Genomic DNA, 228419 nt, shown 5'->3' with positions numbered 1-228419 from the left:
CTAGCAATGCAAGCACCTCTGGACAAAAATATCCTCTCAGCTCGGCAATTTTCCCAAACTCTGTCTCCACTCTTGCGGAGGCACACCACTGTACCAACTCTTTGAGCATCAAACAATATACTTTTAGGAGCACAGCTCCTTTCTCATAGGCTGTCATTCTAAGAATCAAATTGAGGTTTAGATAATGTCTTTGATAAAACGTTGTATTGCAGAGTTTATAGGCACTTTTTGGTTAGTGCTTGGAGGGTGCGGTAGTGCTGTCCTTGCAGCGGCCTTTCCCTACACAGCCCAACCTGATCAAAATTCAAACTTCTTTGGTTTAGGTTTTTTAGGAGTGTCGATCGCCTTCGGTTTGACACTGTTGACGATGGCCTATGGGATTGGCCATATATCCGGCTGTCACATCAATCCAGCAGTTTCCTTTGGGCTATGGGCTGGCAAACGGTTTCGTAGTTCTGATTTATTGCCCTACATTGTTGCCCAAGTAATTGGCGGAATTGTGGCCGGTGGCGTGCTGTATGTGATTGCTAGTGGCCGTCCGGGGTTTACTTTGAGTGGTTCCAATCCCCTCGCCACTAATGGCTTTGGCGAGCATTCCCCGGGTGGTTATGGTCTAGTGGCTGCTTTGATCACAGAGGTGGTGATGACGTTTATCTTTCTTCTAGTGATTCTTGGTGCCACTGACAAGCGAGCACCCAAAGGCTTTGCTCCTATTCCCATTGGTTGGTGCTTGACACTCATTCACCTGATTAGCATTCCCGTCACCAATACCTCGGTCAACCCCGCCCGTAGTACAGGGGTGGCCATTTTTGCTGGTTCTGAATTGATGGCTCAGCTTTGGCTGTTTTGGTTGGCTCCCATTGCCGGGGCGATCGCTGCCGGATACGTTTATTTGAACGTGTTTGAGGCTCCGAGTAGCGAAAACGCTGAAAACGCTTAAGCTTGGGGACGAATCAGCACAATGGGGGTCTGCTCATCGGCATTGCCCGCAGGATTTTTCTTCAGGGCAGCGGTCAGTAATTGGCTCGAGACCCCCTTGCTGGCAGCAAGAACTTTGACAGCACCTAAATCATTGACATCCACAATGGCGATGCCCAAACCCGTTTTTGCGGCAAGGTCATCCACAACCGCTTGGGGGTTGGCGGGTCCCATGACAATAAATTGATCGTAGGGGGGCAGGGTACCTGTCACATCGTCAATGAGGCGGGCTTGTTCCCCAGCCAATTGATAAAAGCCGCCTTTGTGGCCAAAGACTTTGGCGATCGCCCCCCCCAAAAAGGCCAAGAGTACCCGTAGCTCGCCCACTTCTTCGACTAAGGCTTGCATGCCACAGGCCGTTGCCAAACTGGAAGTCGGCAAGAAGAACTGGCACACCCGCGTTGCTACCCAGCCGGGGCGCAGTTGGGCCGGATCCTTGAGGCGGCCTTGAATAATGGCAATGGGGGTTTCGCCAATAGCGACAATATCGCCTGCTTGGGCATGGGGCATCACGTAGCGATTGAGCACCTCTAGGGGAATATCCAACGGCGTCAGTAAATGGGTGCGAATGGAGAGTACCTGACACCCTTGCGCCTGTCGCCACACACCTGTATCTCCCTTGGCTGGAAACTTGAGGGGGATAAATTCATGGTGGGTTTTCGGGAAGCGGCCATGGGGGCCATAGGCAATGTAGTGAATCTTGACCCAAGCGGCCTTGACCTCGCTGACACCCATTCCCTGCACATCCACACAAATCTCGACATTCGTTTGCTTTGTGGACTTGACGATATAGGCAAACCAATAGCCATCGGCACGGGGGGGAAACTCTGGCTCCGGGTGGCGGGGGATGACCTGCACATCCGTCTGAATCATATCGACACGGCCATCGGACAATAGCACCACCTCGGCGCGTAAATCTGGCACCATCACCTCAAGGCCACGATGAGGGTTGCTCAGTCCCAATAGCCCAACAAAACGGTAGTGGGTTGGCTCATAGATTTCCAGATTCCAAGTGGCACGGATCACTTCAAGGGGATGGGCTGGCCGCTGGCGATACCGCCCTTCCAAAGCGATCGCCACCAAGAGGGCTAGGAATCCTAGGGCGGCTGCCCCTATGCCGATAACTGTTGCAATCATCACCTGTCCTGTACCACTGCATTTGCCGTATTCGCTAGATTACAGTCAGTTAGGCATTTTTGGAGTGACTGAATTTTGGAGTGGCAAGAGGTTCGCGGCAGTTGGCTGTGTCTTCCCCAGCGCCCCTTGGGGTGGATTCACTTTCTGGGGGGAGCTTTTGTGGCAGCGGCACCGCAATTGACCTATCGGCGCTTGTTGGAGCACCTAGCGGAGGCGGGCTATGGCATTATTGCCACGCCTTTTGTGAATAGCTTTGATCATGGGGCGATCGCCCTCGATGTGCTGAATAAACTCGACTATGCCCTTGATTGGTTGATCTATCGCCGAGGCTACCCGCCGGCATTGCCCATTTACGGCCTAGGACACAGTATGGGCTGCAAGCTCCACCTGCTGATCAATAGCCTCTACGATGGCGATCGCGCTGGGAATATGTTCATGGCCTTCAACAACTACCCCGCCAGTCAATCCATTCCTTGGATGGAAAACCTTGCCCCCGTGGGTGTCGAATTCAGCCCCAGCCCGACAGAAACCGAAAAACTGATTCAAGAGCGCTATCCTGTGCGCCGTAATCTCTTGATCCGTTTCCAAGAGGACGATATTGACCAAACAGCCCGCCTGCGCAGTCTCCTCAGAGCCAAATTTGGCGATATGGTCACTGCCTTGAAGCTACCGGGGAACCACCTCACCCCCCTCAGCCAAGGACTCAAGTGGCAAGTCGGCGCCGAATTTTCTCCCCTAGATGCCGTCGGCCAGTGGATCAAGCAAAGTCTCTTTCCCGAAATGCAGATTCTTGAGGAATGTCTGTTGGAGTGGCTCAATCCCTTGGGCACTGCCCGCCGTTCCCGCCCGTAGCGTGGCACAATCACATAAGGAACCCTTGATGAAAAAAGGACTTTGCCCGTGACTGTTGCCCCCTCTGCTGCCCTCAGTGCCGCTGCTCGCCCCGATCCCCGTGGTCGCTTTGGTCGCTTTGGTGGCAAGTATGTTCCCGAAACGCTGATGCCCGCCCTTAGTGAACTCGAAGCAGCCTTTGCCCACTACCGCCAAGACCCTGACTTTCAAGCCGAATTGCAGCAACTTCTCCAAGACTATGTGGGTCGCCCTAGTCCCCTCTACTTTGCCGAACGCCTCAGCGCCCACTATGCCCATGATCAAGCCCAACCCCAGATCTATCTGAAACGTGAAGACCTTAACCATACGGGTGCCCACAAAATCAACAACGCCCTCGGGCAAGTCCTCCTTGCCAAACGCATGGGCAAACAGCGCATTATTGCGGAAACGGGTGCCGGTCAGCATGGCGTGGCTACAGCAACGGTGTGTGCCCGCTTTGGTCTCCAATGTGTGATTTACATGGGGGTGCAGGATATGGAGCGGCAGCGGTTAAATGTGCTGCGGATGCGTCTATTGGGAGCAGAAGTGGCGCCCGTCAGTGCCGGTACAGGAACTCTGAAAGATGCCACCTCGGAAGCGATTCGTGATTGGGTGACGAATGTTGAAACCACCCATTACATCTTGGGTTCAGTGGCGGGGCCCCATCCCTACCCAATGCTAGTGCGGGAATTCCATGCCGTTATTGGGGCGGAAACGCGGCGGCAGTGCCTTGAGAAATGGGGCGGGCTGCCCAATATTTTGCTCGCCTGTGTTGGCGGTGGTTCGAATGCGATGGGACTCTTCCATGAATTTGTCGAGGAACCCCAAGTGCGCTTGATTGGTGTTGAAGCCGCTGGCCAAGGGGTGGACACGGGTCACCATGCTGCCACCCTCACCAAAGGGGAAGTGGGGGTACTCCACGGCGCCATGAGCTATCTCTTGCAGGATGCCGATGGTCAGGTGGTTGAGGCTCACTCCATCAGTGCCGGTTTAGACTATCCGGGCGTGGGGCCAGAGCATAGCTACCTCAAGGACATTGGTCGGGCAGAATACTACAGTGTCACCGATGCTGAGGCTGTGGCTGCCTGTGTGCGCCTAGCGCAGTTAGAGGGGATTCTCCCTGCCCTCGAAACCGCCCATGCCTTGGCCTATCTGGAAACGCTATGCCCACAATTGACGGGGCAGCCGCACATTGTCATTAATTGTTCAGGACGCGGCGATAAGGACGTGGAAACGATTGGCCGCTACTTTGAGGCACAGCAGACCCCCTGAGCTAGAACTCCGCATTCCCCGGTGTACGGGGAAAGGGAATGACATCACGGATATTGTCCATCCCCGTCATAAACTGCACCAGCCGCTCAAAGCCGAGACCAAAGCCGGCATGGGGGACACTGCCATAACGGCGCAAATCCAAGTACCACCAGTAGGGAGCAGGGTCTAGGCCTTGGCTCACAATTCGCTCCTGCAATACGTCAAAGCGCTCTTCCCGCTGGGAGCCACCAATGATCTCGCCAATCTTGGGTGCGAGGACATCCATTGCTGCTACGGTTTTGCCATCCTCATTGAGGCGCATATAGAAGGCTTTGATGGCAGCGGGATAATCATAGACAATCACGGGGCGCTGGCAGTATTCCTCAGCAAGGTAGCGCTCATGCTCTGATTGCAGGTCTAGTCCCCAAGCCACGGGAAATTCAAAGGCGCGGCCACTCTTTTCAAGGACTTGAATGGCTTCACTGTAACTGAGGCGGGCAAAGGGTTGGCTGGCCATCTGTTCGGCAGTTGCCATGACGCTATTATCAATCCGCTCCTGAAAGAAGGCCATATCCTCTGGGCAGTGGTCAAGGACATAGCGAAAGACAAACTGCAAAAAGGCCTCCGCCAGTTCCATATCTGCCATCAGGTCACAGAAGGCCATTTCTGGCTCCACCATCCAAAACTCGGCAAGGTGACGGGAGGTATTGGAGTTTTCGGCGCGGAATGTGGGACCAAAGGTATAGACATTGGTAAAGGCTGTGGCCATAATTTCTGCCTCCAATTGGCCACTGACGGTGAGGTAGGCACGACGACCAAAAAAGTCTTGATTGAAGTCAATATTCCCCTCTGGGGTTTTGGGCGGCTGGGCTAAATCCAGTGTGGTGACGGTAAAGAGTTCCCCAGCCCCTTCGCAGTCACTGGCAGTAATGATTGGGGTGTGTACCCAGAGGAATCCCCGCTCCTGAAAGAACTGGTGAATGGCGGTGGCACAGGCATTGCGCACTCGCATCACGGCGCCTAGGGTATTGGTTCGCGGTCGGAGATGACCAATGGTGCGTAGAAATTCAAAGCTGTGGCGTTTCTTTTGCAGGGGATAGGTTTCGGGATCGGCACCGCCCCAAAGGTGAATCTGCTGGGCATGGAGTTCAATGGCTTGGTTTTTGCCGGGGGAACGCACCAGTTCGCCACTGAATTCTGCGGCAGCCCCTGTGGTCAGGTCTTTGATGGCTGGCGTGGCTGCTGCCACGGTGTTGGGAATGACCACCTGCAATCCAGCTAGGGTTGAGCCATCGTTGACGTTGACAAACGTACATTCCTTGAGTTCGCGTTTGGTGCGCACCCAGCCCTTGACGGTGACGCGATCGCCCACTTGACCTTGATGAAGAATATCCTTAATCCGCTGCTGCATGGGTCTTGTTCCTATAACTGCACAATGGTTACTCCCCGGCCACCCTCTTCAGGAGGCGCAAGGTGATAGCTTTGAACGCTGGGGTGCTGATCTAAAAATTGATGCACAAACTGGCGGAGGGCACCACTGCCGTGGCCGTGGATAATCCAAACCGTTCCCTGCTGGCGGTTGAGAAATTCCTCTAGGAGAGGTTCTGCTTCATGGGTGCGCTTGCCCCGCAGATCGAGGGTACGGTTCTCTGTGCGAATGGCCGGTGCTGGAGTGCGAGAAGGGGGTGGGGAGGGAGCTTGAGCTGGGCCGGGCTTGGGTTTAGACGGTGTGCGTACCGGTTCCCCCTTGAGGGACTCTACGGCGTGGGGCGGCACCGTAAATTTCACGGAACCCACTTGGACGACAATATCTCCCTGCTGGCTGACACTGAGGACTTCGCCCACCTGTTGCCATTGGGGCAAGCGAACGCGATCGCCCGGTTGAGGAATAAAGCCAACGGGCGGGGGGGGTGGTAAATAAGTTTTCTCAATCTGATGCAGGGCTGTTTGGGCAGCTTGTACCTGCTCGGGACTGTTGGCGCGTTGCAGTTGAGCAATGACTTTGGCAATTTCCTGCTGTGCCCTACTGAGAGCCGTGCGTACCTCTTCTTCCAATTGTTGACGAAGTTGCTGCTGGCGTTGTCGCAGTTCCTGTGCTTTGGTGGCAATTTCTTGGTAGAGCGCTTCAGTATCGCGAAGCAGGGTTGCCGCTGCGGTGGTTTTCGACTCCTGCACTTGGCGTTGTGCCACTAGCCCGCTAATCATCTCATTGACGCTGTTGCTGTCACCGCTCAAAAAGGCCTTGGCACCTTCAACAATACTGGGATGTAGCCCCAACCGCTGGGCGATCGCCAACGCATTGGATTGTCCCGGAATGCCCCACAGCAGCCGATAGGTGGGCGCTAGGGTCTCCTCATCAAACTCAACGGAGGCATTTTCAAAGCGGCTGTCCTGATACTTGAGGGCCTTGAGTTCGCCATAGTGGGTGGTGGCAAACGTGAGACTGGCGTGCTCTGCCAGATAGCGCAACAGGGCGATCGCTAGGGCTGTACCTTCACTGGGATCCGTGCCTGCCCCCACTTCATCGAGAAGCACCAGCGTATTGCCGCCTGCCACCTCCAGTTCCGTGAGAATATCGCGAATATTGCAGATATGACTGGAAAACGTGGACAGGTTTTGGGTGAGGGACTGCTCATCACCGATGTCTGCCCAAATGCCCGTAAACCAAGGCAACTCTGCGGGTGCTGCCGCCGCTACATACAACCCTGCCTTGGCCATGAGGGCTGCCAATCCCAATGTTTTCAGCGTGGCTGTTTTCCCCCCCGTATTCGGGCCGGTAATGGTCACCACCTTCGTGGCGGGCTGCACTTCAATGTCAATGGGAACCGCTGTCTGACCCTGTTCATGGTGCTCCTGCCACACCAAGAGGGGATGGCGCAAGGCCTTCAGGTGCAGCCGCGTATCACTGACAAATTGCGGTGGGTTTCCCTGTAACCAGAGACTATAGTGGGCACGGGCAACCGCCATATCGAGGGTGGTCAGCACATCGAGCAAATACCACAAATCATCACTAATCGTGGCCAACTGATCCGAGAGGGCTTGGCAAATGGCGCGTTCGGCCTCAGCCTCCTGATGGGCGAGTTGTTGCAGGCGGTTTTGCAGGTCGATGGTTTCCTGTGGCTCAATGTAGAGCGTGGCACCACTGGCGGAGAGATCGTGGACAATCCCCGGCATCTGGTCTTTGTGGGTGGCTTTGACGGCCAACACATAGCGATCGCGCCGTTGGGTGACCACCGCCTCTTGAATGGCACTTGCTCGCTGCTGAAGAAGTTGCTGAAGTTGCTGCTGGACTTGGGCGCGACACTGCCGTTGCTGCTGACGAATCTGAGCTAATTCTGGACTGGCGCGATCGCTCACTTGCCCCTGATCGGTAATGCAGCGGTAAATCTCTTGAGTCACCTCAGGATAGGTACGAACCCCAGCCACCAGTTGTTGGAGTTCATTGAGTTGCTCGTGCTCCTCAATTTGACGCCGCTGTTGCCGCGCGGCACTCAAGAGGTGGGCGATCGCCAGTAATTCCGTGCCTTGTAAACAGCCCTGATGATCCAGTCGCTCAAGGGCAGGTTCAATATCCGTCACTTGGCTGAAATCTAAGCGCACTTGGTGCACTGTTTCTAGGGCAATCATCTCTGCGGTTTGCGCCAACAGCACTTGACTAGCCGCTTGGGTACTCCCTAGGATGTCTCCCCCTTGAAGCTGACGCATCCCCCGCTTTGTTGAAGCAAACGTTGCCAACTGCTGACATAGACGCGGCCACTCCAGCCGCCCTAGGGATTTATCGAGCGCACTAATTTGTGACGTTGTAACAACCAATGTTCGCCATCTGCTGAAAACACTACTTCCACTGACTGTAGCACTGCTTACTCATCCGTGCAGCGGTTCTAGAGGACAATCCCCGACATCTCGGTATCCACGGCATCTTGCAGTTTCAGGAGGGTACTGGTGAGGGCTTCAGGATTGAAGTAGGTCCACTCAATGGCTTTAGCGATCGTTTGCAATCGCTCGGTAATGCTCGTGAGATCCCCAAACATATTTTCGCGGGGCAAACCCGCAAAGAGTGCCATCGCGCCCTGATTGACCGCCCACTTACACTCTGATTCATGGACGCGGGTGCGCATGCCACTGAGGAGAATGACATTCATTTCTGGATAGCGCTGGCGATACTGGCGACAAAAATCGTAGGGATTGGTTTTTGGCATCCCCAAATCCAAGAGCAATAGGCTGATTTTGCAGTTGAGGGACTCCACATGGGCAATGATTTTTTCTAACTCAAAGTGGGAAGTTGCCCAAATCGTCGAAATCCCTTGGGAGTTCAATAATTCCCGCCACATTTCCCCTTGGGTACGCGAAGAGTGGGTCATCAACACCGTGACTTGACCCTTGCTCTCATGGGAATGATTGGTGTAGGGGTGAGGACTCGGCACATCCCGCAGGTCAATGTATTCTAGTTCTGACTCCCCAATGGAAATGCGATCGCCGTGTTTGAGGATATGGGGCGCGTGGATACGGTTATTACCGATAAATGTCCCGTTCATGCTCTTGAGGTCGGTCAAACGATAGCGATGATCCGCCTGACGCTCAATGCGAATGTGATGCCGCGAACACCAGCGATCGGGTAGGACAATATCACAATCTTTACTTCGGCCAATTTGCCAAGCAGGTAACTGCTCCAACACAATTGAACGTTGCATGTAAACTGAGTGCAATAATAATCGCGGTGTGGGTGCCGCCAGAATCAGCTCACTGGGACGCATGAACCCCCGCTGCTGTTCACCAGAGCGAGTTGGCGATTGTAGGTGGGGAACGTAGGTGTCGGGGCGATTGGCCGAAGCATCCATAGGAGCAGCTAAAAAACACTAAATTGAGTTGATTATTATGCTGTTTATCCTAACGTTGTTGAGCAGCAAGGAACCATCTTCATCTTAATGTCAATAGAATGGCAGTAGTACCCCTACAGGTTGCTAAAGCGTACTCGTTATGAGTATGATTAAGTAAGACAGGACAGTTCAATGACTGTCAAAGGAGACCGCTATGAGTACAACAACAACGCTGAAAGAGCAAGTGCTGACCACGCTGAAACGGGAACAGGCCAATGCAGTGGTCATGTATCTGAACTACAAAAAGTACCATTGGTTGACCTATGGCCCTCTGTTCCGCGATTTACACCTGCTCTTTGAAGAACAGGGGTCAGAGGTTTTTGCCATGATTGATGAACTGGCTGAGCGTAGCCTCATGCTCGATAGCCAACCCGTGGCAGACCCAGCAGACTACCTAAAAGTGGCAACAGTCACCCCCTCCAGTGGCCAACTCACGGTCAAGCAAATGATCGAGGAAGCGATCGCCAACCATGAGCTGATCATTACTGAAATGCACCAAGATGCCGAAATCGCCACTGAGGCTGGTGATATTGGTACCGCCGATCTCTACACCCGCTTAGTGCAAACTCACCAAAAACATCGCTGGTTCCTCAAGGAGTTTTTGGCCAAAGGCGATGGCTTGGTCAGTTAGTTGCGGATTGGGCCGTTGTAGTCAATGGTGGTGCGACCATCGGGAGCCACAGTAGCCACTGTTTCAATGCTGGGTATGGATTCGGGGACGCCATTTCTTACCCGATAGCCCAAAATCCGAAACGTGTAGGAGCCGTCGGCATTGCGCACATAGGGGGCTTCACGCACAGGGCCATGCATGGACTGCTCGGCTCGATAACGGGTTAATCCACCATTGGCACGTTCTGCGGCTTGGCGGGCATAGTTGCGGGCACGCACCAACTCAGCGATGTTAATCGGTTCTGGATTGGTGTCTTGGGCAACGGCCACCGTCGAGAAGGTCACTGGGGCAATCGCTCCCCCCAGCATTACAGTCAGAAGGAGAGTGGTGATCTGCTGCTGTCCCATAGGGCTTTCTCCAGTTGGTTTTCTTTTTCAACGATAGCCAATGGGTTCTGGGGGGCACTGCTTTTTTATCTCAGTGCAACAATTATTTGCTTTCCGCTTGCCGAATCGCCACAGTTGCCTCTACTAACTGGCGAGCTTGTGCTTCTGACAATGGCTGACTAAAGAGAAATCCCTGTCCCCGTTGACAGCCCAACTGTTGCAAGCACTGCTTTTGATAGGTATTTTCAATGCCTTCAGCCACCACTTCCAGTTGAATCGCCTGCGCCAAACTAATAATGGCACGCACAATTTCTAAATTTTGAAAACTGGTCTCAATCCCTTGGACAAAGGACTGATCGATTTTCAGAGCATACAACGGCAGTTGACTGAGACGGCTGAGGGAAGAATAACCGGTGCCAAAGTCGTCAATACTACAACGAATTTTCATGGCTTGGAGTGCCTCTAGTTGCTCTCGCGCCAGCTCTGGATTGCCCATGATCACTTGCTCGGTAATCTCTAAAATGAGTTGCTGGCCACGGATACCATAGGTTTTGAGAAGGGATTTGAGTCGGTTCACCATTTGGCCAGAGTCAAAAAAGGCGTCGGAAATGTTCACACTGAGGGTTAAGTCAGCCATTTCTGAACCAAACAGTTGTTGCCAAGCGCGAAGTGTTGCCACAGCTTTCTGGAGTACCCACTCATCCAGTTTGGTTGCCAACCCCAACCCCAGAGCCAAGGGCAAAAATTCCGTCGGACTAATCCAACCGGCTTCAGGATGCTGCCAGCGGATCAAGACTTCAAACCCCACAAGGCTGCCATGATTCAGCGTGACAATGGGCTGATAGAAGATCTCCAATTGCTCTTGCTCTAGGGCACGGCGAAACTCCTGTTCACGGTGCAGCCGCGTGTAGGCCGCTTGGTGGTGCTCTGGTTGAAAGAGTTGCATACAATTGCGTCCCCGTGCCTTGGCGGCATACATGGCAATGTCGGCATCCCGCAGCAGTTCACCCGCACTGTGGTAGCGAGAATTGACCAAGGCAATCCCAATACTGACACCCACACTGACTTCAGTTCCCTTAAGCACATAGGGTTCACTGACGCGATAGCGCAGGCGATCGCCACACTCATAAACATCCTCTACCTGCTGAATATTTTCGATAATGGCAATAAATTCATCTCCCCCCAGACGGCCAAGGGTGTCCTGCTCGCGCATACTCGACCGTAGGCGATGGGCAATTTCTAAGAGCAACTCATCGCCGGCACCATGCCCCAAACTGTCATTGACAACTTTGAACCGATCTAAATCCAAGAACAGGACGGCAAAGGGCAGAATCTCACCGCGATGATAGGCAGCCAGTAACTGATCGATTTTCTGAGTCAAAAAGGTGCGATTGGGGAGTCCTGTTAAGCTATCCTGCCAAGCGGCATGGCGCAGTTTTTCTTCCGCCAGCTTAATGTTGGTAATGTCAAGGCCAGAGCCAATGTAGCCAATACAGGTGCCATTTTCGTCATAGCGGGGTGCTGCCTGCTCCAAGACCCAGCGGTAAACCCCTTGAGCAGTCCGAATACGGTACTCAATCTCATAGCTCTGTTGTTGCTGAATCGCTTGGCGAGTGGTTTCCTCAACACGGGAGCGATCGCTCGGGTGAACAAAGTTCAACCAGTTCCAGCCGAGGAGTTCATCGAGGGACGTGCCTAGAAATTTGAGAATGGTTTGGTTGGCAAATTCAACTTTACCCTCCGTGTCCGCTAGCCAGATCATTAATGTTGAGGAATCCGCCATTTGGCGAAAACGGGCTTCACTTTCAGCGAGCGCCAGAACCGCTTTTTTGCGCTGGGTAATATCCACGCCCACACAGGTAATCAGATAACTGCCATCCCCTTGGCGTTCGGCGCTGGCATTGAGGGAAATCCACAGGTCATGCCCCTCGCGGTGTTGAAAGCGGTATTCGGTGTGGGCACAGCCCTCTTGCAGTAATTTCTCGCGAAAGGGACGATGATAGGCTTCCCAGTCCTCGGGGGGGACGCGCGATCGCCAGAGATCGGGGTTTTCCTTAAAGTCAAAGGGGCTATAGCCGAGAATACGCAGGTGCCCTTGGGAGAGATATTCATAGCGCCAAGACCCATCAGGAAAAGCCCGCAGTTGACTGACAAAGGCATCGGCACGATCCAACAGTTGATTCAGTTTTTCTTCTGAGGCCTGTAGTTCCGCATTGACTTCCAGTAGATCCAGCGTTCGCGCAATCACTTGGGACTCCAGTTCCAGTTTGTTGGCCTCCAGTTGTTGGGTCATTTGCCGCTGCTCACTGACATCCACTGCCGTAACCAAAACCAAATGTTGATTACTAACGGTGAGTTGTAGGGGAATGGAGACCATATGCCAAATGCGCTCCTCCCCCCACTGGGTGTAGATTTTGACATCACCATGCTCGACTCGCTCATGGGTTTTGAGGCAACGCTGGAATTCCGCACTTGCCCACTGCCGCTGAGCCTCTTGGGGAAAAGCAACAGCCAACCACTGCTGCCATGTGGTGATCTCACTGGGACTGTAACCAGTTTCCTCCTGCCATGCCCGATTCATGAGCCACAGTTGGCCATCGGCAGCCACTAAAACCATCGGAAAAGGCGATAAAAAGATACTGCTGCGGAAAATTTGCTCAATCTCGGTGTAGGCGCGGTAAAACGATTGTCGTTCTTGCTCCAGTTCATTAATCCGACGGACGCCAACGGCCAGCAACCCGACAAAAAACATGATAGTCGTAATGACTTGAGTTTCTTGGGCAACGGTACCGTTCACTAGGTTGAGGTCGTGATGAATAAATTCCACCACCCAGCCAATCGCTGCTGGGCCAATAATGACCCAAGGCAACAATTGCCGCAACAGTATCCCCCCTGCTGTGGGTGCCCAAAAGTAGCGCATCAGGCCTCGATGGGGACGCAATTGCAGCAAACTAGTGCTTAGAAAGCACAGGAGAATGATAGCTATCACTCTGCCAATGTCGCTGAGGCTAGCGGCCTGTGGCCACTGGTAAGCAAACTCTAACAATTCTAGGAGCAATAAACTACTGCTGACGATCGCTCCCCCTTGACTCAAGATCACTTGCCACTGGGGGATTCCACTCACGCCCCATAGCCCCACACCTAAGCCGACAAAAGCCAATGGCCGCAACAGGGTCTCGTAGGTGGCTAAGTCGAAGGTTTCCCTGAGGCGCATTCCAGACCAAAGGTTCGTCACCTCGCTCGCGATCGCTAGCCCCATAAGAACTAAGGCGAGACCACTGCTCTGGTGCAGCAGTTGCAGGCGATCGAGGGTGGCTGGACGTGGCCAAACCGTCATCATTGTGATTGAAAAGGCTGTCAGCCAGATAGCGATCGCACTGAGAGCATCCACCCCTGCCGCCAGACGTGCGTGCGGCATCACAACCGCCAACCCCAAATCCACGAAAACTACTGTGGCTGCACCAAGGCTCAACAGAGCCGTCCATCTTAAGAATCGGGGGTTGGGCATGTTTCAAAATACCTTAGGGTCCTCAGACAACTCCTCACAATTCTGGATTGTTCCCTCGGTGCGGCCTGCGATCGCACGACCGCTAGATGAATTCAACATCGACTCTAGTCTAACGGAACAAGCTGTAGGCTTGTCATCTCCTGAATCCCCATAAGGTCGGGGAGTCGTCAACAAGGGATATAATCTGAATAGTAGGTTTACAGCTCTTTGTTGAGTGTGTTTCATCCCTATTGAAAGGGGCTGTGCTCTCTAGGCGTCATGCAGGAGGGGTTATGCAAGCAACGCATCATTATTCGCAGGAATATATCAACCATCTAACCCCCCAAGATGTGGCTGCCTTGGCACGGCGGCTTGAGGAAGATGATTACGATACGCCCTTTGCCGCCCTTGAGGATTGGCATCTGCTGCGCTCCATTGCCTTTCAGCGACCGGAGCTAGTGGAACCCTATTTGTACCTTCTTGATTTAGAGGCCTTTGACGAGTCCTAGAACAGTTCCCCATTTGCTGGTGGGGGTGGGGGGTGGCATTGCTGCCTATAAAATCTGTGATGTGATCTCTGCGCAGGTAAAGGCGGGGTGGCAGGTGTCTGCTATCCTTTCAGAGACTGCCTCGCAGTTCATTACGCCGTTGACCCTTTCGACCCTGTGCCGGCGATCGGTATTCACGGATGCGGATTTTTGGCATCCCCAAGCGCCGCGACCCCTGCATATTGAACTGGCGGAAACGGCAACACTGATGTTGATTGCTCCCCTCACGGCCAATACGTTGGCGAAGCTGGTGCTGGGTTTGGCGGATAACCTACTCACCAGTACGGTGCTGGCCTCCCAAATGCCGATCTTGGTGGCACCGGCCATGAACACGACCATGTGGGAGCAGCCGACGGTACAAGCCCATTGGCAACAACTGCAACAACAGCCCCGTTATCATTGCTTACCTCCCGCCTATGGCCGCTTGGCCTGTGACAGCGTCGGTGTGGGACGAATGGCGGCGCCGCAGGAAATCATGGCCTATTTGGACTCCTTGGCCTATACCCACGGCCAGCGAGACTTAGCTGGCAAGCATCTGCTGATTACCGCCGGGGGCACCCGTGAATACTGGGATGCGGTGCGCTTCATTGGTAATCCAGCCACAGGAAAAATGGGGATCGCTCTAGCAAGGGCAGCCCTGCATCGCGGTGCGAAGGTGACGTTGATTCATGGGGCGATCGCCGAGCCGATCCCAGCCCAAGTCCGCGCCATTGAAGCAATCAGTAGCGAAGCAATGTGCAAAGCCGTCCTCGAGGTGTGGCCAGAGGCAGATTGGCTGGTGATGGCTGCCGCCGTTGGCGATGTCCGCCCAGCCCAACAGTGGTCGGGAAAGCTCCCGAAATCGGCGTTGCCTAGCGCCTTACCCCTGAGTCCAGTGCCCGATATTTTGCAAGCGGTGGCTCAGATGCGCCAGCCCCACCAACGTCTGATTGGTTTTGCCGCCCAAACGGGGGATATTGTGACACCCGCCCGCGAAAAGCTAGAACGCAAGGGCTTGGATTTGATTGTGGCGAATGCCGTGGATCAAGCGGATTGTGGCTTTGGCACCGTTGAGAATGCTGCCGTTGTGCTGGATCGTCAGGGGCGATCGCGCAATCTTGCCAAGGCACCGAAGTTAATTCTGGCTCACCAAATTTTTGATGTTGTCCAAGAATGGCTGCCATGAGTGATGGCCTGACGGTTGTCCCCTTGCCTCTGCAAATGCAGCGGGCGATCGCTGCCGCTGAAACCCTCGACTCCCTAGCCACCGTTGTCCAAGAACTGGTGGAAAATGCCCTCGATGCCGGGGCAAGTCGCATTCACCTCCACTGGCGCCCTTCAGCATGGCATCTTGAGGTCACAGACAATGGCGAAGGGATTCGCTGGGCAGATCTCACTCAAGTGGCTCTCCCCTACACCAGTAGCAAGTTACCCGCCAGTGGGGAATTGGCGGACATCACAACCTTGGGATTTCGCGGTCAAGCCCTCCACAGTTTGGCACAAATGGCACAGTTAACGATTTGCAGTCGCCATCGCGAGGCGGACAGCGGTTGGCAAGTGAGTTATGATGCCCAGGGTCAAGTGCGCAGCCAGCGTCCTCTGGGAATGGCTGTGGGGACTCGCGTCATTGCTGAGCAAATTTTTCAGGACTGGCCGCAACGTCAGCAGGGAGTGAATCCAAAACAGGTACAGCGGCGGCTTCAGGAAATCGCCCTGTGTTTTCCGCAGGTGGCTTGGCATCTCCTTAAGGATGGCAAACGGTGGTGTCACTGGCCGGCGGTGGCGTCTTTGGGCGATCGCCTGCTGCAATTGATCCCGCAACTCCATCCTCAAGATCTGCGCCAAATGAGCGATGCCCAAATTGAATTAGTTTTGGCGCCGCCGGATCGCCACCATCGTCCCCGCCCCGATGGCTTAGGGGTGGCAGTTAATGGTCGTTGGGTGGAACTGCACAGTGATCCCTCGTGGCAGCAGGTGATTCTTGAGGCCTTTGGTCGCGGCCTACCTCGGCAGCGCTTTCCCCTGTGTATTGCCCATCTCCATTTACCGCCGGCGGCGATTGATTGGTCAGCAGAACCCCAAAAGCGCACGATCTATCTACGGGAGCCAGAGCAATGGCAAGCCCTCTTGGTAGAACGCATTGGTCAACTCCTTGCTTGCCCCTCAATTCCCCTGAGTGATACCAGCAGCTATCAGGTGCTCAAGGCGGCTGAACCGCCAAACCGCTATCGGACGCTGTTATCGCCCAATTCAGCTCAACTGTCCTTGCCCAGCCTGAAAGTGGTTGGCCAGTTGCACAATACCTACATTATTGTTGAGCACGCTGAGGGAATTTGGCTGATTGAGCAGCACATTGCCCATGAACGGGTGCTTTACGAGCAAATTGAAACCGATTGGCAGGCGGTGGAGCTAGAGCAGCCGGTGTTGGTGGAATCCCTCACGGAAACCCAAGTGCAACGCTTTCAAGACTGGGGGTTAGCGATCGCCCCCTTTGGGGTACAACTTTGGGCAGTGCGCCGTGTTCCTGCTTTCTTGCGCGATCGTCCAGATGTCGTGGCCGCCCTGATGGAACTTAGCCAAGTGGCGGATCTGACTGCTGCTAAGGTGGCTGTGGCCTGTCGCAGTGCCATTCGTAACGGCACGCCCCTCACCCTTGCGGAAATGCAAACCCTTGTGGATCAGTGGTACCGCTGCCGTCAACCCCACACCTGCCCCCACGGTCGCCCCATCTGTCTGCAACTGCAAGAATCTAGCCTTGCCCGTTTTTTCCGTCGCCATTGGGTGGTGGGCAAAAGTCATGGCATTTAGAGTGGCAATCTTGCAGAGGGGTGAAGGTGTGGAGATCTGCCCCTTGGCGCAGACAGTGCCGCAGATGCATCAGCAGCCGTCCTAGATAGTTCGACCCTTGGCGATCGCCCCCACAGCCCCAATAGCTATCTACCGGCGAATCCTCCACCAATTCTTCCTCTCCAGTTGCCAAGAGTAGCTCCCGCAGGTCGGGATGGGTGGTAAATTTGGCCACAAGGGCACGCCACATCACTGGCTGTTTCAATTGATCCCACTGGGGATGAACGGGGTAACGACCACTGCGACCGAGTTGGGCAGCCGCTTCAGGGGTCGGGGCAATGCGAATGGCATGACCAAAGGCCTCATGGGCCGTGCCAAAGAATTTATGGGCTTGGTAGTAGTGCTCCGCTGTTGGCCAGTAATAGCCCTCTAGGGTAAACCCGTGGGGAGAGAAATTGGAAAAACTGCCGTAGGCATCCTTGACGCGATAAAAGTAGATTGTCATTGCCAACCGCGTTCCCGCACCCCAGTTAGTACACGGGCTAGATACTCCGTTCTAGCAGGCTTTACCAGCTCAGAAGCGTCTGCGGCAAACTGCCATAGTTCAATAGGCAGTTCAGTTGTTACTGTTCGCTGTGGCATTCTCAATCGCCCCTACAATCTTGTCTGCCTCATCCTGCAAAGCTTTGAAAAGATTTCGGTGTTTCTTCGATCTTGACCCGTACAACCGGGCGGAAAACACGGTGATAATTTCTAGAACGTCTTGAGCAAGCTCTTCTTCAAAGGTAGGCTGATCGCCTTTGTTGATGATGACAACCTCAATCCCCTGAAGCTCGCACAGCGCAAAAACTAATTCAGCGCCAAAACGCAGTAACCTATCTTTGTGGGTTAGCACCAACCGCTTCATTTGCTTTCGCAGGATTTTTTCTAAAAGCTGCTGCAAGCCTTTCTTTCGGTAGTTCACCCCAGACCCCATGTCTCGGATGACCTCGCTTCGCCAACCTTTAGCTGCGCAATAGGCTTCAAGCATGGCGTGCTGTCTGTCCAAGTCTGCTTTTTGGTCATCGCTGCTAACGCGGGCATAGCAAACTGTAGGACTATCAGCGTCTCCCAGTGCTAGCAGCTTGGTGGAGTCGTAAAACCGAGTCCCACCCCTGCTTTTGCGATCCGGGACTAATTCCCCAGTTTTCTCCCACTTGCGAAGGGTTTCAATTGAAACCCCCAACAACTTAGCCGCAACGCCAATTTTAACAAATCTACTTTCCATGCTTATAGATTCTAGCAGATTCGTTAAGATTTTAGCTATCTACCTACAAACCCTTTTCGCAGAAACAGAAGCGGCTTAGGGTAGCCAATTCTTGCTAAGATCAGCCTCATGGGTATCTTAAGACCTAATTTTGTTTTGGGGTTTGATATGAAACGTTTTTGGGCGATGGTTTGCGCACTTTTCCTGAGTGTGTCACTGCTCCTGACCAGTTGTGCTAATGTGCCCACGGGGCTAACGGGAAATTTTCGTGAAGATACCCTTGCGCTGATCAGTAGCCTGCGCGCAGCGATCGCCCTACCGGATAATGACCCTAACAAGAAGGCGGCTCAAGCAGACGCCCGCAAAAAACTCAATGACTTCTTTGCCCTCTATCGTCGCGATGACTCCCTGCGATCGCTCTCCTCTTTTATGACGATGCAAACCGCTCTGAACTCCCTCGCGGGTCATTACAGTTCTTATCCCAATCGTCCCCTGCCGGAGAAGCTGAAAGCCCGCCTCGAACAGGAATTTAAGCAAGTCGAACTTGCCCTTGATCGCGAAGCCAAGTCCTAGTCGCAATGGGGGATAAGCCCTACACCAAAATTCCTATTGCAGAGTGTGGGGAACCCCTAGCGCTGATTCCGCCTGCTTTTCTGCGGCTGCAACCCCATCCCTATCAAAGCCTTGGTGCGCCCTATGGCACGGCTTCGCCCTTCTATTTGCGCTTAGGTGTGATTGCTGCCCTTGAGCGTGCCCAAGCGTTCCTAGAGCCTTACGGCTGGCAACTGGCGATTTTTGATGCCTACCGTCCAATTGCGGTGCAGCAGTTCATGGTGGCGCATACCTTTGCTACCCTCTGTCAAGAACGGGGGTATGATGGGCAGCAACTTGAGCCAGCGATCGCCCGCGAGATTTGGCAGCAGGTTTATCAATTTTGGGCTGTGCCCAGTTCAGACCCGCAGCAACCACCCCCCCACAGTACCGGTGCTGCCGTTGATCTCACCCTCGCTGACCCAGCAGGCCATCCCTTGGACATGGGGGGTGCCATTGATGAAGTTTCTGAACGTTCCTTTCCCGATTTTTACGATCGCCATGCTGAAGAGAGCCATGCCGCTTGCTTTGCCCAACGCCGCCAAATTCTCTATCAGGCAATGCGCGATGCAGGATTTCAGCGCCATCCTAACGAGTGGTGGCACTTTTCCCTAGGGGATCAGTTGTGGGCTTGGCAAATGCAGCAAGAAACTGGCCAGCGGCACATCATCGCGCGCTATGGCCGCATTGATCTTTGAGGGTGGGTTATCCCTTAGAGCTTGTTGAGATTCAACCCCGCTTCTTTGGCAAATGCACTCAGGCCTTTGCGCTCAAGGGTTTTAATGGCTTTGGTAGAGAGGCGCAGCCGCACCCAACGTTTGCCCTCTGGCCACCACACCCGTTTCCATTGCAAATTCACTTCTTGCAGTTTTTTCGTCCGCCGGTGGGAGTGGGAAATAGCGTAGGCGTTATTGGCTTTTTTTCCAGTCAGTTGACAAACGCGGCTCATTGGTTTTCTCCCCTGCAAGGCAATGTGATGCAAAATAACCAAGACTTCTAGCGTAACATATTCCGCCGAGAAGGACACGGCCTATTTGAAGGTTTCCTTGAGGACGGTGCGGGCCGCCAAGTGATTGCGGGTGGTGGTTAAAATTTCTGCTTCCCGCAGCAGGCGATCGTAGGTGGATTGTAGCTCTAGAAGGCGTTGCTGCTCCTGAGCGACACCGCGAAAATTACTGGCAATCCAATAGGACAGTTCAAGGGCAGCCGTGGGCACATCCGGGGGCAGCTCCATGGGTTGTTCCGTCAGTTTTGCTGAGAGGCGCACCACATCCTCGAGGAGTTGCCGCACTTCCTTGGCTAAGGGGCGCAGATCAATGCTGGTGGGTTCATCCTCAATCCACTCCACCAGTCCAACGCGGTAGGGTTTTTCGCGCACGTAGTCCAGGATGCGAAACCGCTGCTGACCCAAGGAATCAATGAGCATACGGTCATCGGGAAGCCGTTCGTAGCGACGCACCTCGGCACAACAGCCCACCGTGGCTGGCCGTCCCGTTTGTGGATCCCACATCACGATGCCAAATCGGCGATCGCTCTCAAGAATCGTATTCATCATGATGCGGTAGCGAAATTCAAAAATGTGGAGTGGCAGTGGTCGCCCCGGAAAGAGCACGACATCCGGCAAGGGAAAAATGGGGAGTTCGCGAACGGCAATGGACGAAAAAGCCATAATGACAGCGCACAGAAGCCAATGCTTCTATCGTACCGTACTTTGCAGGCTTCCTAGGATGCGGAACCGGGGACTTGAACCCCGAAGTCCTTGCGGACACTAGAACCTGAATCTAGCGCGTCTACCAATTCCGCCAGTTCCGCTCGTGATAGATTTTGGTCAGCGATCTTTTATTATCTTGGGTTTGGTAGTGTTCTGTCAACTCATTATTGCATCTTGCCTCTGAAGGTGAGCACAAAGGGCTGACCATCCAATTGACCATTGCCCGCCAAGTTGAGAATGGACTGCTGACCGCCATAACGGATATTGAGGGTGCCATTGGCATCAGCCATACCAGAACTGGTCAAGCGAATCCGCAAATTGTAGGCATCCTGCTGAATGACGTTGCCCGAAAAGCCAATATAGTTGCCATCCGCCAGTTGCATATTGATATCCGCCACCTTTTGGGGATCAATGGCAATGCTCATAAACGTTACTTTTTGGTTCGGGCGGCCACTGATGCGAAATAGACCCTCGCCCATATCAGCATAGAAGGTAGTTCCTGCGGGTTGGGCTTGCTGAGCCACCATTGCGGGCACTTGGGGGGCGATTGCGTAGGTGTGCGTCCCAGCGCTGAGGGCAAGAAGGGTTGCTGCAATCATGCTGTTGTTCACGGGAAGTTCCTATAAATTCATGCCTATCATGACGCTCAAAAAGCGTGGATGGCACCCAAACAGCCGCATCCTGCAATAAGACTTCATATTCTTCAGCTCGGATCGGTTCGCTCGATTTAGGAACTCAGCCGCTCAAGGGGGGTCAGCCGGGGATCCACCACCTTTTGGCCGCGACGTGGGAAACGAATCGCCAAGGAGAGCTTCGGACCGGTATCAAAGACATGGGTGATTTCCCCTTCACCATAGACGGGATGGAGAATGCGATCGCCCACCCGCCAAGGAGAGGCAGCAGCCTTGCTCAACCGCGCGGGGGATACCTTCGTGACAGTGGCCACTTTCGGGCGTCGTTGAACATTCCCTGTCAGCAGTTCTGGGGGTAGCTCCGTCAAAAATTGCGAAGGAATTGTATCTTCACTGCCACCGTAGCGACGACGGCTTTGGGCAAAGGTGAGAAAGAGCTGTTCTTGGGCACGGGTAATGCCGACATAGCAGAGGCGGCGTTCTTCTTCTAGGGCCATGGGGTCGTTGAGACTGCGGAAGTTGGGAAAGAGTCCCTGCTCCATGCCCACCAAAAAGACAACGGGAAATTCTAGCCCCTTGGCAGCGTGCAAGGTCATTAGGGAGACCACCCCCTCTCCCTCCTGCAAGGTATCCAAATCCGAGGCAAGGGCAGAACTGTTGAGGAAATCACTGAGGCTTGCCCCTTCATTTTCTTCGCTAAATTGCTGGGCAGCGTTGACCAATTCCATCAGGTTTTGCAGTCGCTCTAGGCTTTCGTCGGTGCCTTCGTTTTCGAGTTCGCGGCGGTAGCCTGTTTCTTCAATCACGGTTTTCACTAGTTCAGGCAATTCAATATCGTCCACTAGCGATCGCAGGCGGGTCATGAGGGTCACAAACTGCTGCACGGCACGACTAGCTCGCCCGGCCAAGGGCGTCATGGATTCGGTATCGGCAATTAAGTCCCACAGGGAAATGCCAAGGGTTTGCGCAGCGTCACTGAGGCGATCCAAACTGGTTTTGCCAATGCCGCGTCGTGGCACGTTGATAATTCGCCGCAGACTCACGGTGTCTTGGGGGTTTTGCAGCAGCCGCAAATAAGCGAGCACATCCTTGACTTCCTTGCGCTCATAGAATTTGAGACCACCAACCACGGTGTAGGGAATGTTGGCGCGAACTAAGGCCTCCTCAAAGGGGCGCGATTGGGCGTTGGTGCGGTAGAGAATGGCAAACCGTCCCCATTGGGGTTCGAGGGATTGACTGCCCAGGGCTTTGATGGTGCGGGCAACAAAATAGGCTTCATCGGTTTCGGTGTTGCAACACTCGCAGTGAATGGGGGCGCCTTCTCCTTTGGTGGGACGCAGCACTTTATCAATGCGTTCGTTGTTGTGCTCAATGAGATGATTGGCGGCCTGCAAAATGTTGGCGACGGAGCGATAGTTTTCCTCTAGCTTGATCATTGTGCGGCTATCGTCATCGGGCAGGCGATCGCCAAAATCCTGTTGGAAGTTCATCAGGATAGTGAAATCGGCGCAGCGAAATGAATAAATGGACTGATCCACATCGCCCACGACAAAAATCGAGCGATCGCTCCAATTCTGAAACTGCTGCGGGGGAGTGCCATTGGTGGCCAGTAGCCGAATGAGATCGTATTGGGTGCGGTTGGTGTCTTGGTACTCATCCACCAGAATGTGCTGAAACTGCTGATGCCAATACTCAAGGCGCTCAGGGTGCTGTTGCAGCAGATGCACCGTTCGTAAAATCAAATCATCAAAGTCAAGGGCATTATTCCTGGCAAGGGTTGCCTCATAGCGACGATAAACCTCTGCGGCCACTCGACCCGCAGGCGATCGCTGTTCCTGCTCCAATTGATCGGGGCTTAGGCCTCGGTTTTTGGCATGGCTGATTTTGTAGCGGATACCGCGCGGATCATGCTTGCGCTCATCGAGATTGAGTTCCGCGGTGGCAATTTCTTTAATCAGGCTTTGCACATCCGATTCATCAAAAATGGTGAAATGCCGCGTCCAGCGATAGCCTTGGGGATGTTGATAGGCTTCTATTTCCAAGCGCAGGAGTCGGGCACAGAGGCTGTGGAAGGTGCCAATCCAAAGGGGCTTGGTGTACGTTTGATAGACGCGCGATCGCACCCGCTGTTGTTCGAGGGGAGAGAGATCCAGCCAGTCTCGCCCGTAGAGTTGCTGAGCCATCTCTTGGCCAAAGAGGGCTTCAATCCGCTCCTTCATTTCGCGGGCGGCCTTATTTGTAAACGTCACCGCCAAAATATTTTCTGGTGCCACCTGATGCTGGCGAATCAAATGGGCAATCCGATAGGTGAGGGTGCGTGTTTTCCCGGAACCAGCTCCTGCCACCACCAACATCGGGCCACAATAGTGCTCCACCGCCTGCCGTTGTGATGGATTCAGTCCTGCGAGAAAATCACTACTCATTTGCTGCTATGCCCATTCGCCTAAAGTTTTATGATACCTGCTATGACCAGCCAACGGGTTGGCACCCCGATCCGCTAGTAGTGCGGGCATTACTGCATTAAACGGCGATGAGTTGACACAGCAGGTAGCTTGGTAGCCCCATCACTTTAGTGCGAGGCGGAAACGCCCTTCGCGACTTTAGTCGTGGGAGTATGTCAAAATATAGAGAGACTTAAATTCGGTGAAAAACCCGAACGATGAAATAGAAAAGTAAAGGCAACTTTCAGGCTTGACCTGAGAGGAGTCAGTAGAGGCGCCTTGACAAGGCCGTTGCGCGTCCATTTCTGGGCTGCTCAAGAATCCCCACCACTTTAGTGCGGGGAGTGTCAAAAACTGATATTAAAGGGAATTTTGGATTATGAGTTTAGTAATTCCCGATGAGTTTTTGCAAACAGCGCACATTACTGAAGCTGATCTCAAACTCGAAATTGCTATTCTACTATTCCAGCAGGGAAAAATTACTCTGGGCACAGCCAGCCAGTTTGCCGAAATGAATCAATTGCAGTTTCAGCGAATATTAGGTAGTCGCAAAATTCCTATCCATTACGATGTTGAAGACTTTCGGCAAGACCTGAAAACGCTAGAGTCAAACGATTGGCGATGATCGTGGTCAGTAATACATCGCCGATTTTTTACCTATCGACCATTGGTCATCTCAATTTGCTCCGCCAACTCTATGACGAAATTGTGATTCCAACAACAGTCTTCAAGGAAATTACCAATGTCGGTAACACTGATGCCAGTGCCAAGGTTGTGCCGACCTTAAGCTGGATTAGAACGCAATCTGCAACCAATCAGCAATTTGTCAGTGCATTAAGAGCCGAACTTGATCCGGGTGAAGCTGAGGCGATCGCCCTAGCTGTTGAGTTAAACGCTGATCGCCTCCTCATGGATGAACGTTTGGGGAGAGCGGCTGCGATGCGAGTGGGGCTACAAGTCACAGGTGTTTTGGGTATTCTGATCGCCGCTAAGCGCAATCACTTAATTCAAGAAGTTAAACCACTACTGAATGCCTTAATCGAGCAAGTCGGCTTCTGGATTGATGCACGACTATATGCAGAGGTCTTGCACACAGTTAACGAATCAGCATGAAACTGGAAAGCAAATGCTATCCACTCCTTGAAGACTTGCAACGCTGTCATCATCGCTATCAAAATTTACGAAGAAAGTAAATCTAGCGCTTCGTTGCAAGTGGCCACTGGTTGGGTCTGTGGCTCCTCTGGATAAAAAATCAACTCCAGTTTCACTTTGCCTCGGTGCCAGCCTGTTCGATCCAGCAAAACAACCTCTACAGCGCAACCTTGTACTAAGTAGTTGACTGTTTGAGATTGACTGCTAATCTCCCTCTTGATTTGCTCTACATAGGTAATATCATTACCATTGCGGCAACTGTTCACTAAAATGGCTGAATTTTGGTCTTCATAGCTAATACCTTGGCCTCTAAATCGAATGACTTCATCAGAGGAAAGAAAGCGAAATTCAGCCAATACAGACTGTTTGTTTTGTTCCATTTGTGTTTCATCCAATTCTTCTGCTTGATGGGTTAAGATAACACAATCACTGCGGGGATTTGAATTATGAGTTTAGTGATTCCCGATAAGTTTTTGCAAACAGCGCACATCACTGAAGCTGATCTCAAACTCGAAATTGCCATTCTACTATTCCAGCAGGGAAAAATTACTCTGGGCACGGCCAGCCAGTTTGCCGAAATGAGTCAACTGGAGTTTCAGCGCATATTAGGTAGTCGCAAAATTCCTATCCATTACGATGCTGAAGACTTTCGGCAAGACCTGAGAACACTAGAGGCAAACGATTGGCGATGATCGTCGTCAGTCATACGTCGCCGATTCTTTACCTAATCGCTATTAAAATTTACGAGGAGAGAAAATCCAGCGTTTCGTTGCGACTTGGGACGGGTTGCGGCTGTGGCTCCTCTGGATAAAAGATCAACTCCAGTTTCAGCTTGCCTCGGTGCCAGCCCGTTTTATCCAAGAACACGACTTCTACAGCGCAGCCATCGGCAAGGTATTTTACTCTTTCAGATGAACTGGTCATTTCGCGCATTAGTTGCTTAACGTAGGCAATATCGTTGCCATTGCGGTAGCCCTGCACCAGATTAGCGGAATTTTGATCTTCGGTATCAACACCCTGTGTCTTAAAGCGAATCACTTCATCAGGGGATAATAAACGGGGACGGGTTGACACAAACTTCTCCTAGGAATTCAATCAAGCTCTTCTTCTTGATGGGTTAAGATAACACAATCACTGCGGGGGTAAGCAACGCAGGTTAAGACGAATCCTGCATCAATTTGATCGTCATCCAGAAAGGACTGATCTGACTGATCCACCTCTCCCTCTAGCAAGCGGCCGGCACAGGTTGAGCAAGCACCAGCTTTGCAGGAAAAAGGCAAGTCTAATCCCAATTCTTCAGCAATGTCGAGAATGTACTCATCCTCTGGAACGCGGATGGTGACGCGATCGCCATTGGGATGCACCAAGGTAACTGCATAGGTGTAGACTCGCTGAAAACTGGGTTCAAGGGGAACCGTCAGGTTAGATGGGGCGCTGCGAGCAGTCACTTCATTGGCTTCAGTAGGGGCATTGGGTTCAAAAACCAACTCCAGTCGCAGTCGCAGGTGACCCTCCTGCCAGCCTTGGGTTTGGGGCGACATCATCTCACAGGGGATGCCTGTCTGCATGAGTTGTTGGACAAGGGGATGCGTCAAGGGCAATGTTTGCAGGTCTGCACCCGTAGCCACGGAGCCGAATTGATGCTCCCACAGTTGATTGGGTTGGGAGAGGCGGAACACTGCATCTTTTGGCGAAAATGGGGGACTGGTCATTGCTTGCGTCTCGTTCCTAGCTTAGAGAATCAGGGGAAGTTTCTGGCGATCGCGCCCCTGTTGTTCGAGGCAGCGGTTAATGCCCGTGACCGCCTCGTTGTACATGGCAATCTTGGCCTCTAGTTCCTTGAGTTTGGCGATATTGCGCTCAATACTTTCAGCCGCTTCTTTTTCTAGGGTTTTGCCAAGGTGCTCCCGTGCCTGTTGCTGTTGTTGGAGAATCTCTTGGCTATGTTGTTTGGCGGCAGTGAGGAGAGGCTCTGTAATGGCGGTGGCGATCGCGGCTCGATAGGTCACTTCAATCGTTTTCTTGATCTTGTGGACAAAGTCCATTTTCAGGAGTTCCCGCAGTTCCGTTTCCGCCTCAAACATACTTGAAGCATCAAAGGTATTGCAGGCTTTGCGCAGTACCTCCCGCAGTTTCATCACCCCTTGGGTATCGTGGTAGAAATCCTCGCGCTCCCGCACATAGCGATCGCACTCAATGCGTGCCACCGTCGTAATACTAATCAGTACCTCCTCCTCTAGCTTGGCCAACATTTGATCAATGCCGCTGTCATTCCCCAGCAGGCGAAAGAGTTCGCGATAGTAGGGCTGCTGATAAATCTCCCGCCTCAACTGCTTAAAGAGATTTTTGATCACCTCTTGGGAAGACTCGACGAGGGTTTTCTTAAGGCCATTGGCCAAGTAATAGAAGGCCTCCGCCAAAATCCCCATGACGGGAACAACGGAGTTGGTGGGATGACTATCAAGGGCCTGTTGATAAATCGTGGCCACGGAGAACTGGCGCAGGAGCTGCTCGAGGGAAGTGACAAGGTTATTTTTCAGCCGTTTATAATCCTGCTCTGCCTCTGGAGACTGGCCGCCCTTGATACGATTGAGAAATTGGTCAATATGCCGATAAAACTCATCCCCAGCGGTTTTCAGTTCTTGGCTGAGATCGAGAAGCTTCGTCTGCTTGAGGGCTTCAATGTCATTGGGTTGCTGTTTTAGCTCATGGAGTTCTGGCTGATATAAATTGCTGAGGTTAATGCAGACATTTTGCAGATCGCTGACCAATTGCTCCAACAGTTGCGGGTACTTTTCCTCCCGTAGATAGCGGCTGATGTCACTGCGGAAAATTTCCACTTCGCTATCTTTAATCATGTGTTGGATCAGTTCGTGGCCATAGCGTTGCAAAATCAGTTCATAGCTTTCAAGGGGCGTTTTGTCCGTGTCCAGTTGAATGCGAAACTTGCTGGGCAGTTTGTAGGAGAAAATACAGTAGCGCAGAAACTCGGAGATAAATTTCGGAGCATCGGTGCGTTGCTTGAGCTTGCTGATTTCATTGGCGAAAATAGAGTCTAGCCCATAGCGATCGCGATCGCTACATTTGAGCAACTGACTACCATAAAAGCCCAAGAGGCCACTGGTGCGATAAACGCGATCCGGGGGTGAGTAAAAGGACTTGGCAATTGTATTGTTGACCTTCTCGCGCAAATCGGCATCAAACCACGTTTGATCAATGCGGTTGATCACATGAAACACGCGATCGCGCAGCCCCGGATTGTTCTTGATATTTTCCAGTAGCTCAATTTCCTCCTGAATAATTTCCCCAGAGGCAGCAATTTGATAAACAACAATGACGGCTGAGGCTTCGGGATCATTGATACAGCGATAGGCTAGCTCAGCGTGCTCCTTGATGGGCGCATCAATGCCAGGGGTATCAATCAGAACATTGCCTCCCGCAAGCAGGGGATGGTGGCAGTAGTACTCAATTTTTTTGAGAACGGCACTATTGGAGCCTTGACGGGCATATTCCGATGCTTCCGCGATCGTGCCAAAGCCCAAGCCATCCATCGAGAAGGAATTATTCACTGTGGGATGAATATGGGCAGCATTTTGTTGGCGGCCTTGGAGCAGCAATTTTAGACCATTGGCTTCCCGTGCCCGTTGGGAGCGCCCCTCGCCCCCCTCCTGTTCAATAATTTGGTTGGCAAATTGAATCGCCTCTTGAATCGAACTGGGATTATTAATATCAATGTTGCGTCCCAACCGCAGGCGATCGCTAATATCCGTGACTTGTTTTTGAATTTCCCCTTCAGTGTAAAACGTCAAAACGGCTCGCTCGCGATCGGGTTCAGCATAGGCGACACGGCAAATCGTTCCCGTTGCGTGACCTTGGGCACTATAGAGCAGTTCGCGCTCCAACAGCGCATTAATGAGCATGGATTTGCCAGCACTAAAAGGCCCCGCAAAAACAATTTCAAACGTCGGCGAAACCGCCTTGCGTAGGGAAGTTTGAACCGGCGTAATATCAAAGGAGCGCAGCTTGGGTTCGGCGTTCAACAGCTCAAGAAGGCGATCGCAATCCGCTTGCAAATTGGGGCAGGTATTGAGGAGGTCGCTCATAGCAAAGAAGCACAAACTATTGTCAGCAACAGCCTAACATAGCTTTTCTTGCCTCCCCTAGGTGGTGGATGTTAATTTTTTTTGCGATTTTTCCCCCATCTAAACCCGAGAACCCCTCAGGGTAGAATGAGAATCCATCCTACTGATCGCACTCTTATGGACAGCGTCCACTGGCAGCAGGTTCACAACTACACTGACATCCTCTACCACAAAACGACGGGCATTGCCAAAATTACGATTAACCGTCCCCACAAGCGCAATGCCTTTCGTCCCCAAACCATTGTTGAAATGAGTCAAGCCTTTGAGGATGCCCGCAACGATCCCACGATAGGCGTTGTCTTGCTTACTGGGGCAGGCCCCCACACCGATGGTAAGTATGCCTTTTGTGCGGGTGGTGATCAAAGTATTCGCGGTGAGGCAGGCTATCTGGATGATCAGGGGGTAGCACGGCTGAATGTGCTGGATCTGCAACGGCAAATTCGCTCCCTCCCAAAGGTGGTGATTGCCCTTGTGGCCGGCTATGCCATTGGCGGTGGCCATGTGCTGCATTTGGTCTGTGACCTCACCATTGCTGCTGAGAATGCCATTTTTGGTCAAACGGGGCCACGGGTGGGTAGTTTTGATGCAGGGTTTGGTGCGAGTTATCTTGCCCGCATTGTTGGCCAGAAAAAAGCCCGTGAAATTTGGTTTCTCTGTCGGCAATATACGGCTCAGGAAGCCCTAGCGATGGGCTTGGTCAATACCGTTGTCCCCGTTGAGGAGCTGGAGGCTGAGGGGATCCGCTGGGCGCAAGAAATTCTCACCAAAAGTCCCTTAGCCATTCGCTGCTTGAAGGCGGCCTTTAATGCCGATTGTGATGGTCAAGCCGGCCTACAGGAATTAGCCGGCAATGCAACGCTGCTGTACTACCTCACCCAAGAGAGTGCCGAGGGCAAGACCGCCTTTTTAGAAAAACGCCCCCCCAACTTTCAGCAGTTTCCTTGGCGACCCTAAGGAATGCGCTAAAGTAGGAGCATGTGGCATTGGGAGAGTTCGCCATGTGTATCTGTGTTAACTGCGCCCTTGTGGATCGCTGTACCACATACTATGCGGTTGAGGAGCAGCACCAACAGCCCCATCTGACCCTCACACCAGACTTTGACCCAATTGAGCCGACGATCAATATCAACATTCGTACCCAAGGGGAAGAAATTCTATTGGAGTGGGATGTGGTTGGTTGTGCCAGTTTCGTCGAAGAACAGGGACGGTGGGCAAAACTGCGTCCGGGAGAATTGATTCCCACCTAAATCTGATTGTTAGCCGGCGATCGCGCCAATTTGATGTTCTTTTCTAGCGGCACTCATGGGACAAAGCCGGCTGAGACAACAGCTTGATCTATTTCTGCACTCACCACAGGTAGAAATCAGCCTGTTGGTTTTGATCTTAATGTGGGTACTTTTAGTGGTGGTCGATCTTTTCTGGGTACAGCCCGGCCACCCTAATTTTTTTGTGATGCTGGCGGATTTACCCCTACGGCTGTGCTTTGTTGTTGAGTTATTCCTACGCTTTGCGATCGCCCGCAAAAAGCAACGATTTTTCCGCCACTACTGGCTTGATCTAGTCGCGATTTTACCGATGCCGCCCCAGTGGCCCCTGTTTCGTTTGCTACCGCTGCTGCGTCTGCCCCGCGCCTCGATTCTGATTAACCGCAACCTGCACTACATTTCCCCCCAGATTTCTGGCCTCTACGGTGCCCAAATTTCCGCACTGTTAATCATTGTGTTGATCATGCTCTTTGGGGGACTGGCTTTTTATATTATCGAAGGAACCTCAAACCCAGACATCGAGACCCTTGGGGATGCCCTGTGGTACAGTTTCTTTTCCTTAGTGTCTGCCGAACCCATTGGTGCCTATCCCCAAACCCACACCGGGCGGATCATTACCCTAGTGGTCGTTTTGTCGGGGCTGACTTTGTTTGCAGTGTTTACAGGGGTGGTGTCTGCCTTCATGGTGCAGCGGTTGCAGTCGGTCATGAGCATTAAGAACTTTGACTTGGATGAGTTGCGCAACCACATTATTCTCTGTGGCTGGAACCGCAGTGCCCCCTTGGTGTTGGAGGAGTTGCAAACCGATCCCCAAACCCGCCATGCGCCGATTGTCATTGTTGCTGAACTTGAACAGTTGCCCTTGAGTGAGTTGCGGAGAGTAGATCAAAATCGCCTCTACTTTTATTCGGGAGACTATACCCGCATTGACGTTTTAGAGAAGGTGCAGATTTACCACGCCTCCCGTGCCATTCTCTTGGCGGATACCAGCCAGCCCCGCAGTGATCAAGACCGCGATGCCCGAACGGTTCTTGCTGCGCTGACCATGGAAAAACTCAATCCAACGATTTACACCTGTGCGCAGCTTTTGGATCGCAATAACAATGTGCAACTTCAGGCGGCAGGGGTGGAAGATGTGGTGGTGGCTGATGAAATGGCGGGTCACCTGATTGGCAATGCCGTACGCAATCAAGGGGCAATGGATGTTTTTGCAGAATTGCTGACGGTACAAGTGGGAAACCAATTTTATCGGCTGCCTTTGCCGTCAACGCTGGCAGGCAAAACCTTTTGGTATGCGCAACGACATCTTAAGGAGCAGTACGATGCGCTCCTAATAGCCGTGGAACGTCGCATTGAGGGGCGTCGCCAGACGTATATTAATCCACCGATGAACTATGAGTTGCAGGTGGGAGATTACGTGGTGGTGATTGCGCGGCAGTGTCCACAGTGGGGATAGAGTGATGGAAATTTCCTCGCAAGTAGAATTACCTTTTCCCCGCGAGCACGTCTATCGTACCTATCGCGATCGCCTGCCGGAGCTGGTAAACTGGATGCCCAATGTCCGTGAAATTGAAGTGCAAGAGCGCAAGGAACAGCCTGAAGCCCTAGAAATGGTTCTCGTCTGGCATGGTGGCGGGGAAATTCCAGCAGCAGCACGGGCACTCCTGAGTGAGGCGATGCTCTCATGGACGGACTACACCCATTGGGACGATCGCGACTATCTCACCCGCTGGCGTATTGCGCCCCATGCCTTTACCGAGGCAATTGACTGCCAAGGGGAAAATCAATTCATTGCTGTGGGTGACTCAACAATTATCACCAGCCGAGGTCATCTACGCATTGATCCAAAACGGATTCCGGGGGTACCCTCCTTCCTAGCTGGCATGATTGCTCGCGCTGTGGAGGAGTATCTCGGTCAACGCATCGAACCGAATTTTCAGCAGTTGGCAGCCAGTGTCGCAGCATTTTTGCGTGCTGAAGGATGACGATCCGCGGTCAATTACCCCACCCACAAGGGGATGCGGTTTCCCGGAGGTTTTTATGAAAATCTTGGAGCAAACGGACTATCGCTTGCGCCTGCGGGAACGCCCTTTGCTGAGTTGGTTTATGGGTGGGGTGTTTGCTCTTGTCCCTACGTTGATGCTGAGCTTCTTTCCAGTTGCAGAAATTCACTGCCAACGCCAAACCCTGCCCTATGAGTGCATCACCACCACAACCTCTTTCGTGAGCCAAGAGCGGGTGAAAATTCCTCTGCCTCTACTGCGACAGGCAAAGTTGGAAGACTACATTGACAGTGAAGGCGATCGCATGTACCGCGTCGTTCTTGAAGTAGCGGACAATTCAACCATATTAGGGATTGCCTCCTCGGAGCCGGGCGATCGCGCCGCCATGGTGCAGCAAATTAACCAGTTCTTAGCCAATCCCAATCAAACTGAACTTTCAGCGTGTGTGGACGATCGCTGGCTCATTGGGATTATTGCGGGGGTGTTCTTTCTGGTAGGGATGAGTTTCCTTTCTTTCACCCCTGTTTTAACCGTGGATTTGGATCGGGGCAGTGGCACCTTGACGATTCTCCATGCAAATTTTTTCCGCCGCACTCAGAAGGAATTGCGCTTGCGCGAGATCAGCGACATTGCGATTGAAAGCTCCGTGGATTCCGATGGCGATCGCCTCTATCGCGTCGTGGTGCACCTCACTTCTGGCGAGACAGTTCCCCTGCGGCAGTACTACAGTAGCGGCTATGACAGCAAGAAAGAACTCGCTAATCTCCTGCGACAGTTTCTCTATTTGCCGCCTCTATAAGTCATCCTGCAAGTGTGACGACTGGCTCTCTATTAAACTGAAGATGGCATAATGCATTCACGGTCGGTGGGGTTTTGCCCTCAATTATCACTATGCAACCAACGGATCCAACAAAGTTTACTGATAAAGCATGGGAAGCCATTGTTAAGTCCCAAGATGTGGCACGGGAATATCGCAGCCAATATCTGGAAACAGAGCACCTGATGATTGCCCTCCTGCGGGAAGAGGGACTGGGGCAACTGATCTTTGAACGAGCCGATATTGACACTGAATGGGTTCTCAAGCGGCTGATGGACTTTGCCAAGCAGCAACCCCGCGTGCCAACGGGGAGCGAACTCTACTGTGGCCGCAGTTTGGATGCCCTTCTTGATGAAGCCAATCGTCTGCGCCAAGAGCAAGAGGATCAGTTTATTTCGATTGAGCATCTTGTCCTCGCGTTTGTCGGCGATCGCCGCATTGGTCAACGTCTGTTCCGCGCTTTGAATTGCGATCGCGAGCAGTTGGCGGCTACCGTCAAAGCCATTCGCGGCGCCCAAAAAGTCTTAGACCAAAACCCCGAAAATAAATACGCTGCCCTTGAAAAGTACGGTCGCGATCTCACCGAAGCAGCCCGCCAAGGCAAACTGGATCCCGTCATTGGCCGCGATGAAGAAATTCGCCGCGTCATTCAAGTGCTCTCCCGCCGCACCAAAAATAATCCCGTGCTTATTGGTGAACCGGGTGTGGGTAAAACCGCCATTGCCGAAGGCCTTGCCCAGCGGATTATCAATGGGGATGTGCCAGAATCCCTCAAAAATCGGCGGTTGATCTCCCTTGATCTGGGGAGTTTGGTGGCGGGTGCCAAGTTTCGTGGCGACTTTGAAGATCGCCTCAAGGCGGTTCTCCACGAAGTGACCCATTCCGACGGTCAAATTGTTCTCTTTATTGATGAACTGCACACCGTGGTTGGTGCCGGTGCCAATCAAAACTCCTCGATGGATGCCAGTAACCTCCTGAAGCCGATGTTGGCGCGGGGCGAACTGCGCTGTATTGGTGCCACCACCCTAGACGAGTACCGCAAGCATATTGAGAAGGATGCTGCCCTTGAGCGGCGCTTCCAGCAGGTGTATATTGGTCAGCCCAGTGTTGAGGATACGATCTCGATTTTGCGGGGTCTCAAGGATCGCTACGAAATTCACCACAATGTCAAAATTACCGACTCGGCATTGGTGGCAGCGGCGATGCTCTCGGATCGATATATTAGCGATCGCTTTTTGCCCGACAAGGCCATTGATCTCGTGGATGAAGCGGCGGCCAAGCTGAAAATGGAAATCACCACCAAGCCCGCTGAACTGGAAGCCCTTGAGCGGCGACTGCGGCAACTGGAGATGGAAAAACTCTCCCTCAAGCAGGAAGAAAGTCTGCCCCTGAGCCAAGCACCACTGCAAGCCACCCGCGATCGCCTTCAGCGCATCGAAGAGGAAATTGCCCAACTGCAACCGCGACAACAGGCCATGCAAGCCCGCTGGCAAGCCGAAAAAGACCTCCTAGAGCGCATCAACAGCCTCAAGGAAGAAGAAGATCAGGTAAAGCTGCAAATCGAGCAAGCAGAGCGCGACTACAACCTGAACAAAGCTGCTCAACTTAAATATGGTCGGCTCGAGACACTGCAACGGGAGTTGGAAAGCACCGAAGCACAACTTTTGGAACTTCAGGCCGAAGGCGGCACCTTTTTGCGCGATCAAGTCACCGAAGCCGACATTGCTGAAATTGTTGCCAAGTGGACGGGAATTCCCCTGCAAAAACTGATGGCCTCGGAACGGCAAAAGCTCCTGCAACTGGAACAAGTCCTCCATCAGCGGGTGATTGGTCAAACCGATGCCGTGGCCGCCGTGGCCGCCGCGATTCGCCGAGCGCGAGCCGGCATGAAAGATCCTGCCCGTCCCATTGGTTCCTTTCTCTTTATGGGGCCTACCGGGGTTGGTAAAACAGAACTGGCCCGTGCCCTCGCCGAAGCCCTCTTTGATGATGAAAATGCCCTTGTGCGCATTGATATGTCGGAGTACATGGAAAAACACGCCGTCTCCCGCATGATTGGCGCACCACCGGGGTATGTGGGCTTTGACAGTGGCGGGCAACTGACGGAAGCGATTCGCCGTCGTCCCTATGCCGTGGTTCTGTTTGATGAGGTGGAAAAAGCCCATCCGGAAGTCTTTAATGTGCTCTTGCAGGTGCTCGATGATGGCCGTGTCACTGATTCCCAAGGGCGGACGGTGGACTTCCGCAATACCGTGATCATTATGACCAGCAACTTGGGCAGCGAGCATATTTTAGATTTGGCCGGGGATGACAGTCGTTATGAGGAAATGCGCCAACGGGTACTCCAAAGTGCGCAAAAGTATTTTCGCCCCGAATTTCTCAACCGGATTGATGACCTGATCCTCTTCCATGGTCTAGGACGGACTGAACTGGCACAGATTGCCCAAATTCAACTGCAACGGGTGGAGAAACTCCTTGCAGATCAAAAAATTCGCCTGCGCCTCACCCCGGCAGCGCTAGATCATTTGGTGGCGGTGGGCTTTGATCCAGTCTATGGGGCACGTCCTCTGAAGCGCGCCATTCAACGGGAATTGGAGAACCCCCTCGCCGTGAAGATCCTTGAAGAGGTCTTTGCACCCGGCGATACGATTTTGGTAGATTTGGTCAATGGTGAGTTGACCTTTAGCCCTGCCAACCTCGCAGGTGCAGGCGATCGCGACACCGTCGCCGCCTCCTAAGCCTTCAGTAACCTACTCGACAGGAAAGAAGCGTGAAAGTTATTACCATTTATCACAACAAGGGTGGTGTGGGGAAAACCACTGTAACCGTCAACTTAGCGGCTGCACTTCGCCGGCAAAGGCAGCGAGTTTTAGTGATTGACATTGACTCTCAAGCCAATACCACCTTTGCTGTCGGTTTGATGAAGTTCTTCTCTGAGGAAGATGATACGCTACGGGATGCTAATATCCTTCACATTCTCAAGAATGAATACTTCATTTCGGAAGTCGTTCGGCGGTCAGATTCCTTTAATGATCCAGAGATCGACGTTATTCCTGCCCATATTGATCTAGTAGAGTTTGAAATGGTGGACGATTTGCGACAAATCGATGCTATTCATATTAGCTTACTAGAAAAGCTACAAGAAGCAAGAGATGATTATGATCTTGTGATTATTGATGCACCTCCCGCTCTAGATACCTATGCGCAAATTGCCCTAGTTGCTTCAGATTACGTGATGATTCCTTCAGATTTTCGCCCCTTTGCTAACCAAGGCCTAAAATATGTAAAAGTATTTGTTGATCGTATTAATCAAGAATTTTCAGAAATCAGAGCAGTATTAGGGAAAAATCAGTTGCAAATTGTGGGGATTCTTCCTTCAAAAATTCATGGGCAAACTTGCAATTCTTTGCGTTTTAGAAATTTACAGGAACAGATTGCTAGGAAATATGATCTTAGAATTATGGAAACAATTATCAAAGAGAGTGCAGATCTCGCGAACAGTTTACATCGTGTAGTCACCATTGGTGATGACGAAATACCAGAACCCCAGTCAATCTTTAGATATAGACGAAACTCTGAATCTGCAATTCAGTTTGAGAATTTAGCAAAAGAGCTAATATGGTTGACGAGGAATTGATCCGACTTAGATTGTAAATCATGAATAAAGGTTAAAGATGATTAGCTACAAACAAGTTTCGGTTTCAAACATTCAAGTTAAGAATCCAGCTCTACCCTTTAAGGAGAGTGAAATTGAACGCATGACTGAGTATTTGTCAATATCTAAAACTGCTTTTCCACCTTTGGTCGTTAAGCGATTAGGCCCTCGATTATCATGCCATACATACGAGCTTCTCACCGGTTACCAGCAGTACTACGCTGCTCAAAAAGCTAAACTTGATAGAATTAATGCTCTGATTCTTGAGGAAAATGACACACCAGAAATAGAAGCTGCCATTCTCAGTCAAATTCAGTCTCACTCTCCAATTTCTGAGGTGACAGAAGAACAAACGCAAGAACAAACTACAGAGCCTTTAGCTTTTGACTCACCAGCGAGCAACTCCAACAAAGATTCCATTAAGACATCTCACCTAGAAAATCAACGGCTTGCAGAGCAAAATCAAGCTACTGTTCAGTCCCTCGAAGAAATGCAGCAGCAGAATCAACAGCTTGCAGAGCAAAATCAAGCTACTATTCAGTCCCTCAAAGAAATACAGCAGCAGAATCAACAGCTTGCAAAGCAAAATCAAGCTATTTTTCAGTCCCTCAAAGAAATGCAGCAGCAGAGTCAGCAGCTTGCAAAGCAAAATCAAGCTATGCATCAGTCCCTCAAAGAAATGCAGCAGCAGAATCAACAGCTTGCAGAGCAAAATCAAGCTATGCATCAGTCTCTTAAAGAAATACAGCAGCAGAATCAACAGCCTTCGGAACAAAATCAACGGCTTTCAGAGCAAAATCGAGTGATGCGTAAGGTTCTACAAGAAATGCAAGTAGCCTTAGAAAAAATCAATATCACAATAGCTGAATTTCCAGCTTCGCAAGTATCACCATCCACATCAATAGAAACGCCATCAAGTTCTCCGAGAGATAAAAATCAGCCTGAGTTAAAAACGAACGAAACAAGGCGCAGATCGAGGAATAGTTCAAGAAGGTAGGAGTCGCTAAGAGGACTAGAGAAAGTCATCTCAAAAAGATTCTGAACTATCGCCATTAAAATCCCTTCAAATCCCTTGAGGATCTGGCTAGATGTTTGAATATAACGTTCAGCAGCTTGGAAAAACTTAAAAACTGTCCTGTCCCCCCAAGTTTTTCCCGCTAGGCGGTACCAGTTAACCATTGGCCACCGAATAATCCAACTGCTGCTCCCACAGCAAGGGCGATCGCTGGGTGCCATTTGAGGCGCGTAATCGCTACAAGGGAAAAGACCAAGAGCACGCTATTGAGAATGAGACTGACGGGCTGATCGAGGTGGACGATTGCAGGCGCAAGATTAATGGCTGCTGACAACACCATACCCACCACCGCAGGATTGACCCCTGCCAAAAATTGCTTCACCCGTTGGAGATGCTTCACCACTTGATAGTAGTGGGCAAGAGCAAACATCAATAGTAGCGATGGCAAAAATAAGGCCACGGTTGCCAAAAGAGCACCACCAATACCAGCAACACGGAATCCGGCAAAAGTGGCAATGACAGCGATCGGTCCCGGAGTCAATTGACTAATAGCCACACCATCAATAAATTCCTGCTGCGTTAGCCAATGCAACTGATCGATCAACAGTTGTTTCAGCACGGGGATCAGAACGAAGCCACCACCAAAGAAAACAATGCCCACTTTGAGGAAGGTAAGCACTAGGGTCAGCCACTGAACGGGTTGAGAAGCGGCAGTTGCCATTTGGGCAGCTTGGTGGGGTAGGGTCTGGATCGCTAGGGGTAAGCCAACGAGGGCGGATTTTTGGGAAGTTTGGAGTTTTGTGGTTTTTGTGGGTGGGCTGAGTTGGAGAATGAGACCAATCATGCCGCCACTGCCAAGGATGAGCAAGGGATTAATGTGGGTCAAACTGCCGAGACAGGCCGCAATGGCGATCGCGATCGTTACCGTCGAGCGCACGGACTTTTGCCCCATTGACCAGACTGCTGCCAAGATAATGCCAATGACCACTGGTGTCAGCCCCGCAAGGGCACTTTGCAATGAGGGAATCGTATGAAACCCAAAATAGAGCCAAGATAGTAAAATCACCGCCACAACGGACGGCAGCAGAAAGGTCAGACTGCCCAAGAGACCGCCCCAAAAGCCATGGAGACGATAGCCAATAAAGAGCGCCGTATTGACGGGGAACGATCCTAGAATTTGGCTGAGGGCAACCCCGTGTAGGAATTCATCAATGGCCAAGAGCCGCCGTCGCTTAACAAACTCATTTTCCATCAGGGCGATCATGGCAATTCCACCGCCAAAGCCAATACTGCCCAGTTTCAGAAATACAGCGGTCATTTCCCAGAGATTCAGAGATAGGGGGGACGATGACTCTTCGATCTCGGACTCCAGCATGGGTTGCTCCCTCGCGATGGTGATAGTTGATTGTGGTTTCTTATATTGCCATATAGTCAAGTGATAAACAAGGAATAACCTCAATTGTGCATGCGGTAAAAAATTATGAAACAAACCTTGACAGGGTTTTGGGACTTAATTTAAGATTCTGGCTAAATTATATTAGTCGCAAAACTTCTTGCAAGGATTTAGACTATGCTCGACAAGATATTTAGTCCAAAAACCATGGCTGCTCTTGGCATCGTGGGTCTGATTTTTACCGTAATTGAAGAAAAAAGCAGTAGAAAAAGAGGAGACATAAGAGCCGCAGAAGAGGCTAGGAAACTAGGAGAGTCTATTAGCAAAGGTGTAGCACGAGATTTAAGCAAGGTGTTTTGGAATGATAATAAATTTTAAGAGTTGAAGAATCCTGTCCATCAGTCAAGGCGCCAAGTACTGTATTTCTACAGGATCATTGACCTTGAGTCCCAATTCAGCGGCGCGGCCACCCGCCAGTTCTAAAACGGCATCCACGGGAACCCCCGACTCGTAGGTGGGGCAAGGGGGTATTTGGCATGGGGGGGCTTCTGGGGCGATCGCCACCACTTTACCGTCCCTGAGAAAAATCAAGTCAAGGGGAATCAGGCAGTTCTTCATCCAGAAGCTAGCCACTTGGGGTGGAGACATGGGAAATAGCATCCCGCGATCGCCCGGCAATTCAGGACGAAACATCAAACCCAACTGCTGCTGTGCGGGTGTGCGCGCCACTTCCAACTGAATCCATGTATCGTGAATGCGCGCCTTGGCCGTAATAGGCAGATATTGCGGAATGCCGCGAACCATTTGCGGGGGTGCTGCCGGATCCCCTTGGCTCAGACTTTGACAGCCCAGCAGTAACCCCAAGGTGACTAAGCCCAGAACGAGCCAGCGTAACTTAGGCTTCACGGAGAACATACCCTACTCCTCGCACTGTGTGAATCAACCGTTTTTCGCCATCGGGTTCAATCTTCAACCGCAGATAGCGAATATACACTTCAATGACGTTGGATTCTCCCAAAAAGTCATAGCCCCAGACATTTTCTAAAATTTGTTCACGGGTGAGGACTTCGCGGGGATGCTCCATGAGAAATTTCAGTAGTTCATACTCCTTCATCGTTAGATCGATCGTGCGTCCATTGCGCTCCGCCCGCCGCGTCAAGAGATCAAGCGTCAAATTATCAAATCGCAACACCTCGCTTTGGGTGACTGGCGGCTTCAGATAAAGCTGAATCATTTGCAAAAAGGGCTTGGGACTATAGGGCAGCAGTAGATAATCATCGGCACCTGACTCCAGCACCGCCACCCGATCCTCTAGGCGATCGCTCTCCAGCATCAGTAGAATTGGCAAATTAATCCCCTGCTGGCGCAACCGCTGGCACAACTCCATACTGTTGAGCCGCCCCAAATAGCGATCCATGATGATCAGGGCAGGCTGCCATTCTGCGCAGGCTAAGTGACATTCCTTTTCCGTTGTTGCAATCACGGGGTCATAGCCTGCTGCCTGAAGGTCTTGCCCCATGCGCTGTGACAAGTGGTTGTCAGCACAGACCAAAAGTAAACGTGAAGGGGGAGAATTTAGCTCCATCTCAATCATCCTTACTATGGAGATCTTACTTTCAGCTTATGCCTTGTGGGAAAATGTTCAAAAATGCGCCCGTAGCTCAGCGGAATAGAGCACTCGCCTTCTAAGCGATTGGTCGTTGGTTCGAGTCCAACCGGGCGCGTCTAACCTGCTATCGTTGATGGGGAGCGTATTGGAGTGCAAGAATCCTCGCAATGAGTCCTAAATATCGCCGCGTATTGCTCAAATTGAGCGGTGAAGCCCTCATGGGCAACCTGAACTACGGCATTGATCCAAAAGTGGTACAGGCATTTGCTAGCGAAATTGCTCAAGTGGTGCAAGCGGGAGTTCAAACCGCCATTGTGGTGGGGGGTGGCAATATCTTTCGCGGTATGAAAGGAGCGGCTGCTGGCATGGATCGGGCAACCGCAGACTACATCGGTATGATTGCCACCGTTATGAATGCCATGACCCTTCAGGACGCCCTCGAACAAATGAATGTGCCCACACGGGTACAGACGGCGATCGCCATGCAGGAGGTGGCCGAACCCTATATTCGTCGCCGTGCCATTCGCCATCTGGAAAAGGGACGGGTAGTGATCTTTGGGGCAGGATCAGGAAATCCCTTTTTTACCACGGACACAACAGCGGCCCTGCGAGCGGCCGAAATTGATGCGGAAGTCATCTTCAAAGCCACTAAGGTAGATGGCGTCTATGACGCTGATCCCCACAAAAATCCTAATGCGCGTCGCTACCGCAGTCTCACCTACACCCATGCCCTTACCCATAACTTGGCGGTGATGGACAGTACAGCGATCGCCCTGTGTAAAGATAATGATATCCCCATTATTGTGTTTAGTTTAGAAACAGCCGGTAACATCTACCGCGCCTTGACTGGGGAACCCATTGGTACGATGGTTGGAGGCTCCTGTGAAATTAGCTGATGTCGAAGAGCGGATGCAAAAATCGGTTGAAGCAACCCAGCATGACTTTAATAGTATCCGCACGGGTCGCGCCAACGCGGCGTTATTAGACCGGGTGATGGTGGACTACTACGGCACGGAAACCCCCCTGCGCTCCTTGGCCAATATCTCCACCCCCGATGCAACCACGATTTTGATTCAGCCCTACGATCGCTCCACATTGGCCAGCATTGAAAAAGCCATTCAACTCTCTGACTTAGGGCTGACGCCCAACAACGATGGCTCCAGCGTCCGCCTCAATATTCCACCCTTGACCACAGAGCGACGCAAAGAACTGGTGAAAACCGCCGCCAAAATTGCCGAAGGGGGCAAAGTTGCCATTCGCAACATCCGCCGCGATGCCATTGATCACATCAAAAAAGAGGGCAAAGCTGGCGAACTCACTGAAGATGAAGTGAAGGACTTGCAGGAGAAAGTGCAAAAGCTCACCGATAAATACATCGGCAAAATTGATGCCCTGCTCGCCGAGAAAGAAAAGGACATTATGACCGTATAGGCTAGGTGCCCGGCAACTGTCGCAGTTCGGGACTTAGGTGCGATCGCTCCGCAAGGGCAAGGAGCAATGGCCCACGGGAGGTATATTCGACAATACTGACACTGGCCACTGGGGCAGCAATGCGATCGCGAAATCGTCCCACATCAATACCCAGAAAACCACAGAGCATAATCCGAATGGTGGCCTTGTGGGAAACCAGCAGAACATTGCCGTCGGGATACTCCCGTTCAATTTCTAAGAGAACGGCATTACTGCGGTAGTAGATGTCAATTCCCCGCTCACCCCCCGTGGGGGCATTCCAGCCCGGATCCGCCAGCCAGCGCACATAGTCATCGTGGAACTTAGCATTCACCTCTTCTGGGGAGAGGCCTTCCCACTGACCATAGTAAATTTCCCGCAAACCATCGCGAACCTGCATCTGAAGACCCACGCGATCGCACAAAAACTGTGCCGTGGTTCGAGTGCGCAACGTGGGACTAACAAAGACGGCTTGCCAAGGCAACTGGGCATAGTGTTCGGCAAAGGCCTCAGCCATTGCTAGACCGGCATCCGTCAAGGGTGGATCCAGTTCTCCACAGTAGGCATTGGCGCGACTAAAGCTCGTTTGCCCGTGGCGCAAGAAATAGAGTGTTAAGACCACAACCTTCACCCCATACCGCTAGGGGCAGCATAGTCGAGGGGCACAAAACTCGTCAACGCTGAGTTGTGTCCAATACACTCAATGTAACGCCTTGGTAATAATGCCCCAAAATTTGGTCGTAGGTGTAGCCCTGCAATGCCATACCGTAAGCCCCCCATTGACTCATGCCCAAGCCATGACCGTGACCCCGACCGGTAATCGTAAAGGCCACTGGCACACTTTGCCCCCTTTGACTGGCCACATTGCCATACTCTGGCGTAATCGTCAGTAGGGTACTGCGCAGTCCCAACACCCGCCGTAGTTCACTGCCTGAAATGGTGCGGCTACCCGCTGTGCCCACCACTTGCACCGACATGACTCGCCCTTGGGGGGTCAATTGCAAGGGGCGAAAGCCAACGATGGTACCAATACCGGGGAGGCGTTGTTGCAGTTGTGCTGCGGTGAAACGCACCGTCCACTGAAAGTTGGGGGAGACTTGGTCAAAGTCAGGGGTACCGCGCAGGTAGGGAACGGCATTTTGCCAAACGTGCTCTGAATTTTCGGTGTGCCCCCCTGAAGAGGCATGGAAGACGGCTTCAATGATTTGGCCATTGTAGGTGAGCACTTGACCGCGTGTGGCGGCAACCGCAGCTAAGGTACTGGCGGTTTCTGAACTGACCCCCGGATACACCTGATGGGTGACCGTGGCACCCACATCAAAAAGACTACCGGGACGACGGCGTTCGCGATCGCGCCGAAAGAGGACAAAGGAACGGGAGGCCACTGCTTGGGCTTTCAGGGCTTCCAGCGGCCAAGAGGGATACATTTCCTTGCCCACGACACTGGGCAGATACTCCTCTAAATCCACGAGGTTGATGGCGATAATCCCCTCACTGGTACTCACCAATTGCAACCGCCCGCGATACCAGCGATCGCCCACGCGCACGAGGCCATGGTCTCGAGGTTCGAGGAAGACTTGCCGCCCCCGCACCCCCCCTGCTTGTACCCCCGCCCCCGTCAGAACCGCTGTAATATTCTGCTGCGGTGCCACTGTCAGCACCCGACCCGCCTCATCCCGTAACTGCGCTGGGGTGGAGCTACTGATTGTGACTTGACGTACCCGATCTAAAACCGCGACCCGCAATTCCACGGCTGTGGCCGTCAGTTGGAGCAACAAGCTGATCAAGCAGCCAAGACCCAGCGACTGCGACAAAAGACGCCAACGCACAATGAGGTAAAGCATGTTTTACTCCTCAGGTAGGCGGCAATGGTGACGATGCCTAGCGGTGCTCGCGCAGACCACTCCAACCAATGGTAATAAAGCCCACTGCCAATAGAAAACTACGAATTCCTACCCTTAGACGATTCACAAAGGCTTCCTGTTGCGCCCGATTCACCGCTTCCTGTTGTTGGCTGCGGATGCGCTCCCGTGCCTGACCCGCTTGTTTATCGAGGGCTTGGGGGTCTTTTTGTAACTGCTCGAGAATCGCCTGTTGATCGGGGGGCAGTTGATTGCTTTTCAGGAGTTGCTCCAGTTGACCGCTACTGGCCAGTTGTTTAATTTGCTGCTGTTCCTGCTCAACGCGAATTTCTGCCTGTGCCGCCTCTTGATTGATTTGGTTGACCGCCTGTTCCGTAATTTGCCCTGTAATCGATAGGTAGAGGGGAATCCCCAGTAGGCAGAGCAATCCCAGCAAACTCGAGAGGACAAAGACCCAAAATCGCCAATCCTTGAGGGCAGGTTCCCCCGGCTCCGGCTGCGTCGCACTCCCAGAGACTGCTTGGATCCAAAAGCCAGTGTAGATAAAGACAAAGCCAATCAAGGGGGTGGCACCGCGCTCAATGAATTGGTTGACGACCGTGAGTTGCCACTGGCTGTTATTGAACTGGGGAGTAATAAAGAGAATGCCCCACTCGACCAAAAAGGTGAGGAGTAGGATGATGCCCACCAGTTTTAGGAACTGAGCCGCCAAGGGGACAGGTCGCTTGGTTGATTTGGAAGCGGTCATGGACTGTGAGTGACTCGTCAACTACTGCATCAACCTTACTGGATTTTGGTGCCGTTGATTCATCTTGGGCGCATCGACTCGCCTGTGGCGCTGCTATCTTTGGCTACCGCAACCTTGGTATACTCCAATTGTGCATGGCGCTGATGCGGCTGGGCTGCTTTCCCCCAGTATTGCTCGTTCGCCATCCCTTTGCGCATTGAGGCACAACAAATCCATGGTCATTGTGGCAGTCTTAGCGGCAGGACGAGGCACACGGATGAAATCCTCGCTGCCAAAAGTTCTCCATCCCCTAGGTGGGCGATCGCTGGTGGGCTGGGTTTTGCACCAAGTTCAATCTCTGCAACCGCAACGGCAGTTTGTGATCATTGGCTATGGGGGAGACGCTGTCCGTGCCGCGTTAACCGATCAGCCCCACGTGGAATTTGTCGAGCAGCGCGAACAACTGGGAACGGGTCATGCTGTGCAACAGCTTTTGCCCCACCTCAAGGACTATGAAGGCCATCTTTTAGTGCTGAATGGCGATGTGCCCCTCTTGCGTGGAGAGACACTGGCGAAGTTACTCGCAGTCCACCAGAAACACAACAATGCAGCCACGATTTTAACGGCACAAATTCCCAACCCCCAAGGCTATGGCCGCGTGATTTGTGACAGTCAGAATATCTTGAAGCAAATTATTGAAGACCGTGACTGCACCACAGCCCAAAAGCAAAACCGCCGCATCAATGCTGGGGTGTATTGTTTCCACTGGCCGCAACTGGCTGCTGTGTTGCCCCATCTCCAATCCAACAATGATCAGCAGGAATACTACCTCACGGATGCGGTTAATGCCCTCAGTCCTGTGATGGCGGTGGACGTGGAAGACTATGAGGAAATTTTGGGGGTTAACGATCGCGTGCAGTTAGCGGCAGCCTATCAAGTGCTGCAAAATCGCATCAAAAACGCTTGGATGCAGGCGGGGGTGACCCTCATTGATCCGGCCAGTACCACGATTGAAGATACCGTTGAGCTAGCACCAGATGTGGTGATTGAACCCCAAACTCACCTGCGCGGCCAAACCCGTATTGGCAGTGGTAGCATCATTGGCCCCGGTACTTTGATTGAAAATAGTGTCATTGGCGAACGGGTGACAGCTCGCTATGCCGTGATTAGCGACAGTGAGATTGGCCATGATACCCAAGTGGGGCCTTTTGCCCACATCCGCCAGCAAAGTCTGGTTGCCGATCACTGCCGCATTGGTAACTTTGTCGAGCTAAAAAAAGCGCAGTTGGGCAGTGATACCAAAGCCTCGCATCTGTCCTACCTAGGTGATGCCACCTTGGGCGATCGCGTCAATATCGGGGCAGGAACGATTACCGCCAACTACGACGGCGTCCGCAAACACCCCACCCATATCGGTAGCGGCACCAAGACTGGGGCTAACAGTGTTTTAGTGGCGCCGGTAACCCTCGGCGAAAATGTCACGGTGGCGGCGGGTTCAACGGTCACAGAAGATGTACCGGATAACGCCCTTGTCATTGCCCGCTGTCGTCAAGTGGTCAAGCCCAACTGGCACCCCAAAGCCTAGCCTGCCCCACAGCAGGGTTCAATGCCCAGCCGCCGCAGGAGCAGATCACTCACCGCATTGGCAACCGCAAACTCGCTATAGAAGCTTTGGGAAAAATCAAACTCTTGCAACTCCGTGACCAGAGCCAAGAGAATGCCGCCTAGATCATGCTCCCCTTCTAGGCGCTGACGGCGGTACACTTGGGCGGCCCGCTGGGCGATCGCCAGATTCACAGCTTCCGGTAAATACTCGGTATTGAGCCAATTGAGCAGGGCTGCCTCCAACCATGCCGCATCCGCAGTGCAGTCACCACAGGGGGGAAGCTGAATCGGCGGAATCGGGGTACTCATGGCAGAGTCCTAAACTCGTCTGATTAAGTTCATCTTATAACTCGAAGTCAGCAATGGGCGATACTGGATTCGAACCAGTGACCCCTTCCGTGTGAAGGAAGTGCGCTACCACTGTGCTAATCGCCCTAGTTCAGACAATTTTTAATCATATCTTGGTTTGCAGGCTTTTGTAAATCGCTCAGACGAGGCTGCGGCAAATTTCATCAAAGGTTGCGGCCGGATCCGCTGCTTGTAAAATTGGGCGGCCAATCACAAGGTAAGAGGCACCGGCAGCAAAGGCGGCATTGGGCGTCAGCGATCGCGCTTGATCCCCTGTGGCCGTACCAAGGGGGCGAATCCCGGGACAAATTCTCAAGAACTCCTCTCCGCAGCGTTGTTTCACCCGTGCCGCCTCCTGAGGGGAGCAGACAATGCCCGCCAGTCCCGCTTGATGAGCCAGATCCGCCATGCGTTCAACATAGGTGGCCGGATCAAGGGGAATCTGGAGTTCCTGCTGAAGGGTGTTTGCGTCAATGCTGGTGAGCAATGTGACGCCGATGAGTTGGGTGCGACTCTCCCCTAGAGCTGCCTGCGCAGTTTTCAGACCCGCTAAGCCAGTGGCAGTGTGGATAGTCACAAAATCCACGCCATAGGGAGCGATCGCCCGGGCGGCAGCGGCCACCGTATTGGGAATATCATGAAGCTTCAGATCGAGAAAGATGCGCTTCCCCTGATCCTTGAGGACATCGAGAATAATCGGCCCACTGGCACAAAAGAGTTCTAGCCCCACTTTCCAAAATTGCACTTGGGGCAGTGTATGAATAGTGGCGATCGCCACCTCCAAATTGGGCACATCCAAGGCCACAATAATTTTGCTGGCAACAGCCTCTTGAGAATTAAACAAGTCTCTTGGATCTCCTCACACAATTCACATGGGACGGCGCACACAGCGCAACAACCACAGCGCCACAATAATACCCGTCAACTGAGCGGCAATCGTATTCACCTTCGCCTGAATCACAAAAATTTCCAGTGGCTCAATCAAGACATTGGTGGCATAGACCGCTGCCCCTTGGGGAATCGACAGCACCTTGAGCAACAACATCCCCACATTCCACTCAGCGGCTGCCACCGTAAAAATCATGCCAGCGATATTTACCCAGAGACCAATATTCAAGCTGCGGATCACGTGCTCCTTGGTCGGGCGTTTTTCGGGTCGATCCAAGCGTCGTCCCAGTTGTGGATAGCGATAGCAGCAGTAAATACTCACGCCCAAAAACACTAGGCCAATAATCGCCAGCACTAAGCCCAGTGTGGGACTATTCATGCCATTTTGCGGACGATTGATATTAAATTGGCGACTAAAGACAACGATGATAATAATCAACAGCGAGACAAAGCCAAGGACGACCTGTGTCCAAAAGCCAATCCAGCCAAAGCGTTGCAGTTCACGGCCAAGACGGTGGAGAGGTTGGGTCGTACTTCGATGGGATGGTGAGGGGGCATTACCGGGAAGACGTTCCATGGTCGTGTGAGGAAGAGGGCTTAGGCTTGATCATAGCGAACGGTCATGGGGTGCCGCCAAATAGGAACACCAATCGCTCCAACTGCCCGCATAGAGCTTGGTTTGATGCAGGCCAGCGATCGCCAGCCCCAAAATATCCACACAGGCCGTTACCCCCGATCCGCAATAGACAATGATTTGCTCAGCCTCAGCCAAAGGCTGCCAGTGGGCTTGCAGTTCGGCAACCGATTTGAGGCGCCCCTGTTCATCGGAGATGGCCTGCCACGGATAATTCACTGCTCCGGGAATATGACCCGCGATCGGATCAATGGGTTCAATTTCACCGCGATAGCGACGAGGTTCGCGGGCATCCACAATCACTGTCTGGGGGTCAGCTTGAGCAGCAATCACGCGACTCCGATCCACCACCCACTCCGGATGAGGCTGCGGCTGGAAGTTTCCCGGCCGAGGGGTTGGCACAAGGCTAGTGATCGGATAGCCCGCTGCCACATAGGCGCGATAGCCACCATCGAGCACCGCCACGCGATCGTGCCCCAACCAGCGCAAGAGCCACCAGCAGCGAGCCGCATAGGCAAACCGCGAATCATCATAGGCCACCACGAGCGTTTCTGGGGTAACCCCCATTTCATTCAGCCGTGCTGCTAATTTCTCGGGAGCAGGTAAGGGATGACGCCCGCCATGGTCTTGCCGGGGGCTGGAGAGATCCTGCTCTAGGTCGAGATAATAAGCACTCGGCAGGTGCCCTTGGGCATACTCCCGTTGCCCGCGCGTCGTGTCCATGAGGTCAAAGCGGCAGTCCACAATCACAACCGTTGGATCTGCCAAATGCTCAGCCAACCAAGACGCCGTTACGGCATAGGGGGTCATAGGAGCTTAGGCGCGCCATTTCACTTTCGGGAGAATGTGGTTGACATCCACCCGGTCTTTGTATTTGATAGCAAAGTTCAAGAGTGAGTCAAGGAGTGAATCCGATAGATAGTGGGGTTGTAGTCCCAAATCCAGCAGTTTGGTGTTTTTGGCGTTGAAGTAGTGCTCTTCTTTTTCAACACGGGGGTTTTCGAGGTGTTGGATTTCCACCTTGAGGCCGAGGGCTTTACCCGCTTCTTGCACTTTGTGGGCAAGGTCACCGACACTAAATTGTTCTGTGAACTGGTTGAGGACACGGAATTCACCCGGCGCGGCAGGCTTGTTAACGGCCAATTCAATACAACGCACGGTATCGCGAATATCCAAGAAGCCGCGAGTTTGCCCCCCTTTGCCATACACCGTCAGGGGATGGCCAATGGCAGCTTGAATACAGAAACGATTGAGGGCAGTGCCAAAGATACCGTCGTAGTCAAGGCGGTTGATCAGCAATTCATCCATGCCCGTTTCTTCGGTGAGCACGCCATAGACCACCCCTTGGTTCAAATCGGTGGCGCGCAAGCCCCAAATGCGGCAGGCAAAGTGGATGTTGTGGCTATCATGAACTTTACTGAGGTGATAGAAGCTACCGGGCTGCTTGGGATAGGGCAATGTATCTTTGCGACCATTGTGCTCAATCGTAATGTAGCCCTCTTCAATGTCAATGTTGGGAGTGCCATATTCACCCATCGTGCCTAGTTTCACCAGGTGGCAGTCGGGGTTGTGGGTATGGATGGCGTACAGCAGGTTAAGGGTGCCGACCACGTTATTGACTTGGGTGAGGACGGCGTGTTCACGATCAATCATGGAGTAGGGGGCGGAGCGCTGTTCGCCAAAGTGGACGATCGCCTCGGGCTGAAACTCCAGCATGGCGCGCTCAAGGAAGTGATAGTTACAAATATCGCCAATATAAAGGCCAATCTTTTTGCCAGTGAGATCCTGCCAGCGTTGCAGACGGTGCTGAATGGGGGCGATCGGCGTGAGGGTCTCGACACAGAGTTCAGCATCCCAATGACGCCGAATTAGGCTATCCAAAATCGCAACATCATGGCCACGATTTGAAAGGTACAGGGCTGTCGCCCAGCCGCAATAACCATCACCGCCAATTACGAGGACTCTCATGCTAACCGTGCTGAAATCGATAACTACTCCGCCAGCCATTTAGTGGCTTCCATACCACGTTACCAGTAATGGGGACGCCGTTGATCCACTGGTTTAGAATTCGGGGGCGCGAGTTTCACTCTCAGAAAAGATATGTAACTTAACGGTTTGTCCCGCCAAATCAATTTGCACAATATCGCCAGAGAGAAAATCTAAGGCCTCTAATAGTGCCTGTAATTGGGGCGTGCTGGCACCCGCTTCTTGGTAGAGGCGATCGCTCAAATGGCTGAGGCGCTGCCACGTGGTATACAGCCGAGCAATGGTACTTTCCAGTTGCGCTGCCTGCTGCAAGAGATCGGCAACGGTTTGCAGTTGTTCAAGGCGCTGGGCTTCGATAAGGACTTGTTCGAGATCCACAGGGTGGGCGTTGAGGGCTTGAATTTGGGGAGCGGCCTCAAGATAGCGGCTGAGTTGACGAGCCGTCGCCGTGACTTCCTTAACCGTTTCCACACTGGGATCACTGGCCAGTTCTTGGGAGAGTTCCTGCTGCTGCTGGGGGGGGAGCTTTTCTAATTCCTTGACTAAGGGGGCAACGTAGCGGGGGGCAAGGGTGCGATCGCTAGCCTTTTGGCGCACCACTGGCGGTAGAAGATCAGAGTGCAGGGCAGTCCATTCCTCTTGGAGTTGGCGCACTTCGCGGTGGGTAATGCGATCGCCCGCTGCTGCGGCTTGGGTAATCAGGGCTTGCACCTCGGGGTCTGCTGCGGCGGTTTCCAAAAAGGCGCGTTTACTAAAGCGAGAAATGGCTTCGGGGGGTAGGGGACGTTCCTTGAGCAATTCATCAGCGCGATCGGCCAACTGCATCAAATCATAGGCACGGCGTTTACTAATTTCATGTTCCTGTAGCCACTGCTGAAAGCCAATACCCCGCTCATCCCCTTGATGGCGATAGCGATCGCGCACCGCCCGTAGAATTTGCCCTCGCCAAATCTCCGTTTGCAGATCAAAGCGCTCACACACCTGCCACGCTTGGCGCACCTGTTGCAGAAATTCCTCCTCAGAGAGGGGGGTATCCGCAGCCGGAATGGGCAAAACAAAGTCAGACGTTGGCTCCATTGGTCGGCGAAAACCACAGCTTCAGCAGTATAGCCTATCCCAAACGATGAGAACCCCTCCCAGAAAAGGGTGGTAAATTGCTTAGGATTGAATTACTGCGTTGACGGGAAGCTTTATGACCACACTATTGGTGCCAGAAGTAACGTCCCTCACTCCAGAAGCTTACCTCGCTCAAGAAGTGGTGGCAACGGAGCGCCACGAGTATCGTCAAGGAGAACTTTACGCTAGGCCCGGGGGCACTATTCATCCATACCCGCCATACTCGATGGTCAAAAACAGGGGTTTGGGAGCGGGTCTTCAACGTTTTGGCTGAAGATGCGAATAATGAATACGCCATGATCGATGCCACCCTCGTACGGGCGCATCAGCACAGTGCTGGAGCTGCCCAAAAAAATAAGAAGACGGCTGCCTTGTAGACCAAGCGATTGGGCGCAGTAAAGGTGGGTTGAGTACAAAGATTCATGCGCTGTGTGATGCCTTAGGTCATCCGACGGGGTTTTATCTGAGTGGAGACCAAGTCCACGAGTTAGCGGGAGCAGATGTGCTGCTGGAGCTTGTTCAAGAAGGACAAGCATTACTGGTGGACAAAGCCTATGATGCAGATGAGCGGGTGCTAAGAGGGCTAGCGGAGAAAGGGTGCGAGGCTGTCATTCCGCCCAAGTCTTGTCGTAAACAGCGTCGTGGTTATGACAAAGAACTGTACAAAGCTCGGCACTTGATTGAGATTTTTTTTGCCAAGCTTAAGCACTATCGAGGGATTGCCACACGTTACGATAAGACAGCGCGAAACTTTTTAGGTGCGATATATCTCGCTACCGCTGTTATTTGGCTCAACTGATGACACACCCTAGCGGGATGAGCGTCAGTGAGCTTGTTCTTGGCTAAATTCCTCTAGGGCTTCCATGACGTGAGTGGCATACATCAAGGCAGGGCCGCCATCCATGGCCACAGTCACCATTAGAGTCTCCATGATTTCCTCAGGGGTTGCGCCCGCATGCAAAGCGGCACGGGTATGGAAGGCAATGCAGCCGTCACAGTGCTTGGCGACCCCAATGGCTAGGGCAATCAACTCTTTGGTTTTGGTATCAAGGGCACCGGGGGTTGACGAGGCTCGACTCAAGCTATAAAAGGCCTTCATGGCATCGGGCATCGCCGCCGTTAGCTTTGCCGTGTAGGATTTGATGTGGTTAATTTGCTCGCTGTACATCGCTGTTCTCAAACATTCGTGTTACGCCTATCATCGCCGCTGAACGAGGCTACCCGCCTGAAACTTCAACGTTTTTTCTCCTTCGGGTTTCCTTTGACGGCAAGAACCAGTTAGGGAATAAAATAACTTGGAGAATTTCAATGTGTACCTATGCGTTTCTATTGGCTGAGTGCGGCAAGTCGTCTAAGTATGATGTTCTTGGCAGTGGGCTGTCAAGCGGCAACAGTGCCGTCAGCACCAGTAGAAGCATCTGCAACGGTTACACCGTCTCCTGTGGCTGTATCTCCCCTGTACACCGCGCTGGATGAATTTGGCCAGCCCCAGTTTCAAGTGGATGGGCGGAACCTGTTTCGCGATCGCCCCCTGCCCTCGCACCGCATTAGCACCGCCCCGATGAAGTTGCTGCAAGTGTTGCGTAGCACTCGCCAGTATTTTCAAGACTTTAGTGACACAGACCCCATCACCCAACGGGAGGGCATTCTGGCGATTAAAGGGGTGACGCTGCCCCAAGTCCTCGACACCCTAGATTTCATGATTGCGACCCTCACAGAGGATATTAGCCGCAAGCGCCCGATTCGTTTACAAGACCCCGCATTTATTAATCAGCACTTTCGCGTCATTCAATGGCTGCCCCACAATCCCCGCAATCCCAATCAAACTGAGGAATTGCGCCTCACCAACTACGCGGTATTTACCCATCGCGGCTCACGCACCCGCACAGAGACCTACAATACAGCGCTTTATGCTCTGCCACCCCGTGTTCCCGATCAACCCGAGGACTTATTTTATAAGCAACTGACAAAGCAACAGGTACTGGAAGGGATTTTTGAACCGGGTGGCTCCCTCTATGGACGGGTGAAACCCTTGGCCTACTTGACGAGGAGAGGGCTTGAGGATGCCCTGATGCAGGGGACGATTCTGGTGCAATTTACCGATGGCACGGAAGCCTTTTTCAATGTGGATCGCAATAATGATATTCCCTTCGTCAAGGGGGTTGATCCCTACGAGCAGCGACGCTACTGGTATTTTCGTCAAGTGCCTTTCCTTAAGGGCTATGGCAGCACCATCGAAAACAAAATCAATACTCAACCTGAGGTGACCTTTGCGGGGGATGTCTGGAATATCGGTCTTGGGCGAGTCATTGTGGTTGAAGATACCCAGGGCGGTCAGCCTAAACTGCGCCTCGGCGTGATTGCCGATACGGGGGGAGCCTTTATGCCCAATCTCTATCAGTTGGACTTTCTAGCGGGCATTTTTCCTGACCGTGCTAGCTATCAAGCGGCTGCCCGTCGCATACCGGATTACGTCCGTGCCTATATCTTGATTAAGAAATAAGCCTAGCGCTGGCCAAGAAATTTATGGGTTTGGGGAATGACCCGCACATGGGTCAGCCGTGCCTTGAGTTGCCCTTGCCATGTGAGGACTTGTGCTGGGGTGGGTGGGGGGGTACAGCGACCGGTACCGATGGGCGTCACAGGTTGGAGAAAGACGGGAATATGGGGATTGACGCTGGCCACAAGGGCACTGAGGCGATCGAGATCGGCAGGGTCGGTGGTTTGGGAGATAATCACTTTGCAAAAGACCTCGACAGGGGCGCGATCGCACAGGCGCAAAAAGGCTTCATGGGCTGACCAATGGCACTCACCACTGACGCTGGGGAGCTTAATATCCATACCCACGCTATCAAGATAGGGAAGAATTTGCTCCAGTGCTTCTGGATGGTGTCCGCCAGTTTCAAGGTAGAGGGGCAGGGAGCTATGGGCCTTGAGGAGGGGCAAAAATGGTGCCAGTGTTGCAGCATGGAGCAGCGGTTCGCCGCCGGTGAGGCTAATACTGTCGTGGATGGGGGGAGTATTGAGCTGCTGTACAGCTTCGAGAATATGGGCGGCAGGGACGGGATTGGGTACGGTTTGAAAGTGGAGATCGCCCGCTTGTGCTTCAATGAGGGCATGGGCGGGAACAAACCATGTGTGGGCACTGTCACAATAGGTGCAGCGGAGATCACAGCCCGCTAAACGAATAAAAATTTGCCGACACCCCACATTGGCGCCTTCCCCTTGAATCGCTGAGAACATCTCCACCAAAGGAAGGGAGATCGGCGCAAGGGAGAACTGATCGTTAGTTTGCTGCTCTTTTACAGAAATCACAGGGGATGTGCAAGCCTGATCACAATCGGGCGTTCTTTCCGATAGTACCTTAAAGATAGTTAGCGTGTTCAGTAGGTAAGTGCTATGTCTGCCCACCGTTTTGGCCTTTCGTGGCTGCTTGTCGGTACCTTGGCAATGGGGATGGGTGCCCTGCCAGTTATTTTGCCATCGTTACCTGCTGTTGGCCAAAATTCCTCTAACCAAGCCAGTGAGTTCGATCGCTACATGCAGCGGGGGTATCAACTCACCGCCAAACGCGACTATCAATCCGCCTTGGTGAATTTCCGCCGTGCCCTCAGTCTGCGCCCCGGTAACCGCTATGCCCTCACGGCGATTAGTAATGTAGAGGCCTATATTGCTCGCGATCGCTACGCTGCCCAATCGAGTAACCGTCTCACCTTTGTACCCACAAATCGCGGCATGCCAGGGCAACGGATCGCAGGCGCCACCCGCTTTGGTGAATGTACCCAAGGCTCTCTGACAAAAATTGTCGCCCTTGTGCCCGATAATAACTTGGGGATGACGGCTGCGGCCAATCCCAGTCTCTTTTTCTTTGTCCCCCAAAGCACGGCCAAATCGGCGGAACTGATGCTGCTCTCAGAAGCTGGCGATCTGCTCCTCACCCAACAAGTGCCTTTGAATGGTAAAGCCGGCATTTTACCCGTAACGGTGGATGCCAGTAAGGCGAAGCTACAACCGGGGCAAAAATACCAGTGGATTTTCTCCCTCACCTGTAAGCCCAATGAACCCGATGCCAATCCCTTTGTGACGGGCTGGATTGAGCGGGCCGAGCTAGACAGCAACCTTGCCCAAGTGATGACCACCATGCCCCCGGCCGATCGCCTGCCCCTTTTGGCCACCAGTCAACTCTGGAACGATACCTTGGCAACCCTTGTGGAGTTGCAGCAAAGCAATCCCAATGACCCTGCCATCAAACAGCAGTGGCAGGATGTGCTCAAGAGTGCCGGTATTGATCCACAAATTGTCAATATGCCGCTGTTGCGATAGACGCCCCTGTGCCGATATTGAGGGCGGTTGGCTGAGGACAACCCCTACATCAAGTTGCACTAGGATAGAAAGTAGGCTGCATTCACAGGAGCGTGCGCCATGCTAAACATGAATCGAGCGCCCTTTCCCTTCTGGCTAACCAGTATTGTGCTCCTTGGAGCGATCGCCCCCCTGCCTGCCTTGGCACAACGGGCGGCGGGTGACATTGTGATCATTGGCAACTCCCCCTATGACTGGGGACGCCATCAACGCTACTGGAATCATTTGCTCAACCTTTCTGGAGCAACGGCAGCCGCTTCTACGCCGACAACCTCAGAGACGCCCCAAGAAGTCGATCCCAAAGTTCTGGAACAACAGCTCCTACGCAATATCCGCGTGGGGCAGCCGCAGCTTCAGCCCGTCCTGAAGTTACCAGGCTCTTCAGTGGTGACCGGTACCGTGACGAACAATAACCGCCAACCCGTAACGATTCAATCCGTTAACTATGAGGTCGTGGGTCCCAATGGCCAAATTCTGCAAACGGGTGCAGCGACGCCAGAACCGGCAACCGTCGGTCCCGGTCAAACAGTGACCTATCAACAAATGCTCCCCACGGTGCCAGCGGATATTGGGGCACGGGTGCGGCTGAGTCAGCCAGCGGTGCAGCTCCAAGGGGGTGTCTAAACCGCTTCGCCTCGGTATCACGGGGGGAATTGCCTGCGGTAAATCTGTGGTGGCTGCCTATTTGCAGCAGCAGTATGGTGTGCCTATTGTCGATGCTGATGTCTTAGCGCGGCAGGCGGTTGCCGTCGGAACGCCCATTTATCAAGCCATTGTCGATCGCTATGGGGGTGAAATTTGCCGTAGTGATGGCAGCCTCGATCGCCCCCGTTTAGCGGAAATTGTCTTTGCTCAGCCGCAGGAGCGCCAATGGCTAGAGGCGCAAATTCATCCTTGGGTGATTGCCGAGATGGAACGAGCAATTGATACCTGCGATCAGGCTCTAATGGCCTTAGTCATTCCCCTACTGTTTGAAGCGCATCTTGAGGGCCTTGTGGATCACATTTGGGTGGTGGCCACCACACCGCAGCAACAATTAGCCCGCCTTGAGCAGCGCGATCGCCTCTCTGGAGATGCAGCCACCCAACGCCTCGCCAGTCAACTGCCCCTAGAGGAAAAAATTCGGCGGGCAGACACGGTGCTCTGGAATACCGGTTCTCTTGAGGAACTTTACCGTCAGGTGGATCAGGCCTTGTCCCTACTGGGCAGAAATGGCAAGGGAAGTTAGCCCCATGGTCACCTGTTGCAGGAAACTTTCTGGATTAATCGGCAAAGGAATGTAGCGATCAACCCCTTGGTAATTGCCCTTTGACCCCAAAATGAAAATCTTGAGTTGCTCAGGGGTGCAGCGTTGTCGCAACTGATCCACTAGCTCCTGCACATCCCCATAGCTAAAGGGTTCGGCCAAAAGCACGGCAATGGGAGTCAGTGCCAGCAACCGTTCCACTTCACCATCCACCAGCCAAATCACTTGGTAGCCAGCGGTGGTCAAAATAGAACAGATCAAGGTGGCAGTGGCCTCATCCTCACTCACGAGCACAATTCGCCCCTCAGGTTCGACCAGTACATCTGTTGTTGCTAGAGGCGGGACATCCAGCTTGAGTTTCGGGGGTTCTGGTAGAGGGTCTGAAGCGATCGCCGGCAGCCCCACCGTGAAGGTACTACCTTTGCCTTCGGTGGAGTCCACATCAATCCAGCCATGGTGCAGATCCACCCACTGCTTGGTGAGGGCTAACCCCAAACCTGCCCCGGTATAGGCACGGCCAAAGGAGCTATCCAGTTGTTGAAACTTCTGAAAGAGTAAGGGTTGCAGGTGCGCAGGGATGCCGATGCCATTGTCCTGCACTTGGAAGATCAGTTCATCCTCTTTCCACCATGCCCGCAGAATCACTTCCCCCATCGCAGGCGTGAACTTAATGGCATTGCTGAGCAGGTTAATGAGAATTTGCTGGATGCGGCGATAGTCTCCCCAAAAGCGATCGCGACTCGGGGGAATCATCAGTTGGTGGTGCAGGTTGACCTGATGGCGATGGGCTTGGGGTTTGACGACTTCAATACAGTCGGTACACAGTTGCCGAATTGAAAAGGCGCTACGATGCAGGTGCGATCGCCCCAATTCCGCCTGCGAAAGATCCAGAATGCTGTTGATCAACTCCAGTAGGTGGGTGCCACTCTCGTGGATAATTTCCAGATATTCCCGCTGTTTGGCTGTCAGAGGGCCAAGGGGCCAGCGCAATAGCGTTGCCGAAACCCCAATCACACAGGTCAGAGGGGTGCGCAGCTCGTGACTCATGGTAGCCAAAAAGTCGTTTTTAATGCGGTGGGCGGCTTCCATGGCACTTAAAGCTTCCCGCAACGCTTGGGTACGTTCATTCACCCGCTGTTCAAGGGTGGCCTTTTGCTGTTGTAGTTCGCTGTAGAGTTGCGCTTGGTAAATGGCAATGCTCAGGTGTTGACTGAGGTGGGTGAGAAACTCAATTTCTTGGGCTTGCCACTGGCGGGAGCGATCGCACTGGTGGGCAATGAGGACTCCCCAGAGTTTTTCTTGCACCAGAATTGGCACAATCAACCATGCCTTGATCTGCCAGCGGGCAGCAAAGGACTGAAGACAGGGCACCTCAGCATAGAACTGCTGAATGTCATTAACCACAATGGCCTCACCATGACTCAGGCGCTGATAGCTACTGCTGGGTAAGGCGGACCACTGCCAACATTCATCCCATAGCCCTAGGACGGATGGAATGCCCCCATCGCGGCAGGATTCATAGGTAATTTGCCCGTGCAGTTCCCCTTGGGTCTCACCAAATTGCCCCACCAACAACCGATCCACATTCAGAAACTCACGAATGCGATCCACGGCTGTTTTCAAGAGTTCAGGCAGCTCAAGGCTCTGGCGAATTTGGGTTGTTACCTGATGCAGCAGCCGTTCTTGGGCTTGGCGTTCGTTGAGGGCAGCCGTCACGAGGGGTTGGCAACTTTGGCACTGGGCAGTGGTTTCTTCACTGAGAACGGCCATCAGAGCGATCGCCAGATCAGCGGGCAACATTTGTTGCTTGGCATTTAGGGGGGTCAGTTGCTGCAAAACAGCGCGAATCAGGGGACGGCGGTTGACAGGAACTTGGCTACGGATTTTGCGCAAAAAGCGGGCGATCGCCACAGGGTCAGTGAGGATTTCCACCCGATAGGCACTCATCTGCGGTACGGGTTCTGCCTGCAACAGCAGCGCAAAGGTCTCTGCCACGACGACGAGAAAAGGGGCATCGGCAGACGCCATCACCTCTTCACGGGTAAGAACTGTTGCCCCGCGATGACTCGCTTCTGCGAGCAGGACTGTAGCGATTCGCTCGTAGAAAAATGCTGGTAAAATTCGATCAAAGACGGGCTGGCGCATAGTTTTTGAAGTTCAATCCTTGATCGGTTCATCGCAGGAAGCGGCATCGCCATGCGGGTTGCGATCGCTAGAAGCTTTTCCCATTAACTTCTGTTGTAGCGGCTCAAGGGGGACAGGGGGGAAAGCCCACCAGTTTCTTTAATGATTGTTGTCAACGTATGCATCGAATTCTTACATTAAATGATCTGACTGTTGCCACAGATAACAGCGATGTTGCATTTCTACAGCAAAGCAGTGCTCCCATTGTTATTTTAACGGCAGCGGATACGGATATTGCCCTGCTGGCTCAAGCCTACAAGCAACTCCCCACGGACTTTCCCCCTCTGCGCTTGGCGAACTTACTGCATTTACAAGCAGCAGCGGCCATTGATGACTATGGCGATCGCGTCCTAGCCAAGGCCGACGTTGTCGTGATTCGCCTTTTGGGGGGACGGGGCTATTGGAGCTATGGCCTAGAGGTAGCGCAGCAAACGGTCAGCGATCGCGGTGGGCAGTTGATCTTATTGCCGGGGGACGATCGCCCCGATCTCGAACTGATGAGCCTTTCCAGTTGGCCGCTGACCCAAGTTGATCGCCTCTGGCAATACTTCCGCGAGGGAGGACAGGACAATATTCAGCGTGCCCTAGAGTTCATTGGCCACCACGGTTGCCGTTGGGGTCAGCCCCCCCCACCCCCCCAAAGGATTCCCCGCTGGGGCACCTATCCGATTGCGGGGCAGATAGCCAGCGACTGGCCGCAGGTGGGGATTCTCTTTTATCGTGCCCATTACTTGGCGGGTAATACTGCTGTGATTGATGCTCTTGCTCAGGCTTTGATGCAGCGGCAATTGGCACCGGTTCCCGTATTTGTCTCCTCGCTCCAAGACCCAGACATTCAACAGGAGCTGCTGGCGGCCTGGCAGGGCAAGGTGGAACTGATTCTCAATACGACGGGGTTCGCGATCGCCAAACCCAATGAGGTGAACCTTTGGCAACAGTTGGATGTCCCCGTGCTACAGGTCATTCTCAGCAGCAGCACCCACGAGACTTGGCAACACCATCCCCAAGGACTGCCCCCCCGCGACCTTGCCATGCACGTCGTCTTGCCGGAGGTGGATGGCCGCATCATTACCCGTGCCGTGTCCTTTAAGGCGGTCTCCCAAATTCAACCAGCGGTGGAAACCACCGTAACCACCTATGCCCCAGCGGGCGATCGCCTAGACTGGGTCAGTGATTTGGCAGCCAACTGGCTGAAACTGCGCCGCAAAGCCCCTGCGGAACGCCGCATTGCCCTGATTTTGGCCAATTATCCCTGCCGTGATGGTCGCCTTGCCAATGGCGTGGGTCTCGATACCCCCAACAGTACGGTGGAACTGCTCAAGGCACTTCAGGCGGCTGGCTATGATCTGGGGACTGACCCTTTGCCCAAGGATGGCGATGCCCTGATCCAACACCTCAGTCGCTACCGCACCAACGACCCCGAAGGCAATCACTGGCGGCTGCCCCGCTATACCCTCTCCCTTGACACCTACCAGCACTATTTTCAGAACCTGCCAAGGGCAGTACAGGTGGCCATTACCCAACGCTGGCGATCGCCCACCACAGACCTACCCATTGCCGGTGACTGTTGGGGCAACATTTTTGTCGGTGTCCAACCCAGTCGGGGCTACGATCGCGACCCCAGTTTGAATTACCATGCCCCCGATTTGGAACCCACCCCAGCGTATCTCGCCTTTTACTTTTGGCTGCGCCATGTTTTTGGGGCGGATGCGATTGTCCATGTCGGCAAGCACGGCAATCTGGAATGGCTCCCCGGCAAAGGGATTGCCCTCAGTGATTCCTGTTTTCCCGAAATTGCCCTCGGACCTGTGCCTCACTTTTACCCCTTCATTGTCAACGATCCCGGTGAAGGTGCCCAAGCGAAACGCCGTGCCCAAGCAGTGATTTTGGATCATTTGACACCCCCCCTCACCCGTGCTGAGCTGTACGGTGGCCTAGAGACCCTCAGCCACTACATTGAGGAATACTACGCCGCTGAGCAGTTCGATCGCCCCCGTTTGAGCGTGCTACGGCAGCAGATTGAAGCCCTTGTCAAAGAGCTGGATCTCGACCAGGAAATTACCGCCCCTAATCCAGAGGAAACTTGGACAGCATGGCTGGCACGCACCGATGGCTACCTCTGTGATCTGCGGGATGCCCAAATCCGCGATGGCCTGCATATCCTCGGTCAATGCCCCCAAGGGCAACAGTTGCGGGATCTGATCATTGCCATTGCTCGTAGTCCCAGTACCCAGCATCGGGGTCTCACGCGCGCTCTGGCGACGGATCAAGGGGTGGATTTAGACCCCCTCACGGCTGATCCAACGGCGCCTAGTCCTGTCCCCGGCTATCGCTCCGTGGGCGAGTGGCAAAATGCCCTAGAGGAAGAGGCGGCAAAACAGGTGGAGAGTGTGCTGCGGGGCACCCCTGATCTCCCCTGTGGCAGCGCAACTCAGCAGGTACTGGATTGGATTCGCACGGTGCTCTACCCTGCCCTGCAACAGACCCGCCAAGAAATTGACCACTTTCTCCATGGCCTCAATGGTGGCTACGTTCCCAGTGGTGCTGCCGGTGCCCCTAGTCGCGGTCGTCCGGATGTCCTACCCACGGGACGGAATTTCTATGTGGTGGATTTGCGAGCAGTACCGACGGAGGCTGCTTGGGCGTTGGCGGAGCGATCGGCGGCAGCACTCATCGAACGCTATTGTCAAGAGCAGGGCGACTTTCCCCGCAGCCTTGGCCTCTCGGTCTGGGGCACAGCAACAATGCGCACGGGGGGCGACGATATTGCCCAAGCCCTTGCCCTTTTGGGGGTTCGTCCTGTGTGGGAGGGTGCCTCGCGACGGGTGGTGGATTTAGAGGTGATTCCCCTGTCGCTGTTGGGACGGCCGCGTGTGGATGTGATGCTGCGAATTTCTGGCTTTTTCCGCGATGCCTTTCCCAACTTGATTGCCCTCTTTGATGAGGCCGTGCAGCGGGTGAGCCAGTTGGATGAACCCCCGGATCAAAATCCCTTGGCGGCTCAAGTGGCCAAAGAAACGGCCTATTGGCAACAGCAGGGTCTCCCCTTGAATCAAGCTCAAGAACGGGCACGCTTTCGCATCTTTGGTTCCAAACCCGGTGCCTATGGGGCGGGACTCCAAGGACTGATCGAAGCCCAAAACTGGCAGGGAGATGACGATCTTGCCCGCGCCTACATCCACTGGAGTAGCTACGCCTACACGGGGGAAGCCCACAGCCACAATGCAGCGGAAGCCCTAGAGCAGCGACTGAGTCAATTGCAAGTGGTGCTGCAAAACCAAGACAACCGTGAGCATGATCTATTGGACTCCGATGATTATTACCAGTTTCAGGGGGGCTTGACCGTTGCCGTGCGATCGCGATCGGGGCAGCAGCCCACGGTTTACTTTGGTGATCACTCACGGCCAGAGCAGCCGAAAATTCGCACACTCCAAGAAGAACTGCTGCGGGTCTATCGCTCCCGCGTCATTAATCCCAAATGGCTCGCAGGCATCAAGCGTCATGGCTACAAAGGTGCCTTTGAAATGGCAGCCACGGTAGATTATCTCTTTGGCTATGCCGCCACAGCTCGCTGTGTGCCCGACTATGTGTTTACAGGCGTTGCTCAGACCTATTTGCTTGACAGCGAAACGCAAGCCTTTGTGGTGCAGCATAATCCTTGGGCACTGCGGGATATGGCCGAGCGACTCCTCGAAGCTGCCCAGCGCCAACTGTGGCAAGCACCTGCTCCGCAGATCTTAGACCGCCTGCGAGCGATCGCCCTAGAGGCCGAAGGCTTGATTGAGGGCAAATTTAGCCCCTAGCATAATCTCAGCGCCTTCGGAGAAATATCCGCCCGAAATCAGTCATCAACAGTATTGCAGTCTTGGCTGGATAGGCTTTGCCGTTGTTGAATATCAGCCCAGATATCTTCAAGGGTCAGCTTATCAAGCCATTCGTGGCGTTCCCTAGTATAGTCACCACTGCCATGATCATACTGGTGAATAAAGCGAATCGTATCAGCATAACCGAGGGCGTTAACCAATGCCCTAAATCCCTTGCGTTTCAACTCGACTGGCGTCATCATCGGTGATCTCCTTAATCAATCTGTGGTAGCTGTTATCAGCCATATCAATGGATTCTGAATTTCTACATTTAGTTGATTGATATGGGTGCTTGCTTTACGCAATAGGCGATCGTCAGTAGTAAGAAAAATATCAACATGAGCAGCCTCAGCACAGGCAATGTGAAGAGCATCAAAAGGCTTGAATCCTAAGTTTTGCAGACTGCTAGCTCGCTCCATGATTTCTGAAGTAACTCTTATACTCATCTTAACCATAGCCAGTAAATCTATGACCTGTTGCTTCCTAGTGATTTCAGGCGTTTGAGCAACCTCTGACTCGATAGCTGTGCTACCCACAAGTAACCAATCACCTGTTTGGCAACGTTCTAAAATAGTAACTATTGCTTCAGCTTCTAAGTGGATCCGAGGTTGGCTCCAGTCGTCAAAGGGGCGGTTCAGACAACACACATCCATGTAGATTTTATAAGTCTTGCTCATTAAATTTCCTGAGTGATGGCCCCTTTCCAAAATATGGGGTATGTAGAGGAATTCGCTCCCGTCCAATCGCAGTCTTGACTGTTTTTAAGTGTGCTTAATCATTGTGAAGGGCTTAATACAGCAAAATCAAGCGCAACACCCGCGCGATCGCTGCCACCAAGCAGACAATCACCAACTGCCCCGGCAAGGCAAAAAGCGAATACTGCTCTAGTAACTCCACCAAGGGTTGACTCAACTGCCCTGCAAGGGCCAGACCACTGAGGTAGAGGGCACCGCAGACATGAATGAGCACCAGTCCCGCTAGGCCACTCAAGGCAAGCCATTCCAGACTCACTCGCTTTTGGGGGCGAAAAGCCAGCCAACCACAGACCCAAGCCCCCGGCACAAAACCCAACAGGTAACCGAATGTCGGTTCACGCCAATAGTCCAGACCACCCCCCTGGGAAAAAACCTGAAAGCCACTCAGCCCCAGAATCAAATAGGCCACCTGTGAGAGGGCTGCGGCTTGCCGTCCCCCCATACATCCGACCAAGAGAACCGCTGCTACCTGATAGGACACGGGTAACGCATACACGGGAACGGCGGCCCATGAACTGGGCAAAACCAATTGCCCTTCCTCATTGAGGAGGTTGGGGATGGCGATCGCGGCTTCCATGAACGTTCCGGCCACAGTTAGGAGGAGGCCTAAAATCGCCCACAAAAATTCATCGAGGGGTGACAAGTCGTTTCTCAAGAGCGCTGCAACACATTCGGCGTAACTGACGGCGTCGGACTCGTATAGCGAAACGTGAGATCCGTATCTCCCATCATGATAATGTCCCCATGGTGTAATACCCGCTCATCCAATAGGGGGGTGCCGTTAATCAATGTGCCATTGCGACTATTGTTGTCACGAATCAGGTACAGTAGCGCATTGCCGCGTGGCCGTAGTTCAATGGTTGCCTGATGTCGGGAAATATAGGGGTCATGGATAATAATGTCACAGTCGCTGGCACGGCCAATTTTCCAGAACGCTTTTCCTGCGAGGTGATACTTGCCGACCACCGTACCTTGGGAGCGCACAATCAGCCATGCTTGTTTGTCAACGTCTGGAAGGCGGGTCATAGGGGTCTGCCACGGATACTTTTATCATACGTACTCCATCCGTACTTTTGGGACGGGCTGAGGCTCTGAAAACCTGTGGAAGTCCGGAATTGAATGTTTTTAATTAAGTGATTTGCGGGTGTCACCTTCAGTAGTTGCACGGATAACAAAAGGTTATTGAGTGTGTTTAGATGAAGGTAGTCAAAAGATATTCAATACTTTTTAAGGTTCAGTTGTGAAGCAAACATAAGGCGTTTTTAGCACAAAGCTTTCACCCGTCAATGATGCAAAATAGCTGGGTGATTTTATTCCCTTTAATTGACTTCTTGTGAGTTTCCTATGAACAAGCCGGCTTCAGATTCTGTCTCCCATTTAAGCCAAGTCTCCCCTTTGACGGAGATTAAAAATCAGGTTGTACCGACTCAGCAACTGAAGCTACGGCGATCGCTCCTTGCCAATCTGTTAGTGTTCGCAGCCGGATGTGGCATCCTTGCCTTTGCAGGCTTGTTTCTCTACCGCCATTTAACAACAGTGCGCAGTCGTGATGCGGTCATTAATGGCGTAATTGTGAATGTGCGTGCTCCAGAGGAAGGAACGCTGGAGGAACTTGAGGCGCGGGTCGGCGAGTTTATCGAACCCACAGATGCCCCCTTAGCGCTCATAGAAAATGACTATGTCAGTCAAGGTAACGCCCGAGAAGTTGAAAAATGGTTAGAACGGCGGCGGGGAGAATTAGAAGCTGCTCAGGCAAAGCTAGCTCAGTTACAGGGACTCCTCGCCTCTGCCCAACGGGATCAACGCAATCAACAGGTGCTCGAAGTTGAACAAACCCAGCGCCAAGTGGCTGCTGCCCAAGCAGAACTCGCGGAGGCTCAGGCCAATCTTGCCGATGCTAAGGCACGCCATCAACTCGCAAAAATTAACTACCAGCGCTTTCGCCAGTTGGCGCAGCAGGGAGCGGTACCCCAAGCCCAAGCAGATGCGGCTCTAACGGAATTACAGCAAAGCCAAGCCCAAGTGGCTGCTCGTCAACGGAATATGCAAGCTGCGGCTCGCACCGTTGAGGCTCTCAAGGCCGATGCCCGTGCTGCTGAATTGGGGCTGACACTGCGCAACACTCGCAGTAACTATGACCCCCGCCTACGACTGCAAGAGTTACAAATTCAGATTGGCGAACAGCAGGCGATCGTCAAAGGCATTCAACGGGAAATCGCTGCCCAACAACGACAGGTTGCCCAAGCCCAGCGAGAGGTTGCTCAGCGCAAAGTGGTACAGGTGGCTGCTCCGATTGCCGGTTATGTTTGGCGGGTGGATGCGCGTCCGGGGATGTTTCTCGGTAAGGGGGATCAAATTTTGCAGTTGTTGGATTGTCAGCGGCGTTGGGTGGATGTTTTTGTGGATGAACAATCGTTGCGGCTGATTCATCCGGGCACGCGGGCAAAAATTGAACTCTATGGGGACAAAGGGAAAGCACTCTGGGGCACAGTGACCAATATTCGCTCTGGTTTAGGTCGCCTTAACCCCGGCGATGATCAGGTGATCCCAATTCCCCCAAACTATCCGCGTCAAAGTCAAGTGCGTGTCGAGCTCGATTCTCAGCAAGACTGGGGCAAGGGTAACTTCTGTTATGTGGGCTACACGGCACGGGTGACCTTTCAAATTAGCCCCTAGGCTTTTATACCTATCCTAAAGGATGCTCAATCCTTCATAGTTGCCTTTTATCTAGGCAATAAGGGATATTGATGCAACTTTATTCTTGACCCTGTGAAGTGCAGTACCGTTCATAGATAAGATTAAATCTAATTAGTCTTGTCCATAGGCATAAGCGGGGTTTATGTTGCAATCATTTGCGGACACAGTATGGCTCGTTCCCTTCTACTCGCTGGCGGGAATGGTGCTGTCCTTGATTTGGTCACCGGGGATTACTCGGAAAACGGGACCTCGGCCAGCGGGCTATTTGAATATCTTGCTCACGTTTTTCTCCTTTGTTCATGCACTGTTGGCCACGGTGGCGATCGCCAACCAACCGCCGCAGTATTTGCACTGGACGTGGCTGGATGTGGCGGGTCTGCACTTTGACATTCCCGTTGAAATTTCGATTTTGACGACCACTGCCCTGATGCTGATCACGGGCTTGAACCTCATGGCTCAGGTTTTTGCCATCGGCTACATGGAGATGGATTGGGGCTGGGCGCGGTTCTATGCCCTGTTGGCGCTCTTTGAAGGGGGGATGGCCGCGCTTGTGCTCCTTGACTCCCTCTTCTTCAACTACGTTGTCCTAGAAATTCTCACCCTTGCCACCTATTTGCTCATTGGCCTTTGGTTTAACCAGCCTTTGGTGGTGACCGGTGCCCGCGATGCCTTCCTCACCAAGCGGGTGGGAGACTTGGTGCTCCTGATGGGGGTGTTGGCGATTTATCCCCTTGCTGGCTCTTGGAACTACGACGATTTGGCAGCTTGGGCAGCCACGGCGCAGGTGAACCCGACGCTGATTACGCTGATTTGTCTGGCTTTGATTGCAGGACCAATGGGGAAATGTGCCCAGTTTCCGCTGCACCTGTGGTTGGATGAAGCGATGGAAGGCCCGATTCCCGCTTCGATTCTGCGGAATGCCATTGTTGTGGCCACGGGGGCATGGGTACTCGTTAAGTTAACGCCTGTCCTGAGTCTTTCGCCTGTGGCTCTGACGGCGCTGCTGGTGATTGGCAGTGTCACTGCCTTGGGGGGAACCCTGATTGCCATTGCTCAGGTGGATATTAAGCGTGCTCTGTCCTATTTGGTCAGCGCCTACATGGGCTGGGTGTTTATTGCTGTCGGTCTTAAGGAGCCGGGCTTAGCCTTTGTCTTTATCCTCACCTATGGGGTGGCAATGGCACTGTTAATGATGAGTATTGGTGCCATTATCTGGAATAGCATTACCCAAGATCTACGCCTGCTGGGTGGGCTGTGGTCACGGCGTCCCATTTCTGGCATCTCATTCCTCGTTGGTTCAGCAGGACTATTAGCGTTGCCGCCCTTGGCAGGCTTTTTACCGCAGGCGGAATTACTGGATGCGGCCTTTGCCCAACTGCCTTGGGTCGGGGTTGTACTGCTGCTGGTGAATACGTTTGCTGCCTTTAGCCTAGGTCGCACGTTCTGTCTGATTTGGGGCGGTGAAGTCAAACCGATGACGGCGCGATCGCCCGAGGTCTTTTGGCCGATGATTTTGCCGATGACCGTTGATCTGGGGTTGGTGCTGCACTTGCCCATTCTCATGTGGCGCTTTGATTGGGTGATTTGGACCCATCCTTCCTTGACCACCGCCGTTGCACTGACCGTAACTGCTCTGGTGGGTTGGGGTGCCGCCGCATGGGTCTATCTCGGCAAAGCCATTCCCAAACCTGTGCAGTTTCCCCTACCGTCGGTACAGGATCTGCTGGCCTACGATTTCTATACGCCGAAGCTCTACAAGGCCACCGTGGTGGGAGCAGTGGATATGATTTCCCGCATTACCGCTTGGTTTGATCGCACGTTTGTGGATGGCACGGGTAATGCCTTTGGCGTGGTAACACTCCTAGGGGGCGATCGCCTGAAGTACAGTACAACCGGTCAATCCCAAGCCTATATCCTCACCATCTTGATGGGGGTCGCCATTCTGGTGATTGCCATTTGTTGGCCACTGCTGGCTTAGTGCTCCATTCCTTGAGGTTCTTGCCCTATGCTGACGCTGTTAATTGTTTTGCCCGTCATCGGTGCGCTGCTGATGCCGCTGCTGCCAGAACGAGCCTTGCGTTCGGTTGCTTTGGTGAGCGCCGGTGTCACCTTTGCCCTGTCCCTCTGGATGCTGACGCAGTTTGATGTCCAGCAGACCGCACTGCAATTTACGGAATTTGTGCCGTGGCTGTCACCCTTGGGATTGAACTATTCCCTGGGTGTCGATGGGTTGTCCCTACCCCTGATTGTCTTGGGGACGTTCTTGACCCTTGTGGTGGTGTTCACGGGTGAAAAAAGTGCCCATCGCCTCTTTTATGCCCTTGTCCTCCTCGCCAATGCCGGGGTTACCGGTGCTCTGGCTGCCCAAAATCTGCTCCTGTTCGTGCTTTTCTACGAACTTGAGTTAGTGCCCTTTTATCTCCTGATCTTGATCTGGGGTGGGCAACGGCGTGAACAGGCCGCCATTAAGTTCCTCATCTATACCGCAGTTTCGGGCATTCTTGTCCTCGCTGCCTTTTTGGCCATGGGTTGGCTGACCCACGCTCCTAGTTTTGACTATGCCGATATTCAAATGGCTGGCTTGGCACCCACGACCCAAGGGATTCTGCTGTTGCTGTTGATCTTGGGCTTTGGCATCAAAATGCCCCTGGTGCCCCTCCACAGTTGGTTGCCCGATGCCTATGTAGAAGCCTCAACCCCGACAGCCATTCTCCTTGGGGGGGTACTGGCGAAGCTGGGCACTTATGGCTTGGTGCGTTTTGCCCTAGGCTATTTTCCAGAGGCTTGGGGGCAGTTTTCTAGCCTCTTGGCGATCGTGGCGGCAGTGGGGATTACCTATGGTGCCCTTGCAGCCATTGCCCAAAAGGATATTAAACGGATGGTGGCCTACAGTTCGATTGGCCACATGAGCTATGTCCTCTTGGCGGCGGCAGCCCATACGCACCTCAGCATGGTGGGGGCGATCGCCCAAATGATTAGCCACGGCTTGATTCTGGCGCTGCTGTTCTATCTCGTGGGTGTGATTGAAACCAAAGTGGGCACCCGTGAACTGAATGTGCTCAATGGGTTGCTCAATCCGCTGCGCGGCCTACCCACCACCAGTGCCCTTTTGATCTTGGGCGGCATGGCTAGTGCTGGTATTCCCGGACTGGTGGGCTTTGTCGCTGAATTTCTCATCTTCCAAGGCAGCTACGGCACATTCCCAATTCCCACCCTGATTGCGGTTGTTGGGACGGGTTTGACAGCCGTTTACTTTGTGATTTTGATTAACCGCACCTGTTTTGGCCGCCTTGATAATGCAACGGCCTACTACCCTCGGGTGGTTTGGGCAGAAAAAATGCCCGCCATTGTCCTGACCCTGTTGATCCTATTCTTGGGCGTCCAGCCCACGTGGCTCGTGCGTTGGAGTGAAACCACTAGTGCCCAAATTGTTGCGGCAATACCGAGTGCAACGGAAATTGTGGCCAGTTTACCCCAATAGTTAGGAGAGTATCCCAATGGTTCAAGCGATCGAGCGCCCCAGTTCGGCAAAACTGCCCCCACTGGATCACCCCCTAGCCGATATTATTTACCGCCTCGAGGCGGGGGGTGCCCTCATTCCCGACACGCCAGTGAACCTGATGAAGATCATCGGCATGTACAAGGCCTATTCGATTCCGATGGATTTCTACTGGCGGGATTTGCTCTACCTCGGTGAGCGGGTCTTCATTAATCCCTTTCCCTTTTTCAAGTATTTCCCGACCAAGGAATACTTTGATCTGCCCAACCACTATGCTGGCGATACAGCGGATCTGCGGATTTGGCGCGGCCCCGCCCATGCCCACCCCGAACTGATGGCGTTCATCGAGAAAGGGGAAACGGGCAAGATGCCTCGCCTGCTGCACCACCTGTGGCACGATCGCATCAACATGGAGTTTTCCGAAGACTTGGCGCGAGCCATGATGTGGCACCGCATGGGGGGTGAGTTAGACATTTACCTTGACTCTGAGGAGTACAAAGCCGCCGCCGATAAGGCCATTCGCGCCTACTTCAAACGCAACCCGCTGATGCTCGGGCTGTACAAGCTCTTTCCTGACCTCTTCTTGGAGCAGGCTCGCCAAGCCACCTACATGAACGTGCTGGGGCTGTTTTGGGAAGTGATGGCACCCGTCTTCTTTGAGATTAGCGATCGCTACGATGACGGCAGTATTACCAGCGTCAAGGACGCCATGAACTTCTTGGTCAATGGAATTTTTGCCATTGCCGGTCGCCCCATTTACCACCATGTCTATATTGATGACGAGGTGCATGTCCTTGTGCCCAAGGAAAAGGGCTTTATGTGGCTCTATGAAGCGGCCTTCCCCTATGTGGAAGCGGTCTTTTACCGCACAGCGCCCTTCCGGGGAACCAAGTCCTACAATGCCCAAGCCAATCAGGTGCCCACTGATCAGGTGGACTTCCACTATGGCATTCTCTTTGCCGATAAATTCCCTGTGGGGACGGCGGGGATTCCACCCACGTTGCTCCACCAAGATATGTATCACTTCCTTCCCCAATACCTGAAGGATTACTTCCACCAGCACTGTCGCGGTGAGGATGATATTTTGGTGCAGTTGGGGATTGCCTTCCAGCACTCTATGTACACGGTGACCTCTGCCGTTTTGCAAGCAACCCGTGCCGCCTTCTACTATCCTTTGGATGATCCGAATCCCGAGCACCTGATGGCGAACCGCCGCTTCTTTGTGGCGCAAATGGATCGCTTTATTCGACCCCAGTACGGGATTGCTGAGGCCTGCAAAATCCGCAATGTCCAAGATCCCAATTATTTGTAGGGAGTTGTAGGACAAGACATTAGGGAGAGGGGGTGTGTCTCTTCTCCCTTTTTGCTAGGCTGGAATCAAAGTGAATTTTTGTAACGAGGTAGAGCCGTGGCCAACGTCGAAATCTATACGTGGTCTCGTTGTCCTTTTTGTATTCGGGCAAAGCAGTTGCTGACGCGCAAAGGGGTGAAATTTACCGAGTACGTCATTGATGGCGATGAAGCGGCTCGTGCTGCAATGGCGCAACGTGCCCATGGCCGGCGATCGCTCCCGCAAATTTTCATTAACAACGAGCACATTGGCGGCTGCGATGATCTCTATGCCCTAGAGGCGCAAGGCATCTTGGATACGCTCCTGCAAGCGGCAGCCTAGCGGAATGCCTGTGGATATTGCCTTTATCATTGACCCGATCGCCAGCCTTGACCCCGGCCACGATACCAGTGTGGCCTTGATGGAAGCAGCGCAAGCGGCAGGCGCACAGGTGTGGGTAACGGAAATTTCCCAACTGCTGATCCGCGAAGGTCAAGTATGGGCGGCAGTGACCCCAATCCAGTTATCGCCCGTGCAACTCGTGGCTGGCCAGTGGCAGATTCCCCAACCTTGGTTTCAGGCGGGTGCAGTGGAATGGCGACCCCTCAATACTTTTCGAGCGGTGTGGATGCGCAAAGATCCCCCCGTGAATACCGCCTACCTCTATGCCACGTACTGTCTTGATTTAATCGATCCGCAAACCACCCTTGTCCTCAACTCGCCAGCGGGGTTACGCCATGCCAATGAAAAGATGTATGCCCTGCAATTTACGAGTGTGATTCCCAAGACGATTGTGACTGGAGACAAGCAGCGCATTCGTGAATTTGTGCAGCAGCAGGGCATGGCAGTGCTCAAACCCCTAGGGGGCAAAGCGGGGGAAGGCATTCTCTTTTTGCAGGCGGGCGATCGCAACCTCAATTCAATGATTGAAATCAGTACCCAACGCGGACAACTGCCCGTGATGGTGCAGGAGTATCTACCAGCCGCCAAGGAAGGCGATAAACGAATCATTCTCCTCAATGGTGAACCCATTGGTGCGGTGAATCGGATTCCCACAGGGGATGAATTTCGGGGCAATATGGCCACAGGGGGACGGGTGGCCGCCGTCGAAATTACAGAGCGCGATCGCCAGATTTGTCAAACCTTAGCCCCTGCCCTGCGGCGTGATGGCCTCTATTTTGTGGGGATTGATGTCATTGGTGGCTATTTAACAGAAGTGAATGTGACTAGCCCCACTGGTATTCGCGAGATCGATCGCCTGAATAATACTCGCCTCGGTCAACAGGTGATGGCTTGGCTATTGGGCTAGGACAGTAATACTTAACTACTCAGGGGATGTGACTCTCTTCCTTTTGCCTATAATTGATAAACTGGATTTTTTGACGAGTCTATGAGTCGCGGCACACTCTTCGATAAGGTTTGGGAACAGCATACGGTGGCTACACTGCCTTCAGGGCAAACACAACTGTTTATTGGCCTGCACCTCATTCACGAAGTCACGAGTCCCCAAGCCTTTGCCATGCTGCGGGAGCGGGGGTTGCCGGTGCTGTATCCGCAGCGAACTGTGGCGACGGTGGATCATATTGTGCCAACAGATACGGTGGCGCGTCCTCTCCAAGATGCCCTTGCCGAAGAGATGTTGCAAGCCCTTGAGGCGAATTGCCGCGCTCACAATATCCCTTTCTTTGGGATTGGCTCCGGTCGTCAGGGCATTGTCCATGTGATTGCTCCTGAGCAGGGGTTAACGCAACCGGGGATGACGATCGCCTGCGGGGATAGTCATACTTCGACCCACGGCGCTTTTGGCGCGATCGCCTTCGGCATTGGTACCAGTCAAGTGCGGGATGTTTTGGCCACGCAGACCCTTGCCCTCAATAAGCTAAAAGTCCGCAAAGTGGCAGTCAATGGCTCCCTTGCTGCTGGGGTCTATGCCAAGGATGTGATCCTGCACATTATTCGCCACCTTGGTGTCAAGGGCGGTGTCGGTTATGCGTATGAGTTTGCTGGCAGTACCTTTGCCCAGATGTCCATGGAAGAGCGGATGACAGTCTGCAATATGGCCATTGAGGGGGGTGCCCGCTGCGGTTATGTCAACCCCGATGAGACCACATTTGCCTATTTGCAAGGTCGGCCTTTTGCACCCCAAGGAAAAAATTGGGATCAGGCAGTGGCGTGGTGGCGATCGCTAGCCAGTGATGCGGATGCTGAATACGATGATGTTGTGACATTTGCGGCTGCCGATATTGCACCGACGGTGACATGGGGCATTACCCCCGGCCAAAGCGTTGCGGTGGATGAGACCTTGCCCACCCTAGAGAGTTTGCCAGAGGCGGAACGGGCGATCGCCGCTGAAGCCTATGCCTACATGGATCTGCAACCGGGGCAGCCCATTCAAGGCACCAAAATTGATGTCTGCTTTATTGGCAGTTGCACCAATGGCCGCATCAGTGATCTGCGGCAGGCTGCCAAAGTTGTCGAAGGGCGCAAAGTTAAACCCGGTGTCAAAGCCTTCGTTGTCCCCGGTTCAGAACGGGTGAAAGCGCAAGCCGAAGCGGAGGGTCTCGATGTCATTTTCCAAGCCGCAGGGTTTGAATGGCGCAATCCCGGTTGCTCGATGTGCCTCGCCATGAATCCCGACAAGCTGCAAGGGCGTCAGATCAGTGCCTCTTCTTCCAATCGCAACTTCAAAGGACGCCAAGGATCGGCAGCGGGACGGACGCTCCTCATGAGTCCAGCGATGGTGGCCGCCGCAGCCATTACGGGTGAAGTCACAGATGTGCGGGCATTCCTTTGATGTCCTGCTCTTTAATAGATATCAAGTTCTTTATCAGCCCCGTCACATTCCCTGAAGTGTGAAATCAGCCTCTTGAACAATGGAGACAAGGGGAGGAGCGGTTTATTTTTCCAATCTTTCCAAAAGGAGGCTGTCTATGAAAATGTTACAGGGCTTGCTGGGCGCAGTGGTTCTGGGTATCGCCTCTGTTTTGCCCGCTGCTGCCGAAACCCTGATTTCTGATAGTGGTCTAACTGAAATCTATGACTACCAATTTAGCCACTTTCCGGGAGATGTCCTGAGCTACACTACCAAGATTAATGGCCGAGTCTATCAGGGCACCATTAACGTCACGGGAATCGGCAATGGACTGGTGCGCGGTTTTTTCAGCGATCGCGATCTTGGCGGTAACTTTGGCTGTAGTGGCGAAGTAACCATCCAGTGGGTGCGGGATAATCGCTATATTTCTGTGTGGCGAGTTGGCGGTACCTATACACCGCGTCTCCAATGTCCACAAGCGGGCACCACGGCTCGTCTGAATATGCGCCTCTACCCCTAGAGAAATCAACCATACTCCTGTTCTGTAATGCGCCAGCGCGCCGAAAGAACACTGGGTTCTAAACTCAAGCGGCTCACCAGCCCTTCCACAAAGTCATCATTGCGCTCTTGACTGAGGAGTTCCGCTTCAATGTGGACGCGATCGGGGATGTCTTCAATATCCTCGCTGAGGAGCGATCGCAACTTCAGCCGACTGCCCGCCAATGACTGCAACAGCAGTGCCCGCAAATGAGCCTCTGCTTCAGCACGGCAGACAATATCACAGCGATAGCACAACTCCACTTCGGTACCCTTGAGGGGCTGCTGATTGATGCGATAGCCAAGGGGACGCAAGAGCAAATTGGCCATGAGCACTGCCACTGCTCCTAAGGTTGCCTGATAGAGTAATCCCGAACCGCACAGTGCCCCCACTGCTGCTGCACACCAGAGAGTCGCTGCCGTATTCAAGCCCCGCACTGAGAGGCCTTCCCGCAGGATCACGCCCCCGCCGAGAAACCCAATACCAGAGACAATTTGGGCGGCAATCCGCGTTGGACTGGCTTCCCCCGGCGTCAAAGCCGAGAGCATGACAAATAGTGCTGCCCCCGTTGCTACGAGGGTGTTCGTACGCAGACCGGCCATGCGTTGCCGCCATTGTCGCTCCAAGCCGAGGGCTGCCCCAAGACAAAAGGCCGCCACCAAACGCACAATAAAATCGCTCGTTGACATCGGTTAAAACGACAGCCCTAGGAAGGCACTCACGAGATAAAAATAGAGTAGGAGCCCTGTAAAGTCTTTAATAGTTGTGATAAACGGATCCGCCGCTGGACCGTGATCAAAGCCAAGCTTCAGCAAGATCCAGGGAAGCAAGGCACCGAGAACCGCAGCAAAGGTGATCACCACAAAAAGGGAAAGTCCCACAGCCAACCCCAGTTGGGGAATTCCATTGGGTAGCCCTTGCCAGAGAAGGGCAATCAAGCCGCCAGCGGTTCCCAAGATGAGACCCATGATCGCACCAATGCGAAACTCGCGAAAGAGATAACCGCCATAGCGACGAATATCAATGTGCTGCCAAGCAAGGCCTCGGGCGAAGACAGTGGTGGATTGGGTACCGACATTACCTCCCATGTCCATGACCACAGGAATAAAAATGGCCACAGCAACCACAGCTTCGAGAACTTCCTCAAAGTACTGAATGACGCCGCCAACAATCATGCCGCCAATGAGGGTAATGATCAGACAGATAATCCGCAGTTGCACCGCGTAGCGAATGGGGCCACGTACCAAGCGTTCACTCCAAACCTGATCACGGTTGAGCAAGTTGCCCACGCCTGCTTGCGCCAAAATTGTCCCTGTGGCCTCTTCTTCGATCAGGTCAATCACATCATCAAAGGTGATATCGCCCACCAGTCGCCCCTCTTGATCGACAACGGGAATGGCCGGGACATCGTATTCCTTGAGGAGTTTAGCTGCTGCGAGTTCCGGCGCGGTCACAGCGATCGCTAGCTCCTGTCCTTGTACCAAATCTTGAAGCGGCTGGTGGGGATTTGCTTTCATCAACTGAATCGGCTGCACAAAGCCACGATAAAAGCGCTGTTCATCAATCACGAAAATAATGCTCAGGTCATCGGTATCTAGGGAACTTTCGCGAATACTGGCGATCGCCTCCCCCACGGTCAAATGTTGCCGCAGCGCCAAGTAGCGCAAATTCATCCGCCGACCAATCGTGCCCTCAGGATAGCCCAACAGCAAGTTCACTGCATCCCGCGATTCTGGACTCAATTGACTCAACAGGCGTTTGGTGACCTTGGCGGGCAATTCCTCAAAGAGCCGCACCCGTTGATCCGCCTCAAGGGCTTCTAGAAAATGGAGAATCTCTGGATCGGTCATCCCTTCAGTCAGGGTCGCTTGCTCATCCGGAGTCAGGGCTTCAAAGACCGCGATCGCCTTGTCTTTTTCGAGGAGGCGAAAGGCCAATACCCGCTTGTGGGGGTCAATTTGGCGCAGGGCACGCACTAGCTCAGGAATCGTCAATTGGTTGGCTGTCCGCTTGGCAGCACCGAGACCCTGAGGATAGGTCAGCAGATCATCGAGGGGATTGATTACCATCGCATTGCTCCTTACTATGGTTGAGTATTTAGGGTGGGTGAGACAGGGGCATAGGCTTCACTCAATTGATGCCAGAGATTGGCTAACTCACTGTAGGCTTGGGTGGTGGAAAGCTTGCCACTGGTATGGAGGGCAGCAATAAACCCTGCCCGTTGTGCAAATTTCTGTAAGTAGGCATCAAAGGTCAGCGCGTCTAGGGTGACGTGCCCACGGTAAAGGGTATAGGGGCACAGAAATGTCTGCTTTGCATTGTGGGTCATCATGGTTCTAAGCTCCTTTGAGAAACGACAATAGGATTTTTAGGGTTTAACGAGAGAACTCAAAGGGTGAGAACTCTCCCAAGCTGGCGATCGCTTGGCTCATGGCCGTAATCATCAGGTGTCCAAGGGCAACACCCAGCACTTCCGAAAGGGTAATCCCCAGCATTTCGGCCATCATGCTGAACAAACAAACTTCAAACATAGAAACTCTCCGTTGCTAATGGTTTTGCCACGCAACAACCTGAGCGATGAAAAGTAGTCGTTCAATAGAAACGTGAAAAACGCTTGACTACTGGCGATCGCTCTCAACAACTAGACTTGAGCCAGCCAACTTTAGGCAGACTCAGGTAAATACGAGACTGAGACCTATTGAGCAATTTGCTTCGTGATCCATCTCCATTTGCAGATCAACTGCCTTGGAACGCGCGGAGATGAACCAGAAGTTCAAGCTATTAGGCAGCAGAAAAGTCTGAATTCACCTCGGCGATCCTTAGGGGAGAGAGGCTCCACCTATGGCAGGGATCTTCATTAGCGGAGATGGGGTCAGTAGAAGCAACGCTACAGTGACTACTACTAGACTCCATCAAGAAAATCTCCAAAAATAGCTAAATACAGGCAGCCGAGGAAATCTCTCAACCGCCATTTGGAATTCTAGTGGGTGAGCAAGCGTTTGTCAAGTACGGATCATACGCGCTTAGAGAGTTCAAGTAGAGCGTTTCTAGTCCTACAGCCCTTTTCACAGGGATCGAACACCCTCAACGCTGTAAAGGTCGCGATGGCAAAGTATCCCATTCCCCTTGTGTGGCCTATATTTAACGAAAGAGCTTTAATTCGCTAAAATTATTAATCATTAATTAAACTTTCATAGTGTAAAGCGTCCAAAACTGTCTTAATCCTTGATAAAAATTGTGGATTCTAGCGAATGATCATAGCTGAATTTGAGCACTTTACCGAATTATTGGTCAACTACACAGATGATCTCATTTGCCTGCACGAACCGGATGGCAACTATCTATATGTGACCCCCTCCAGCAAAACCCTTTTAGGCTATTCTCCTGAAGAACTGATTGGTAAGAGTCCCTACACATTATTTCATCCTGAAGATGCCGAACGAATCCGCAGTGGTGCCCATGCCCTCGCCCTGCAAGGCAGTGTGAATGTCACCGAAACCTATCGCATGCGAAAAAAAAATGGCGGATATATTTGGTTAGAAACCCTGACGCACCCCATTTGTGATGATGGGGGAAATGTTTTATTTTTAGTAACCACATCGCGGGATATTACCCGTCGCCGTCAACTCGAACTAGAACTACAAGCCAATCAAGAACTTCTAGAAGCTTTCTTTCAACAATCTCTTGAAGCATGCTTTTTCATGATGTTGGATCGTCCGATCCGCTGGGATGACACGGCCAATAAAGAGGAACTATTAGAATATGTCCTTGATCACCAGCGCCTCACTCGCATCAATAGTGCCTTTGCTCAGCAATATCAACTGCCCCCTGAGGAACTCATTGGGCTGACGCCACGCATTTGCTTTAAGAATGATTTAGAACTGGCTAAGCGCCTGTGGCGGGCGCTCTTTGATTTGGGTTATTTCCATATTGAAATTGAACTTCAGCGCCAGAATGGCAGTTCCTTTTGGGTTGAGGGGAACTATGTCTGTCTCTACAACCAAAATAAAGAGATTATTGGCCACTTTGGCGTGCAGCGGGATATTAGCGATCGCATCCGTTTGCAAGCCGAAATTGCCCAAAAAACGGCTGAATTGGAGTATTTCTTTGGCTCTTCCCTAGAGCTATTTATGATTGCCGATAGTGAGGGACGGCTGCGGCGGGTGAATCAACACTGGCAACGCTGCTTGGGCTATGACTTGAATCAGTTGGCAGGGGCAAAGTTTGAAGAATTTCTCCACCCCGGCGATCGCCCCCGCCATCGGGAAATGCAGCAACGTCTCCTTGCTGGCGAGCAAATCACTAACCACACGATTCGCCTGCGCACTCAAGGGGGAGGCTACCGCTGGTACGAATGGCAAGGTCTTCTCAGTCAAGGGCGCATCTATGGCGCCGCACGGGATGTTACGGAACAGCGCCAATTTAGCGATCGCCTGCAAGCGGCCTACAACCAAGTGACCGATATTTTGGAGAGCATGTCCGATCACTTTTTTGAAGTGGATCGCGACTTCATGGTTATCTATGTCAACGGCAATTTTTGTCGTCTAGTGGGGAAATCTGCCTCAGAGATGCTGGGCAAAAACCTCTGGGATCTCTTTCCCGATGCCCGCAATTCGATTTTTGAAAGCCAAAGTCGGCGGGCAATGGCGGAAGAAACCCCTGTTCAATTTGAGGTCTTCTATGAGGGGCTGAACCAATGGTTTGCGGTACGGGCTTTTCCCACAGCGCGAGGTCTTGCGGTTTTCTCCCAGAATATTACGCTTCAGGTGGACTCCACTACTTCGTTACAGCGACGGCAAACCCAAGCGGAACTCCTGCATCGGCTAACGCTGAAAATTCGCCGTTCCCTTGATCTGGAAACCGTTCTCAAAACGGCCCTTGAGGAAGTGCGTCAACTGCTGGGGGTCGATCGCACGCTGATTTTCCAGTTCTATGCCGATGGCCGGGGTGAGGTGGTGGCTGAATCAGTGGCGGCACCGCAGTTTTCCCTCATGCACCGCACCTTCTATGATCCCTGTTTCCACCGTGAGTCTGCCGAAGCCTATGTCCAAGGACGGGTACTGGCGGTTGCTGATATTAACACCGCTGAAATGACCCAGTGTCATCGCGACTTTCTCAGCCAATTGCAGGTGCGTGCCCTATTAGTGGTACCGATTATTGAGGAGGAACGCCTCTGGGGATTATTCCTGTGCCACCACTGCTCTTCTCCTCGACCTTGGGCGATTGACGAGGTGGAGCTGATCCGCCAACTGGGAGAACAACTGGGCTTTGGTATCAACCGTGCCGAATTGGTCAGTGCCCTCCATCAGGAAAAGGAACGCTATCGGCGGGTTCTCGAGGCACAGACAGAACTGCTCTACCGCTGTACCCCTGAGGGACATCTCACCTTTGGCAATCCTGCATTCTTTCGCTATCTGGCTGAAGCAGGGATCAGTTGTGACTTTGGCGATGTGATCCAGCATCCCTTTGATCCGCTGACGCAGCAACGCTTTCAACAACACCTGCAAGCCCTCACCCCCACGCAGCCCATTAGTACGATTGAATGTGGCGTGACCTTTGGGGAAGGACGTTTTGCTTGGTTTGAATGGACGACCCGTGCCTTCTTTGATAACCATGGCCGCTGTGTCGAATATCAATGTGTGGGGCGCGATATTACCCGCCGCAAGGAAATGGAAGATCGCTTAATTCACGATGCCCTCCACGATGCCCTGACGGGACTCCCGAACCGCACGCTGCTTCAAGATCGCTTAAAACACTGCTGGCGTCAGTATCAACGCCATCGCGATCGCCCCTTTGCGGTTGTTTTTATTGATATTGATCGCTTTAAGCGGGTGAACGATAGCTTGGGACACCAAGCCGGCGATCAGGTGCTCATTACCCTTGCCCAACGCATGCAGAGTGTAGTGCCCGAGGGGGATACCTTGGCTCACTTGAGTGGCGATGAATTTGTGGTGCTGTGTGAAGACCTTGATCCCGAACAGATGGTGGCACAAGTGCAAGCACGGGTGGCTGACCTCGAGCGGGTGATTCAGGAACCGCTGATTATTGATGGTCATTTGTTGAGTTTGAGTGCCAGTATTGGTGTAGCCTTTAGCGATCGCGAGGCCGCCTCCGCCGCGACCCTCCTGCGGGATGCGGATATTGCTATGTACCAAGCCAAAAAACAAGGATTGGGGCAGTATCGCATCTTTGACCCGCAAATGCACACCCAAGCCCAAAGTTGCTTTACCCTTGAGAGCCAACTGCATCAGGCGATCGCCAACAGTGAGTTGCAAGTGTATTTTCAGCCCATTATTGAGCTGGAGAGCGGGGCGATCGTGGGTCTTGAGGCGCTGAGCCGTTGGTTTGACCCCGAAAAGGGTGAGATTCCTGCCGCTGAATTTATTGCCCTTGCGGAGCAAGCCGGTCTCATTGTCAGCCTTGGCCGACAGGTCTTTGAACGGGCGATGCAGGAATTCAGCCAGTGGCGGCAACAGGATAGCCGTCGCCAGACCATGACCTTGGGCATTAATATCTCGCCTCAACAACTGGTGGATGCCCACTTTGTCAGTGATATTTTGGCGGCGCTGCGCAGTGCCCAATTGCCCCCCCATCTTCTGCATCTGGAGATTACCGAAACGACCATGATCCGCAACCTCGAAGCCACATTGCAGGTGGCCGAGGAACTGCAACAACTGGGGGTTGCCCTGAATATTGATGACTTTGGCACGGGCTATTCCTCCCTGAGTCGGTTGCATCAGTTGCCGATCCACGCCCTGAAAATCGATCGCTCCTTTGTCCAGAGCTTGGAGAAAAGCCAAGCGGCTCAAGAAATTATTAGTGCCGTGATTGCCCTCGGCAAAAGCCTGCATTTAGATGTGGTGGCAGAGGGGGTGGAAACGGCGACCCAAGCCGCCCAATTAATTGACCTCGGTTGTCGCTATGGCCAAGGCTATCTCTTTTATCCGCCATTACCGATTGATCGCTTGTCCTAGGATTTGCTGCTGGTATCCTCATGGGGAAGAAAGGGCAGACTTTCCCACCAACTTTGATAGTTTTTCGTCATTTCCTGCCACCAGTCGGCGGGCTGTTGCAGTGCCTGTTGCAGGCGATCGCGCTCCTGTTCGAGGCGTTGAAGATTCATCTCCAGTTGGTGATAGGTGGTTTCTAGGGTGGTGAGTTGAGCATTGAGGGCTTGATGCTGTTGTTGCCAGTAATCGCGCTCTGCTCGTAATTGTTGATTTTCGGCGGCTAGTGCCTGAAGTTGCTGCTGGAGTTGGTGGCAGTGATCTTGCAGTCGCGCGACTTCGGCTTCGAGGGCGGCTTTTTGCGAGGGGTGTCGGAGCGATCGCAGAATCGTCCACAACAGAATCAGGGTGGCAACCACGCCATAGCTGGCCAGTGCCCAAGTCCCCTGTGCAGATAATGCCGCCCACACCATGGATGCACCCTAGGAAAGAGATACTGCTAAGGGGGGAGCGATCGCCTCTGCGAGATATTGCCGCAGCACCATGGCTAACCAATCAACATCGGCAGCGGTGGTCTCTCGCCCCAAGGTAATGCGAATCCCGGCTTTGGCAGTGTCAGGATCGTAGCCCATGGCCAAGAGGGTGGGACTGGGTTGGGTTTGGCCACTTTGACAGGCGGATCCCGCACTAATGCCAATGCCCGCAAGGTTGAGTTGCCGTACAAAGGTTTTGCCATTCAACGGCTGGCCGTGGCGATCGCGCAGAATCAAACTCAAATGATGGGGCAATCGCTGCCATGGATGCCCTGTTCGTTCCACTTGGGGATGATCCTGTAACTGCTGCCACAGGCGATCGCGCAGTTGAGCAAGGCGCATGGGTTCTGTCGCTAGTTCAGTTGTGGCCCATTCAGCTGCTACCCCAAAACCCACGAGGGTCGGTACTGCCTGCGTTCCTGCCCTGAGACCCAGTTCCTGCCCACCGCCACGCAAGAGCGGTTCTAGGGGCACCCCCGATCGCACATAGAGCGCCCCCGCCCCCTGAGGGCCATAAATTTTATGACTGGACAGCGAGAGTAAATCCACCCCTAGCCGTTGCACATCTAAGGGAACTCGTCCCGCCACCTGAACCGCATCCGTATGGAAAAGCACCCCTGCCTCTTGGCAAATGGCTGCAAGTTCGGCAATGGGTTGGAGCGTGCCCACCTCACTTTGGCCGTAGATGATCGAGACCAAGACCGTGTTCGGTTGCAGCGCCTGCCGCAGTTGGGCGGGTTCCACCTGTCCCCAGTGATTCACCGCTAAACGGGTCACTTGCCAGCCTTGGGCTTCAAGGGCAGCCGCCGGTTTGGCCACCGCTGAATGCTCGACTGCCGAAATGATTAAATGCTGAGGTTGGCGATAGCGTTGGCAAACTCCCCAGAGGGCAAGATTATCGGCTTCTGTGCCCCCAGAGGTAAAAATGATCTCATCCGCTTGGGCGTGAATCAGTGCCGCCACCTGCATCCGTGCCTGCTCAAGGGCGATAGCCGCACGTTGCCCCCACTCGTGAATACTTGATGGATTACCCCACTGCTGCTGATAGGCCGCCACCATCGCTGCAATAGCCTCTGCTCGACAGGGGGTCGTCGCACCATAGTCGAAATACAGTTGCATGGGCAGGAGCAGCTCCCAAAAACCAATGGCGGAACTGTCGTAAAACCCAGTCCCTTAAGCCAATTGTAACCGATTATTCCCTAGCTCCTTTTTGCTGCCAAACCGCTGAATCTGAGAGATGACTTGAATTTCTCCGGCAATAATCCCCGTAACCAGCTCCTGCATTGCTTGATATTCCGTAGCGCTCAGGGAACGCTGCCACAACAATTCATTGATCTGTCGCTCTTGAGCAGGGGTTACGATCCGAGTCGCCTGAATGCGGCGGACTAGCTCTAGCAGCGTCATACATCAATCCCCTTGAAATTTGCGTGTATGGTCTCAACTATGCCAGTGCTTCACAAAGCTTAACTGTGATCAACAGCACACAAAGACGTTGATCTCAATCACAAGTTCCCATTTGAGACTCAAAAGAATCAATTTTTAGAACTTTAGAACTCCACGTTGAGGCTGTCCCATGCCACCTGCGGATACAGGCGTTCGAGTTCCTCTAGGCAGGTAAACTTTTGCTGTCGCCGCCGCTCCAAAATCGCATTGGCTGTAGCAGCGTCAATTCCCAGCTTCTGCTGCATTTGTTGGCGGGTGGCACGGTTGATGGCGATCGCTGGCGCAGTTTTCTGAGCAACAGCAACCGTTTTCTCCTCACCCCGATTGGTCAGTATATCCCCTTTCTCTGGTGTAGTAGCTACCGCTGGCTGATCTTGGGGCGCGTCCCGGGGAATTTCGTAGTGGAGAAAATCCCGCGCCAAGCGAGTATTGGGGAAAATGGCTTGTGCTTCCGCGAGCAGATCCTCCACCTGCACGGGATTGCCGGGGGCGTAGCGGGCACTAAAGTGGGTGAGGAAGAGCAATTTCACTTGGGCAAAGGCCGCCACCTGAGCCGCCATCGTGGATGTAGAATGCAGCCGTGCAAAAGCCAGATCCGCCTCCTGATGAGAAAATGTCGCCTCGTGGATGAGGACATCCGCCTGCTGGGCTAATTCAACCGCACTTTCACAAAAGACCGTATCGGTGCAATAGACCATACTGCGCCCCCGCTGCGGTGGATCACAGAAGTCGCGGCCATCAAAGCTGCGGCCATCTGCGAGGGTGATCGTTTTGCCCTGCTTGAGTTGACCATACAGTGGTCCAAAGGGAATGCCCAAGGCTTGGGCTTTTTCCACATGAAAGCGACCGGGGCGATCGCTCTCGGTGACGCGGTAGCCAAAGGCAGGAACGCGATGATGCAGCAGCCGACAGGTCACGGTAAACTCGCCATCGCTAAAGACGTCCCCCGGCTCCACCGTATGCACCTGCAACTTGTAGGGAAGCCGCATCACAGACCAGCGCAAACAACTGGCAATGTAGCGATCCAATGTCGGCGGGCCATAGACATCAATTTGACTCACCGTTCCCGCAAGGCCACAACTGGCCAGCAAGCCCATCAGGCCAAAGATGTGATCGCCGTGCATGTGGGTAATGAAAATGCGGCGGATCTGACTAGTTCGCAGGTCGCTGCGCAGCAATTGATGCTGGGTGGCTTCACCGCAGTCAAAGAGCCAAATTTCCTTGCGCTGGGGCAGCCGCAGAGCCACACTGGAAACATTGCGTGTGCGGGTGGGCACCCCAGAACTGGTACCTAGAAATGTAATTTCCACGCTTAGTCGTCTAGGAGTTGCAGGTCATCAAAACGAATTTCAAAGGTGCTGGTTTGGCCATTTTCATGGGTGCGCACCACCTGGCGACTCATCAGGTAGTAATTGCCGACGGGCACATAGGTATCCTCAAACTCCATTTGCCGCAGCACCTCGTTGGTTTGCGGATTGCGGAAGACGGCCACATAGTTGGTGGAAATGTAGCCTGCGCCGGTATCAAGGGCTTCACGGTGGGTAATGGCAAAGGCGACTCGCCCCATGACACGGCTGACATAGACAATTTGATTGTCCCGCACCTTGTAGTTGGATCCCATGGCGTCACCGCTGACAAGGATTTCCACCGCCCCACTGGCGTCGGTTTCCCCACTTTGGAAGGTGTTTTTGCCATGAGCCTCTTCAAAGCGGTTGCGCTTGCGATGGACAATCACATCCCGCAATTGGTTGTAGAGGGATTCGCGCACTTGCTCGTCTGCAATGCCACTCACTTCAACGGTGTAGTCGCGGCTAACTTTCACCTGCCCTTGGTACGTGCCATCCTCTGCTATCAGTGTGACCTTGGCCGTAAAGCCGGGAAAATTCTCATCCCATGTGTAACGATTTTCGTAGGCGGCGCGAAAAAGCGCCTCAGCATCAAGAGCCTGTGTCGCTGGCATGGGGGCATCCTCAGTAACAGTCACATTGTTTTAAGATAACTCAATTCTCCGACCCCTTGACGGCCACGTATATCTAGTGTTCACTAGGGTTAAATCATGGCGCACTACACTAGATGTATAACCCCTAGGGGGTCACTCTCCTTTTTGACTGGACAGGAACACTATGGTGGCACAACTCGCGGTTTCCGTTTCTGAGGCAGGCTTGCCCCTAACCTATGGCATTGAGGGAGTGGTGCAGGTGTTTACCTGTCCGCAGCGACACTTCTTCACCACGGTCATGGCTCAGGCGTTGCGGGTTGCTGCCCAGGGCAGTGGCGTCATGATTGTGCAATTCCTCAAGGGGGGCATTCAAACGGGGGTTGAGCACCCGATTCAGTTGGGCCAGCATCTGACGTGGTGGCGACCGGCGCTACAACGCTGTTTAGGCCAAGGAGATTCGATCACTGACCAAGAAAAGGCAGCAGTGCGTGAGCTGTGGCAGCATTTGCAAACCACGGTGCAAGGGGGGCAGTATCGCTTGGTGGTCTTAGATGAGGTGAGTGTGGCCATTCAACTGGGGGTGCTGACTGAAGCAGAGGTACTGGATTTTCTCAAGAATCGCCCGCGTACCCTCGATGTCATGTTGACGGGGCCTGAAATGCCGGAATCGCTGCTGGCGATCGCTGACCAAATTACGCAGTTACGGCGTTTAATTTAGTAATTCAGGTTTAATTTAGGTTGGTTTAGGTCTAATTTAGGGCGGCAGAAACGGTTTCTAGCCACTCCAGTAGATACTCATTCACCAAGTCGGGTTGCTCCTGCTGTACAAAGTGGCCACAGTAATCCAAGTATTGAATTTTCAGTTCCTTGACGTAGGCTTCGGTGCCGTAGGTGAGTTCGATACCCAAGGTGGGATCCTGGCGCCCCCAAAGCATCAAGGTTGGTACATCGAGTACCCCCCACTCGCGACTCCAGAGACTTTGCAACCCCGCACGGTAGTAGTTGAGCATTCCCGAGAGGGCACCCCGGTGGGCGGCGGCATCTTGATAGAGCGCCAAGTCTGCGGGTCGAATGGCCTGCTGGTTCACTGCGGCCCAGCGAAAAATTTGGGCGATCGCTCCATAGCCCCCCCACTCCAAGAGGATCTCGGGTAGCCACGGCAGTTGAAACAGCAGCATATAGCTACTGCGCAACCATTGCTCGAAACTCAACTGTTGAAACTTGGCAGGATGGGGACAGGCCAGCACACTCAGGGTTTGAATCCGCTCCGGTACGGCATAGGCGACCCCCCAAGCCACCATTCCCCCCCAGTCATGCCCCACCAAGTGACAGCGCTGATAGCCAAGGCCGTCAATAACGCCGACAATGTCAAGAATTAACTCATCAAGAACATAGCTCGCGGTATCTTGGGGTTTATCGCTGAGATTATAGCCGCGCAAATCTAGGGCAACGACTTTGTGCTTTTCCGCCAAGACAGGAATTTGATGTCGCCAAGAGTACCAAAACTCGGGAAAGCCGTGGAGCAGCAGCACCAATTCGCCTTCTCCTTGGGTGACATAGTGGAGACGGATACCATTGGAGACAATAAACTTATGGATCCACGGGCCTTCAATCATACGCACCTTGGGGGCTGGCACTTTCCACTATAACCAAGGGAACTCCGCAGGATGGTGTTGCCCCAATCTCGCAAATAAAAACCCCCAGATGGAATGCGCCGTGGGGGTAATATGTGACCTAAGGAGTCAGAATGCTCCTAGTATAGGGGCAAAGCTTACAATTCTTACCAATTTTTAATAGGCAAGGGTTTCGAGGGCCTGACGCAGGTAAGCGGTAACGCAAGCATCGAGATCTGTGGGCTGCTCGACGACCACACTGGCTTGCTTTTCGCTCAGCCAACGCTGAAAACCTGAGCTGTGGGCGATCGCTCGCTTCAGGGAGTTCCAAACCTCGGCGGAGGCTTGCGGGTTGGGAACCGTAACGCTTTCCATAGATACTCTCCTAGTCGGTTTGGAGTGAGGGCAAGGATTCACCTATGGTTCTACGATAGCGTAGGAAACTCCCCCCGGCTGTATGCCATGTTACGATTTATTTCACAATTTGCCCACAAATCAGAAAAAGACACGGTGTTGCAAGCAGGGCATCTGCTGGCGTACTTGCTCAAGGCGGCTAGGCTCAATGGCTGCAATGGCGAGGCCGGGGCGATCGCCCGCATCGGCGAGGATGGTTCCCCAAGGATCGACAATCAGGGCATGGCCGTGGGTTTGCCGCCGCGCATAGTGAATGCCCGTTTGAGCTGGCGCAATGACATAACAGGTATTTTCGATCGCCCGCGCTTGCAGTAGAACTTGCCAATGATCCTTACCCGTGAAGGCGGTAAAGGCCGCCGGCACAAACAGCACCGTTGCCCCCGCTTGGGAGAGCGCGCGGTAAAGTTCTGGAAAGCGAACGTCGTAGCACACCGACAAGCCGATATTCCCCAGTTCCTTACTGGGATAGACAGAGGGCAATTGCCGCCCGGCGAGCACTGTGCCCGATTCGTGGTAGATATTGCCATCGGGCAAATCGACATCAAATAAATGCACCTTTTGGTAACGGCTCAATTCTTCTCCGTTGGGGCCAATGAGTACCGCTGTGTTATAGACTTTGCCTTCGGTTGCTGGTACCGGGTAGCCCCCGCCCACCAAGGTAATCTGAAATCGCTGCGCCATGCGTTTCAAAAAAGCCTCAGTCCGCTCAGCGATTGTTGCCGCTTGGGCGACTTTCTCGCGATCGTCACCGAGAAAGGAAAAGTTTTCTGGCAAGCCAATGAGTTCTGCTCCCCGTCTCACCGCCAATTCAATCAATTCTTCTGCCTGAGCCAGATTCGTCTCAAGATTGGGTTGGCTCGTCATTTGCACGGCGGCAGCGAGATAGGATTTCATGCCCGTTAAAAAAAAGACAGCAACCCCTCATTCTATCGTTGCAATCTGCCTAGGGCAAGTCTAGCGAGAACGCAGGTTCCGCAAGATCGGATTGCGTTGGGTCGGGAGCTGATGCTCATGGGCAGTGCGGTATGCCCAAAAGACATAGCCGGCAATAAAGAGGTTCAACAGCACGACTAGCAGTAGCTTGGTACCACTAATGGGATGCAAGCGCGGCGTTTTCTGCCGTGTTTTTTGGGGTAGGAATTGAACGGCCATGGCTGCTCTCAGAACGCAACAGTTCCAGAGTCCACCATCATTAGTCGTTGTTCACTCTCAATTTGTCTTCTCTGGCCAATAATGGCGACGTTCCGGTTGCCCCTACTATAGATCGCTGCCCCATTCGCCACCCAGCATCTGAAATGTTTTTTAATGGCTAGTCACAAAACTACACTATTGCTCAGACGCACCCCAAATACCCCTAAAAAGCCATCCGCCCCCAAGGAAGGCCTCAGGAGCGGTCTGGTGGTTATCGTGGGTATCAACTGCTAGGAGAAGTGGCCTCCTAGGTGTGATTTCAAATCAACAGATGGAGAACAACTCTTCCCTAGAGCTGAGCTACTCCAAAACGACGACCCAAGCGTTTACTACTATCTGCCATGGGCATCACCTCCATCTCCCTGAACGGTAATTTGCAAAACAACTGGCTTTAAGATAGCACACTCAAACGGTATTGTGGCAAGCGCTAGGCAAAATGAGCATGGCATCGCCAAAGGAATAGAAGCGGTACTGGCGATCAATGGCCTGTTCGTACAACTGAAGCAGCCGTTCGCGGCCAATAAAGGCACTGACGAGCATCATCAAGCTAGAGCGGGGCAGATGAAAGTTGGTAATGAAGCCCTCGACAATCTTGGGCTGATACCCCGGATAGATATAGAGATCACTCTTGCCACAAAAGGGCTGAAGGGTGCCTGATTGGGCAGCGGTCTCGAGGGAGCGAATAACGGTGGTGCCGACGGCAATAATCCGTCCTCCGGCAGCTTTGGCGGCCTGAATCCGCTCGACGGTAGCAGCCGGTACCTCAATCCATTCTTCGTGGAGATGGTGATGGCGAATATCGCTGGCCTCCACAGGACGAAAAGTGCCAATGCCCACATGGAGCGTCAGAAAACAGTGATCAATGCCGCGATAGGCCAACTTACTAAAGAGTTCGGGGGTAAAGTGCAAGCCAGCGGTTGGCGCAGCCACGGCACCGGGACGGCGGGCATAGACGGTTTGGTATTGCTCAGTATCTTCAAGGGGGTTGTCAATGTAGGGAGGTAAGGGCACTTCGCCGAGTTGATCGAGATAGGACCACAGGCGATCGCCCGGCGGCAGGTCGAATTCAATCACCCGGCCTCGGGTCTCCTCGTCAATGGCCTGTACCGTTGCTTGCAGCGTGCCGATTTGAATCACCGCCCCAGGGCGCAATTTTCGACCGGGTTTGACCAAAGCCAACCACTGGCGATCGCTCAATTCTTCGAGGAGAAACACCTCAACGGTGCGGCCAGAGCCGCCGACTTTTTGACCGATCAGCCGCGCCGGAATCACCCGTGTATCATTGAGCACCAGCAAATCTCCCGGTTGCAGCAGTTGCGGTAGCTCATAGAAGTAGTGATCCGTAGCAGTGTCCCGTGCCACCACCATCAGGCGGGAATGATCGCGGGGAGAAACGGGATATTGGGCAATCCGCTCCGGAGGCAGGTGATAGTCGTAGGCGTCAAGGGAAAAATCGTCAGGACTCGGCATTATTGGGGTGGGGTCAACGGTGAGGGGGATGGCTCGACCACAGAGCGATTCATAGAAGTCATCACAGCCAGAAAGCCAAGGGCAGTGGTGGCAACGCCCACAGCAATCAGCAGTAGCAGCCACGCTTGAGAACGAGACCTTTGGGCTGGCTGCAGTTTGGGTTGGGGTTGAGGGGGTTCCACAATCTGGGAAACCGTCAGGTCGAGATCCGGTGGTTCGGGTGGGGGGACGTAGCTCATTGTAATATCTGTCACCTCTGGCAACTCCCCTTGACAGACAATATCGCTGTAGTCCAAGTCAATGACACCCGATGCATTCTTCACCCGACAGTGAATGAGCACCACCGTCACATTGTCATGGCCATTGAGGCGATTGGCAAGATCAATGAGTTGTTCAGCCGCAGCAGTGAGGGCAAGCTGACCTTGGAGCACAGGCAGCAGGTACTGTGGCCAGTAGGTTTCAACACGATTAAAGTCACTGAGACCATCGGAACACAGCAAAAGAATGCCCTCTTCATCCAGCAAAAAGCGTTCAACTGTGGGGTGCAGATGCTGGGAGGGAGCCATCCCCAACGCTTGCACCAAGGAACCGCCGTAGGGGAGTTCGAGGGCTTGATGGTAGGTACTCATCCCCAAGCGCACATCGCGGCTGGCCACATCGTCATCGAGGGTGAGCTGGTAGCAGCCCCAGCGGTTAATCCAGTAGGCGCGGCTATCGCCAATGTGGGCAAGGTAAAGATGGGCGTGTTCAATCAGGGCACCGACAACTGTGGTTCCCATGCGCTGGCGTTCGTGGCGCTGCTCGGTATCATTGCGTTGATTGATGGCATCATTGGTGCGGCGAATAGCAGTTTGAATCGCCTGCTCAACCGTCGCAGGGGACATCTCCAATAGTTTAAGGGGGGTTAGCGTCTCCTCAAGAATGTGAATGGCCAAACCCGAAGCGACATCGCCCCCTTCATGACCCCCGACGCCATCACACACTAGGGCGAGCACCTGTGATTGGCTCGTGAGATCCCGCTCTGGAAAGCACTTGTCCTCATTGCGAGTCCGACTAGGCCCTTGGTCAGAGCGGCTGGCAATATCGTAGTGGTACTCATAACCAAGGTGATCGAGAGCCTGTTGAAACAGTGTCTCTAGGGTGTCACGAATAGATTCAGGGGTGGTTTCCTGAGGATCCTGCATGTGTTGACACAGGATCGTGAAGGCCTGCTGAAAATTTTCCCCTTGATCGGCAAAGCTGAAATGGGTTTGCCAGAATTTGCCAAGGTCAGCCAAGGTGGGATTATTGCCCGCTTGCAGTTGCAGGAGTCGCACAAGGGAACCCTCAGCTCGCAAAAGCTGGGGATTGAGCAGTGTGAGAGCCACATTTTCTGCCACCAACGCGGGCCAAAGGGAGATGATTTGCCATAACCAGTTGAGGCGGCGCACTAAATTGGCTTTCTCCCAGATGGTGGTGAGGGGAGCGGCATGGGTGAGACCGGGGGCAACTTTGGCATCGGCAATGTCAATGCAACTGACGGGGGCATGCTCAAGGAGCAACAGTTCTCCTTCAGGCAGGGAAAGGGCACCAAATAATTCCGGGACATGGGGACGCTTGGGAAATAGGCGCAGATAGGGACGGTAGAGCTGGGAGGTGTTGTCCACACTGGGTGCTGGCTCCCCCGGCAATAGGTCTAAGAGCAAGTGTTTACCTTGCACCAGATAGCGATCGCCCACCACTTCACCTACACTGTAGCGATCCAAACCAGAACCGATCGCCCACAGGTAGCGTTTCAGGAGTGGCACCTGACAGTGGCAACACTCAACTTGGTGAATGGAATTTGCAGTGCCACACTCTGGGCAAATGAGATTAGGCGCAGGTGGATTCATCGCTTCAATCCTGAGATGACTGCCGCAGTCACAATCACCCGCAGCAGGTACACATAAAGTTGCTGATCCAGTAATTCGCTAGTCCATAGCCGGGGCGAATAGAATACATTCAATTCCCTATCCTAGCTTTTCTCCTGCAACAGCGGAATATCCCAGTGACAGCCCTTTGCTGATGGAGCGAACGCACGCAAAACGATGAAACCCGCTACAGGAGAGACTCACATCCCCTATTTTAGGCAAGGGCTGACTCGACACTCTCAACATCCCTGATGTTGCCACCGAACGATCAAGATAGAATTGGAATAATCAATCTGTAGTGGAGAGCATCAAAATTAGTGATACAAATTTTTGTAAATCTTATTTTTATTTATCAGAACAATTAAAAACAATAGACGTAACTTTAGACATTACTTTAACAGTATATCTTGGCGAGAGAGGGACACTATGGAGCAATTGAGTTCGGGCTTAAATTTGCAAGCCTTGGTACAGGCTCAGTTAGTGACGATCGCTCCAAGGGGTTCCTTCAATGAGATTCTGCAAGGATTACAAACCAACCAAGGATTTGGTTTAGTTGTCGAAGAGCAGGGACAGTTTCGGGGCTTGATCACCCAACGGGAAGTGATCCGTGCCCTTGGTAAGGGGTGCTCTCCACAAGAGATTACCGCTGCCCAGATCATGCTGCCATCAGACTATTGCTTGCGCCTCAGTGATCTCGATGACCCGCTGGGCGTTTTGGGGCGTTTTCGCTACTTGGGGGTAGATGCTCTTGCTGTGGTCAATGAATCGGGACGGGTGGAAGGACTGCTGACCCGCCAAGCCTTTCGGGAGAGCCTGCGCCCTGTGGATCTGCTGCGAATTAAACGGGTGGCTGAGGTGATGGTTCCCGATGTGGCCACGATTGCGGCGGAGGCTTCGTTAGAGGAGGCCGCTGTCCTGATGACCGAACGGGGTGTCACGAGTTTGGTGGTTCCTGAAGAAACGGCTGCTGGCATTGTTCCGCGCGGCATTATTACCGAAAAGGATATTTTTCAAGCACTGCATGGCCAAGGGGGCGTGCTCACAGGAACTGTTGGCAGTATTATGTCCCAGCCCGTGCTGACGGTAAAGCCCGATCAAAGTTTGTGGCAGGTGAATCATTTGCTCAAGGAGCATCAAGTACGGCGCGTGGTGGTCGTGGATGACGATGGGCAGATGGTGGGGATTGTGACCCAAAGTAATCTTTTGGCGGCGATTGATATTACCGAAGCCCAAGGGGTGATTCAGGTTCTCACTCGCGAACTCAATAAGGCCACAGCGGAACTGCGCTGGCAACTCTCACGGCAGCAGGCAATTACGGTGGCCATTACGGAGAGTGAGCAGCGCTATAACACCCTCATTAGTCATTTGCCCGTGGCCATCTATCGGCGCGATCGCGATCGCCTGTGGCGGTTTAGCTATGTCAGCGATCAGATTTATCACCTCACGGGTTACTTTCCCCAAGATTTACCGGATCTGCGCCAGATTATCCCAGCGCCGGATTTGGCCTTGGCGGAACGGGATATTGAACAGGCGATTCAGCAGCAGCGTGCCTACAGTACCACCTATCGCATTCAACACCGTGATGGTTGTTTCCGCTGGTTGAGCGATCGCGGCCAACTTGACCCCCACAGTCAAATGCTCCATGGTGTTCTTTTGGATGTCTCGGATCAACAGCGCACGGAGGAGCGGCTGAAAACGTCCCTTGAGCGGGAAATGATTGTCAGCACGATCATTCAGGATATTCGCCAGTCGATTCGCTTAGAGGAGATTTTGCAGCGGGCCGTAACCAGTATTCAACAACTACTCCTCAGCGATCGCGTCCTGATTTACCGCTTTTTACCCGATGGCAGTGGCATTGTGGAAGTGGAAGCCACTACGTTGCCCCAGTACTCCATTTTGGGTCAAGTGATCCACGACCCCTGTTTCCACAAGGGGACAGCCCAGCGGTTTCTGGAAGGGCGCACTGTGACCATTAGCGATGTCAATCAAGCCCAATTACAGGATTGCTACCGCGAGCTACTACTCAGCCTGCAAGTTCAGGCGAATCTTGTCGTGCCACTGCTTCAGGGTCAGGAGCTGTGGGGACTGCTAATTGCCCACCATTGTCGTAGCCCTCGCCTCTGGCAGCGGGAGGAGTTGTTCTTGCTGCAACGCATTGCCGAACCCTTGACGGTAGCACTGCAACAGGCGGAGATGTACCAAGCCTTGGAACTGGCCAATGCCAATTTGCAACAGATGGTCTATCTAGATAGCCTCACGGATATTGGCAATCGCCGCTGCTTTGATGAACTCTTGGCAAAGGAATGGCGTCGCTGTCAGCGGGAGCAGCAGCCCCTGAGCTTGGTGATGCTGGATATTGACTGTTTTAAGGCCTACAACGATCACTATGGCCACTTGCAGGGGGATCAAATTCTCAAACAGGTGGCGCGAATTTTAGAGAATCATCTGCGGCGAGCGGGGGATTTGGCCAGTCGCTTTGGGGGTGAGGAGTTTGCCCTGCTTTTGCCCAGCACGAATCAAGCGGGAGCCATCCATATCGTCGAGCAGTTACAAAGTGCACTGGCGGAGGCAAATATCACCCACGCAAAAAGTACAGTCGGCCCGCAATTGACGGCCAGTTTTGGGATTGCGACAACGGTGCCCACGCCTGATCATGAGCCAGCCATGTTGCTGCATCTGGCGGATCAGTGTCTCTACGAGGCGAAGACCCTTGGGCGCGATCGCTGGGTCGCCAAGGAACTATAGCGAAGTCAGAGGCAGATAAATGCGCAGCCATGCGCCGCCATAGTCGGGATGATTTGCCGCCTGCATATAGCCGCCATGGCATTCAACAATTTGGCGAGCAATGGCCAATCCCAAACCGCTGCCACTACCGACGGGGGGCATCCGCCCTTCACTATCCGTAGGAATCACAAAGCGATGCCGCCGTGCCTGTGCCCGATAAAAGCGTTCAAACACATAGGGCAAGTCCTTGGGGGGAAAGCCACTGCCGTTATCAATGACTTCGAGACACAGATAGCCCCCCTCGCGATCGCTCAGCAGCCGCGTCAGTACTTGACCACCCACAGGGCCGTATTTAATGGCATTGTCGTAGAGATTGACCAGGAGCCGAAACAGTTGCGATTCATTGCCGCAGTAGGGAAATTGCTCTGGGCCTGTATACTCGTGGTGGATGTTTTTAGCCGCAGCGAGGGGGGCGAGGGATTGCCACGCAGTATCAATGAGTTGGACAAGGTCGAGGGGATGCCGCTCAAGGCTATCGGCGGGGGTGTGGCTAAGGCGGTTTAACTCTAGGAGTTCTTGGACGAGGAGGCTGAGGCGAATAATTTCCTCGAGGAGGCGATCGACCCAATCCCGTAGGGACTCCGGCACCCGTTGTTGTAGGGTTTCAGTTACCAAGCGCAGTGAGGTCAAGGGGGTTTTCAGTTCATGGGCAACATCTGCTGCCCAGCGATCGCGCTCATCCCGCAGCCGCACCACCTCTTCGCAGTCCTCAATAAATACACCCACATGCCCCTCGCCAAGGCAGAGTCCCCGTGCCCGCAGGGGTTTGCGCTTGGTTTGCCCCGTCGGTGTGAGGTAGGCATAGAGCCATTCCTGCTCCCGCATCGTTTCCTCTTGACGCACCTCTTCGATCAGACAGTCCAATTCATAGGAGCGCACCAATTCCAAAAAAAGACGGCCTTCGGGATGCACCAAACCAAGGAGCGATCGGGCCGCCTCGTTACAGCAAACCACGCAATTGGCCTCATCCACCTCTAGATAGGCAATAGGGGCATATTCAAGGAGCGTTTGACAGCGCAGCATTTTCTGACGGCAGCGTTCCTGTTCCTGAAGCTGTTGGCTGAGTAGGGTTCGCAAGCGTTGCCACGGTGAGGATTTGAAGGGACGGGCAGCGTACTGCTCAAGGAGCGTCTCCAAAGCGTGTCGCACTTGCTGCCACTGCCAGAACCAGACCATTAGCCCCAACAGCAGGCCAACCCCAAAAAAGATCAACTCCATGCCTAAGTGCCAGAATCGCCTCTATTCTAGGATTATTCCGAGTTGGTTTGCCCTGCGATGTCGTCACCCCTTTTGCGTGTGGAAGCACTCACCGTTGACTTTCGCCAAGCCGATCAAACCCTACGGGCAGTGGATGGGATTTCCTTTTGCTTGGAGCGGGGTCAGACCCTTGGCATTGTCGGTGAGTCGGGGTCAGGGAAGTCGGTGACCTGTTTGGCGCTTTTGCAGTTGCTCCTGCCGCCGGGACAGATCAGCCACGGCGAAGCGTGGTTTCAGCCAGAGCCAGAGGGGGAGGCCATGGACTTGCTGCGCTGTACCCCCCGCCAAATGCAGCAGATTCGGGGTCGCCAAATCAGTATGGTCTTCCAAGAACCAATGAGTTCCCTCAATCCAGTCTATTCCATTGGCTTTCAACTGGCCGAGGCCATTGATCCACAGCAACGACTTCCCCAAGGGCAATCTCAACAGCGGGCGATCGCGCTCCTTGAGCAGGTGCATCTCCTCAAACCCGAAGACCCCCCTGAGGAGAAAAAGCGGTTTCTCCGCCGCTATCCGCACCAACTCTCTGGGGGACAAATTCAGCGGGTCATGATTGCTATGGCCATGGCCGCTTCGCCAGCGCTTTTAATTGCCGATGAACCCACCACTGCCCTCGATGTCACTGTCCAGGCGGCGATCCTGCGGCTTTTGCGGGAGTTGCAGCAGCAGTACCCTCTCTCATTGATTTTTGTTACCCATGATTTGAATCTGATTGCGGAATTGGCGGATCAGGTCGTTGTCATGTACCAAGGGCAAATTGTCGAATCGGGGACAGTTCAGCAGGTCTTTCGTCACCCCCAACATCCCTATACCAAGGGGCTACTAGCCTGTCGTCCTCGCTTGGATCAGCGCCTAGCAATTTTGCCAACAGTGGCGGATTTTCTAGCGGCCACTCCCCCGCGCTTAGAAGTGATTTCCCCAGCGCAGCAGCAGGAACGCTTGGCGCATTTGGCGAGCCAACCCCCCTTGGTGCGCGTTGAACACCTCTGGGTCAAGTATCCCGTGGCGGGCAAGCAGCGCTTTGTCACTGCCGTCAAGGATGTCTCGTTTACGATTCGCGCTGGGGAGACCCTTGGCTTGGTGGGGGAATCGGGCTGTGGCAAAACAACATTGGGACGCACCCTCTTGCGTCTCCTAGAACCCGCGCAGGGAAAAATTATCTTTGGCGATCGCGACATTAGCCATTTATCGCCTCGCCAATTGCGTCCCCTGCGACAACGGATGCAACTCATTTTCCAAGACCCCTACAGTTCCCTAGATCCGCGGATGACCATTGGCGAGTTGGTGGCAGAACCGCTGCGGATTCACCGCCGTCATCAGTCGCAACGGCAACACCAAGAGCGGGTGGCCTATCTTCTTGAACGGGTGGGCATTGACCCCCAAGCCCAGAATCGCTATCCCCATGAATTTTCTGGGGGGCAGCGGCAGCGAATTTGTATTGCCCGTGCCTTGGCCTTGAATCCCGAGTTTGTCGTTTGTGATGAGTCAGTGTCGGCCTTGGATGTGTCGGTGCAGGCGCAAGTACTGAATTTGCTCAAAGAACTCCAGCGGGAGTTTCAACTGACCTACCTCTTTATTTCCCACGATCTCAGTGTGGTGAAATTCATGAGCGATCGCCTCATGGTTATGTACAATGGCGAAATTGTGGAAATGGGTGACGCGGAAACCGTTTACCAACAGCCACAGCACGACTATACCCGCACGCTAATTGCCGCGATTCCCCATGGTCTTTCCCTTGAGGCAGCCTAGATGTCCCCCACCCTTGATCTTGAGAATACCCTTGCTACCCTGCGCCCGATTCTTTGGCAAGCCCTTGAGCAACTGCGCCAGTTTTACCGTCAGGTGCAGGATCTAACGGTGCAGGACAAAGGTGGTGATCCCGTCACCCTTGCCGATGAAACGATTGATCGCTTTTTGCGCCACGCCCTCCAAGCTCATTTTCCGCCGACGCAGTTTGGTTATTTAACCGAAGAGACCTACACCCCAGGGCAGCCGTTGCCCCAGCCCTACCAGTGGATCATTGACCCCCTCGATGGCACCTACGACTTTTTGCAACAAACGGGGGAGTATGCGATTCATGTTGCCCTTGTCCATGAACATCGCCCTTGTTTAGCCGCTGTCGTCTGGCCAGAGCAGGAGGTGATCTACACCGCCATTGCCGGAGCAGGCGCCTATCGAGAGACGCGCCAGGGTGCGACGCGACTGCGGGTGCAACCCCCCACTGAGGGGCAGCCGTTGCGGGTGGTGATGAGTCGGAGCCACGGCGGAGAGCGCCTACAGGCCTTTTTAAGAACCCTAGGATGCGTACAGCAAATTCCGATGGGGAGTATGGGCTGTAAAACGGCGAGTATTTGCCAAGGGGATGCGGATCTGTACGTCAACCTCACAGGGCGCAGTGCCCCGAAGGACTGGGATTTAGCGGCACCTGATTTGATCATGCAGGAGGCGGGGGGTGCCTTTACCTATGCCAATGGTGAGTTGCCCCGCTACAATCGCACCGATGTGCAGCATTGGCCGCCCTTGGTGGTGTGTCATCCGGCGTTGAGTCGCACGGTGGGCGATCGCCTGCAAGCCTTTTTACACGAAAATCAAGGCTATTCTGGAAAATAGGCAAGTTCAGTCGGACAAAGGATAGGGCATGGTTTTTAATTGGTTTCGACGCAAGTTTGGTGGCAGTGGTGAGGAGCCATCGCCCCCCCCAGAAACCCCAACGGAAGCGCCATCCACAGAATCTCCAGAATCCCCAACTGAATCCACCGCCTCCCCCGGCATCCTCAACTGGGCAAAAACCGCACTCCAGTCGATTCAAGCGCGACAGCAATCGGAGAGTGCCGAAACCGTTGAACCCCCTGAAGAAACTCCAGAAACACCGACTGCCGATGATGCCCCTGTTCCCGTTGCTGAAGAGTCGGAAGAGACCGCTGTTGCTGAACCTGCCCCTGTCCAGCCCGTTGTGGAAGCTGAGCCAGTAGACTCCTCCCTTGTCCTTGATGAGGGCTTTTTGTGGTCGGCGGAGGTGCTGGCAGCTCAAGGCCGGCGCCCAGAGGAGGTGGATATTGAGGAAATTACTTGGTTGCAACGCTTGCGCCAAGGTCTGGGCAAAACCCGTCGTGGCCTAGTGCATCAACTGCGGGCGATCGTCGGCCAAGGCCCTTTAAGTCGGGATGCCGTCGAAGAAATTGAGATGCTGCTGTTGCAGTCGGATGTGGGGGTCAAGGCCACGGATCAGATTATTGCGGCGCTGCAAACAAAAATTCGCCAAGAAACACTCCCTGCCGATCAGGCGATCGCCTACCTGAAGGAGATTCTGCGGGACATTCTCGATCGCCCCTTTCAACAAGGCTACCGCCGCGACTTTGCTCCGAAAAAGGGCGTGCTGAATATCTGGTTGATTGCCGGTGTTAACGGCGTTGGCAAAACCACCACCATTGGTAAACTGGCCCACATTGCCACCCAGTCAGGCTATCGCTGTCTGATTGCAGCGGCAGATACCTTTCGGGCAGCCGCCACGGAGCAGGTGAAAATTTGGGGACAGCGCTCCGATGTCGAGGTGATTGCCAACCCCGGCAAAAATACTGATCCTGCTGCTGTGGTCTTTGATGCCATTGGCGCTGCCCAAGCCCGAGGCACAGAATTGCTGCTGGTGGATACCGCTGGCCGCTTGCAAAACAAGGCCAACCTGATGGAGGAACTCAAGAAAATCCGTCGCATCATTGATAAAAAGGCGGGTGATGCTCAAATTGAATCGCTACTGGTTCTCGATGCCACCCTCGGCCAAAATGGCTTGCGCCAAGCACAGGTGTTTGCAGAAGCGGCGCAGCTCACTGGGGTGATCCTAACCAAGTTGGACGGGACGGCCAAAGGGGGAGTGGCCTTGGCGGTGGTACAGGAATTGGGACTACCGATTCGCTTCATTGGTGCGGGCGAGGGCATTAAGGATCTGCGCCCCTTTTCCAGTTTTGAATTTGTCGAGGCCTTACTCTCCAGTGAAGCGGAGGTGGCAGCATGAGGCTAGCCGATCGCCTGCGGTACTTTCAAGGCAATGTCTTTGATGCCATGGATCAGGCGAAGGCAGCAGTGGCAGCCACTGGGCAGCCGATTGTAGATCTCTCCCTCGGCTCTGCGGATTTGCCTGTCGCCGATCACATTCTTGCGGCGATTGAAGCGTCGGTGCGCGATGCTAGTACCTATGGCTATCAACTCTTTGCCAGTACGGCGGCCTTTCGACAGGCAGTGGCCACTTGGTTTGAACGCCGCTTTGGCCTCAGGGTAGATCCCGAGCGGGAAGTGCTGACGCTGATTGGTTCACAGGAGGGGACGGCGCACTTGCCCCTTGCAGTGATGAATCCCCAAGAGTATGCGCTAGTGCTTGATCCGGGGTATCCCTCCCATGCGGGGGGGGTGTATCTTGCAGGGGGACAACTGTATCCCTTGCGCTTGCGGGCAGAAAATCACTTTTTGCCGGATTTAGAGGCCATTCCGCTGCCGGTGCGAGAGCAGGCAAAACTACTGATTCTCAGCTATCCCCACAATCCCACCACGGCGGTTGCCCCCTTGGACTTTTTCAAGACAGCGGTTGAGTTTTGCGATCGCCACGGCATTTTACTGGTGCATGATTTTCCCTACATTGATCTGGTCTTTGATGCAGAGCGGGCACCCTCGATCTTTGAAGTGGATCGCGATCGCCAAGTGGGTATTGAATTCTATAGCCTTTCCAAGTCCTACAACATGGGTGGGTTTCGCATTGGCTTTGCCATTGGTCGTGCCGACATCATTGCTGCCCTGCGCCAAATTAAATCGGTGATTGATTTTAACCAATACGCCGGCATCTTGCGGGGGGCCATTGCCGCCCTCACGGGAGATCAAACCTGTGTCCAGCAAACGCGGCAGATCTTTCGCCAGCGGCGCGATACTTTTGTCCAAGCCCTCGGCGATCATGGCTGGCCGGTGCCCCTCCCGCCAGCGACGATGTATGTGTGGGCGCAACTGCCGGAACCTTGGCAAGGGGATTCCCTTGGCTTTTGCCAAGCCCTTGTTAAGGCAACTGGGATTGCCGCAGCTCCCGGATCGGGTTTTGGTCAAGGGGGAGAGGGTTATGTGCGCTTTGCCCTCGTGCGCGATCGCCCCTGTTTAGAAGTGGCGGCTGCCCAAATTGCCGAATTTAGCCAAACGGTCGTTCAGGGGTCGGGCGCTAGTCGCCCATGATCCATGCCAAGAGTAGGATCAGACCGCCCCAAAGGACAATTGTAGGAATATGAATGGAGCGCAACACCTCTAGGGGAGTTAAAACTAGCACCTCCGTAAAGAGATTGGTGACCGTACAAAGAAGAATGAGCAAAATGATAAAGAACATAGCAACTCACTCTAGGCATTGCCATAGATAGGAATTACAGCACCACTGATGGCAGCCGCTCCCTCAGAAATGAGATAGGCAATCAGGTCACCGATCGCCCGAGGACTCACCCAATTTGCTGCTTGCGCTTCACCCATCGCCGCCCGATTGGCAGGGGTATCAATAATGCTGGGAAGGATCACATTGGCGGTAATGTTTTTGCCTTTGGTTTCAGCGGCGATCGCCCGCGTGAAGGCCACGACTGCGGCTTTAGCAGCACAATAGGCAGCCAGTTCAGCCGCTGGTTCAACTGCCCCCCGTGAGCCAATGGTGACAATGCGCCCATATTGCTGGGCCTGCATGCGTTTAAGAGCGTGCTTACAGACCAAGAAAGTGGTCTCCACATTGAGGCGAAAACTCTGCTGCCAATCACTGAGGGCAAATTGTGCTGTTGCCCCCATACTAAAGCCACCCACGAGGTGAACCACGGCATTCAATTGCGGCATGCGCTCCACGAGAGCGGCCACTTCACTTTCATTGTTCAAGTCCGCTGCCACAAACCGCACGTTGGCCAACTCCGCCGCCGCCAATTGCTTTTCGAGGGCGTCTCGGGCAGTGGCATCAATGTAGGGCACCGTCAGTGTATAGCCTTGACTGAGGAGAACCGGCACTACCCCTTGACCCAGTCCGCCTGTGCCGCCTGTCACTAAAACCGCGCGATGGGCAAATCCCCTCATGGCTGATCCCTCGGCGTCAGTTGTCGTGCTCTGTAGAAGGTTTGCAGACTGTGGCGATCGCCAACAAATCGCCAGTGCCAAGGCTCATAGCTCACCCCCTGCGGGTTATTGCGGGGAAAGGACAGTTCAAAACTAAAACGAGCCGCATTCTTTTCCAACCAGCGAAAGGCAGGGGTATCCTCAAAGGTCTCCTTGAGATGGGTGTCTGGCCGGGCACCATCGCCAATATCAATGGCATAGCCGGTATGGTGTTCGCTATAGCCGGGGGGCGCACTCACTAATGCCCGCTCACTTGCCCGTTGTGCCCGTTGCTCCTTGACCTCAAAAAAGAGATAGTCCTGATCCTGTTTGGAGCGAAATCCCGAAAGGGGCATCAACACCACCCCCTCCTGCTGGGCAGCGGCGACCATCGCCCGGAACCGCTCTGCTGCGGCTCGCCGTAACTTAATTTGGCCGTCGGCGCTCACCGGTTCAAGTTCTGAGAGGGGAGCCTCTTCATAGGGCAGATGTCCCAGCAGATTTTCTGTGGGCGTTACCGTTGGCTCCGTTTCCGTAGCCGTTGGCGATTCCGTGGCACGATTGAGGAACCACACTGCTCCCACGCCCACAAGACCCACAAGGACAATGGCGCTGGCGATCGCCCACCCCCCTCGCCGAGGTTCCGCTTTGCCCTTAGTAATTGGTTGTAACCGCTCCGCAACAGGAATCTCTTGATCCATGACTCAGTCCCGTCCTTCTCTAGAGAATAGACGATTTTCCTTAGGGCTGGGCATAGAGTTGCCAGTAGTTCCAGTAGTTCTCCAAGACACTCTTGACATAGCCATAGGTCTCAGGAAAGGGAATCGATTCCACAAAGCGATCGCTATCGTTAATATCAAACCGCTCTAACCACTGACTGACATTGCCGGGACCGGCATTGTAACTGGCCAAGGCCAAGAGCGTGTTTTGATTGTACTGATTGTGGGTGTAGTCAAAGTACCATGTGCCCAAGCGGATATTGTCTTCTGGATCCACAAGGGAATAGCCCTCTAGGTTCAACTTTTCGGCAATCCAAGCAGCCGTCTCTGGCATCAACTGCATCAACCCCGTTGCCCCCACCACTGAGCGGATCTCCTTTTCAAAGCGAGATTCTTGGCGAATCAAGGCCATCACCAATAGAGGATTTAAGTTGCGAGCCAATGACCACTTTTCCACCAACTCCCAATAGGGCAGGGGGTAAAGGGCATACCAGAAGCGGACATCGCGGCGCATGGGCGCAAAGAACCTTGCCACCTCGGGTTCACTGGCGGCCCGCGTAAACAAGTTTTGCAGCATAAAGATGCCATCGAGGTATTCCCCGACGCCAAGGCGAATCAGGCCATCAGTGAGTTGTTCTGCCGCTGTCGGTGTCACTCGATTTTGGAATTCCCACTGCCAGCGCTGCCAAGCCTCCTGAGATTGCCGCAGTAGATACAGTTCCCGCAATGTTGGGCTGCCGGTTGCCAGCGGGAGTAGGGTTTGGCGATCGCCGGCCACTGAGGGTCGCTGTTGCCGCAGGGTTGTAAAGGTGCCCACGGGTTTCTTGAGCAGACTGGCGGCTCGCCAAGCATAGTAGGTGTGGGGATAGCGCTCTATGACCAGTTGCCAAGTTTGGCGTTGCCCTTGGGGTTGTCCTGCTTCCCCTTGCCATTTTCCTTGCCAAAAGGCGGCTCGCGGTGCAAGCTCACTCTCAGGGTTCAATTTGAGAATCTCGCTAACCCACTGTTGTGCCTGAGACCACTGCCGTTTTTGGGCCGCTCCTTGGGCAAGTTGCCAGCGCAGTTCCGCTGCGGCGTTGCTTTGGGGATAGGTCTTGAAGAGTTGTTGTTGGCTCTGCTGTGCTCCCTTGGTATTGCCGAGTTCCTGATAAGCTTGGTACTGTGCCAGAAGGGCATCGGCAGCGATCGCGGGTGCTTGATTTTGGGTGGTTAACTGAAGACACTTGGCCAGCAAAGGGAGACGCTCCGCCGGCGTTTTGGCTAAACGAGCAAGGCGCAGTTGGGCAAGGGCTGCTTCTGAACTTTGGGGAAAGCGGTTGATCAGGGCTTGATAGGCGACGATCGCCCCGGGGGTATCCTCACTCAATTGGCGTCCCCGTCCCACCCGATAGAGATTCAAGGGGGTTGATGGTGCCTTGGCATAGGCCGCTGCTGCTGGGGCATACTGCATTTTCTCCCAATAGCCAAAGGCGATCGCTTCCCAATCGGCGGGCGTCAGTTGATCGGCGTAGCGCTGGCGCAAAATTTCCAAGTAGGTGCCGTACTCTTTCAGAAAGAGGCCGTGGCGTGCCACCAGCTTCAGGTAGGGCACTTGATCGGGATTTTTCTCTAACTGTTGCGCCACATAGTTGACAACGGCAGGATGCTGTGGAAAGCGGGCGATCGCTGGTTGCGGTTGATTGAGGCTCAGGAGTGCTACTGCCGCTTCAGGTTCGTTGCCATAGTCCCGCAGCAACTGTTCCCACGTTTCCTTGGCCTTGCGGTTGTCCCCCTGTTGGCGATAGGCCTCCGCCCGCAGGAGAAGAATGGGTGCCGCCATTGGCCGGTAGGTCTGTTCAAGGTTTTGGAGCCATTGCAGCGCGGCTGGGGGTTGCTGTTGACTCAGGCTTTCTACGGCCAAGAGATAGCGGGCGCGATCGCGCTTGAGGGGATCCGCAGACTGTGCCCATTGCTCTAGTTCTTGCAACGTTTGGGGGGGTGCCTCAACGGTGAGCGTGTACAGGGGCGCCAACGAGGGCGATCGCCAGTGGTACCAACTGAATAGCCCACCGCCAACAATCAGTGCTGCCAACAACAGCGACACCAGCCAAGGCCGTATGCCTCGCCGATGCTTTCGTTTTGGGAGTGATTTAACCATAATTTGCAATTCCAGCTAGCAACCCCGCTCTCCAATCTTCACAGTAAACTAGGGAGTACAACCCCATTCTTATTAAGTATGTGGCGGTCTTGGATTCAGCGGTGGCAACTAGGTGCCCTCGAAAAGGCCTACCGAGGGGCGATCGCCCTTAAGGAAATTGAAGACAAGCACTTCAATGGCCAGCCAGTTCACTATCTACCGCAACTAGGGCAAACGGTTTATGACTACCTCCAAAGTCGGGTTGAACGCCAACTGAGTGTGATTGATTTTAACCTGAACCAATTTAAGCTCAGTGGCTGGGTGAGTCGAGACAGTCGTGACCCTCAGGAAGCCGAAATCCTTGCCAAACTGAGTTTTATTGAATCTGTCATCAGTCGCTATCGCTCACTGGAAGAAACCATTCCGACAACAGCAGAAATAGCAGAAGATGGCGTCATCGTCACCGATCCCCTTACCCTAAACACTGAAACGCTAGTCACGGCAGAAAATCACAGTGGCAAATCCCGTAGCAATCATTTTTGGGAACGCTGGCGCGGCACCACTAGTCCAGATTACGAGCAACAGGTGGTTCAGCAGTTGCGCACCCAACGCAAGCATGAGGCGATCGCGATTCGCTGGCTGTTGATTCTGATTTTAATTCCCCTCTTTGTGCAAGTGATCACGCGCAACCTGATCTTTGAGCCACTGCTAGACGAATACTGGGATCACTTTCCCAATCTAGTGGCGGTACAACAAAATCCAGAAATTAGTGCTGACTTTTTGCACGAATATGCTGCCTACAAAGAACTGCTAGAAATTGAAGAACTGCTTGGCCTCTCTCCCCCCTTAGACGAAGCAACTCGTACGAAAAAACTAGAGGAAAAAGCCACAGAACTCTATGAGGAACTGGGCCACCGTACCCTTGATGGCTTCAAAAATATCTTTGCGGATGTCTTGGGTCTGGTGACATTCGTCATTTTGGCGATCATCGGTCGTCGCCAATTGGTGATTACTCGCCAAGTCATTAGTCGCCGCTTCCAAGGCCTGAGTAATCCCGTCAAAATCTTTCTCATTATCCTCGTCACAGACTTATTCGTTGGTTATCACTCCCCGGAAGGATGGGACGTTTTACTCAAGGGGGTCTACCAACACTTTGGCATCCCCGAAAATGAGTCGGTGATCAAGGGATTTATTGCCACGCTGCCCGTGCTGATGGACTCGTGGTTTAAGTTCTGGGTCTTTAACTATCTCACCCGCACATCGCCCTCCGCTGTGGCAATCTATGAAAAGATGAACCAGTAGCTGCGAATGCCAATGCCCCCTATGCCACGAATGGTCTGGATTGTGATTAGCTGCAATTGCCTGATTGCGCTGATTGCATTATGGTCGGCGTGGCAGTTGGTCAAACTGCGCCAGATTCTGCGGGGGGTGTCCCGTGCGCTACTGGATGCGGAGCGGAGTACCCACGGGGTCTTAGGTGGTGCCCCTGAGGTGATTATCATTGGTCAGCGGGGGGTGTCGGGTTTGCGATCGCAATTGCCCAAATGGCGGCGGCAACAGCGCAATGTTCGTCTGTTTTTAACCTTGATAAGCTGGATAGGGCGATATGGTGTCCGCCTGCAAAGGAGAAAGCGATGAGTCAGCAACAGGGTGGCGGTGGTGCTTTTTGGGGGGGGCTGCTCCTAGGGAGCGCGATCGGGACGGTCGTGGGGCTGTTGATTGCTCCCCGCTCTGGCAAGGAAACCCGACAACTGCTGCGCAAATCCGCTGATGCTCTACCCGAACTGCTCGAAGACATTACTGCCAGTTTTGAGCAACATCGCGATCGCCTTTCAGAAACCACCCAAGAGCGCTGGCAGGCCACCTTAGAACGGCTCAAGGAAGCGATCGCCGTCGGTATCGAAGTCACCCAGCAGCAGCGGCAAACCTTTCGGCGTGAAGCCAATGGCATGGCCTTGAGTGACCCTGATGAAGAGGATGCTGTGAATCAATAGCCTGCGGTGGGGCATGCGCCAAGAAATATGAGCCAAGATAATGAGGAGTTATCTCTTTAGCAAACAATCTCGACCGAGGGAGAACCCACCGAGATTTTCCAAACAAAACGTAATACAATCTTGCCATCACGTTTTTTGGTAACAGCACTGTTACAACCAACAGGATTCAAAGAAGGGGTACACCATCGTGGGAGTATTTAGTCGGCTATCACGAGATATCGGCATTGACTTGGGCACAGCCAACACACTGGTTTATGTGTCCGGACGGGGTGTGGTGTTAGAGGAACCGTCCGTTGTTGCCATTGACCAAAACACCAAACAACCCCTTGCCGTTGGTGCTGAAGCGAAGCGCATGCTGGGGCGGACACCGGGCAATGTGGTGGCCGTACGTCCACTGCGGGATGGTGTGATTGCTGATTTTGAACGTGCCGAACTGATGCTCAAGCACTTTATGCGCCAAGTGCACGGCGGTAAGAATTTGTTTGCCCCCCGTGTGGTGATTGGGATTCCCAGTGGCGTGACCGGTGTCGAACGGCGGGCTATTGAGGATGCTGCTCGCGGTGCGGGCGCACGGGAAGTATATTTGATTGATGAACCCGTCGCCGCTGCCTTTGGTGCGGGTTTACCCGTGGAAGAACCGACGGGCAACATGATTGTGGACATTGGCGGTGGTACGACCGAAGTAGCGGTTCTCAGTTTGCAGGGCACCGTTTTAAGTGAATCCGTCCGCGTCGCTGGCGATGAAATTTCTGAGGCGATCGTCCAATATTTGAAAAAAGTACACAACCTAATCATTGGCGAACGCACGGCTGAGGAGATCAAGATTCGCATTGGCTCTGCCTACCCCAATGACAGCTATGACTCTGAATCCATGGAAGTGCGGGGGCTGCACCAACTCTCTGGCCTACCACGCACAGTTGTGGTCAAAGCAGAAGAAATTCGTGAAAGCATGGCCGAACCCCTCTCGGCGATTATTGAAGCCATTAAGCGCACCCTTGAGCGGACGCCCCCGGAACTGGCCGCAGACATTGTCGATCGCGGGATTATGCTGGCCGGCGGCGGTGCCCTGCTACGGGGTCTCGATACCCTGATTAGCCATGAAACCGGCATTGTCGTTCATGTGGCAGCGGATCCCCTACGGTGTGTGGTCATGGGTACCGGCCGGGTGCTGGAAAACTTCAAAGACCTCGCTCGTGTCTTTTCCACACAGCCAGCAGTGATTGGTTAAGGATGAGCAGCTATGGCTTTTCTGCTGCGCTGGTGGGGACGATATGCAGGCGGCTTAGTCCTTGTTGCTTTGGTACTCACAAGTGCTTGGATTTTGCGCGAGACCAATGGGGCAGCGATTCGTGAACTGTACCGCCTTCTTAATTTGCCCTTTCAAGGCGCAGTGGACGATCAGCAAGCTCTGATTCAAGCCCGCACATGGCAACTGGAGCAGCAACTGGCCGCCGTCCAAGCGGAAAACCAACGGTTGCGGCAAATGCTGAATGCCCCGATGCTGCCTAATTTGAATGGCCGCATTGTTCCAGTGATTGGTCGCAGTTCCGATCAGTGGTGGCGATCGCTCCTCTTGGGGGAAGGCAGTCGTCAGGGTCTCACCATTGGTTCAGTCGTGGTGGGCAACGGGGGTCTTGTGGGACGCATTACGAGCATTACTCCCAATACCAGTCGGGTGATGTTGCTCACGGATCCCGCCAGTCGAGTGGGGGTTGTGGTGGGTCGGACGCGGCAGATGGGGATTCTGCGGGGACAACTCAGTCAGCAGGTGATTGTCGAGTTTTTAGAGAAAGACCCGAAGGTGCAGCCCAAGGATGTCCTCTATACCTCAGCCTTGAGTAGTCTCTATCCAGCAGGTATTCCCATTGGTGAGGTGCAATCCGTAGAACTGAGCGATCCCACCCGTCCCCATGCCACTGTTATTCTGGGCGCACCGATCGATCGCCTTGAATGGGTCACCGTCATTCCCTATGCTGAACCGACAGACACGTTTACACCGAACTAGCCTCAACGCGCTGATTACCATTGGCTCTGTGGCACTTTGTGCCCTGCTGAGCTTTATTCACTTACCCAACTTGCATCTATTGGTGCCGGACTGGTTTTTAATCTGGGTGGTGGTGTGGAGTGTCAAGCGATCGTGGGGGCAAGGGGTACTGGCGGGTATTGCCCTCGGTTGGATTCAAGATGGCTTGGTCAGTCCTCATCCTAGCCACGCAGTCAGCTTAGCTTTGGTGGGGGGGTTGACCGCCCTGATGCAAAAGCAGCGCTTTGTTTCTGAGGATTTTATTTCGGTTGCTCTGATTACCTTTGCAATGGCCATCCTGCAACAAACCGTCATCGCCATCCAAATGAGCCTTGGCAGTGGCTTTCCCCTCGAGGAGATTTGGCAGCACCATCGGCAAGTTGCGCTTAGTTCAGCCATTATGAGTAGTCTTTGGGCACCCTTGCTCTATGCCCCCTTGAATCGCTGGTGGACGTGGTTGCGAGAGCAGGAGTAATCGCACAAAAAAATGCAGGAGCCTCTTTACCCCTGCACCGGAATCGTTGATCTAGCTCATATCGTTGGGCGCTATGGGCGTAAGTTACCTAGCATACTCATAATGCCATCTTGTTTCTTGAGCATTTGGTTGAGCTTGCGCAAATCAAGGTTGATGGTTTCAGCAGGGTAGTTTTTCAAAAATGACATCATGCTCAACCCTTCCGGGGAAGCAGCGGCAGTGAGCATGGCACCACGGAGAGCCACTTCACCAGCTTTATCGCGGCGAATCGTGACCTGAGAAAATTGTTTAAGTAAATCTTTGCCAATGGGACTGGCTAGAATTTTATCGGTTTGCACAACATTAAAGGGCAGCCGCATACCCAAGAATTCAAGGAGCTTGGCTTGGTCATCTTTGGGAACGAACCGCATCAATGCTCGCAATTCTCCCGTGGCTTCTTGGGTGGACACAAATTCCTCTAGCTCCGACATTGGGAAGGAGCGCTGAAAGGGACCATAGGTGAGGGAGACAAAGTTAGCTGCTTTGGCAGGGGTGGTGAAAAGGGCACCCACGGGTAGTGCCAGTGCCAGTAACCAAGGCGAAAGACGCTTCAGCATAGGGGATCGACTCCAAAATCACTTCAGTACAAACGTCGGATTGCACCGCTAGCAGTATAGCAGCGAAAATAGAGCTTGCTGGCTCTCCTTAACTTATCCCTAACGTTTAGTGGGTTTAGACGTAGATTAATGAGCGTTTGGCAGCAGGGCGCCACCATCGAGTTAACAATTGACTCCTTGAACCACACGGGGGAGGGGGTAGGACGCTGGCAGGATCGGGTGATCTTTGTGGCGGATACGGTTCCGGGCGATCGCCTGCGGGTGCGACTGACCCATGTCAAGCGGCAATATGCCCACGGCAAGGTTTTGGAGGTGGTGCAGCCCTCTGAACAGCGGGTGCGGCCAAGCTGTATTGTCGCTGATAAGTGTGGCGGCTGTCAGTGGCAGTGTGTGGCCTATGGGGCGCAATTGGCGGCCAAAGAACAACTGGTGAAGGATGCAATCGCCCGCATTGGTCATCTCAAACCCCAAACTTTCCTACCGATTTTGGCTGCCCCTCACCCCTTTGGCTATCGCAATAAAGTGACCTACCCCCTCGGTCGCCGCCACGGTGCTGTGGTTGCCGGCTATTACCAAAAAGGCTCCCATCACCTAGTGAACCTGAATCAATGTCCAGTGCAGGATCCGCGCCTCAATCCACTCTTGGCTGCCCTGAAACAAGCCTTACAACCTTGGCCGATCTACAACGAACAGACCCATGAAGCGGGGTTGCGCCACCTTGGTTTGCGCATTGGTCAGCGTACTGGGGAGCAGCTCATTACCCTCGTGCTCGCAGGGGCATTACCCGCTGGCTTGCAGGCAGAGGCAGAAAGTTGGCTACAGCAGTTTCAAGGGGTAGTGGGGGTCTGTGTCAACTTCAATCATCAAGTGGGAAATCGCATCTTTGGTGACGAGACACAAGTATTGGCGGGGCGACCCTACCTTTGGGAAGAGATGGCAGGGGTGAAGTTTCAGATTGCCTCGACGACGTTTTTTCAAGTCAACACGGCGCAAGCGGAGCAACTGGTCACCACGCTGCGAGAGTGGATTGCCCCAACGGGTCACGAACGACTGCTGGATCTCTACTGTGGAGTCGGGACACTGAGCCTACCCCTTGCCGGCGCTGTCGCTGAAGTGATTGGCGTGGAAGTGCATCCTGCCTCGGTACAACAGGCGATCGCCAACGCCCAACACAATGGCATTAACAATGCTCGCTTTCTCTGCGCCAGAGCCGAGGAGTGGCTGCCCCAGTTGGATCAGGCCGTGGATGTGCTAATTCTTGATCCACCACGCAAAGGGTGCGATCGCCCCGTTCTTGAGGCCATTCTCCGCAACCGTCCACCGCGCATTCTCTATGTCAGTTGTCACCCCGCCACCTTGGCACGTGATCTAGCTCACCTCTGCGCTACCGGCGCCTATCAACTAACAAAAATCCAGCCCCTCGATATGTTTCCGCAAACAGCCCATGTAGAAACGGTTGCTTTACTGACTACTTCCTAGGGTATGATTACCGTCACTGGTTTGGATTGGCTCTACGCGAAACATTTTGGCAAACATCTTGCTAACGTAGGCTTGGCCATAGACCACGCTTGTCTTCGGTGTTGGCGAAGTGCTTGTCTCTGGTGGCGCGGCAGCCGAACTTTCTGGAGCACTAGAGGGAGCATCTGTAGAGTCCTGCTGATCTGGTGTGGAATTCTCTGAGGAATCGGCGGTTGTGAGTGGCTCCTGCCAAGGATCCTCGGAGGAAACGGCATGCTCTTGGGGGTGACTCGTTTCTGTGGGGGGCTGCCAACGGCGACTACTATCACCAAGGAGAGAACCGGCGGCGACCACAGCACCAGCCGGAATCGTTGTTTGCATCACGGTGCTACTGGCGCCAATACAGGCATGGGGTTCAATGGTCACTGCCCCAATCAGCAGCACGCCTGCGCCAATGTTGACCCCTTCGCCAATTTCAATGGTGCCGCCGTGGGCATGAATGACGCTGCCCATACCAATACAGACACCTGCGGCAATGCGAATTGAAGCCCCTGCTTCTGCCCAAAGCAACACCCCCGGTGCCAAAACGGCTTGGGGATCCACCACCACATCACCAACAATGCGAACCGCAGGTGAAGGGGGCAGGGCTAAGGGCGGCAGGGGCATTGGGGCACCTCACAGGGAGGGCTACTTAGCAGCCTGTTGGAGCAGGATTTCGGCTACCCGCTGCTTACCGGCAGGATTAATGCCAATCAGCCGCACATACTCGCCACTGTATTCTTGCAGGCAAGCCTGAATCGCAGCAAGAGCTTCATTGAGATTTTTGGCCTCAATGCGCGGGCCACTTTGCCAAGAGTTGGTGCGGTAGCGACGAGTATCCACATGTTCGAGGCCGAGGGTATAGCCCTGTTGCAGCAGTTGCTGTACTTGTTCGACCACCTCTTGACTGAGGTTATGAGTGCTAGTGCTTCCTTGACTGGCGGCGGTTGGGCGCGGTGCGAACCCTTGACCACGGGTGCTACTGCCATTGCTGGCGGCTTTGCCATTAGGACGGTGAATAATGGTTTCCAGTACCCGCTGTTTGGCTTGGGGATTGACACCTACGAGGCGGACATAGTCCCGCTGGTGCTCAGCAAGGAAGGCACTGAGGTCATTGAGCTGCTGCGCCGAGGTAATTTTGATGCCGCTTTGCCAAGAACTGGTACGGAAGCGACGCTGGTCGGCGTACTCGGTGGTGACTTGGCAGCCTTGACGCAAGAGGTCTTGAATTTGGTTTAGGAGATCGGCACTGAGAACGGTTTCATTGCCGCCCGCACTGACGGAGACAGGGCTAGTAGCCGCGGGGGTAGCTGCTTTTGTGGCGATCGCCACCGCGCCATCGGGTCGCTGAATAATTTGCTCGAGGACGCGCCGCTTTTGCTTTTGATCAATGCCAATCAAGCGCACATATTCCCCTGCATGTTCTTGGAGGCAGGCCTCAAGGGCAGCGAGCACTTCCCGTTCCTGCTTTGCTTGAATCGGGGCACAACTCGTCCAAGAACTGGTGCGATAACGGCGGGCATCGGCGTGCTCCGTGCCAATTTGATAGCCCTGCTGAAGTAACTGCCGCACCTGAGCCACAACGGAGGGATCGAGGGAACCCACTGGGGCTGCACTCACGGTTGCGCTAGGACGATAGCTACTGGTACTGGCCACAGGCGCTTGACCGGGGCGTTGAATAATTTCCTCAAAAACGCGACGCTTGGCCTTAGGATCGACACCGATCAGGCGCACATACTCGCCCTCGTGTTCCTTGAGGAGTTGGGCGATCGCCGCCATCACCTGAGACTCCTGCCGCCCCGTCAACGTTGGGCAACTCTGCCAAGAGCTAGTGCGATACCGCCGCGCATCGGCATATTCCAAGCTGATTTGGTATCCCTGCTGCAACAATTGGCGGACGTGAGTCCCATAATCTGCGGTCATGGTGTTCTTTTCCCCAGTGAGCGTTTCAACGTGTAGGATGGGTGGGTCTTCTTGACGCTGGAGTTCATTGCGAATCGGGGCAATACAGGCAATATTCTCAGCACACTGGTACCCCGATAGCAGCGCTTCATTGATGCCAACCACGTGCTGGGCAAAGTGAATATCCGACTCTTCCACATTCGGCAGGCGATCGGCTTGCTGCTGCGTCGTGATCACCATTCCCGAAGGCACATATTTTCCCGGTGGAATCTCCACATCCTGAATGAGGACGTGCATCATCACCACACAGCCCGCGCCAATCCGGGCATTAAAGACCGTCGAACGAAAGCCAATAAAACAGCCATCACCAATGTAGGCAGGGCCGTGGATCAAGGCCATGTGGGTAATTGAGGCATTATCACCAATCCAGACAGAATACTCTTGGCCATCATCGCCAATTACTCGTCCCTGCTGGAGGCCGTGGATGACAACGCCATCTTGAATGTTGGTGCGGGAGCCAATGTGGAAGGGCGTTCCTTCATCGGCACGAATGGACGTGCCGGGTGCGATGTGAACATAATCTTTGATGCGGACATCGCCGATCAGGTTACTAAAGGAGTGGACGTAAGCCGTGGGGGCAATCTCTGGCTCCGCTAAATCCCTAGACCACGGCGTCGGAGGTGCCGCATAGCTTTGAACCGCCATAGGGAGAAGTCTCCAATGCTAATACTGGGTACGTTTGCTGTAGAGCAAATAATTATCCCGACTTACGGTGTCAATAATGGCGACAACGGCTGCGTCAATGGGTTTGTCGGTGCCATTGATAATACAGCGGGCGGCACTGCCTCGGCTTACCAATACCCACTCATCCTGTCCTGCACCAACCGTATCCGCAGCCACTTCGTAGTCGGGTAAAAATTCGCCGTCCTCACCCAAATATTGCAAGACGAGAAACTTGACTCCCGTTAAGGTGTCTTCTTTTTGAGTACTGGTAACGGTGCCGCACACTCGCGCGATTTTCACTATGGGCGACCCATCGGGCGGATACCGCTAACGCTTTCGCGGAATTGTTCCACCGCTTCGGTGTAGCGAATGGGCAGGACGTATTCGAGGTTTTCGTGGGGACGCGCAATGATGTGGGTGGAGAGCACCTGACCCCCATTCACACGCTTCACGTTTTCAACCCCCGCCGCAACCGAAGCCTGCACTTCAGACACATCGCCACGGACAATCACGGTCACCCGACCACTGCCGATTTTTTCGTAGCCCACGAGGGTAACACGAGCAGCTTTCACCATTGCGTCTGCGGCTTCCACCACTGCGGGGAAACCAAGGGTTTCAATCATACCGACGGCAATTGCCATTGTAATAACTCCTAAACGTCAAACAAGTAAAGAACTAAAAGAACCAGAGGATCGATAAGCGATGCAACTGAAAACTCCACCAAACTGCCCAACCCTTTAGTTTCGGAATTGCTCCACTGCCTCGGTATAGCGAATGGGCAATACGTACTCAAGGTTTTCGTGGGGACGAGCAATGATGTGCGTGGACAGCACCTCGCCGCCATTGACCCGTTTGGCAGAATCAACCCCAGCAGCCACTGAGGCTTGTACTTCGGAGACATCACCCCGCACAATCACGGTGACCCGACCACTCCCAATCTTTTCGTAGCCCACAAGGGTGACCCGAGCGGCTTTTACCATTGCGTCTGCTGCTTCGACGACGGCGGGGAATCCGCGCGTTTCAATCATTCCCACAGCAATTGGCATGAGTAAGCTCTCCTAATTAGAATAAGGGTAAGCAGTACAAAAGCTAGAGTTGCAATCAGAGCGATCGCTACAGAAAATAATGACGGGATAGCCGATTGTTATCGTGACGTTAATCACCGTCTTTTTATCTCTAAAACAAGCATAGGGTGAGGGGTTTCTTTTGACAATATAATGATTGATAATCTTTTCTAGTTTCTCATATTATCAAATCTAATTTTAAGCCCTTGACACCCCTTTCAACCCAAGACAAGTCAATACGAATCGGTTAATCCATAGAATTTTATCTAAAACTAGTGATCTCCTCATAGACTGATTGCTCGATTAAGAGGGTTCTGGTTGCGTTTGGGCAAATTGCATAGAGTATTTCAATGTTGATCTATGTTTTACTAGATCAAATTCTATTGTTCTATCAAACAGCAATCAACTTTTCGCGATCAATGTTCTGTAAAACGCTGATCTGACCAATGCGCTGAAACTCTTTGCTACTTCTATCGGCTAAGTGCAGTACCCAAGGCAGTCGGCAAGAGCGAAATCCGCTAGCAGGATGCAATTGAGTCAAGTGATAGGTCTGTAAGGCCAGTAGCTCTAAAGGGGTATTGCCATAGTGACGCACAACCCGCAGAGGTCTAGCACTACCAATGGAACCAGTTTTCGTCTTGATGGCCTCGCTGCTTTGTAATATAAATGAGTCACTTTCAGAATCCAAAATCACCGTACCCACTTCAGCGTCACGATAGATTATTTCGCTATTGCCTGAATTGAGTTCTCGTCCCATCCTTCCTGAACCACTTTTACGGACACTGAGAACATCGACGGCAATACCTTGATGAGTCAGTTCTGTGATTGTTCGTTCAAATTCCCCTTCTTGCACAAGCCCGTCGCGCATCAGTAGTATCTTTTTAGGGCAGGAGCCATAGTTTTTTTCGAATTTAAGCACTAGCTTAGACACAACTTGCCAAACTGATTGACTAGAGAAGGTTTCTCCCCGTTGCACATCTGGTAACTCCCAACCCAAGCTTTGACCATTGGCTAAGACGGCAAAAGCAGAAGTACCATAGTAAAGTTTTCGATTTGTACCTGTGTCAAAACCGATAACTAAGTCAGCAGCTTCAGGATCATCTAATGGTTTTAGATAGACAGGCTGCCATTTGGCTTTACACAACAGTCCCAAGCAGACGTTGAGAGCTTTGTAGGCATCAGTCTTGGGTGTTGGTATGATGAACTGAGTGGCGATTCCCGCCTTTAAGGCCTGCATCCGCAGCGTTGTTTTCTCCTCATGGGGCGACCAAGGCATCACCACTAAAACAGTTTTAATTCCTTGAGCAAACCATTGCTGCCAGAATCTTTGTTGAGCCAGATCATCTTTCGGGTATTCGCTTTTTGTAAAATAAGAGTCTATTTGTATCCGAGTACCACTATTTCTTGCTATTTCTAGTAAGCATTTGCGTACTTCTTCTGGGTATTGAGGTTTATTATTAAAAAGATTAAGACAACCAAATTGCGTTTCACCAATCTTGGCACAGCCACAGGAGCTAATTCTAGCTGTTTTATTGACTTCTTTATTATTGCGAGCTAATAGTTTTGCACGAGGCATGACAAAGCCGTTAACTTTCATCGGCACTGGTTGATGACTAAGATTATAGATGTTTTTGAAAATGACCTCGGCTGTTTTTCGGGATTCTTGCAAACGCAGGTTAATATTTTTCTTAATATAGTCAAACACCCCTTGAATTTCGCTTTTTTCTCTTCCTTGTTCAGCAATTTGCGCCAACATTTCCATTGTGAGGCTTGGTGATAGTCTTTGAGACAGATGATATACTGGCTTGGCTTTATAGCCGCTAGTGTTTCTAACAATTACAACCCGTGACTCATTTATTTCTTGTTCGGTTGCGTCTCTTTCAAGGTGATACTCTGCTAAAGTCTTTCCCTCTACTATTTCTATTTCATTTGGACTTTTTTTTGAAAAATCTTCAAGAATCCACTTTTGTTTATCTTCGTAGGTATTCCTCACGTACTTGATTTGAATATAAGGATATTCCCTGAGCCACCATTCAAGTGTAAATGGCGTATAAAAGCGATGATGAATATCAATTTCTAAGTATAATTTTCCGTCTTTATCTATTGTAAGATTGATTTCTCTACCTCTATGTACTTCCCAGCCATGGCCGCTTTTTTCTAGTCCTTCTTGGTCAGAAATCCACCAAATTAATCCGACTTCATAATCTTTTTCAATTGTGGTTTTCTTAAATTTTTCTTTTAATTTGCGTTCTAGGATTTTTCGTTCAAAGGATTCCAGTGCTTGCCTTTCATGATTATTTTGACAACTGAGTTCTCTACATCCTATTTGCTGTAACTGCCAATCCTGAGTTTGCATCCTACTAGGATCAATAAGCTCCCTTGTAATAATGCGGCTCCCTAGTCGAACGGCAGTTACCCCTAGTTTGTAGCAAACGCTGGAAAGGGCTTTTTGCTCGCTACCTTGTTCTGGTACTTGAGTAAATTGGCATTGGTATTCATGAAATGTGAGATCTGGTTGAGTCAGATTTTTCACGAAAAAACGATTGAGTGTAACTTCAACTTCTTGAAATTGGGCGGACATCGTTGATGGAAAATGTATTGGCATCAGGCCATATTAGGATGGGATTATTCGCTTATCGTAGCAAGTCTCGCTGGGTATTAGGGAGAATCAGCCAAGATAGAATCGTCGTGGATATTCGCGGGTGTGGAGTGTCTTGTATGCTGCGGCTACCAATTCAACCGATTTGGCAAAGGGTTTCTCAGTGGCCAGTGTGGGAGCCAACACGGCTGGCGATCGCCAGTTCAATTCTTTTGCATGCTCTTATCCTCTCCTTTGTGCGTGTGCCCGAACCCACCCCCCCAGAATTGGCCAGTGATCAACTGGTGCCCTTGGTCAGCCTTTCTCCCGAACTAGAAGCGGACTTACCCTCTATCGAACCGCTCTTGCCCACCGAACTGCCGCCCCTTGCCACGACCACACCACCGCCTCTGCCGTTTACAGGTATTGAGCCACCCCCCCTTTCCTTTGCCCCCTTGGCACCCCTACCCCCCTTGCCGCCGCTGACGGAACTGCCGCCCCTACCCAATCCAGTACCACTGCAACCTTTGCCGCCGCTATGGCAATTGCCCCCGCCCGCCCGCCCCTTACCCGTTATCCCGACAACTCCGAATGAAGATGTGGCCGTTGCCCCGGAACTAGTCTCACCGACGCCTACGCCTGAACCCACCCCTGAAGAACCCGTAGCAACCACAGAGGGGGAAGCAGCGGCAGCGTTATCGCGGTGGTTTAATCAAACACGGTTGACCCTCAACACCACCAATCTGCGGGTGAACCTAGCCCAGCGGATTACGGACTTTTATCCCCAAGAGGCCTGTGGCGATCGCCTGCAAGGGGAAACAACGGTTGCAGTGGTGGTCACTCCCCAAGGTGAATTGCTCCCTGCCAATGCCGCCCCAGAAACGGGTTTACTCACCCGCAATCCGCAGATTATTCGCAGCAGTGGTTCTGCACTCCTCGATCAAGCCGCCTTAGAACGGGTACGTCAGCAATCCTTTGAGGCTACAGGGCAGTACCAAGCCTTAGCCCTCACCTTTGCCTTTGAGTATCGCCCCGAAGTCTGCCGAGGTCAGCAACCCGCCCCCACTCCTAGACCACAACCAGCAGCACCCACACCTGCCCCGCCGCCGCGAACCCCTAGCCCAGCTCCTGCCAGTGAAGCCTCACCAGCACCTACACCCCCTGAAGAGGTGCCACCCCCACCGGAATCTAGCGGGACAAACTCGTCGTCTGAAGCGCCGGCTGCGAGTCCGCCAGCAACATCTCCCGAATAAAGCGGGCGATCGCCCGTTGGAGAAGGCCATTGACAATACGCTGACCCATTTGCTGCACCTCTGGCCGCACAATGATCCGCAGAATCGCAGGGATAACTTTGCCCCAGTCAAAACCGGGGGTATCCTGCAAAATGCTGAAAATGCGGCGCAAATGCTCTAGGGCATTGGCTTCACTGACGATGTTGGAACTTGCCGTTGCGGGTACTGGCCGGGTGACGAGGGGTAATAGTTGCACAAGGTTCCATTGCCCCATGGTTGTCCGTGCCCAAGTGTCGAGGCTCTTGACAATTTCATCCGCTAGGCGATCGCGATACTCCGCTCCTCGCTCTGAAAAGAGAAAATCCAACGCCTGCTCCAGCACCACATTAAAGTCATAGTCACGGCTCTCGCGGGCATTGCGCAGCAGATTTTCTAGGCGCGTCCAGCGAAATTGACCATCCTTGAGGAGCAGATTCGTAAGACTCGTGCGCAACTCTGGGGCAGGATCCGTGAGCAGTCGCTTGGCAATGTAGGGATAGGCGGCACTGAGTACCTTAAAGTTGGGGTCAACGCCCATGGCAATTCCTTCCATGGTCAGGAGCGATCGCACAATCAAGGCATAATAGGCGGGCACCTGAAAGGGATACTCGTACATCACCTCTGACAGGCGATCGAAAATGCGTTGGATATTCAGTTCCGAGACACTCGCCCCCAAGGCATCCTCAAAGACCAAGGCCAGCGCCGGAATAATTGGTTCTAGATCTGTATCGGGGGTTAGGAACCCTAAACGAACATAGTCGTAGGCAAGGCTTTCGTACTCACGGTTAACAATGTGGACAATGGCATTCAGCAAGCCATAGCGCTGCTCTGGGGCAATCTCACTCATCATGCCAAAGTCGAGATAGGCCAATTTGCCGCTGGGCATGGCCAACAGATTCCCCGGATGCGGATCCGCATGGAAAAAGCCATGTTCGAGCAACTGCCGCAGGGAGCACTGCACCCCCACATACACCATGTAGCGCGGATCAATCCCCAAGGCCTGAATTTGCTGCGGTTGGTTGAGTTTGACCCCTGTTACCCACTCCATCGTCAGTACCCGCCGCCGCGTGTAATTCCAGTAAATCTTGGGAATATAGACATCGGTGAGGTGGCCATAGAGGCGGGCAAAGCGTTCGGCATTCCGTCCCTCTTGGGTATAGTCCATTTCCTCAAAGAGGCGGCCAGCAAATTCATCGAGAATGGCCACTAAATCACTGCGAATCTCCTTGATCAGGCGTTTTGCCCAATAGGCCACCCCCCGCAGAATGTAAATGTCCAAAGTGATACTTTCTGCCAAGCCGGGGCGCTGCACTTTCACGGCCACCTCTTCGCCGCTGTGGAGTTTGCCGCGATACACCTGTCCCAAGGATGCAGCGGCAATGGGATGATCACTCAGTTCAGCAAAAAGCTCACTGGGGGGGGCGCCCAATTCCTCTTCAATAAACTGAAAGGCCACTTCATTGGGGAAGGGTGGCAACTGATCTTGGAGTTTTGTTAATTCTTCCAAATAGACCGCTGGCAACAGATCCGGACGGGTGGAGAGGGCTTGTCCCACTTTGATATAGGCAGGGCCAAGGCGGGTGAGGGTTTCCCGCAGGGCGATCGCCCGCTGGTGTTGATTTTGCTTGCTTTGGCCTGTGACCCTATCCCACCAACGATTAAAGAGCAGCCAAAACACTGGCCAGAGAATCCGCAACCAGCGACTCAAGACCAGTAAAGGCCGCTGCCGATAGTAGGCATCAATGGCCACGGGATCGTAGGGTTGAAAGGTCTCCGAATCATTGGGAAGGGTTTCAGCCGCGATCGCAATCTCTTGGGGCGCGGAATCACTGGGGACAATTGCCGTATTCATGGGCAGTCGCGCAAACTCTTAAAGTATTTTAACAATCAGTTCATCATCAAGGAGTGCGGAAAATGCGGCTAGTCATTTTGGGGGCAACGGGACAAGTGGGCTGGCAATTGGTGCAGCAGGCACCCCCCGGCGTTGAAGTCATTCCCATTGCTCGCCAAGACACTGCCGTAACGCTAGACTTGGAAGATTTAGAGGCCATTCCCCGCTTACTGAAAACCCTGCAGCCCGATGTGGTGATCAATGCGGCGGCCTATACGGCCGTGGATCAGGCGGAACAGGAACCGGAACGGGCACAACGGATTAATGGTACTGCCGTAGGTCTTTTGGCAGAAACGCTGGCAACAGTGGGGGGGCGGTTGATTCACTACTCGACCGATTATGTCTTTGCTGGTACTCAATCGCAGCCCTATCGCGAAACCGATGCCACTGCCCCCCTCAATGCCTATGGCTACAGTAAGTGGCTAGGAGAGCAGGCGATCGCCAGCCATCACCCCGCCCACCTGATCTTACGTACCAGTTGGGTTTATGACCTGCGGGGCAAGAACTTTTTGCGCACAATGGTTCGCCTTGCCCAAACTCGTCCTCTGGTTCGGGTGGTGGCCGATCAAATCGGTACGCCCACGGCTGCCCCCTTCATTGCCCAAGTCACCTATCAACTGCTTCAACGCTGGCAGGCGGATCCCTCCCTGAGCGGCCTCTATCACCTGACGCCCCGAGGCAGTACCAGTTGGTATGGCTTTGCGGCAAAAATTTTTGATCACCTGCGTACTGAGGGCTATGCAACTGCCACCCTAGAGGCGATTCCCAGCAGTGAGTATCCGACACCAGCCAAACGCCCTGCCTTTTCCACCCTCAACTGCGAGAAGTTAGAGGCGGTTTTGGGGACGCCCCTCCCCCCTTGGGAAGCGGTTCTTCAGCCCCTTTTAGACCAACTGGATCCGCAATCTGTTCTTTAGGGAGCCGTCGCAACGGTTGTTTTCATTTCGCTGAACCAGTCAATGAGCTGCTCTAGTTGTTTCTCTACGGGTTGCGTCCCTAGACCCCGCACGGTAATTTTGCCCTGACTATAGACAAACCGACTTTGGAGATGCGTGGGCAGTTGCTCTAGGAGCAGTTTCCATGCGGGTTCGGCCATCGGGGTTTCAAGGATCACGTGCTGCTTCCCTTCGGGACGAATGCGACTAATGCCACACTGACGTGCCAGTTGCTTGAGTTCGACCACCCGCAGCAGTTGCTGAACTGATTTGGGCAATGCCCCATAGCGATCGCTCCACTCTGCTGCCAATTGCATCAGGTCTTCTTTTGTCGTTGCAGCGGACACTGCGCGGTAGGCGGCCATCTTTTGCTCCAGATCGGGCATATAGTCGGCGGGAATAAAGGCAGTGACATTGAGATCCACTTGGGTATCGTCAACGGTGGGAATATCTTGGCCGCGAATTTCGGCGATCGCCTCCTCGAGCAGTTCCACGTACAAATCAAAGCCAACACTGTCCAGTTGACCGTGCTGCTCTGCCCCTAGGAGATTGCCGACACCACGAATTTCCATGTCTCGCATCGCCAGTTGGTAGCCCGATCCCAGTTGGGTAAACTCCTGAATTGCCCGCAGTCGTTGACGGGCGGCATCGGTGAGCACCTCTTGGCGGGGGTAAAATAACCACGCATGGGCTTGAATGCCCGCTCGGCCAACCCGACCCCGCAGTTGATAAAGCTGTGCCAAGCCAAACCGCTGCGCATCCTCCACCAAAATCGTATTGACGCGGGGAATATCCAAGCCGGACTCAATGATGGTCGTACAGACAAGAATATCGGCCTCGCCATTGCTAAAGCCAAGCATCGTGGATTCCAGTTCCCCCTCCGCCATCTGGCCATGGGCAATGAGAATACGGGCACTGGGCACCATCCCTTGCAGCTTTGCCGCCACCTCCTCAATTCCTTCAACCCGCGGCACGACATAGAACACTTGACCCCCGCGATCCAATTCTTGGCGAATCGCACTGCGCACCGTTTCTGGGTCATAGGGAGCAAGGTGGGTTTGAATCGGGCGCCGCGAGGGGGGGGGTGTCGTGATCAGGCTCATTTCCCGAACCCCCGACAGGGCCATATAGAGGGTGCGCGGAATCGGTGTCGCACTCAGGGTAAGGACATCCACTTGGGTTTTCAGGGCTTTGATTTTCTCCTTTTGGTTGACGCCAAAGCGTTGTTCTTCATCCACCACCAGTAGCCCTAGGTCCCGAAATTTAACGCTCTTGCTCAGCAGTTGATGGGTACCCACCACAACATCAATTTCGCCGGTTTTGAGTTTTTGTAGGATGTCTTGGCGCTCCCGCTCACTGCGAAAGCGGTTGAGGAGTCCCACTTGAATCGGATAGGGGGCAAAGCGTTCCTTGAGGGTGTGGTAATGCTGCTGCGTCAGAATCGTTGTGGGGGCGAGAACCACCACCTGTTTGCCCGCCATCACGGCTTTGAAAATGGCGCGAATGGCCACTTCGGTTTTGCCAAAGCCAACATCACCGCAGACCAGCCGATCCATGGGGCGATCGCTCTCCATATCGGCCTTGACCTCTTGAATGGCCTTGAGTTGATCGGGGGTGGGCTGATAGGGAAACGAGTCCTCCATCTCCTGCTGCCACGGCGTATCCGGGGGGAAAGCAAAGCCCTGTTGTTGGGCACGTTGGGCATAGAGTTGTAGCAGATCCACCGCCACTTTCTTAATGGCCTTGCGTACCCGGGCTTTGGTCCGTTCCCAAGTGTTGCCCGTTAACTTATTGAGTTGGGGGACGCCATCGCTCTGTTTGCGGTAGCGGGAGAGACTATTCAGTTGATCGGCAGCAACGCGGAGAATGCCATCGGCATATTGCAGGGCAAGATACTCACGGGTTTCATTATTAATGGTTAGCGTTTCCAAGCGCAGGAACTGGCCAATGCCGTGTTGGCGATGGACGACGTAGTCCCCCGGCTGGAGCTTGTTGAGATCCACCTGTTTGGCAGCAGCGCGGCGGCGTTTGCGTACATAGCCAAGGTTGACCAAGTTGTGCTGGCCAAAGAACTCGCGATCGCTCACCAGTACTGTGCGGAACGTGGGCAAAATAAAGCCACTAATTTCCGCTAGACCACTGGCTTTGAGGGCAATGGGCAGTCGCTGCTGTTGCAGCTTATCAATGGCCGGAAAGTCCTTGGGATTGGGCACAAACTGGGCGGGGCAATCGTGCTCCTGCAACAGTGCTACAGAACGACTCGGCTGCGCAGAGACCAACCACACCATGTACCCCTTGTCCCGTTCCTCCCGCAGGGTTGCCGCCAAGCGACCAAATTGGTGGGGAATCGCTGGAACTGCCCGGGCTGACAAATTGAGACCGAGTCCCTCACTGGCCAGTTCATAGAGGTGCAGCCGTTGAAACCGCTCGAGGGCTTGGGCACTGGCCGACCACGGACGATGGATGGCGGGGGGTGGCGTTTCAAGGCTTTGCCAGTAGGCGTGAGTGTGTTCATACCAGCGATCGCCATGGGCAGCACAGAGGGGCGGTTCATCCACGGCAATGAGGGTTTGGGCAGGCAAATAATCCAAGAGCGAAGCCGGCTGCGGAAAGGCCACCCCCAGATAGCGCCGCAGTCCCTCCTGATCCTCTGGAATGAGATGGGCGTGATCCGCTGCCCGCAGGACTTGGGCAATCAGGGGGGTAAAACTAATGGGCGTCAGGGTCACCTGCTCAAGGGCATCAAGGCGATCGCCCTCGGTGTGTAGGGAGCGTTGACTGACTGGATCAAACTCGCGAATCGACTCAATCTCATCGCCAAACCACTGCAAGCGCACCGGTAGCTCCGCCGAGACGGGGAAAATATCCACAATGTCGCCGCGCCGACTCCATTGGCCTTCCGTTTCCACTAGGGAAACCCGCTCATACCCCAGAGCGGCCAAGGCGGTGGCCACCTCCCCTAGGGAGTGCTCTTGACCCACCTGTAAGGTTAGACAGGCGGCACGAAACTGCTCTGGTGGCGGTAAATGGGGTTGCAGTGCCCGTTCCGTGGTGACAATTGCAATATTGGGGCGATCGCTCTCGACGAGAACTTGCAGTTGCCCCCAGACCATCTCCGCTTCCAAGTCAAAGGGGTCATAGGGAGAGGCCTCCGATGTCGGGTAAAAGAGAACCGCATCCCAGCCCATGAGTTCCAATTGCGCTGCCCAGCGTCCCCCCTCCTCTAGGGTGGAAGTAATCACACACAGCGATTGCTGACGCTGCTGCGCCAATGTGGTGGCCACAAAGCCCTTGACAAGGCGGGGCATCCCCGTGAGGACAAGTTCCCGTTGGTGTTGTAATTTGCTGAGCAGTTCAGCCGTCAGCGGCAGCTTACCCCAACTGCGGGGAATTGCCATTAAGGACATAGACGAGTGTCAGTGCAGGTGATCAAGACTTGAGAATTGAATCGCCACCCCTTGGGGCAGTGTTCACGCATTATAATTCTCACGCTCTCTTATCATTGTAAAAAGCAGGACAAGGATTCAGAAAACTCTAGCTACAGGCCTTTTCTACATCACTGCTGAAGAGAGGGTGGAACCCCGTGGGCACTTCCTTCATAATTGTGAAAGAGTAGGAATTGCAGAGATTGAATGACGCGATCGCCCGATATTGATAGTTCGGCTCCAGAATCCTCAGCGATTGTTGACAGCACCCTTGAGGCAAGCGACCCCATTGACCCTGAGGATGAACTGCCCAACGAGGTGGAAATGTCCCTCTGGGATCACCTTGAGGAGTTGCGGCAGCGGCTCTTTGTTGTCCTCGGTACTGTTGCTGTCACGATTGTTCTCTGCTTTACCCAAGTCCGCTGGATCATTCAGTTCCTTGAAAAACCAGCCCATGGTGCGAAATTCCTGCAACTGAGTCCGGGGGAGTACTTTTTTGTCTCCTGTAAAGCGGCAGCCTACAGTGGCATCCTCCTCGCGACGCCGATGATTCTCTACCAAGCTATCCGTTTTATCCTGCCGGGATTGACACGGCGTGAGCAACGCTTACTGGCACCGGTGGTTTTTGGTTCATCCATTCTCTTTATTGCCGGTTTGGCCTTTGCCTATACCCTCTTGGCACCCGCAGCCCTCGGCTTTTTTATTAACTATGGGGCAGATGTGGTTGAGCAACTGTGGTCGATCGATCGCTATGTGGATTTTATTTTGCTATTGCTTCTTGCCACTGGCCTCGCCTTCCAAGTCCCCATTCTGCAGTTGGTGCTCATTGCCCTAGGGATTGTCTCGATCCCGCAAATGCTCAGCCAATGGCGCTACGTGGTGATTATTGCTGTGGCGGTGGCAGCGGTTTTGACCCCCTCCATTGATCCGATTACTCAAGGACTCTTGGCAGGTGCTCTGCTTGCCCTCTACTTTACGGGGATTGGCTTGGCCAAGCTGATGGGGGTGGGGCGTTCTTAAAATACCCTCAAGAAAGACTCAATCAGAAAAGATGATTTTGGCGATAAAAATCAATTATCGCGATCGCCCCTCGAACTTATCAAGGCTATCAATAGAGATGATATGCTGATGTTGCCAAATCAGTGCATCCCTTCGCGATCGCAAGAATGGCATTATTTTAACAAATTTTTGTGTTTAGGAGCGGTCTTCATGCCCATTGCCCTTGGGATGGTAGAAGTACTGGGTCATCCCCCTGCCTTAGCCGTTGCCGATGTGATGGTGAAAGCGGCGCGTGTTACCCTTGTGGGCTATGAAGTAGTCAGTGGTGCTCGCCTGACAATTATTGTGCGCGGCGACGTTTCTGAAGTGCAAATTGCGGTTGCAGCCGGTGTGGAAGCTGCCAAGAAGATTCCGGCTCAGAGTCCCAAGGAAAAAACGCTCTATCTGTCGTCAACAGTGATCCCCCGCCCCCACGAGAACTTAGAGGCTGTTTTCCCCAAAATGCGGTTCCAATATGGCGATGGCTGGGAGCGTTTTCTCGTTTAGCAGCCTTGGGAAAGGTTCTCTAAAGCTTTTCTAATGAGCAAAGCTCCACCGCTCAGATAATTGCCTCAGAAGGGAGCAACCCACCCAATCAACTATCTCAACAGTGAAGCCTCAAAATCGCTAGGAAACAGTTTTAGAGGGGTACCTAGGCTAGACCGGTGTTGACCCCGGGCTTACCCGTAAACAGTTCCACTTTCACAATTTTGCCACCCATTTTTTGGATGCGTTGTTGCTCGCGGAACCAGTTTTCGTAGGGCACCAGTTTCGTGAAATAGGTATTTTGCAGTTCGCGCTGGGTGCGAATACGGGTTTGACTCGGCACACAGGCGGTAATTTTGAACATGCGCATGGGATGGGACTCCAAATCTGTGTGGGGTGATTACACGTCTGGGAGCTAAAGGCCAGACTCAGACTGTTTAAGCACAATTGCCATGACAGGCTGACACTCTAACCCCTAACTCCCAGACAGATGTGCGACTGGAGAGCTGTACTTAGCTTAAGCCAGAGCAGATGTAGTCAAAGTAGATGCCCATTTCTTTGCCGGCATCGGCACCCACCAAGCTGGCGGTGACTTCTTTCATGGCTTGGATGGCTTGCACCGTAGCAGCGATGGGCACACCCAAGGAGTTGTAGGTTTCTTTCAACCCATTGAGCACCCGCTCATCGAGGATGGAAGGATCCCCAGCCAGCATGGCATAGGTGGCATAGCGCAGGTAGTAGTCGAGGTCGCGGATACAGGCGGCATAGCGACGGGTGGTATACATGTTGCCACCGGGACGGGTGATGTCAGAGTAGAGCAGAGATTTGGCCACTGCTTCTTTGACGATATTGGCAGCATTGGCGCTGATCACGGTCGCAGCACGCACCCGCAGTTCGCCAGTTGCGAAGTAAGCTTTCAGCTTCTCCATGGCGGCGGTGTCGAGGTATTTGCCTTGCACGTCAGAGGCGTTGATGACAGCGGTAATCGCGTCTTGCATAGTTCTTTTTCCTCAAAAACTGATTTGGATGATGGATCAATGAAGGATGCTGAGGCGACCTACTGCATGGCGCCAATCACGAAGTCAAAGTAAGAACCGGCTTCAGCGGCATCTTCGGCAGACAGCAGCGAGGAAGCAACGTTCTTCATGGCGCGAATCCCTTCGGCCACAGCAGGAATGGGGGTGCCGAGGGAGTTGTACATTTCACGCACACCCACCAAACCAATTTCTTCGATGGGGGTGACATCGCCCGCAACAATACCGTAGGTCACAAGCCGCAGGTAGTAGTCGAGGTCACGCAGGCAGGTGGCGGTCATTTCTTCACCGTAGGCATTGCCACCGGGGGAGACCACATCAGGCCGTTTTTGGAAGAGTTGATCGCCCGCTTGCTTGACAATCCGCTCGCGGTTTTCGGTCAGGGTTTGGGCAATGCGCAGACGGCGCTCGCCGGTGCTGACAAAGCTTTTAATGCGATCCAGTTCACCGGGGCTGAGGTAACGGGCCTCGGCATCTGCATTCACGATCGATTTCGTGACGACGCTCATTGAGTTCCTCCAAAGTTGGAATTGTAAAACAAGGGTCTTGATAATGTGGCATCTGCCATTGGAATGTTACGACTCACCGCACTCCTGCAGGAGAGATAGGTACGGCGATTGACCCGACGGGCTGACGTAACCTTCCGCAAACATTCTCAGGCATAGGGGGGACATCTCCCACATCATCGCAATCCTTTTTAACATTCTTAACATTTTTTCAAAAATCTGCTAGGAGCGGCTATTCCAGCCATTCGATAATGCGGGTGCCAAGGTCGAGGGGAATATTTACGGCCTTGCCGAGGCGGGGTTTCTCACGGGTGGTCTCAATAAAGGTGCAAACTTGCTGGGCACAGCCCCAGTCGTTGAGGTGCTGCGCGATCGCCCCAAGGTGGGCAGCATAGTCTTCAGGCGTATCGGGATAAGAGGCCTGCTCGAGGTAGCGCCACATCACCTGCAAAAAGATGCGATCGCCAACGCGACGAAACTGAAGGTCAAAGGAGCGCCCCCATTTGCGCAGGAGCAAGGCATGGAGTTCATCACCAGTGAGGGGCGTCAGCATTGGCAAGAATTTCAGCCCTTGCGGCTAGGACGGCTCGGACAGTGTGATAATAGTTAACAAACGTAATTATTTTACGGCTGTCCGTTTCGATTCCTTAGTAAATAAGCGTAAACCATGGCTCAAGTTTCTGGAATGTCTGATGTGCCCGATATGGGGCGGCGACAGTTTATGAACCTGCTGACGTTTGGTACCATCACCGGTACGGCGTTGGGCGCTCTGTACCCTGTCGTCAAGTATTTCATTCCGCCCTCCAGTGGCGGCACGGGTGGTGGTGTGGTTGCCAAGGATGCATTGGGCAACGATATTAAGGTTTCCGACTACCTGACGAAGCACCTGCCGGGCGATCGCTCCCTTGCCCAAGGGATTAAAGGGGATCCCACCTACGTGATTGTTACTGAGGATCACCAAATTGCCAATTATGGCTTGAATGCCGTCTGCACTCACCTTGGCTGCGTGGTGCCTTGGAATGTCAGTGAAAACAAGTTCATTTGCCCCTGCCACGGCTCTCAATACGACAGCACGGGTAAAGTGGTGCGTGGCCCTGCTCCCCTCTCCTTGGCACTGGTGAATGCCACGGTTACCGAAGATGACAAACTGGTGTTTACCCCTTGGACGGAAACCGATTTCCGCACGGGCAAAGAACCTTGGTGGACGTAAAACGAAATTAGGGAGTGGTATGAAACGCTTTTTCAAGTCTTTGACGCTGGCGATCGCCCTTGCCGCCAGTGTGCTGCTTTGGTCACCGCAAGCACAGGCCTATCCGTTCTATGCCCAGCAGGGCTATGACAGTCCCCGCGAAGCGACCGGGCGAATTGTGTGTGCCAACTGTCACCTCGCTGCCAAGCCCACCCAAGTGGAAGTGCCCCAAGCTGTTACCCCCGATTCCGTTTTTGAAGCCGTGGTGAAAATTCCCTACGACACCAGTGTGCAACAGGTGCTAGGGGATGGCTCTAAAGGGGGTCTCAATGTCGGTGCAGTGCTGATGCTGCCCGAGGGCTTCAAAATTGCGCCTCCCGATCGCATTCCCGAGGAGTTGCAAGCCAAAACCAGCGGCATTTACTACCAGCCCTACAGTGAGGATAAGCAAAACATTATTCTCGTGGGTCCGCTACCGGGTGAGCAGTATCAGGAAATTGTTTTCCCCGTCCTCGCCCCCAACCCTGCCACGGATAAATCGATCCACTTCGGTAAATATTCCGTTCACGCCGGGGGCAACCGGGGTCGTGGTCAAGTCTATCCCAACGGTGAAAAGAGCAACAATAACGTCTTTACTGCACCGATCGCGGGCACGATTACCAGTATTACCGCTAACCCCGATGGCAGTACTGCGGTGGTGATTACCCCCGAGAGTGGCGAAGCAGTGACAGAAACCATTCCGGCTGGCCCTGACCTCATTGTCAGTGAAGGCCAAACGGTGGCGGCGGGTGAAGCCCTCACCAACAATCCCAATGTAGGCGGTTTTGGCCAAAAGGATACGGAAATTGTCCTTCAAGATCCCAACCGCATTAAGTGGCTGTTGGTATTCTTTGCTGCCATTACCCTCTCGCAGATTCTGCTTGTGCTGAAGAAGAAACAAGTGGAGAAAGTACAAGCCGCCGAGATGAGTCTCTAGGGAGTCATATCACCCACGGTAGTGCGACATCTCCATGACACGATTGTGGCGATCGCCACGGCTATTGTGCCCCAGCAAGGGAGTATCGGCATTGTCCGTCTCTCAGGTGCCAAAGCAGTCGCGATCGCCCAGTCTTTATTTGAAGCCCCCGGCAAGCAGCCTTGGGAATCCCATCGCATTCTCTATGGCTATGTCCGCGACCCCCAAACCGGGGAACGGGTAGATGAAGCGCTCCTGCTGTTAATGCTGGCTCCCCGCTCCTACACCCGCGAAGATGTGGTGGAATTTCACTGTCATGGCGGTCTCATTCCTGTCCAGCGCGTGCTGCAACTCTGTGTGGCGGCAGGGGCACGCCTCGCCGAGCCAGGGGAATTTACGCTGCGTGCCTTTCTCAACGGTCGCCTTGATCTCACCCAAGCCGAAAGTGTCGCTGAACTGGTGGCCGCCCAATCCACAACCGCTGCTCAAATTGCCTTGGCGGGTCTGACGGGGAAATTCGCCCGCCCCCTCAAGCACATTCGTCAGACCTGTTTATCCCTCTTGGCGGAAATTGAAGCGCGACTCGATTTTACGGACGAGCTACCCCCCCTTGACCCCGCAGCCATTGCTGAGGAAATTCGTCAGTTGCAACACCAAGTAGCGGCGTTTTTGGCCACGGCAGAACGGGGAGCACTGATCCGCACTGGGTTAAAAGTGGCCATTGTGGGTCGCCCCAATGTCGGTAAGTCGAGTCTGCTCAATGCTTGGAGCCGTAGCGATCGCGCCATTGTTACGGATTTACCCGGCACCACCCGCGATATTGTCGAGTCCCAATTAGTTGTCGGTGGCATTCCCATCCAAGTGCTCGATACCGCAGGCATTCGCGAGACCGATAACCTTGTCGAACAAATTGGCGTCCAGCGATCGCGCCAAGCCGCCGCCAGTGCTGATCTCATCCTCCTTGTCGTTGATGCCAGCCAAGGGTGGACAGCCGCTGATCAAGAGATTTACGACCAACTCGAGCTGCAACAGCGGCGGCAGCAAGCGCCTCAGTCCGTCTTGGTGGTTTTGAATAAAGCTGATCTCCTCAGCGAAACCGTAGAGGTCCAAGATATTCCATTGCCCATTGCCCCCATTCCCACTGTGCTGCTCTCGGCTCTCAGCCAAAGGGGAATTGAGTCTCTCGAGGACGCTATTCTCGACCTTGTTCAAGGCCAAGGGGTTACCGCCGCTAACCTCGACTTTGCCATCAATCAACGCCAAGCCGCACTCCTGGAGCAGGTTCACCAATCCCTGAATCATGTGCTTGCGGCCATTGATGCCCAACTGCCCCTTGATTTTTGGACGATAGACCTGCATGCTGCCGCCCGTGCCCTTGGTACCCTAACGGGGGAAGAGGTGACTGAGTCTGTGCTAGAACAAATCTTTAGCCGTTTTTGCATTGGAAAATAGCCCATGCTTTGGAATACCAGCTACCGGCCGTTACTTGCTTATATCCTTCCCTATCGGCGACGGTTGCTGGTCGCTTTTTTGTGTACCCTCGGCTATGTCTCCACCATGCCGGCGATCGCCTACTTGATTGGCCAAGCAGCAAAGCTCATCGGGGCAGGGGATTTGATAGGCCTGATTCAATGGTGTGCCGCCTCTTCGCTGCTGTTTGTCGGTCGTAGTTTTTGCCAATTTGGCCAAGATGTCCTGATGTCCGATATTTCCCTGCGGATTGTCTATGACATTCGGGTGCGGCTATACCGTCATCTGCATCGGTTGGGGGTGGACTATTTTGAAAAGGCAGCGACCGGCGATCTCACCTACCGCCTCACTGAGGATGTGGATCGCATTGGCGTCATGGTCAATAGCAGTTTTCATCGCCTCATCCCCTCGACTTTAACAACAGTTGCCGTCATTGGTTATATGTTCTACCTCAACTGGCAACTGACATTGGGGACAATGATCATTGCGCCGCTGATGACGTTTCTCATCGCTTGGTTTGGCAATCGCTTGTTGCGACAGTCGCGCCTGAGTCAAGCCCGCATTGCTGATTTGGCCTCCCACCTCACGGAAATTTTTTCGGGGATTCGTCTGATTAAGGCGTTTGCGGCTGAGGACTATGCCGTAGAGCAGTTTGAACAGCAGGCCGATATTAACCGCCGTGCTCGCTACCGGGCAGAACGCATTAAGTCAATGCAATACCCGGTGGTGGGGTTTCTTGAAGCCCTGAGCATCATGCTGCTCTTTATCTTGGGGGCGTGGCAGATCAATGCCGGTCATCTCACAGGGCCGCAGTTCCTCAGCTTTGTTGCCGCAGTGGCGCTACTGATGGAACCCATTAATATGATTTCCGCTGATTACAACGAACTCAAAATGGCACAGGCGTCAGTGGAGCGTAGCTTTGGCCTGTTGGCTCTCGAACCCACGATCAAGGAAATGAGCCATGCGCAGCCCTTACCCCCCATTTCTGGCAAAGTACAATACCTAGATGTGTGCTTTGGCTATGATCCAGAGCGTCCCGTGCTCAAGGACTTTAATCTCTTGGCGGAGCCGGGTGAAGTGATTGCCCTTGTGGGACATTCAGGGGCGGGTAAATCAACCATTGTTAACCTCTTGCCCCGTTTTTATGACCCCCAAGCCGGCAAAGTCTTGATTGATGGCATTGACATTAAAACAGTGACCCTGAAAAGCCTGCGGCGGCAAATTGGCATTGTTCCTCAGGAAACGATTCTTTTTTCAGGCAGTATTGCCCAAAATATTGCTTTTGGTTACTCTGAACCGGATTGGGAGCGACTGATTGAGGCCGCCAAAATCGCCAATGCCCATGACTTCATTACGCGCTTTCCCGATGGCTATCAGACATGGGTGGGGGAAAGAGGGATCAATCTTTCTGGGGGGCAACGACAGCGACTGGCGATCGCCCGGGCAGTTTATGCCGATCCGCGTATCTTGATCTTGGATGAGGCCACCTCTGCTTTGGACTCGGAATCGGAAGCCCTAGTGCAAAGCGCTTTGGAGAAGGCAATGAAGGGGCGCACCGTTTTTATTATTGCCCACCGTTTGGCCACGGTTCGTCGCGCCGATCGCATTCTTGTCCTAGAGCAGGGGCGGATCATTGAAAGTGGCAGCCATCAAGAACTGCTAGCCCAGTCTGCCCGCTATGCCCAGTTCTACACGCAGCAGTATTTCCAAGACGCGGAATAACCCCTTGTCTGATGGGCTAGCCGCTTGGGTTCTATCTTCCAAGAACGGCAGGATGTGAAAATAGACGTTGAATTCTCAGATCAGCGAGGACAGCCATGGGTAGCATTATTTCTGTGCATTCTTTTCGTGGTGGCACAGGCAAATCAAATACAACAGCAAATCTGGGCTGTACCTTGGCGACGTTGGGCTATCGGGTGGCGATCGTGGACACTGATATTCAATCCCCCGGTATCCATGTGCTCTTTGGCCTTGAGTCGGAAGATACGGAACATGCCCTGAATGACTACCTGTGGGGACGCTGTGAAATTACCGATGTGGCGCGGGATGTCAGCCATCTGATTACGGCTCACGGCCAGCAAGCTAAAGGAGCCATCTATCTCATTCCCTCTAGCCTCAAAACCAGTGAAATTACCCGTGTGCTGCGGGAAGGCTACGATGTCGGCTTGCTCAATGATGGTTTTCAGCAGTTGCTCCAAGGGCTGAATCTCGACTTTTTGCTCATTGATACCCACCCAGGGCTGAATGAGGAAACGCTGCTCTCGATTACGGTTTCCGATGCCTTGGTACTGATTCTGCGCCCCGATCGCCAAGACTTTCAAGGAACAGCGGTCACCGTTGATGTGGCGCGGCAGCTTGATGTGCCGAAAATGGTGATGGTGGTTAACAAAGTCCCCAGCGCCTTTAATAAGGACTCCCTCAAGCAGCAGGTGGAAACGACCTATGGTGTGCCGGTTGCAGGTATCCTGCCTGTTTGTGAAGAAATGTTTCAACTGGGGAGCAGTGATATTTTCTGTTTACGCTACCCTGAGCATCCCTACAGTCTCGTTGTCAGGAGTGTTGTGCAGCATCTGTTGGATTAGGGTAGCCTAGGAGTAGGGATTGTAATTTTGATCCTTCTCGAGTGCCACTGCCAGTCACTGCCGTTGAGGAACATTGCCAATGATAGACAGTCAAGACGCTAGCAGTGGTGGTGGGGGTCTCAATCCAGCAGATTTACTGGTTTTGCCCGATCGCCAGCGATCGCTTTTGACACTGATGATGCGCCAGCCAACGCCCTTCACCGTGCCCGAATTGGCTGAGCAGTTGCAGTGGTCTGCGGAAGAGGTCAGTGCTATCCTCGCAGAGGTTCTCCAACTCGGCTACGTGACAGTTGACAACGACACCTACCAAGTCAAACTCGGACGGCGAACCCCGCGCGTGCAACCCAAGCGTCAATCTCCCCGAGTTGCGGCGGTTTGGGACAAGTTGGGCTAAGTCTGAGCCACTTCCTCAGTTAAACCTCTAATTATAGAGGCAACCCCTGTGGTACGCTTAATTACGCTAAGTTTCGTAGAGGAAAGTCAGGACGAGTGCGCCCAAAAGTTCTTGCCGGCAACTGGAAAATGCACAAAACCCAACAGGAAGCGGTGGCCTTCCTACAGGAGTTCCTAGGGAAATTGGTGGACACCCCCAGCGATCGCGAGGTGGTGCTCTGTGTGCCCTACACCTGTTTAAGTGTATTGTCCAAGAGTCTGCACGGAACGCGGGTGAAGCTGGGTGCCCAAAATGTCCACTGGGCGGATCAAGGGGCGTTTACGGGTGAAATTTCGCCACCAATGCTGGTGGAGTTGGGCGTGCGCTACGTGATTATCGGCCACAGTGAGCGGCGGCAGTATTTTGGTGAAACCGATGCCACGGTTAACCAACGGCTCAAAGCTGCCCAAAGCCATGGCCTGACACCCATTCTCTGTGTCGGTGAAACCAAAGCCCAACGGGATGCCGGCGAAACAGAAAACCACATCTTTCAGCAGTTGGCCCTGGACTTGGTGGATGTGGATCAGAGCAATTTGGTGATTGCCTATGAACCTATTTGGGCGATCGGTACGGGCGACACCTGTGAAGAAACGGAAGCTAACCGTGTCATTGGCCTGATTCGTAGCAAATTGCAGAATCCCGATGTCCCCATTCAGTACGGTGGCTCGGTCAATGCCAACAATATTGATGCAATCATGGCACAGCCAGAAATTGATGGGGTGCTGGTGGGTGGTGCTAGTTTGCAGCCGGAGAGTTTTGGGCGTATTGTTAATTACAAGCCGCTTTGAATATGACTCTGAGTTCGGCGTCAGTGCCCTAGATCACCGAATTTATGTCTGGAAGCCCGGTACTTTAGTACGGGGAGGAAACACAGAGACGACTTTAGTCGGTGCTAGAGTTGATACAATTTTATCTATGGAACAAACCCTAACAGTCGTTTACAGGCTTCAGCCCACTCCTGAACAGTCTCTCAAAATCGAGTGATTCTTGAAAGCGTTTGCAGAGGCTTGTAACTTTGCCAACAAAACCGTTCAGCCGACCGTAACGAATAAGATCACCATTCAAAACAGGGTTTATCAGGAACTTCGTTCTCGGTTTGGGTTAAGCGCTAATCAAGCGGTTCGGGTTTGTGCCAGAGTCGGAGCCAACCGCAAGACCGCCAAGCTGAAAGGTAAAGCGGTTCAAGAATTCAAGCCAACTTCAGCAGATTATGATGCTCGCATCTTTACCTTCAAGGAAAAAGATGAGTCGGTGAGCCTGACGCTGTTGGAGGGTCGAGAGACCATTCAGCTTGATATGGGTGATTATCAAAAGAACAGGTTGAGAGGGCGAAGGCCAACATCGGCTCAGTTGTGCAAACATCGGGATGGCTTCTACTATATCCACATCCAAATAACCGAAGAGGCTCCTGAACCCTCTGAACCGAGCACCGTCATGGGTGTGGACTTGGGGCGACGAGAGATTGCTAAAACCAGTACAGGTGGAGGTTGGGATGGGAATCAGTTAAACGAACGTCGAGATAAATTTCATCGAGTGAGAGTGTCAATTCAAAAACGAGCCTCGCAGGGCACGAGAAGTTCGCGGCGGTCTTGCCGAAAACTTTTGAAACGGCTGGCGGGTAAAGAACGACGCTTTCAACAGTGGCTCAACCATTCGATCAGTGCGGCGATTGTCCGTGAAGCCAAAGCACTCAATGCGGTGATCGCGATAGAGGACTTGACGGGAATTCGCGAGCGCCTGAATCAGCAACCCCGAAGCAAAACCGAACGCAGACGCTCCAATAGCTGGTCGTTCTATCAGTTGCGGCAGTTTATTGAGTACAAATGTCTGCGAGACGGCGTGAGGTGGGTGACGGTCAATCCAGCGTATACCAGCCAAACTTGCCATCGATGCCTGCATATTCATCCTGATCCTTGTCGGTCCTATCGAAATGGCAAACAGTTTGCTTGTGGTCATTGTGGCTAGGTTGGTGATGCTGATCTGAATGGTGCCTCTGTCATTGCCTTATTGGGCGAGTCCGTAACGCTCGCTGGAAGTTCAGGCTATTTGGTTTGTCCAATGGCCCAGGGCTACTGAAAGCCCCCGACTTTAGTTGGTGGGAAGTTTACTGTTTGATCGAGTACCCTCCCAAGTGGTCTATTTCTCAAATTGTGAATGCCCTGAAGGGGGTATCCAGTAGGAAATACGGCCAAGAAGGCTTCGCCAAACCGTATGGAAAAGAGGCTCTCTGGAGTCCGAGCTATTTTGCGACGAGTGTAGGTGGAGCGCCGTTGGCAAGGCTAATTGCTTATATCCAAGGACAGGAAAAGCCGCCTTATAGACTGCTAGGTCACGGGTAGCAAGGCGGGGCTTGTACCCATTTTTTTGGTCAACAGCACCACCGCCTGAATCTGTTCCCTCGGATCAAGGGGAGCGATCACCACCCCCACCGCCTCTTTATTGAGGATGGGGATCTCTTCGCCGTTGGTAATCCATGCCCGTTCTTGGCTTGTCACCAGTGCTAGGGGGCTACCGCCACGACCAATGCCCGCCAAGCGATCCGATTTTTGCCGCAGGGGCATCGCCAACTGACCTAAATGACCAAGGGGCACAACTTCAATTAGGGGCAGGGGCACTTGTTTACCAAGGCCTGAAGCGGTAACGAGGATGACATTCTCCAGTTCCGACAGGGCGATCGCCCCCACCAAGGTTTCTTGCACACTAAGGCGCACTGCCACTTGACCCTGATTCAGCCGCCCCAAAGCGGGAATGTCGGGAATGAAAAAGTGAAAGACCCGCCCCCGCGAGGTGGCCAACACTAAATGATCCGTATCCGCAGGCAGTACCCAACCGAGGGCATCCCCCGCCTTGAGTTTCGTGAGTTGCAGACCGCGCCCGCTCAGGTCTTGCAGATCTGAGACTGGAATGACCTTAATGCGGCCTTGGCGGGTCAGCAGAATCAGCTTCTCTGCTGGGGGTTGACTGGGCAAGACAGTCAGGAGAGTTTCCCCTTGCGCCGACTCCGGCAAGAGAGTCAGTAGGGGTTGACCGCGATCGCCCTCACGGCGGCTGGTAAGGGGTAATCGCTCTACGGGCAATGGATAGACCTTGCCACTTTCCGTAAATACCCACAGGCGATCCCTAGCCTGCACCGAGAAGGCCAAGGGCAATGGCTCTGACCACGGTAGCCACGTTTGCAGTTGGAGACTTCCCCGACTGCGCTGGGACAGACAGCGCCCGTAACCACGATGATTCACTTCGATCCAGAGGGGCGTATCGTCACGACCATTGGTCTCCACAGGGGTGGGGGGTGGTGGTGCTTGCGTGAGAATTTGGGTGCGGCGGGGATCGACAAACTCTTTCTTTAACTGCCGCAATTCTTTCTTCAGTGCCTTGAGGCGCTCAGGACGCTGGGCAATCAGGGTTTCCAATTGGGCAATCCGCGCTTGCAGCTCCGCCTGTTCCCGTTCCAGTTCTTGGCGCTCCTGTTGGGTGAGGCGGCGTAGGGGCATGGCAATCAGGGCACTGGCTTGGCGATCGCTCAAACCTAAGCGGGTCATCAATTCCCGCTGGGCGGTACTGCCATCCGTTGCCGATCGCAAAATCTCAATCACCTGATCCACGGCATTGAGACCGATTAAGAGTCCCCTCACCACATGCTCGCGGGCTTGAGCCGTTTCAAGATCATGGCGATACTGCCGCAGCAGGGTCTGCTCACGGAACTGAAGAAACTCACTGAGAATCTCCTTCAGGGAGAGTTGGCGGGGTTGATTGCCCACCAGTGCCATTAAGTTGATGCCATAGGTTACTTGGAGTGCCGTTAGGCGGTAGAGTTGCTCCAAGAGTTGCGCCGCTGAGGCATCCCGCTTCAGTTCAATGACCACCCGCAGCCCCTCGCGATCGCTCTCATCCCGCAGATCGGCAATGCCCTCAAGGCGACCTTGATTCACCAAATCTGCTACCTTCTCAATCCATGCCGCCTTATTCACCTGATAGGGTAGCTCCGTCACCACAATTGCTTGGCGGCGGTGGCGGCCGCGTCCGGGCTGAATATCCTCAAGAGTAGCCACCCCCCGTAGGGTGATCGTCCCTCGACCCGTCGCATAGGCGCGCAGCAATTCTGCCCCATCCACAATCACGCCCCCCGTGGGAAAGTCGGGTCCCGGCAGGTGGGTGAGCAGTTCCTCTAGGGAGAGATGGGGGCGATCAATGAGCGCAATCAGGGCATCCACCACTTCCCCCAGATTGTGGGGGGGGATATTCGTGGCCATACCCACCGCAATTCCCGTTGAGCCATTCAACAGCAAAATCGGCAGTTGCGCCGGCAGCACCAATGGCTCCTCTTGGGAACTGTCAAAGTTGGGGACAAAATCCACAATAGCGTCGCTGATATTCTCCAGTAGCGTGCGGTGGGCGATCGCTGCCAAGCGGGTTTCCGTATAGCGCATTGCCGCTGGCGGATCATCATCAATGGAGCCAAAATTGCCATGCCCTGCCAAGAGGGGATAGCGACTGCTAAAGGGCTGCACCAAGCGCACCAGTGCCTCATAGACCGCTTGATCCCCGTGGGGGTGATATTTCCCCAGCACATCCCCCACCACCCGTGCACACTTGCGAAAGGGGCGATCGGGCGTCAACCCCAACTCGTACATGGCATAGAGAATCCGCCGATGCACTGGTTTTAGCCCATCCCGCACATCTGGTAGTGCCCGCCCCACAATCACACTCATGGCGTACTCCAGATAGGAGCGTTGCATTTCACTGTGCAGTGGTGTCGGAATCACCTGTCCAGAGGTCAGCAAATCCAGTTGTTGGGGCATGATTACGAACGAGCCAAAGGATCATTCCCCACGATACAAGAGTTTTTCGAATTGTAAATTGACATACTCCCCCGACTTTAGGCGGGGGATTCTTGTTACTGGTTCCGCGACCTCGCTTACGATTTCAGGTTGCCCCGCCACCGCAGAGGCGAATGTCTCCCCAGTCGTTCGGGATGGCTCCCCAGTTCCCCAATGCCCTTGGGTACTGTTGTTCGCCTCAATGCCTAGCATCTGCAAACCCCGCTTCAGGATTTGTATCGCCGCAGCCGTATCCCGACACGCCTCAAACCCGCAGGGGCAAACGTGCGTTCTCGTGCTGAGTGACTTCTTAACCCGTTGCTCACACTGGGGGCACTCTTGGCTGGTGTAGGCAGGATTCACCGCGATCACCACCTTGTCCCAAACCTTGCCGTAGTAGTCTAGCCATTGAGTGAAAATGCCCCACCCTGCATCAGAAATCGACTTCGCCAAGGTGTGGTTTTTCACCATGTTTGCAATCTGCAAGTCTTCGTACACCACGACATCGTTAGATGCCACTACGCACCGAGCTAACTTCATCGCCCAGTCTTTACGTTGGCGTTGGACTTTCAGATGCACTTTACCCAGTCGTTTTCGCTGCTTGTGGTAGTTTTTGGATTGGGACTTAGCCCCTTTCCGATATTTGCGACTCAGTCGCCGTTGTTCTCGCTTCAGCCGCTTCTCTGCCTTGCGCAAGTATCTGGGATACACCACGGCATTACCGTTTTGGTCTTTGTAGAAATAGGTCAAACCAAGGTCTAACCCAATGACGTTGCCCGTGTATTCTCCCTGCTCTTTACGCTCAGCATCTAAAACAAACTGGACATAGTAGCCGTCTGCACGACGAATCACCCGCACTCGTAGAATTTTGCATCGGTACAAGTCTTCTCTGGTCTCGTGATTGCAGAAAACCGAGAAAGTGCCTGCATTGAAGCCATCGGTGAAGGTGATTTGTTGGCAGTCGCTAGAGAGCTTCCAGCCTGACTGTTTGTACTCGACGGAGCGAGAATGTTTCTTGAACCGAGGATAGCCCTTTTTCTTTTCTCCTTTTTTGCAACGGCTGTAGAAGCGAGAGATAGCCGCCCATGCCCGTTCTGCACTTGCCTGCCTAGCAGATGAGTTAAGCTTTTTGGCAAACTCAAACTCTTTAGCGAGGTTTTTAGAGAGGGTATAAAGAGCGGATTTACCGACTCCCCGATGATCCATCCAGTACCGAATGCATTTGTTGCGAATGAACTGTGCAGTGCGGATAGCTTCATCGAGGGCTTGGTATTGCTCCTCAGACCCGTGCAGGAGCTTGGCTTCTCTGACTAGCATGGGTTTATTTTATCGGAAAAAAGCACAGATAAAGCCGTCCTCTAGACCGTTAGGTCGCGCGTAGCAGGACGGGGCTTTAGACCCATTTTTTTGGTAAGTTTAAGACTCCGTTGGGGTTGCTTCTTCAAGCTTCTCCTTGGTCAGCCGCGCCACTAGTTCCTTGATGAGGATGTAAATGATCGGCACCACAAAGAAACTGAGAAATGTGGCTGCCAGCATGCCGCCCGTGACACTCGTTCCCAAGGAGTGACGGGATTTTGCCCCAGCACCCGTAGCAATGACCAGCGGGAAGATGCCCAGAATAAAGGAGATGGCCGTCATCAAAATGGGGCGCAGCCGTTCCTCGGCGGCATTGATCACCGACTTGACAATGGACGTGCCCTTGCTTTCGCGAATTTGGTTGGCAAACTCGACAATCAGAATCGCATTCTTACTCGCGAGGCCAATCAGCATCACCAAACCAATTTGGCAAAATACGTCATTACTTAGCCCCCGCAACCACTGTGCCAGCAAAGCGCCCATGATCGCCAAAGGCACCGAAAGAATAATGATCAAGGGGTCAATATAGCTTTCGTACTGCGCCGAGAGCACGAGGAATACAAACACGAGACCAAGGCCAAAAATCAACGGTGCCTGACCTGCGGAGCGGGTGGACTCTAGGGATAACCCCGTCCAGCTATAGCCGATGCCATTGGGAAGCACCTCCTGAGCCAAGGATGCCATCGTCATCATTGCTTGACTATCACTGAGGGGCGGCACGTTTTGACCGGTAACCTCTGCCGAACGGAACAAGTTATGGTGATAAATAATCGGCGGTGCCGAGACCTGTTCAATCGTTACGAGGTTGCTGAGGGGAATGAGGGCATTTTGCTCTGAGCGTACATAGATGCGGTTGATGTCATCGGGATTCGAGCGAAACTGCTTATCCGCCTGCACAATCACTTGGTAACTGCGGGCAAAAATCGTGAATTGGTTAACGTATAACGACCCCAAGTAAATCTGCATGGCATTAAAAATGTCCTTGAGGGGAATCCCCAAGGCAAGGGCGCGGGTGCGATCGACCGTTACATTCAACTGGGGGGCATTAATGGCAAAGGGGGTATTCACTGACACAAGGCCGGGGGTTGCATTGGCTTTGAGGATTAGCTCGTTCACTGAACTCGCAAGGGCTGCAAGGCCGAGACCCTGCTGATCCATCACCTGCATATCAAAGCCGCCAAGGCCACTGCCACCAAGGTTAATGGTTGGCACATTAGATGAAAACACCACTGCTCCGAGTTCACCCACGACGGCCTTCTGAAACTGGGGCAGCAACTGATCAAGGGTTGGCCGCTGTGACCAGGGCTTGAGACTCGTAAAGATAATTCCTTTGTCTGAACCTGTGCCGAAGAAGCTAAAACCGCCAATGGCAAAGGTATGTTCGACCGCTGGATTTTGGGCGATCGCGTCCGCTGCTTTGAAGACAATATTACTCGTGTATTCGAGGGAGACCCCTTGGGGCGATTGTACGAGAGTAACAAAATAGCCCTGATCCTCTTCGGGGACAAAGCCACCAGGGACAATCTGAAACAGCCCGTAGGTCACCCCCAGCAGTGCCACAAAGCCTGCCAGCACCCAGTATTTGAGGCGCACGACCACATTCAGGTTTCGTTCATAGCCCCGCCGCAGTGTATCGAGAAAGCGGTTAATCCAGCGAAACAAGATAAAGTTCGCCATCGGGGGACGTTCCCGCCGCAGGAGCAGGGCGCACAAAGGGGGAGAGAGGGTTAAAGCATTAAACGTAGAAAGGGCGATCGCAAAGACAATCGTCAAAGCAAACTGCTGATAGAGCCGCCCAGTGACCCCCGGAAAAAAGGCCACAGGGATAAAGACCGCCATCATCACCAACGAGGTGGCAATCAATGCCCCTGTCACTTCCTCCATCGAGCGACTGGCGGCTTCTTGGGGGGTCATGCCCTCGTCTTCCATGAGACGGGTGACATTTTCCACGACCACAATGGCATCATCCACCACCAGCCCCGTGGCCAGCACCAGACCAAACATGGTCAAGCTATTGATTGAGAAGTCAAAAGCCTTCATAAAGGCAAAGGTGCCCACCAAGGAGACAGGGATTGTTACCGACGGAATAATCGTGGCACGCCAATCTTGCAGGAATAAAAAGATCACCGCAATCACAAGGATGATGGCCACAATCAGCGTAATGACCACCTCTTTGATCGACTCCTGCACCGCATCGGTGGTGCTAAAGCCGACACTCCATTTCAGGCCGGGCGGAAATTTCGCAGCTAAAACAGCCATCTCCGCTTCAACCGCGCGGGCAATGTCGAGGGCATTGGCACCACTGAGTTGATAGATACCAATCCCAACGGCGTCACGGCCATCAAACTGAAAGTTGGTGTTGTAGTTTTGTGCCCCTAGCTCGGTGCGACCGACATCGCGAATGCGAATCACGGAACCATCGTCGCCGCGCTGAATAATAATGTCGGCAAACTCTTCTTCTGAGGCCAAGCGACTTTGGGCTTGAATCGAAATTTGAAACTCCTGTCCCTCTGGTGCTGGGGGGGCACCAATAATCCCGGCTCCCACTTGGACATTTTGATCGGAGAGGGCACGCACCACATCCTGAGCCGTAAGACCGCGACTGGCTAAGCGATTGGGATCAAGCCAAATTCGCATGGCATAGGTGCGTTGACCAAAGACCTGAACCTGTCCTACCCCGTTCAGACGTTGCAGGGGTTGCACCACGTAGAGGGTCGCGTAGTTACTGATGAATGTGGCGTCGTAGTTGTATCCCTCCTCTGGGTACAGAGCTAAGGCCAAAACAATCTGATTTGTGGATTTGCTGACATTTACCCCAGTGTTGATGACCTCTGGTGGCAGTTGGGAAGTGACTGATGCCACTAAGTTATTCACATCCACCGCAGCAATGTTTTCGTCGTAGCCCTCAGTGAAGGTGATCGTAATATTGCTGTTGCCAAAGCTGTCACTGGTGGAGTCAATGTAATCCATCCCCTCCACGCCATTGATTTGCGTTTCTAGGATCGTAGTGACATTCGTTTCAACGGTTTCAGCGTTGGCACCTGCATAGTTGGCAGATACCTGAATTGTTGGCGGTGTAACATTAGGGTAATACTCAATGGGCAGCGTTGGCAGCGCGATCGTCCCCACCAGAATAATCAGCAGAGAACAAACCGTGGCAAAAACGGGGCGCTTAATAAAAAAATCGCTAATCATGCTCTTTTAAGACTCAGGAGTAATGGGCACACCATCGCGCAGGCGCTGAATTCCCGAGACAACAATTTGCTCTCCCGGTTTGAGGCCTTCAAAAACTTGATATCTATTCCCTTGGATTGCCCCCACTTGAATGGGCTTTTGTTTGGCAATCATTTTGCCCTCGGCGTCTTTTTCGGCAACAAAGACAAAGTTTTGGCCGGCAAGATTGGAGACAGCCGTGGTCGGCACCAAAATCCCCGGTTGCTGATCGAGAATAATGCGGGCTTGAATTTGTTGATCGGCACGGAGATTATTCCGCGTATTCTCGTAGAGGGCTTTAACTAAAATGGTTTGGGTATTGTTGGTGGTGTTGGGGGCAATGAAAAAGACGGAACTCGTACCGACGACATTGCCATTCATGTCTATTAATTCCACTGGCGTCCCCATCCGAATGCGGGGAATTTGCTCAATGGGCACTTGGATATAGACTTCTAGGGGTTGATTTGAGGTCAGGGTGAGGAGGTCGGTTTGGGGCGTTACAAAATCGCCCACTTTGGGGGGAATATTGCCGACAACACCACTAAAGGGAGCACGCACCTGAAACCAATTCAGGACAACGGCCTGCTGCTGGGCATTGGCTTGGGCAGCCAAGAGGACTTTTTCTAACTGAGCAATGGTAGCTTGTTGGGCACGAATATCCGCCTCGGTTTGTTGGAGTGCTGCTTGGGCAGTCCGAAAGCTGGTGATGAAGGATTGCGCTTGTTCTTTGGAAACAGCCCCTTCTTCAAAGAGCACCGTGTAGCGTTCCGCTTGAATCCGATTGAACTCTACGGTGGCTAGATTGGCACGGCGCTGGGCTTCAAGGGCGCGGAGGATCGAGCGGGCATTCTCTACATTGGCTTGGGCAGATTGAATCGTGGCTAAATTGCTAGCCACAACGGCTTGCTGTTCTGAGGGGTCAATGAGAATGAGGGGCTGACCTTGAGTGACAAACTGACCGTTTTGAACATTGATTTGCGCAATTCGACCCGAAACTTGGGGTTGTAGGGTGATCGACTCACGGGATTGCAAAGAGGCGTTGTAAACAGCGGTTTGCGAAAGGGTTTCCGTTTGAACCGCCGCAAGTTTCACCCGTGCCGCTGGTGGGGGCGCCGTTGCCTTTGGTTGGCCACAGGCGGTAGCAAGGAAGCAAAGACTTCCTAGGAGAGCTGACGTGAACAGTTGCCGTTGCACCATACCTCAGACCTTAGATGTCACCCAGAGTGGGCAATCAGTATCCTCAGTCTAGCCTAGAGGCGCCTATGGCGAGTGCTGCTTTAATAATTAGTTTCTGTGTATCTAGGCGGCATAGAGAATAGCCCCTATTGGCAATCCTCCGCTAAGATGTAGAGCAAGGGGCAGGGGGTCATTGCTGGCTCACCTTAGAGGCTAGGACAGTCCTTGCACCAACCTTTATCAACGACAGTACAGGTACCAGTGGCTCTTACCAAGAAAACACAGCAAGAACAACCCATGATTAATGAGCGCATCCGTTTTCCTCGGGTGCGAGTGGTGGATAGTGATGGTTCCCAATTGGGGATTATGTCGTCCCAAGAGGCGATCGCGATCGCCCGTGAGAAGGAACTTGACCTTGTTCTCGTCAGTGACAAGGCAGATCCACCCGTTTGCAAAATTATTGACTACGGCAAGTTTCGCTTTGAGCAGGAAAAGAAGGCGCGTGAAGCCCGCAAAAAGCAGCACACCTCCGATGTCAAAGAGGTGAAGATGCGCTACAAAATTGAAGAACACGATTACAACGTTTGCATCAACCGCGCCGAGCGTTTCCTCAAGGCTGGAGACAAGGTGAAGGCCACTGTGACCTTCCGAGGGCGGGAAATTCAGCACTCCCACTTGGCAGAAGAACTCCTCAACCGCATGGCCAATGACCTGCAAGCAGTGGCCGAAGTGCAGCAGGCACCAAAGCAAGAAGGGCGCAATATGATCATGTTTTTGGCACCGAAGCGGTAATCAATGCTGGGGGGCGTATGTTTGGCTTTCGTCCAGACTCCAAATCTAGCCCGCTGGATATTTCAGCCACTGAAAAACCCCGTTCGGCACTGCTGCTGGCGATCGCCGCCCTTGTCACGATTATTCTTTGGCAGATTCCCTTGGGGAACTATCTGCTATACCCCTTTACAATCTTGGCCACATGGTTCCACGAGATGGGGCATGGCCTGACGGCGATTCTGTTGGGGGGCTACTTTCGGGAATTAGTCATCTATCCCAGTGGTTCAGGGTTTGCGCGCTATGGGGGCGAGGTGCTGCTGGGCAATTTGGGGCATGGCTTAGTTGCCATTGGCGGACCCCTAGGACCGGCGATCGCTGGCAGTCTCTTTATTTTGTCGAGTCGCTCTCATCGCGCCACCGATATTTGCCTCAAAGCCCTTGGAATCACTATTTTGGCATCAGTGCTGCTGTGGGTGCGATCGCTCTTTGGCATAATTTTCATGACATTGGTGGGCATTGCCATTCTGCTGGTGGCCTATCGCGGCAATCGCTGGCTCAAGGGCATTTCGATTCAGTTTCTTGGGGTGCAGGCCTGTATTAGCACATTTCAGCAGGTGGACTACCTCTTTACCTATGTCATTCCGGGGGGGCAGCTTTCCGATACGGGGCTTCTTCAACAGTACCTCTGGCTCCCCTATTGGCTGTGGGGGGCGCTGATTGCTGTGATGACCTTGGGGTTGCTGCTGTGGAGTCTCAAGGTGGCCTATACCCGGTCTAAGTAATACCCCAGCGGTGTCGCCAACGACTGGTGGATTCACAGTTAGCAGTTTGCTGCTCTGCTTGGCGGCGCGATCGAATCGTCTCGGCACTATCCCGCAGGTGCGGATCGCGGTAGGGAATACCCGCGCGGGTTTGCAAATGTTCCTGCTCCATCAGCGACAGGGGAATAAGCTGATCGGCTTGCCAGCGAGCCACGGTTCCCTGTGCCCATTCATGGCTGTGCTGGGGGGCAATAATTGGCAGCGTTCCAAGGTGTAAACCCGCCGCCTGCAAAGCGGTACGCACGGCAGCAGCACGACAATAGGTAGCCAAATGCCCCTCAGGTGCTAAACACTGAGCCACGAGACGCAAAAATTCTACCGTCCACAGTTGCGGACAGCGCTGGGGTGAAAAGGGATCAAGAAAAATCGCATCTCCTTGGAAGCCTTGGCGCACGAGGTCTTGAATGGTTTGGCGGGCATCGCCAATTAAAAGCCGTGCCTCACAGTGGGGGGTGGTCACCTGCTGTTGCTGAGCGAGTCCTTCAAGAATCCCTTGAACCGATGGTGGCCAAGGGGGCATGACCGCTAAGGCTGCTTGGGGAACGCCCAGATCGAGTTCTAAGCCAATGACCGTGACTTGACAGGTGGGATTGTGCTGCCAAATAACCTCTAACGCAGCGGCTGTGTTGTAGCCCAAACCATAGCAGATGTCCAAAAGGCGCAGATGAGAAGCTTGAGCTTTGCGGGGCAGATCGGTGGCGATCGCGAACTTTTCAAAGGCTTCTTGACGCGCTCCCCCAAGGCTATGGAACGTTTCCCCAAATTCTGGCGAAAAAAACGTCAAAGAACCATCCGCCGTCGGTTGGGGCTGCCAGATTGAGTTCAGGGCAGGAGCGAAGTTTTGGGAATAGGCCATCACTGCGTTTGCGTGGGAGTCTGTGGTGGGGGGGCAGGTGGTTGGTTCATGATCACAACGCCAATTCCCGCGATCAAAAGGACAATGACGATCCCGCCAACAATGAGCAACCAAGGGGGAGAGGATTTCGGGACGGGTGCTGCCTCTGGGGTAGCATTGGCTGGCAGCGGTGGGGGAGTGGCATTAAATTGCGTTTCTTCTTCTGATTTTTTATCGTCTCCGCCTTCTTCAGCTTGGGTAATCGTTGAGGTCATGGGCACGGCCTTAATGCTGTGATAGTTGACGCTCTTCAAATATTTGATAAACTCCGCCTCGCCCATGGACACAGTGGCATAGTGCGCCTTGACGGAGCCGCCAAAGTTAATTTCATCGCCATCTTTTAGCTCATGGCTTTGCACCCGCTGGCCATTCACTAGGATACCGTTGGCACTGGGCTTACCATCAGCATTGCCATCCACGACGCGATAGCGATAGCCATTTGGTGAGGGAATCCGCAGCAGCAGCGCGTGTTGCCGTGAGACACCGTGACCATGAATCACGATCGCATTGGTGACATCGCGGCCAATGGAGTAGGTTGCCGCATCCAAAGGGATCGTGCGCTTACCTGTTTCATCCTCAATGTTGAGCAGATGGTGCTCACGGTTACCACTCATGGGAACAACCTAGATTAATTGACGATTGCTAATCAATATCTTAGCCTGAGGGTCAGAATTCCCAAAGATGCCAAAAAAGCTAGGGGCAACAATCATTCCCTAGCCGAAATCCCATCCCCTATCAAGTCAGAGGGTCAGAAACTAGAACGTAAACGTGGAGCGCAAAACCCCGACCACGGTCGTTTGGTTATCACTGTTGAACTCAGGATTGAAGATGACAAAGACCCCCGGCGTGACACTCAAATTGTCGTTTACTTGAAAACGATAAAAGGTTTCCAGTTGGAAAGGACGCGCTTTCGTGAACCCCGCTGTGGCATTCAAAGCCGCTGTGCCAATGGTTGTCCCTTCAAGATAGAGGGGCTGACCAAAGATAAAGCCCGCAGCATTGCCTTGGAAGAAAGCATCCTTAAAGTAAATCCCCCCCATAAAACTCGTGTAGTAGGATTTGCCGTTAAAGGCGGCTAAGGCACCACCTGCGAGCGTATTTGTACCGCCAATGGCATCCACAATAATGCCAGCACCGTAGGCAGAAAAGGCAATTTTATCCGTGAAGTTGTAGGTGAAGGTTCCCCCCAAACCCACCAGTTGCACCCGTTGGGCTAAGCCATTGGGACTACCCGGAATCGCAAACACATCCCCCCCAGTGCCCAATAGTCCATTCGAGGATAAGCCCGTGCCCAAGATATTGACCGCATGTTGTGAATAGGCAAAGTTGAAGGCGGCCGCTAGTTTTTTGTTGGGGGTAAAGGTGGCCTGCAAAGCTCCTGTGAAGGAATTCTCATCATTGGGGAAGAAACCCGAACCAAGGGGATTGACTCCCGGCTGCAAGGTGGGAATGCCTGCTGTCACACTGCCATAGAGCGCGGTTAAGTTCACGGTCTGCGAGGGATTCCAAATAAACCCTGCCCCTGACGCTAGGCCAATACCAGATGTCCCTCCCGAAAGACGGGCGATCGGGTTGACTGTCGCAAAGCGGGAAATTGCCCCCTGTCCATCATTGGCCCAAGGAATAATTTGCGGAAAAGCATCCGTGGTCTCTGCCTTGGGAAAGACAAATGCCGTAAATTTGCTCGTTACTGGAAAGATATAGAGCAGTTTATAGAGATTGAGGGTGTTGGGGGTGTAGGCACTCGAATTCAAGTTTGAAGGATCAAAGGCAAATTGCGGCGCAAAACTCAAGTTGGTACTGCCCGAATCCAGCAGGCTGCCGGGAAAGAGGGTATTTTGAACGCTATTACCCCCCAGCAGAGCACCGCCAAAGTTAGCCGCCTGCAACCCCGTAATCAGCATATCTTTACCAGTAAAACTGGTGTTGAGGTTGAGGCGCACTCGATAGTTGACCACAGGATTAGGATCAGTTCCTCCCGGTGCACCACCCCCGGCGGCCTCAAAGGAGAAAATCGCTTGCCCCGTGAGTTTGGTGGTGGTGGAGAATTGGGTTGCTTCTAGGGCAGCGGTACGAGCTTCGAGGTTATCCACCCGTCCCCGCAGGGTTGCTAGCTCAGCGGCATAGTCCTGCATCAATTTGCGGACGGTTTCTAAATCTTCCTTGCTGGCAAAGCGATCGCTAATGACATCGAGGCAGGCATTGAGGGCAGCAGCCATTTCAAAGCGCGTTAGGGCACGATTCCCCCGAAACGTCCCATCGGGATACCCAGCAATACAGCCATATTTTTCGACAAGGGATGCCAGTGCTTGGTAGGCCCAATCGGTTGGGCGCACATCCGAAAGTTGATTGACAGAAGTGACCTGTCCCATGCCAGCGTCGGCACCTAGGAGCAAGTCATTGATAGAGCTTTGCTGAGTGGACGCTGAAGAAGCGGCAGATCCTTGAGGCAGGAGAGTCTCGGCGCGTGCTGGAATAGTGGTTGACATCAGCGGCAGCACAAAAGATACACAGGTACCCAGCCCGAGAAAAAAAGAACGGCAACGACGGTGCATAGTGTCCTCACAAACAAAACAGACGCATTAGCCCTACCCCATGGCATCAGTTGGGGCAAAAAATCGATAGATTTTTGTAAATGTTTTTACCCTGATTTAGGTAGAACATTTATGGCTCTAAATAATCACACTAGCACTCTGTGTCATCGTGCCAAAATCAATTTATTCGATCTCTTTGATAATGCAGAGCTATAGGTGCAGCCGATTGACACCTACAGGGTTTCCTGAGCCACCAAGGGAAAGAGGCGCACAGGGGCTAGGGCTTGCAATTGTTGGCCGAGGCGAAAGGCTTGGGGTTCGTAAAGTGCGAGGGTCAGTGTCGCAGGCAGTTGCTGGATAAAGGTGCGCGATCGCGGCAGGGGCAGACCCGTAATCTTGGTGATTAGATTGCCAATTTCTAGGGCAGCTTCCGCATTGCGAGGATGACCAACCCAAAGCCGCCAGAGACGGCGGGGCGCCATTTTGCCCTGTTCAATGCGCCGTAGGCCATCAATTGTCGCTAACACAATCAGGCGATCGCCCACCGTGAGTTGCAGCGTATCACTGGGCAAAAACTGCTGACTGGTCTCACCGCCAAGAAACTGCTCATGGCGATTGTAGAAAATGGGGATGACTGCATAACCATAGGCCACCTCCCCAATCAACTTGCCCTCAAGGGTATCCCCAGCGGTAACGGTGTAGTCAGCAATCAGTACCGTCTGCTGATCAATTTGGAACAGACCCAGCATCGTTTCCCCAAAGGCGGCACCAGCAAAGGCCTCAGCAGCAAGGGCATAGGCACAGAGGGGGCGGGCACGGGGTAGGAGATCCCGCAGATCATTGGTGAGGCTGGGATCATAGATGCCAATCACCAACCCAATGGGGGATTCACGCTGCTCTGTGGCTTGGCGGGCAATTAGGGCTGCCTCTAGATTCAACATTTCATCGGCAGTGGTGAGAACCACACTTTTGGCGGTCTCCAAATGGGCTTGAGGGAGCTTTTCGGGAATGTTGCCAAGGAGCATGGGCAGGTCTGCAAAAAGCTGGGTTTGCTCTGGGTTGTCCACCAGTAGCACAAGGGGTTGACGGAAAGCACGTAGGAGCTGCACCACCTGTTGACCAATGCGATCTAAGCCAACAACAATTACGTGATCCGCCGTGGGCAGAGGGGGACGTTTCTTGAGAAAGTCAAACCGCGCTTGCAGCAGCTTTTCCGCCAAAAGTCCCAAGACACCGACAATAAAGAGGAGACTGACGATCGCCACCAAAATACAGACCACCAGCAGCCAAGGGGGAATCGGATCGTTTTCTAGCCCACCAAAGACATCGCCAAAGCCCCCCAGCAGGAGAATAAACCCGGCAGCAAAGGCCTTTTGCCATGTCAGTTCGGGGACGTTGTAGCGCAGCAGGATCGCGGTCAACAGCCACAGACCACTGCCCATCCAAAGGCCATTGAAGATCAACTCGCGGGAGCGATCGCCATGGATCCACTGCCAAAATTGTTCTACCTGCTCAGGCAGTTGGCGCACCTGCTGAATGAGGCGGTGGATGGGATTGGGGTCAGGGATGGGCAAGGATTTCACCACTTCCACCCGTTCAATCCAAATCGGGCGATCGCCCACCTCAAAGAGCAAATCGGGTGGCCAATGGTTAAAAAGGCGGTGGGGGCGAGTTGGCTGGAAGATTGAGGATTGGGAATGGCAGGCGCGAATACTAATCAGGCGTTGGTGACGGCGCTGCCAGCGGTGGGCAGGCGTACCCACTAAGGGGCTCTCAGCGGTAATGGTTTGTTGCAACACCCGAAACTGCTGACCCTCAATCGTAAACGCAGCAAGGATATTTTCCTCAAGGGCCGCAAGGGCAAAGGCAGGCGCCGGCAGTTCCGTGGGATTGAGGGCTACAAAGCTGCCCAGTTTTTTCTCTAGGAGTGCGTTGAGGTTATCGCGACTAGAGCGCACCACGAGGTGAACATCAGGATTTAAGCGCCGCGCCACAATCGCCGTGGCAATATTGGTGGCCTCATCACTCGTGACTGCTAGTAAGGTACGACAGCGATCGATCCCAGCCGCCTTGAGAATCGCCTCCTGCCGGCAATCACCGATGATCACCGGTTCACTGAGCAACTCCGTCAACTGCGGAATTTCCCACTCAATGTTGGCGTGGCGTTCAATGGCACAGATCTCTAGGGTCAAATGCTCACCTGCAAAGCGGCGCAGACTTTGGATACAAAACTGCCCTAAACTGCCTAGGCCGCAGACAATAAAGCGATCGCCCGCAGTCGTTTCACCTATTTGAGTGGCCTGCGGTGTGGCTGAGGCAACAGACCAGGATTTCCACCAATAGGGAAAAGGCTGATGGGGTTCTGCCGCAAAGAGTTGGAGACTGCCCCGCTGCCACTGCTGCCAAAAGGTCTTACCCCAATTCGCTAGGCGATTGAGATCAACGTGGGTGGCTTCAATCCAGATGCTGAGGTGGCGATCGCCGACATCAATGAACCACGTTGCACTGCTCCCCAATAGTTGGTGCAGTTGGCGGTCAATGACATCCTCAAGGCTGGCCATAGCCTCCTAGCCAAAATGGGACAGCAACTCCTGTTGATCCAACTGACGACCGATCACCACTAAACGGGTTTGGCGTAACTCTGCCGCTTGCCACGGGCGATCGTAAAACGAGTCTAACCGCTGACCGACCCCCTGTACCACAAGACGCATCGGCTTGCCCTCAATGGCCGCAAAGCCCTTAATGCGGTAAATGTCGGGTACTTGCAGCAAGCGCTCAAGGGATTGACGTAGGCGTTGCAAATCCCAAGCCCCCAGCTCTAAACAAACCGCTTGAATCGCCGCGTCGTGGTCATGCTCCTCCTCAAAGTCATGGTGGCTGGGTCGCTGCCCCAAGTTCTCCTCAACCGCTGCATTAAATCCCAGCAGCAGATCCGCCGGCACCTGTCCTTGGTGAGCCGCCAGCAGCTTAATCCGTGGGGGCAATTGAGTGCGTAGTTCAGCGATGAGCAGCTCCACCTGATCGGGAGTCAGTTGATCCGCCTTGCTGAGGATGACCAAGTCGGCACAGGCCAGTTGATCATTAAAGAGTTCCTCAAGGGGCGTGTCCTCATGCTGCAAGTTGGGATCTGCATCTTTCTGAGCAAAGAGCGCCTCTAAATCTGCACTTACTTGACCCGCTGCCAAGGCAACACCATCCACAACGGTCACGACCCCATCAACAGTAGCGGCATGACGCACCTCCGGCCAACGGAAGGCCATAACGAGGGGCTTGGGCAAGGCCAGTCCCGACGTTTCAATGACAATGTGATCAATCTCCTGCCGCCGCGCCAAGAGGGTCTGCATCGTTGGCAAAAACTCATCCTGCACCGTGCAACACAGACAGCCGTTGGTAAGTTCCCAAATGCCCGCCGTGCGATCGCAACAGGACTGCAACAACTCGCCATCAATACCGACATCACCAAACTCATTCACAATCACGGCAATGCGCCTGCCCGCTGCATTTTGCAGCAACTGCCGAATTAGGGTCGTCTTCCCACTGCCAAGAAAGCCGGTAATAATCGTCACTGGAATTTTTGCACTCATTAAAATGCCTCAATGTTGGGAAAATCCTTCAGTTGATGAGCCGCCTCCCCACAGGTTCGCGGTGTCGGAAACACCTTTTCGGGGTTGGCCAGACGTTTTGGATCAAAGGCGGAGCGCACCTGCTGCATTGTGTCGAGGTCCGCTGGGCTAAACATTTCACTCATAAAACAGGCTTTATCACTGCCGATGCCATGTTCCCCAGAAATGCTGCCCCCCAAGCGCACACAGAGCTTGAGAATTTCTCCCCCCAAAGCCTCCACCTCTGCTAGGGCGCCGGGTACCGCTTGATCGTAGAGAATCAAGGGATGCAGGTTACCATCGCCAGCGTGGAAGACATTGGCAATGCGATAGCCACTGCGCTGACTGAGTTGTTCAATTTCCTTGAGGACAGTGGCCAGTTGACTGCGGGGAATCACGCCATCTTGGACAAAATAGTTGGGACTGAGGCGACCCGCAGCGGCAAAGGCGGCTTTGCGACCCTTCCAAAGGCGGAGCCGATCTTCAGCCTCTGTGGCAACAGTGACTTGGCGTGCCCCCTGTTCATAGCAAATGCGCATCACGCGCTCCTGTAAAATCGGCACTTCGGCATCTAGGCCATCCACTTCCACGAGCAGCACAGCGCCAGCATCGCGGGGATAGCAGTTGGTGGCCACCACATCTTCAACGGCATTGATACTGAGGTTGTCCATAATTTCCATGCCAGCGGGAATGATACCAGCACGAATAATGGCGGAAACGGTTTCCCCAGCGGCTTCAATTGTCGTGAAGTCCGCCAATAGCACGGCGATCGCCTCCGCCTGTTTGAGAATTCGCAGCCGAATTTCCGTGGCAATGCCGAGAGTGCCTTCAGACCCAACAAAAACCCCCATGAGATCATAACCGGGCATTTCTGGAGCGGCACCCCCCAGTTCAACAATCTCACCATTGGGCAACACCACCGTCAGTCCCAGCACATGATTCGTGGTCACGCCATACTTCAGGCAATGGACACCGCCGGAGTTTTCGGCCACATTGCCGCCAATGGAGCAAATAATTTGACTCGAGGGATCGGGGGCATAATAAAACCCCTGATCGGCCACGGCTTGGGTGACCCATGCATTAATCACCCCCGGCTGCACCACCACCTGCTGATTGGCCAGATCAATGTCTAAAATCTGGTTCATGCGGGAAGTGACGATGAGAATCCCCTCGGTGTGGGGCAAAGCACCCCCCGATAGCCCTGTCCCTGAGCCACGGGCAACAAAGGGAATTCGATAGCGATCGCACAGCTTGAGGATCGCTGAGACCTGGGCAGTGGTTTGGGGGAGCACGACCAGCTTGGGTCGCTGCCGATACATGGAGAGGCCATCGCATTCATACACAAGGGCTTCCGCTGCATCACTAATGACGCTCCCCTTGCCGACAATGGCTATTAGCTCTTCCCTTACCCGCTGCCAAGGGGTAATTTGCTGTAGTGTGGACATCCCCAGTGTTCTGAAACCGCCTTCTCTTATCCTAAATTGGCTCCCCTTGAGAAAAATGGGGGCAGGGGGGATTTGACATTTATTTACTAAATAGTTATAAAATTATATTTAGAACAACTAAAGTAAAGTAGTAACCGTTTTAAGTCTCATTTTCAGGCTGAACGAGTCCCCTCACGCTTTACCCCATAAAGGAGTCCGCTATGCTGTTTCGCCAACTCTTTGACTACGACACTTGGACCTATTCTTACCTAATTGCTGATGAAGCCACGGGTGAGGCCGCCTTGGTGGATAGCGTCCTTGAACAGGTGGATCGCGATGTGCAGTTAATTGAGCAATTGGGGTTGAAACTGCGCTACTGTCTCGAAACTCATGTCCACGCCGACCATATTACTGGGGCGGGCAAAGTCCGCGAACGCACAGGCTGCAAAACCTTGGTGCCCGAAAATGCCCATGTAGACTGCGCCGATGGCTATATTAAAGACGGTGAAGTGATTCACGTCGGCAGCATTCCGATTCAGGCGATCGCTACCTTGGGGCACACCGATAGCCACATGGCCTTCTTGGTGAATGGCACCCACCTGCTGACGGGGGATTCCCTCTTTATCCGTGGCTGTGGGCGCACTGACTTCCAAAGTGGCGACGCAGGTGCAATGTACGATGCCGTAACGCAGCGGCTCTTTACGCTCCCAGACACCACCTTGGTCTATCCCGGCCATGACTATCGCGGTCACACCGTTTCCACCATTGGTGAGGAAAAACGCTTTAATCCCCGCTTTGTCGGTCGCGATCGCCAGCAGTTCATTGAATTCATGGCCAACCTGAACCTGCCGGATCCCAAGAAAATCATGGAAGCGGTGCCCGCTAACCAACAGTGTGGCATGGTTGCCGCTGCCGTCTAGTCCTTTGACCCCTGATCGCCCCTGTCTAGCCAACCCTGAGTAACGACTTGAGAACCAACGACTATGACCACAACAACGACTGAGTCTCCCCTGATTTCTGCGGCTGAACTGCACGATGCCCTGCAACGCCAGCAGGTACTGCTGATTGATGTGCGGGAGCCAAGCGAATACAACAATGCCCACATTCCGGGGGCGCTGCTCTGTCCTTTGGCCAATGTGAAGGAACTGGAACCCCCCTGTAACTCTGATACCCCGGTGGTGCTCTACTGTGAATCTGGCCGGCGATCGCGCATGGCCTATGAAACCCTTGCCAGTCGGGGCTTCAAAAACCTAAAAAACCTTGAAGGGGGCATTCAACGCTGGAAACAGGGGGGCTATCCGATCACGGGTGCAGTTAGTGCCCCCATCAGCCTGATGCGGCAGGTGCAAATTGTGGCGGGCAGCCTGATTCTCACGGGAGTGATCTTGGGCTTTACCGTCAATCCGGGATTCTTCTTCCTGTCGGGCTTTGTCGGTGCTGGTTTGGTCTTTGCCGGTGTTACCGGTACCTGTGCCCTAGCACGGCTGTTAGCACTGCTGCCCTTCAATCGCCCACAGGTGAAATAACCGATGCTGAGCTACTGGATAGGGCATGGTCTGGCGATCGCCATTGGCTTGAGTCTGGGTCTATTGGGGGGCGGTGGTTCTGTCCTTGCCCTGCCAGTGCTGGTCTATGTCATGGGCATTGAAACCAAGGTCGCGATCCCGATGACGCTTGTGATTGTCGGCAGCGTCAGTTTACTGGCAGTGATTCCCCAGTGGCGGCGCGGCTACGTCAATTTACGTTTGGCACTGATTTTTGGCTCCGCAACCATGATGGGTGCCTACCTCGGGGCGCGACTGGCCGCCTTGCCCTGGATTACCGATACGGTGCAACTCTTACTCTTTGCCGTTGCCATGATGGTGGCGGCTATTTTAATGATTCGGCGGCAACAGCGTCCCCCTGCCCCTGAACTCACCCCGCCGGAAAGTTCCCTTGAAAGCCAGCTTTATGCCCCCCCAGTCTGTAAGTACTGTTGGCTGTGGCTACCTACCGAAGGGCTGGGTGTGGGTATTCTCACGGGATTGGTGGGAGTGGGTGGGGGCTTTGCGATTGTGCCTGCCCTTGTTTTATTGGGCAAAATTCCAATGCGGCAGGCGATCGGTACCTCACTGCTGATTATCACGGCTAATTCGGTGGCTGCGGTTTGGGGCTATCTGGGCACGGTTAGCTTGGATCCCCGCTTGACCCTGACCCTCACCTTAGCAGCCGCTAGTGGTTCTGTTATCGGTAGCTATCTCAGTCACCGCGTTTCTGCCAAGCGACTTCAGCAGGGCTTTGGTTACTTCTTAATTGGCATTGCGGCCTTTGTGATCCTGAAAACCCTACTGGCCCCCCCCCAGCGCAGCAAAAGCTCCTCCCTACCGCCGAGGCACTCCCTTACTGCATCCGTTGCCACAAGACCAAGCCGCACTTAAGACTCTGTTTCAGGAGCCTCGGCAGCACTCTGCTGTTGCCCAATTTGATTGAGCAGCGAAAGAACGCGACTGCCCCGTTCCAGCGATCGATCCTCAATAAACACGACCTCCGGTGTCCGCCGCAGGCGAATGCGCTGCCCCAATTCCCGTCGCACAAAGCCTGAAGCCGCCTTCAATCCGGCCATCGTTGAGCGGCGTACCTCATCGGTGCTGTAGATACTGACGAAGATCTTGGCGTGCTGCAAATCACCGGAAACTTCCACATCGGTGACACTGACCATGCCCGCCCCCACGCGCTCATCGCGGATTTCATACATTAACAACTGGCTCACTTCCCGTTTGATTAATTCTGCTACCCGTGCCACCCGTCGTTCGGTCGCCATGGCGGGCCTCCTTTTCTCGGTTGTTGGCAAAGACTATCTTGCACCTTTCTTAAATCTTATCAAGACAGCTCTCGCTCTGTTTCTGGCTGGCGGGCGATCGCTCGAGACTTTTATGGCAGCAACCGCTGGCAGTAGTGTTACAAAAGTTAACATTTCCTACTGACGTTCTCTGCCAGTTGAGGCCTGAATTTCCTGCTCCCTTGCCAGATTGCGACCCCTGCTCAAAAATGAGAAAGCTGAGAAGCTAGGCAACAATCACCTTGATATTTCGTAAGAATTCCGCTATCACGTTAATATAGTTCTCCCGCAGCAAATGCTGATGGGAAGCTTAGCCTACCCTTGGTAAACGCCAACAGCAACTAGGTAAAACCACCTACTAGCTCAAGCGTTAGCGAGGGATGGGTTTCTTATTTATGAAGCCAAATTAACAGGATGCTGGAGCGATCGCTCCTAAGTTTTAGAGAGCCGATCACGCCCTACCAGCAACTGTAAGGTTCTAAATCTGGCATCTATATCTGCAAGAGGATTTAATTCCATGACGATCGCGATTGGACGAGCGCCAGCAGAACGGGGATGGTTTGACATCCTCGATGACTGGCTCAAACGTGACAGATTTGTCTTCGTAGGCTGGTCAGGCATCCTGCTTTTCCCCTGCGCCTACCTTGCCCTCGGTGGCTGGCTAACCGGTACCACCTTTGTTACCTCTTGGTACACCCACGGCCTTGCCTCCAGCTATCTCGAAGGCTGCAACTTCCTCACCGTTGCCGTTTCCACCCCCGCCAACAGCATGGGGCACTCCCTTCTTCTCCTCTGGGGGCCCGAAGCCCAAGGGGACTTCACCCGCTGGTGCCAACTCGGCGGTCTGTGGACCTTTATCGCCCTCCACGGCGCCTTTGGCCTCATTGGCTTCATGCTGCGGCAGTTTGAAATTGCCCGCTTGGTGGGCATCCGTCCCTACAACGCCATTGCCTTCAGCGCCCCCATTGCTGTCTTTGTCAGCGTCTTCTTGATGTATCCCTTGGGGCAATCCAGTTGGTTCTTTGCCCCCAGCTTTGGCGTGGCTGCCATCTTCCGCTTCCTGCTGTTCTTCCAAGGGTTCCACAACTGGACCTTGAATCCCTTCCACATGATGGGGGTGGCCGGTGTGCTCGGGGGTGCCCTGTTGTGTGCCATCCACGGTGCCACAGTGGAAAACACCCTCTTCCAAGATGGCGAAGGCGCCAGCACCTTCCGTGCCTTTACTCCGACTCAATCGGAAGAGACCTACTCGATGGTGACGGCGAACCGTTTCTGGAGCCAAATTTTTGGGATTGCCTTCTCGAACAAGCGCTGGTTGCACTTTTTCATGTTGTTTGTGCCCGTGACGGGGCTGTGGATGAGTGCGATTGGCGTGGTAGGTCTGGCGTTAAACCTGCGGTCTTATGACTTCATTTCGCAGGAGATTCGGGCAGCGGAAGACCCTGAGTTTGAGACGTTCTACACGAAGAACCTGCTCTTGAACGAGGGCATTCGCGCTTGGATGGCGCCCCAAGACCAACCCCATGAAAACTTTGTCTTCCCAGAAGAGGTACTCCCCCGTGGTAACGCTCTCTAGTAACTCGATTTTTGCCACCAATCGCGACCAAGAATCCTCTGGTTTCGCGTGGTGGGCCGGTAATGCTCGTCTGATTAATCTCTCCGGCAAACTCTTGGGTGCCCACGTCGCCCACGCTGGCCTGATCGTCTTCTGGGCCGGTGCCATGACCCTGTTCGAGTTGGCTCACTTTATCCCTGAGAAGCCAATGTACGAGCAAGGGCTGATTCTCATTCCCCACATTGCCACTCTTGGTTGGGGCGTTGGCCCCGGGGGTGAAGTCGTGGACACCTTCCCCTTCTTTGTGGTTGGGGTGGTGCACCTGATTTCCTCTGCCGTTCTCGGCTTTGGTGGGGTTTACCATGCCATTCGTGGCCCTGAGACCCTAGAGGAATACTCCTCCTTCTTTGGCTACGACTGGAAAGATAAAAACAAAATGACGACGATCCTCGGTTTCCACCTGATCGTCCTTGGTATTGGTGCTCTACTGCTAGTGGCCAAAGCCATGTTCTTTGGTGGCCTCTATGACACTTGGGCACCTGGCGGTGGTGATGTCCGCGTCATTACCAACCCCACCCTTGACCCCACGGTGATCTTTGGCTACCTGCTGAAGTCTCCCTTTGGCGGTGAGGGCTGGATCGTTAGCGTTAACAACCTTGAGGACGTTGTCGGTGGTCACATTTGGATCGGTCTGATCTGCATTGCCGGTGGTATCTGGCACATTCTGACGACGCCCTTTGGTTGGGCACGCCGTGCCTTCATCTGGTCTGGGGAAGCCTATCTCTCCTACAGCTTGGGCGCCCTGTCCATGATGGGCTTCATTGCCACCTGCTTTGTCTGGTTCAACAACACCGTCTATCCCAGTGAATTTTATGGTCCTACGGGTCCAGAGGCCTCTCAGGCTCAGGCAATGACCTTCTTGATCCGTGACCAAAAATTGGGTGCAAACGTTGGTTCGGCTCAAGGCCCCACCGGTCTTGGTAAATACCTGATGCGCTCTCCCACGGGTGAAATCATCTTCGGTGGTGAAACAATGCGCTTCTGGGATTTCCGTGGTCCTTGGTTGGAGCCGTTGCGCGGTCCCAATGGTCTTGATCTCAACAAGATCAAAAATGACATTCAGCCTTGGCAAGAGCGTCGTGCCGCTGAGTACATGACCCATGCACCTCTGGGTTCTCTCAACTCCGTGGGTGGTGTGGCCACCGAAATCAACTCGGTGAACTTCGTGTCGCCCCGCTCTTGGCTGGCTACGTCCCACTTTGTCTTGGCCTTCTTCTTCCTAGTGGGTCACCTGTGGCATGCCGGTCGTGCCCGTGCGGCGGCGGCGGGTTTCGAGAAGGGGATTGACCGCGAGTCTGAACCCGTGCTCTCAATGCCTAGCCTTGATTAGGGTTACTGACTGAATCTAACTAAACTCAATACTGGCTCCCATCTGCGGATGGGGGTCTTTTTTTTAGAGGACTCAATCACTGAGTATTTTTAACAGTTGCTCAGCAATGCGATCGCTTGCTCCGGGGTCGCCCATGCGTTCTCTGCCATTGGCGGCAATTCGCGCAAGTAAAGTCGCATCCTCCCAAATCTGCCCAAGGGTCGGGATGGCCGCTTGAGGATCATCGAGTAGGAAAATCGAGTCTCCGAGAAGGCGTTTTTGGCGACTGGCAAACTCACGAGTAAACTGGGGGCCTGCACCCGCAAAGGTGATCACCGGTTTCCCTAAGCCCACACACTGCTCTGTGGCTGTGCCGGCAAGGGCAATGCCCCCTTCTGCCCAATGCAAAAATTCACGAAAGTGGTGTGCACTTAAAATCAGTTGTTGCTGACCGAACTGCCATGCAGTGGTCTGGGGTAATGGACTGGCGATGGGTTGCCAACCCTCAAGGCTGTGCTCAAGCACCTCTAAATCAAGGCTGGGACTGACAGCAGCAAGACAGGTCAGCGGCTGATCGGGATAGGGCGTCAGTGCCCGTAGGATCTGTTGCCAATTGCGGTAGGCCTCAGGGGCACGAGACCCCGGCAGCAGCACAATGGTTTTAGTGGTAAAAGGCGATCGCGCTGGGGGGGGCATCACTAAATCCATCATGGGATTACCACAGGAGTGAACCGTGTAACCGAATTGCCGCAACCCTTTGGCGGTTAACTCATCGCGGACAAAAATGCCTCGACAGCGGGGCGATTGCCACAACCATCGTTCCCAAGGCAGGTAGTCACTTCCCGCCCAGCCCATGCCCCAACGATAGGGACGCCCCGTCGTGTCATACAGGTAATAGTCAGACTTAGCAGTGCCGATAAAACTATAGGTTCCCCCTGTGCCATAGGCCAGTAATAGGGGCACAATATCCCCCACTGCTAAGAGATGCCCCGCTGAGAATCGCTGCCAACGCTGAATAGCACGAACCTGCGCCCCCAACAGTCCCAGCAGCCCCGCCCTGAGATCCCGCCATAGCTGTCGCAGATCCATGTAGATAAAGCCCCCAGAGGGGAGTATTTTTCCGGGCTGCAATACAGGAATTCCCAACCGCGTATAGGCAGACCCTAAGCCCACCAAGGGCAACGCCATCAGGTCTAAGTCTGGACACCGCTGCCGCAAGGCCTGCAAAATCGAGCTAGCGATCGCATCCTCACCGTGGCCATTACTCAGGCAAAGGAGTCGCTTCATGCCTGCATCAACTCAAGGGCTGCGGTAAATCGTGACCAGTCATCCGCCTGATCAATAGCCTGCCAAATGTGTTCAATCTGCGGACGAGTCAAGATAACAAGGGGATTGGCAGCCGCTAGGGTTTGGGGAATTGCGGCCTGTTGTAACGGCGTGGCTTGCTGCAGCAGTTCAAAATACATTCTTTTCCAAGTCCCTAAAAGTTTCTGATCTGCGGGTGGGAGTGTTGGGCTTTCACAAAAGATGTGACCCACATCGACAGCCCATTGGGGGGAAAATTCCTGCCGTAGGCTGACAAAGAATTGGGGATAACTGATGGTGCTGCGGCTGAGGAAGGCTTGGGTTTCTGCCACTAAGGGACGGCCAAGCTCTAGGGGCAGATCTGCCCAACCAAGGCGCTTGAGCATGAGGGTCAGGTAGGTGGTTTGACAGCGATCGCCAAAGGTTTTCAGGGCAGCTTGCATTTCCTCAAGGGGCATGACTGAAGAGAGAGGGATTTGCAGCTTCTCCAAATTCCAAGCACAAATTGCCGGTTGATTGCCGTAGGCGTAGCGGCCATAGTAGTCAAAGTAGGCGGCTGTAAACCCCAAATCATAGTGCTCCAAAAAGACATAGGGACCATAGTCAAAGCTCTCGCCCGTAATGGCCATATTATCGGTGTTCAAAACACCATGGCAAAACCCCGCCACCAACCACTGCGCCGCTAGATCCGCTGTGCGTGTCACCAGCTCACGATAAAAGGCACAATCCCGTTCCTTGGGGTCTGGCATCTCTAGCAAGTGGGGGTAGTAGTAGTAAATGACGTGATCAAGCAATCGTCGAATCAAGTCCGGTCGCCGCAGATAGTGGAGCCGCTCAAAGGTACCAAAGCGAATATGGGAACGGCCAAGGCGCACCAAGACACTGGATCGCGTCGGCGATGGCTCATCCCCCCGCCACAGGGACTCCCCCGTTTCCACCAAGCTGAGACTGCGAAAGGTGTTCACCCCCAGGCGATGCAGCAGTTCACTAGCCAAAACCTCACGGACACCACCTTTGAGTGTCAGGCGACCATCTCCCCCCCGCGAATAGGGTGTGGTGCCGGATCCTTTCGTGCCAAGGTCATACAGTTGACCATCCACACCACGAAACTGACCATAGAGAAACCCTCGGCCATCCCCCAAGCGAGCATTGTATTCCCCAAATTGGTAGCCGTGGTAACGCATCGCCAAAAAGGGTTCACGCCCCTGAAATTGACCAAAGGCCGCAATAAAGTCAGCATCGGTTACCTTGGCGGGATCGAGACCCATCAAGGGCAAGAGCGCATCATTGCGAAAACGCAGAATGTGCTGCGGAAAGGTTGCCGCCTGTACTTCGTCCCAGTACTCTTCCCCTAGGGAGAGAAAAGCGGGTTCGTACTCAAGGGTTTGAAAGCAATGGCGAGACATTCAGAATATTCAGAGCGAACTCAGCTATTGCGGCGTCTTAGCAGTTTCCCGTTTGGACTTTTTGGGATTGGGGGGATCCACAAGGGTACGCAAGCGCGCTTGAATTTGTTGATGGCGTTCGACCCCCTCAAAGGCAAAGGGGGTGTACCCACGATCGCGCATCAAACCACGGATATAGCGAATGCGCTCATTGGTTGGTGGGTGGGTGGAAAACCACGGCAGCGGTGGCTCCTGATTGCGGTATTCCTTCTTGAGGGTGTGCATGAGGTTAAGTAGGCCATCAGCGGCATAGCCTGCCCTTGCCAGAATCCGTGTGCCCAAAATATCCGCCTCTCGTTCCATTTCTCGACTATAGCTAGTCACGAGAATCCCTGTCACATAGCCACCAGCGGGTAATAACCGCGTCAAGTTGGCAGTGGCCGTGCCTTGGGTGACCAAGCGAAAACCGTGGGAGAGCACCGCGTGGGCAATTTCGTGGGCCAGTAAGCCGGCAAGTTCTGCTTCGGTATTGGCTTTGAGAATTGCGCCGGCATTGATAAAAATCTTGCCCCCCGGCAGGGCGAAGGCGTTGAGATCATTATTTTTTATGATAAAAAATTCATACTCAAACTCATTGCGACCGGCCACTTTGGCGAGGCGTTGCCCCACTTCGTTGACATAGGCTTGAACCTCAGGATCCTCAAGGAGCTTGACTTGGCGGCTAATTTGCTGCGCTGCTGAACGGCCTAGGGCAGATTCTCCCTGCATCATCAAGGCCATCATTTGAATCGAGTCCAAGGATAGTAAGGGATTGCCCGTGAGTGCCACACCCACCAGTCCAGTCAGGGCGCCGACAATCATGCCTTCGCGCAGTTGCCCCTGAAGGCGACGACGAAACCGTTGCATTCGCTCTGCGGCCAGTTGCTGAAATTCCGGTGTGGCGGGGTGGTCAGGATTCAGTAGGGCAAAACGTTGGGCGGCAAGGGCCGCTTCTAGCCACTGTTGCTGGCGATCGTAGAGGGTGACGAGGCTACGTTGAATATCGGGTTGATCAGGATAGAGGCTGGCGGCTTTTTCGAGATGGGCATAGGCCTCTTTGAGGGAACCCTGCTGCGCTAGAAACTCAGCGAAGCGCACTTGGCCGGGGATAAACTCTGGGAATTGCTCCACCAACAGCCGCAGCGGCACGGCTTGGGCACTGTAGAGTTGGGAACCCCCTTGAACTTCTCGCCAATAGACTTGGGCAGCGGGGGGCAGTTGACTAATTTCCAGTACAGCGGGGGGTGTGACACGGGGGGGTGGCAAATCTAGGTCAGCCTTGGCCTTTTGGTAATAGGTTTGGGCGGTTGTGGTATCTCCTAATTGCCAGTGGCGATCGCCCTCCCGTAGAAGTGCTAAACGCGCCTCCTGTGCTGCTTGCTCTGCGATCAGTTGCAGTGTTGTTAAAGCCTCTGGAGAATTGTCAATCGTTGTCGGCGCAGGTTCCACAGAGGGGGCTGCTGAATCACCCTTGATCTCAGTGCTCGTCGGTAGGGGAGCAGGGGATTCTACAGGCGGAACGACTTCTGCAGGGGGCTGGGGTGGCAGCGGCAATAGATCGACAGCAGAGCCTTCAGATTGCGGCAGGCGAGCTTGGACAAAGGGGTCTGCTTTAATGAGAGCAATCAACTCCTCCTCTGCTACACCCGTTTGGGGTAGGGACATCTCTGCTGCTCTAACCGGTTCAAGACCCACCCCTAAAAGAAGAACAATACCCAGCGGCCAGTAGCGTAACCCATCTTGCACCATGACACCGTCCTCAAGCCACCTGATGCTTTATAGTCTAATCACTAGGCATGGGTGAATTGGGTCGTCGTTAGAATTATAGCTATTTCGAAACTGTTTGCCGGCGTTAGAGAAACGTTTGTTGTTGATGATGGATAATGCACCAATTCATCCGAAAGGGTCGATTCAGGTAGGGGTCAAAGCGGCGGGTCACGAGGTGTTATTTTTACCGAAATACTCTCCTGATTTGAACGTGATTGAGCACGACTTGAGTGCGTTGAAGCGAGCGCGGATGTATGCAGGGTCAAAGAGTTCTATTGATGAAGTGATTCGCAATTATTGTGCTGGATAATGTCTCATTCTTTATTGGAATAGCTATATATTTGAGATTAACCAGTTTTTCAATGAGTTGTTTTTCAATTTCTAGCTCCAACATCAGGTAGCTCCATCAGCATACGGCCATGATACAGCCCTTCTCTAGAAAGATTAGGATTAAGGCTGGGTCAATTTGATGAGGCTCTAGGAAGCTGACCTTTGGCAACTAATAGCTCCCATGCCCGCAAAACAGCAACCAAATCAGAGGCAAGGCGGTATTCATTGGCTTCAGCAAAGCGCACCGTTGCAGTGGGAGTAGAGACGAGATGAATAGGCACCGCTCGCTCTAGGGGTGTGGGTACAAAATCAAAGCCATTGAAGCGATCAAACCGGCGATCGCTCAACAATTGATTAAATTGACTGACTTGAGCAGGTGTCACTGTGCGCAGGGTGCGGCTGAGGGTTTCGCCACGAGCATGGGTGGTTTGCTGCACAATGCGACCATCGTTATAGAGCAGTGTTGTTGTCGTTGAGGGTGGACGGTTGCCAGAGGCATCACTTTGCCGAATCACGCGAAAACTTACGCCCTCAGGAAGGGGGGGCGGCAACTCCTCTGGACTCAGGCGTTGCGGTCGCTGAATCAGAGTACCCATCATCTGACTGCCAGCGGCATCCCAAAGAATCAGAGAACCACTTTGATTAGTGCGATAGACCCACTGTTGAGGATAAGGAGCATTGGGATTCGTCAGGGTAATTTCCCAGCCGGGGGTTAAACGCTCAGCACAATCAACCCGCAATCCCCCCAAGCCCAAACAGCCATCGGACCACACTTTGGGCTGAACTTGAACCACACTAATTTGCTCTGGTTCCTCACCAAACTGCTCGGCAGCGATCGCGATCGCTCGCGTAATGATCTCCGGGGCTGGTGTTGCTGCTTGCACCACGAGGGGCACTGCCACTGCCAAGAGGGATGTCCAACCATTCATTAACAAAGTCTCTACCCTTTGACCATCATCATAAAAAAAGACCGCCCCCGATGAAGAGGCGGTTCCTTTAACTAAACGCTAGTTAGAGTTGCTCTAGGAATTAGCCGTTGATGCTAGGAGCAATCATGGCCACAGGAGCAGACTCAGCGCTGGCCAAGTCGAGGGGGAAGTTGTGAGCATTACGCTCGTGCATCACTTCCATACCCAGGTTGGCACGGTTGATGATGTCAGCCCAAGTGTTGATCACGTTGCCTTGAGCATCCACAACGGAGTGGTTGAAGTTGAAACCGTTGAGGTTGAAGGCCATCGTGCTGATACCCAGAGCGGTAAACCAGATACCGATCACCGGCCAAGCGGCGAGGAAGAAGTGCAGCGCACGGCTGTTGTTGAAGCTGGCGTATTGGAAGATCAAGCGACCAAAGTAACCGTGGGCAGCCACGATGTTATAGGTTTCTTCCTCTTGACCGAATTTATAACCGTAGTTTTGAGACTCGGTTTCGGTGGTTTCACGGATCAAGCTGGAGGTCACCAGAGAACCGTGCATGGCGGAGAACAGAGCACCACCAAAGACACCAGCCACACCCAGTTGGTGGAAGGGGTGCATGAGGATGTTGTGCTCAGCTTGGAACACAAGCATGAAGTTGAAGGTACCAGAGATACCGAGGGGCATACCATCGGAGAAGCTGCCTTGACCAATGGGGTAGATCAAGAACACAGCGGTAGCGGCAGCCACAGGAGCGGAGTAGGCCACGCAGATCCAAGGACGCATACCGAGGCGGTAGCTGAGTTCCCACTCACGACCCATGTAGCAGAAGACACCGATCAAGAAGTGGAAGATGATCAGTTGGTAAGGGCCACCGTTGTAGAGCCACTCATCGAGGGAAGCAGCTTCCCAAATGGGGTAGAAGTGCAAGCCGATGGCGTTGCTGGAAGGAACAACCGCACCAGTGATGATGTTGTTGCCATAGATCAAGGAGCCAGCGACAGGCTCACGAATGCCATCGATGTCCACAGGGGGAGCAGCGATGAAAGCAATCACGAAGCAGATGGTAGCAGCGAGCAGAGTGGGGATCATCAACACGCCGAACCAGCCCACATAGAGGCGGTTGTTGGTGCTGGTGACCCAGCTACAAAATTGCTCCCACAGGTTCAGTTGCTCGCGACGTTGTAAAACAGTCGTCATAGTGATAAGTCCTGTTGAACAAGATGAATGAATGTTACAAACCGTTTACAGTTCCAAATCGAGTCCCTGAGAGGCCTCAGGCGCACCCGCTGGCGTTGTGCAACGGAATGTAACCTTATATTAATCAATCTCTCAGGAAAATGTAAAGGGTTATGTCTGAATTTTATATTCTGTTAATGATTTCTCAGGGATCAGGGGCAGCGTCGCGCGATTGCTGGCTAGGGAGCCAAGCAATGGGCAAGGTCAATAGATAACTGGTTAAGGTTGCGATCATAATCAAGGGCAGCATTGCCGTATGGGAAATCACCGTCAAAATCACCGCCAGCCCCAAAGGCGTTTTGGTCACCACCACCGTGATTGCCGCCATCATGCCAGCCAAGGCCACACTCAAGGGCGTATTCGGGAGTGCCTCATGCACCGCCATACCTACACAGGCACCTACAAAAAATAGGGGAAAGACCACCCCCCCACGAAAGCCCCCCCGCAGACAGAGACTCAGGGCAACCAGCTTAAAGAAGGCAACACTCAGCAAAATACCAACGCTATAGCGGTTGACGACTTGGATCACCTGTTCAATTTGCCGCTCGCCGTAGAACAGCGTAATCGGATGAATCAGGGCAATTAAGCCAATCAGAAAACCCACCGCCACAATTAAGACAAGAGGATACTGCCGATAGGGGATCAGCCAGCGTTGAATCTGCCGATCTAAAAAGATAAAGAGCGTTCCCACCGCCGCCCCAATGATGCCAAGCAACACTGCAAAGCCAATATCCTCAGGACGCAGCGTGTCATAGGCAGGGAAGGTATATATCCCACCAATGGTTGTGCCTGTCATCACCCGAAAAAGGGTAAACCCAGTAGCCGCAGAAATCAGGGCTGGAATGATTGCCTCATAGAATTCAACACTGCGGCGATGGGGAACTTCCAAAACAAACAGCGTGGCGCCAAGGGGGGCCTCAAAAAACACACCCATGCCCGCTGCCATGCCACAGAGGGTGAGAATACGGGTGCTCTCTGGGGGTAGATGCAAACGCTCCGCGAACCAACTGCCTAGGCCACCATTGATATCAATCATTGGGCTTTCAGGACCCGCACTACTGCCAAAGAGCAAGGAGAGGCTAGAAGCCAATGCCATGCCCGGTAGAAAGCGATAACTTAACCGACCTGCGTGGTGTACCTCTGCGATCGCATCCGCGAGTCCCCCCGTTGCCCCAAAGAATTTGACCGATAAACCCACCAACAAGCCACCAAAGGCCGTGACAAGCGGAATGTAAGGATAGAGGTGCGCCCACGTGCCAATGCTTACTTGGCTAGGATCCGTCCCCCACAACAGCGCAAACCCCAGCTTAAGCCCCAGATAAAAAGCCGTGGCCACGCAGCCACCAAGCAGACCAACGATGAGGGCATACAGGAGCAAACGGGGATAAGGGCAGGAAGCTCTTGCCATAGAAGAGTTAGCGGCGCCGCCACCAGACAAAAACGGCTGCACCAAAACCCACAAGGGGTAATAGAAAGACACTGATAATCTCTAGCCAACGACTGGTGGTGACATTGAGTTGCAGGCGGCGATTGGTGGTTTCGCGCGGACGAATCGAGAGTGCCTTTTGGTCGCGATCGCCCAACCAGAGCACGGAATTGACAAAGAGATCACTATTAATCCCTTGGTAGGCAATCACGCCATCGGTGGCAAACTCCGAATCCCCAAAGACCACCAAGCGGGCTTCCTTCGGGGGGTTATCACTCAACTGACGGGTAATGGCCACACCAATTGGCAGCGGGCCTTTGGTATCTACGCCTTCAGTGAATTCAAGGTTGCCTGACTGCCAGTCCGTTTCCGCCCAAGTTTGCGGGCTCGAGAGGGCAATTTCCACAATGTCATCATCCTTCACAGGATCAATGCGAATCGCTTGCGCGCGGGGAAAGACACTCGGACCTTGGGCAAAGCGTTGAGTAATGGGGTGATTGCCATAGGTGGTGACAATAATCGTGTCCGGACCAAGTCCCACCTGTTGACCGACGCCAGAGCCATCAATGACCCAGCGATTATCGAGGGTGAGTCCCCAGTTTTTCAGTAAATCATCCAGACCCGCATTGACATCGACATCGAGCATCAGCAACAGGCTACCACCGCGATTGAGGTACTCCTTGAGAAGATCCTGCTCAAGACGCAAAAAAGGCTGCCGAGGGCCCGCCACAACAATGACATTGGCATCCTCGGGAATTTTCCCCTTCTCCAGTAAATTCAGGGGCAGGAGTTCCACATCCCGCTGCTCAAGGAGTTTGGCCACTTCACTGAGGCTGGCCGCCCCACCCGTGAGGGGGAGTTCATTGTGCCCTGTGGTGAAATAGGCGCGGATCGTGCGATCGCTGGTCACACGAATCAGGGCAGGGGTGAGGTTACTTTCGGAAAGGTCTTCATCAATGCGCTGGGTTTTCTCGCCCGCCACAACAATCACTTGCCCCACTTGAGTCACGTTGTACTTTTTGGCAAGGGCGGGTTGCTCTTGGGGGTCAATGAACTCGAAAGAAAATTGGTTATTGGCCTGACGGCGGTACTGTTCCAACAGCAGGCGATCGCGACTGGCAGCATTGGCATCAAACACCAATACCCGCACCGGCTGATCCAGAGCTTGCAGAACATCACGGGTTTCTGCCGCTAGAGTAAAGGCACGGTTTTCAGTGAGATCGATTTCAACACTGTAGCGATCGGCCAAAAAATTGACGATGCCCAATAGAGCAATCACCGCGATCACCGTCAGGATGGCATTGGTACTCGTTTGGGTAGAACGCCGCCCCCAAAACCCTGTCGAGACACGACTTTGCTGGATCAGCCACAGCAGTAGGGCAATCCCCCCCAAGGCTAAAAGACCCAAGGGCAGCCAATTCCAGCGATTGGTGACGATGCCAGCACTCAAGCCAGCAATGATCAAAAGTGACGCCGCCCACAGCAATACCGTGGTCAATCGTTCAGGTGAGCCTAGGGCAAAGCGTTTCATGACCGGTACCCCCTAATTGCGCTGGTAACGAAAGGCATCAATGGACTGTGCCGTGAGGAAAATGCCGAGGAAAATATAACTACCAAAGACAACAAGGCTACTGCTGCGGAAAATTCCCCGTGTCAGGTTGGTAAAGTGCTCTAGGGGTGAGAGGTAGGTGAGAATATCACTGAGGTTCCCGCCAGTATTTTTAGCCAAGACATCCAGCACCCAAAGAATCAGCAACACAGCAAACCCCAAAATGGCCGCCAAGATCGTGCTATCGGTCAAGGATGAGAGAAACATGCCCAGGGAGAGCACCGCCGCCGCCAAAAAAATCAAGCCGCCATTGCCCGCAAGAATCAGCCAAGGGGAGAGGGGGGGTGTACTCTGTTGGAGTGCCACAAACTGATAGACAATAACGGGCAGCAGGAGCGTGGTGTAAAACGTTAGCACTGCCAGAAGTTTACCTGTCGCTACACACCAGTTGGTAATCGGCGAGGTGGCCAACAGTTCAAGGGTGCCGCGTTTGCGCTCTTCGGTGTAGAGTCCCATCGAGAGCATCGGCAGAATGACTTGGGAAATGGAGCCTAGGAGTCCCAAGAAACTTTCGAGGATGAGCTTGGGAACGTCAATGGCTTGGCTCGGCGCCCCAAACTGCTGTTGCAGCAAATCCTGCTGAGCCACTTGGCTAATAATCGTCGTCATCACAACGAGGAAAAACAGGCCGCTGAGCAGCCAGAACACCCCAGCAATCACATAGTAGAAGGGGGCAGTAAAGTAACTCTGGAGTTCGCGGCGATAGATGGCAAGAATGTTAGCAAGGAGGACACGCAGCCCGTGGAGGGAAACGCTAAGCATGGGCTTCTTCGGTGGTATCGCTGGGTTCTGCGGTGGGTTCATCGGTCGTTAGCTTTAAGAACACCTCCTCTAGGTTGGCACGGGAGCGGCGCATTTCAAAGAGTTGCACCCCATTTTGGACAAGGAGACTGGCGAGATCGGCACCGATTTCTGAAGGACTGCTGACCTGAAGTTGCTGTCGCCCTTGGGGAGTGCTATTGCCCCATGTGATCTGTTGCACAGCAGGCAACTGTTGGAGGAGGGATTCAAGCTGGGGGCGATCGCCCACGAGTTCGAGGTCATAGGTGTAGCTACCGCTGAGGCGTTGCAGCAGTTCATCCAGTTGGCCAATGCCCGCCACTTCGCCTTTATTGATAATCACGGCGCGATCGCAGGTCATGCTCACTTCCGCCAAAATATGGGTAGAAAGGATTACTGTATGCTGTCCCGCCAAGTTTTTAATCAGGTTGCGCACCTCAATAATTTGACGTGGATCGAGACCCACCGTGGGTTCATCCAGAATGATGGCTGGTGGATCATGAACGATCGCTTGGGCAATGCCGACCCGCTGCCGATAGCCCTTCGAGAGTTTGCGAATAATGGTCTGTTGCCGATCCCAGAGGCCACAGCTTTTGAGGGCATATTCTACCCGCTGGGGGCGATCGCCCGCGCTGACGCCCTTGATGCGAGCCACAAAGTGCAAATAGCCTGCCACTGTCATTTCCGTATAGAGGGGGGGATTTTCTGGCAGATAGCCAATGCGTTGCCGCACCGCCATCGGATCCGTGTGGACTTCATAGCCTGCAATCGAGGCCGTGCCACTCGTTGCCGGTAGATAGCCCGCCAAAATCCGCATTGTGGTGGTTTTGCCGGCGCCATTGGGGCCGAGGAGACCGAGAATCTCACCACTGGCGGCTGAAAAGCTGACATCCCGTAGCGCGACGGTTGTACCGTAAACCTTGGTCAGGTGTTCGACCTGAATCATGGCGTTGCCTCAACTCGTTCTACGGCAAACAATGACACACAATATAGCCGTTTTCCCCATCAAATACTGAGGACTTGGATAGTGGTATTTTGGGGCAGATTGGCTGCCGATAGACTGAGGGAGGCACCACCACTGCGGCGAACTGGGGTTCCCTCCATGACTTTCAAAAAGTCCTCTAGCCCCGTCAGATCACAATTATTGGGGTCAGCCGCTGCTGTCCGATAGTGGGAAGGAATGACCAAACGCGGTTGCAAAACTTCAATGGCTGCCTTGGCCTCCTCAGCCGTATAGGCTTTGTCACTTCCTCCCACTGGCACAATCATCACATCAGGTCGTCCCATGAGAATTCGTTGTTCAATCGTGATGGGCATGGCAATGCCACCCATATGTAAGAGATTGATGCCCCCCTGCTGCCAGCGCCAAACCACGTTGACGCCAAAGCGAAAGCCACCGACGCGATCATGACTGGTGCGGATGCCCTGAATACTCAAGCCATTGACTTTATAGGAACCCGGTTGAAAAAGCAGCTTAGGCCGACCGGGTAAGCCTTCGATGTAGCCCTCGTCCAAGAGGCGACTGCTAATCATGACAATATCAGCAGTGACACGGGGAGGCCGCAATCCTTTGGTGCAACCTATGGGACGGAAGGGATTCACCAGTACCCGCTGACCACTGCCGGTAAAGAGAAAGCAGGTGTGGCCAAACCATTGCAGAGAGAGACCCCCCCCTTGGGCATGGGCTGCCCAGTGTCCACCGAGGCTGGCGATCGCCCCAATTTGAGCCAAACGCAAGAACTGCCGCCGCTCCATTTTTTTCTCCCCACACTCCTATTCCAGCTCAGTGTACCGAAAAGTGGCTCGCTGACAACGATGGACTGGACAGCCGTCGCAAAAAGTTCCGAAGCAGGTCTTTGCCGCAGGTGGTGAGAATGCTCTCCGGATGGAATTGCACTCCTTCCAGCGTCGGATATTGGCGGTGGCGCACCCCCATAATCAGGCCATCCTCTGTCCAAGCCGTGATTTCCAATACATCAGGGCAACTGTCACGATCAATGACGAGGCTGTGGTAGCGGGTTGCGGTAAAGGGTTGGGGCAACTCTTGGAACACCCCCACACCACTGTGATAAATTTCTGAGGTTTTGCCGTGCATGAGGGTTGGTGCCAGCGTCACCATGCCGCCAAAAACTTCACCAATCGCTTGATGTCCCAAGCAAACCCCCAAGATGGGTAGTGTGCCAGCATAGGTACGGATCAGGGTTTCGGAAATTCCGGCGTCCGCAGGGCGACCCGGGCCAGGGGAAATCACAATACCCGCAGGGGCGAGGGCAGCGATCTCATCAAGGGTGATCTTGTCGTTGCGAAAAACCCGCAGGTCCGCAGCAATTGGGAACTCCTGCGCTAGCTCCCCTAAGTATTGGACAAGGTTGTACGTGAAGCTGTCGTAGTTATCAATAACGATAATCAAGGGAGAAGTGTCCTCATCATCTTCGATGCTTTGTCTTTTGATCCTACTACCCAAGGGGTTGAGGCAATGGTGCAGCTATGGTGTCAGGGACGCTGTTTTCCCTCGGTAGCAGCGGTGATCTTTGATAAAGATGGCACATTAGCGGATGTTGCCCATTACCTGCGGTGGGTGGCGATCGCCCGCGCTGCGAAAATTGCCGAGTACTTTCCTAATCTCAAAGCGTCGCTACTTCAGGCCTTTGGGGTGATTGGCGATCATCTCGATCCCACTGGATTACAAGCGGTGGGGACACGGCAGGAGAACCTGATTGCCGCCGCAGCCTTTGTGGCCACGCAGGGAATTCCTTGGATTGCCGCCTTAGAACGGGCGAATGCCGCCTTCGCTGAAGCAGACCGAGAATTTACTGCCAAAGCAGAGTTAACCCCACCCCTGCCGGGAGTAATTGAACTCGTGCAACGGCTGCATGAGCGAGGATGTGTGTTGGCGATGATCTCTAGCGATCGCAGGTCGGAAATCGAGGCTTTTTTAGATACCTATCACTTGAAGCCCTTTTTCCAATGCTGGCAGGGGGGAGATGAGCCACCCACAAAGCCCGATCCGCAGGTCTTCCTGAGGGTGTGCGATCGCCTTGGGGTGCGACCCGATCAAACCGTGGTTATTGGTGATGCCGATAGTGATGGCCTCATGGCACAGCGGGGGGGTGCAGCGGGCAGCATTGGTGTTACGTGGGGTTGGCAGCGGCCACTAGTACTCAACTACTGTGATTGCATCCTTGCCTCACCCTTGGAGATGCAGATTAGTGCTGACAAGAATGGGCTTTAGCCCGCCGCAAGCTGCTACGGTTTTAACCTAAGCAGTTAGGCGCTTTCTAATTTGCTAAAATTGAGTTGTTTCCACGTTCAGTTAGAGACGTGCAAACTATCTACAAAGTATCTGGGTCTCAGGTCAGTCCCAGTAGTTGGGGTTATGGCTCCCCCCATTGGGTTAAGCCCGATGTAGCTCAGTGTGTAACAACACTGAGAAGCCGCCGTCCCTTTAGGGAGTGCGGAGAGTCACTGAGAACGAATTAGACTCAGTGGTGATTGAGGGTTACTCGCAATTAGTCAAGCATAATTAAGGCGGTAGTGGAGATAAACCTCATTGCCCACAGGCAAGACATTAAGGAGCGTCAACCGCCCTGAGAAGGCAATCTCCTCTGGATAGAGGCTAGGGGCTGCCGACCCTAGGAAGAGGGGGCAGAGGGTCAACCACAATTCGTCAATGGCCGCAATCCGCAATAGGGAAGCGAAAAGCTGTCCTCCTCCCAAAACGGCCAAGGTTTGCACACTAGCCCCTTGAATATGCGTAAACGCCTGCGGCCAATCAATCTCCTCCACCCCAGCAGACCAACAGTGATCAAAGGCAGTGCATCCTTGCCAACGGCTGACACCTTTCTCGGTGGTCAGCAAGGCACGGCGAATCGGCTGGCGAAAGAAAGGGAGATTGAGATCGAATTCACCACTGGCGGAGCAGACAATTTGCAGCGGTTGGGGCGATCGCCCTTGGTGTTCGCGCTCAGCAATCAGATGGGGAGACTGCAGGCGCATCGCTGTCCCCCCCAAACGCAATGTTGTCGCCCCAAAGAGTACCGCATCTACCTGTGCCACCTGCTGTTCAAGGTGCTGAAAGTCATAGGCCGAGGCAATGCGCTGACCTAAAGCATCGGCACGAGCAAGGTGGCCATCTAAACTACTGGCCAAAACTGCGATTGTGTAGGGGCGAGAAATCGGCTGGAGCTGGCTCAAGGGATCATGACTTTTTCAGTCGCTGGCGCAGGCGTCTCATTGAGCAATTCTAGCCGTTGCTGGCTGACGGGATCACTGGGAAAAAAATTATCTCCCCCCTCTTGCACCAGTAGCTCCGTACAGGGGATCGTGTCGGAGAGAATTGCACTTGCCATCATGCCGCTGTGAACTTCCAGTTGTCCTGCCCGTGGCGATTCAAATACCAGTCGTTGCCCCGGAAAAACAACCCGCTCGAAATACCAGTTGGCAATATTTGTAATCCGCACCACCTGAATTTTGCTGGTGGCGTTGACATAACAGCAGAGGATGCGATCGCAACTATCGCTAGGGACGGGATCAAAGATTTGCGGCATAGGAAGTAATGGTTTGTTATAGGACGTGTCTTTACCCTTGTTAGCCTAACATTGCCAATTCGATACAGTTGTAAACTCAACTACAGGATGGACAGTTAATCCTTGCCTTGAGTTCCCGTGATCCCCTGCTGGAAAGGCGCAAATGTGTTAAAACCTAAACAGCGATAGAGATTTATTAAGAATTTAGCGTCTCCATAGATCTTGGGCTAGCCTATGTCCCCGCGTGTCCTCTACGTCCGTCTCCCCTGCAATCCCATTTTTCCCATTGGTGTCGTCTATCTTGCGGACTATATCCATAAGCAACTACCCAGTGTTGAACAACGCATTTTTGATTTAGGAACGGTGCCCCCCCTTGATTTTCGCCGTGCCCTTGCCCAAGCGATTGATGACTTTCAACCCACGCATCTTGTTTTTTCTTGGCGAGATATTCAAATCTATGCCCCTGTGGGGGGACGGGGCGGTAATCCACTGCAAAATGCCTTTGAAGTCTATTACGCTCGCAATCCCTTGGTGAAGTTACGGGGGGCGATCGGGGGTCTGCGGGTGATGAGTGCCTACTATGGTGAACTCTGGCGAAACCTCAATTTAATCCGTTTGGGACTCCACCACGCCAAGCGTCACCATCCGGAAGTCACGACCATTGTCGGTGGCGGTGCGGTCAGTGTCTTTTATGAACAATTGGGTTCTCAACTGCCCAAAGGCACCATTGTTTCCGTTGGTGAAGGGGAAACGCTGCTGCACAAAGTCCTCACGAACCAGCCAATTGCCGGCGAGCGTTGCTACATTGCGGGTGTTGAAAAGCCCCGCGATCGCCTCATCCATGAATGGCCAACCCCCATCGAAAAAACTGCCTGCAACTACGACTACATCGAGACCATTTGGCCAGAATTTGAGTATTACCTTCAGGGGGGCGACTTTTATATTGGGGTGCAAACCAAGCGGGGCTGTCCCCACAACTGTTGCTACTGCGTCTATACCGTGGTTGAAGGCAAACAGGTGCGCATTAACCCCGCTGAAGAAGTCGTCGCCGAAATGCGCCAGCTTTACGATCGCGGTGTGCGCAACTTTTGGTTTACCGATGCCCAGTTTATCCCCGCTCGCAAATTTATCCCCGACGCGATCGCCCTGCTGCGGGAAATCCTCAAAGCAGGCATGAATGATATTCACTGGGCAGCCTACATCCGTGCCGACAACCTCACCCCCGAACTGTGTGAGCTAATGGTGCAAACGGGGATGAACTACTTTGAAATCGGCATTACTAGTGGCTCCCAAGAACTGGTGCGGAAAATGCGCATGGGCTACAACCTGCGAACGGTGCTGCAAAACTGTCGTGATTTGAAAGCCGCCGGGTTCAACGCCCTCGTTTCTGTGAATTACTCCTTCAATGTCATTGACGAACGGCCTGAAACGATTGCCCAGACGATTGCCTACCACCGCGAACTGGAACGCATTTTTGGTGCGGACAACGTTGAGCCAGCTATCTTCTTCATTGGTCTGCAACCCCATACCCACCTTGAGGAATATGCCCTCGAACGCGGCATTTTGCGCCCTGGCTACAACCCCATGAGCCTCATGCCTTGGACCGCTAAGAAACTGCTTTGGAACCCCGAACCAATGGGATCCGTCTTTGGGGAAGTGTGCCTTGCGGCTTGGCGCCTTAATCCCAATGACTTTGGCCGCACCGTTATGGATCTACTGGAGGAGCGCTTTGGCCGTGCCCCCTTGGAAGAGGCCTTGTCTGCGCCTCTTGAGGAACGCCCTTTGGTGCATCGTTAAAAAAAGCGCAATAAAATGACCATTCCCCCTTAGAATGTTTCCTAGATCATTTCTGGCAATGAGTTAGTAAACAGAGGAAGGGATCAGGTGGTTAGAGTCGCTATCAATGGTTTTGGGCGCATCGGTCGGAACTTCATGCGTTGCTGGTTACAGCGGAAAGCCAATAGCAAGCTAGAGATTGTAGGCATCAACGATACCTCCGATCCCCGCACCAATGCCCATTTGCTGAAGTATGACTCGATGTTGGGCATTTTCCACGATGCCGAAATTAGCGCTGACGACGACTGCATTTATGCCGACGGCCATGCGGTTAAATGCGTGTCCGATCGCAACCCTGAAAATCTGCCTTGGAGCGCTTGGGGGATTGATCTGGTCATTGAAGCCACGGGGGTCTTTACTAGCCGCGAGGGGGCGAGCAAACACCTCAATGCCGGTGCGAAAAAAGTTCTGATCACTGCACCCGGCAAAGGCAATATCCCCACGTATGTGGTCGGGGTGAATCACCACACCTACGATCCCAGTGAAGACATCGTCAGTAATGCCAGTTGCACCACCAACTGCTTAGCCCCCATTGTCAAAGTGCTCCATGAAACCTTTGGCATTCAGCAGGGGATGATGACGACGACCCACAGCTACACGGGGGATCAACGCTTACTCGATGCCAGTCACCGCGATCTGCGGCGGGCACGGGCAGCAGCAATGAACATTGTGCCCACCTCTACGGGGGCTGCTAAGGCGGTCGGATTGGTGATTCCCGAGTTGCAAGGTAAGCTGAACGGGATTGCCCTGCGGGTACCCACCCCCAATGTTTCTGTGGTGGACTTTGTTGCTCAGGTGGAAAAACCCACCATTGCTGAGCAGGTGAACCAAGTGATCAAGGAAGCCTCTGAAACCACTATGAAGGGGATTATCCACTACAGTGAACTGGAGCTGGTGTCTTCGGACTATCGGGGTCACAACGCCTCCTCGATTTTGGATGCGTCCCTCACAATGGTGATGGGGGGCAATCTAGTGAAAGTGGTGGCTTGGTACGATAACGAGTGGGGCTATAGCCAGCGGGTTCTGGACTTGGCAGAGCACATGGCCGCTCACTGGGCTTAGTCGTTTCATTTTAAGGATTGGTTCGCAACTCACGATGCAAGATAAATCAATGTTAATGATTCCGGGGCCTACGCCAGTGCCGGAGTCAGTTCTTCTGTCCCTCGGTAAACATCCTATTGGCCATCGCAGCGGTGACTTTAGCGAGATCATGGCGGTGGTGACGGCAGGGTTGAAATGGCTGCATCAGACTACGAATGATGTGCTGATTTTGACCGCCAGTGGCACAGGGGCAATGGAGGCCGGGATCATTAACTTTCTCAGTGCGGGCGATCGCGTCCTTGTCGGCTGTAACGGTAAGTTTGGCGATCGCTGGGGGGAAGTGTGCGATGCCTACGGACTCAAAACCGAGCGCATTACCGCCCCTTGGGGACAGCCCCTCAATCCTGATGACTTCAAAGCCGCCCTCGAGGCGGACACGGCCAAAACGATTAAGGCGGTGATCATTACCCACAGTGAAACCTCAACGGGAGTGATCAACGATTTAGAGGCGATCAACCGCCATGTCAAAGCCCACGGCCAAGCCCTCATCATTGTGGATGCCGTCACCAGTCTGGGCGCGGTGAGTGTGCCCATTGACGAGTGGGGGTTAGATGTGGTCGGTTCTGGCTCCCAAAAAGGCTATATGATTCCGCCGGGGTTAGCCTTTGTCAGTGTCAGTGCCAAGGCTTGGGAAGCCTACAAAACAGCAACGCTGCCGAAGTTCTATCTTGACCTTGGCAAATACCGCAAAGACGCCGCCAAGAACACAACCCCCTTTACGCCACCGGTGAATCTCTTCTTTGCCCTGAAGACCGCACTGGAAATGATGCAAGCGGAGGGCTTAGAGAATATCTTTGCCCGTCACCAGCGCTTGATGCAGGCCACCCGTGCGGCTATGAAGGCGCTCAACTTGCCCCTCTATGCGCCGGATCACTGTGCCAGTCCCGCCATTACCGCTGTGGCACCCCAAGGGGTGGAGGCCGAAAAGATTCGCAGTCTGATGAAAAAACGCTTTGACATTGCTCTAGCAGGCGGTCAAGATCACCTCAAGGGGCAAATTTTCCGCGTGGGTCACTTGGGCTTTGTCAGCGATCGCGATATTTTGGCAGCCATCAGTGCTCTTGAAGCCGTACTTGGGGAATTGGGGTACAGCAACTTTAGTCCCGGCGCTGGGGTAGCCGCTGCCAGTCGTGTATTGACTACGGCCTAGGTGATGGAGCCTTGGTTACAGCCACCGGCAGTCCAGCAGGCACGACGCATTTGCGCCAGTTTTCAACGGTGGACAGGGCGATCGCTCCTGCCGGATGCTGCTGGGGATAATTTGGGCTTGGCGCAGCAGTTGTTCCACTGGTCACAACCGGTGCTGTCCCACGGCTGTGAAGCGGATCCCATCCTCAACTATGGCAACCAAGCCGCCCTTACCCTGTGGGAATTCCCCTGGGTCGAGTTGGTGCAACTTCCCTCGCGGCTGACGGCGGAACCCATAGCCCAAGAAGAACGTGCCAGACTTCTTGCTGAAGCAGCCCGCCAAGGCTATGCCAACAACTACAGTGGTGTTCGTATTTCTCGTTCTGGGCGGCGGTTTCGCATTGAAAATGCTTGGATTTGGACGGTTTTGGACGAGACGGGTACCTCCGTCGGACAAGCAGCAACGTTTGATCAATGGCAGTTCCTGTAGCATTGATCTAACCCCCCGCGTGTAAATTGCTGTACAAGGTTGTCCATGAAAGAACTCCTTGCCCATTGGCTGCATCAGGTTCAAGCCTTCCGCTATCATCGCCGCACGACGGAAAGCCTGAATCAATTGATTCAGATGCTGTATGCTGAATCCCATTTAAATGTTCCCTATGTCGTCTTGATTGTTACTTCCTGTGCGATCGCCACCTTTGGTTTGCTCTCCAACAGTGCCGCCGTGATTATTGGCGCCATGGTGATTGCACCCCTGATGCTCCCCATACGGGGCTTGGCTCTGGCGGCTCTCATTGGCGAGTTTAAGATGTTTTGGCAAGCGGCTCTTGCCCTGATTGTCGGTACCCTCATGGCCATTGGCATGTCTTGGACGATTGGCGTCATGGTGGGGCTTGAGGTCTATGGCAGTGAAATCATGGCACGCTCCCAACCCAATCTTCTGGATTTGGGGATTGCCGTAGCAGCCGGGGCGGTAAGTGCCTATGCGGTCGCAGAACCCCGCGTCTCAAATACCTTGGCCGGCACCGCGATCGCCGTTGCCCTGATGCCCCCCGTTTGTACCATTGGCCTCGGAATAGCACAGTTGAATACCAGCCTCAGTGTGGGAGCAACGCTGTTGTATCTGACGAACCTGCTGGGGATTACTCTAGCCTGTATGGTGGTTTTTGTGCTTGTGGGCTATATTCCCCTGCACAAAGGTCGGCGTCCCCTCACTATTGCGGCTGCCCTGACGGGTGTCTTGGTGATTCCCTTGGCCATTAGTTTTAGCCGCCTCATTGAGCAGGCACGCTTACAACATCAGGTGCGTGAAGCTCTGACGCGGGGAACACTGACCTTTCAGCGTCTTGATTTATTAGGAATGGAAACCAACTGGGTGAGTAATCCCCCCGTCGTGCGAGTCAATGTGCGTGCCCGCGAACCTGTGACTCCCAAGCAGGTCGCCCTCATGGAAGAGTTTGTCCAACAGCGGATGAATCGCCCGTTTCGTCTGGTGCTGCAAGTCTCAAATGTTGAAGAAGTAACCTCTGAGGCACCCTTGCCCTAGGTTTTTGGAGCATTCAGCCAAAATGTTAAACTATTAAGATTGCAGCCTAATGATATTTTGCCAACGCTTCACATCAACGCATGAGTGACTTTCTCCCCTACGCCTATCTCAATGGTCAGTTTGTTCCTTTTGCAGAGGCCAAAATTTCTGTGGCAACCCATGCCCTTCACTACGGCACCGCAGCTTTAGGAGGGTTGCGCGGTCTTCCCAATCCTGTTAATGCCAAGGAAATCCTGCTCTTTCGCCTTGAGGATCACTGTCGTCGCCTCAGTCGCAGTGCCCACTATTTGGGCTATGAATTGCCGACGAGCGAAATCAAGTCGAAGATTGTTGAATGGGTGCAAAAAAACCAACCCAGCGTGCCCTTCTATATTCGTCCTTTGGTTTATACTTCTGGCTTGGGCATTGCACCACGGCTCCATGACATTGAGAAGGATTTTCTCATTTATGGCATGCCCCTTGGCGATTACTTGTCAGCCGCCGGCGTCACCTGTCGCATTAGTTCTTGGCAGCGGCAGTGCGATCGCTCATTTCCCCTGCGGGGCAAGCTGACCACCTCCTATATTGTCTCGGCACTGGCAAAAACAGAGGCTGTTTCCTGCGGCTTTGATGAGGCGATTCTCCTCAACGATCAAGGGAAAGTCTGTGAAGCGTCGGGGATGAATCTCTTCTTGGTGCGGGATGGCCAACTGATTACGCCGAGCGTGGATCAAGATATTCTAGAGGGGATTACGCGCCGCAGTGTGATTGAACTAGCGCAAGCAGCCGGTGTCAAGGTGATTGAGCGCCCTGTGGATCGTACGGAACTGTTGATCGCCGATGAGGTATTTTTAACCGGCACGGCTGCGCGAATTGTGCCCGTCAGTCGGATTGAGACCTACACGCTGCCGAGCGATCGCCCCCTGACACGCCAACTGCAAAAACAATTACAGGCAATCGTTGAAGGCCGCGAGCCGCAGTATCGGCACTGGGTTGATGTCATTCCCCTCTAGCTCAAGGGTTCGTGAGCTGCTCAGGTGAGGTACTTACACAGGCTTAATTCAGTTCCTTTGGGATTCCAATAGACCTCATCAAAGATGGCATAGATCAAAAATAAGCCCCGACCACATTCACAGTCGGCGGCGGGCAATAACTCATCAGCGGTCTCAGAAACATTACTGGGGGGGGAGAAACCGTCTCCCTGATCCGTAATCACCCACCAGCATTGATCAGGAGAAAAGGTATAACGGACAGACACCAGCTTTTCAGGGTTGAGTTGATTGCCGTGGCGAGCCGCATTAACGAGGGCTTCTTGGAGGCCTAGCCTAATTTCATCTTTGTACTGGGGGGGAAGATCACTGAGTAGAATCTCTAGGATAGGTTGGAGAAAAAGTGTCGAGGGAAATGCTAGGGTTTGCCACTGAGGCGCAACGTACATTAACGTCATAGACGGCATAACCCGTGAAGGATAACTGGGCAGCGGGATACAGATCCGAGACTGGTGAGAGTCATTGGCGGATAACCGAACCCCTCTACCTTTAGCTTAGCAAGGGAGTTGTTGCTCGCACAACCGCTGCCTGTCCTGCCAATGGTTCAGTCCATTAGTGCAGGCGATCGCCAAAATAGCGGCGGTAAAGATCACAGCGCACCTTAGCTAAATTCCCCTCTAAGGTAATCAGTCCCAAACTGTGGAGCTTAAAGCCAACGGTGCTATCAACCACACTGCCGTTGTCTGCTTGCAGAATCTCCCTAAAGGCAGGCACGAGGTCTTCCTGCTGCTGGAGATGCCACCACTGTCGCCGCAGGTGATCGCGATATAACCCCGTTTCTGAGGCCGCATTGCTCATTAGCTCCTGCCATGTCAGGTCTTGGCGGGCGAGGTGATAGAGGCTCAGACGAATCAGATAGGGATGACCACCCACCAGGTGCTGAAGGTGTTGAAGCTGCTCCTCTGACAGACTCAGGCCGTGGAGGCGACACAACTCAGCAATTTGTTCTTGGTTGAATTCCGGCAGATCAATGGCTAAGCCAACGTTAAAGGGGGACTGATTAATGTCTAGGGGAATATAGACCTCGGTGCCATGAACCACAATTAGACGGAGGTTGCGCCAAATATCGCGGTTTTTGCCCTCTTCATGCCATGCCCGCAACAGGCCAAAGAAGTCACTGGCCACTTCCGGATATTCAAACACCCGATCCACTTCGTCTAGGCCGAGGACAAGGGGGCGACTCTCAAATTGCGTCCCCGGTTTTTGGCAATTGGGTAAGAGATACTCCTCAAAATAGGTGGTGCAGTTGTATTTACTGCCAAAAATGTCATCCCAATACTCATTGAGGCGGTTTTCTAGCCCTAATCGCCGCCCGACACTGGCACAGAGCCAGCGCAATAGTTTTTCTAAATCACTGAAGACTTGGGCATCTGCCAGTTGGAAACTGAGGGGAACAGTGCCATAGCCCTCTTGGGTCGCGCGGTAGAGGAGCCGTGCCATCAGTGAGGTTTTGCCCATTTGGCGGGGGGCTTTGATGCGAATCAGGGAGCCGGGTTGCAAGAGGGTTTCGCGACAGCGCTGCTCAATGGGGGGCCGCTCAATGTAAAACGCCGAGGCCACTTCCACTTGCCCTTCTGGGAGTTCTGGCTCAGCCACAGGAACCGGGGCACCATCACCGACCAATGTGCCCGTTTGAGCGGGTTCAGCAATGGTTTCTTGGGCGGCATCGCTACTGGTAGCCACAGGAGCTGTCGTTGCATTTACCAAGTCGAGAATCTCTTGCAGCAGGGTGTCGGTGTCCGCTGGCGATCGCCAGAAGCGCTGTTGTAGCCGATGCAGGTAGCCGCGCAACTCATAGTTCAAGGGCATATCCAGCGGAAAATTGACCCGCACAGGCAAGATAAAGGGACGGCGATCGCCCCGTTGGGCTTGCAACTGTTTGACGGTGCGGACTTCCTCAAGCACCATTTCACTTTGAGCCGCCGTTTGTGACAGCAACAGAACAAAGAAATCACACCGCTTTAGCTCCTGATCAATCCGCTGTGCCCATGCCTCACCAAGGCGGATACTTTGGCTGGCCATAAAGGGTTGGTGGCCCGCTTTTTGCAACACCTCTTGGAGCGCACTGGCCAACTGCAAATCGGTGCCGTCACTGGAGTGACTGATAAAAATATGGCGACCTTGGTTGGGAAGGGCGGCGGTGGCTGCCGGTGGAGAGGACACTGGTTTGGGTTCGGTGACTTGCGGCGGCAGTGTGGAAACAGGGGGTAGCGGACTGGGCGGCACTGGAGAAGCACCCACACCTGCCTTTGGCGATCGCCAGAGGTCTTGAACGGGAGTTTTGAGAAATTTGCCAAGCCGAAACCAAAAGGATTTGGGCACCTCCACCTGTTGCAGGCTGGCAAGGGCATCGGTAGCCGTGGCAAAGCGCTCGTAGGGGGAAGGATGAATCAGCTTATTGACAAACTGCACTAGGCGATCGCTCACTCGTTCAGCAGCTTGCCAACACCAACAGCCGTAGGGGTCTTGGGTGAGTTGCAGGGGGCTCAACCCCGTCAATGCCTGTACAGCCACCATCCCCAAGGCATAGAGGTCACTGGCCGGACGCGGACGACCTTGGGCTTGCTCGGGTGCCATATACCCTGGTGTGCCAATGGCGATCGTCTGCGGACTCGTCTCTCCCACCAAGGTACCGCCGCCAATGGAGACCCCCATTTCCTTCACAGCACCAAAATCAATCAGTACCAAGCGGTGATCCGATTGGCGACGAATCAAGTTGTCGGGTTTAATATCGCGGTGGATGACACCACATTGATGCACAAAGGCCAGAATGCCAAGGGCATCTTGGAGCAACTCAATCACCTGTGCTTCCGACCACGCACAGCCCGGCAACAATTCCTGCCGTAGGACTTGGCCCTCAATGAAGTCTTGGACAAGGTAAAACTCGTTGTCCTCCTCAAAGTAGGCAAGGAGGCGGGGGATTTGCTCGTGACTGCCCAGCCGCTCTAGAATTTGTGCCTCCCGCTGAAAGAGCGATCGCGCCAAAGGGAGAAACGCCGCATCCGTACGGGCAGGGCGCAGGTACTTAACCACACACTTGGCACGAATGGGGCGATGAACATCCTCAGCAAGAAACGTTTGGCCAAAGTTCCCAGCCCCCAAGACTCGAATCAGTTTATAGCGCCCGCCAAGGGTTTTCCCAATCATGATAATTGTCTTTCACCGGCTTCTCCTCGTTGATATATCTTGGCACAGCCCTTCCCTGCTCCACCATGACAGTGTTCCCAGCGGCTATTCAGCGGTAAAGACGGCGTACAACACAGGAGATAGAAAAACCAGCCCTGCACCCCCAGAAATTACAAAGGACGAGATAAAACGACTCGTTGTCGTTACCGCAGGATCAATAAATAGACTGATCAGAAGGCTCAGCAGGAAACAGCCCATACTCCCTAGGATCGGAAAGAGGGCGGTCATGATTGCTGCCTGTTTGGTATCGGCATCTTGGATGAAGCTAATCCTAAAAAGGAGCAGCGCAGTGACCACTAGCCAAGGCAGGATAGCTCCCAAGGGGACAGCCCAATAGCTCCAGAGGGAGATGCGCCGCCAATGGGCAATCAAGGTCAACCCTAGCGCCCCAAGGAGGAGGAACAATAGCAGCAACAGGAGTGAACGATTAGAGGCCATCAAAATACTCCCTGTACAACGATGAGGTTCAGGAAACGGGGGCGATCGCGCTGGAATTAACAGCGACAACAATGGCAGTATTCAGTAACTGATAGAGGGCATCCGATAGAGTTTCGTATTCCGTTTGGCTGTCACCACTAAAGGTGAGATCATTCCACGACCCCATGCCGCCAAAGACCCAAGCCACCTTTACAGCACTCAGGAGTTGTTGGCAAATTTCGGCTAAGCGACTCACTGGCCAAGGCGTTTCCTCCTCAGTAAGTGAACCACGGCTGCTCAGCATTTGTCGGGCAAGGTCAAAACCACCTCAACTAACCAGTGGCCACCGCCGCCGGGAAAGACAACCGCTATGCGATCGAGAATCTCTGGATTCTGGGAGGCTTCGTAGAATAACTGCAAAGCTTCAGCCCCCTCCCCCCGCAGGCGTTCCAACCAAGTCACAGGGTCAGGGGCATAGGGAATTTCCCGCCACGAGGAATCCTCTTTGCGCAGATCAAGAAACGTCACGGGTTGGGAGAACTCCAATTTCTCCCTTGAGCATTCATTGGCAGCAATTGCCCCTAGGACAGCATTTCCCCAAAGAACCAGATGGACATCTTGGGCGATGGATTCTTGCATTTTGCACCTGCCACTGGGGGAAAGGGGGCTTTATAGCGTTAGCGGAATAATTTGACCAAAGAGGCCAAGGCTCCAGACGGTTTGAATTGGCAGTTCGGTGACAAAGAGGGTGGCAACGCCAAGATTATAGGATTGGGTGTTGTAGGCGATGTAGCGTTCAATGTCTTCTGCTGGGCTGGATTCCAGTTGATCGCAGACTTCCAAAGCCACCATGGCGATCGCGCTATCGCGGTTGATGATCTCTGGGCACACCTGAGTCAAAAGGAAGGTGTTTATTTCTCCTGCGGCACGGCGTTGATAGTCAGCAGGGGTGGGATTGGTGACACAGGCCGCAATAATCCCCAAGAGCAAGAAGGCGCCACCCCCCCACCAGAGAGGGCGTGCCATGACTTGGGCAAGGAGAGGCACTTTCATAGGAGAGTTCTTTATGCTATGCTAGAAGACTAGCTTAGGAAGCATGGCGAGCGTAGCCAAGTGGTTAAGGCAGTGGATTGTGGTTCCACCATTCGTGGGTTCGAGTCCCATCGCTCGCCCTTTATTCTAGTGGATGATGTACCGAGCGGGTGTATCCGTGACACGACGGCTACTGTGGGGATGTCTTGTACTGTTGTTGAGCCTGCTGCTGGTTGCCTGTGGCGGTGATGGGCCTCGCCAAGGGGATGACAGTATTGTCATTGGTACCACGGCTCGCCTGCGCACCCTAGACCCCGCTGATGCCTACGAAAATTTAGCGGGACTGCTGCTGTTGAATTTGGGCGATCGCCTCTATAGCTACGAAGGCAAAGACCTTATTCCTCAACTGGCCACAGCTCTACCTGAAGTGAGTGAGGATGGCCTCACCTACCGCATTCCCCTGCGACGGGGGGTTCGCTTCCACGATGGTACGCCGTTTAATGCAGCCGCCATGGCCTTTTCCCTTGAGCGATTTATGAATAGTGGGGGCCAACCCGCGTCCCTCTTGGCCGGGCGCGTTAAAGAAATTCAGGCGATCGCTGAGGACGTGCTGGAAATTCGCCTCAAGGAACCCTTTGTGGCTTTTCCCCATTTGTTGGCCTTTAGTGGTCTGTGTGCCGTTTCTCCGACAGCCTATGGTGCAGCGGGCGATCGCTTCTTGCCGACGCAATTTGTGGGCACTGGTCCTTACCGTTTAGCCGCCTACAGTACGGATGGGGTGCGCCTTGAACCCTTTGCTGACTATTGGGGCACCAAACCCGACAATGCTGGGATCCGCTTGCAAATCTTCTCCAGTAGTGCCAATCTCTACAATGCCTTCCGCACAGGGGCTGTCGATGTGGCGATCGGTGCGCTCGATCCCAATCAAATTCGTGCCCTCAAGGCTCAAGCGGCAACAAAGCACTGGCAAGTCATTACCGGGGCAGGCAACGCTGTCACCGTCTTAAGCATTAATTTGCGCCAACCCCCTTGGGATCAATTGGCAGCGCGGCAGGTTTTGGCGGCCAGTGTCAATCGTCAACGCCTCGCGGAACGGGTCTTTTTGGGGGAAGCAGAACCTCTGTACTCGCTGGTGCCGAGTTTATTTCCTGTGAGTGAACCGATTTTTCGCGATCGCTATGGAGACGGCGATTCGAGCCAAATAGACCACTGGTTGCAGAACACGACCATTTCACCGCAGCAACCCTTGGTGGTCAACCTTTGGTACCGTGCCAATGTTCCCAGTAATGTGCTGGCAGCAACAGTTCTTAAAGCTTCCCTAGAGCGGGATCTGGGCGATCGCGTTCAAGTGCAATTGGACAGCGCCGACTCCGCCACCATCTACCGCAATTTAGAAAGTGGCGCGTATCCTTTGGTTTTGCTCGACTGGTACGGTGATTTTTACGATGCCGATAACTACCTTGAACCTTTCCTGAGTTGCGATCGCGGTTCTCTGGAAACAGGCTGTGAAAGGGGTGCTAGTGCGGCGTGGGGATCCTTTTTCTACAGTCCTGAGGCCAACGACCTCATTGTTGCTAGTCGCCGTGAGGCCAATCCCCAACGCCGTGGGATACTCTTGCGTCAGCTTCAGGAACTCAATGCCGAGGCTGTGGCCTTTTTGCCCCTGTGGCAGAGTGAAACCACCCTCTTTGCCCAACCCCAGTTGCGTGGGTTAGCCCTTGATGTCAACCAGCTCTTTGCCTTTGCCCCTCTGCAGAAAGCGCCAAAAGAACAATGAGTCCCCGCAAGCAACGCTTGGATAGTCTTCTTGTGGAGCGGCATCTGTGTGAGAGCCGCCAACAGGCACAACGTTGGATTCGCGCTGGGGAAGTGCAGGTGAACCATGTCCCCATTGATAAGCCAGGCACGCTGGTGGCGGTGGATGCCACGATTCAGGTGAAGGCAAAATCTGCCTATGTTTCGCGGGGGGGTGAAAAACTTGCCCATGCCCTAGGGGTCTTTCCTGTGGTGGTGCGCGATCGCGTGTGTTTAGATGGCGGTATTTCCACAGGCGGCTTTACGGATTGTCTGCTGCAAGCGGGCGCCAAATTGGTCTATGGCATTGATGTTGGCTATGGCCAAGTGGATTGGAAACTGCGCCAAGACCCCCGCGTTATCCTCAGGGAACGCACCAACCTGCGCTATCTCACCCCCGTTGATCTCTACACTGACGATGCGCTCCGCCCCGATCTGGGGGTAGTGGATGTCTCTTTTATTTCCCTGACTAAAGTTTTACCCGCCCTATGGGAATTACTGCTGCCGCCGCGAGAGCTAATTGCCTTAATTAAGCCGCAATTTGAAGTGGGGCGCGATCGCCTCGGCAAACATGGTGTGGTGCGCGATGCCAAGGCACGTCAAGAAGCGGTAGATCAGGTGATTGCAGCCGCCGAAGCGTTGGGGTGGCAGTGCCACGGTGTGACTCCCTCGCCGATTTTGGGGCCTGCGGGCAATCAAGAGTTCCTCGCCTATTTTTCCTGTCGTGCTGTGGAACATGCTTCCCTAGAAAGCAAGATGGTATCATCATCCTGACAAATCCTGACAAAAATGACGGCTTTTCGAGAATGCAGCAAGTGGCACCGTTTATTCCCCCTTGGGCAAAATGGCTCAATAGCCTCTTTTTGGTGTGCCTAGGACTGGGCATTCTTGCCTTTTGTGGCTATCTCTATTACTTTCGGGAGACGTTGATACTGTACGCGCCGTTTCTCCTTCAGGCGGCAATTACGACGTTTTTGATCTCAGTCTTTAGTTTGCTCTTGGCGGTGATCTTGGGGGCGATCGCCACCTGGGCGAGGTTGCATCCTGTGCCGCCATTGCGCTGGCTGAGTACAGTTTACATTGAATTTGTGCGCGGTACCCCGACCTTGGTGCAACTGCTGGTGTGGGGTTTTGGCATTGGTGGCCTCTTGAGTCAATTGGGGTTTGATCCTCGGCAAATTGCCTTTGATGTCATGACCGTGCTGCAAAGCAACCGCTTGGTGTCGCCGCTTTTTAACTACATTTTCTACGGCATTCTTGGCTTGGGCTTTAACTATGGTGCCTATTTGAGTGAAGTCTTTCGCAGTGGCCTAGAGGGGGTTCCCAAGGGACAAACAGAAGCCAGCCTCAGCCTTGGCCTCTCGGGTCGGCAAACCCTATGGCGGATTATTCTGCCCCAAGCCATTTTGATTATCCTGCCCCCCTTTACCAATAACTTCATTACGCTGATGCAGGACTGCGCTCTGTTGGTGGTGATTGGTGTGCCCGAATTGCAAAACATGACGAGCACCTTTGCCAATCCCATTACCGATCCGCAGCGGAAGCTCTTTGTCTACGTCTTGGGTGCGATGTTCTACTTTGCCCTCTGTTTCCCTCTGTCACGGCTCTCCCGCTTCCTTGAGCGACGGTGGCAGCGATCAGCTATTTCATAATCAAAACCGTTATGAGTATGATATAGTAAGCATAGCTGTTAAAAAATGTGAACAGCCCTATTCAACCTGTCGTAGTTAGGAGTACGAGGTTTTCTATGTCTGACTGTCTGCGTGTTGGTCAGCCCGCCCCGGATTTTGAAGCGGTTGCTGTTTATGACCAAGAGTTCAAAACCGTCAAGCTCTCGGACTATCGCGGTAAGTACGTTGTTTTGTTCTTCTATCCTTTGGACTTCACGTTTGTCTGCCCCACGGAAATTGTCGCCTTTAGCGATCGCTACGATGAATTCGCCAAACTGAACACCGAAATCCTTGGCGTGTCTGTGGATAGCCAGTTCTCCCACTTGGCTTGGACGCAAACCGATCGCAAAGCTGGCGGTGTCGGCGATCTCAAATATCCCTTGGTGTCTGACCTGAAAAAAGAAATCAGCACCGCCTACAATGTGCTGACCGAGGAAGGGGTGGCACTGCGCGGTCTCTTCATCATTGACAAAGAAGGGATTATCCAACACGCAACGATCAATAACTTGGCCTTTGGCCGCAGCGTTGATGAGACCCTGCGGGTGCTGCAAGCTATCCAATATGTCCAAGCTCACCCCGACGAAGTCTGCCCCGCTGGCTGGCAACCCGGCGACAAAACGATGAACCCTGACCCTGTCAAATCCAAAGTCTATTTTGAAGCGGTGGGCTAATTGCCCCTCTTTCTCAGACTGATCCGTGCGCCGAACCTGCCCTTGGGGTGGGTTCTTTTTTGTCTCGCCAAGACCCGTGGGAAAACGTTAGGGTGAGAGAGGAGGCCTTTTGCCGAATAGGGAGGCAAACATGACGGTCGATCGCCGCCTAATGCAAGCTGTAGAAACACTGGGGTACCGAGTTACCGCAGGGGATGTGGCGGGTACGGTGGGATTACCGCTGCAAACGGCTGAAAAAGGATTAATGGCCTTGGCTGCCGATGTTGGTGGAACACTGCAAGTGGCCGAAAGCGGGGATATTGCCTACGTCTTCCCGAGAAATTTTCGCAGTATCCTGCAAGCAAAATACTGGCAACTGCGGCTACGGGCGGTGGCGCAGCGGGTTTGGGGTGTTGTTTTCTATCTGATTCGCATTTCCTTTGGCATTTTTCTCATTGTTTCGATAGTTCTGATTTTTCTGGCGATCGCCATCATTTTGATTGCCCTTTCCAGTCAAGGGCGAGACGGTGACGATCGCGGCCAAGGCAGCTCTTGGGGGGGCGGTGGCATCAATTTTTGGGTCTTTCCCGACTTTTGGTATTTCTTTGGCGATCCCTCTCCCCAGCGATCGCGCCCTCGGTCACAGGACAATGGCGAGGAAATGAACTTCTTTGAGGGGGTCTATTCCTTCCTCTTTGGCGATGGTAATCCCAATGCCGACCTCGAAGAACGCCGCTGGCAACTCATTGGCCAAGTAATCCGCAACAATGGCGGGGCGGTCACCGCAGAGCAAATTGCCCCCTATCTCGATCTAGAAACCGATCCGGGGGACGATGAGTGGTATATGCTGCCGGTGCTCACCCACTTTAATGGTCGCCCCGAAGTCACGGAGACAGGGCAGATTATCTATCGCTTTCCTGAGTTACAAACGACGGCTCAAACTCCCAAAGGGCAACGGCAGACGCTGCCCCCCATCTTGGAAGAGTACCGCTGGCGCTTTAGTCGGGCACCCGCGTGGCAAATTATGGTGGCTATTGGCTTGGGCTGTGTCAATCTGATCGGGGCGCTGATGCTCTGGTACCTCTTGGGGGATGGGGCGATCGCCCAAGAACTGGGGGGTCTCGTGGCCTTTGTGGCCTCGATCTTTTGGATTTTGCTGGGCTATGGCATTGGCTTTTTGGGCATTCCCTTGGGGCGGTACTACTGGTTACTGTGGCAAAATCAACGCATTCGCGATCGCAATGCCCGCCGTTACCACTACGCTAATATCCTAGCCAATCCCACACCGCAGTTGCGTGCCAAATTACGGGCGGCTCAAGCCTATGCCCAGCAGTGGCAAATCCGTGAACAGGATGTCATCTATCGCTCAGATCAGGATTTAGTGGAGCAGGAACTTGCCCAATCGGAAGCCATCGATCGCGAATGGTTACGCCGACTGGAATCAGAGTAGATCATGACCCCCTCCGCTCGACGCCCAGCGGCTGCCACAGGAGATCTCGAGGCCATTCAAGCCCTCCTAGAAGCGGCGCTTGCCCCTAAGGGAATTGCAGTGACCGTAAACCAGCGGCGTGAATGTCTCTTGTTGCGCCTCCAGTGTCCAACAAGTGTTCCGGCTGCAATTGTGCTCACGCTACTCGCTCGCGAACTGATCCACTGGCCAAGCTATGCCCACAGCAGCATCCTGATCACAGCCTGCCAAGACAGCCATGAACTCTGGGAAGAGGTGCTTGATCTCACCAGTCGCCATGAGCTACAACGCCTTGCCAAGGGGGAGCATCTACGTCAGACTCTCCCCGTCCCTTCTCCTCCTCGCAAGGAAGAGTTTGGCATTCCTGTCCAACCCCTTAGCCCCAAAGATTGGCAAGTGATCGCGGCGGGGTTGGGTCTATCGCTCCTTCTCCTTGCGTCAGAGCAGGTGACGTTTTTGCTCAGTCCGCTGATTACCCTTGTCCACGAAATGGGTCATGCAGTGATGGCGTGGCTCTTTGGCTATCCCGCGGTTCCCGCCTTTGATTTTCGCTACGGTGGTGGCGTCACGCTCCATGGCGATCGCGCAGGCGGCCTTGTCCTGCTCATTTATACGGGATTGCTCGCCTTGGCCTATTTCTACCGTCACAATCGGCTGACCCTGATTTGCCTTGCGGTCTTTACGCTGCTTTATACCCTTGTGGCCTTTAGTCCTGTCCATGAAATGCTCTTTGTGGCGATGGGGCATGGCTTTGAACTCATTTTTGCCGTCATTTTTCTCTACCGTGCCCTCAGTGGTTGGGGCTGCCGCTACCCGATTGAACGTCCCCTCTACGGGATGGTGGGGTTTTTCATTGTGTTTTTTAATATGCGCTTTGCTTGGCAGTTGCAGTTTAATCCCATGTTTCGGGAGATGTACCTGATGGGTAAAGGGGGCATTGATCACGATTTTGTTCGCTTGGCTCGCGATTTTCTGCACACTGATTTAGCAACGGTGGTTGGCCTCTATGGCTTTTTCGTCGTTCTGACACCGGCGATCGCCTTCCTGCTCTATCGTTATCGCCAGCTCATGCTGTACCTGTTCATTCGCCTCTTCATCTCTGAGGGTTGAAGGCTACGCCCCTTGGCCACCACCGCAGGAACCAAACTGGGGGAAGATAGATATGGCCAACCATTGGAAATTGCTCAGAAATGTCCCTGACCGTTGGGGCGATCGCCCCCCCCTTTGAACTGGCGGATGCTACGGGTGAGCCGGTGCGCTTGGCTGACTTTCAAGGCCAGTGGGTGATTCTCTACTTTTATCCCCGTGACAATACCCCCGGCTGCACTAAAGAAGCTTGTGCCTACCGCGATGTCAGTGCCACTTTGGGCGATCGCAACGTCGTTATCCTCGGCATTAGCCCCGATAGTGTTGCCTCCCACGCCAAATTTCAGCAAAAGCTTAACTTGCCCTTTCGTCTGCTGGCAGATGTGGACACCAGCGTTGCCCAAGCCTACGGCAGCTATGGCCCGAAAAAGTTCATGGGCAAGGAATACCTCGGTGTTTATCGGGATACGTTTCTCATCGATCCCACGGGCAAAATTGCGGCTATTTATCGGCGGGTGAAGCCCGATGCCCATGTGGCACAAGTGCTGGCGGATCTGGAGCGGCTGCAAGCGTGAACGGGTTTTGGCGAGTTGTCCGTTTTTTCCTAAAGCGATTTTGGCGGCATCCCTTTGTGGCGGTGTCGGTGATTGCCTTGACAGCGGGCGATCGCTTGATTTTGATCCAACGCCGCGATACCGGCCAATGGTCACTGCCGGGGGGCATGATGGACTGGGGAGAAACGATTCTCGATACAGGTGCCCGCGAACTGGCGGAAGAAACAGGGTTGCGCCTCAAGAGCTTTGAAGGCCTAGTGGGGGTTTACTCTGACCCGAAGCGAGATCCCCGTGTCCATGCCGTGTGTATCGCGATCGCTGCCCGCGTTGTCGGTGAGCCGCAGGTTTTGGATGTCAAGGAAGTGCGTGCAGTACAAGCCTTTCCCCTAAGTGACCTCCCCTTAGCCGATCTAGCCCACGACCATGCCCAACAGTTACAGGACTATTTGAGTGGACATCTAGGATTGACATGAACACCAAAGCCAGATTGTTAAGTCTTATTTAACGATATGACACTTTCGTTTAATAGAGCCTAGGCTTATTTAACAAAACACAAATAAGCCAACCAACTATGCGGCGTGGGCTAACAGGACAGTATGCAACAACCCAAGTAGCCGGGGAGCAGGTACAAGCTTTTATTCCCTTCCCCCTACCCCCCAAGCCTGCACTGGAGCTAGACGCTTCTCGTCAGCAGTTGCTAGAACGGGCAACCTTAGCGTTGGGGCGATTGGACAGCATCAGCCTACTTTTACCTGATCCTGATCTTTTTTTGTACTCCTATGTGCGCAGAGAAGCCGTTCTTTCCTCTCAAATTGAGGGTACACTTATCTCATCGTGAGGAGACGCCCACCCCATAGAACCGATAAAGAATCATTGGGTACCGTTGTACATAGGATTGACTTAAGCACTCAAGAAGTTCTGCAAGATGGGACGCCGCTTCCAAACAATGAGCAGCGAAAAGTAGGGCAGGGTTAACTCTGGATAGTTCGTTAGGGGGGTGTAGATTTGCTGTTGCGGCGTTGTTGCCCAGCTCACCACTGCTGCCTGTTCCAAGAGGTGGTGTTCCTTGAGCCAATGCCAGACGTGGCCATAGACCGATCGCACCTTCATTAAAACCACCACCTCCGCCCATGCCCACACCCGCTCGAGGTCATCGCCGTGGTACATCGCTGGCAAAATCGCTAGGCGATCGCTCCCCAAGGTCAGGGGCATCCCTAAACTGGCCGCTGCTGCCAAGGGCGAGCAAACCCCCGGAATCACCTCAATCGCAATATGGGGGTCAAGGCTCTGGACGGCTGCCGCTAGATAGGAAAACGTACTGTAGAAACTGACATCCCCCTCAGAGACAAAGACGACATCAGTGCCCTGAGCGAGGTAGGCATAGACTTGCTCGGCTGCCTTTTGCCATGCCTGTTCTAGAACGTCTTCTGCAAGGACATAGGGGAATTCGAGGGGCAGATAAATTTGCTGCGGTTCTTTGTAGGGGGAAATGATCTCCTCGGCAATGCCGCGCCGTCCCTGGAGTCCCGCAGGAAAAGCAATCACCCTTGCTTGCTGTAGGTGTCGCCAACCCTTGAGGGTAATGAGTTCGGGATCGCCGGGGCCTACGCCAATGCCGCAAAGGGTGGCCATTAGCCCCATCCCCACCAGTGCCCCAGTTGATAGACACTGCCACTCACCACCCAGGCCATCACCAAGGCATAGAGGGTGGCAAAAATTGTAAACTGCCCGCGTTTTGATTCACTCCAGAGGGTGGCAAGGGTGCTGAGACAGGGAGTGTACAGGAGAGTAAAAAGCATAAAGCTGTAGGCTTGCAGGGGCGTTAAATCTTGGGCGATCGCCTGCTGTAACGAGGTACCCGAAAGGTGATAGATCACTGCCAACGCGCCAATCACAATCTCCTTGGCCACAAAGCCGACAATGAGGGCGATCGTCAGGGCAGGTGTAATGCCCACCGGTGCCAAAAGCGGCTGTAGTGCTGTCCCCAGTTGACCCGCCCACGTTTCTGGACTTGAGGGCGTTGCATTCAGGGGCAAATGGGTCAATGCCCACACCACCAAGACACCCATCATAATGAAGCCCGTGGCTCGCGAGAGAAAATGCCGCACCTCGCCCCACGCCCGCAGAAACACCTGTCGCCCCGTTGGCCAGCGATAGGGGGGCAACTCCAGCAAAAAGGGATCGGTGTTCGGGAAATAGCCCTGAAAACAGAGGGCAGTGAGCAAGGCCGCCAGAATACTCCAGCCATAGAGGGACAGCAGGACGGCTGCGCCCCACTGCGGGGGAAACAAACAGGCAATGAGAAACACAAACACCTGTAGCCGCGCTGAACACAGGGAAAAGGGAATGCTCAGCATCGTCAGCAGCCGCAGCCCCGGCGAGCGAATAATGCGGGTGGCCATCAGGGCAGGGACATTGCAGCCAAAGCCCATCAAGCTGAGGACAAAACTGCGGCCATCTAAACCCAAGCGTGCCATCAGGCCATCCATCAGGTAGGCGGCACGGGCAAGGTAGCCACTGTCCTCAACGATCGCCATCACAATAAAGAAGATGGTGACTAAGGGCACAAACGCTGCCACCGTGGTCATACCGCCATAGATGCCCTCAATCAGCAAACTACTGAGCAAGGGGGGCAGTCCCGCGAGGAATGGCTCCAGCACCTGTCCCTGAAAGGCTTCAAAGGTATCACTGAGCCAGCCTTGAACCCCTAGACCCAGCACCCATACCACTTGAAAGACAAGGTATAGCCCCGCAAAAAAGAGGGGCAGGCCCCATAGGGGGTGTAGCAACCAGTGATCCAACTGCTCTGTCAGTCTGCGAACGGTGCGACTGGGAAAAGTGACGGTGCCGGCCAGTAGGGGCGCGATCGCCCCCGGTTCAATTTCTGGCAACGTTGGCTTAAAGAGCGGGTCTTGGGGAATGGGAGCCTCCTTGAGGGCATGGCAAATCGTTTCGTAGGCCTCCCAATAGCCACCACCATATTTGGCACTGAGAGCAACGACGGGCACCCCAAGGCGATCGCTCAATTTCTCGGTATCAATCTGAATCCCCAGTTGCCGCGCTTCATCGGCCATATTCAGGAGCACCACCATGGGTAGTCCCCAAGCCTTGACCTGAAGGGCTAAGCGCAATTGATGCTGAATCTGACTGGCATTGAGAATCACCAACACCAGCCGCACCGGCACCCGCTGGAAAAACTCACGCACAATGGTTTCATCGGCAGCCGTCCCCGCCAGATCGTAGATGCCCGGCAAATCCACCAGTTTAACCATTTCACCATTGAGGGAAATCTCGGCTTCTGCTAAGTCCACCGTAATCCCCGGCCAGTTGCCTACATGGGCACGGGCGGCGGCAATGCGATTGAAAAATGTGGATTTACCGGTGTTCGGGAGGCCGAGAAGGGCGATCGTGCTGAGGGTCATGGGCGCGGCTGTGAGGATTGCAGTTCAAAGGTACCCGTGTCGCCATTATTCAGTAGAATCAGCAGACGACTCAGGAAGCGGCCATCCTCTAATTTATACATATCAAGGTTGTAGCCTAGGCGTTGACACAGGTTAAAGCAGACTTTGAGGTGTCGTCCGGGGGGCTGATCAAGGCTGGAGGGGGCAAGCCAGTCGAGATGTTCGAGTTGGTGTAGTTTAATGAGTAACTGTGGCTCTACTTCCCCATTGTCGGTGATTGACAGTTCCAGCCAAGACTGCATTTTGCCCCCCTGACCCATGCCTTCAATTTGTTGGCACCAGATGTCAATACGGCCTTGGGAGGGCGATCGCTGGCAGGCAAAAAGCAGCAATTCATAGAGGATTAACTCCAGCTTGCTAATGTCACCATTGAGGGTGAGGACAGGTTGATTGTGAACTTGAATCCACAGTTGTTTGCGCTGCTTCCAATTTTCGATGCGATCCATCACTCGCTTGAGGAGCACCGCTAGGCCTGCTGTGTCAGTCGTCTTGTCCAGTTGCCATACCTCATGACTCAAGAGGGGATGGAGGGATTCCAACTGGGTTTGCAGGAGTGTGCCCAAGCGTCGCAGCAGTGGATCCGCCTGAGGGTGCTGCTGAACCCATTGCGTCAACTGATTGCAGAGACCTGCAAGTTGACTATAGACCTGTTCAAGGCGACGGTGCTTGTACCAATTGAGGGTTTCAAGGGTTTGCCAGCCTTGGGTGAGCATTTGAATAAGGGAGGTACTGCGGTGTGCCCAAGCCAAATGGTTGACAAGGGTAATGAAGGCCTCTAGGTGCAAGGTGGACCACAGGCGATCGCGGCGATCGGCAACAATCAGGACGCCGGAAGGTTCATATTCTGGGTCGGTGCGCAGGGCAATCGCCAAAATTTGGCCAATCTCCGGCCCTGACAGCCACTCCCGCGTACGCGGATCTAGTTCTGCTGCTGTGGTCTGAATCAACCAAGCGTAGGGATTGCTGGTGACATCAGCTTGGGAGGCCATCAGGGCACTGTGGATCAGCGGATCCTCATAAATGGCAATCTCGGCCTCGTTACGAATGGCAAATTTGGGATGGCCGGGGGGCGGCGCCACAATCGAACCAACCGTCTGACCGGGTCGCCAAGTCACTAAGGCCACAAGGGGCACCTGCATCAAGTTCATTAGTTGCTGCAAGCCCGTCAGTTCAATGCGCTCGAGGTTTTGGGTGCGTTGCAGTGCCGTCAGACCCGCCAACATCGCCGATCGCACCTGCTCCTGCTGTGTATTAGTGTTTTGCAGTTGCCACTGATGGCTAATGAGGCCAAGGGTGCGCGCCACTTCTTGTATCAGGGTTTGCTGACTTTTGCCCCAAACTGTGGGTTCAGTGCGCCCCACCAACAGCAGTGCCTCCAAAGAATGGCCCGGGGTGGTGGTTGCCACCAGAAGAGACTGGATATTCAGCTTGCCGAGAACCTCTTTCCAAGAGTAGAGGCGCAGTTCATGGCTGTAGTCCTCAAGAGCAATGGCTGTTGTTGCCGTTTCCAGCAGTTGCCAATCCATTTTTTGTAGTGGCGGGAAGGGCGGATGGCGATCGCGTCCCCGGGGCGCTGGATACTGAAATAGGACATCAAACGCTTGAGTCAGCGAGTTATAGGTTAGCAAAAAGACCCACTGTGCCCCTAAATCTGCCGCTAACTTTTCGCCCGCATGGTGGAGCACCCGCTTCCAGTCCTGCTCATCACAGATGGCTTGGGCCAACTCACTCACCAAGCTTTGGGCATGCTGGGTCTGTGCCAAGAGGTGTTCGAGGCGTTCAGTGGGGGCTGCCAAGGCCAACAGTTCTGCGGTAACTTGGAGGAGTTTCTTCTCGTTGTCATTCCAAGGGTAAGGCTCACTGCGCTCGAATGTGAGAAAGCCCACGACATCGGTGCCCACTAAAATTGGGGTTGCCACAAGGGCGCGGCAATTCAGCATTTGCATCAGCCGTAAGGGTGCGGTGGCACTAACCACACTTTGACTATCGCTGACGCTCACGGTTTGGCCGCTGCTAAGGGCAGTATAACAACCTGCCAACTCCTGCTGTGTAATGGCTAAGGGTTGCCGCTGGCTCTCGCGGCTCTGGGGTTTACCAACGGTGTAACTGCGCCGCCGATAGAGGGGTTGCTCCAAATCTCGCCAAAAGAGGCTGGTACGTTGAGGTTGACAAAATTGGTGCACTGCCAGCAACAGAGCTTCAATGCGTTGACCCAAACTAGGGGCACGGCTGGCCTCCTGAAGCAGATGGCGTACGGGGTCATCACTGGTAATCGTGGGAGCAGCCGCTTGCTTTGCTTCTGGTGCCGCTTTCGTTGCTTGCGTCGCTGTTAGGCGTTCCAGTTCTGCGCCAAGGGCACTCACCAAGAGGCTCATGTGAGCCAAATCATCCCCCCGCAGGGTATCGCCCCATGTGGTGGAACCGATCATGAGAATGCCGAGGGGTTGACGATGGCGGATAATGGGATAGATGGCCGTGCCTTGAATGCCCAAACGGGTGGCGGCTTCCCGCAACTCTCCTAGACGTGCTTCCTCCTTGAGACTGGGCAAACTAATCGGCTTGCGGTTCATCAATACCTGATCGAGAAGGCTACCGGCGGCAAGGGTCAGTTTCTGCTTGAGGAAGGGATGATCACCAACGGGCGTGGTTCCCCCTTGGCCAATGAGTTGTTTGGCGGCTTCATTATATAGTCCCAACCAGACAAAGGACATGCCGAGGGTTTCTTGGACAAAGCTCACCAAGGGAGCAATGAGTCCGCCAATTTGCTCTTGCTGTTGTAACTGTTTGATGGTGTTGACCAGTGCCGCCAAAGCGGGGCTGACCTTCGAGGATTTGGCAGAGGTCATAGGGGCGATCGCAACCGAGAAGGATGTCTTCTATTCTAAACTTTGCCCCTCCGCAATCCTGTGCTGCAACTCACAGCAGGCAAGGAGAAAGTCTGGGGGCACAGGGGCAGGCCATGTCCCCTCAACTCGGCGATCGCCCAACACAATCAGATGCAGGCTATAGGCATGGGGATAGCCCTCCAATTCCAAGTGCACAGCGTCGTTGCTGCCACTGAGGGTAATCATTTCCTCTGCCATCAATTCGGGGGCGATCGCCAGAAGCTGCCCGTGGAGTTGGCGAAATAAATCCACAAATGCCTTGAATTCTACTGCGGTGAGTTCCGTTGCCCAGTCCTCAGCGCCCACCAGCCCTGCATAGGATTGATCGTTGCGCCAGCCCACCCGCCAGCCTTGCCCCACCCGCAGTTCCATAGGCTAGCCCTCTAAAACGTGGGTACGAGGCTACTGTTGCCGCCAAAGAGAGCCCAAGACAGGAAAAAGTTGAGAATAAAGATCGCCAATAGCGAGATCACCACAGCCGCCGTGGTGGATTGACCGACCCCCTTGGCGCCCCCGGTGGTTGTAATGCCCCAATTGCAGCCAATGATGGCCACCACGCCGCCAAAAATGCCTGACTTGATAATCGAACTCCAGAGATCCCAAGTTTGCAAAAAGTTCTGAATGGACTCAATATAGACATTCTTGGGGATGCCGTACAGATACTCAGCAATAATGAGTCCACCCCACAGCCCTGTCACCAATGCCAAGATATTAAGAATGGGTAACATTAGCACACAGGCAATAAACCGTGGCACCACCAGATAATCCACAGGATCTGTGCCCAACATATAGAGGGCATCAATTTGCTCAGTGACTTTCATGGTGCCAATTTCAGCCGCAAAGGCGGAGCCAACCCGGCCGGCGAGTACCACCGCTGTCAGCACCGGCCCTAGTTCCCGCGCAAGGGCGATCGCCAGCACGCCACCCACTGCAGGGGTCGCACCAAAGGTAATGAATTCACGGGCGACCTGAATCGTAAACACCATGCCCACAAAGGCCGCTGTAATGAGGGCAACACTGAGGGAGGCAGGCCCCACCAAAGCCATTTGCTCGATCGAGTTGCGGAGAGCAATCCGCCCCCGCACCAGATAAAAGATGACTTGACCCGCCAAGAGAAAGGCTGTGCCCAAGCGTTGTACACCCTGACTTGCACGCCAGCGCAGCCGTGGCCACTTCATCGCCTTCATTGTCGCGTCCTAGAAATTACTGGTTTCACCCGCAGCACCATTACCCAAGCCTGAGAGTTTGAGGAAGAGGTTTTTATCCGTTGTGCTCTGATAGACACAGCTTATTTCCGGGTTACTCTCCAAGTTGCCCACATAGCCAAAGGTATTCAGCCGCTGCCGACAACTGCGCAATTGTTCACCCGTGATCAGTTGTCGCTGTTCTAAAAGAGCGACGTTATTGGCGCGAATCACACAGCCCGGTTGCATGAAAGGTTGGGAAACAAAGACCGAGAAGGGGTTAAACGTCACAAAAATCCGCGTATCCACCGCGATCGCGCTTGCGCCAAATTGCACGCAAATATCAGGATTGGGCGCCGCCTGATCAATAAACTGCGTTGAGGCCACGTTATCAGGGTTGAGGGTCGTGGTTTTGCTAAAGGTGACACCCACACCGACGCCAATGATAAAAACTGCTGCCAATACTGCCAACGTACGGGTATTGACTGCTGACTTTGATTCTGGTTGAGGAGGCCGACGAATTTGAGGACGCGGACGCGGTGGGGATGGCGAACGTCGAGGCATAGCAGGAAGAGTGAACAGCACTTCCCTACCAGTATGCCCTTAGAAGGCAGGGTTTGACTGCCCCCCCGCTTGTTTTGGCTTCGCCTTGTTGACCTTGAGCACCCGTCCTAGCCATGTTGCACCGTCGAGATCATCAATGGCAGCGGCCTCCTGAGTTTCATCCACCAGTTCGACAAAAGCAAAGCCACGCCGTTTACCTGTTTCTCGATCCACCGGCAACACAATCCGGCGAATAGCACCATATTTCTCAAAGACTTCGCGAAGATCGTTTTCTGTCGCCTCATAGGAGAGGTTGCCGATGTACAGTGTCATAACCCGAACTCAGAAGCAATTTGACAATCATCATAGCTTCTCGCTTTCCCTTACCCATGCGATCCAGACTACAGAATCCAAGACTTTGCAAAGAAAATTAACGTTTTCTATCAGCCCCAAAATATACCAAGGTTAAAAAGAAATTAATTCCTCTCTTAATGTCACCTAAAGCCCTTTGCACAGGGTTCGAGCCGAGTCCGACAGATTCGCCAAATTGCTAGCCCATTGCCTTTGCCAAATGACCCCAACGACTGGTCAGCAGATCCGCGCTATATTATTGACTTACTGAAGCGGGTGGTGCGAGTGAGCATCGAAACAGTTCAGATTGTCCAACAGCTTCCAGAGTTCAAGCTCCTCAGCAAAAAGGCAACTGATTAGCCCCTAGGCAAAGACCGCCGTGCGATTGCCATACACCAGAATCCGATTTTGCAAATGCAGCCGCACCGCCCGCGCCAACACCACCCGTTCCAAATCCTTGCCCTTGCGAATCAGATCCGCCACTGTATCGCGATGGCTAATGTGCACAACCGCCTGCTCAATAATTGGCCCTTCATCTAAATCCGCTGTGGCATAGTGGGCCGTGGCACCAATGATTTTCACCCCTCGCTCATAGGCACGGTGGTAGGGATTCGCGCCCGCAAAGGCAGGCAAAAATGAATGGTGAATGTTGATCACTTGGGGAAAGGCCTCAATAAATTCAGGACTGAGCACCTGCATATACTTGGCCAGCACTACCAGATCAATCTTGTAGTCCTTGAGGAGTTGCAGTTCCTTGGCCTCTGCGAGGGGCTTGGTCTCTGGCGTTACAGGGATATAATGAAAGTCAATGCCAAACTGCTCGGCAATGGGACGTAAATGTTCATGGTTACTGATAATCAGGGGAATTTCCGCAAAGAGATCCCCCGCCTGCTGTCGCAGCAGCAAATCCCACAGGCAATGATCTTGGCGGCTCACCCAAATGGCCAAGCGATAGGGAATATCCGATGCCCGTAACTGCCAGCGCACCCCCTGCCAACTGGCAAAGACTTTTTCCCGCTGCGCATAGTTGATGAAAGTCGCGGCAATTTGATCGCGGGGGATCTCAAAGCCCTCTAGTTCCCACTCGAGGCGGGAGAGAAAAATGCCCGCAACGGCATCGGTGTGGTGGTCGGCATGGACAATGTTCCCGTTGTAGCGATAAACAAACTGCGCCAACTTGGCCACTAGTCCCCGCTGATCGGGACAGGAAATGGAGAGGGTCATCGTCGGCATAGGCACACCGCAAGGCAGAGCAACCTGTATTCTACTATTGCGAATTGGGAGCGGCGCGATTTAAGACCTTGGCGAGATACTGCCCTGTGTAGGATTGGGGTATCAGTGCCACTGCTTCAGGGGTGCCGACGGCAACCACCTCTCCCCCGCGATCGCCCCCCTCTGGCCCTAGATCAATAATCCAATCGGCACAGCGAATCACATCTAGATTGTGCTCAATCACCAGAATCGAATTGCCCTTGTCCACCAGCCGCTGCAACACCTCGAGGAGTTTATGCACATCGTAAAAGGACAGCCCTGTGGTTGGCTCATCAATCAGGTAGAGGGTTTTGCCCGTGGCGCGGCGCGACAGTTCAGCCGCTAATTTGAGGCGTTGGGCTTCCCCCCCAGAGAGGGTAGGGGCGGTTTGTCCCAGTTTCAGATAGCCCAAGCCCACATCCACGAGGGTTTGCAGTTTGCTCACCGCCTTGGGGATATTTTCAAAAAAGGTCAGTGCCGTCTCGGCGGTCATATCCAAAACATCGGCGATCGAGCAGCCCTTGTACTTCACTTGCAGCGTATCGCGGTTGTAGCGTGCCCCCTTGCACACCTCACACTGCACATAGACATCGGGCAGAAAGTTCATCTCAATAACATTGACCCCTTGGCCGCCGCAGGCTTCACAGCGACCCCCCTTGATATTGAAGGAAAATTGCCCCGGCTTGTAGCCCCGTGCCTTGGCCTCAACGGTTTGGCTAAAGACCTCACGGATGACATCAAACACGCCAATGTAGGTAGCAGGGTTCGAGCGCGGCGTCCGACCAATGGGGGACTGGTCAATGACAATCACTTTATCAATGGCATGCAAGCCTTCGATCTGCCCCAGTTCCTTGGGGAGCGGCACACTGTGACCGAGATGGTGCTGTAGGGCAGGATAGAGCACTTCGTGCATGAGGGTGGATTTCCCCGACCCCGATACCCCCGTCAGACACACCAGCTTGCCCAAGGGAATTTCTACTGTGATGTCCTTGAGGTTGTTGCGGCAGACCTTTTTGAGAATCAGGGATTGGCCATTCCCCGGTCGGCGATCGCTGGGGGTTTCAATGCGCTTGCGCCCCGATAGATAAGCTCCCGTCAGTGAGTCGGGATGGTTGAGAATCGCCTCTAGGCTGCCTTGAGCCACAATCTGGCCACCGTGGATCCCTGCCCCTGGGCCAATATCCACAATATGATCGGCAGCGCGGATCGTGTCCTCATCGTGTTCGACCACAATCAGTGTATTCCCCAAGTCCCGCAGGCGAAACAGCGTTTGCAGCAGGCGATCGTTATCCCGCTGGTGCAGGCCAATACTGGGTTCATCGAGGACATAGAGCACCCCCGTCAGGCCAGAGCCAATTTGGGTGGCCAAGCGAATGCGTTGGGCTTCACCGCCAGAGAGGGTAGCCGCACTGCGATCCAGCGTCAGGTAATCTAGCCCCACATCCACCAGAAACTGCAACCGCGCTGTGACTTCCCGTAGAGCCAGTTCCGCAATCTGCTGTTGGCGGGCGCTTAGTTGGAGCGATCGCAGCCGTGCCAAACACTCACGAATCGAGACACTAGTGAGATCCGTGAGGCGATATTGCCCCAAGCGCACTGCGAGGGCAGCAGGTTTCAGGCGTTGACCCCCACAGGCGGGGCAGGTTTGATTGACTTGGTACTCTTCCAGCTTTTGGCGGTAGGCATCGGAGGTGGCCTCGCGGTACTGCCGCTCCAAAATTGGGATCACCCCTTGAAATTGGCGGTAGTAGTCCCGTTTGCGGTAGCGGGAATCAGCGGGGATAAGAATGGGGGTGTCAGTGCCGTAGAGGATGATTTCCCGTTGCAACTCCGTCAGGCGGTACCACGGTGTATTGATGTCAAAGCCAAAGGCCTCGGCAATGCCACAGAGGAGAGCAAGGTAGTAGTCGTGTTCTTTCTCGGCCCAGGGGGCGATCGCCAGATAGACGGGGAGTTCAGGATTGGGGACAATCAACTCCGGGCTAAATTTGCGCAAATAGCCCAAGCCATGACACTCTGGACAGGCACCATAGGGGGAGTTAAAGGAAAAGAGCCGAGGGGATAGCTCATCCATTACCGCCCCATGCTCCGGGCAGGCAAAATTTTCGGAAAATAGCAGGGTTCGCCCCTCAGCCTCACCCTCACGGGGCACCACACTGACCATTGCCGTACCGTTGGCATGGTGCAACGCCGTTCGCAAGGAATCCCCTAAGCGTTCCTCAATCCCCGGCTTCAGCACAAGGCGATCGACCACAATTTCAAGCGTGTGGGCATGGTTTTTATCCAGTTCAATGGCATCACTGAGGTCGCGCACCTCGCCATCAATGCGAACCCGCACAAAGCCCTCACTGGCTAGACTCGATAGCAGCTTCTTGTGGGTGCCCTTCTTACCCTTGACAATGGGAGCCAAGACTTGAAAGCGGGTCTGCGGCGGCAACTGCATCACCTGATCCACCATCTCATCAATGGTTTGGGGGCGAATCGAGCGATCGCAATGGGGGCAATGGGGTTCACCGGCACGGCCATAGAGCAGCCGCAGGTAGTCATAGATTTCCGTGACTGTGCCCACCGTCGAGCGAGGATTGTGGGAAGTGGACTTTTGATCAATGGAAATTGCTGGACTTAGCCCCTCAATGGCATCCACATCGGGCTTATCCAACTGGCCGAGGAATTGCCGCGCATAGGCACTTAGGGACTCCACATAGCGGCGTTGCCCTTCAGCAAAAATCGTGTCAAAGGCCAGAGAGGACTTGCCGGAACCAGAAACCCCCGTCATCACAATCAGGCGATCGCGGGGGAGGTCGAGGTCAATGTTTTTCAGATTATGCTGCCGTGCACCCCGAACCCGAATTTCACCCGTAGGCACTGGATCGCCCATGCTGCAAACTGTGAATGTTAAAAAACGTTACGTTGAGGGTTATTATAGCAACGCTGCCAGACCCGTTTGGCGCCACGCAATAAAAAAGCGGGGTGTGGTTTCCCCGCTCTGAGTGTGACTTAGGTTACTTGCGGTGAACCCAGTGAGTCTGAGGGATTCACCGATGGATTGGGCTTAGTAGTCGAAGTCACCGCCCATGCCGGCACCGGCACCCGCAGGATTGTTGTCCTTGGGTTCGGGTTTGTCAACGATGATGCACTCGGTGGTCAGCACCATACCGGCAATGGAGGCCGCATTTTGCAGAGCCGAGCGGGTGACTTTGGCAGGGTCAACGATACCCGCATCGAACATATTGACATATTCATCTTTGGCGGCATCATAACCCACATCGAAGGGTTTTTCTTTGACCCGTTCGACAATGATGGCACCGTTTTGACCCGCGTTTTCAGCAATGCGACGCAGGGGAGCGCTGAGGGCACGCTCAACAATGTTGGCACCAATCAGTTCTTCACCCGTCAGGTGCTCAGCCGCCCAGTTGCTCAACTCAGGCGCCAAGTGAGCCAAGGTGGTACCGCCACCGGGGACAATCCCCTCTTCGACAGCGGCTTTGGTGGCGTTAATCGCATCTTCCAGACGGAGTTTGCGATCTTTCATTTCGGTTTCAGTGGCAGCACCGACTTTAATCACCGCCACACCACCGGCCAGCTTGGCCAACCGCTCTTGCAGTTTTTCTTTGTCGTAGCTGGAGTCGGTTTCTTCGATTTGGCGACGGATTTGCTCGCAGCGAGCTTTGACGGCTTTTTCATTGCCTTCGGCCACAATCGTGGTGTGATCTTTGGTGATCGTGATGCGGCGAGCTTTACCGAGCATATCTAGCTTGGCATTTTCCAGCTTCAGACCGGCATCTTCGGTGATCACTTGACCCGCTGTCAGGACGGCAATATCTTCGAGCATCGCTTTACGGCGATCGCCAAAGCCAGGAGCTTTCACCGCAGCCACATTCAAGACACCGCGCAGACGGTTGACCACGAGGGTCGCCAAGGCTTCTTTCTCGATGTCTTCAGCAATGATCACCAGGGGCTTACCGGCGCGAGCCACTTGTTCGAGGATCGGCACCAGATCTTGCACCAGGGTAATTTTCTTGTCGGTGATCAGCACGAAGGGTTCATCGAGCACCGCTTCCATGCGCTCGGTGTCGGTGGCAAAGTAGGGGGAGATATAGCCCTTGTCAAAGCGCATCCCCTCAGTGACCTCGAGTTCGGTGGTCATGGATTTGCCTTCTTCGAGGGAGATCACGCCTTCTTTGCCCACTTTGTCCATGGCATCGGCAATCATCCGGCCCACTTCTTCATCGTTACCGGCAGAGATCGCCGCCACTTGGGCAATAGCTTTGGAATCTTCCACCGGACGGGCGTGTTCAGCAATTTTTTCAACGAGGAAGTGGGTGGCTTTGTCAATCCCGCGTTTCAGGGCAATGGGGTTAGCACCGGCAGCAACGTTGCGCAGCCCCTCTTTCACCATGGCATGGGCAAGAACCGTTGCCGTAGTGGTACCGTCACCGGCCGCATCATTGGTTTTCGAGGCGGCTTGGCGGATCAGAGCCACACCGGTATTTTCAATGTGATCTTCGAGTTCGATTTCTTTAGCAATGGTGACACCATCATTGACAATTTGCGGCGCCCCAAATTTTTTCTCCAGGACCACGTTCCGCCCTTTCGGACCAAGGGTCACGGCCACGGATTCAGCCAAGATGTCCATCCCTTTTTCGAGGGCACGACGAGCATTTTCGTTGTAGATAATGCGCTTCGCCATATGTGTTTCCTACCTCAATCGTTCAACAGTGATGAAAAATCGCACAGAAATGAAGGAGTGTCAGCGACTTAGCCAACAATGGCCAAGATGTCTTTTTCCGAGAGGAGAACGTAGTCTTCGCCCGCCAGTTTCACTTCGGTACCGGCATATTTGGAGTACAGCACTTTGTCCCCCACTTTCACATCCATGGGCTGACGCTTGCCGTCTTCAGTGAGTTTGCCGGGACCCACGGCGGTCACTTCACCCACTTGGGGTTTTTCACGGGCGTTGTCGGGCAGAAGGATACCCCCTGCAGTACGTTCTTCACTTTCGCTGACTTTGACAAAAATGCGATCGCCCAAAGGCTTCACAGTTGAAACGCTTAGAGATACGGCTGCCATAGCGTACTGTTCTCCCAATTGTAAGAGTATGGATTGATAGCACTCACTGCACGGCTCATCGCGCAGTTTCTGGGGGGCAAGAGCATCACTTACAGTTGTTTAGCACTCTCACCCTTCGAGTGCTAATGTAGCGAGAGACGGTTGGCGATCGCAACTCCTGTTGCAGTACGGTTTTCCGAACGGCACTTTAGCTCTTTAGCCCCGTGGTGGCAATGCCGCGAATCAGTTGCCGCTGACCTAAAATAAACAAAATCATCACTGGCACAGTGGCAATCACCGCCGCCGCCATCATCAACGGCCAATCATTGGTGAACTGCTCCTGAAAATTGGCCAAGGAAAGCTGCACCGTGATCAGCTCTGGCTTGGTGGTAAAGACCAAGGGCTTAAAGAGATCATTCCACTCCCCAATGAAGGTGAAAATAAAGAGCGTGACCAAGGCCGGTCGGCTCAGGGGCAAGAGAATATGCCAGAGCACTTGCCAGCGATTTGCCCCATCCAAGAGGGCTGCTTCCTCAAGGGCAACGGGCAATGTGAGAAAAAACTGCCGCATCAAAAAGACGCCAAAGCCATTGGCTGCCGTCGGCAAGATCAAGGCGCCATAGGTATTGATCAGATGACCCGCCTTGAGGATGAGAAAAATTGGGATCACCAAAAGTTGAAATGGGATCACTAGGGTTGCCAGCATCAGCAGCAACATCGTCTGTTGCCCCGGAAACGAAAGTCGGGCAAGGGCGTAACCCGCTAGGGCTGAGGTCAGCAACTGGAGTGCCGTTACCGCCAAGGCCACAAAGGTTGAGTTGGCAAAGGCCAAGATAAAGTGTCCCTGCTGCCATGCTGCCTGATAGCTCTGCCATGTCCAGCCTTGGGGCGGCAACAATTGGGTAGGTAGGGTTCCCGGTGGCCAGCCCGACGTACAGAGCACCACCAGTAGGGGGCTGAGAACCAGCAACGCCCCCAGTGTCAGTAGGATCGTTACGCCTACCCTAGGAGCGACCACTGCCGGACATCCGTTTTAGCAAATCCACAAATCCTTTGACTTCTTCGCGGAAAAGGAAGCCCGCATAGGCCTCCATACCATGCTCGCCAATATCCAATCCCTCGATTTCCTCTTCCGGCGAAACGCGGATACCAATGGTAGCATTCAGCAGTAACCAAGCCGCTGTACTAAAGGCAACGGTAAACCCGCCCACCGCCAGTATCCCCACTAATTGGTGCCCCAACTGGGTAAAGTCACCACTCCAGAGCAATCCCTTCAGAGGCCCTTCTCCAGCTTCGTAAAAGCGCCCCGGCCCATCAGCAAAGAGACCCACAGCCAAAGTACCCCAGATGCCATTGACCAAGTGTACGGAAATGGCTCCCACTGGATCATCAATTTTCAGGCGGTCAATCGTCACCACCGAAAAGACAATAATGATCCCGGCAATAATGCCGATTAAGGCCGCACTCTCAATGGTGACAAAGGCACAGGGGGCTGTGATGGCCACTAATCCCGCCAGAATGCCATTGATGATCATCGAAAGGTCGGGCTTACCAAAGTAGAGTGTGGAAACCACTGTTGCGGTGACGCCCCCAAAAGCTGCCGCCATATTCGTGGTCACGACAATGTGGGCAATCGCTTCCGGATCTGCAGTCATCGTTGACCCCGGATTAAAGCCAAACCAACCCAGCCAGAGGATCAGACAACCTAGGGTGGCGATCGCAAAATTGTGTCCGGGAATTGCCGCCACCGACCCATCGGGCAGAAAGCGACCCAAACGCGGCCCTAGGAGAGCTGCCCCCATCAATGCTGCCCATCCACCTACAGAGTGCACCACCGTAGAACCGGCAAAATCCCACATGCCTAGCTGTTGCAGCCAACCGCCACCCCAGATCCAGTGACCCGTAATCGGATAGGAAATCCCCACCAGCAGCAAGCTGAAGATAAAGAAGGCATAGAACTTAATCCGCTCCGCCACTGCCCCGGAAACAATCGTGGCTGCTGTTCCCGCAAACACTAGTTGAAAGAAAAACTTAGCAGAGAGGGGCACCGCCGCCCAACTCAAGGAACCATAAACTCCCCGATAGGCTTCGTCAGTGGCTGGACTATTATCGGCACCGAGCAAAAAGAAACCACTCGTGCCCAAGACCCCATTGCCATCGCCAAACATCAGGGCAAAACCAATTGCCCAATAGGAAATACTCGAAAGGGCAAAGACAATCAGGTTCTTTGAGAGTAGGTTCACTGCATTTTTGGCACGGCAAAAGCCTGTCTCCAACATGCCAAAGCCAGCATTCATAAAAAACACCAACACACCCGCAAAAATCACCCAGAGCGTGTTGAGCGCCACCTGCACCTTTTCCGGAACCGCTGCTGAAGCGGCAGTATCTTGCCCCAATGCGGCTGTTGCACTCAGCAAGCCAATCATCACCGCAAAGGTCAATAGCGTGCGGCGAGTAGGGAGATAGAGAATCTGAGTCAGAGGATGCTGAAGACGTAACCCCCGGCGCAAGACAGAACGCAGTTTCATAGGTGCAGATGTCCAATCTACAAAGAAAACAGTTGGAACTTGTAACCCCCGGCCAAAATCCCTAGGAAAATCTTAGGGTTTAAGTGCAAAGTTTGGCACAAATAAATTGATCATCCCTGAATCGACCCTTGGCGATATGTATTCCACGATACAAAAACTTGGGTCTCCACACTCAATTTTGCATAGGGGGCAAGCTGTGCCAGTTAGAGAAGTTGCAATTGTCCACCCTTGTGGAGTGTCCAGTAATGACTCATCTGTACCACCCAAATCCTGCTGTTATTTACCGCTGGGTGATGAGTTCTTGCCTTGTTGGTTTAGGATGTGCAACCCTGCACTTAGCTCCTGTCACTGCTCAAATTGCCGTCTATGAAGGGCGGCGGGTCACCGGGGACGTCACCATGACACTGCCCGACGGCAGCACCTACAAAGGGGAATTGCTCAATGGTCGCTTTAATGGCCAAGGTATCCTCACAATGGCCAATGGCAACCGCTACGAAGGGGAATTTCGCAATGGTCGCTACCACGGTCAGGGGGTGCTCACCTATGCCGATGGCGGACGCTACGAAGGGGGCTTTGTGGATGGCATCTTCAATGGCAAGGGCACGCTCCAACTGGCCAATGGTCAACGCTACGAGGGCACGTTTCTCAACGGTCAATACCATGGGGAGGGGGTACTCACCTTTCCTGACGGTACCCGCTATGAGGGGCAGTTTCTAGCGGGCAAGTATCATGGAACTGGAACGCTCTCCTTCGGGGATGGCACAAGCTATGCCGGACAGTTTCGCAATGGCTTATTTGAAGGACAGGGGGTCTTTACGCTACCGGATGGCTCCCGCATTGTGGCCACATGGCGCAATGGTCGCCGCGAACCCCGCTAATCCGCTTCAATCGGGCTGTGAGTGATCCGCTGACGGCGGCGCTAAGTCCCTACGCCCGCTTTGGGGTGCGCCTTGGCCTTGAACCCATCCAAGCGCTGCTGAGTGCTTTGGGGTCTCCCCAGTTACAGGTGCCCTTGATCCACGTTGCGGGGACAAATGGCAAAGGCTCGGTGTGTGCCTATTTGGATAGTGTGTTGCGGGCGGCGGGCTATCGAACGGGGCGTTATACTTCGCCTCATCTGTTGAGTTGGTGTGAGCGTATTTGTGTCGATGGTGAACCCATTGCCCCTGAAGTCTTTTTGACCTTAATTCAACAAATTGAAGCGGTACTGCCACAGGTGGCTTATCCCCCGAGTCAGTTTGAAGTGGTCACGGCGGCGGCATGGCTGTATTTTGCCCAGCAACAGGTGGAGCTGGCAGTGATGGAGGTGGGCTTGGGGGGACGCTTGGATGCCACGAATGTGTGTCGGCCCCCTTTGGTGAGTGTGATTACCTCTATTGGGTGGGATCATTGGCAGCGGTTGGGCAATACCTTGGGGGCGATCGCGGGCGAAAAGGCTGGCATTCTCAAGCAGGGTGTACCCGCCGTTATTGGTCCTGTTCCCCCCGAGGCACAGGGGGTGATTGCCCAGCGTCTAGAAGCCTTGGCGTGCCCAGCGGTCTGGCCAGAACCGGCGCAGTGGTGTGCTGATCGGGCTGGGTGGGCGACCTGGGGTGGCATCGAGTACCCCTTGCCTTTGGCGGGAGAGATGCAGTTAACCAATTCAGCGATCGCGATCGCCACCCTACAACAGTTACAATCTCAAGGCTGGCAGATTTCCCGAGAAGCGATTCAACAGGGAATGGCACAAACCCGCTGGCCAGGACGACTGCAATGGTTACAGTGGCAAGGGCGCAAACTGCTCATTGATGGTGCCCACAATGCTCCTGCGGCTGCCTACCTACGGCAATACGTGGATCAACTGGGCTGGACAGAGGTGACATGGGTGGTGGGGATGCTAGCCAATAAGGATCATGAGGGGATTCTCAAACATCTCCTGCGAGGGGGCGATCGCCTGTGGTTGGTGCCTGTACCGGATCACGCTAGCGCTGACTTAGAGGACTTGAAGGCACTTGCCTACACCTGTTGCCCTGAGTTAGGGGAATGCCGCCTTTTTATGGATGTGACTGAGGCACTGGATAGGGCGGGCGATCGCTGTGTGGTCTGTGGCTCCCTTTACTTAATTGCTCGCGTTTTGGGGGCGATCGCAAGCAAAGATTCTCAAGCAATTAGATTGTAGAAAACTGGAGGTGCGCAGTGAGACAAGTCATTATCTATCCCGGCCAAGATGGTTACTGGGTAGCTGAATGCCCAAGCTTGCCCGGCTGTATCAGTCAAGGCAAGACAAAAGGAGAAGCGCTTACCAATATTAAAGAAGCAATTCGAGGGTATATTGCTGCTCTTGAAGAAGATGGCTTACCCGTACCTGAAGAACGCTTTGAAACTCTAGTAGTTGCTGTCTAACGCTCTCCGTGTGGGGTATCTTGGAGATTTTCCGATGAGCAGACTGCCCAGAATTTCTGGAAGGCAATGCTTGAAAGCACTTAGTCAAATTGGATTTTATCTAAAACGACAAGAGGGCAGTCACATGATCCTGCGTCGTGATTATCCTTTCACCCAAGTCGTTGTGCCTGACCACAAAGAGTTGGATACGGGAACTTTGCGGGCAATTATTAGACAGGCTGACCTCAGTGTAGATGAATTTATAAAATTGCTTTGAGCGTTGTGAATCATTGCGAAAAAGCCTGTAATATCAATTCAATTTGAAGATAGCACGAATGTCTCGTCTGAGACCTGATTAGTCGCAATGTCAAAAAGAACCGATATTTATGTGGGACACTCGCTTTCAAGGAGACACTTATTTCTACGGCACGGAGCCAAACGACTTCCTCAAAGCCCATGCCCATGACTTTGTGCCCCAAGGGCAAATTCTCTCCCTCGCCGAAGGGGAAGGGCGTAATGCCGTCTATCTTGCTCAACAGGGATATGCCGTCACGGCTGTGGATGCGTCCCAAGTGGGACTGGCGAAAGCGCAGCGCCTTGCTCAAGAACGGGGCGTCTCCATTACCACCCATCACTGCGATCTGCGGGATTTTGACCTTGGTGAAAATGCCTGGGATGGGATTATTGCCATTTTTTGCCATCTGCCGCCAGAGCTGCGCACATTAGTCAACCAGCGCATTGTCAAAGCCCTCAAGCCCCAAGGCCTCTATCTCAGTGAGACCTACAGCAAGAAACAACTGGGGATGGGCACAGGGGGACCCCCCACCCTAGAACTGCTGCACGATTTAGAGGAAATGAAGAGAGAACTGACGGGTCTGGAGTGGCTCCATGCCGTTGAAATCCAGCGGGACATCCATGAGGGTCAAGGCCATCGCGGGCGAGGCTGGGTGATCCAACTGATTGGCCGCAAGTTCTGATCTCTCACCTAATTGCAGCCGCAAGCGGAACGGTAAAATCAAGGTAATGTTGTCCTACTGCTATGCCGCCGCGACGCACCCGTAGCCAAGTCATTATTCTCGATGCCCTTAGAGCCAGTGGCCGATCGCTCTCGGCACAAGAGCTTTTTTTAGAACTGCGGCAACGACATACGCCCCTAGGTCTGGCAACGGTTTATCGCACCCTAGATCATCTCCGCATCAATGGTGAGGTGCAAGCCCGCCCCTTGCCGAGCGGCGAACTGGTCTATAGCTTGGTGCAGCAGGATCAACACTATCTCACCTGTTTGCAGTGTGGCACGTCAGTAACCATTGATCACTGTCCGGTGCAGCATTTAGAAACTGAGCTACGGCAGTCCCACCACTTTGAGATTTTTTACCATACCCTTGAGTTTTTTGGCCTCTGTGCCAAGTGCCAAGTGATGGCGCAGCGCTGAAGCGGTATTCTGGATCAGGCGCGTCTTCGGAAAGTGGTGTGATTGAATTTGCCAACTGTGCTTGGACTCGGGCGATCGCCCAAGGCTGGGAAAATCCCTATCGCGTTCGCTATGCCAGCAATTTAGACGATGGCCCTTGGCATGGCATGCCCCTTGGTGGCTTTGGCGCGGGCTGTATTGGCCGTTCCCCCGCCGGCGACTTTAACCTTTGGCACCTTGATGGTGGCGAGCACCTCTTTGGCACCCTGCCCGCCTGTCAATTTAGTCTTTTTGAGCAGGGAGAGCAGACACAAGCCTACGCCCTAGGGACTCAACCCAACGATGGCCGCCTTAGCACTTGGCAATGGTATCCGGCTGGCAAAGGTCTCTACGCTGCCCGCTACCCCCGCAGTTGGTTTGTCTATGAGGGGGTCTTTAGCGCCCAGATTACCTGCGAACAGTTTTCACCGATTCTGCCCCACAACTACCAAGAAACCAGTTACCCCGTGGCGGTGTTTCTGTGGACGTTCAGCAATCCCACGGATCAGCCCCTCACCCTAAGCTTGATGTTCTCGTGGCAAAATACCGTCGGTTGGTTTCGCAATACCACCCCTTCCTCTGCCATTGAAATCCGTGATGATGGCAGCCCGGTCTATACCTACACGCCTTGCTGGGGTGAAAGTGACGGCAATTTTAATGAATTGATTCAAACGGAGTCCTATCAAGGTTGGCGACTGCGCCGTACGCCCCACCCAAACCCACCCCAAGAAGGCGATGGCGAATGGGCAGCATTGGTTCCCACAGGCCTGGGTGAGTTTTTTGGCTGTAGTCGCTGGCAGCCAGAGGGGGATGGGGCAGAGCTGTGGCAACCATTTTCTAGGGATGGTTCCCTACCGATTGTCAATGATCCAACCCCAGCAGCAGCGGGAGAACAGGTAGCCGCCGCCTTTGCCCTGCGCTTTGCCTTGGCACCAAGAGAAACCAAACAAATTCCCGTGGTCTTGGCGTGGGACTTTCCCGTGACTGAGTTTGGTAAGGGGGTAATCTATTACCGTCGCTACACGGATTTTTGCGATCGCCGAGGTACCAATGCCGTGCCCCTTGCTGCCCAAGGCCTCGCCGCCTATGCCCGATGGCAGGAGCAGATTCGCACGTGGCAAGCACCGATCCTCAACCACCCCGATTGGCCCGACTGGTTCAAGATGGCACTGTGTAATGAGCTATACGTTCTCAGTAGTGGCGGGAGCCTCTGGAGTGCGGCCAGCGATCGCGATCCGCTGGGGCAGTTTGCCGTTTTAGAATGCCTTGACTACCGCTGGTATGAAAGTCTTGATGTGCGGCTCTATGGCTCCTTTGCCCTGCTGCAACTGTGGCCCGAACTGGAAAAATCCGTGATGCGTGCCTTTGCGCGGGCGATTCCAACAGCGGATGCAACCCTGAGAATTATTGGCTACTTCTATCGCGGTGATCCCGAAACCGCCTACAAAGCACCCCGTAAACTGGCCAATGCCGTACCCCACGATCTGGGTGCCCCCAATGAGCACCCTTGGGAAAAGACCAATTACACGGCCTACCAAGACTGTAATCTCTGGAAAGACTTGGCCTCGGATTTTGTGCTCTTGGTCTATCGGGACTTTTTCTTTACTGGAGGCACAGATCTCGACTTTGCCCGTGAGTGTTGGCCGGCTGTGGTGGCAGCCTTGGCCTATTTGAAACAATTTGACCACGATGGCGATGGCCTGCCAGAAAATGGTGGTGCCCCGGATCAAACCTACGATGACTGGAAACTACAGGGGGTCAGTGCCTACTGTGGTGGCTTGTGGTTGGCAGCCCTTGAGGCGGCGATCGCCCTCGGCACGATTCTCCAACAACCGCAGGTGGAGACCTACCGCCAGTGGCTCCAGCAAGCTCGCCCCCGCTACCATCAACTGCTGTGGAATGGCGAGTACTATCGTCTCGATACCGGCAGTGGTTCCGATGTGATCATGGCGGATCAACTGTGTGGCCAGTTTTATGCCCAACTCTTGGGCTTAGCGGATATTGTGCCCCCAGACTGTTGCGATCGCGCCCTGCGGAAAATTTACGACACCTGTTTTTTGGAATTTCACAATGGCCAGTTCGGTGCCGCCAATGGTCTGTTGCCCAATGGTCAACCCGAAAACCCCCACGCTACCCATCCCCTCGAAGTCTGGACAGGGATTAACTTTGGCTTGGCCGCCTTTTTGTGGCAGCGGGGAATGACCCACGAAGCATGGCGCTTAGCCGAGGTGGTGGTACGCCAAATCTACGAAAATGGCCTGCAATTTCGTACGCCCGAGGCGATTACCGCTAATGGTACCTTCCGTGCTTGTATGTACCTGCGCCCCATGGCCATCTGGGCACTGGCTCTCGTCAGTCGGGGATCACGATCCACCTAAAAATTTTGTAACCTATTTTACATTGTTGCATTTTGTGAAGCCGCGACAATGGTGACCAATGGGCTGCCCGTCTATGATAGGGGGTAGCGCGTCAACAGCCACTTCTTTAGATAACCTATGGATAACCTCAGCCAACGTTACCTACGTCTGTGCCAAGCCTATAGCCAATTGGCAGAACGCTATACCAAACTCGATATTGACCACATGACGCTGCGGGAAAAGCTCGTTCCTTTTCTGATGGCGTTCAAATATTACAAACAAATGACAGAGCAGCTCACGGCTGAAAAAGAGGCGATGCAGCGGGAACTCAATGACTTGCGCGATCGCTACCAGTTGCTGGTGAGTCAAAATGGCAATGCCCCCATCAATGAAGAACTGCTCAGTGCCCTTGCTGAAGCAGAGGAGCAGATGGGACTCATTGAAGAAACCCTCAAGGAACAGGAGGCTGACCCGGATCCCAACCTGCTTCCCATTGAAAAGCAATTGCTGGAAGAATATACAAAGGGGAGTGGTGATTTTCAAGCGCTGCTCCCGCAATCGTCGAGTCACTCCGGGGTTACTGCCTAGATGCTCTGGCCAGCCAGTGAAGAATTTGCTGCCCTCTGTCGTACCCAATTAGAACTCGTTGTCAACAGCTTGGGTGCCTCTTCACTGGCGGTCTATCTGAGTGAAACCCTCAATGACTCCCCCTCATGGTCTCCTGTTGCCGTCTATCCAGAGGCGGCTCCCCCCCTGAGCTTACCGCTTCCCCCGACCCTACCACCGCCAACACCAGCAGCAGAGACGCCTTTAAGCCATCGCCCTCAACAGGTGGTCTCGTCCTTGGCCAATCAACTGATCCTGCCCCTGATGTACCAAAATTGGGTCTTGGGGGTACTGGTGGCACAGCGGCAACACCGTCCTTGGCTGGCGGCAGAACAGGCACAATTGCAACAGGTGGCCCAAACACTGGCGATCGCCTGCGTCTTGGATCAACGCCAACAATGGCTCAGCCACTCCCCTGCCAACCCACTGGATCAACAGCAACAGCGCTTCGATGACCTGCTCCATCAACTGCGCAATCCCGTGGCTGCCATTCGCACCTTTGTCAAGCTCCTACTCAAACGGTTGGAACCCGATCACCAAGGGCGCCCCCTCGCTGAAGGCATTGCCAAGGAAACAGAGCGGCTTATGGCCTTGTTGGAGGACTATCGCCAACAGCGCAACGAGATTCCCGCCCTCACCGGCAGCCAGCCCCTACCCCTTGCGGGTAAGCCCCTCGATCTAGCTGCAACCCTCTCGCCGCTGATCACCGCCGCCCAAGCCCGTGCGGAAATGGAGGGCAAAACCTTTGTCGTGGAGAGACCGCCCCAACTGCCGCCCATCTGGCTAGAGGAACGGGTGCTGCAGGAGGTCGTGGGCAATCTGCTGGATAATGCCTTTAAGTACACCCCGCAAGGGGGCACCATTGGTCTGCGCTTGACGCTCACGCCCGCCGCCTTAGAATTAACGGTTTGGGATACAGGCTGTGGCATTCCCAAGGAGGTGCAGCCGCGTCTTTTTGAACGGGGGTACCGGGGGATTCAAGCGGACAGCGAGATTGAGGGCAGTGGTCTGGGTCTGGCGATCGCTCAGGATTTGCTGCGTCCCTATGGTCTCAGTCTGCGGGTCACAAGTCCCTACGAGGGCGATCTCGGTACGGCCTTTACGTTGACGATTCCCTTGCCAATGAAGGTGGAACGATGAGTGCTCTGAAACAGCGTCTTGCCAAGATCAGCAGTCAGGGGCATCAATTTCTTGTCCTAGTCTTTGCCCTACCCCTATTGATCTCGGCCATAACGGGAATTGCCCATCGGCTTGGGCGCAGTTGGTTTGGGCTATCTAAAGACTTTGGGCGGGCGATGATGACCCTTCATGAAGGTCGCTATCTGGGGGAATGGGGCGTGCCGCTCTATGTATTGGTCATTGGTCTGGGCTTGCTGGGAATCATTGCCACGGGTTTGGGTCTCCTGTGGGGGCGATCGCTCCCGGCGCAGTGGTCAGCACGGCGGCTGCATCATCTTTTGGCTGCCATTGCAGCATTGCCTTTGCTTGTGAGTGCCACGACGGGAATGGCCTATCGCCTTGGCCGCAACTGGTTTGGCCTTTCCAAGGAACAGGCGGCGATTTTCCTGAGCCTGCATCAGGGAACCTATTGGGGGGAGGTGGGGCGTCCCTTCTATGTTCTTTTGGTGGGGCTAAGTTTGCTGACACTTCTGGCCACGGGACTCTCGATGCTGACTCTCCTGCGACGGCTGCCTCTCTGGCGTCCTAGGGTGACCCCGGAGACCTAGCTGCGAAATGTTACAAACTATGAGCAAGCGTTGCCAAAGGTAAGCGCCTATGGAGTAATAAATACAGCACTTGATCGCGACTGTTATTCCATAAAGGAGTTGTTCATGGCGCTGACCGATACCCAAGTTTACGTTGCCCTTGTGATTGCTCTGCTGCCTGCGGTGCTGGCATTTCGGCTTTCGACTGAGTTGTACAAGTAGTTGCCCCTGTTATCGCTAACTGGCTGCATCACTTCATTTCTTCAAACTAAAATTTATCAGGCGGTTCCCGATGTTGTTGCTGAGACAAGGGGGCTGCTTTTTTCTTTTTATACTGATAGACAAATTGCCGTTCATGGTTTAGTCATGGTTCACTCTCCTCGAAAAATTCCTGCGATCGCTTGGGAAGCGGGTGCCAAAATTGCAGTGAATCTGGTGCTGCTCGCTTTTGCCCTTGGGGCGATCGCCAAGCTGGTGCCCTATCAACTCAGTCAACTGCAAAAGCTCCATGCCCTCGAAGCAGAGGTGGCGCAACTGGAGGCACGAGTCAAGGAATTGCAACTCGAACAGGAGCGCGATCGCCAACCCCAAGCACGGCAGCGCATTGCCCAAGAGGAGGCCAATTTAATTGCCGCCAATCAACGGCGGATCATCTGGGTACAACCTAAAAACCCGAAGCAAGAATCGGACTAAGCGCAGCCTAAAACAAGGCCAAAACTAAACCACAGACACCACAGAGGGCAGCACTCAGGGAAGCATAGGTCACTTTCCGTTTTTGCCGCTTGTACTCTTGGCTAAGCTGATCCTCAACACTCAGGGAAATAATGAATTTTTGTTCCCGCTTTTGCGGCTTTTGCAGGCGGAGAACACCCCCCTGATCCGAGGCCATGCCCACCACCGAAACAGGTTGCCCCAAGGGCAGCACCCACTCCTGATAGCGATAACCCAGCGTTGTCGTGCTACCAAAGCGCCAATTCAATGACAGAAACCCCAAGGAGAAGGCAAAGGAATGGGGTTTATCGGCGGGTCGCAGTTCGTCTAGGACTTGCATTGCTTCAATCTCAGCACCAAGGGGGTTCACCTCAATCTCCCCCTGATGATCGCGCAGAAAAAATAGGGTTGACTGCTCATGGCGGCCAATGATTTCCAACTGGCGTTCTCGACGATTGCGGCGATCGCTCCCCTCTTTTTCATACTCGCGGCTGATAATTGTTTTGTAATAAACACAGGGAATGCGCTTCACTTCTGAGAGCAAGGGTTGAGATGTGGTGACTTGACCCACCACCTGCACGTACTCGCGCCAACTGCCGCTACCGATTTCCTGAGCCACCTGTTGCTGGCATTGCTGTAACTCACTGATGGAACTAGGGTTAGCCACCTTCATGGCCTTTAATTTCAGCCGATAATAGCCCTCAAGGGCAAAGAGAAAGGCCGACCCTGTTAAGCAAAGGTGAGCAACAACCCCCATAGCTGCCGTTGAATCCCTCTGTGCTGATTTTAGGCATTTGCGCTGACGAGGTTAACTCTTTTAACTCAGCGATATTAGGCCAATAGTGAGGCCAAAGAGACCATCAACAACGAGTGTACTCAAGACAGCGCCCATAAATCCCCACACGGGCAAGACAGCGGGATAGCCACGACGAATCTGAGATTCAAAGAGGGGCAATAGGCCAATGAGGAGCAAACTCAGGCTCAAGAGAACCCCCCACACTTGGCCACTAAAGGTCTGGGCTTGGGCGATCGCCTGCGCCAGCATCTCCTGAACTGAAATGACATCCCCTTCGAGGTACATAATGGCTCGCCAATGGGGAATCACATCAATCAGGTAAAAGTAGGCATCAGTGATGGCCGTGCCTAGAAAAGAACCCCAAAAAAAGAACACCCCCACCAGTTGCTGCCGCTGCCGTAGGTGCCAGAGCATGAGTGGAATGGGGAGCGCCTCAATGGGCAAGTGCCACAGGGGTTCCCAGCGCAACCACCCCCAGTAGAGCGACCCTGCCCCCCAGCACCAACTAAATCCATAGAGCATCTCCCCCCAATAGCGGCAGTGGGGTTGACGTTGGAGATAGAAACTGAGACCCAGCAGCAGCGGCGTCAGAGCCAAACTCAGCCAAGGCTGTGTCCGCACGAGGGGCGCTTCAATAAAGACGGGAACCGACACCAAGAAGGCGGCAAAGCCAAAGAGAAACCAAGCCAGCCGTGAGCCAAGGCGCAGCGCAGGAAAAACTGAGGGTGAAGTAAGAGCAGTCAAGGGAATATCGGAAATTGTTAACTTTTATTTCTTCCCTTTAAGGTATCACAGGCTGGAACGTCGTGGTCGGGGCGATCGCCGAGGAGCTTTAGAGCGCGCTTTGCGCCGCAGCGTTTCTGATAGATCAATAAAGGCATCCCGCTGCAAAATGGGGTAGGTACCAACCCAGAGGCGATGGCGGGGTAGGAAAACTTCAGAAATCAAATCAATCTCTGCCAGATCAGGACGACGGGAGAGAACCAGCATTTCCGCTGCATCGCCGGGGCGAATCCCTCGATGTTGACGCAGTAACTTGGCCTGCACTCTGGTTTCAAAGCCGGTTTTATCACCAATCTCCAAATTCAAGCAGCGTTCGCGGTTCTCAATAATCACCAGTTGCCCCTTGTCGTTCACCGTCTCCTCTTTGCCCACCAATTCTTCGGTGACATAGACATCCAAGACGCGCCCGCGCCAAAAACCCCCATAGGGAAACCGCCGATGGCGACGATTGCGAAAGGAGGCCAACACTGCCGGTGCCCAGAGCCAATAGAGACCCGCAATCAGACCCAAAACCAGTTGGGTGCTATCCCCTAAAAAATTCAAACCAAAGGCAACAATGGCCACCGCCACCACAGAGAAGGTTAAGCGTCGCAGAAAGTCCTGAAGTTTGCCCCAAACGTAGCGATACTGGGAACCCGTGGCCACCAGTGGCACCAATTGACGGACTTTTTCTTGGGTGAGGGGAATGAGCACAACCAGTTAGGGCGTAGGCGTTGTCTCCAGTGTATTCGTGGCGGGACGAGGTGGCTGGCGATCGCGCCACCAAGCAAGGAGCGTACTGGCAATAAAAATACTGGAATAAGCTCCCGTCGTGAAACCAATGATCAACGCTAGGGCAAAGTAGCGCAGCGTGTCACCGCCAAAAATGAAGATGGTAATCAACGGCAACAGCGTCGTTAGGGTGGTATTAATCGAGCGGCCAAGGGTTTGGACAACCGCCTGATCCACCACCTCTTTAATGCCGAGGTCAGGGTTGAGCTTCAGGGTTTCCCGCACGCGATCGTAGATCACCACCGTATCGTTCACCGAAAAGCCAATGATCGTGAGCAAGGCCACAATAAAGAGGCTATCAATTTCCACCCCTGCCACGAGTCCCAAAATGGCAAAGACCCCCGTTGTTAGCAACACATCATGGACAAGAGCAACCAGGGCAAAACAGGCATAGTCAAACTGGAAGCGCAGCGTGAGATAAATCGTAATGCCAATAAACGACACCAGTAGCGCCAGCAACCCCGATCGCAGGATTTCTTCGCCAAGGGTGGGGCCAACGGTCTCAATCTGCGTTTTCTGGGGGTCAAAGTCACCAATTTTCTGTGTGAGGGCATCACTGAGGCGAGTGCGTTGATCGACATCGAGGGGTACCGTCCGAATACTCACCCCGTACTGATCAATAATTTGCAGACTGCTGTTGCCTAGGCCTTGCTGATTAAGCACTTGACGCACTGCATCAATATCAATCGGCTGAGAACAGGTCTGCGTAGCGCTACAGGCCAGTTCAAATTGCAGCCGTGTGCCACCGATAAAATCCAAGCCTAGCCGCAGGGGACTCCCTAGGGATAGCCAAGAGATGGCCATTGCCACAAGGCCACTGAGAATGACTACTAGAGATAAACCCCACCAGAGCGATCGCTGGCGATTGACACTAAAGCTCATCGAAAGCTCTCCAGTTTTGGACAGAACCAATTGGGCTTACGCAGACTGGGAATGCTAATGGCGTAAAACAGGAACGTGCGGCTACAGGTCAGAGCCGTAAACATACTAATGCCAATGCCAATGGCAAGGGTCACGGCAAAACCGCGCACAAACCCTGTTCCCAAGGCAAAGAGGGCAGCACAGGCAATCAAGGTGGTGACATTGCTATCGAGAATACTGGCAAAGGCGCGATCGAACCCCGATTCAACAGAACGGTAGAGGGTTTTGCCTGCCCGTAACTCCTCGCGGGTGCGCTCAAAAATCAGCACATTGGCATCCACCGCCATACCAATACTGAGAATAAAGCCCGCAATCCCCGGCAGGGTCAGCGTTACCCCAAACAACAGAAACGCCGCATAGGTAAAGATGGCGTAGAGAATCAGGGCAATATCGGCAATCAGTCCCGGCAGGCGATAGTAGGCCACCATAAAGATCAGCACCAGCACCAAGCCCGCCAAACCAGCATAGAGGCTATCGCGAATGCTATCTTGACCCAGCGAAGCACCCACCGTGCGGTTTTCCACCACCTCTAGGGGAACAGGCAACGCCCCCCCTTGCAACTGAATCGCTAAATCATTGGCACTCTGGGCAGTAAAGCCACCGGAAATCTCGGCACTGCCGCCAACAATCCCCGTTTCGGCATATTCCACCGCCACCGTTGGTGCACTAATCAGGCGATCGTCAAGAAAAATCCCTAGGCTGCGCCCCGTGCCAGCAATCTCCTTGGTCAGTTGGGCAAAAAGTTCAGCCCCTTGGCTGTCAAAACGGACAATCACACTCCAGTTGGGGGATCCCGGGGCGACGGGACTGGCAAAGGCTTCCCTGAGCATCGCGCCTGTCAAATCCGAGGGCGTAAAGAGGCGGGCGATCGCCTGCTGGCTTTTTTCAAGGGATTCACGATTTTTGGCTAGCTTCGCCTCAATCTCCTTCAGGGCTTCAGGATTATTGGCATTTTGAGCCTGCTCCGCCAAGAGTTGCGCCTGTTCCAAGAGCAGTTGTGACTGAAGTTGCCGCTCAATTTGCAGTTGGGTCTCTGTGCCCGGCTTCTGGGCAGCAAAGAGCAGTTGTGCCGTCCCCTTGAGAATCCGTTCCGCCTGCTCAGGATCGGTGACCCCCGGCAATTGCACCAGGAGCTTGTCATCCCCAGCGGTTTGTACCACGGCTTCGGCAACACCCAAGCCATCAATCCGCCGTTGCACTACCCCTTGCACTGCCGCCAGCACTTGGGGCGTAATTTGCGGCACCTTATCCGTTGTTTGCACCTGCAAGGTTAGTTGGGCACCCCCCCGCAGATCTAAGCCCAGCCGCGCCGGTGTGCGCACAATGACCCACGTGGCGGCCATCAGCAGCACCAAAATGGCAATCAGCCAGCCGCGATATTTTCCCATGGTTAAACCTGTCCCTGCACCAGCTTCTGCACGGCCGCTACAATTTGGGGCGGTTGCACAATTGTCAGATTCTCTAGGGTGCCGTTGTAGGGGGTGGGAATATCTTGAGAAGAAAGGCGGATCACAGGGGCATCCAGCTCGTCAAAGTAGCGTTCCATGATCGAGGCTGAGAGTTCGGCACCAATGCCCCCCGTCTTCATACACTCTTCGACAATCACCACGCGATGGGTTTTGCGAATTGAGGCACCAATCGTCTCAAAGTCCAAAGGCTTCAGGGAAATCAGGTCAATCACTTCGGGGTCGTAGCCCTCTTTTTCAAGGGTTTTCACCGCTTGCAGCACATGGTGGCGCATCCGTGAGTAGGTCAAAATGGTCACATCTTCGCCACTGCGGACTATCTCAGCTTTATTGAGGGGCAGCAGGTATTCCTCTTCGGGAAGGTCTTCCTTGAGGTTGTAGAGGAGCACATGCTCAAAGAACAGCACTGGGTTGGGATCGCGAATCGCCGACTTGAGCAAGCCCTTGGCATTGTAGGGGGTTGAGCAGGCCACAATTTTTAAGCCGGGGACTGCTTGAAAGTAAGCTTCAAGACGTTGGGAGTGCTCTGCCCCCAATTGCCGTCCAACACCACCGGGACCGCGAATCACAATCGGGATTTTGAAGTTGCCGCCAGAGGTGTAGCGCAGCATGCCAGCATTGTTGGCGATTTGATTGAAGGCCAAGAGCAAAAAGCCCATGTTCATGCCCTCGACAATGGGACGCAAGCCGGTCATTGCTGCCCCGATCGCCATGCCGGTAAAGCTATTTTCAGCAATGGGGGTATCCAAGAGGCGCAGTTCACCATACTTTTTGTAGAGGTCTTTGGTGACTTTGTAGGAGCCGCCATAATGTCCCACATCTTCCCCCAGTACAAACACTGTGGGGTCACGCTCCATTTCTTCATCAATGGCAGCACGAAGGGCATTAAACATTAAGGTCTCGGCCATGGTTGCGCGGCATACACTCATTAAGGACTATTTCCTAGGGTAGTTGAAACTGCACCGCTTGCGATCACGCTTATCAGAGTCATTATTAAACGCAATCTATTCTCAACTCCCCCTAAAACCTATTGAGCATAGGCTAGAGATCAAGGGCACATTTACCGCCTAATGATTTTCGGAGTACCAAACATGACCACCTTGGCGCGATCGCTCCCCGCTGATACCCGCAGCTTTCCAACGATTCAAACCCACTTGCAGCAGGATCAGGTCATTATTTTGCCCATGGCCACGGTCTATAGCTTTGTCGTCAATGGCACGAGTCCAAAGGCGATCGCGCATCTGCGCCGTCTCAAGCACTTTAGTACAGAACAGCCCTTAGCCATTCTCACCCGGGGCGATCGCGCGGCTAACGTGGCAGACCTCTCCCAAGAGGCAAAAACCATGCTGGCTCACTTTCCCTACCCCGTCACGATGATTGTCAAGGGCAAGCCCCACCTAGACCCACAAATTATGCAGGGGTTTGATTGTGTCTATCTCGCTTGTCCCGATCGCTTTATCTACGATCTCGTGGGTGCCTTGCCCTTCTTTTTGGTCGCAGCAACGGTGAAAGTGGGGACGGAACTCATTGTCAGTTTTGAGGACGCCCAAAAATACTATGGCGAGCAAGTGCCGCTGATTGTGGATGGGGGGCGCTGTGCCTATGGACGGCGGGGAACCCTCGTGGACTTCACCCTTGAATATCCAACCATTATGAACTTTGGCCCTGTATCTGTGGATGACTTGCGACCCATCTTACCCAACATTATTTTGCCGTCACATTTAATGAAATAGATATAATGATTGAGCATTTTCCCGTTATAGGAGAGTCACTATTTCTCAGCATTGCCAGTCCCTACTGATTACGGGTGTGGATACCGGTGTGGGCAAAACGATGATCACGCGGGCACTGTGGTCTTACGCCCATCGCTATCGTCCCCAAGAACGCTGGGGCATTCTCAAACCGATGCAGAGCGGTACGGCGGTCGAAATCGGAGACGGTGACTACTACTGTCAAACCCTGCCGCTACAACAAACCGCCAGTGAAGTGTGTCCCCTCAGTTTTGCAGCACCCCTTGCGCCTCCCATTGCCGCCGAGTTGGAGCAGCGCACGATTGATTTAGCCCCTGTGTGGCAGACTTACCAGCAGCTTCAGGAGCGGTTTGATTACCTTTTAGTGGAAG

The 228419-nt window shown here is 53.6% G+C and carries 217 protein-coding genes, 4 tRNA genes and 5 pseudogenes (1 of these 226 cut by a window edge); 106 read left to right on the top strand and 120 right to left on the bottom strand.

Features of this window, described 5'->3' with window-relative positions; translation table 11 throughout:
- Window positions 1–184 precede the first annotated feature (184 nt).
- The gene (gene aqpZ / locus KV190_RS09210) at window positions 185–940 is read left to right on the top strand and encodes an aquaporin Z (protein ID WP_460192987.1); all 756 of its coding nucleotides are present in this window, start codon (window positions 185–187) and stop codon (window positions 938–940) included.
- Here aqpZ and KV190_RS09205 read toward each other — a convergent pair.
- Window positions 937–2115, bottom strand: a complete 1179-nt coding sequence (locus KV190_RS09205) for a F420-0:Gamma-glutamyl ligase (protein ID WP_460192986.1) — start codon at window positions 2113–2115, stop codon at window positions 937–939. The genes aqpZ and KV190_RS09205 overlap by 4 nt on opposite strands.
- Before the next feature lie 75 nt (window positions 2116–2190).
- Between KV190_RS09205 and KV190_RS09200 the strand changes: the two genes are divergently transcribed.
- Both KV190_RS09200 and trpB read left to right on the top strand, forming a co-directional pair.
- Window positions 2191–2967 (top strand): DUF1350 family protein, encoded by a 777-nt coding sequence (locus KV190_RS09200; RefSeq protein ID WP_460192984.1) that lies wholly within the window; start codon window positions 2191–2193, stop codon window positions 2965–2967.
- A gap of 48 nt (window positions 2968–3015) precedes the next feature.
- A complete protein-coding gene (trpB, locus tag KV190_RS09195) occupies window positions 3016–4257 on the top strand; it encodes a tryptophan synthase subunit beta (RefSeq protein ID WP_460192983.1) in 1242 nt (413 codons plus the stop codon).
- Between the two features lies 1 nt (window position 4258).
- Here trpB and asnS read toward each other — a convergent pair whose 3' ends face one another.
- The 3 genes from asnS to KV190_RS09180 all read right to left on the bottom strand — a co-directional run bounded on the left by asnS (window position 4259) and on the right by KV190_RS09180 (window position 9074).
- A complete protein-coding gene (gene asnS, locus KV190_RS09190) occupies window positions 4259–5647 on the bottom strand; it encodes an asparagine--tRNA ligase (RefSeq protein ID WP_460192982.1) in 1389 nt (462 codons plus the stop codon).
- Window positions 5648–5658: 11 nt separating this feature from the next.
- Window positions 5659–8049, bottom strand: a complete 2391-nt coding sequence (locus KV190_RS09185) for an endonuclease MutS2 (RefSeq protein ID WP_460192980.1) — start codon at window positions 8047–8049, stop codon at window positions 5659–5661.
- A 68-nt stretch (window positions 8050–8117) separates the two neighbouring features.
- Window positions 8118–9074 (bottom strand): FHA domain-containing protein, encoded by a 957-nt coding sequence (locus KV190_RS09180; RefSeq protein ID WP_460192978.1) that lies wholly within the window; start codon window positions 9072–9074, stop codon window positions 8118–8120.
- Window positions 9075–9267: 193 nt separating this feature from the next.
- Here KV190_RS09180 and KV190_RS09175 point away from each other — a divergent pair, with 193 nt between their 5' ends.
- A complete protein-coding gene (locus KV190_RS09175) occupies window positions 9268–9744 on the top strand; it encodes a Dps family protein (RefSeq protein ID WP_460192976.1) in 477 nt (158 codons plus the stop codon).
- On the opposite strand, the gene KV190_RS09170 is transcribed toward KV190_RS09175, so the two are convergent.
- A complete protein-coding gene (locus tag KV190_RS09170; protein ID WP_460192975.1) occupies window positions 9741–10130 on the bottom strand; it encodes a hypothetical protein in 390 nt (129 codons plus the stop codon). The genes KV190_RS09175 and KV190_RS09170 overlap by 4 nt on opposite strands.
- A gap of 82 nt (window positions 10131–10212) precedes the next feature.
- Window positions 10213–13527, bottom strand: coding sequence for an EAL domain-containing protein (locus KV190_RS09165; protein ID WP_460192974.1), 3315 nt, complete (start codon window positions 13525–13527; stop codon window positions 10213–10215).
- 362 nt (window positions 13528–13889) lie between these two features.
- Here KV190_RS09165 and isiD point away from each other — a divergent pair, with 362 nt between their 5' ends.
- Genes isiD through mutL form a run of 3 tightly spaced genes read left to right on the top strand, consistent with a single transcriptional unit; the run spans window position 13890 to window position 16931 of the window.
- Window positions 13890–14105 carry a protein IsiD gene (gene isiD / locus KV190_RS09160; RefSeq protein WP_181494739.1) on the top strand — a complete coding sequence of 72 codons (216 nt, stop codon included), beginning with the start codon at window positions 13890–13892 and terminating at the stop codon, window positions 14103–14105.
- Entirely contained in the window at window positions 14092–15309 is a 1218-nt protein-coding gene (gene coaBC, locus KV190_RS09155; protein WP_460192973.1) for a bifunctional phosphopantothenoylcysteine decarboxylase/phosphopantothenate--cysteine ligase CoaBC, read from the top strand. The genes isiD and coaBC overlap by 14 nt, the downstream gene beginning before the upstream one ends.
- Window positions 15297–16931 (top strand): DNA mismatch repair endonuclease MutL, encoded by a 1635-nt coding sequence (gene mutL / locus KV190_RS09150; protein ID WP_460192972.1) that lies wholly within the window; start codon window positions 15297–15299, stop codon window positions 16929–16931. Before coaBC ends, mutL begins: the two co-directional genes overlap by 13 nt.
- Here the strand turns inward: mutL and KV190_RS09145 are convergent.
- Window positions 16873–17415 (bottom strand): NADAR family protein, encoded by a 543-nt coding sequence (locus KV190_RS09145; RefSeq protein ID WP_460192970.1) that lies wholly within the window; start codon window positions 17413–17415, stop codon window positions 16873–16875. The genes mutL and KV190_RS09145 overlap by 59 nt on opposite strands.
- A gap of 111 nt (window positions 17416–17526) precedes the next feature.
- On the bottom strand, window positions 17527–18177 hold the full coding sequence (locus KV190_RS09140) for an IS607 family transposase (protein WP_460192969.1): 651 nt from the start codon (window positions 18175–18177) through the stop codon (window positions 17527–17529).
- A 147-nt stretch (window positions 18178–18324) separates the two neighbouring features.
- Here KV190_RS09140 and psb27 point away from each other — a divergent pair, with 147 nt between their 5' ends.
- On the top strand, window positions 18325–18729 hold the full coding sequence (gene psb27 / locus KV190_RS09135; protein ID WP_460192968.1) for a photosystem II protein Psb27: 405 nt from the start codon (window positions 18325–18327) through the stop codon (window positions 18727–18729).
- 5 nt (window positions 18730–18734) lie between these two features.
- Window positions 18735–19445, top strand: coding sequence for a M15 family metallopeptidase (locus tag KV190_RS09130; RefSeq protein WP_460192967.1), 711 nt, complete (start codon window positions 18735–18737; stop codon window positions 19443–19445).
- 14 nt (window positions 19446–19459) lie between these two features.
- Here the strand turns inward: KV190_RS09130 and rpmB are convergent, their stop codons facing one another.
- The 5 genes from rpmB to pcrA form a co-directional block, all read right to left on the bottom strand.
- Complete coding sequence (rpmB, locus tag KV190_RS09125; protein ID WP_024125479.1) at window positions 19460–19696, bottom strand: 50S ribosomal protein L28; 237 nt, start codon at window positions 19694–19696, stop codon at window positions 19460–19462.
- An 81-nt stretch (window positions 19697–19777) separates the two neighbouring features.
- Entirely contained in the window at window positions 19778–20416 is a 639-nt protein-coding gene (locus tag KV190_RS09120) for an LON peptidase substrate-binding domain-containing protein (RefSeq protein ID WP_149819234.1), read from the bottom strand.
- A gap of 59 nt (window positions 20417–20475) precedes the next feature.
- Window positions 20476–20559: transfer RNA gene (locus KV190_RS09115), tRNA-Leu, on the bottom strand.
- Window positions 20560–20622: 63 nt separating this feature from the next.
- Complete coding sequence (locus tag KV190_RS09110; protein ID WP_460192965.1) at window positions 20623–21057, bottom strand: hypothetical protein; 435 nt, start codon at window positions 21055–21057, stop codon at window positions 20623–20625.
- Between the two features lie 128 nt (window positions 21058–21185).
- Entirely contained in the window at window positions 21186–23513 is a 2328-nt protein-coding gene (gene pcrA / locus KV190_RS09105) for a DNA helicase PcrA (RefSeq protein WP_460192964.1), read from the bottom strand.
- Window positions 23514–23910: 397 nt separating this feature from the next.
- On the opposite strand from pcrA, the gene KV190_RS09100 reads away from it, so the two are divergent.
- Both KV190_RS09100 and KV190_RS09095 read left to right on the top strand, forming a co-directional pair.
- Entirely contained in the window at window positions 23911–24156 is a 246-nt protein-coding gene (locus KV190_RS09100) for a UPF0175 family protein (RefSeq protein WP_460192962.1), read from the top strand.
- Window positions 24153–24644, top strand: coding sequence for a DUF3368 domain-containing protein (locus tag KV190_RS09095; RefSeq protein ID WP_460192961.1), 492 nt, complete (start codon window positions 24153–24155; stop codon window positions 24642–24644). Before KV190_RS09100 ends, KV190_RS09095 begins: the two co-directional genes overlap by 4 nt.
- A gap of 65 nt (window positions 24645–24709) precedes the next feature.
- Here the strand turns inward: KV190_RS09095 and KV190_RS09090 are convergent, their stop codons facing one another.
- Window positions 24710–25078, bottom strand: a complete 369-nt coding sequence (locus tag KV190_RS09090; RefSeq protein ID WP_460192960.1) for a hypothetical protein — start codon at window positions 25076–25078, stop codon at window positions 24710–24712.
- A gap of 51 nt (window positions 25079–25129) precedes the next feature.
- On the opposite strand from KV190_RS09090, the gene KV190_RS09085 reads away from it, so the two are divergent.
- Window positions 25130–25375 (top strand): UPF0175 family protein, encoded by a 246-nt coding sequence (locus KV190_RS09085; RefSeq protein WP_460192959.1) that lies wholly within the window; start codon window positions 25130–25132, stop codon window positions 25373–25375.
- A 49-nt stretch (window positions 25376–25424) separates the two neighbouring features.
- Here the strand turns inward: KV190_RS09085 and KV190_RS09080 are convergent, their stop codons facing one another.
- From KV190_RS09080 to KV190_RS09065, 4 genes and pseudogenes are all read right to left on the bottom strand, one after another.
- The gene (locus KV190_RS09080) at window positions 25425–25757 is read right to left on the bottom strand and encodes a hypothetical protein (protein ID WP_460192958.1); all 333 of its coding nucleotides are present in this window, start codon (window positions 25755–25757) and stop codon (window positions 25425–25427) included.
- A 17-nt stretch (window positions 25758–25774) separates the two neighbouring features.
- Window positions 25775–26104 (bottom strand): ferredoxin, encoded by a 330-nt coding sequence (locus tag KV190_RS09075; RefSeq protein WP_460195260.1) that lies wholly within the window; start codon window positions 26102–26104, stop codon window positions 25775–25777.
- 66 nt (window positions 26105–26170) lie between these two features.
- A pseudogene (locus tag KV190_RS09070) lies at window positions 26171–26251 on the bottom strand (hypothetical protein); the annotation flags it as partial.
- A 165-nt stretch (window positions 26252–26416) separates the two neighbouring features.
- Complete coding sequence (locus KV190_RS09065) at window positions 26417–28786, bottom strand: dynamin family protein (protein WP_460192957.1); 2370 nt, start codon at window positions 28784–28786, stop codon at window positions 26417–26419.
- A 156-nt stretch (window positions 28787–28942) separates the two neighbouring features.
- Between KV190_RS09065 and menB the strand changes: the two genes are divergently transcribed.
- The 8 genes from menB to KV190_RS09025 all read left to right on the top strand — a co-directional run bounded on the left by menB (window position 28943) and on the right by KV190_RS09025 (window position 37562).
- Entirely contained in the window at window positions 28943–29779 is an 837-nt protein-coding gene (menB, locus tag KV190_RS09060) for a 1,4-dihydroxy-2-naphthoyl-CoA synthase (protein WP_460192955.1), read from the top strand.
- Between the two features lie 44 nt (window positions 29780–29823).
- Entirely contained in the window at window positions 29824–30072 is a 249-nt protein-coding gene (locus KV190_RS09055; protein ID WP_149819240.1) for a Ycf34 family protein, read from the top strand.
- A 154-nt stretch (window positions 30073–30226) separates the two neighbouring features.
- Window positions 30227–31546, top strand: coding sequence for a TrkA-related ion transporter (locus KV190_RS09050; RefSeq protein ID WP_460192953.1), 1320 nt, complete (start codon window positions 30227–30229; stop codon window positions 31544–31546).
- A 4-nt stretch (window positions 31547–31550) separates the two neighbouring features.
- Window positions 31551–32075: an SRPBCC family protein gene (locus KV190_RS09045; RefSeq protein ID WP_460192951.1), complete on the top strand. Its 525-nt coding sequence runs from the start codon at window positions 31551–31553 to the stop codon at window positions 32073–32075.
- Between the two features lie 55 nt (window positions 32076–32130).
- Entirely contained in the window at window positions 32131–32892 is a 762-nt protein-coding gene (locus KV190_RS09040) for a hypothetical protein (protein ID WP_460192949.1), read from the top strand.
- A gap of 92 nt (window positions 32893–32984) precedes the next feature.
- Window positions 32985–35648, top strand: a complete 2664-nt coding sequence (clpB, locus tag KV190_RS09035; RefSeq protein ID WP_460192948.1) for an ATP-dependent chaperone ClpB — start codon at window positions 32985–32987, stop codon at window positions 35646–35648.
- 32 nt (window positions 35649–35680) lie between these two features.
- Window positions 35681–36547 carry a ParA family protein gene (locus KV190_RS09030; RefSeq protein WP_460192947.1) on the top strand — a complete coding sequence of 289 codons (867 nt, stop codon included), beginning with the start codon at window positions 35681–35683 and terminating at the stop codon, window positions 36545–36547.
- A 37-nt stretch (window positions 36548–36584) separates the two neighbouring features.
- Entirely contained in the window at window positions 36585–37562 is a 978-nt protein-coding gene (locus KV190_RS09025) for a ParB N-terminal domain-containing protein (protein ID WP_460192946.1), read from the top strand.
- Window positions 37563–37722: 160 nt separating this feature from the next.
- On the opposite strand, the gene chrA is transcribed toward KV190_RS09025, so the two are convergent.
- A complete protein-coding gene (gene chrA, locus KV190_RS09020) occupies window positions 37723–38955 on the bottom strand; it encodes a chromate efflux transporter (protein ID WP_460192944.1) in 1233 nt (410 codons plus the stop codon).
- A 225-nt stretch (window positions 38956–39180) separates the two neighbouring features.
- On the opposite strand from chrA, the gene KV190_RS09015 reads away from it, so the two are divergent.
- Window positions 39181–39351 (top strand): hypothetical protein, encoded by a 171-nt coding sequence (locus KV190_RS09015; protein ID WP_460192942.1) that lies wholly within the window; start codon window positions 39181–39183, stop codon window positions 39349–39351.
- 24 nt (window positions 39352–39375) lie between these two features.
- Here KV190_RS09015 and KV190_RS09010 read toward each other — a convergent pair whose 3' ends face one another.
- Both KV190_RS09010 and nblR read right to left on the bottom strand, forming a co-directional pair.
- Complete coding sequence (locus KV190_RS09010) at window positions 39376–39888, bottom strand: DUF192 domain-containing protein (RefSeq protein WP_460192941.1); 513 nt, start codon at window positions 39886–39888, stop codon at window positions 39376–39378.
- A complete protein-coding gene (gene nblR, locus KV190_RS09005) occupies window positions 39869–40558 on the bottom strand; it encodes a response regulator transcription factor NblR (protein ID WP_460192939.1) in 690 nt (229 codons plus the stop codon). Before nblR ends, KV190_RS09010 begins: the two co-directional genes overlap by 20 nt.
- A gap of 65 nt (window positions 40559–40623) precedes the next feature.
- Here nblR and KV190_RS09000 point away from each other — a divergent pair.
- The 3 genes from KV190_RS09000 (at window position 40624) to frr (ending at window position 42013) form a co-directional block, all read left to right on the top strand.
- Window positions 40624–40697, top strand: a tRNA-Arg gene (locus KV190_RS09000).
- Window positions 40698–40749: 52 nt separating this feature from the next.
- Window positions 40750–41478, top strand: a complete 729-nt coding sequence (gene pyrH, locus KV190_RS08995) for a UMP kinase (protein ID WP_460192937.1) — start codon at window positions 40750–40752, stop codon at window positions 41476–41478.
- Window positions 41465–42013, top strand: a complete 549-nt coding sequence (frr, locus tag KV190_RS08990; RefSeq protein ID WP_149819259.1) for a ribosome recycling factor — start codon at window positions 41465–41467, stop codon at window positions 42011–42013. Before pyrH ends, frr begins: the two co-directional genes overlap by 14 nt.
- A gap of 1 nt (window position 42014) precedes the next feature.
- On the opposite strand, the gene KV190_RS08985 is transcribed toward frr, so the two are convergent.
- From KV190_RS08985 to KV190_RS08975, 3 genes are read right to left on the bottom strand one after another with little or no spacing between them, the layout of a single operon-like run.
- Complete coding sequence (locus KV190_RS08985) at window positions 42015–42653, bottom strand: histidine phosphatase family protein (protein WP_460192935.1); 639 nt, start codon at window positions 42651–42653, stop codon at window positions 42015–42017.
- A gap of 52 nt (window positions 42654–42705) precedes the next feature.
- Entirely contained in the window at window positions 42706–43875 is a 1170-nt protein-coding gene (locus KV190_RS08980; RefSeq protein ID WP_460192934.1) for a SpoIID/LytB domain-containing protein, read from the bottom strand.
- Window positions 43876–43912: 37 nt separating this feature from the next.
- Window positions 43913–44641 carry an HpsJ family protein gene (locus KV190_RS08975; RefSeq protein ID WP_460192933.1) on the bottom strand — a complete coding sequence of 243 codons (729 nt, stop codon included), beginning with the start codon at window positions 44639–44641 and terminating at the stop codon, window positions 43913–43915.
- A gap of 214 nt (window positions 44642–44855) precedes the next feature.
- Here KV190_RS08975 and glmU point away from each other — a divergent pair, with 214 nt between their 5' ends.
- Window positions 44856–46205 carry a bifunctional UDP-N-acetylglucosamine diphosphorylase/glucosamine-1-phosphate N-acetyltransferase GlmU gene (gene glmU / locus KV190_RS08970; protein WP_460192931.1) on the top strand — a complete coding sequence of 450 codons (1350 nt, stop codon included), beginning with the start codon at window positions 44856–44858 and terminating at the stop codon, window positions 46203–46205.
- On the opposite strand, the gene KV190_RS08965 is transcribed toward glmU, so the two are convergent.
- From KV190_RS08965 to KV190_RS08935, 7 genes are all read right to left on the bottom strand, one after another.
- Complete coding sequence (locus KV190_RS08965) at window positions 46202–46534, bottom strand: hypothetical protein (protein ID WP_460192930.1); 333 nt, start codon at window positions 46532–46534, stop codon at window positions 46202–46204. The two genes, glmU and KV190_RS08965, sit on opposite strands and share 4 nt — an antisense overlap.
- A 54-nt stretch (window positions 46535–46588) precedes the next feature.
- Window positions 46589–46660 (bottom strand) — tRNA-Val (locus KV190_RS08960).
- Between the two features lie 52 nt (window positions 46661–46712).
- Window positions 46713–47417 (bottom strand): orotidine-5'-phosphate decarboxylase, encoded by a 705-nt coding sequence (gene pyrF, locus KV190_RS08955; protein ID WP_460192929.1) that lies wholly within the window; start codon window positions 47415–47417, stop codon window positions 46713–46715.
- 24 nt (window positions 47418–47441) lie between these two features.
- Window positions 47442–48038, bottom strand: coding sequence for a DUF3611 family protein (locus tag KV190_RS08950; protein ID WP_460192928.1), 597 nt, complete (start codon window positions 48036–48038; stop codon window positions 47442–47444).
- A 30-nt stretch (window positions 48039–48068) separates the two neighbouring features.
- Window positions 48069–48905: a sulfurtransferase gene (locus tag KV190_RS08945; RefSeq protein WP_460192926.1), complete on the bottom strand. Its 837-nt coding sequence runs from the start codon at window positions 48903–48905 to the stop codon at window positions 48069–48071.
- Window positions 48906–48911: 6 nt separating this feature from the next.
- Window positions 48912–50063: an NAD-dependent epimerase/dehydratase family protein gene (locus tag KV190_RS08940; protein ID WP_297048623.1), complete on the bottom strand. Its 1152-nt coding sequence runs from the start codon at window positions 50061–50063 to the stop codon at window positions 48912–48914.
- 93 nt (window positions 50064–50156) lie between these two features.
- The gene (locus tag KV190_RS08935; protein ID WP_460192924.1) at window positions 50157–51158 is read right to left on the bottom strand and encodes a hypothetical protein; all 1002 of its coding nucleotides are present in this window, start codon (window positions 51156–51158) and stop codon (window positions 50157–50159) included.
- A gap of 245 nt (window positions 51159–51403) precedes the next feature.
- On the opposite strand from KV190_RS08935, the pseudogene KV190_RS08930 reads away from it, so the two are divergent.
- Window positions 51404–51996: pseudogene (locus tag KV190_RS08930) on the top strand (IS5 family transposase); the annotation flags it as partial.
- A gap of 24 nt (window positions 51997–52020) precedes the next feature.
- Here the strand turns inward: KV190_RS08930 and KV190_RS08925 are convergent.
- Window positions 52021–52365 carry a carboxymuconolactone decarboxylase family protein gene (locus KV190_RS08925; protein ID WP_460192923.1) on the bottom strand — a complete coding sequence of 115 codons (345 nt, stop codon included), beginning with the start codon at window positions 52363–52365 and terminating at the stop codon, window positions 52021–52023.
- A gap of 150 nt (window positions 52366–52515) precedes the next feature.
- Between KV190_RS08925 and KV190_RS08920 the strand changes: the two genes are divergently transcribed.
- Window positions 52516–53700, top strand: a complete 1185-nt coding sequence (locus KV190_RS08920; protein WP_460192922.1) for a hypothetical protein — start codon at window positions 52516–52518, stop codon at window positions 53698–53700.
- A gap of 2 nt (window positions 53701–53702) precedes the next feature.
- Here KV190_RS08920 and KV190_RS08915 read toward each other — a convergent pair whose 3' ends face one another.
- The gene (locus tag KV190_RS08915; protein ID WP_460195259.1) at window positions 53703–54440 is read right to left on the bottom strand and encodes a 7-carboxy-7-deazaguanine synthase QueE; all 738 of its coding nucleotides are present in this window, start codon (window positions 54438–54440) and stop codon (window positions 53703–53705) included.
- A 156-nt stretch (window positions 54441–54596) separates the two neighbouring features.
- Here KV190_RS08915 and KV190_RS08910 point away from each other — a divergent pair, with 156 nt between their 5' ends.
- The 3 genes from KV190_RS08910 (at window position 54597) to coaE (ending at window position 56787) form a co-directional block, all read left to right on the top strand.
- Window positions 54597–55520, top strand: a complete 924-nt coding sequence (locus KV190_RS08910; protein WP_460192921.1) for a DUF928 domain-containing protein — start codon at window positions 54597–54599, stop codon at window positions 55518–55520.
- A gap of 99 nt (window positions 55521–55619) precedes the next feature.
- The gene (locus tag KV190_RS08905; RefSeq protein ID WP_460192919.1) at window positions 55620–56183 is read left to right on the top strand and encodes an FxLYD domain-containing protein; all 564 of its coding nucleotides are present in this window, start codon (window positions 55620–55622) and stop codon (window positions 56181–56183) included.
- Window positions 56176–56787, top strand: coding sequence for a dephospho-CoA kinase (gene coaE / locus KV190_RS08900; RefSeq protein ID WP_460192917.1), 612 nt, complete (start codon window positions 56176–56178; stop codon window positions 56785–56787). Before KV190_RS08905 ends, coaE begins: the two co-directional genes overlap by 8 nt.
- Here the strand turns inward: coaE and KV190_RS08895 are convergent.
- Window positions 56758–58950: a hybrid sensor histidine kinase/response regulator gene (locus tag KV190_RS08895; protein WP_460192915.1), complete on the bottom strand. Its 2193-nt coding sequence runs from the start codon at window positions 58948–58950 to the stop codon at window positions 56758–56760. The genes coaE and KV190_RS08895 overlap by 30 nt on opposite strands.
- A gap of 158 nt (window positions 58951–59108) precedes the next feature.
- Between KV190_RS08895 and cobN the strand changes: the two genes are divergently transcribed.
- Window positions 59109–62792, top strand: coding sequence for a cobaltochelatase subunit CobN (cobN, locus tag KV190_RS08890; RefSeq protein ID WP_460192914.1), 3684 nt, complete (start codon window positions 59109–59111; stop codon window positions 62790–62792).
- Between the two features lie 38 nt (window positions 62793–62830).
- Here cobN and KV190_RS08885 read toward each other — a convergent pair whose 3' ends face one another.
- From KV190_RS08885 to KV190_RS08870, 4 genes are all read right to left on the bottom strand, one after another.
- The gene (locus KV190_RS08885; RefSeq protein WP_460195258.1) at window positions 62831–63052 is read right to left on the bottom strand and encodes a hypothetical protein; all 222 of its coding nucleotides are present in this window, start codon (window positions 63050–63052) and stop codon (window positions 62831–62833) included.
- 18 nt (window positions 63053–63070) lie between these two features.
- The gene (locus tag KV190_RS08880; RefSeq protein ID WP_460192913.1) at window positions 63071–63529 is read right to left on the bottom strand and encodes a type II toxin-antitoxin system VapC family toxin; all 459 of its coding nucleotides are present in this window, start codon (window positions 63527–63529) and stop codon (window positions 63071–63073) included.
- Between the two features lie 112 nt (window positions 63530–63641).
- Window positions 63642–64250 (bottom strand): biotin transporter BioY, encoded by a 609-nt coding sequence (locus KV190_RS08875; RefSeq protein ID WP_460192911.1) that lies wholly within the window; start codon window positions 64248–64250, stop codon window positions 63642–63644.
- Between the two features lie 8 nt (window positions 64251–64258).
- Window positions 64259–64633 carry an FHA domain-containing protein gene (locus tag KV190_RS08870; RefSeq protein WP_460192910.1) on the bottom strand — a complete coding sequence of 125 codons (375 nt, stop codon included), beginning with the start codon at window positions 64631–64633 and terminating at the stop codon, window positions 64259–64261.
- Between the two features lie 318 nt (window positions 64634–64951).
- On the opposite strand from KV190_RS08870, the gene KV190_RS08865 reads away from it, so the two are divergent.
- From KV190_RS08865 to KV190_RS08830, 8 genes are all read left to right on the top strand, one after another.
- Window positions 64952–66283 carry an HlyD family secretion protein gene (locus KV190_RS08865; RefSeq protein WP_460192908.1) on the top strand — a complete coding sequence of 444 codons (1332 nt, stop codon included), beginning with the start codon at window positions 64952–64954 and terminating at the stop codon, window positions 66281–66283.
- Between the two features lie 163 nt (window positions 66284–66446).
- A complete protein-coding gene (locus KV190_RS08860) occupies window positions 66447–68282 on the top strand; it encodes an NAD(P)H-quinone oxidoreductase subunit F (protein ID WP_460192904.1) in 1836 nt (611 codons plus the stop codon).
- A gap of 27 nt (window positions 68283–68309) precedes the next feature.
- Window positions 68310–69785 (top strand): NADH-quinone oxidoreductase subunit M, encoded by a 1476-nt coding sequence (locus KV190_RS08855; RefSeq protein WP_460192903.1) that lies wholly within the window; start codon window positions 68310–68312, stop codon window positions 69783–69785.
- 16 nt (window positions 69786–69801) lie between these two features.
- Window positions 69802–71115 carry a CO2 hydration protein gene (locus KV190_RS08850; protein WP_460192901.1) on the top strand — a complete coding sequence of 438 codons (1314 nt, stop codon included), beginning with the start codon at window positions 69802–69804 and terminating at the stop codon, window positions 71113–71115.
- A 96-nt stretch (window positions 71116–71211) separates the two neighbouring features.
- The gene (gene grxC / locus KV190_RS08845; RefSeq protein ID WP_206201279.1) at window positions 71212–71475 is read left to right on the top strand and encodes a glutaredoxin 3; all 264 of its coding nucleotides are present in this window, start codon (window positions 71212–71214) and stop codon (window positions 71473–71475) included.
- Between the two features lie 10 nt (window positions 71476–71485).
- Window positions 71486–72442: a glutathione synthase gene (gene gshB / locus KV190_RS08840; protein ID WP_460195257.1), complete on the top strand. Its 957-nt coding sequence runs from the start codon at window positions 71486–71488 to the stop codon at window positions 72440–72442.
- An 81-nt stretch (window positions 72443–72523) separates the two neighbouring features.
- Entirely contained in the window at window positions 72524–73927 is a 1404-nt protein-coding gene (gene leuC / locus KV190_RS08835) for a 3-isopropylmalate dehydratase large subunit (protein ID WP_460192899.1), read from the top strand.
- A gap of 136 nt (window positions 73928–74063) precedes the next feature.
- Entirely contained in the window at window positions 74064–74465 is a 402-nt protein-coding gene (locus KV190_RS08830; RefSeq protein WP_460192896.1) for a hypothetical protein, read from the top strand.
- Window positions 74466–74470: 5 nt separating this feature from the next.
- Here KV190_RS08830 and KV190_RS08825 read toward each other — a convergent pair whose 3' ends face one another.
- Genes KV190_RS08825 through KV190_RS08810 form a run of 4 tightly spaced genes read right to left on the bottom strand, consistent with a single transcriptional unit; the run spans window position 74471 to window position 77014 of the window.
- A complete protein-coding gene (locus tag KV190_RS08825) occupies window positions 74471–75172 on the bottom strand; it encodes an MgtC/SapB family protein (RefSeq protein ID WP_460192895.1) in 702 nt (233 codons plus the stop codon).
- 3 nt (window positions 75173–75175) lie between these two features.
- Window positions 75176–76552 carry a magnesium transporter gene (gene mgtE / locus KV190_RS08820; RefSeq protein WP_460192893.1) on the bottom strand — a complete coding sequence of 459 codons (1377 nt, stop codon included), beginning with the start codon at window positions 76550–76552 and terminating at the stop codon, window positions 75176–75178.
- 14 nt (window positions 76553–76566) lie between these two features.
- Entirely contained in the window at window positions 76567–76815 is a 249-nt protein-coding gene (locus tag KV190_RS08815; RefSeq protein WP_460192891.1) for a DUF7219 family protein, read from the bottom strand.
- 43 nt (window positions 76816–76858) lie between these two features.
- A complete protein-coding gene (locus tag KV190_RS08810; protein WP_460192889.1) occupies window positions 76859–77014 on the bottom strand; it encodes a hypothetical protein in 156 nt (51 codons plus the stop codon).
- A gap of 720 nt (window positions 77015–77734) precedes the next feature.
- Here KV190_RS08810 and KV190_RS08805 point away from each other — a divergent pair.
- Window positions 77735–81457 (top strand): sensor domain-containing protein, encoded by a 3723-nt coding sequence (locus KV190_RS08805; RefSeq protein WP_460192888.1) that lies wholly within the window; start codon window positions 77735–77737, stop codon window positions 81455–81457.
- On the opposite strand, the gene KV190_RS08800 is transcribed toward KV190_RS08805, so the two are convergent.
- The 5 genes from KV190_RS08800 to KV190_RS08780 form a co-directional block, all read right to left on the bottom strand.
- A complete protein-coding gene (locus KV190_RS08800; protein ID WP_460192886.1) occupies window positions 81454–81903 on the bottom strand; it encodes a hypothetical protein in 450 nt (149 codons plus the stop codon). The two genes, KV190_RS08805 and KV190_RS08800, sit on opposite strands and share 4 nt — an antisense overlap.
- A 9-nt stretch (window positions 81904–81912) precedes the next feature.
- Entirely contained in the window at window positions 81913–83082 is a 1170-nt protein-coding gene (locus tag KV190_RS08795) for a cysteine desulfurase family protein (RefSeq protein ID WP_460192884.1), read from the bottom strand.
- Window positions 83083–83136: 54 nt separating this feature from the next.
- Complete coding sequence (locus tag KV190_RS08790; protein WP_460192883.1) at window positions 83137–83367, bottom strand: hypothetical protein; 231 nt, start codon at window positions 83365–83367, stop codon at window positions 83137–83139.
- A 143-nt stretch (window positions 83368–83510) separates the two neighbouring features.
- Complete coding sequence (locus KV190_RS08785) at window positions 83511–84716, bottom strand: ribonuclease Z (RefSeq protein ID WP_460192882.1); 1206 nt, start codon at window positions 84714–84716, stop codon at window positions 83511–83513.
- Between the two features lie 2 nt (window positions 84717–84718).
- Entirely contained in the window at window positions 84719–85366 is a 648-nt protein-coding gene (locus KV190_RS08780) for a DUF3386 domain-containing protein (protein ID WP_460192880.1), read from the bottom strand.
- A gap of 163 nt (window positions 85367–85529) precedes the next feature.
- Between KV190_RS08780 and KV190_RS08775 the strand changes: the two genes are divergently transcribed.
- Window positions 85530–86063, top strand: coding sequence for a P-loop NTPase family protein (locus tag KV190_RS08775; RefSeq protein WP_460192878.1), 534 nt, complete (start codon window positions 85530–85532; stop codon window positions 86061–86063).
- A gap of 31 nt (window positions 86064–86094) precedes the next feature.
- Here KV190_RS08775 and KV190_RS08770 read toward each other — a convergent pair whose 3' ends face one another.
- From KV190_RS08770 to KV190_RS08745, 6 genes are all read right to left on the bottom strand, one after another.
- Window positions 86095–86961 carry an alpha/beta fold hydrolase gene (locus KV190_RS08770; protein ID WP_460192876.1) on the bottom strand — a complete coding sequence of 289 codons (867 nt, stop codon included), beginning with the start codon at window positions 86959–86961 and terminating at the stop codon, window positions 86095–86097.
- Window positions 86962–87135: 174 nt separating this feature from the next.
- A complete protein-coding gene (locus KV190_RS08765; RefSeq protein ID WP_149817410.1) occupies window positions 87136–87333 on the bottom strand; it encodes a hypothetical protein in 198 nt (65 codons plus the stop codon).
- Between the two features lie 120 nt (window positions 87334–87453).
- Window positions 87454–88266: a carbon-nitrogen hydrolase family protein gene (locus KV190_RS08760; RefSeq protein WP_460192874.1), complete on the bottom strand. Its 813-nt coding sequence runs from the start codon at window positions 88264–88266 to the stop codon at window positions 87454–87456.
- Window positions 88267–88326: 60 nt separating this feature from the next.
- The gene (locus tag KV190_RS08755) at window positions 88327–88524 is read right to left on the bottom strand and encodes a hypothetical protein (RefSeq protein ID WP_460192872.1); all 198 of its coding nucleotides are present in this window, start codon (window positions 88522–88524) and stop codon (window positions 88327–88329) included.
- 444 nt (window positions 88525–88968) lie between these two features.
- Window positions 88969–90033, bottom strand: a complete 1065-nt coding sequence (gene queA, locus KV190_RS08750) for a tRNA preQ1(34) S-adenosylmethionine ribosyltransferase-isomerase QueA (RefSeq protein WP_460192871.1) — start codon at window positions 90031–90033, stop codon at window positions 88969–88971.
- A complete protein-coding gene (locus tag KV190_RS08745) occupies window positions 90033–91904 on the bottom strand; it encodes a PP2C family protein-serine/threonine phosphatase (RefSeq protein ID WP_460192870.1) in 1872 nt (623 codons plus the stop codon). Before KV190_RS08745 ends, queA begins: the two co-directional genes overlap by 1 nt.
- Window positions 91905–92348: 444 nt before the next feature.
- Between KV190_RS08745 and KV190_RS08740 the strand changes: the two genes are divergently transcribed.
- Window positions 92349–94667 carry a diguanylate cyclase domain-containing protein gene (locus KV190_RS08740; protein ID WP_460192868.1) on the top strand — a complete coding sequence of 773 codons (2319 nt, stop codon included), beginning with the start codon at window positions 92349–92351 and terminating at the stop codon, window positions 94665–94667.
- Here the strand turns inward: KV190_RS08740 and KV190_RS08735 are convergent.
- Window positions 94662–95924 (bottom strand): ATP-binding protein, encoded by a 1263-nt coding sequence (locus KV190_RS08735; protein WP_460192866.1) that lies wholly within the window; start codon window positions 95922–95924, stop codon window positions 94662–94664. The two genes, KV190_RS08740 and KV190_RS08735, sit on opposite strands and share 6 nt — an antisense overlap.
- A 57-nt stretch (window positions 95925–95981) precedes the next feature.
- On the opposite strand from KV190_RS08735, the gene KV190_RS08730 reads away from it, so the two are divergent.
- From KV190_RS08730 to KV190_RS08715, 4 genes are read left to right on the top strand one after another with little or no spacing between them, the layout of a single operon-like run.
- Window positions 95982–97712, top strand: coding sequence for an ABC transporter ATP-binding protein (locus KV190_RS08730; protein WP_460192864.1), 1731 nt, complete (start codon window positions 95982–95984; stop codon window positions 97710–97712).
- Window positions 97713–98573 (top strand): 3'(2'),5'-bisphosphate nucleotidase CysQ, encoded by an 861-nt coding sequence (locus tag KV190_RS08725; RefSeq protein ID WP_460192862.1) that lies wholly within the window; start codon window positions 97713–97715, stop codon window positions 98571–98573.
- Between the two features lie 28 nt (window positions 98574–98601).
- On the top strand, window positions 98602–99972 hold the full coding sequence (gene ftsY / locus KV190_RS08720; protein ID WP_460192861.1) for a signal recognition particle-docking protein FtsY: 1371 nt from the start codon (window positions 98602–98604) through the stop codon (window positions 99970–99972).
- The gene (locus tag KV190_RS08715) at window positions 99969–101168 is read left to right on the top strand and encodes an LL-diaminopimelate aminotransferase (RefSeq protein ID WP_460192859.1); all 1200 of its coding nucleotides are present in this window, start codon (window positions 99969–99971) and stop codon (window positions 101166–101168) included. The genes ftsY and KV190_RS08715 overlap by 4 nt, the downstream gene beginning before the upstream one ends.
- Here the strand turns inward: KV190_RS08715 and KV190_RS08710 are convergent.
- From KV190_RS08710 to KV190_RS08695, 4 genes are read right to left on the bottom strand one after another with little or no spacing between them, the layout of a single operon-like run.
- Window positions 101155–101316 (bottom strand): hypothetical protein, encoded by a 162-nt coding sequence (locus tag KV190_RS08710; protein ID WP_460192858.1) that lies wholly within the window; start codon window positions 101314–101316, stop codon window positions 101155–101157. The genes KV190_RS08715 and KV190_RS08710 overlap by 14 nt on opposite strands.
- Window positions 101317–101327: 11 nt before the next feature.
- On the bottom strand, window positions 101328–102032 hold the full coding sequence (gene fabG, locus KV190_RS08705; protein WP_460192856.1) for a 3-oxoacyl-ACP reductase FabG: 705 nt from the start codon (window positions 102030–102032) through the stop codon (window positions 101328–101330).
- Window positions 102029–102751 (bottom strand): M15 family metallopeptidase, encoded by a 723-nt coding sequence (locus KV190_RS08700; protein ID WP_460192854.1) that lies wholly within the window; start codon window positions 102749–102751, stop codon window positions 102029–102031. Before KV190_RS08700 ends, fabG begins: the two co-directional genes overlap by 4 nt.
- 40 nt (window positions 102752–102791) lie before the next feature.
- The gene (locus tag KV190_RS08695; RefSeq protein ID WP_460192852.1) at window positions 102792–104906 is read right to left on the bottom strand and encodes a lytic transglycosylase domain-containing protein; all 2115 of its coding nucleotides are present in this window, start codon (window positions 104904–104906) and stop codon (window positions 102792–102794) included.
- Between the two features lie 78 nt (window positions 104907–104984).
- Between KV190_RS08695 and KV190_RS08690 the strand changes: the two genes are divergently transcribed.
- The 6 genes from KV190_RS08690 (at window position 104985) to mreD (ending at window position 109377) form a co-directional block, all read left to right on the top strand.
- Window positions 104985–106187 carry a CemA family protein gene (locus KV190_RS08690; protein ID WP_460192851.1) on the top strand — a complete coding sequence of 401 codons (1203 nt, stop codon included), beginning with the start codon at window positions 104985–104987 and terminating at the stop codon, window positions 106185–106187.
- A 21-nt stretch (window positions 106188–106208) separates the two neighbouring features.
- Entirely contained in the window at window positions 106209–106523 is a 315-nt protein-coding gene (locus KV190_RS08685; RefSeq protein ID WP_460192850.1) for a hypothetical protein, read from the top strand.
- Window positions 106520–106879 (top strand): YtxH domain-containing protein, encoded by a 360-nt coding sequence (locus tag KV190_RS08680; RefSeq protein WP_460192849.1) that lies wholly within the window; start codon window positions 106520–106522, stop codon window positions 106877–106879. The genes KV190_RS08685 and KV190_RS08680 overlap by 4 nt, the downstream gene beginning before the upstream one ends.
- 187 nt (window positions 106880–107066) lie before the next feature.
- Complete coding sequence (locus KV190_RS08675; protein ID WP_460192848.1) at window positions 107067–108107, top strand: rod shape-determining protein; 1041 nt, start codon at window positions 107067–107069, stop codon at window positions 108105–108107.
- A 12-nt stretch (window positions 108108–108119) separates the two neighbouring features.
- Window positions 108120–108884: a rod shape-determining protein MreC gene (mreC, locus tag KV190_RS08670; protein ID WP_460192846.1), complete on the top strand. Its 765-nt coding sequence runs from the start codon at window positions 108120–108122 to the stop codon at window positions 108882–108884.
- On the top strand, window positions 108850–109377 hold the full coding sequence (gene mreD, locus KV190_RS08665) for a rod shape-determining protein MreD (protein ID WP_460192845.1): 528 nt from the start codon (window positions 108850–108852) through the stop codon (window positions 109375–109377). The genes mreC and mreD overlap by 35 nt, the downstream gene beginning before the upstream one ends.
- 71 nt (window positions 109378–109448) lie before the next feature.
- Here mreD and KV190_RS08660 read toward each other — a convergent pair whose 3' ends face one another.
- A complete protein-coding gene (locus KV190_RS08660; protein ID WP_460192844.1) occupies window positions 109449–109973 on the bottom strand; it encodes an alpha/beta hydrolase in 525 nt (174 codons plus the stop codon).
- Between the two features lie 129 nt (window positions 109974–110102).
- Here KV190_RS08660 and rlmD point away from each other — a divergent pair, with 129 nt between their 5' ends.
- Window positions 110103–111452 carry a 23S rRNA (uracil(1939)-C(5))-methyltransferase RlmD gene (gene rlmD, locus KV190_RS08655; RefSeq protein ID WP_460192842.1) on the top strand — a complete coding sequence of 450 codons (1350 nt, stop codon included), beginning with the start codon at window positions 110103–110105 and terminating at the stop codon, window positions 111450–111452.
- Here rlmD and KV190_RS08650 read toward each other — a convergent pair.
- From KV190_RS08650 to KV190_RS08625, 6 genes are all read right to left on the bottom strand, one after another.
- Window positions 111435–112097 (bottom strand): LbetaH domain-containing protein, encoded by a 663-nt coding sequence (locus tag KV190_RS08650; protein ID WP_460192841.1) that lies wholly within the window; start codon window positions 112095–112097, stop codon window positions 111435–111437. The two genes, rlmD and KV190_RS08650, sit on opposite strands and share 18 nt — an antisense overlap.
- Before the next feature lie 21 nt (window positions 112098–112118).
- Complete coding sequence (locus KV190_RS08645; RefSeq protein WP_460192840.1) at window positions 112119–114077, bottom strand: ribulose bisphosphate carboxylase small subunit; 1959 nt, start codon at window positions 114075–114077, stop codon at window positions 112119–112121.
- Window positions 114078–114095: 18 nt separating this feature from the next.
- The gene (locus KV190_RS08640) at window positions 114096–114395 is read right to left on the bottom strand and encodes a EutN/CcmL family microcompartment protein (RefSeq protein WP_149817455.1); all 300 of its coding nucleotides are present in this window, start codon (window positions 114393–114395) and stop codon (window positions 114096–114098) included.
- Complete coding sequence (locus KV190_RS08635; protein ID WP_011056790.1) at window positions 114395–114736, bottom strand: carbon dioxide-concentrating mechanism protein CcmK; 342 nt, start codon at window positions 114734–114736, stop codon at window positions 114395–114397. Before KV190_RS08635 ends, KV190_RS08640 begins: the two co-directional genes overlap by 1 nt.
- 96 nt (window positions 114737–114832) lie before the next feature.
- Complete coding sequence (locus tag KV190_RS08630; protein ID WP_011056791.1) at window positions 114833–115141, bottom strand: carbon dioxide-concentrating mechanism protein CcmK; 309 nt, start codon at window positions 115139–115141, stop codon at window positions 114833–114835.
- A gap of 409 nt (window positions 115142–115550) precedes the next feature.
- Window positions 115551–117740, bottom strand: coding sequence for an argonaute PAZ domain-containing protein (locus KV190_RS08625; protein WP_460192837.1), 2190 nt, complete (start codon window positions 117738–117740; stop codon window positions 115551–115553).
- Between the two features lie 137 nt (window positions 117741–117877).
- Between KV190_RS08625 and KV190_RS08620 the strand changes: the two genes are divergently transcribed.
- Complete coding sequence (locus tag KV190_RS08620; RefSeq protein ID WP_460192836.1) at window positions 117878–118990, top strand: energy transducer TonB; 1113 nt, start codon at window positions 117878–117880, stop codon at window positions 118988–118990.
- On the opposite strand, the gene KV190_RS08615 is transcribed toward KV190_RS08620, so the two are convergent.
- The gene (locus tag KV190_RS08615) at window positions 118926–120860 is read right to left on the bottom strand and encodes an ABC1 kinase family protein (RefSeq protein WP_460192834.1); all 1935 of its coding nucleotides are present in this window, start codon (window positions 120858–120860) and stop codon (window positions 118926–118928) included. The genes KV190_RS08620 and KV190_RS08615 overlap by 65 nt on opposite strands.
- Before the next feature lie 62 nt (window positions 120861–120922).
- On the opposite strand from KV190_RS08615, the gene rfbD reads away from it, so the two are divergent.
- Window positions 120923–121816 (top strand): dTDP-4-dehydrorhamnose reductase, encoded by an 894-nt coding sequence (gene rfbD / locus KV190_RS08610; RefSeq protein WP_460192832.1) that lies wholly within the window; start codon window positions 120923–120925, stop codon window positions 121814–121816.
- Here rfbD and mfd read toward each other — a convergent pair.
- Window positions 121813–125241 carry a transcription-repair coupling factor gene (gene mfd / locus KV190_RS08605; protein WP_460192830.1) on the bottom strand — a complete coding sequence of 1143 codons (3429 nt, stop codon included), beginning with the start codon at window positions 125239–125241 and terminating at the stop codon, window positions 121813–121815. The genes rfbD and mfd overlap by 4 nt on opposite strands.
- 225 nt (window positions 125242–125466) lie before the next feature.
- Between mfd and tatC the strand changes: the two genes are divergently transcribed.
- Window positions 125467–126279: a twin-arginine translocase subunit TatC gene (tatC, locus tag KV190_RS08600; protein WP_460192828.1), complete on the top strand. Its 813-nt coding sequence runs from the start codon at window positions 125467–125469 to the stop codon at window positions 126277–126279.
- Window positions 126280–126468: 189 nt separating this feature from the next.
- Window positions 126469–126804: a carbon dioxide-concentrating mechanism protein CcmK gene (locus tag KV190_RS08595; protein WP_024125880.1), complete on the top strand. Its 336-nt coding sequence runs from the start codon at window positions 126469–126471 to the stop codon at window positions 126802–126804.
- Between the two features lie 145 nt (window positions 126805–126949).
- Here the strand turns inward: KV190_RS08595 and KV190_RS08590 are convergent, their stop codons facing one another.
- The 4 genes from KV190_RS08590 to KV190_RS08575 form a co-directional block, all read right to left on the bottom strand.
- Window positions 126950–127153: a phycobilisome linker polypeptide gene (locus KV190_RS08590; RefSeq protein WP_011056799.1), complete on the bottom strand. Its 204-nt coding sequence runs from the start codon at window positions 127151–127153 to the stop codon at window positions 126950–126952.
- Window positions 127154–127295: 142 nt separating this feature from the next.
- The gene (gene apcB, locus KV190_RS08585; RefSeq protein WP_149817471.1) at window positions 127296–127781 is read right to left on the bottom strand and encodes an allophycocyanin subunit beta; all 486 of its coding nucleotides are present in this window, start codon (window positions 127779–127781) and stop codon (window positions 127296–127298) included.
- 59 nt (window positions 127782–127840) lie between these two features.
- Window positions 127841–128326 carry an allophycocyanin subunit alpha gene (gene apcA / locus KV190_RS08580; protein WP_149817474.1) on the bottom strand — a complete coding sequence of 162 codons (486 nt, stop codon included), beginning with the start codon at window positions 128324–128326 and terminating at the stop codon, window positions 127841–127843.
- Between the two features lie 229 nt (window positions 128327–128555).
- Window positions 128556–128876, bottom strand: a complete 321-nt coding sequence (locus tag KV190_RS08575) for a DUF3067 family protein (protein ID WP_181496866.1) — start codon at window positions 128874–128876, stop codon at window positions 128556–128558.
- Window positions 128877–128990: 114 nt separating this feature from the next.
- Between KV190_RS08575 and petC the strand changes: the two genes are divergently transcribed.
- The 9 genes and pseudogenes from petC to tnpA all read left to right on the top strand — a co-directional run.
- Window positions 128991–129533, top strand: a complete 543-nt coding sequence (gene petC / locus KV190_RS08570; protein ID WP_149817478.1) for a cytochrome b6-f complex iron-sulfur subunit — start codon at window positions 128991–128993, stop codon at window positions 129531–129533.
- A gap of 19 nt (window positions 129534–129552) precedes the next feature.
- Complete coding sequence (gene petA, locus KV190_RS08565) at window positions 129553–130488, top strand: cytochrome f (protein ID WP_460192825.1); 936 nt, start codon at window positions 129553–129555, stop codon at window positions 130486–130488.
- A 21-nt stretch (window positions 130489–130509) separates the two neighbouring features.
- Window positions 130510–131919, top strand: a complete 1410-nt coding sequence (gene mnmE, locus KV190_RS08560; protein ID WP_460192824.1) for a tRNA uridine-5-carboxymethylaminomethyl(34) synthesis GTPase MnmE — start codon at window positions 130510–130512, stop codon at window positions 131917–131919.
- Window positions 131920–131922: 3 nt separating this feature from the next.
- Window positions 131923–133659, top strand: coding sequence for an ABC transporter ATP-binding protein (locus tag KV190_RS08555; RefSeq protein ID WP_460192822.1), 1737 nt, complete (start codon window positions 131923–131925; stop codon window positions 133657–133659).
- A 95-nt stretch (window positions 133660–133754) separates the two neighbouring features.
- Window positions 133755–134519 (top strand): MinD/ParA family ATP-binding protein, encoded by a 765-nt coding sequence (locus tag KV190_RS08550; protein ID WP_149817487.1) that lies wholly within the window; start codon window positions 133755–133757, stop codon window positions 134517–134519.
- Between the two features lie 79 nt (window positions 134520–134598).
- A complete protein-coding gene (locus tag KV190_RS08545; RefSeq protein WP_460192821.1) occupies window positions 134599–134913 on the top strand; it encodes a hypothetical protein in 315 nt (104 codons plus the stop codon).
- A gap of 128 nt (window positions 134914–135041) precedes the next feature.
- Window positions 135042–135740 carry a triose-phosphate isomerase gene (tpiA, locus tag KV190_RS08540; RefSeq protein ID WP_460195256.1) on the top strand — a complete coding sequence of 233 codons (699 nt, stop codon included), beginning with the start codon at window positions 135042–135044 and terminating at the stop codon, window positions 135738–135740.
- Window positions 135741–135939: 199 nt separating this feature from the next.
- Complete coding sequence (locus KV190_RS08535) at window positions 135940–136917, top strand: RNA-guided endonuclease TnpB family protein (protein WP_460192820.1); 978 nt, start codon at window positions 135940–135942, stop codon at window positions 136915–136917.
- 137 nt (window positions 136918–137054) lie between these two features.
- Window positions 137055–137291: pseudogene (gene tnpA / locus KV190_RS08530) on the top strand (IS200/IS605 family transposase); the annotation flags it as partial.
- Here tnpA and KV190_RS08525 read toward each other — a convergent pair.
- The 4 genes from KV190_RS08525 to KV190_RS08510 all read right to left on the bottom strand — a co-directional run bounded on the left by KV190_RS08525 (window position 137277) and on the right by KV190_RS08510 (window position 145535).
- Complete coding sequence (locus tag KV190_RS08525; RefSeq protein ID WP_460192819.1) at window positions 137277–139751, bottom strand: DNA gyrase/topoisomerase IV subunit A; 2475 nt, start codon at window positions 139749–139751, stop codon at window positions 137277–137279. The pseudogene tnpA and the gene KV190_RS08525 sit on opposite strands and share 15 nt — an antisense overlap.
- A 21-nt stretch (window positions 139752–139772) precedes the next feature.
- The gene (locus KV190_RS08520) at window positions 139773–141086 is read right to left on the bottom strand and encodes an RNA-guided endonuclease InsQ/TnpB family protein (RefSeq protein WP_460192818.1); all 1314 of its coding nucleotides are present in this window, start codon (window positions 141084–141086) and stop codon (window positions 139773–139775) included.
- 99 nt (window positions 141087–141185) lie between these two features.
- A complete protein-coding gene (locus tag KV190_RS08515) occupies window positions 141186–144320 on the bottom strand; it encodes an efflux RND transporter permease subunit (protein WP_460192817.1) in 3135 nt (1044 codons plus the stop codon).
- Between the two features lie 6 nt (window positions 144321–144326).
- The gene (locus KV190_RS08510) at window positions 144327–145535 is read right to left on the bottom strand and encodes an efflux RND transporter periplasmic adaptor subunit (protein WP_460192816.1); all 1209 of its coding nucleotides are present in this window, start codon (window positions 145533–145535) and stop codon (window positions 144327–144329) included.
- Between the two features lie 276 nt (window positions 145536–145811).
- Here KV190_RS08510 and infC point away from each other — a divergent pair, with 276 nt between their 5' ends.
- Together infC and KV190_RS08500 are read left to right on the top strand one after the other, a co-directional pair.
- Window positions 145812–146306 (top strand): translation initiation factor IF-3, encoded by a 495-nt coding sequence (infC, locus tag KV190_RS08505; protein WP_220131114.1) that lies wholly within the window; start codon window positions 145812–145814, stop codon window positions 146304–146306.
- 17 nt (window positions 146307–146323) lie between these two features.
- Complete coding sequence (locus KV190_RS08500) at window positions 146324–147067, top strand: M50 family metallopeptidase (protein ID WP_460192815.1); 744 nt, start codon at window positions 146324–146326, stop codon at window positions 147065–147067.
- Here KV190_RS08500 and KV190_RS08495 read toward each other — a convergent pair.
- From KV190_RS08495 to KV190_RS08470, 6 genes are all read right to left on the bottom strand, one after another.
- Window positions 147060–147962 (bottom strand): tRNA (5-methylaminomethyl-2-thiouridine)(34)-methyltransferase MnmD, encoded by a 903-nt coding sequence (locus KV190_RS08495; protein ID WP_460192814.1) that lies wholly within the window; start codon window positions 147960–147962, stop codon window positions 147060–147062. The two genes, KV190_RS08500 and KV190_RS08495, sit on opposite strands and share 8 nt — an antisense overlap.
- A complete protein-coding gene (locus KV190_RS08490; protein WP_460192812.1) occupies window positions 147962–148615 on the bottom strand; it encodes an FHA domain-containing protein in 654 nt (217 codons plus the stop codon). The genes KV190_RS08495 and KV190_RS08490 overlap by 1 nt, the downstream gene beginning before the upstream one ends.
- Before the next feature lie 141 nt (window positions 148616–148756).
- Complete coding sequence (locus KV190_RS08485; RefSeq protein ID WP_460192811.1) at window positions 148757–150373, bottom strand: iron uptake porin; 1617 nt, start codon at window positions 150371–150373, stop codon at window positions 148757–148759.
- 395 nt (window positions 150374–150768) lie between these two features.
- The gene (locus KV190_RS08480; RefSeq protein WP_460192810.1) at window positions 150769–153096 is read right to left on the bottom strand and encodes an NAD-binding protein; all 2328 of its coding nucleotides are present in this window, start codon (window positions 153094–153096) and stop codon (window positions 150769–150771) included.
- Window positions 153097–153102: 6 nt separating this feature from the next.
- Window positions 153103–154119 (bottom strand): cobalamin biosynthesis protein CobW, encoded by a 1017-nt coding sequence (gene cobW / locus KV190_RS08475; RefSeq protein WP_460192809.1) that lies wholly within the window; start codon window positions 154117–154119, stop codon window positions 153103–153105.
- Window positions 154119–155582, bottom strand: coding sequence for an FAD-linked oxidase C-terminal domain-containing protein (locus KV190_RS08470; RefSeq protein ID WP_460192808.1), 1464 nt, complete (start codon window positions 155580–155582; stop codon window positions 154119–154121). Before KV190_RS08470 ends, cobW begins: the two co-directional genes overlap by 1 nt.
- A gap of 200 nt (window positions 155583–155782) precedes the next feature.
- Between KV190_RS08470 and KV190_RS08465 the strand changes: the two genes are divergently transcribed.
- From KV190_RS08465 to KV190_RS08455, 3 genes are all read left to right on the top strand, one after another.
- A complete protein-coding gene (locus KV190_RS08465; protein ID WP_024124642.1) occupies window positions 155783–156481 on the top strand; it encodes an MBL fold metallo-hydrolase in 699 nt (232 codons plus the stop codon).
- 63 nt (window positions 156482–156544) lie between these two features.
- Window positions 156545–157087 carry a rhodanese-like domain-containing protein gene (locus tag KV190_RS08460; protein WP_460192807.1) on the top strand — a complete coding sequence of 181 codons (543 nt, stop codon included), beginning with the start codon at window positions 156545–156547 and terminating at the stop codon, window positions 157085–157087.
- A gap of 3 nt (window positions 157088–157090) precedes the next feature.
- Complete coding sequence (locus tag KV190_RS08455; protein ID WP_460192806.1) at window positions 157091–157978, top strand: sulfite exporter TauE/SafE family protein; 888 nt, start codon at window positions 157091–157093, stop codon at window positions 157976–157978.
- On the opposite strand, the gene rbfA is transcribed toward KV190_RS08455, so the two are convergent.
- Window positions 157975–158361, bottom strand: coding sequence for a 30S ribosome-binding factor RbfA (gene rbfA, locus KV190_RS08450; protein WP_460192805.1), 387 nt, complete (start codon window positions 158359–158361; stop codon window positions 157975–157977). The two genes, KV190_RS08455 and rbfA, sit on opposite strands and share 4 nt — an antisense overlap.
- Before the next feature lie 535 nt (window positions 158362–158896).
- Between rbfA and psbD the strand changes: the two genes are divergently transcribed.
- The gene (psbD, locus tag KV190_RS08445) at window positions 158897–159955 is read left to right on the top strand and encodes a photosystem II D2 protein (photosystem q(a) protein) (protein WP_460192804.1); all 1059 of its coding nucleotides are present in this window, start codon (window positions 158897–158899) and stop codon (window positions 159953–159955) included.
- Window positions 159939–161324: a photosystem II reaction center protein CP43 gene (psbC, locus tag KV190_RS08440; protein ID WP_190278038.1), complete on the top strand. Its 1386-nt coding sequence runs from the start codon at window positions 159939–159941 to the stop codon at window positions 161322–161324. The genes psbD and psbC overlap by 17 nt, the downstream gene beginning before the upstream one ends.
- 72 nt (window positions 161325–161396) lie before the next feature.
- Here psbC and KV190_RS08435 read toward each other — a convergent pair whose 3' ends face one another.
- The 3 genes from KV190_RS08435 to KV190_RS08425 are packed head-to-tail and all read right to left on the bottom strand — an operon-like array spanning window position 161397 to window position 165781.
- The gene (locus tag KV190_RS08435) at window positions 161397–162590 is read right to left on the bottom strand and encodes a lipid-A-disaccharide synthase-related protein (RefSeq protein ID WP_460192803.1); all 1194 of its coding nucleotides are present in this window, start codon (window positions 162588–162590) and stop codon (window positions 161397–161399) included.
- The gene (locus KV190_RS08430; protein WP_460192802.1) at window positions 162587–164014 is read right to left on the bottom strand and encodes a protein adenylyltransferase SelO; all 1428 of its coding nucleotides are present in this window, start codon (window positions 164012–164014) and stop codon (window positions 162587–162589) included. Before KV190_RS08430 ends, KV190_RS08435 begins: the two co-directional genes overlap by 4 nt.
- Window positions 164015–164038: 24 nt before the next feature.
- Window positions 164039–165781 carry a M48 family metallopeptidase gene (locus KV190_RS08425; RefSeq protein WP_460192801.1) on the bottom strand — a complete coding sequence of 581 codons (1743 nt, stop codon included), beginning with the start codon at window positions 165779–165781 and terminating at the stop codon, window positions 164039–164041.
- A gap of 94 nt (window positions 165782–165875) precedes the next feature.
- Between KV190_RS08425 and KV190_RS08420 the strand changes: the two are divergent.
- Window positions 165876–166109: pseudogene (locus KV190_RS08420) on the top strand (transposase); the annotation flags it as partial.
- A 151-nt stretch (window positions 166110–166260) separates the two neighbouring features.
- Here the strand turns inward: KV190_RS08420 and KV190_RS08415 are convergent.
- The 8 genes from KV190_RS08415 to KV190_RS08380 all read right to left on the bottom strand — a co-directional run bounded on the left by KV190_RS08415 (window position 166261) and on the right by KV190_RS08380 (window position 174505).
- A complete protein-coding gene (locus KV190_RS08415) occupies window positions 166261–167058 on the bottom strand; it encodes a hypothetical protein (protein WP_460192800.1) in 798 nt (265 codons plus the stop codon).
- Between the two features lie 100 nt (window positions 167059–167158).
- Window positions 167159–168241 carry a photosystem II q(b) protein gene (gene psbA / locus KV190_RS08410; RefSeq protein ID WP_181495653.1) on the bottom strand — a complete coding sequence of 361 codons (1083 nt, stop codon included), beginning with the start codon at window positions 168239–168241 and terminating at the stop codon, window positions 167159–167161.
- A 184-nt stretch (window positions 168242–168425) separates the two neighbouring features.
- Window positions 168426–169688, bottom strand: coding sequence for a chloride channel protein (locus KV190_RS08405; RefSeq protein WP_460192799.1), 1263 nt, complete (start codon window positions 169686–169688; stop codon window positions 168426–168428).
- A 7-nt stretch (window positions 169689–169695) separates the two neighbouring features.
- Window positions 169696–171237 (bottom strand): GldG family protein, encoded by a 1542-nt coding sequence (locus KV190_RS08400; RefSeq protein ID WP_460192798.1) that lies wholly within the window; start codon window positions 171235–171237, stop codon window positions 169696–169698.
- A 12-nt stretch (window positions 171238–171249) separates the two neighbouring features.
- Window positions 171250–172077 (bottom strand): ABC transporter permease, encoded by an 828-nt coding sequence (locus KV190_RS08395; protein WP_460192797.1) that lies wholly within the window; start codon window positions 172075–172077, stop codon window positions 171250–171252.
- Complete coding sequence (locus tag KV190_RS08390; protein ID WP_460192796.1) at window positions 172070–173041, bottom strand: ABC transporter ATP-binding protein; 972 nt, start codon at window positions 173039–173041, stop codon at window positions 172070–172072. Before KV190_RS08390 ends, KV190_RS08395 begins: the two co-directional genes overlap by 8 nt.
- Before the next feature lie 59 nt (window positions 173042–173100).
- Window positions 173101–173850, bottom strand: coding sequence for an MBL fold metallo-hydrolase (locus KV190_RS08385; RefSeq protein ID WP_460192795.1), 750 nt, complete (start codon window positions 173848–173850; stop codon window positions 173101–173103).
- 28 nt (window positions 173851–173878) lie between these two features.
- Entirely contained in the window at window positions 173879–174505 is a 627-nt protein-coding gene (locus tag KV190_RS08380; RefSeq protein ID WP_460192794.1) for an anthranilate synthase component II, read from the bottom strand.
- A 66-nt stretch (window positions 174506–174571) separates the two neighbouring features.
- On the opposite strand from KV190_RS08380, the gene KV190_RS08375 reads away from it, so the two are divergent.
- Entirely contained in the window at window positions 174572–175327 is a 756-nt protein-coding gene (locus KV190_RS08375; protein ID WP_460192793.1) for an HAD family hydrolase, read from the top strand.
- Between the two features lie 281 nt (window positions 175328–175608).
- On the opposite strand, the gene KV190_RS08370 is transcribed toward KV190_RS08375, so the two are convergent.
- Together KV190_RS08370 and KV190_RS08365 are read right to left on the bottom strand one after the other, a co-directional pair.
- A complete protein-coding gene (locus KV190_RS08370) occupies window positions 175609–176289 on the bottom strand; it encodes a RibD family protein (protein WP_460192792.1) in 681 nt (226 codons plus the stop codon).
- Window positions 176286–176642, bottom strand: a complete 357-nt coding sequence (locus KV190_RS08365; protein ID WP_460192791.1) for a DUF1830 domain-containing protein — start codon at window positions 176640–176642, stop codon at window positions 176286–176288. The genes KV190_RS08370 and KV190_RS08365 overlap by 4 nt, the downstream gene beginning before the upstream one ends.
- A gap of 213 nt (window positions 176643–176855) precedes the next feature.
- On the opposite strand from KV190_RS08365, the gene KV190_RS08360 reads away from it, so the two are divergent.
- The 6 genes from KV190_RS08360 to KV190_RS08335 all read left to right on the top strand — a co-directional run bounded on the left by KV190_RS08360 (window position 176856) and on the right by KV190_RS08335 (window position 183224).
- Entirely contained in the window at window positions 176856–178418 is a 1563-nt protein-coding gene (locus KV190_RS08360; protein WP_460192790.1) for a photosystem II high light acclimation radical SAM protein, read from the top strand.
- Window positions 178419–178505: 87 nt separating this feature from the next.
- Window positions 178506–179519, top strand: coding sequence for a type I glyceraldehyde-3-phosphate dehydrogenase (locus KV190_RS08355; protein WP_460192789.1), 1014 nt, complete (start codon window positions 178506–178508; stop codon window positions 179517–179519).
- 34 nt (window positions 179520–179553) lie between these two features.
- Window positions 179554–180708 (top strand): pyridoxal-phosphate-dependent aminotransferase family protein, encoded by a 1155-nt coding sequence (locus tag KV190_RS08350; protein ID WP_460192788.1) that lies wholly within the window; start codon window positions 179554–179556, stop codon window positions 180706–180708.
- 3 nt (window positions 180709–180711) lie between these two features.
- Entirely contained in the window at window positions 180712–181176 is a 465-nt protein-coding gene (locus tag KV190_RS08345; protein ID WP_460192787.1) for an MEKHLA domain-containing protein, read from the top strand.
- Window positions 181177–181221: 45 nt separating this feature from the next.
- A complete protein-coding gene (locus KV190_RS08340) occupies window positions 181222–182232 on the top strand; it encodes a DUF389 domain-containing protein (RefSeq protein ID WP_460192785.1) in 1011 nt (336 codons plus the stop codon).
- Between the two features lie 80 nt (window positions 182233–182312).
- Complete coding sequence (locus KV190_RS08335) at window positions 182313–183224, top strand: branched-chain amino acid transaminase (RefSeq protein WP_460192784.1); 912 nt, start codon at window positions 182313–182315, stop codon at window positions 183222–183224.
- Between the two features lie 20 nt (window positions 183225–183244).
- On the opposite strand, the gene KV190_RS08330 is transcribed toward KV190_RS08335, so the two are convergent.
- The 6 genes from KV190_RS08330 to KV190_RS08305 all read right to left on the bottom strand — a co-directional run bounded on the left by KV190_RS08330 (window position 183245) and on the right by KV190_RS08305 (window position 187916).
- Window positions 183245–183667, bottom strand: a complete 423-nt coding sequence (locus tag KV190_RS08330) for an ATP-binding protein (protein ID WP_149820788.1) — start codon at window positions 183665–183667, stop codon at window positions 183245–183247.
- A 145-nt stretch (window positions 183668–183812) separates the two neighbouring features.
- Window positions 183813–186407: an AAA-like domain-containing protein gene (locus KV190_RS08325; protein ID WP_460192783.1), complete on the bottom strand. Its 2595-nt coding sequence runs from the start codon at window positions 186405–186407 to the stop codon at window positions 183813–183815.
- Window positions 186408–186491: 84 nt separating this feature from the next.
- Window positions 186492–186884, bottom strand: coding sequence for a hypothetical protein (locus KV190_RS08320; protein ID WP_460192781.1), 393 nt, complete (start codon window positions 186882–186884; stop codon window positions 186492–186494).
- 28 nt (window positions 186885–186912) lie between these two features.
- Entirely contained in the window at window positions 186913–187167 is a 255-nt protein-coding gene (locus KV190_RS08315) for a hypothetical protein (RefSeq protein WP_460192780.1), read from the bottom strand.
- On the bottom strand, window positions 187161–187502 hold the full coding sequence (locus KV190_RS08310) for a hypothetical protein (RefSeq protein WP_460192778.1): 342 nt from the start codon (window positions 187500–187502) through the stop codon (window positions 187161–187163). The genes KV190_RS08315 and KV190_RS08310 overlap by 7 nt, the downstream gene beginning before the upstream one ends.
- Window positions 187503–187532: 30 nt before the next feature.
- Window positions 187533–187916, bottom strand: a complete 384-nt coding sequence (locus KV190_RS08305; protein WP_460192776.1) for a DUF4359 domain-containing protein — start codon at window positions 187914–187916, stop codon at window positions 187533–187535.
- A gap of 46 nt (window positions 187917–187962) precedes the next feature.
- Here KV190_RS08305 and KV190_RS08300 point away from each other — a divergent pair.
- From KV190_RS08300 to KV190_RS08255, 10 genes and pseudogenes are all read left to right on the top strand, one after another.
- Window positions 187963–188035: transfer RNA gene (locus KV190_RS08300), tRNA-His, on the top strand.
- Between the two features lie 14 nt (window positions 188036–188049).
- Window positions 188050–189672: an ABC transporter substrate-binding protein gene (locus tag KV190_RS08295; RefSeq protein ID WP_460192774.1), complete on the top strand. Its 1623-nt coding sequence runs from the start codon at window positions 188050–188052 to the stop codon at window positions 189670–189672.
- Entirely contained in the window at window positions 189669–190463 is a 795-nt protein-coding gene (locus KV190_RS08290) for a TlyA family RNA methyltransferase (protein ID WP_460192772.1), read from the top strand. The genes KV190_RS08295 and KV190_RS08290 overlap by 4 nt, the downstream gene beginning before the upstream one ends.
- A 32-nt stretch (window positions 190464–190495) precedes the next feature.
- Window positions 190496–191341, top strand: a complete 846-nt coding sequence (locus KV190_RS08285; RefSeq protein WP_460192770.1) for an amino acid ABC transporter permease — start codon at window positions 190496–190498, stop codon at window positions 191339–191341.
- Between the two features lie 95 nt (window positions 191342–191436).
- A complete protein-coding gene (locus KV190_RS08280; RefSeq protein ID WP_149820771.1) occupies window positions 191437–192030 on the top strand; it encodes a peroxiredoxin in 594 nt (197 codons plus the stop codon).
- A 130-nt stretch (window positions 192031–192160) separates the two neighbouring features.
- The gene (locus KV190_RS08275; protein ID WP_460192769.1) at window positions 192161–193459 is read left to right on the top strand and encodes a hypothetical protein; all 1299 of its coding nucleotides are present in this window, start codon (window positions 192161–192163) and stop codon (window positions 193457–193459) included.
- A gap of 3 nt (window positions 193460–193462) precedes the next feature.
- Window positions 193463–194587 (top strand): zinc metalloprotease, encoded by a 1125-nt coding sequence (locus KV190_RS08270; protein ID WP_460192767.1) that lies wholly within the window; start codon window positions 193463–193465, stop codon window positions 194585–194587.
- Between the two features lie 80 nt (window positions 194588–194667).
- Entirely contained in the window at window positions 194668–195138 is a 471-nt protein-coding gene (gene bcp / locus KV190_RS08265; protein WP_460192766.1) for a thioredoxin-dependent thiol peroxidase, read from the top strand.
- Complete coding sequence (locus tag KV190_RS08260) at window positions 195135–195590, top strand: NUDIX domain-containing protein (RefSeq protein WP_460192765.1); 456 nt, start codon at window positions 195135–195137, stop codon at window positions 195588–195590. The genes bcp and KV190_RS08260 overlap by 4 nt, the downstream gene beginning before the upstream one ends.
- 98 nt (window positions 195591–195688) lie before the next feature.
- Window positions 195689–195940, top strand: a pseudogene (locus KV190_RS08255) (Fic/DOC family N-terminal domain-containing protein); the annotation flags it as partial.
- 77 nt (window positions 195941–196017) lie between these two features.
- Here KV190_RS08255 and KV190_RS08250 read toward each other — a convergent pair.
- The 7 genes from KV190_RS08250 to KV190_RS08220 are packed head-to-tail and all read right to left on the bottom strand — an operon-like array spanning window position 196018 to window position 203523.
- Window positions 196018–196749 (bottom strand): precorrin-2 C(20)-methyltransferase, encoded by a 732-nt coding sequence (locus tag KV190_RS08250; protein ID WP_460192764.1) that lies wholly within the window; start codon window positions 196747–196749, stop codon window positions 196018–196020.
- Window positions 196749–198539, bottom strand: coding sequence for a ferrous iron transport protein B (feoB, locus tag KV190_RS08245; RefSeq protein WP_460192763.1), 1791 nt, complete (start codon window positions 198537–198539; stop codon window positions 196749–196751). Before feoB ends, KV190_RS08250 begins: the two co-directional genes overlap by 1 nt.
- Window positions 198536–201424, bottom strand: coding sequence for a GAF domain-containing protein (locus KV190_RS08240; protein ID WP_460192762.1), 2889 nt, complete (start codon window positions 201422–201424; stop codon window positions 198536–198538). Before KV190_RS08240 ends, feoB begins: the two co-directional genes overlap by 4 nt.
- A gap of 30 nt (window positions 201425–201454) precedes the next feature.
- On the bottom strand, window positions 201455–201835 hold the full coding sequence (locus KV190_RS08235) for a DUF1818 family protein (RefSeq protein ID WP_460192761.1): 381 nt from the start codon (window positions 201833–201835) through the stop codon (window positions 201455–201457).
- Window positions 201836–201846: 11 nt separating this feature from the next.
- Window positions 201847–202650: an MlaE family lipid ABC transporter permease subunit gene (locus tag KV190_RS08230; RefSeq protein ID WP_460192760.1), complete on the bottom strand. Its 804-nt coding sequence runs from the start codon at window positions 202648–202650 to the stop codon at window positions 201847–201849.
- A gap of 9 nt (window positions 202651–202659) precedes the next feature.
- Window positions 202660–203211, bottom strand: a complete 552-nt coding sequence (locus tag KV190_RS08225) for a DUF3172 domain-containing protein (protein ID WP_460192759.1) — start codon at window positions 203209–203211, stop codon at window positions 202660–202662.
- Between the two features lie 39 nt (window positions 203212–203250).
- A complete protein-coding gene (locus KV190_RS08220; RefSeq protein ID WP_149820749.1) occupies window positions 203251–203523 on the bottom strand; it encodes an RNA recognition motif domain-containing protein in 273 nt (90 codons plus the stop codon).
- 225 nt (window positions 203524–203748) lie between these two features.
- Here KV190_RS08220 and KV190_RS08215 point away from each other — a divergent pair, with 225 nt between their 5' ends.
- Window positions 203749–203901: a hypothetical protein gene (locus KV190_RS08215; RefSeq protein WP_460192758.1), complete on the top strand. Its 153-nt coding sequence runs from the start codon at window positions 203749–203751 to the stop codon at window positions 203899–203901.
- A gap of 3 nt (window positions 203902–203904) precedes the next feature.
- Here the strand turns inward: KV190_RS08215 and purU are convergent, their stop codons facing one another.
- The 6 genes from purU to KV190_RS08185 all read right to left on the bottom strand — a co-directional run bounded on the left by purU (window position 203905) and on the right by KV190_RS08185 (window position 212369).
- A complete protein-coding gene (purU, locus tag KV190_RS08210; protein WP_460192757.1) occupies window positions 203905–204780 on the bottom strand; it encodes a formyltetrahydrofolate deformylase in 876 nt (291 codons plus the stop codon).
- A gap of 28 nt (window positions 204781–204808) precedes the next feature.
- Window positions 204809–207670 (bottom strand): excinuclease ABC subunit UvrA, encoded by a 2862-nt coding sequence (gene uvrA, locus KV190_RS08205; protein WP_460192756.1) that lies wholly within the window; start codon window positions 207668–207670, stop codon window positions 204809–204811.
- Between the two features lie 174 nt (window positions 207671–207844).
- Window positions 207845–209482, bottom strand: a complete 1638-nt coding sequence (gene groL / locus KV190_RS08200) for a chaperonin GroEL (RefSeq protein WP_460192755.1) — start codon at window positions 209480–209482, stop codon at window positions 207845–207847.
- 68 nt (window positions 209483–209550) lie between these two features.
- Complete coding sequence (gene groES, locus KV190_RS08195) at window positions 209551–209862, bottom strand: co-chaperone GroES (protein ID WP_149820030.1); 312 nt, start codon at window positions 209860–209862, stop codon at window positions 209551–209553.
- 187 nt (window positions 209863–210049) lie between these two features.
- The gene (locus tag KV190_RS08190) at window positions 210050–210811 is read right to left on the bottom strand and encodes a carbohydrate ABC transporter permease (protein WP_460192754.1); all 762 of its coding nucleotides are present in this window, start codon (window positions 210809–210811) and stop codon (window positions 210050–210052) included.
- A gap of 34 nt (window positions 210812–210845) precedes the next feature.
- Window positions 210846–212369, bottom strand: coding sequence for an ammonium transporter (locus tag KV190_RS08185; protein WP_460192753.1), 1524 nt, complete (start codon window positions 212367–212369; stop codon window positions 210846–210848).
- A gap of 245 nt (window positions 212370–212614) precedes the next feature.
- On the opposite strand from KV190_RS08185, the gene KV190_RS08180 reads away from it, so the two are divergent.
- The 12 genes from KV190_RS08180 to KV190_RS08125 all read left to right on the top strand — a co-directional run bounded on the left by KV190_RS08180 (window position 212615) and on the right by KV190_RS08125 (window position 221542).
- A complete protein-coding gene (locus KV190_RS08180) occupies window positions 212615–213247 on the top strand; it encodes an MORN repeat-containing protein (RefSeq protein WP_460192751.1) in 633 nt (210 codons plus the stop codon).
- Complete coding sequence (locus KV190_RS08175) at window positions 213217–214527, top strand: bifunctional folylpolyglutamate synthase/dihydrofolate synthase (protein ID WP_460192750.1); 1311 nt, start codon at window positions 213217–213219, stop codon at window positions 214525–214527. The genes KV190_RS08180 and KV190_RS08175 overlap by 31 nt, the downstream gene beginning before the upstream one ends.
- Before the next feature lie 17 nt (window positions 214528–214544).
- On the top strand, window positions 214545–214751 hold the full coding sequence (locus KV190_RS08170) for a type II toxin-antitoxin system HicB family antitoxin (protein WP_460192749.1): 207 nt from the start codon (window positions 214545–214547) through the stop codon (window positions 214749–214751).
- Between the two features lie 34 nt (window positions 214752–214785).
- Window positions 214786–215007 (top strand): type II toxin-antitoxin system HicA family toxin, encoded by a 222-nt coding sequence (locus tag KV190_RS08165; RefSeq protein WP_460192748.1) that lies wholly within the window; start codon window positions 214786–214788, stop codon window positions 215005–215007.
- Window positions 215008–215116: 109 nt separating this feature from the next.
- A complete protein-coding gene (locus tag KV190_RS08160; protein WP_460192747.1) occupies window positions 215117–215707 on the top strand; it encodes a class I SAM-dependent methyltransferase in 591 nt (196 codons plus the stop codon).
- Window positions 215708–215769: 62 nt separating this feature from the next.
- On the top strand, window positions 215770–216162 hold the full coding sequence (locus KV190_RS08155) for a Fur family transcriptional regulator (protein ID WP_460192746.1): 393 nt from the start codon (window positions 215770–215772) through the stop codon (window positions 216160–216162).
- A complete protein-coding gene (locus tag KV190_RS08150; protein ID WP_460192745.1) occupies window positions 216138–218558 on the top strand; it encodes a GH116 family glycosyl hydrolase in 2421 nt (806 codons plus the stop codon). The genes KV190_RS08155 and KV190_RS08150 overlap by 25 nt, the downstream gene beginning before the upstream one ends.
- A gap of 117 nt (window positions 218559–218675) precedes the next feature.
- Entirely contained in the window at window positions 218676–219125 is a 450-nt protein-coding gene (locus tag KV190_RS08145; protein WP_302676698.1) for a hypothetical protein, read from the top strand.
- Entirely contained in the window at window positions 219126–220283 is a 1158-nt protein-coding gene (locus KV190_RS08140; RefSeq protein ID WP_460192744.1) for a sensor histidine kinase, read from the top strand.
- Window positions 220280–220870: a PepSY domain-containing protein gene (locus KV190_RS08135; protein WP_460192743.1), complete on the top strand. Its 591-nt coding sequence runs from the start codon at window positions 220280–220282 to the stop codon at window positions 220868–220870. The genes KV190_RS08140 and KV190_RS08135 overlap by 4 nt, the downstream gene beginning before the upstream one ends.
- A 105-nt stretch (window positions 220871–220975) precedes the next feature.
- On the top strand, window positions 220976–221071 hold the full coding sequence (gene psaM, locus KV190_RS08130; RefSeq protein ID WP_011056052.1) for a photosystem I reaction center subunit XII: 96 nt from the start codon (window positions 220976–220978) through the stop codon (window positions 221069–221071).
- A 144-nt stretch (window positions 221072–221215) separates the two neighbouring features.
- Window positions 221216–221542: a slr1601 family putative cell division protein gene (locus KV190_RS08125; protein WP_460192742.1), complete on the top strand. Its 327-nt coding sequence runs from the start codon at window positions 221216–221218 to the stop codon at window positions 221540–221542.
- Window positions 221543–221549: 7 nt separating this feature from the next.
- Here KV190_RS08125 and KV190_RS08120 read toward each other — a convergent pair whose 3' ends face one another.
- The 6 genes from KV190_RS08120 to KV190_RS08095 are packed head-to-tail and all read right to left on the bottom strand — an operon-like array spanning window position 221550 to window position 227205.
- Window positions 221550–222317: an E3 ubiquitin ligase family protein gene (locus KV190_RS08120; protein ID WP_460192741.1), complete on the bottom strand. Its 768-nt coding sequence runs from the start codon at window positions 222315–222317 to the stop codon at window positions 221550–221552.
- Window positions 222318–222377: 60 nt separating this feature from the next.
- Complete coding sequence (locus KV190_RS08115) at window positions 222378–223100, bottom strand: DUF3120 domain-containing protein (RefSeq protein WP_460192740.1); 723 nt, start codon at window positions 223098–223100, stop codon at window positions 222378–222380.
- A 45-nt stretch (window positions 223101–223145) separates the two neighbouring features.
- Entirely contained in the window at window positions 223146–223832 is a 687-nt protein-coding gene (locus tag KV190_RS08110; protein WP_460192739.1) for a phosphate ABC transporter permease, read from the bottom strand.
- A 6-nt stretch (window positions 223833–223838) separates the two neighbouring features.
- Entirely contained in the window at window positions 223839–224792 is a 954-nt protein-coding gene (secF, locus tag KV190_RS08105) for a protein translocase subunit SecF (RefSeq protein WP_460192738.1), read from the bottom strand.
- On the bottom strand, window positions 224789–226219 hold the full coding sequence (secD, locus tag KV190_RS08100) for a protein translocase subunit SecD (RefSeq protein ID WP_460192737.1): 1431 nt from the start codon (window positions 226217–226219) through the stop codon (window positions 224789–224791). The genes secF and secD overlap by 4 nt, the downstream gene beginning before the upstream one ends.
- Window positions 226220–226221: 2 nt before the next feature.
- A complete protein-coding gene (locus KV190_RS08095; protein ID WP_460195255.1) occupies window positions 226222–227205 on the bottom strand; it encodes a pyruvate dehydrogenase complex E1 component subunit beta in 984 nt (327 codons plus the stop codon).
- Window positions 227206–227388: 183 nt separating this feature from the next.
- Here KV190_RS08095 and KV190_RS08090 point away from each other — a divergent pair, with 183 nt between their 5' ends.
- Together KV190_RS08090 and bioD are read left to right on the top strand one after the other, a co-directional pair.
- Window positions 227389–228030 carry an L-threonylcarbamoyladenylate synthase gene (locus KV190_RS08090; protein WP_460192736.1) on the top strand — a complete coding sequence of 214 codons (642 nt, stop codon included), beginning with the start codon at window positions 227389–227391 and terminating at the stop codon, window positions 228028–228030.
- Between the two features lie 100 nt (window positions 228031–228130).
- On the top strand, window positions 228131–228419 hold the 5' end (the start) of the coding sequence (bioD, locus tag KV190_RS08085) for a dethiobiotin synthase (RefSeq protein ID WP_460192735.1). The gene runs 347 nt beyond the window's last position; 289 of the gene's 636 nt are visible here — the first part of the coding sequence; the start codon lies at window positions 228131–228133; its stop codon lies off the right edge, out of view.

Source organism: Thermosynechococcus sp. FA-CM-4201 (assembly GCF_054689355.1).
This window is presented reverse-complemented; position numbering and strand designations above follow the sequence as displayed.

Bases quoted from the DNA above. Each gene is read 5' to 3' on its own strand.
- aqpZ (WP_460192987.1), top strand. From the start codon at position 185: ATGTCTTTGATAAAACGTTGTATTGCAGAGTTTATAGGCACTTTTTGG.
- KV190_RS09205 (WP_460192986.1), bottom strand. From the start codon at position 2,115: ATGATTGCAACAGTTATCGGCATAGGGGCAGCCGCCCTAGGATTCCTA.
- asnS (WP_460192982.1), bottom strand. From the start codon at position 5,647: ATGCAGCAGCGGATTAAGGATATTCTTCATCAAGGTCAAGTGGGCGAT.
- KV190_RS09180 (WP_460192978.1), bottom strand. From the start codon at position 9,074: ATGGATGCTTCGGCCAATCGCCCCGACACCTACGTTCCCCACCTACAA.
- KV190_RS09175 (WP_460192976.1), top strand. From the start codon at position 9,268: ATGAGTACAACAACAACGCTGAAAGAGCAAGTGCTGACCACGCTGAAA.
- KV190_RS09170 (WP_460192975.1), bottom strand. From the start codon at position 10,130: ATGGGACAGCAGCAGATCACCACTCTCCTTCTGACTGTAATGCTGGGG.
- KV190_RS09165 (WP_460192974.1), bottom strand. From the start codon at position 13,527: ATGCCGCACGCACGTCTGGCGGCAGGGGTGGATGCTCTCAGTGCGATC.
- isiD (WP_181494739.1), top strand. From the start codon at position 13,890: ATGCAAGCAACGCATCATTATTCGCAGGAATATATCAACCATCTAACC.
- mutL (WP_460192972.1), top strand. From the start codon at position 15,297: ATGGCTGCCATGAGTGATGGCCTGACGGTTGTCCCCTTGCCTCTGCAA.
- KV190_RS09145 (WP_460192970.1), bottom strand. From the start codon at position 17,415: ATGACAATCTACTTTTATCGCGTCAAGGATGCCTACGGCAGTTTTTCC.
- KV190_RS09140 (WP_460192969.1), bottom strand. From the start codon at position 18,177: ATGGAAAGTAGATTTGTTAAAATTGGCGTTGCGGCTAAGTTGTTGGGG.
- psb27 (WP_460192968.1), top strand. From the start codon at position 18,325: ATGAAACGTTTTTGGGCGATGGTTTGCGCACTTTTCCTGAGTGTGTCA.
- KV190_RS09130 (WP_460192967.1), top strand. From the start codon at position 18,735: ATGGGGGATAAGCCCTACACCAAAATTCCTATTGCAGAGTGTGGGGAA.
- rpmB (WP_024125479.1), bottom strand. From the start codon at position 19,696: ATGAGCCGCGTTTGTCAACTGACTGGAAAAAAAGCCAATAACGCCTAC.
- KV190_RS09120 (WP_149819234.1), bottom strand. From the start codon at position 20,416: ATGGCTTTTTCGTCCATTGCCGTTCGCGAACTCCCCATTTTTCCCTTG.
- KV190_RS09110 (WP_460192965.1), bottom strand. From the start codon at position 21,057: ATGATTGCAGCAACCCTTCTTGCCCTCAGCGCTGGGACGCACACCTAC.
- pcrA (WP_460192964.1), bottom strand. From the start codon at position 23,513: ATGAGTAGTGATTTTCTCGCAGGACTGAATCCATCACAACGGCAGGCG.
- KV190_RS09100 (WP_460192962.1), top strand. From the start codon at position 23,911: ATGAGTTTAGTAATTCCCGATGAGTTTTTGCAAACAGCGCACATTACT.
- KV190_RS09095 (WP_460192961.1), top strand. From the start codon at position 24,153: ATGATCGTGGTCAGTAATACATCGCCGATTTTTTACCTATCGACCATT.
- KV190_RS09085 (WP_460192959.1), top strand. From the start codon at position 25,130: ATGAGTTTAGTGATTCCCGATAAGTTTTTGCAAACAGCGCACATCACT.
- KV190_RS09065 (WP_460192957.1), bottom strand. From the start codon at position 28,786: ATGAGCGACCTCCTCAATACCTGCCCCAATTTGCAAGCGGATTGCGAT.
- menB (WP_460192955.1), top strand. From the start codon at position 28,943: ATGGACAGCGTCCACTGGCAGCAGGTTCACAACTACACTGACATCCTC.
- KV190_RS09055 (WP_149819240.1), top strand. From the start codon at position 29,824: ATGTGTATCTGTGTTAACTGCGCCCTTGTGGATCGCTGTACCACATAC.
- KV190_RS09045 (WP_460192951.1), top strand. From the start codon at position 31,551: ATGGAAATTTCCTCGCAAGTAGAATTACCTTTTCCCCGCGAGCACGTC.
- KV190_RS09040 (WP_460192949.1), top strand. From the start codon at position 32,131: ATGAAAATCTTGGAGCAAACGGACTATCGCTTGCGCCTGCGGGAACGC.
- clpB (WP_460192948.1), top strand. From the start codon at position 32,985: ATGCAACCAACGGATCCAACAAAGTTTACTGATAAAGCATGGGAAGCC.
- KV190_RS09025 (WP_460192946.1), top strand. From the start codon at position 36,585: ATGATTAGCTACAAACAAGTTTCGGTTTCAAACATTCAAGTTAAGAAT.
- chrA (WP_460192944.1), bottom strand. From the start codon at position 38,955: ATGCTGGAGTCCGAGATCGAAGAGTCATCGTCCCCCCTATCTCTGAAT.
- KV190_RS09015 (WP_460192942.1), top strand. From the start codon at position 39,181: ATGGCTGCTCTTGGCATCGTGGGTCTGATTTTTACCGTAATTGAAGAA.
- KV190_RS09010 (WP_460192941.1), bottom strand. From the start codon at position 39,888: ATGTTCTCCGTGAAGCCTAAGTTACGCTGGCTCGTTCTGGGCTTAGTC.
- nblR (WP_460192939.1), bottom strand. From the start codon at position 40,558: ATGGAGCTAAATTCTCCCCCTTCACGTTTACTTTTGGTCTGTGCTGAC.
- pyrH (WP_460192937.1), top strand. From the start codon at position 40,750: ATGAGTCCTAAATATCGCCGCGTATTGCTCAAATTGAGCGGTGAAGCC.
- KV190_RS08980 (WP_460192934.1), bottom strand. From the start codon at position 43,875: ATGCTTTACCTCATTGTGCGTTGGCGTCTTTTGTCGCAGTCGCTGGGT.
- KV190_RS08975 (WP_460192933.1), bottom strand. From the start codon at position 44,641: ATGACCGCTTCCAAATCAACCAAGCGACCTGTCCCCTTGGCGGCTCAG.
- glmU (WP_460192931.1), top strand. From the start codon at position 44,856: ATGGTCATTGTGGCAGTCTTAGCGGCAGGACGAGGCACACGGATGAAA.
- KV190_RS08965 (WP_460192930.1), bottom strand. From the start codon at position 46,534: ATGAGTACCCCGATTCCGCCGATTCAGCTTCCCCCCTGTGGTGACTGC.
- KV190_RS08950 (WP_460192928.1), bottom strand. From the start codon at position 48,038: ATGGAACGTCTTCCCGGTAATGCCCCCTCACCATCCCATCGAAGTACG.
- KV190_RS08945 (WP_460192926.1), bottom strand. From the start codon at position 48,905: ATGACCCCCTATGCCGTAACGGCGTCTTGGTTGGCTGAGCATTTGGCA.
- KV190_RS08940 (WP_297048623.1), bottom strand. From the start codon at position 50,063: ATGAGAGTCCTCGTAATTGGCGGTGATGGTTATTGCGGCTGGGCGACA.
- KV190_RS08935 (WP_460192924.1), bottom strand. From the start codon at position 51,158: ATGGAGCCAACGTCTGACTTTGTTTTGCCCATTCCGGCTGCGGATACC.
- KV190_RS08925 (WP_460192923.1), bottom strand. From the start codon at position 52,365: ATGTACAGCGAGCAAATTAACCACATCAAATCCTACACGGCAAAGCTA.
- KV190_RS08920 (WP_460192922.1), top strand. From the start codon at position 52,516: ATGCGTTTCTATTGGCTGAGTGCGGCAAGTCGTCTAAGTATGATGTTC.
- KV190_RS08915 (WP_460195259.1), bottom strand. From the start codon at position 54,440: ATGTTCTCAGCGATTCAAGGGGAAGGCGCCAATGTGGGGTGTCGGCAA.
- KV190_RS08910 (WP_460192921.1), top strand. From the start codon at position 54,597: ATGTCTGCCCACCGTTTTGGCCTTTCGTGGCTGCTTGTCGGTACCTTG.
- KV190_RS08905 (WP_460192919.1), top strand. From the start codon at position 55,620: ATGCTAAACATGAATCGAGCGCCCTTTCCCTTCTGGCTAACCAGTATT.
- KV190_RS08895 (WP_460192915.1), bottom strand. From the start codon at position 58,950: ATGCGCCAGCCCGTCTTTGATCGAATTTTACCAGCATTTTTCTACGAG.
- cobN (WP_460192914.1), top strand. From the start codon at position 59,109: ATGCATCGAATTCTTACATTAAATGATCTGACTGTTGCCACAGATAAC.
- KV190_RS08885 (WP_460195258.1), bottom strand. From the start codon at position 63,052: ATGACGCCAGTCGAGTTGAAACGCAAGGGATTTAGGGCATTGGTTAAC.
- KV190_RS08880 (WP_460192913.1), bottom strand. From the start codon at position 63,529: ATGAGCAAGACTTATAAAATCTACATGGATGTGTGTTGTCTGAACCGC.
- KV190_RS08870 (WP_460192910.1), bottom strand. From the start codon at position 64,633: ATGACCCGCCTTCCAGACGTTGACAAACAAGCATGGCTGATTGTGCGC.
- KV190_RS08865 (WP_460192908.1), top strand. From the start codon at position 64,952: ATGAACAAGCCGGCTTCAGATTCTGTCTCCCATTTAAGCCAAGTCTCC.
- KV190_RS08860 (WP_460192904.1), top strand. From the start codon at position 66,447: ATGTTGCAATCATTTGCGGACACAGTATGGCTCGTTCCCTTCTACTCG.
- KV190_RS08855 (WP_460192903.1), top strand. From the start codon at position 68,310: ATGCTGACGCTGTTAATTGTTTTGCCCGTCATCGGTGCGCTGCTGATG.
- KV190_RS08850 (WP_460192901.1), top strand. From the start codon at position 69,802: ATGGTTCAAGCGATCGAGCGCCCCAGTTCGGCAAAACTGCCCCCACTG.
- leuC (WP_460192899.1), top strand. From the start codon at position 72,524: ATGAGTCGCGGCACACTCTTCGATAAGGTTTGGGAACAGCATACGGTG.
- KV190_RS08830 (WP_460192896.1), top strand. From the start codon at position 74,064: ATGAAAATGTTACAGGGCTTGCTGGGCGCAGTGGTTCTGGGTATCGCC.
- KV190_RS08825 (WP_460192895.1), bottom strand. From the start codon at position 75,172: ATGTCAACGAGCGATTTTATTGTGCGTTTGGTGGCGGCCTTTTGTCTT.
- mgtE (WP_460192893.1), bottom strand. From the start codon at position 76,552: ATGGTAATCAATCCCCTCGATGATCTGCTGACCTATCCTCAGGGTCTC.
- KV190_RS08815 (WP_460192891.1), bottom strand. From the start codon at position 76,815: ATGATGACCCACAATGCAAAGCAGACATTTCTGTGCCCCTATACCCTT.
- KV190_RS08810 (WP_460192889.1), bottom strand. From the start codon at position 77,014: ATGTTTGAAGTTTGTTTGTTCAGCATGATGGCCGAAATGCTGGGGATT.
- KV190_RS08805 (WP_460192888.1), top strand. From the start codon at position 77,735: ATGATCATAGCTGAATTTGAGCACTTTACCGAATTATTGGTCAACTAC.
- KV190_RS08800 (WP_460192886.1), bottom strand. From the start codon at position 81,903: ATGGTGTGGGCGGCATTATCTGCACAGGGGACTTGGGCACTGGCCAGC.
- KV190_RS08795 (WP_460192884.1), bottom strand. From the start codon at position 83,082: ATGCAACTGTATTTCGACTATGGTGCGACGACCCCCTGTCGAGCAGAG.
- KV190_RS08790 (WP_460192883.1), bottom strand. From the start codon at position 83,367: ATGACGCTGCTAGAGCTAGTCCGCCGCATTCAGGCGACTCGGATCGTA.
- KV190_RS08780 (WP_460192880.1), bottom strand. From the start codon at position 85,366: ATGCCAGCGACACAGGCTCTTGATGCTGAGGCGCTTTTTCGCGCCGCC.
- KV190_RS08775 (WP_460192878.1), top strand. From the start codon at position 85,530: ATGGTGGCACAACTCGCGGTTTCCGTTTCTGAGGCAGGCTTGCCCCTA.
- KV190_RS08770 (WP_460192876.1), bottom strand. From the start codon at position 86,961: ATGATTGAAGGCCCGTGGATCCATAAGTTTATTGTCTCCAATGGTATC.
- KV190_RS08765 (WP_149817410.1), bottom strand. From the start codon at position 87,333: ATGGAAAGCGTTACGGTTCCCAACCCGCAAGCCTCCGCCGAGGTTTGG.
- KV190_RS08760 (WP_460192874.1), bottom strand. From the start codon at position 88,266: ATGAAATCCTATCTCGCTGCCGCCGTGCAAATGACGAGCCAACCCAAT.
- KV190_RS08755 (WP_460192872.1), bottom strand. From the start codon at position 88,524: ATGGCCGTTCAATTCCTACCCCAAAAAACACGGCAGAAAACGCCGCGC.
- queA (WP_460192871.1), bottom strand. From the start codon at position 90,033: ATGCCGAGTCCTGACGATTTTTCCCTTGACGCCTACGACTATCACCTG.
- KV190_RS08745 (WP_460192870.1), bottom strand. From the start codon at position 91,904: ATGAATCCACCTGCGCCTAATCTCATTTGCCCAGAGTGTGGCACTGCA.
- KV190_RS08740 (WP_460192868.1), top strand. From the start codon at position 92,349: ATGGAGCAATTGAGTTCGGGCTTAAATTTGCAAGCCTTGGTACAGGCT.
- KV190_RS08735 (WP_460192866.1), bottom strand. From the start codon at position 95,924: ATGGAGTTGATCTTTTTTGGGGTTGGCCTGCTGTTGGGGCTAATGGTC.
- KV190_RS08730 (WP_460192864.1), top strand. From the start codon at position 95,982: ATGTCGTCACCCCTTTTGCGTGTGGAAGCACTCACCGTTGACTTTCGC.
- KV190_RS08725 (WP_460192862.1), top strand. From the start codon at position 97,713: ATGTCCCCCACCCTTGATCTTGAGAATACCCTTGCTACCCTGCGCCCG.
- ftsY (WP_460192861.1), top strand. From the start codon at position 98,602: ATGGTTTTTAATTGGTTTCGACGCAAGTTTGGTGGCAGTGGTGAGGAG.
- KV190_RS08715 (WP_460192859.1), top strand. From the start codon at position 99,969: ATGAGGCTAGCCGATCGCCTGCGGTACTTTCAAGGCAATGTCTTTGAT.
- KV190_RS08710 (WP_460192858.1), bottom strand. From the start codon at position 101,316: ATGTTCTTTATCATTTTGCTCATTCTTCTTTGTACGGTCACCAATCTC.
- fabG (WP_460192856.1), bottom strand. From the start codon at position 102,032: ATGAGGGGATTTGCCCATCGCGCGGTTTTAGTGACAGGCGGCACAGGC.
- KV190_RS08700 (WP_460192854.1), bottom strand. From the start codon at position 102,751: ATGGATCAAGAGATTCCTGTTGCGGAGCGGTTACAACCAATTACTAAG.
- KV190_RS08695 (WP_460192852.1), bottom strand. From the start codon at position 104,906: ATGGTTAAATCACTCCCAAAACGAAAGCATCGGCGAGGCATACGGCCT.
- KV190_RS08690 (WP_460192851.1), top strand. From the start codon at position 104,985: ATGTGGCGGTCTTGGATTCAGCGGTGGCAACTAGGTGCCCTCGAAAAG.
- KV190_RS08685 (WP_460192850.1), top strand. From the start codon at position 106,209: ATGCCACGAATGGTCTGGATTGTGATTAGCTGCAATTGCCTGATTGCG.
- KV190_RS08680 (WP_460192849.1), top strand. From the start codon at position 106,520: ATGAGTCAGCAACAGGGTGGCGGTGGTGCTTTTTGGGGGGGGCTGCTC.
- mreC (WP_460192846.1), top strand. From the start codon at position 108,120: ATGGCTTTTCTGCTGCGCTGGTGGGGACGATATGCAGGCGGCTTAGTC.
- mreD (WP_460192845.1), top strand. From the start codon at position 108,850: ATGCTGAACCGACAGACACGTTTACACCGAACTAGCCTCAACGCGCTG.
- KV190_RS08660 (WP_460192844.1), bottom strand. From the start codon at position 109,973: ATGCTGAAGCGTCTTTCGCCTTGGTTACTGGCACTGGCACTACCCGTG.
- rlmD (WP_460192842.1), top strand. From the start codon at position 110,103: ATGAGCGTTTGGCAGCAGGGCGCCACCATCGAGTTAACAATTGACTCC.
- KV190_RS08650 (WP_460192841.1), bottom strand. From the start codon at position 112,097: ATGCCCCTGCCGCCCTTAGCCCTGCCCCCTTCACCTGCGGTTCGCATT.
- KV190_RS08645 (WP_460192840.1), bottom strand. From the start codon at position 114,077: ATGGCGGTTCAAAGCTATGCGGCACCTCCGACGCCGTGGTCTAGGGAT.
- KV190_RS08635 (WP_011056790.1), bottom strand. From the start codon at position 114,736: ATGGCAATTGCCGTCGGTATGATTGAAACCCTTGGTTTCCCCGCAGTG.
- KV190_RS08630 (WP_011056791.1), bottom strand. From the start codon at position 115,141: ATGCCAATTGCTGTGGGAATGATTGAAACGCGCGGATTCCCCGCCGTC.
- KV190_RS08625 (WP_460192837.1), bottom strand. From the start codon at position 117,740: ATGTCCGCCCAATTTCAAGAAGTTGAAGTTACACTCAATCGTTTTTTC.
- KV190_RS08620 (WP_460192836.1), top strand. From the start codon at position 117,878: ATGCTGCGGCTACCAATTCAACCGATTTGGCAAAGGGTTTCTCAGTGG.
- KV190_RS08615 (WP_460192834.1), bottom strand. From the start codon at position 120,860: ATGAATACGGCAATTGTCCCCAGTGATTCCGCGCCCCAAGAGATTGCG.
- rfbD (WP_460192832.1), top strand. From the start codon at position 120,923: ATGCGGCTAGTCATTTTGGGGGCAACGGGACAAGTGGGCTGGCAATTG.
- mfd (WP_460192830.1), bottom strand. From the start codon at position 125,241: ATGTCCTTAATGGCAATTCCCCGCAGTTGGGGTAAGCTGCCGCTGACG.
- tatC (WP_460192828.1), top strand. From the start codon at position 125,467: ATGACGCGATCGCCCGATATTGATAGTTCGGCTCCAGAATCCTCAGCG.
- KV190_RS08595 (WP_024125880.1), top strand. From the start codon at position 126,469: ATGCCCATTGCCCTTGGGATGGTAGAAGTACTGGGTCATCCCCCTGCC.
- KV190_RS08590 (WP_011056799.1), bottom strand. From the start codon at position 127,153: ATGCGCATGTTCAAAATTACCGCCTGTGTGCCGAGTCAAACCCGTATT.
- apcB (WP_149817471.1), bottom strand. From the start codon at position 127,781: ATGCAAGACGCGATTACCGCTGTCATCAACGCCTCTGACGTGCAAGGC.
- apcA (WP_149817474.1), bottom strand. From the start codon at position 128,326: ATGAGCGTCGTCACGAAATCGATCGTGAATGCAGATGCCGAGGCCCGT.
- KV190_RS08575 (WP_181496866.1), bottom strand. From the start codon at position 128,876: ATGCTGACGCCCCTCACTGGTGATGAACTCCATGCCTTGCTCCTGCGC.
- petC (WP_149817478.1), top strand. From the start codon at position 128,991: ATGGCTCAAGTTTCTGGAATGTCTGATGTGCCCGATATGGGGCGGCGA.
- petA (WP_460192825.1), top strand. From the start codon at position 129,553: ATGAAACGCTTTTTCAAGTCTTTGACGCTGGCGATCGCCCTTGCCGCC.
- KV190_RS08555 (WP_460192822.1), top strand. From the start codon at position 131,923: ATGCTTTGGAATACCAGCTACCGGCCGTTACTTGCTTATATCCTTCCC.
- KV190_RS08550 (WP_149817487.1), top strand. From the start codon at position 133,755: ATGGGTAGCATTATTTCTGTGCATTCTTTTCGTGGTGGCACAGGCAAA.
- KV190_RS08545 (WP_460192821.1), top strand. From the start codon at position 134,599: ATGATAGACAGTCAAGACGCTAGCAGTGGTGGTGGGGGTCTCAATCCA.
- tpiA (WP_460195256.1), top strand. From the start codon at position 135,042: ATGCACAAAACCCAACAGGAAGCGGTGGCCTTCCTACAGGAGTTCCTA.
- KV190_RS08525 (WP_460192819.1), bottom strand. From the start codon at position 139,751: ATGCCCCAACAACTGGATTTGCTGACCTCTGGACAGGTGATTCCGACA.
- KV190_RS08520 (WP_460192818.1), bottom strand. From the start codon at position 141,086: ATGCTAGTCAGAGAAGCCAAGCTCCTGCACGGGTCTGAGGAGCAATAC.
- KV190_RS08515 (WP_460192817.1), bottom strand. From the start codon at position 144,320: ATGATTAGCGATTTTTTTATTAAGCGCCCCGTTTTTGCCACGGTTTGT.
- KV190_RS08510 (WP_460192816.1), bottom strand. From the start codon at position 145,535: ATGGTGCAACGGCAACTGTTCACGTCAGCTCTCCTAGGAAGTCTTTGC.
- infC (WP_220131114.1), top strand. From the start codon at position 145,812: ATGATTAATGAGCGCATCCGTTTTCCTCGGGTGCGAGTGGTGGATAGT.
- KV190_RS08500 (WP_460192815.1), top strand. From the start codon at position 146,324: ATGTTTGGCTTTCGTCCAGACTCCAAATCTAGCCCGCTGGATATTTCA.
- KV190_RS08495 (WP_460192814.1), bottom strand. From the start codon at position 147,962: ATGGCCTATTCCCAAAACTTCGCTCCTGCCCTGAACTCAATCTGGCAG.
- KV190_RS08490 (WP_460192812.1), bottom strand. From the start codon at position 148,615: ATGAGTGGTAACCGTGAGCACCATCTGCTCAACATTGAGGATGAAACA.
- KV190_RS08485 (WP_460192811.1), bottom strand. From the start codon at position 150,373: ATGGGACAGGTCACTTCTGTCAATCAACTTTCGGATGTGCGCCCAACC.
- KV190_RS08480 (WP_460192810.1), bottom strand. From the start codon at position 153,096: ATGGCCAGCCTTGAGGATGTCATTGACCGCCAACTGCACCAACTATTG.
- cobW (WP_460192809.1), bottom strand. From the start codon at position 154,119: ATGAGTGCAAAAATTCCAGTGACGATTATTACCGGCTTTCTTGGCAGT.
- KV190_RS08470 (WP_460192808.1), bottom strand. From the start codon at position 155,582: ATGTCCACACTACAGCAAATTACCCCTTGGCAGCGGGTAAGGGAAGAG.
- KV190_RS08465 (WP_024124642.1), top strand. From the start codon at position 155,783: ATGCTGTTTCGCCAACTCTTTGACTACGACACTTGGACCTATTCTTAC.
- KV190_RS08460 (WP_460192807.1), top strand. From the start codon at position 156,545: ATGACCACAACAACGACTGAGTCTCCCCTGATTTCTGCGGCTGAACTG.
- KV190_RS08455 (WP_460192806.1), top strand. From the start codon at position 157,091: ATGCTGAGCTACTGGATAGGGCATGGTCTGGCGATCGCCATTGGCTTG.
- rbfA (WP_460192805.1), bottom strand. From the start codon at position 158,361: ATGGCGACCGAACGACGGGTGGCACGGGTAGCAGAATTAATCAAACGG.
- psbD (WP_460192804.1), top strand. From the start codon at position 158,897: ATGACGATCGCGATTGGACGAGCGCCAGCAGAACGGGGATGGTTTGAC.
- KV190_RS08435 (WP_460192803.1), bottom strand. From the start codon at position 162,590: ATGAAGCGACTCCTTTGCCTGAGTAATGGCCACGGTGAGGATGCGATC.
- KV190_RS08430 (WP_460192802.1), bottom strand. From the start codon at position 164,014: ATGTCTCGCCATTGCTTTCAAACCCTTGAGTACGAACCCGCTTTTCTC.
- KV190_RS08425 (WP_460192801.1), bottom strand. From the start codon at position 165,781: ATGGTGCAAGATGGGTTACGCTACTGGCCGCTGGGTATTGTTCTTCTT.
- KV190_RS08415 (WP_460192800.1), bottom strand. From the start codon at position 167,058: ATGAATGGTTGGACATCCCTCTTGGCAGTGGCAGTGCCCCTCGTGGTG.
- psbA (WP_181495653.1), bottom strand. From the start codon at position 168,241: ATGACGACTGTTTTACAACGTCGCGAGCAACTGAACCTGTGGGAGCAA.
- KV190_RS08405 (WP_460192799.1), bottom strand. From the start codon at position 169,688: ATGGCAAGAGCTTCCTGCCCTTATCCCCGTTTGCTCCTGTATGCCCTC.
- KV190_RS08400 (WP_460192798.1), bottom strand. From the start codon at position 171,237: ATGAAACGCTTTGCCCTAGGCTCACCTGAACGATTGACCACGGTATTG.
- KV190_RS08395 (WP_460192797.1), bottom strand. From the start codon at position 172,077: ATGCTTAGCGTTTCCCTCCACGGGCTGCGTGTCCTCCTTGCTAACATT.
- KV190_RS08390 (WP_460192796.1), bottom strand. From the start codon at position 173,041: ATGATTCAGGTCGAACACCTGACCAAGGTTTACGGTACAACCGTCGCG.
- KV190_RS08385 (WP_460192795.1), bottom strand. From the start codon at position 173,850: ATGGAGCGGCGGCAGTTCTTGCGTTTGGCTCAAATTGGGGCGATCGCC.
- KV190_RS08375 (WP_460192793.1), top strand. From the start codon at position 174,572: ATGGTGCAGCTATGGTGTCAGGGACGCTGTTTTCCCTCGGTAGCAGCG.
- KV190_RS08365 (WP_460192791.1), bottom strand. From the start codon at position 176,642: ATGCCGCAAATCTTTGATCCCGTCCCTAGCGATAGTTGCGATCGCATC.
- KV190_RS08360 (WP_460192790.1), top strand. From the start codon at position 176,856: ATGTCCCCGCGTGTCCTCTACGTCCGTCTCCCCTGCAATCCCATTTTT.
- KV190_RS08350 (WP_460192788.1), top strand. From the start codon at position 179,554: ATGCAAGATAAATCAATGTTAATGATTCCGGGGCCTACGCCAGTGCCG.
- KV190_RS08345 (WP_460192787.1), top strand. From the start codon at position 180,712: ATGGAGCCTTGGTTACAGCCACCGGCAGTCCAGCAGGCACGACGCATT.
- KV190_RS08340 (WP_460192785.1), top strand. From the start codon at position 181,222: ATGAAAGAACTCCTTGCCCATTGGCTGCATCAGGTTCAAGCCTTCCGC.
- KV190_RS08335 (WP_460192784.1), top strand. From the start codon at position 182,313: ATGAGTGACTTTCTCCCCTACGCCTATCTCAATGGTCAGTTTGTTCCT.
- KV190_RS08330 (WP_149820788.1), bottom strand. From the start codon at position 183,667: ATGCCGTCTATGACGTTAATGTACGTTGCGCCTCAGTGGCAAACCCTA.
- KV190_RS08325 (WP_460192783.1), bottom strand. From the start codon at position 186,407: ATGATTGGGAAAACCCTTGGCGGGCGCTATAAACTGATTCGAGTCTTG.
- KV190_RS08320 (WP_460192781.1), bottom strand. From the start codon at position 186,884: ATGGCCTCTAATCGTTCACTCCTGTTGCTGCTATTGTTCCTCCTCCTT.
- KV190_RS08315 (WP_460192780.1), bottom strand. From the start codon at position 187,167: ATGCTGAGCAGCCGTGGTTCACTTACTGAGGAGGAAACGCCTTGGCCA.
- KV190_RS08310 (WP_460192778.1), bottom strand. From the start codon at position 187,502: ATGCAAGAATCCATCGCCCAAGATGTCCATCTGGTTCTTTGGGGAAAT.
- KV190_RS08305 (WP_460192776.1), bottom strand. From the start codon at position 187,916: ATGAAAGTGCCTCTCCTTGCCCAAGTCATGGCACGCCCTCTCTGGTGG.
- KV190_RS08295 (WP_460192774.1), top strand. From the start codon at position 188,050: ATGATGTACCGAGCGGGTGTATCCGTGACACGACGGCTACTGTGGGGA.
- KV190_RS08290 (WP_460192772.1), top strand. From the start codon at position 189,669: ATGAGTCCCCGCAAGCAACGCTTGGATAGTCTTCTTGTGGAGCGGCAT.
- KV190_RS08285 (WP_460192770.1), top strand. From the start codon at position 190,496: ATGCAGCAAGTGGCACCGTTTATTCCCCCTTGGGCAAAATGGCTCAAT.
- KV190_RS08280 (WP_149820771.1), top strand. From the start codon at position 191,437: ATGTCTGACTGTCTGCGTGTTGGTCAGCCCGCCCCGGATTTTGAAGCG.
- KV190_RS08275 (WP_460192769.1), top strand. From the start codon at position 192,161: ATGACGGTCGATCGCCGCCTAATGCAAGCTGTAGAAACACTGGGGTAC.
- KV190_RS08270 (WP_460192767.1), top strand. From the start codon at position 193,463: ATGACCCCCTCCGCTCGACGCCCAGCGGCTGCCACAGGAGATCTCGAG.
- bcp (WP_460192766.1), top strand. From the start codon at position 194,668: ATGTCCCTGACCGTTGGGGCGATCGCCCCCCCCTTTGAACTGGCGGAT.
- KV190_RS08250 (WP_460192764.1), bottom strand. From the start codon at position 196,749: ATGGCCACCCTTTGCGGCATTGGCGTAGGCCCCGGCGATCCCGAACTC.
- feoB (WP_460192763.1), bottom strand. From the start codon at position 198,539: ATGACCCTCAGCACGATCGCCCTTCTCGGCCTCCCGAACACCGGTAAA.
- KV190_RS08240 (WP_460192762.1), bottom strand. From the start codon at position 201,424: ATGACCTCTGCCAAATCCTCGAAGGTCAGCCCCGCTTTGGCGGCACTG.
- KV190_RS08235 (WP_460192761.1), bottom strand. From the start codon at position 201,835: ATGGAACTGCGGGTGGGGCAAGGCTGGCGGGTGGGCTGGCGCAACGAT.
- KV190_RS08230 (WP_460192760.1), bottom strand. From the start codon at position 202,650: ATGAAGGCGATGAAGTGGCCACGGCTGCGCTGGCGTGCAAGTCAGGGT.
- KV190_RS08225 (WP_460192759.1), bottom strand. From the start codon at position 203,211: ATGCCTCGACGTTCGCCATCCCCACCGCGTCCGCGTCCTCAAATTCGT.
- KV190_RS08220 (WP_149820749.1), bottom strand. From the start codon at position 203,523: ATGACACTGTACATCGGCAACCTCTCCTATGAGGCGACAGAAAACGAT.
- uvrA (WP_460192756.1), bottom strand. From the start codon at position 207,670: ATGGGCGATCCAGTGCCTACGGGTGAAATTCGGGTTCGGGGTGCACGG.
- groL (WP_460192755.1), bottom strand. From the start codon at position 209,482: ATGGCGAAGCGCATTATCTACAACGAAAATGCTCGTCGTGCCCTCGAA.
- groES (WP_149820030.1), bottom strand. From the start codon at position 209,862: ATGGCAGCCGTATCTCTAAGCGTTTCAACTGTGAAGCCTTTGGGCGAT.
- KV190_RS08185 (WP_460192753.1), bottom strand. From the start codon at position 212,369: ATGAAACTGCGTTCTGTCTTGCGCCGGGGGTTACGTCTTCAGCATCCT.
- KV190_RS08180 (WP_460192751.1), top strand. From the start codon at position 212,615: ATGACTCATCTGTACCACCCAAATCCTGCTGTTATTTACCGCTGGGTG.
- KV190_RS08175 (WP_460192750.1), top strand. From the start codon at position 213,217: ATGGCGCAATGGTCGCCGCGAACCCCGCTAATCCGCTTCAATCGGGCT.
- KV190_RS08165 (WP_460192748.1), top strand. From the start codon at position 214,786: ATGAGCAGACTGCCCAGAATTTCTGGAAGGCAATGCTTGAAAGCACTT.
- KV190_RS08160 (WP_460192747.1), top strand. From the start codon at position 215,117: ATGTGGGACACTCGCTTTCAAGGAGACACTTATTTCTACGGCACGGAG.
- KV190_RS08155 (WP_460192746.1), top strand. From the start codon at position 215,770: ATGCCGCCGCGACGCACCCGTAGCCAAGTCATTATTCTCGATGCCCTT.
- KV190_RS08145 (WP_302676698.1), top strand. From the start codon at position 218,676: ATGGATAACCTCAGCCAACGTTACCTACGTCTGTGCCAAGCCTATAGC.
- KV190_RS08140 (WP_460192744.1), top strand. From the start codon at position 219,126: ATGCTCTGGCCAGCCAGTGAAGAATTTGCTGCCCTCTGTCGTACCCAA.
- KV190_RS08135 (WP_460192743.1), top strand. From the start codon at position 220,280: ATGAGTGCTCTGAAACAGCGTCTTGCCAAGATCAGCAGTCAGGGGCAT.
- psaM (WP_011056052.1), top strand. From the start codon at position 220,976: ATGGCGCTGACCGATACCCAAGTTTACGTTGCCCTTGTGATTGCTCTG.
- KV190_RS08125 (WP_460192742.1), top strand. From the start codon at position 221,216: ATGGTTCACTCTCCTCGAAAAATTCCTGCGATCGCTTGGGAAGCGGGT.
- KV190_RS08120 (WP_460192741.1), bottom strand. From the start codon at position 222,317: ATGGGGGTTGTTGCTCACCTTTGCTTAACAGGGTCGGCCTTTCTCTTT.
- secF (WP_460192738.1), bottom strand. From the start codon at position 224,792: ATGAGCTTTAGTGTCAATCGCCAGCGATCGCTCTGGTGGGGTTTATCT.
- secD (WP_460192737.1), bottom strand. From the start codon at position 226,219: ATGGGAAAATATCGCGGCTGGCTGATTGCCATTTTGGTGCTGCTGATG.
- KV190_RS08095 (WP_460195255.1), bottom strand. From the start codon at position 227,205: ATGGCCGAGACCTTAATGTTTAATGCCCTTCGTGCTGCCATTGATGAA.
- KV190_RS08090 (WP_460192736.1), top strand. From the start codon at position 227,389: ATGACCACCTTGGCGCGATCGCTCCCCGCTGATACCCGCAGCTTTCCA.